The organism is Flavobacterium terrae (genome assembly GCF_900142035.1).
Classification (GTDB): domain Bacteria; phylum Bacteroidota; class Bacteroidia; order Flavobacteriales; family Flavobacteriaceae; genus Flavobacterium; species Flavobacterium terrae.
This window is the reverse complement of record NZ_FQZI01000001.1, coordinates 288,358-519,043: the sequence shown is the minus strand read 5'-3', so window position 1 is coordinate 519,043 and position 230,686 is coordinate 288,358. Positions and strand designations below refer to the sequence as shown.

The window sequence follows — 230,686 nt, the reverse complement described above, 5'->3', positions numbered from 1 at the left end:
AAAAACCCTCTTTTACAGTGAAAGAAATCGTTTCAAGATCTGTATACTTGATAAGATCTTGAATACAAAAAAAAGTAATTATTATATTAATGACCAACATTGAAAAAACTGACAAGCCTAATGTTGTTAAAAGTATGTCAATTTTAGAATTTAGATGAGGAAGGTGTAGAATTGTTTTCATAGGCGGAAATTTAGTCCTCAAATTTACTTCCTAATAAAAGCAAATCTATACGGTTTTACCGTACATTTTGTTAATTGAAAAACTCAATAATTCTATTAAATCAAACCTCTTTTTTTAGCTTCTCTAATAATATCCTCGTCTGTTCCTTTTTCAATATTCAAATACAGTTTTATTTGAACTTTTCTTTTCTCAATAGAACTCATAGATAAATTCATATGTTGTGGCAAGTTCTTGGTTTTAATACCTTGTGACAATAAAGTTATCATTTGTCTATTAAAATCATCTAGGTAATTGTCTTTAGAAAGTAATTCCTTTAAACTAGATTTTACTGTAGCACTATTATAAACTTCATCATTAATTATCGATTCAAAAGCTTTTAAAAGTTCATCTGCTGTAAAATCACTTTTGACTAAAAGTCCGTTAGGATTCACTCTTTTTATAATGTTATACAGTATGAGAGTTTCAATATGTGATGTAAGTATTACTATTTTTGAATTTGGACTTGTTTTTTTTACTAATAATGCCAAATCCTCTCCATTATTAATATTTTTTTCTTCATAAGGAGGTAGGCTGTAATCCAGAAAAACAATGTCAAAATAATTCTTTTTACTAGGATGTATAATTACATCATGAGCATCCTTACAATTAAATGCAGAACTAGTTTCAATTTCATATCCAAGATCATTATAGGATAGGATAATTTTATATCCTTCAATCATTGAAGGATGATCGTCAACCATTAAAATTTTTACTTTTTTAGACACTTTATAATTATTTAGGCGGGTATATTTATTTTGATAGTCGTTCCTTTTCCTTTTTCAGATTCAAAACTGATTTCACCGTTAATTGCTGATATCCTTGCATTCATGTTTTTCAGCCCAATACCTTCTTTAGCTTTTTTAACGTCAAATCCTTGTCCATCATCTTTTATTTGAATAAAAATATGGCTGTCTAACTTTTTAATTGATGCTGAAACATTTTTAGCTTTAGCATATTTATAAATGTTCTGAAGTGACTCTTGAAAAATCCGATACAAATGCATTTTTGTAGGACTATCAATACTCTCCCAAGAAATTTTATCATCTATTTCAATAGAATAGTTTGCTTCAGAGATATTTTTTTGATTTTCGAAAAGGGATTCTATTATTGCTTTAAAACTGTCTTTTGCAGCAAAAATATCTCGATTTAAATCATGGGAGATTGCTCTTATTTCTTTTTCAATTTCTTGAATTCCATCAATATGAGTAATACACTTCTTTATAGTTTCCTCATCATTTCTTTTTGATAAAACGAACAAATTTAACCTCGTACTGGTTAATTTACTCATAATTCCATCATGTAATTCCTGAGCAATTCTTTTCTTTTCTGCTTGTCTACCTTCATCAATTTTAGAATGTTGATCTAGCATAAGCTGATAAATCTCTTCATTCGCTTTTTGCTGTTGTTGCTCAAGTAATAATTCTCTGTTTTTAGCTCTTTGAATTCTATTCGTATAAATCATAAAAACAAAGATTAAAGCTATTAAGCTTAAACCTAATATAGTCCATCTTTGCTTCGAAATTTCATCTTTCTCCTCCTGAATGACATTTTTTTCTGTTATAATTTCATCCGTTTCGAATTCAATTCTTGCAAATTTATTACGAGTGACTCTTTCTTGATTGTGCAAACTGTCAGTGAGATTCACATATCTTTCCATATGCAAAACTTTATTCTTTTTGTCGATTTTGGAAAGTATATTGAGTGCTTTTAATTCGTCATCAAACAATTTTATTGAGTGAGCTAATTTTGCAGAATTTACACAATTATCAATAGCTGAAATAGTATCTTTTTTTAAAAGATCGTATTCAGAAATACTTATTTTACTTGTTACAATTCCAGGACCATACCCAAGACTATCTCTAATCTTGAAAGATTTATAAAGAAATTCTTTTGACTTTAAATTAGATGATTTAACCATTGCATATCCTAAATTGTTTAACAAATTAGAATATAATATTGGTTCACTTAATTTAAAATCTGAAAAGCTCAGAGCGTCCTTAAGATATTCTATAGCGGTTTCGTATTCTCCTTTTTTGGTATATAAAATGCCTAAATAATTATATATTTGCGCTCTTAATAACTGATATTGAGGCTCTTCTTTTAATAAGTCTGTTGTTTTAAAAGCTTTATTGTAATATTTAGAAGACTCTGAAAAATTACCCACTCCATCTAATATATTACCTAAAGTAAGGTAACACTCATATGTTAATCGATAATTTTTATTTTTAATTGCTCTTTTTAAAATATCAACAACAACAGTCTCACTACCAGCAAAATCTTTCTCAAAAAATAAAATCCTAGCTTTAGCAAATTTTACAGTGTTTTCGCCTTCACTATCGTTGATTTGCTCGTAAATTTTTTCCGATTTACTGTAATAATAATAAGCACTATCTGTAATAAATTTTTCGTAAAAATAATCGCCTATGTAACTTAGTCCTCTTGCAATGCCAGAACTATCGTTCTTTTTAATAGACATTTTGTAAACATCTTTAGAAATATCATGGTAGTCTTCATACTTTTCAATATTGTAGTACCTACCTGCTAATTTAAAGAAATACTCCCTTCCTTTGGGCGAATTTGAATAGGTTAGTAATGCGTTTCGCGTTTTATTGGCTAGTTCATATCTTTCTTCCTTGCTTTTAGTATAATCATTGGATTGATTTAATAAACTATCAATTAAAATATCATGCTCCTCACTATAATCCTGATTATCAATTTTTGAATTACAGGAAAAAAGCGACAAAAGAATAAAAATTTTAACAACAATTAATCTCAATTTTTTACTATTTGTGATATAATACTCACAAACTTACAACATATATTCTATATTATAAATAGAGAATTTACGGTTTTGTTCCACCTTTTGGAGGATCAATAGGACAACCATCACAAACTGTTATTGGATCAAAAGGCGGTGGTGGTGGAACAATTGTATCTTCTTTTGTGTCAGAATTAACTTCATCCTTAGCAAACATCTGAGGATCTCTACTGTTCATTTTCTCCATTTTTTGGATTTCATTATAAAGTAATTCTTCATTTTCATCATTTGAACAAGATGCAACAAAAACTACTAAAACTATAAGTGACACGATTCTTTTCATAACATTAATTTTTTAAAATATTTAACAATTTTTCTTTGGGTTTTCTTTATAATTTTTATCAAAATTATAAACCATTAAAATTTTTTATTTACGGTTTTTCCGTACATTTTGTTAAAGTATTTCGTGGAGGTTATTAAAAGATTTTTTTCGTATATTCAATTATCAAAACTCTATAAATGCGAACACTTGTTATTGGTGATATTCATGGAGCTTTAAAGGCTTTAAAACAAGTTCTAGAAAAAGCTAACGTATCACAGAATGATACCTTAATATTTTTAGGTGATTATCTAGATGGATGGAGTGAATCACCTGGTCTCGTGGATTTTATGATTATGCTAAAGATACAAAAAAATTGTGTGTTTTTACGTGGAAATCATGACGAGTTAGTTTTACATTGGCTTCAAAACAATCATGACAATCCAATGTGGTATAATCATGGAGGAGAATCGACAGTTAAAGCCTATTCGTCAGTTGACCAAAAAACAAAAGAAAATCATATAGAATTTCTTTTATCATTAAAAAACTATCACCTTGATGAACAAAACAGATTATTTGTTCATGCAGGCTTTACCAATCTTAAAGGCGTTACTGCTGAACACTTTCCTAGAATGTTATATTGGGATAGAACCTTGTGGGAAATGGCTCTCTCACTAGACCCATCTATTAAAAAAGATTCTCCTTTTTATCCTAAAAGACTTGGGATTTATAAAGAAATATACATAGGTCACACACCTGTAACCCAAATTGATAAAACAATCCCTGTAAACAAAGGAAATGTTTGGAATGTTGATACAGGAGCTGCTTTCAAAGGTCCATTAACTATAATGGATATCGATACGAAAGAATACTGGCAAAGTGACCCTGTTTACTTGCTTTACCCGAATGAAAAAGGAAGAAACTAAAGAAAGTTCTTATATTTGCCAATAAATTTAAAGGAAAATGAAAAAAACAATTTTAACTCTATTATTAGTATTTACAGCTATTATATCAAATGCACAAGCTTTTAAAGGTAAAGGTGATACAAAATTTCAAATAGGAGCTAATATCCAAGATGGCGGAACTGGTATAACATCAACTGTTGATTTTGGTATTGGAGAAAATATGTCATTTGGCTTTCAAGCTACTTATATGTTATCGGCTAACAAAATTTTAGACCAAAAACCAAAGTTTCAAGACAGAGCCGATGTTAGAGCTCGTTTTAATGCCAACTTAGGTAATGTGATTAATGTTGATGAAAAATTTGATGTTTATCCTGGTCTAGATTTAGGTCTTAGAAATTTTGGTGCTCATTTAGGAGCAAGATATTTTTTTACTGATGGTTTTGGTGTGTACACGGAATTTGCTCTACCAATTGCAAAATACGACTCTACACCAGGTCTTTTTGGAAACTACAACAATCAATTCAACGCGAGTGTTGGAATGTCATTTAATTTATAATACAAATCATGAGTATTATTGAAAAAAAATTAAACGACAGAAGCAATTCAACTTGCGAGTTATGTGGTAATCCACATGATTTAAAAGTATATAATGTAGCTCCTAATACTATTGAAAGCTTAGAGAAATCAATTTTAGCTTGTACAACTTGTATTAACCAAATTGAAAATCCTGAAACGACAGATGCAAATCATTGGCATTGTTTATCAGATAGTATGTGGAACGAACATTTACCTGTTCAAATCGTTTCATGGAGAATGTTGACTCGTTTAAAAAAGAATGACTTGTTAGATATGATGTATCTTGATGAAGAAGCTTTAGAGTGGGCAAAAGCTACTGGTGAAGACAATGATGATGAAGGAAAAATAGTTCATAAAGATTCTAATGGAAATATTCTTCAAGATGGCGATTCTGTTGTTCTAATAAAAGATTTAGATGTTAAAGGGGCAAATTTTACCGCAAAACGTGGTGCTGCTGTGCATAACATCAAACTGGTGTGGGACAATGCAGAACAAATTGAAGGAAGAGTTGAAGGACAACACATTGTAATATTAACTCAATACGTTAAGAAAACTAAATAATTGTTTTAAAAAACTAACGCTAAATTAAAAGCGACATCAATATTGATGTCGCTTTTTTTAAACCCAAATTTATAATCATGTCACTTATTCAATAATTATTTTTTTGCTAAAAACTCCATTATCAGTTTTTACTTTAACAATATATGGACCAGCACTTAATACACTAACAGGTAACTGTATGTTCGTTTGGTCTTCGTTTGAAAGTTTATATTCTAAAACATTTTGCCCTAAGATTGAAAATACTTGAGCGTTTTCGACTCTAACATTTGGTAACTGGTTTTTAATATTAACAAAATCATCACTATAAAAAACTGTAATACTTTGATTTAAATTATTATCACTAACACTCAATGTTGGATTACTAAATCGAATGGAAAATCTATTACTATATTCTCCAGCTGGTAGTATAATTGAAAATTCAGAGCTTCTTAAATTATGATAAACTCCTGTTAATTCGTCAAATAGATAAATCTCTTGATCTGAAGCTAAATTTTCTACAGAAGCAATTCTAACTACATTATTTCCTTGATTTGTGATTTTTAAAGTCAATGGAATAATTTGATTTGCATTAAATTGAGGTACAGCTTGAATCACAAGTTTTGCTCCGTTAAGAGTCCAATACATGTCATCTGGATTTACATCAGCCATAACTGCATCAAAACCAAAATCATATTCTAATGTAGCATTTTCATCTGCTCCTATTAGAATTTGTCTATGCATGTTAGAAGGAGAATCATATTGTAATCTTATTTTTGGTCTTGCATCCTCAGACAGCTGATTAGAAATATTATTTGTTGTTCTAAAAAATATTGATTCACCTGAACCTTCTGTTTTGAAAACTCTTTGACTGTTTTTAAAAGTGATACTTCCTCCAGTTATTGCGGTAGCTAAATTAGGATTATTTGCTACTAATGCTGGATCTACAACTGAGTTTACAAAAAAGGCTTGTCCAACTGGAATATATCTTTGTGGTACTTTCACTCCGCTTGATCCATTATTGTTGATCATTGGATCATTCGAAATGGCAACAACACCTCCCATTAATGTATACGTTGCATAACCTGCAACATAGTTAGCCAAGTTGTGTGAATTCCCTCCAAAGTTATCATAGAAATATAACGCACCATTAAATCTATTACTAGAAGCTCTTCCTCCTCCATCTCTCATATTGTCTAGAATAAACTCATTAGCATCAAGTGCAGACGCATAAGGATTTCCTATTAAGTAACTTTGATTTAAACCAATAGTCAATCCTATAGTTCCGTTATTTGGCTTACCTGCATAAACATAATTCTGAATATCAGAAATAGCTGCCGTTCCTGTTACACCTTTCATAGTGTATCCTTCTCCTATTTTAACATTAGAAGTACTGCCTATTCTTTGCCAAGAATTATAATTTGTACTTGATAAAGTATATTTATGAATCCATCTGTTGCTTATTTTAATTGGTGTAGAAATTGCACCATCTGCATAATCAAATGCATTTCCAAAAGATATTAATCCTGGGTTATATGGGTTAGTTACAGCATCGGTACCATCTCTCAAAATACCTGAAATAGTATAATTTACTCCGTCTAAACTAACAGGTGAAGACCAATAATTATAATGAAAACTACTTTTTTTACCTTGTTGATCTCTTAAAAGTTTACCTGATCCATCAATCGGATTGGCTAAATCTCCTAATTGTAACAATTGAGCTTCGTCAGTTAATCTTAAAATTCCACTAGTTAAAGTAAGTAAATTAGCTACAGTTAACTGAAAGTTATTAGGTAAATTAACTCCTATAGCCGAATCTAAGCTATTTAATGTAAGATTGTAAAAAGTCTCATTAAGTTTTATACCTGAATTTATTAATTGCACCTGATTGGTTCCTTCACCATTAAAAGTAACTGTTCCTTGACCTGGCGTAAAAGTCCCGCTATTTTTCCAATCTCTTTTTATATCCAATAAAGAGTTATTAATCATTGTAAGTGAAGCAGCATTAGCAACTACTAAATCTCGACAAATTGCAATTTTATCTTCAGGAGCATAAATACTTGCTCTATCTATTACTGGCATTCTAACACTGCCATTGGGTATCACAGCATCATCAGATCCGGTTGGGATACCTCCTGCCCAATTCTTACAATCGAACCAATCCTGACTTTGAATTCCTGTCCAAAGTCCTCTTGTTCCATTCAAAACAGTCAAAACAGCACTTCCTGTTAAATCAGATGGTTTTGCGGTACAATTTTTATCATTTAAAGCAGTAACCGTATAAGTTACACTATTAAGCAAATTATACACTGTAAAATTATAAGGATTAGTAGATGTAGTAACTGTTGTATTTGTAGAACCATTAGAATATGTTATAGTCCATGGTGCAGTACCAGTAAGAGCAATACTCAAAGTGGCGCTATCACCTATACATACATTTTGGGATGTTCCAATACTTGCTGTTGGTCTTGGTCTAACTGTAACCTTAATTTCTGCTGTTCCCTCAGGACCATAACTTGTACATCCGTTAATATAAGAAACTACATAATACGTAGTTGTAACTGGTGGAGTTACTGTCATTCCTGAACTAACTGAATTAGTTGAAACTAAAACATTACCATTTTGATCTAACCATTGTGTAGTCAATCCAGTAGGTGTTTGAGGAATTCCAATATTATCTATAGCCCAAGAACTATTCAACAAACCATGATAGCTAAATTTAACTCTCAAATTTGGCTGTCCGATATAATTATTCAAATTAATTACCTCTTGTGGAAAGTTATTATAAGGAGTTCTTGTTAAAGCACCTGTATAACTTGACAAAAGGATATTATAGGTGTTACCACCATCTAAAGACAACCAAACTTTAGCCTTAGCACCTGCTGTTAAATTAAAAGCATGATTAAATTGAATTGTGAATGAAGCCAATCCAAAACTATTGAATATTGGTGTCTCCAACTCTGAATCTATAGCACCATGTGCAATAGCAAATTTTCCTGTTGAAGTATAAGTCGTTCCTGAATAAGTTCCTGAATTTGATGTTGTTAATCTAAATCCAGTAGGCTTTGTATTACTTCCTCCTGCATTTAGACCATTTGAATTACCATCAACTTCCCATCCATCAGGATTTGCATAACTAAACGCACCACCTGTAGCTACACCTTGGCTTGTAGCATAACCACTTAAAGCAGTTAGAGTTGAACTCTCACCTTCACAAATTGTTGCAGGCATCGCTACTACTGTCGGTTTGATATTAGGTATTACCACAACTACAGAGGTACTTGAATATGAAATGGCACATGTACCATTTTGAACAACTGCTCTAAAAATTGTTGTATCATTTAATGCTGTATAATTATAACTAGCTGTTGTATTTGCAATTACTGTCCAGTTATTACCTCCATCTATGGAGCTTTCCCATCGTATTACGTTTCCAGTATGTCCGCTTAAATACAACCAGCCACTTCCTAAATGACAAATTGTATTCACAGTTACAACCGGCGTAACTCCAACAGGAGAAACAGTCACAATTCCACCTATTGAAGGTTGAAAAACTGTTACAGTTATTGTGTCAAGATAAGCCGAAGGACATGATCCAGCTAACACATTATAAGTCGTTGTAGAAGTTGGTGATGCAGAAAAATTAATATCTCCACCCGTTCCAATAACAGGAAAACCTATTGGGTTATTTGATGCATCTCTAAGTTGATAAGAAACCCCAACTTCACTATTGAATAGAGTTATTAATGTTCCTTGACCAGAACATATTGAAACATCATTCGATAATATTTTTTGTATACTGCAATCTTGACCATAACCCAAGAAAACACCACATACCACTAGAAAGAAAGTAATTTTTCCCATAGTCTATTTGTTTGATTAGTAAAAAATAAATGAGATTGAAAAATTGAACTATTCTAAAAAGGAAATTGTAGCCTAACAGATGTGAATTAGATAAAACAATAAATTTTCAATACAGAAAATCACATCTGATTTTAGAATAAATTTTTCAACAAATTGGGTTGTGGTATTTGTTTTATAAAACTAAATTAATCATTTCACTAGATAAAAAATGATTTTACATTGAGTTTTCGATTAAAGGTTTTTAAACTCGATGAATGGCTTTTTTACTTTAAAAAACAAAGCTTTTTGCTTAAAATGCAAAAAAGCAACCTTTTCAGGTTGCTTTTTTGTATAAACTATAATTCTATTTAAACTATAAATCAAATTTAATTCCTTGAGCTAAAGGTAATTGATCTGAGTAGTTAACGGTGTTCGTTTGTCTTCTCATGTATACTTTCCAAGCATCAGAACCCGACTCACGTCCACCACCAGTTTCTTTTTCACCGCCGAATGCACCACCAATTTCAGCACCAGAAGTTCCGATGTTTACGTTAGCAATTCCACAGTCAGAACCTGCGAATGATAAAAATTTCTCCGCTTCTTTCATGCTGTTAGTCATAATTGAAGATGATAAACCTTGCGCAACTCCATTTTGTAATTCAATAGCATTTTCAACTTCTCCGCTGTATTTCATTAAATATAAAATTGGAGCAAATGTTTCGTGTTGAACAATTTCAAAATGATTTTCAGCTTCAATAATGGCTGGTTTTACATAACATCCAGATTCGTAACCTTCTCCAGATAATACACCGCCTTCAACTAATACTTTTCCACCTTCCGCTTTTGCTTTTTCAATAGCTGCTAGATAAGTGTTAACCGCATCAGTATCGATAAGTGGACCCACATGGTTTTTCTCATCTAAAGGATTACCAATTTTAATTTGTCCATAAGCACCAACAATTGCATCACGAACTGTGTCGTAAACTGATTCGTGGATGATTAATCTACGAGTAGATGTACATCTTTGTCCAGCTGTACCCACTGCTCCGAATACTGCTCCAGGAACAACTACTTTTAAATCGGCAGTAGGCGTAATGATAATTGCATTGTTTCCTCCTAATTCTAATAAAGATTTTCCGAAACGCTCCGCTACTTTAGCACCAACAATTCTTCCCATTCTTGTAGAACCTGTTGCAGATACTAATGGAATTCTGGTGTCGGTAGTAATCATTTCACCAACTTTATAATCTCCATTAACAATACAAGAAATTCCTTCTGGTAAGTTGTTTGCTTTTAATACTTCAGCAATGATATTTTGACAAGCGATAGTACAAATTGGTGCTTTTTCTGAACCTTTCCATACACATACGTCTCCACAAATCCATGCTAAAGCTGTGTTCCAAGACCAAACTGCTACTGGGAAATTGAAAGCAGAAATGATTCCAACAATTCCGATTGGATGCCATTGCTCACGCATAACGTGACCTGGACGCTCCGATGGAATTACTTGTCCGTTTAATTGACGTGATAAACCAACTGCGAAATCACAGATGTCGATCATTTCTTGAACTTCTCCGTAACCTTCTTGTAACGATTTACCCATTTCATAAGAAACTAATTTACCTAGAGGCTCTTTTAATTCTCTTAATTTATTTCCAAACTGACGTACAATTTCTCCACGTTGAGGCGCAGGCATTGCTCTGAAAACTTTGAATGCTTCTTCAGCACTCTTAATTACTTTTTCGTAATCAGCTGCAGTTGTTGTTTTTACTTTTCCGATTAATTGACCATCAACTGGAGAGTAACTTTCGATAATTTCTCCAGAAGAAAAACTATTTGAACCTGTTGATGTTCCGTCGTTTACTTCTTTAATTCCTAATGCTTTTAATGCTTCTTGCATTCCGAATTGATTAGCTATTGTTGACATTGTAACTTTTTTTTCTTGTTTTGTTATATTTTGTGCAAATGTATGTTTTTTTTCGAATATTTAGCCCTGATTGAAACGATAGCTTTTTAAAATAAATGGATTGGAATTGTAGTGATAACAAAGCGATTTGAGAAGCTCTTGTTATTACTTACTATTGCTTTCATTTATGAGAAAACTAAAGTGGAAAGCAGGAAATGCTACTTAATAAATCTTGGATCTACATCCATTACTGAACCACATTTATTGCAAGTTCTTTTTTCCTCGGAAGTATAAAAATCCTTGAAATGTTGTAAAAAATCTTTTTCTATATCATTTAAACCAAAGTAAACTTCGTGTAGTTTATGATTACATGTATCGCAGAACCAAAGCAATCCGTCTTTGCCCTCTGTTCTTTTTCTTTCTATAACTAATCCTATAGAACCTTCTGTACGATTTGGTGAATGTGGTACCTTAGCAGGATGCAAATACATATCGCCTGCTGATAATTTCATGGCTCTCTTTTTTCCTTCTTCTTGAATGTAAACTGTTATGTCTCCTTCTAATTGATAAAATAATTCTTCGGTTTCATTGTAATGGTAGTCCTTTCGAGCGTTTGGACCGCCAACAATCATTACGATATAATCACCAGAATCGACGTATAAATTTTTATTGGCAACGGGAGGAACAAGAAGATGTTTGTTTTCTTCTATCCATTTATTTAGATTGAATGGTTTTTGAATTGACATGATAATTTTTAAGTAAAGTTAAAAATAAAAAAAACCCGAACGAATCGGGATTAATTATTATTTGAATTCTCTTATAAGATAAATATAGACTGGGAAGTGGTCGCTAAAACCGACTTCGTTTGCAGTATGTCGCAGTGGATATCCTTTATACTGCCCCTCTTTTTGTATTAAATAAGGTTTGTTATAAATTCCAGCTTTCCAATAAGTCCAAGAAGCATAATTTGCATTAACAAATCGCTCAGAAACCATAATTTGGTCAAAAATATCTCCTGCATCTCTATAAAAAAGAGTTGAGTTTCCGTCTTTTGCCATTTGTTCAAAAGGATTATAAATATCTCTTGGAGACTCTAACTCTGTCTTTTTAAGTTTTGCACCTAATTCAACTTTAACACTTTTATTATAGGTTCCGTCATTTAAATCACCCATAGTTATAAATTTAGCATTAGGCTTAATTTTAACAATTGAATCTATAATTTGTCTATTTAATCTTCCAGCAGCTTCACGGAATGGACTACTTTTTTTCTCACCTCCAGAACGAGATGGCCAGTGATTAACAATCACGTTAATTTCTTCTCCATCTAATAAACCTGTTACAAGTAACTGATCTCTTGTGTATATTCTATTTGTAGAATTATCGACCTGTACTGCATCATCAGTTTTCTCGTCATTTTCCTTTTTTTCTTTTGAAGCAGAGCTCTTGTTGTAGATATACAAGGGTATATTTACATAACTTGTAGGTTGAAAATGCTTCTTTTGATATAACAAAGCAACATCTATTCCTCGTTTGTCAGGAGAATCGAAATGTACAATTCCATAACCTTTATCAATCAAGTTAGGTTGCTTAATTAAATCTTCTAAAACACCTCTGTTTTCAATTTCACACCCTCCAATCAATACTGGAGATGCTTTTTGTTGATCATTTGTACCAATTTCTGCTAAGACACGACTTAAATTTTCAAGTTTTTTCTTATATTTTTTTCCAGTCCAATTTTGTGCTCCATCAGCTAGCCATTCTTCATCATTATTTGATCCATTTATGGTATCAAATAAATTCTCAAAGTTGTAAAAAGCCACGGTTTGTAAGGCAAATTTTTTTGCTTGCTGTGCCGTTGCAGAGAAACCTATTAATGTGATAAATAGGTAGATAAAACTTCTAATTTTCATATATTTACATTATTTTTTTGTAAACTTAATTACAATTTTCTGGCCAAAAGTAAATAATATTATTAAAAAATGTACATTTGTCGCCCTGCTTTTTAAAAACGAGTAGGAAAAAGTAAATTAATTTAATTTTATTTATGAAAAAACTTGTCTTAAGTACACTGTTTGTATTGCATGCTTTTTTTGTTTTTGCTCAACAACCTACTGGAATTTCTGGTAAGGTAATTGATGCCAAATCTCAAAACCCATTACGAAATGTGGTTGCATCAATTCAAAACACAAATTTAACTCAGCTTACTGATGCTGATGGTAAATTTATTTTTAAAGATGTTGCTGTGGGTAGCCAATTACTTAGAATTAAAAGTGATGGTTATAAAGAGCAATTATTACCCATTGAAATTGTTAAAAATCAAATTCTAGATTTGGGTATTGTTGTTATGGAAGAAGATTTAATATCAACTGAACAACAAATGAGCTTAATTACAATTACTGAAAGTGATTTAGGTGATGACAACAGTGGGTCAGAAAGTACTTCTGGATTACTTCAAGCATCAAGAGATACTTATCAGCAATCAGCAGCCTTTAATTGGGGACAAGCTCGATTTAGAATACGAGGTCTTGACAATGAATATGGTACTACCATGATTAATGGTATTGCAATGAATAAAATTTATGATGGAAGACCGCAATGGGGTAACTGGGGTGGTTTGAATGACGCAACTAGAAACCAAGAATTTACTATGGGTTCTGCACCATCTGACTATACATTTGGAGGAATCTTAGGAACTCAAGAAATTAACACAAGAGCTTCTATTTACAGACCTGGCACACGTATTTCATTCGCAGGAACAAATACTAATTATAGTTGGAGAATGATGGGTACTCATGCTTCTGGAGTTAATAAAGATGGATGGGCGTATGTTATTTCTGCTGGAAGAAGATGGGCTAACGAAGGTTATTTTGATGGTACTAATTATAGTGCAAACTCATTCTTTGCTAGTGTCGAGAAAAAATTTGGTGAAAATCATGCTTTAAACTTTACTTCTATATTTGCTCAAAACCGCAGAGGAAAAACTTCTCCTAACACACAAGAAGTAATTGATCTAAAAGGTCATAAATACAATTCTTATTGGGGTTATCAAGATGGTGAAAAGAGAAACTCAAGATTCAAAGATATTGAAGAACCAATTTTAATGTTAAGCCATTATTGGACAATTAACAGTAAAAACAAATTAAACACTAATGTTTCTTATCAGACTGGAAAAATTGGAAATTCAAGATTTGATTATCAATTAGGAAACAATCCAGACCCAACTTATTACAGAAATTTACCAAGTTACCAATTAAACTATTATACTTCTCAAGGTGTTTGGCAACCTAATTATGCAGGTGCAGAGGATCTTAAAAACAATTTCTTGAATGATGGACAAATTAACTGGTCTGATCTTTATAAAGATAACAGAGAAAGTAGTGTAAATCCTGGAAGAAGTATCTATGTTCTTTATGAAGATAGAACTGATGATGATTTAATTGCAGCTAATTCTGTTTTAAACTCAAGTTTGTCTGATAACATTTCATTAAATGCTTCTGTAAATTTCAAAAAATTAAAATCTCATAACTTCCAAAATTTATTGGATTTATTAGGTGGTCAATATTTTGTTGATAAAGATCTTTTTGCTAATACTCTCAATGGACAATCTCAAGATTCTGATTTAAACAATCCTGATAGAAAAGTAGTTGTAGGAGATACTTATGGTTATAACTATAACTTAAATGCTCTTGTGTTCGATGCTTTTACTCAATTTAAATTTAGCTATAAAAAAGCTGATTTTTATATGGCACAATCTTTTGTTAGATCTGAGTATCAAAGAGAAGGTCTATACAAAAATGGTTTTTATGCTAACAACTCTTTTGGGAAAAGTGCAAAACTTGTTTTCGAAAATTTTGGTTTCAAAGGTGGTTTAACTTATAAAATTACTGGTGCTCATTTATTAAACTTCAATGGTTTGTACATGACAAAAGCACCTAGCTTAAGAAGCACTTTTGCTAATGCCAGAATCAACAACAATATTACCCCAGATTTAACTAGCGAAAACATTTTTAGTGTAGATGCAAGTTATATCATTAGAATGCCAAAATTCAAAGCAAGATTAACTGCTTTTATGTCTAAAATACAAAATAGCACAGATTTATCATTCTATTATGCTGAAGGAATTGGAGATGACGATGGTGATGCTGACTCATTCGTAAGCGAAATTGTTACTGGAATGGACAAAAAGAACATCGGTGCTGAATTTGGTTTAGAATACCAAATTACCTCTACAATAAAAGCAACTATTGCTGCTTCTTACGGAGAGTATACATACGATAATAATCCTAATTTAAAAATTAATGATGATTCACAAGCAACTGCATCAAATTCTTATCCTGTAGTTGATTTTGGGAAAACTTATTTAAAAGGCTACCGTCAACCAGGTATGCCTCAAACTGCTGGTTCTTTTGGTTTAGAATATAGAGACCCTCATTTCTGGTCGATTTCTGCAAACATTAACTATCTAGGAGAAAGCTATATGGACGTTTCAAATGTTTTGAGAACAAACAACTTCTCAATTGACAATACAGGTGTTTCATATTTAGGAGCTAATGAAGCATCTGTTAGAAAAATTCTTCAACAAGAAAAATTTGATGAAATTACTTTATTAAATTTATCAGGTGGAAAATCTTGGAGAGTTGGAAAAACTACTTTTGGTTTCTTTGCAACTGTAAACAACGTTCTGGATAAAATTTACAAAACTGGTGGATTTGAGCAATCGAGAAAAGCTACTTTTGCTGATTTACAACAAGATATTGCACATGGAACTCCTTCTTTTGGCCCTAAATACTTCTTTGGATATGGAAGAACGTATTTCGTAAACTTATACATTAACTTATAATGTTGGTAACTATGAAAAAATATATAAAACATTTATTCGTTTTCGCAACAATAACAGCTTTAATGAGCAGTTGTGATACTGAAAAAGAATTTGATATTCCTGAGGTAAAAGAAGTTCTTTTATTTGAAGGGTTTGAAGGTACTGCTGCTGGAAGTGGCTCAGTAGAAAATGCAATAGCTTTAGAAGGTTGGGCTAACTACAATGTTAGTACTTCAGGAACAAGGCTTTGGCATAGTAGACTATTTAGTAATAATAAATATGCAGAATTTTCTTCATTCTATTCAGCTACTGGCACAACAGATGAAGTTTGGTTGGTAACTCCTGAAAGAACACTAAATCCAAACAGTGCTACAGCTCTTTCATTTGAAACAAAAATTAGATTTTGGACAACCACAACAGGAAGTCTTTTAAAAGTTTTCATATCTGAAAACTATGACGGTACAGAAGCTGGAATTGCTACAGCTACTTGGACAGAATTAAATCCAACATTACCTACTTCGGCTCAAAGTGATGTATTCATTAAAAGTGGTGATATTGATTTGAGTTCTTACAAAGGTAAAAAAGTTAGAATTGCTTTTAAATACACTGGTGACAAAGCAGCTAACTCTACAACTTACCAACTAGATAACATTAAACTTTTTGAAACGGAATAATTATGAAAACAACTATCATAAAAAGTTTATTTCTTTCGTCATTATTTTTAACAGCCATTAACTGTGTTGACGACAGTTACAATGAGCCACAATCAGATTGTGAAACTCTTACAGTAACAAAACAAGTAAGTGACATAACTTCAACTGCAAGTTCTTCCCTTACAAAATACAATGGTAACGACGTAATTGAAGCTTATGTTACTTCTAGTGATGAAGGTGGAAATTTTTACAAATCAGTATCGCTTGTATCAATAGATGGTAATACTGGTTTTAGTATTCCAATTGACAACTATAATTTGTATACAGATTTTGAGCCAGGCCGTAAGGTATTTATTAAAATGGACACACTTGTTCATTACATTAGAGAAAATAGCTCAACAGTTATTGGATACAGATATAACAACGATACTCCAGATAATTTAAACGATGACAAAGTAGGTAGAATTCCATTAGCAAATTATAATAAAGTTGTAAAAAGTTCTTGTGAAAAGATTAATGAAGATATGATTGTAAATAATTTTACAATTACCCAAGCAAAAAACAACAATAATATTAATAAGTTAATTGAGTTTGATAATGTACAATTTACAGATGCTTCAATCAATAGAACTTACTTTGATATAGATTCTGGAGGAGGCGCTACAAATCATGAAATCACTGATGCTGATGGAAATAGAATAATTGTTCGTACAAGTGAATATGCAACTTTTGCTTCTCAAAAAGTTCCTTCAGGAAATGGTAAATTAAGAGGTGTATTAACTAAATTTGGTAGTACTTGGCAATTTATGATTAGAACAATAGAAGATGTTAAATTGAATAACCCAAGAGTTGTTCCTACTTACGTTTTTGAAGAGCCTTTTACAACAAATTTTAATTCATGGATAAAACAAAGTGTAATAGGTGCACAAATTTGGACTTTGAATGCAACTAATGGAAATCCTACACAATGCGCTGACATGAATGGATTTGCTAGTGGCGCTCAAAATAACGAAGACTGGTTAATTTCTCCGAGTATTAATTTAACAGGTTTAACAAGTGCTTATTTAAAATTTGATACTGCTAAAAACTTTACAGGAAATGCTCTTCAAGTTTATGTTTCAACAAACTATACAGCTGGTTTACCATCTACAGCAACATGGACACAATTAAGTGCAACTATGGCTACTTCAAACGGTTTTGTATGGACAAATTCAGGCAATGTTTCGTTAGCCCCTTACGTAGGAAATTCAAATGTAAGAGTTGCTTTTAGGTATACTTCAACAACATCTGGAGCTGCTCAATGGAGAGTAGACAATGTTGGTGTATTTCACTTCTAATTAGTTTAGATCAAAATATAAGAAAAAGAGTCTCAAAATGAGACTCTTTTTTATTGAAATATAATCATAACAATGATAATCATAAATGATTAAATAATTGTTTTACTAAAAGATAAAGGCATTCATTATATACTTGTTAGAATTTTCAAGAAACTCATTCAATAAAAGACCTCTAAAAACAATTTGTAAAGAAACTAATCTGTGACGAAAACATAATAAATCAATTATTACAGTTTACAATAGTTTGACAAAAATCTAGAAACAAAAAAACCCATCATTAGATGGGTTTTTAATTTTGTGTGAAAGATTACTTCTTAACAATCATAAACTCTGAACGACGGTTTTGAGCGTGTTCTTCATCTGTACAATTATCACCACACAATACTTTAGGCTCAGATTCGCCGAAACCTTGACCAGTGATTCTTTCTTTAGCAATACCTTTAGAAATTACATACTGCACTGTAGATTTTGCTCTTCTATCTGACAAACTCATGTTGTATTTATCGTTACCGCGTGAATCCGTATGTGATTTTGCAAAAATTACCATTTCTGGATATTGATTCATAACAGCTACTAGTTTATCTAACTCTGAAGCACCTTGCTGAGTAATATTACTTTTATTATAATCAAAATAGATATTGTTAAGAATAACTTCTGTTTCGGTTACAATAGCCTCAATTGGTCTTAAGCTTACATTTAAGATAACTTCACCTTTTTCTTGAGGTACTGATATTGTTTCATCATAATAACCATTTCTAGAGACTGTAATCGATTTTGCTTGTTCACATTCAAATTGAAAGTTAGCTTTACCCATTTCATTTGAAACACTGTTTGCAAGATTACTTGAAGCATCTCCCGTAACAACAACTTTTGCCTCTGAAACACTAGATCCTGACTTTCCATCATTGACTTGTACAATTAAATCAGTATTACAAACTGGGATTGCAAGGTAAATATCGTCATCACCTATCCCTCCATCTCTATTACTTGATAAAAAAGCAATGTTTTTTTCTTGATTAAAAGTGAAACCAAAGTCGTCTTTTTCGCTGTTTACTGGTTTACCTAAATTGATTGCTTCTGCTGGTTTAGATAAATCATATGCATAAACATCAAGACCACCTAATCCACCTCTTCCGTTTGAAGCAAAATAAAGTACATAATTATCTGCAATAAACGCTGACAATTCATTACCCTCTGTATTTACATTCGATCCAAGATTTTCAATTGTACCAAATGTACCATCAGCATTTACAGCAACTTTCCAAACATCAGTCTTACCCAAGCTTCCAGGCATATCCGAAACAAAATAGAGAGTATTGCCATCTTTGCTTAATGATGGGCTACTAGTATTATATTCATTACTGTTAAATGAAACTGGAGTTATATTAGACCATTTTCCGTCAACATTTATTGCTTTAAAAATATTTACTTTTCCTTGTTTCGTTTTTTTATCTGTACTTTTTACAAACTTTTTATCAAAAAAACTTTCTCTAGAAAAATACATTGTTTTTCCATCGGCACTGATAGTAACCGGACCCTCATGATAAGCAGAATTTAGTTCATCAACTGGAGTAGCAGTTTCACTTAACTTTCCATCTACAAAATCTGCTTTGTAGATATCTAAATAGGGCTGATCATTCCAATCGTAAGTTTTCCTTGCAGTATTTCTTGCGCTAGCAAAATAGACAGTTTGATCTTTTAAATAAGGTCCAAAATCAGAATATTTTGAATTAGTAGGAACAGATTTAACATCAAATTTTTTAGATTGTCCAAGAATCTCATTTAAATAATTCTTATTACTTGCTCTCAGAGCTCTTTGATCATTAGGTGCTAAATTCGCAAATTTACTCATAGCCTCATTAGCCTCAGGATATTTTCCATTAGCTTTTAACATCTCAGCATATCGAAAATAGGTTTCTGCATCTTGCTCAGAAGTTATAGCTTGAGCATACCATTTTTCTGCTTCTACTGAATTAAAAACGTTATAGTAACAATCGCCTAGTTGCTTAAAAACATAAGGATTTGCTTTTCCTTTATCGTTTAACTTTAAATATTCCTTTGCAGCATCAACAAACTCATAACGATTAAAAAGTTGATCTGCTACTTTAGTTTCTTTGTTTTGAGCCTTCGTAGTAGAAATTACAAAAGCAAAACCTATAGCTATATATATTTTTTTCATTTTAAGTTTGTTTATGTTAGAAGTAACGTGGCGAACTTGACACTTTTTTCGGGAAGTTCAAATCAAATAACAACATTACTTCGTGTGATGAAGGGGTTGTTACATCAAGATCTGAAACAATGTGATCATAAGCATAACCAATTCTAAGTCCATCAGTAATTCTATAATTAACTAAAGCACCAAATGAATCATCTAATCTATAAGTTGCACCTATTTCGAATTTATCAAAAAACAAAAAGTTGGTTGAAACATCCAGAGAGCTCGGTGCTCCAAAAGCAGATTTCAACATAAAGTGAGGTTTAAACTTAGTTTTCTCACTTAAATTGAACACATAACCCCCGGTTAAAAAGTAATGTTGTACTTCTGAGCCATATTCAACACCATTATAGTCTAAATGAGCAGATTTAAGCATATTAGGAATTGAAAATGCTAAATAATACTTATTTGTATAATAAAACAATCCAGTACCAATATTTAAATGTGAATTAGAGGTGTCTTGTGCAAAAGGTCCATCATCTGGAACTGCTAGCGTAGAAGCAATTTGACTATTTAATCCAATTTTTTGTAAAGTAACACCTGCTTTTATACCAGCAGCTAATCTATGTTCGCCACCAAGGTTAAGCGTATATGAAAAGTCTCCATAAATATTGTTTTCTTCTACTGGTCCTATTCTATCTGAAATAACAGATAATCCAAGTCCAACATTTTTACCCACTGGTGAATGACCAGTTGCAGTAAAAGTAGTAGGTGAATCTTCAATTTCAACCCATTGTTTGCGAAACAACAAACCAAAACTTAAATTTTCTTTTGACCCTGCGTAGGCTGGATTCATCACGTTCATATTATACATATATTGTGTATAATGTGGATCCTGCTGAGCTGCAACATCATTAAATGTAAAAGCAACAACTAGGGCTGTGAAAAATATTTTTTTCATTTTTTACTATGTTTTTATTTGTTAGAATGTAGTCTGTTCGATATCGAACAGACTACATCTATCTATCTCTATTTATTAATGTAAATCCAACCAGATTTGTTTTGTCCATCATTTTGTTCAAAAACAAAATAATATGTCCCAACTGGTAATTCGTCGCCTTTGTCAGTTTGGCCATGCCATTGATCAGTATAGTTGCTATAGCTGTAAACTTTAGTACCATATCTATTAAAAATACTCAAGTGTTTAACACCTAAACCTCTTAAATTAAATGAATCATTTTTCCCATCACCGTTTGGCGAAATACCTTTTGGAATTGTACATATTGAAGACAATACAACAAAGTCTTGTGTATCTGTACATCCTTCTGGGCTAGTAGTAATTCTCACTGTGAATGTTAGTGGGAAACTACTTGAAGAAATGTTAGAATCTTGAACATATTGAGTTACATTAAATGTATTTTGATTTGTTCCACTCGCAACAACATCTCCATTAGAATTCGTCCATTCATATACAACATTAGCTGGGTCAAATGAACCATTGATAGGTGATGCTGTTAGAATATAATTTGCTCCAACACATTCACCAATTGCATCAACTGGAATTTCAGTCGTGTCAGGCGAAACTGTTATAGCATAAGTACTTGAACAACCTTGATTTGTTATTGTAACTTCATAAGTTCCATAATCATCATAGCTAATTGAATTTGTTGTATCAGCTAATGGACCACCATCGAGTGTCCACGAATAAGTAACTGGATCTGTAGTAGTATAGTTCACTGGTGTAACAGTAATTACTGAAACCTCATTAATACATTTTACAAGGTTTGTACCGTCTATTGTAGCTTGTGGAACAAAATTAACTGTAAAACTAGCTGTTATAGGCGTAACATTTGTACATCCATTTAATGTTATTTGAACCTCATAAACACCTGTCGCTGTTGGATTGTATTGATAAGATGTTGCTCCAGGAATAACATTAGTATTCAATAACCAAACATAAGTTGCGTCAGTAACAACAAAGTTAGTAGGATTCACAGTTAAAGTTGCTGTTTCACCAGCACATATTGTGTTATCAGCATCAGAGGAAATGATAGTTGCATCAGGATTAGCATAAACAATAATTGTATATTGCTCTTGAACTTGTGGACATCCATTTGCCGCCACGATTGTATTATAAACCGTATATGAACCTGGTGTACTAGAAGCAAGGTCAATTTCCCCTGTTGTTCCATTTATAACAAGTCCTGCTGAAGATGTAAATGTACCAGCTAAACCACCACCAATAAATGTAGGCAATATAGTCCCTTCACTTTGACAATGATTTGCAGAAGAATAACTAAATGTTGCAACTGGTAAAGCAGTAATAGTAATTGAAGCAGTTTCCGAAACAATTGGACATGCTCCATTTGCAGCAATTTCATTAGTAACTGTATAAGTTCCTATTGTACTTGCCGCCAAATCAATAACTCCAGTTGAAGAATCGATAACCAATCCTGGTGTCGAAGTAAATGTTCCTGCTACACCTCCTCCAGTAAATACTGGATTTGCAAAACCTCCATTAGAACAATATGGTGCTGTACCATAGTTAAAAGTTCCTACTGGCAAAGCATCAATAGTTACTTGTGTTTGGGTTGTAAATGCAGGACATCCGCTAGCTGCAGGGATTGTATAAATAACTGTATATAAACCTGGAGTACTTGTACTTGGTGTAATTGCCCCGGTTGTTGGATTAATAGAAAGACCTGAAGCTGGTGATGTTGAAAAGAATCCATTAGTTGAACCCGTAACAGTTACCGGCTGTGCTACAGTATTATTTCTACAAAACGAAGCTGCTGCATAAGAAATTGTAGCAGATTGCGGATTGCTAATTGTAACACTAAACGTAGCGGTAGAAGTAGGACAATCTGCATCACCTGGGATAGTACTTGTGACAGTATAAGTTCCCACTGTACTTGCCGCTAAATCAATAACTCCAGTTGTTGGATTAATCACTAAATTAGGACTTGATGCCGTATATGTTCCAGCTGTTGATGCGGTACCTAATATAGGAGAAGGATTTGCACCATCTTTACAGAAGAAAGAACTAGAATATGTAAAATTAGCAAATGGACAACATTCTAGCGGAGCAGGGCCAGAAGTCCTTGTTATTCTAATATAACCTCTTTTACCTGGATAACTACTAGAAGCAGTATAATTTGTGATCATCATGATATATACTTGACCTGCAAGGGCTCCATTCAAAGTGAAAGTCTCTGTAGCTGCTGCAGAGAAACTACAACCTTGTGGAGCTGGTCTTGTATTACTAACTGAAATAGAAGCACATGCTTGAGCAACCGAAGTAAAAGGTCCCCAAGTTACATAATCCACATCCAAATCAACTGTTGCAAAAGTAGGGTTAGTACTTTGCTCCATAAAATAAGTATAATTACCATCTTGTTGAACAGTTAAGAAATAAAATGTAGGGGAAGGTGCCGAACCTAAACAGCCAACAGTCGTAGTTGCAGTTCCACTAATAGGGTTAGGATTAGCAGGAACACCAACATCATTTCTTAAAATTACAGCATTAACTGCACAAACTGGTATTGAATTTTCACAATAAATTACTTTTGTTCCCACACAAACTTCAAAACGTTTCGTTGAAGCTGCAGTTCCTGGTGAATAAACACGTATTTTGTAAGTTTCACCTATCACTAAACCAGTTTCCATTCCTCCATTTGCAGTTCTACAGCTCACTTGAACCAATGACCCACAATTTGACCCTCTATATAATGAGTAATTTAAGCCACCTGGTGCCGCAGTTGGAAAAGCTGGTGGATTTGCTGTAGATGTTACTGGCTCTAACAATGATATATAATGTGTAGTAGCTGTTGCCACAAAGTGGAACCAAACATCATCATTGTCTGCTGTTGCACCACAAGTATTAGCTTGAGGAGATGCTGTTGCTCCCGCCACAGTTCCAAAAACAGTTTGAATACAGTGTGTATTTTGATTTACAGGAACCTCTTTAGAATTAGCACACTCATCGTTTGTGTCAGGCGTAAAGAAAGTATGTACTACTGATACTGGACTTGCATCTGTAGGAGAACAAATTGCTCTTACATAAAAATCGTAACATGTTAAAGGTGTTAATCCTAAAACATTATATGTATTTGTATTAACAGATATCCATCCTGGAGTTGCAGCAGTAGGCACTGGTGATCCACAAGGTAACAATATAATTTGCCAAGCATTTGCTAAACTACCGTCTGGATTATTGGGTTGTGTCCAACTTAACGTTGCTGATGAAGCTGTTATGTTAGATGAATTTGGACCAGTTGGTCTTGAACAAGTTGGTAATGTTGTAAAATCACCAGGACCCGCCCAACCACTTTGCTGTGTTGGTGAACATACCGTTCTAATATAATATTGATACGTAGTATTAGGTAATAATCCTAAAGACGCTGGTATTACATAAGTTGTTGATGTAACATTAGTTACTGTTGGTGTTGATGTGGCAGTAGGAGCTGGTGATCCTGTTGGCACAATATAAATATCCCAATTTGTACCACCATTTGCATTCCATGTTAAAGTCGCACCATAAGTTGTTGGTGTTGTATCGTTCAAAGCCAAAGGAACTAAACAAGCTGGCTCTGAACAACTAAATGATGTTGTATACAATAACGAAGGAGCTGATCCTGTTCCTGACGGTTTCGTAAAAAGTGTTTGATTAAAATTATTAATAACTGAAACACCTACTTCAGAAGGAAATGATCCTGCAACTGTCCAATGTAACTCAAAAGGGTAATTTTGACACAATGGCACTACAATATTTATAGGTCCTGCACCAGTAGTAAACGTAGATCCAATTGTTGCAACAACCACACCATTTTGTCTAATTTCCATTCTAGCACCATTCCAACCATCACCGTATGAATCGGTCATTCTAAATGTATAATTACATCTGTCAGCTGGATCACAAATAGCTGTACTAAATAAATACGGTCCTGCCCATGGGCTAAATAAACCACCGCCACAGTCAGCTCTAACCCAATATTCATAAGGGGTTGCCGCTGTTAAACCATTAAAAACATAACTCGTATTTGTATTTGCTGTTTGAGTTAAAGGTCCAGGTGTAGTAGGAACTCCAGAACCTGGTGCTTGGACAGTTACCTGCCAAGAAGTCGCTGCTGAAGGATTTGCCCAAGACATCTCTACTGAAGTAGTAGTTGGATTAGCAGTAGTTCCTCCTGTTGGAGGGTCACAAAATTTCTCTTGTATAACTAATGTATAAGGTATTCCGGCCGCTGGTGTTGTACTTGAAGAAATAACTATAATATAAGTTTGACCAGCAGTAACGGCTAAAGTTGCAATATTTCTAATATTAGATGTAGTATCTGCAACACCTGCTAAACAAGTTACACCTACATTAGCACATCCATTATATACAAAAATACTTGAACTTGCAGCCCCTGGAGTCATTGAAATAGTAATGTTTCCTGATACTGTAGGAGTGTAAGAGTAAAATACTTCAGCTCCTTGTAAATAATTTGTCGCACCTCCAGCACATCCTGCACCTTGTGGAGTATCAAAGAAATCTCCATAAGTACTTGTATTTGCAGTATGACTATAAGGTAAAGTGTTTATTAAAATTGGCGATGAACATATAGAACCCGCAGGATTGGTAGTGAAATTAAAAGGTCCCACCCAATTGCTTACTACTCCACCAGCACATTGAGCTCTAACCCAAAACTTATAAGATGTTCCTGGTGAAAATCCCGTAGCAGGGTAAGAAGTAGTACCTACGTCATCAAAAGAAGGTGTTGTCGAAACATCTGGAACTGTAGAATCCGGTTGTAAATTATAGTAAATATCCCATAAAGTAGCAGAACCGTTATTTGTCCAACCCAGTGTTGCTGTAGTAGGACCAGTAACTGCAGCAGTTAAAATTGAAGGATCTAAACACTGTTGTACTAAATTAACATCATCAATAATCCATCTATCCCCTGTTGTTGCAGTAGAAGGTTGAGTATTTATCTTAACAAAGGCAATATAAACCTGTGTTCCAGCCGCATAACCAGATAAACTTACTAGTTTTTCTTCGTACACATTAAACGTTGCATTTAAGGTAGTTTCTGTCCATGTTTGAACAGTTGTAAAGGCTGCTTGATTGGTTTGAGATGGATCTGTTGAAACTCTTATCTCATAGGTAGAGCCATTGTTACCTGTAAGAGTTTGTCTAGTCCAAAATCGCAATTGACCATTTGCCGGTAAAGTTACTTGAGGCGTTATTAGCCAGTCTTGCGAAGTATTGCCTGCGCCAATATTTTCTCGATCAATAATTGCGGCTTTCGTTCCTGAATGAACAAAGGCAGCAGTTGTTGTTTCCGCCCATTCTATTCCGGTTCCAACGCCGTTATTTAAAACAGCCCAGTTCCCCGGAGTGGTCGGTGGAAAGGAAGCTCCTTCAAATCCTTCATTAATTTGGGAGAACCCCAACATAGGAAGAATCATCATGAAAAAGCATAAAGTAATTTTTTTCATAGTTGTTAAAGTTTCGGTTAACGAGTTTGTATAATTTCCAAATGTAAAAAAAATTAACAATTTAATAACGAATTTTAACATAATGTCGTTTTTTTTCGATGAAAGACATAATTTTAATGAATATAAAATAATAACTAGCTTACATTTTGTTAGTTTTGTGGTTTATTTTTAATATGCTAGAGAAAGAAAAAATAAACTTCGAAAAAACAGTCATTGTTGGTATTGTAACTCAACTTCAAACAGAAGAAAAGTTAAATGAATACCTTGATGAATTAGAGTTTTTAACATTTACGGCTGGTGGTGAAGTAATAAAAAGGTTTTCTCAAAAAATGGACAAACCCAACCCAAAAACTTTTGTTGGAACTGGTAAACTTGAAGACATAAAATACTACATTAAGGATAATGATGTTAAAACTGTAATTTTTGACGATGAGCTAACCCCTGCGCAGCAAAAAAATATAACTAGAGAACTTGATTGTAAAGTCTTAGATAGAACCAATTTAATTCTAGATATTTTTGCACAGCGTGCAGAAACTTCATATGCAAGAACCCAAGTTGAATTAGCCCAATGTCAATATTTACTTCCTCGATTAACAGGTATGTGGACACACTTAGAGCGTCAACGTGGTGGTATTGGTATGCGAGGTCCTGGAGAAACTGAAATTGAAACTGACCGTCGTATTGTTCGTGACCGTATTGCTTTGCTTAAAGACAAGATTAAGGTTATCGATAAACAAATGGCAGTACAAAGAAGCAATCGTGGCGCAATGGTACGTGTTGCTTTAGTTGGTTATACCAATGTTGGAAAATCTACTTTAATGAATGCCGTGGGTAAAAGTGAAGTTTTTGTCGAAAACAAATTATTCGCTACACTAGACACAACTGTTAGAAAAGTGGTAATTAAAAACTTGCCGTTTTTACTTTCAGACACCGTAGGTTTTATTAGAAAATTACCTACTCAATTGGTTGAATCATTCAAGAGCACCTTAGACGAAGTAAGAGAGGCTGATTTATTACTTCATGTGGTTGACATATCACACCCTGAATTTGAGGACCACATAGAATCTGTAAATCAAATTTTAAAAGATATAAAAAGTGATGATAAACCAACAATAATGGTTTTCAATAAAATAGATGCTTATAAACATTTAATCATTGAACCTGATGATTTAATGACAGAAAAAACAACAAAGCACTATACACTTTCAGAATGGCAAAATACATGGATGAGTAAATTAGGCGAAAACAACACCTTATTTATATCAGCGACTGAGAAACATAATTTTGAAGAGTTGCGCGAAAAAGTATATGAGGCTGTCCGTAAGATTCATATTACTCGATTTCCTTACAACAATTTCTTGTATCCGGATTATAAGGATGCCGTTGAAAAAGAATAAACTAAAAAAGCTGTCTGAGGTACTCGAAGACAGCTTTTTTTATAGCCCTGATTGAGCCATTGTTGAAGCTCTTTTCTTTGTTGATTTAGTTAATCGAAGTCAACAAAGAAAAAGCGACTGGCGAAAGCAGGAATAGCTCCTAATTAAAATCCGTAATTAAATCCTAACCCAAATACTTCCCTGATTTGAAAGGCTCCAATGGCATTATCATCATAAATTGCTTGGAACGAAAGATTAGTTGAAAGGTATTTATTGATTTTCATTACCAAATTCATTTGATAATCAATATCTACATTTTGTGGTTTTTCTAAATAGTTAGAATACAAATTCAAGATGTTTTCCATAGAAACGTTTTCCATAATATTGAATTTATAGTAGCCATTTAAAGCAGCACCAAATTCAAATCTAAAACTTTTCCCTTGGTCAACTCCAAATGCTGATCCTAATTCGGTAAAATGTTTGTGAACAAAAATGAAACGTGATGTTGCAGGAGCAATATTCACTTTTAAATTGTCTGATTTTTTCCAAAGCATCCCAGGACCTACTTGCAAATAAGCAGGAGAGAAAAAGTGAGATATAGTTACTTTTTGTTTGTCTGCAAAATCATCAGTAGTAATAAGTGGCGTACCATTATCATTAGTAAAATCAACATACTTAAATCCAGCATCCATTTGGGTCTTGAAGTTTAAAAAAGCTGAATAATACCAATATCCACTTGCTTTTTTTCCTAACAAAGAAGTAAACTCTAAACGGTCATCTGATTTTGTGGTCTCTTGATCTTTCAATTTGGTTAAACCATATGCAGCAAAAATTTTATTATCCCAAACTATACTTTCCGATTTATAATTAAAATCATAGTTGAGACTAATATTACCAGCCATATTAGAAGTGCCACCACCAAGCCACTCATTATTGAATGCAGATTGATTGAAAAGGAATGAAAAATTACCTGCTTTTTTCCATCCCATATTAGTTGTGTCTTTGGTTTTTTCTGCAGCTTCAGCAGTTTTATTTATTAAAGCTTTTTCATTTACTTGAGCTGAAGTGATTCCGTAAAAAAGAAGAATCAAATTAACAAAAACGATTTTTTTCATAGTATTGAGTTTTGTATTTACTCAAATTTATGAAAATTTTTCTTATTTCTTTGCTTTGAAAATAGGCACAGCCGAACATGCTTCACCATACATAACGCTCTTAGCGTGCTTTTGTAATTTTTGAATTGCTAAAATATAGGCTGTTTCTGGAACTGGTTTTTTAGAACAGCCTTTTAAAATAACTGGCTTATCTTGGTAAGAAGAAAAATCAATTCTAGCTAATTCAGATTCATAAATTGAAGTTTCTAACGCTGTAAGATCACCAAGAATTACTTTTTTTGCAAAAGGAGCTACATATGAAGCAACTAATATACTTGCCCAAGCAGGCAAAATAGCATCTGTAGAACAATATACCGCAACATAATGATCTAGATATTGTGACCAATCATAACTTTTTAAATTCTCACGAAAATCTTTTTCTTTTAACAAAAAGCCTTCAATAAGCCACTGTGAAATATCAATTTTAGAACGCATACCAGTTTGATAGTAATCTTCTAAATCGAAAACTACTAAAGCACTTGACGCTACTTTATTTATAATTTCTTCCATTTTTAACTCATTTCAATTATAAAAAATCAAATTCTCTATCTGACAACTAAATTGTACCTGCTCTTTGATAAAGACCAATAAATCATCGTTATATCTTTGTGAGTTTCTTTAAAACCTAATTTTTTTAATAAATTAACAGAAGAACTGTTTTTCTGTAAACATTGGGCCGTAATCTCGTACACAAATTCTTTAGAAAATGCCCAATTTATAATCTCTCGGGACGCTTCTTCTGCAAATCCTTTTCTTCTTTCTTCCTTTATAATACCATATCCAATATCAACACTTTGTGTTTGATAATTGTAACCTTTAAAGCCTAAATCACCTATTATTTCTGATGAGTCTTTTTTTATAATCATCCAAGATTCAAAACCTGTAGGCCAATCTACTTTAGATAGATTATTTACTATTTTTGGTAGCGTCTCAATCACATCTTCATCTGGCCAACTTAAACCTCTTCTTAACCCCATTTTAAGCAAATCATCAAAATCATTCTCTATGAGGTTTTTGCAAAGTTCTAAATCAAAAGGAATAAGTATTAATCTTTCTGTTACTAGCCTATTGACTTCTAGTTTTGGAATTTTCATTAAAAATTAAAGCATTCCCAATTCTAATTTAGCTTCTTCACTCATTAAATCTTTGCTCCAAGGTGGATCAAAAGTAATTTCTACTTCACAAGTTTTCACATCACCTATCTTTTCAATTTTTTCCTTTACTTCATTAGGTAATGTTTCGGCAACTGGGCAATTAGGAGATGTTAAAGTCATTAGGATTTTCACATCCATATCTTCGTTTACATAAACATCATAAATTAATCCTAACTCATAAATGTCTACAGGGATTTCTGGATCATAAATCGTTTTTAAAATTTTTACTACCTCTTCCCCTAAATTTATTGTATCGTTAAATTCTTCCATTTCTTAATTTTTAGCCTGAAAAGCTAATGCATACATTTTTATTTGTTTAATCATTGATACCAAACCGTTTGCACGAGTTGGTGATAAATGCTCTTTTAGACCAATTTCATCTATAAAATTAGTATCAGCATCTAAAATTTGTTTTGGTGTTTGATTTGAAAATGTTCTAATCAAAATCGCAATAATACCTTTAGTCAAAATAGCATCACTATCAGCTGTAAAAACAACTTTATCATCGTTTTGTTCTGCGTGAACCCAAACCTTAGACTGACATCCTTTGATTATATTATCTTCCGTTTTGTATTGTTCATCAATTAAAGGGAGTGATTTCCCTAATTCGATGATATACTCGTATCGTTGCATCCAATCATCGAACATTGAAAACTCATCGACGATCTCTTCTTGAATTTCTTGAATTGTCATTTTTACTTCTCTCTCTCTGATAATTCTACTAATTTTTTAACAAATTGTTCAATCTCTTTTGGAGGAAAACCATGATCAAATCCTGCTCCTGTATAAGTTTCTCCATCTTTTATTATAACTAAATTTGCATGTGCAGCCCCATCATAATATCTCTTCTCAGTAGGCCATTTCAGATTTGGAAGTGTTTTTGGATCAAACTTTGCCAACATTTGATTTAGTTCATTTTCTTCTTGACTTGATAATTTTATTGTCTTATTTTGTGATAAATCATTTCTATCTTTCCCGACACTTATGGAATTACCCCTATATACAATTTTCAAAAAATATCCTCTTGACATTGCTTCATACTCAACAGACATCCCTTTTTCTTGATTTTTATTTTCATCAACCTTAGTTCTTGTTGCTAAAGAGTTTTTAGGTAACGACATGGTGTGTTTAGGCTCTTGCGTTTCAACTTTTTCTTTACTATTTTCTTCTTTCAACTCAGTTGCTACTACCTCTTTCTTACATTTGCAAGAAAGCAAAACAAACATCAAAGCTCCTATAAACGCTAATTTTCTCATGGTCTTTAGTTTTAGTTATGACAACATCATTTTAGCTTTTTTAACAGCTTCCACAAAGGTATCAATTTCTTCTTTTGTATTATAAAACGAAAAACTTGCTCTTATGGTACCAGGAATATTAAAATAATTCATTATAGGTTGAGCACAATGATGTCCAGTGCGAACTGCTATACCTAACTTATCAATTATTGTTCCAATATCATACGGGTGAATTCCTTCAATATTAAATGACACTACTGACGTCTTATTTTCGGAAGTTCCAAAGATTTTTAATCCTTCAATTTCCAATAACTTTTCTGTAGCATAAGATAACAATTCTTTTTCCTGCTTTTGAATGTTTTCGAATCCAACTTCATTTAAATAATCAATGGCAGTACCAAGAACAATTCCATCAGCAATGTTAGGCGTTCCAGCTTCAAATTTATGAGGTAAATCGGCATAGGTTGTTTTTTCAAAAGTCACTTCCTTGATCATTTCACCACCACCCATATAAGGAGGCAACATATTCAACCATTCTTCTTTACCATATAAAATCCCAACACCGGTTGGTCCACAAATTTTATGACCCGAGAACACATAAAAATCACAACCCAAGTCCTGAACATCAGGCTTTAAATGAGGAGTTGCTTGAGCCCCATCAACTAAAACGGCTGCTCCAACTTCATGTGCTTTCTTGATAATATATTCAATAGGATTTATAGTTCCTAATGCATTTGAAATATGATTTACAGCTACAATTTTGGTTTTGGTAGAAAGTAATTTGTCATACTCAGACATGATTAATTCTCCATTTTCTTTCATTGGAATAACAACCAACTTTGCTCCTGTTTTTTCACACAAAAACTGCCAAGGCACAATATTACTATGGTGTTCTACAGCCGAAACCATTATCTCATCACCTTCTTTAACCAAAGAAGCCATTCCGCTTGCAACTAAATTAATTCCTTGTGTAGTGCCCGAAGTAAAAATTACTTCATATACTTCTTTAGCATTAATATGATTTCTAACTTTTTCACGAGATGCTTCATAAGCATCGGTTGCCAACTGGCTTAAAGTATGTACACCTCTGTGAATATTGGCATTAATTTCTTCGTAGTATTTTGTTATCGCATCTATAACCACTCTAGGTTTTTGTGAAGTGGCTCCGTTATCAAAATATATTAAAGGTTTTCCGTTTACTTTTTGCTCTAAAATGGGAAAATCTGCTCTTATTTTTTGGATATCTAACATTTTATTATTTAGATTTTTTCTAAATACAAAAGTAGTTATTTGACCACGAATAGAAGAATTATTTAATAAATCTTTTTTATGCATTCATAGCTATTTCCTAAATTGCATCTATCTAATTTCTTCACTATGAAAAAGATCTTTCGTTTTTTAGGCCTTGTTTTTTTAGCTGCTATTATTTATTTCGGATTTGATACGTATCCAAAACTTGATTTGATTTCGGGTTTTTCTTCAAAAAGTGTTGCTTCTGGCCATTTTTTAGACAATCGTTCACTTGAAGTAATTGAAAAAGGGGATAATGATATTGACCTCATCGATTTAGCCGATAACGAAATCAATCAAAAAGGGAAATATGCTGAAGCTTCAGTTTATGGGTTAAAAACAAGAAAAGCGATTTATCGAGAGGGCTTAGGAGCCGTTTTAGTAAATGATGATTACAATGAATCTGAACCTTACTTAGTTCCAAAAAGAAATTTCACAATAGACAAGTCTGTACCTTTCCCTTATGGTGATGGAGAACCAATAAAACCTAGCTTTACAAATGTTGATTTTAACAAACTAAACAAAGCTCTAAATAAGGCTTTTGAACCAAATGCTGAAGGTAAAAAATGTACTCGTGCTATTGTTGTAGTTTATAAAGACCAAATTATAGCCGAAAAATATGCACCCGGATTTTCTAAAGATTCCAGATTATTGGGTTGGTCTATGACTAAAAGTATTACCTCAACTTTATTTGGAATTTTACAAAAACAAGGCAAACTGAATGTAAATCAGCAAGCACCAATTGCAGAATGGGCCAATGATGAAAGAAAAAACATTACTATTCACAACCTATTACAAATGAATTCAGGATTAGAATGGGATGAAGATTATGGAAAAATATCTGATGTGACCAAAATGCTTTTTCAAGAGAGTGACATGACTAAATCTCAAATCAACAAACCCCTAATAGGGAAACCAAATGCAACTTGGAATTATTCTTCAGGAACAACAAATTTATTGTCAGGAGTTCTACGTAAACAATTTAAAACCCACCAAGAATATTTAGATTTTTGGTACAGTGCTTTAATTGACAAAATTGGTATGCATTCGATGCTTGTAGAGGCAGATTTAAAAGGAAATTACATTGGTTCCTCATACGCTTGGGCAAACGCTCGTGATTGGGCAAAATTTGGATTGCTTTATTTACACAACGGAAATTGGAACGGAGAACAATTATTTGAAACCAATTGGACAAAATATGTTTCTACTCCTACTCCTACTTCTAATGATCAATACGGTGCACAATTCTGGTTGAATGCTGGAGGTGCAATGCCTAATTGCCCAAAAGATATTTACTACGCTGATGGTTTTCAAGGACAACGAGTTTTCATTATTCCTTCACACGATATGGTAGTCGTTCGTTTAGGTTATGACCATATTGATTTGAATGAATTGTTGAAAGAGATTCTAGCAAGTGTTAAGAAATAAAAAAAGCCACTCAATGAGTGGCTTTTTTGTTATAAATCAAATCTCCTAATGTACACAATTTATTACCTTGATTGTGACAATTTCAATTAACAATATAAATGCTAGATCCTTTAGAAAAGATCTCTTATGACTTAGTTTCTATATGGTGATGTTATTCTTTACGACAGCACTTTGAGATGTGACCGCAATGAATTTGTGAAACTAAATTTCAATTTTTGTTAAAAAAATTAGTTTATAATATTAATTTTTAACTCTACTGTACTTTTTTTAGTAATTGTTTATTTTGTAAGAAAAAGTTTAAAAAATCTTATAAAATATTATGCTTGCATAGTAAAAGTTTTTAATTTTAGCACCTAATCATTTAAAAACAAACAAATTATGAAAAAATTTATTTTTACAATGCTCAGCATTTTAATCTTTGGATTCGATGGAGTTTCACAAAATTATAGTGTTGCCACAACTACTAAAACATTCAAAGATAGTAGAAGAAGTAACAGAAGTGTAGCTACTAAAATCTATTACCCTGTTAGTACCGTTACTACTCAACCAAATGTAACTTTTCCAGTCATTGTTCTTGGTCATGGTTTTGTAATGGGTTCAGATGCATATCAAAATTTTTATAATAATCTAGTTCCAAGGGGTTACATTGTGGTTTTTGTAAACTCAGAGGGGAGTGTTTTTGCAAATCATGATGCTTATTCTAAAGATCTTGCTTTTATGGTAGGGGCAATACAAGCAGAAAACACAAATTCAAATTCAGTATTAAAAGGTAAGGTAGCAAATAAAACTGCTTTATTGGGTCATTCAATGGGTGGAGGAGCAGCAACAGTTGCGGCTTCATTAACAGAGGTAGAAACTTTAGTAACATTTGCTCCTGCTAAATTACGATTTAATACACTAACACCTGCTTCAAATGTAACTGAAGATGCACTTGTGTTTTCGGGAACTAGTGATGGTGTGACTCCTCCAAGTGAAAATCATTTACCCATTTACAATAGTTTAGGGTCAGCTTGTAAATACTTTATAAGCATTACTGGTGGTGCTCATTGTTATTTTGCAAACCCAAATTCAGCTTGTGATTTTGGTGAAAGAACCTCTTCTAATAACATACAAATTACAAGAGAACAACAACATCAAACAACTTTCAAATTTTTAAACTCTTGGCTCGATTATAAATTAAAAGGTGATCTAGAGGCGAAACAATTATTCGATAATGATTTAACGGCATCGGTTGGGATAAATTACCAAAATGGCTGTGATCAAAACATTACAAACAATTCTCTGTCTAAACAACAATTAGAAATAACTCTTTTTCCTAATCCTACAACTACAAATGTGACCATTAAAACAACTGAGTTGGAATCATTTGAAAAGGCTGAATTTTATAACGAATACGGGCAACTTCTTTTAACTTCAAAGAAAGATCAAGTTGATGTTTCTACATTGCAATCTGGTCAGTATATAGTAAAAATATACACCAAGAATAGTGTTTCTTCAAAAAGAATGATAATTCAAAAGTCAAAATAGTTTAAATAATAAAGCCACTCAATGAGTGGCTTTATTTGTTATAAATCAAATCCCATATTCACACCCAATTTTGTGGCTATGATTTTTGCAATTTTAGCTTTTAATTCAGGTATTTTGATACTTGAAGTTACTTCACTAGTAAAAGCATACATCAACAATGCTTTAGCTTCTTTTTTAGGAATACCTCTTTGCTGCATGTAAAACATAGCACTATCGTCTAATTGACCAATTGTACATCCGTGAGAACATTTTACATCATCTGCAAAAATTTCTAATTGAGGTTTAGCATTGATAGTCGCTTTATCACTCAATAAGATATTGTTATTTTGCTGGAAAGCATCTGTTTTTTGTGCCTCTTTCTCAACGAAAATCTTTCCATTGAAAACACCTGTTGAGTTTCCGTCTAAAATGGTCTTGTAATTTTGATGACTCTCACAATTTGGTGTAGCGTGGTTTACTAAAGTATAGTGATCAACATGTTGTTTGTCGCCTATAATTGTAATACCCTTTAATGTAGAATCAATTCTTTCCCCTTGATGATAGAAATTTAGATTGTTTCTTGTAATATTTCCTCCAAAAGAAAAAGTATGTACTGCTACGCGGCTTTCTTGTTTTTGAGCAATATATGTATTGTCAATCAAATTGGCTGTTTGCACATCATTTTGGATTTTGTAATAATCCACTATAGCACGTTTTTGAGCAAAAATTTCAGTAACCGAATTAGTAAGAACAGGATTTTCATTCAAACTTTGGTGACGTTCAATAATTTGCACATGAGCATTTTCGCCAACGATAACCAAATTACGTGGCTGTACCATCAACGCTGCTTCGTTACCTGTAGAGAAATAAATGATTTCGATAGGTTTTTCTACTACTTTACTTTTGGGGATATTGATATAAGCACCTTCATAAGCAAAAGCAGTGTTTAACGATGTAAGACTGTCTTCTTTATTGGCAATTTGATTAAAGTAGTTGTCAATAACCATTTTATATTTAGGTTTTGTCAATGCCGAAGACATTAAACAAACATCTAATCCATCATGTGTAGTTGATGATAAGAATGTACTAAAAACACCATCAATAAAGATCACTTTATAGGTGTCTACATCGTTAATGAAGTATTTTTTTACATCTTTGATTTCAATCGCACTCTCCTTTTTAGGAAAAATACTGAAATCGTTTTTTAAGATCGCATTAAGCGATGTATATTTCCAAGCTTCCTCTTTTTTTGTTGGAAAACCTTTTGTTTCAAAATTCTTTAAGGCCGAAGTTCTCAAGTCATGTAACTCGGTAGCTACATCAACTTTCTCTTCAAAAGCCATAAATGATGAGATTAATTTTTCTTTCAACTCCATTTTAAGCCTCTTGTTCTTGTTTAATCCAATCGTATCCTTTTTCTTCTAACTCTAAAGCCAATGAAGCGTCTCCTGATTTTACAATTTTTCCGTCCATTAATACGTGAACGAAATCGGGAACAATATAATCTAACAAACGTTGGTAGTGTGTAATGACTAACACCGCATTGTTTTCATTTTTTAATTTATTCACACCATTCGCTACAATACGTAAGGCATCGATATCTAAACCAGAATCTGTTTCGTCAAGAATTGCGATTTTTGGCTCTAACATAGCCATTTGGAAGATTTCATTACGCTTTTTCTCACCTCCTGAGAAACCTTCATTTAATGAACGAGAAAGAAACTTTCTATCCATTTCTAACAATTCTGATTTCTCACGGATTTTCTTCAACATTTCGTTAGCCGGCATTTCTTCTTGACCGTTGGCTTTACGACTTTCATTGATAGCTGTTTTGATGAAGTTGGTCACCGAAACACCTGGAATTTCTACAGGATATTGAAACGAAAGAAATATCCCTTTATGGGCTCTTTCCTCTGGAGCAAATTCTGAAATTTCTTCTCCATCTAAAAAGATTTCCCCTTCAGACACTTCATAATTTTCATTTCCAGCAATGATAGACGAAAGTGTTGATTTACCAGCACCATTAGGTCCCATAATGGCATGAACTTCTCCAGCCTTAATTTCAAGGTTGATTCCTTTTAATATTTCTTTATCTTCTACCGAAGCGTGTAAATTCTTTATATTTAACATACTATAGTATTATTTTTAATTTTTGTAATGATTATCCAACCGAACCTTCCAGGGAAATTTCCAATAGTTTTTGAGCTTCAACCGCAAACTCCATTGGCAACTTGTTTAACACTTCTTTACTGAATCCATTTACAATTAATGCAATGGCTTTTTCAGTAGGAATTCCTCGTTGATTGCAATAAAAAACTTGATCTTCACCAATTTTGGAAGTAGTCGCTTCGTGCTCAATTTTGGCAGAAGTATTTTTAGATTCGATATACGGGAAAGTATGTGCTCCGCAATTGTTCCCCATTAACAATGAGTCACATTGAGAGAAGTTTCTAGCATTGTCAGCACGAGAACTAATTTGCACCAACCCTCTATAACTATTTTGAGATTTTCCTGCCGAAATACCTTTTGAAATGATAGTCGATTTAGTGTTTTTACCTAAATGAATCATTTTTGTACCCGTATCGGCTTGTTGAAAATTGTTGGTTACCGCAATTGAATAAAACTCACCAATTGAATTATCTCCTTTTAACACACAAGAAGGATATTTCCAAGTAACTGCAGAACCTGTTTCTACTTGTGTCCAAGAGATTTTTGCATTTTTCTCACATAAACCACGTTTAGTCACAAAGTTGAAAACTCCTCCTTTACCTTCTTTATTCCCAGGATACCAGTTTTGTACTGTCGAGTATTTAATTTCTGCATCATCAAGAGCAATTAATTCAACAACCGCTGCGTGTAATTGATTTTCATCACGGCTTGGCGCTGTACAACCTTCAAGGTAAGACACATAACTACCTTCATCAGCAATCACTAAAGTTCTTTCAAACTGACCCGTTCCTCCTTGATTAATACGGAAATAGGTAGATAATTCCATTGGACATTTTACGCCTTTTGGAATGTAACAAAAACTTCCGTCAGAGAAAACGGCAGAATTCAAAGCTGCATAGAAATTATCTTTTTGAGGAACTACAGTTCCGATATATTTTTGAACCAATTCTGGATATTCACGAATAGCTTCAGAAATAGAGCAGAAAATAATTCCTTTTTCTGCTAAAGTTTTTTTGAAAGTCGTAGCCACAGAAACTGAATCAACAACGATATCCATTGCTACACCAGCTAATTTCTTTTGCTCATCTAATGAAATACCTAACTTTTTGAAAGTTTCCAATAATTCTGGATCCACCTCATCTAGGCTTTCATATTTATCTTTCTTTTTGGGTGCAGAATAATAAGAAATCGCCTGAAAATCAGGTTTTTCATAGTTAACGTTTGCCCATTCTGGCTCTTCCATTTCAGTCCAAGCACGAAAAGCTTCGATACGCCAATCTGTCATCCATTGAGGCTCTTCTTTCTTTTTTGATATGGCACGAACAATATCTTCATTTAAACCAATAGGAAACGTTTCAGATTCTATATCGGTAAAAAATCCGTATTCGTACTCTTTATTTTCGAGTTCGACCTTTAAATCGTCTTCGGTATATTTTGACATAATATTTAGCTACAATTTTTTATAGAGAAAAACTCTCACCACAACCACAAGTGCGTTGTGCATTAGGGTTATTAAACACGAAACCTTTTCCGTTTAATCCTCCTGAATATTCTAATACAGTTCCTACCAAGTATAAAAAGGACTTTTTTTCGACAGCAATTTTAACATTATTGTCTTCAAAAATTTTATCGTTTTCTCCAATCTCTTTGTCAAATTTCAATTCATAGGACAAACCAGAGCAACCGCCGCTTTTTACACCCACTCTAACATAATCATTTGTAGGGTCAAAACCGTCATCTTTCATCATGTCGACAATCTTTTTACTAGCTGATTCTGATACTTTTATCATGATCTTATTTTGATTTTGTCTAAATTAACCGCAAAGGTACAACATAAAAATGTTTTTCCATAATTACTAACATTTTTATAACTAATGGATAGATAGAAAAATTTGATTGTTGCATTTTATTTTGATTGTTACTAAAAATAGACTTAAGTTAAAACAGATAAAATTTATACTAATAATTTATATAATGTTTGTTAAAAACAAGAATCTAATTATTCTATTGAGAAGGATATAGAAAAGTATGTTTGAAAAAAAAAAATCGTCAGCAAAACGCTGACGATTTTTTTAACTAAACCTAATTATTAAAAACTATTCTATAATTTATATTTAGATCAAGAAACCTTATAAAAATCAAAATAAAATGCAAAAAAGCATTTTTCTCATTAGTTTACAGTTATTAAAAAACGAACAGGTTTAATTTCTCCTTTAATTCCTTGAGGTTTTGCATCAAGAATTACTTCATATTTACCCGAGGGGATTTCAGAAATTCTATCATTTGAATTGGTTTGCATGTTAGACAGTATAGAAATAAAATCGAAAGTCTCAACAGGCATAAACATATCACCTGGAAAGAATGGTATTGGATTTCTTTTAACAGTACCCATGACTTTTCCATCTCGCTTTACGGTTGTTGTAAAAACAAACTGAACGACTTCTTTTTTATCTGAATTTAACGGAACAGCATCTGTAGAAAAAATGAAATGTAGGGGATAATTACCTTCTCTAAAAGCAGCATAAAGGTTAACACCTTTGTTGTTCTTAAGTTTTATTTCTGTTTTAGATTGTTCTCCTAAAAGTATTTCTCCTTGTACCAGCTGCGCATTAGACACCAAACTACACAAGGTTATTATTGCAATAAATATTATTTTTTTCATGATTGTTTAAATTAATTTGCGTTGAAGTACTCGTTTAAAAATTTAGTTGGTCGCTTATCGTGAAAATCTACTGTATATTCAATACCTGCACCATATTTTTGAGTCTGACGGTGTAAAGTATACGTAATTACAAAAGTTCTTTTAGCTACCTTATCTGTCGTTGAAACCGTCATTTTTGCTCGACTTCTCCCATCAGCATTATCATATATTAAAGGCACTTGATCGAAAGTAAAACCTAGTTCTATTTTACCTCCCACTTTATGATATATAAATGTTTTTCCGTTTTCTATTACAAACTTTGGCATATTTGAATTTCCAACTCTGTTTATAAAAACCTGAGCAGAAGCTGAAAATGAAATAATCATTAAGAATATAAATACTAGCTTTTTCATTTTACTTAAGTTTTTCTGTAATTATTAGTTTCGCTGCTTCAATACAAGTTTCTTGATTTTTAGCCTCATTCCCTAAGTTGGCATAAACCTGAAACTCTAATCCTTTATAAAACACTTTTAAATTTTTATCCTTGTTATTCCAAACTGCATAATTCCCGATGTTAGGAATTTCAGTATAACTTAATCCTTCGCCTAAAGAAGTTGCCATTTCCTTTGCCATCGCAGCTTGATCAGATGTAGCTTTTCCTGAATTTTGCATTTCTTGCATTTTTGAATCCATCGCTTGTGAAGCATTTGCTAACTCTTCTGCTGTTGGCGTGTGATAATTGTGTTTGAATTCCTCTAAAGTTGTGGTTCTCACCCATGAAACCTCTATATAATCATCTGTTGGAATCTCCATTGGTTTGCCATTGATAGGGTTTTTAATTTTATCCGAAACCTCAACTCTACCTTTATCCCATTTGTACTGTATACTATGCGTTTGAGGATTGTTTAATACTTGATTATAATCTTTAACAGCTTGTGAAACATTGTAATGAATTACTTGAGCTGCCATTTCAACGGTAAATAATTGATCTAATTTTCCGTTCCATTCTTCAGCTGTTTTTCCACCAGACGATTCGATTGCAGTTTCTAATTGATTTTCTAGTTCTTCTTTGTTTTCTTCCTTACATGAAAAGGCAAAAAGAAAAATAGTACTTAAGATTATTAATGTTGATTTCATGATTTAATGATTTTCTTAGTGATTTTTTTTTCAGTTATTGAATTCCAAACAGTGATGTAATAAATACCTTTGGGCACTGATGTAAGATTGATTGAATTATTATTAATCATTAGATTTACTTGTTGGCCAACAGCGTTAAAAACAGTAATTTGATATTCGTCAATATTTTCAATATTTAACATCAAATAATCTTGAGTTGGATTAGGGTATATTTGAATTTTACTTCCAAAAGCTACTTCATCTATACTTAAAGTTCCAGTTCCAAATTTCCACAATTCATAACCTTCAGCAGTAGTAGTACCCTCAACATATATATTATTATTCCAAGATTTTAATGGTCTTACAAAAATTTGTCTTGGTTGCGTTGTAGGTCCTGTGTAGGAAGAAAGTTGTGTAAACATCCCATCATCTGGATTAGCTTCCCATAATTGTTCAGGGCTATTATCGCCACTCATTAAAAAATATAATTTATTATTATTGGCCGTAATCCAATATATAGGTCGTGAACTTGGTGAACCACTATGTGTAATAGGAATTGCAATTTGGGTTGTTGTTCCATCCGTTTCGTAAATTTGATACACTAAACCACCGTTTGGAGACGATTGTTCTCTAGCCGTAAAATAGAGCTTATTGTTTAGTGACGTGAAATATGGTATTCCGTTATCAGATAAACTGCCTGGTAAAGGATTTAGAAAACCACTTCCACCAGCGTTAAAATCATAAACCAATTGTACTCTATAGTCATTTTCAGCTGGATTATAAAAACATTTATAAACGTCTTGATTACCATTTATTGAAGAGTTTCCAAAGAAAAATAATCCATCATTTAAAACAGTTAACTTATTAAATGCAGTTATTCCATTTGTTCCAAGAACTACAAAGCCGTTTGTTGCTCCATTTGTGTAATAAATTTTGCCATCTGCAACAGCAAATAATTTGTTATCAAAAATAGTTAAGTAGCCATATCCACTTGAATTATTTGAGGGATAAACATTTAAAACAGAAGTCTGATTGCTAGATAAAGGCTCATATTTATAAATCTCTTTATGACTAGTATTACTATCTGTATAAACAAAGTATAAAGAATTCCCTAACTTCTTAAAGTTTAAATTTAAACCAGAACCTTCGTTTGTATTTAGTTCCAAAACTTTTACAGTTCCTGCTTCAGTTCCGTCAGTTTCCCACAAATCATATCCGGTTCCTGAGGTATCTTCTGCAAAAAAATATAGAAACCCGTTTTCTTCTAACATTGTCATCATATTGTCTGAATGATTTGAAGATGAACCAGAACCTACATTAATGTCTTTTACTAAAGATATAGTTGTTCCATCTGTTTTAAAAAGTTCCCTACCATGAACACCATCATTTGCAGTAAAATACAATTCGCCATTAAAAACTGTAAAATTGCTAGGATAACTACTTCCCGAAAAATTTGGATTCAAATTCATAACCAAGCTGGTTCCAGCTTGAGTTCCATTTGTTTTGTATAATTCATTTCCAATTCCGCTTACATTTGTACCTCGGGCATTAAAGTAAAGTTCACCATTATACTCAGTAAAGAACATTGGATTCGAACTATCATTTCCTGAAGCTATAATAATTTGTTCCCAATTTTGAGCTATTCCAAGTATTGGTAGTAACAGAAATATAAAGATTATTTTTCTCATTTTTTAATGATTTTCTTCGTTACGTTGACTAAATTTTCTTCGTTTGTAAAAACTAAATAATACGTTCCACTACTTAAAAAATTTAGATTCATAAAACCTTGATTTACAAATACTGAGGTGATTTGTTTTCCTGTTATATCATAAACTCGAACTTGCCAATTCGAAATATCTTGATGTTGAACAAACAATTCGTTTTCGACAGGATTAGGATATATTATTAAGGATATATTTTTATCATTAACCTCCTCGACACTCAATGTATTTAACAAAGCAATTTGATATAGAATAGATTCTCCTACTGTAAGGTTTCCATCGGAATAGTTTCTGTTAAAAACTTCACCAACTAATGATTTCCCATTAGCTGAAGAAGCATAATCACCACTAAATGTTTGACGGTATAATTGTTGTGAAAAACAATTGACCGAAAAGAAAAGGATCAGTACAATTGTTTTCATCTTATTCTTGATATGTAATTACAACACTTAAAAACCTTAAATCTAATGTCACATTTGGTAATGGCCAATGATCAGATGTCAATGCCAATGTATATGATTTATTTAAATTGTCTATTGTTTTTGTAATTGGAATATTTTGAACTTGATTTGAAGCAATAGTCGGATAAATACTAGAATCAAAAAAGTTAGCAAACGAATAAGCCGTTGTTCCAGGAATATTATCAATCTCTACAATTGCTAATTTAAAATTTCTAGTAGAATTGTCATAATAAGTTACTTTGAAATTTGTAATAGTAGCACCGTGAGGTAAAATTAATGGATATGGATTATATACACTCGTAAGATCACCTCCACTTGTATTACTTAAATAGAGTACTTGATACAATCCATTTCCAACAAAAGCGGCTCCAGAAATACTCAAATATTTAGTTTGAACTGGTTTTCTTTGCAATTGACCATCAGCATTAGCAACCACTTCTCTAGTTCCTGCTCCAGCTAAATCAGAAATTTTTAATCCATTTGTGTTTACCTCAACTTCATTGAAAATATTTACTTTATTTTGTCCATAAATTTCAATTCCATTAGCTCCATCTAGTATAATTTGATTAAAATTATCTGTTAAATTTCCTGCATAAGTGGCGGCATTTGCAAAAGGAACTGCTTTAGGGTAATCATCTGAAAGTGTAACAAAACCTGAACCAGCATCAACCTCTACCTTTAATTTTAGGTTAGATATGGTATAACGTAAACTCGATCCATTTTGCAATACAGTTCCTTGACCAATATTTGCAGTTACAAAACCATTAGCATCGGTAGTTTTTGCATGTTGCTCACTATATAAAGTTGTAGCACCATTATCTGAATAAGTAAATTTTAGGGTAATGGCTGTGTTTGCTATTGGATTTCCTGAATTATCTGTAATAATTCCAGACCAAGCATCTTCCTTTGGTAGTATTTGTCCAAAGCTAATTGAACAAATAAAAATTGCAATAAGAGAATATATATTTTTCATTTTATTAAGTGTTTAGATGTTTTTATAAGTATATATCACTTTGTAAGTCACATTGTTAGAAGTATTTACAAAATCACTTTGAATAACAAAACCGTCTGTATCATACTGATTTGTAAATGGATACAATGATTGATTATTATCGTCAAAAATTGCATTTACTGGATAAATAGATTGAAAAAACATTTCAGAATGAGTAAACTGCATCGCATTAATTAATGTTGGCATATATTCTTTATTTGCAACATTGTAAAATGGTCCTTTTTTATTAGTATCGAAACTATAGTCAAAAACATTACTATAGTATGTTCTTCTTGAAACATCATTTAAATTGTTTACGACAAAATTTAAGCCTATTGCAGTTGAAGAATAGGAATTATAGCTTGCATCGTGATTGAATACTATAATTTCGTCATAAAGCGCATCGTGATATTTTCTTAAAATATTTCCATTATAAGAATATGTTATTGTAGAAACATCACTATTGGTTCGAACCGAACTTTTTGGAATACCGTTTTCATAAGTAAAAGTGATGTTTTTAAGGTTTGGATTGATTAAAGTTGAATGGGTTATTTTAGAAATTCTCTTATTGCTATCATATTCATATTTTAGTGTATTACTACTAAAACTATTAGAATCTGTTCCTTCTACTTTAATTTTATCAATAACTTTAACTGTTGTGATTTGAGGTTGCTCATCATCATTGGAACAAGAGAATGATAACATAGCTAGACATAATAAGAATATTTTTTTCATTTGTTTATATTTTATAGTTTTTATTGTTTAATAAATTAGCTTCGCTGATTTGTGTTTCGTTCGGCATAACTCTAATTTTTAATTTGGCTCTTCGCTTATTGTCGCACAAATTCAACACGTCTATTTTGTGCTTTTTCAGAGGCATTTGCGTTTTTATTCAAAGGCAAGCTTTCCCCTTTTCCCTCAGTTGTATATTGAGACACATCGACGCCAAAAGCTCCAGAAAGCACATTCTTAACAGCTTCTGCTCTACGTTGCGACAACTCTAAATTTGATTTTGCTTCACCATCACTATCAGTATGACCAACAATTTTTATTTTCATAGTAGGGCTTGCTTTTAAGGTTTCTGAGATTTCTTTTAGAATAGAAAAAGATTGTGGTTTTATTGCATCACTATTCGTATCGAATAAAATATTAGCTGTAATGAATTTTCCTTTAGCAATATCATTTTTAACTTGAGGAGCATTGGTAGCGATTTTTAAATTCATCATTAAAAAAGAAATATTTTCAATGAAATAATCGCCAAAATGGAAAGCTAACTTATATTTAATGTTAGTATTGAAGATGGATACATTATCCCAAATTTTAGTTTGATTGATCCAAACCGAAACTTTATCACCTATTTTCGAAATCGAAATTTTTGCTCTCGGATTTTCATTAGTATGCCATTCCGAAAAATAACGTTCAGCATCATTTCTTTCAATAATATTTCCATTTGCATCTTTTTGTTCAATGCTGCTACCTCCTTTTTTGGGGATTTGAGAAGACCCACTAAAAGATATTTGTGTCACATTGTTAAACCACGGATCTGCTAAATTGGTTTCTTTTTCTGGTAAAAAGCGTAAGTCTAAAGTTCCATTAGCTACATCTGGTTGTGCAACTACATCAAATTGTATCGTGAAATTTTGTGGTAAAGTTTTTAAACTCATTGGAAAAAATCCTCCACCATGAATAACAGAAAGTGCTTTTTGTCCAGTTTCTGTATCTGTTGTAGTAGTAAATTCTGCATTACCGTCCCAATTTTTTGGTTTGGCTCCTTCTTGGCTTTGAGCAAAATCTTCAAAAAAGATTATTTTCTCCCCTGGTACAAAATCAAACCCTTCATAAGAAGAAAAATCTGGCATTGAGTCTGCATTAGAACCATTTCCACTTTGTGATTGGTATCCATTATCGCTTTCATTTTGAGAACTTCCTTTTTTATCTTTTTTCTTCTTGTCTTTCTTCTTAAAAATACTACCAATGCCTTCTTCAATTTTATCTAAAGTCTTATCAACTGTTTCATCTCCTTTTTGTTCAACTTTACCATACGTTTTGTCTTTAGTGTTTTTTAAGACACGACCTCCAACAGTCTCTTGAGCATTCAACTTTATAAATGCCAAAAACAGAATTCCTGTCAATACTAATTTTTTCATAATCCCCTTTTGTTTTATTTGATTTGTTGGTTAGTGCCAAAAATTGAAAAAGGTAAACATCAGATGAAAAAAAAATTTTAAATTGGCTATGTTTACTTTTAACTAATTCCAAACACTAATGCATGAATCGAATCAATTAGTAGATTCTTTAAAGAAAGGAGACGAAAAAACAATTGCCTCTATCTATAATGACAACCGAAATGGTTTTATATTATTTGCCTCTCGCTACGAGATTAACAAAGAGGATATTATAGATATTTATCAAGATGCTGTTATTGTTTTATGCGAAAATGCCAAAAAAGGGTTACTTGATAATTTACAGAGTAACATAAGTACTTATTTATATAGTATAGGCAAATACATGATTTTTCATAAACTTAAAAAAGCTGAAAAGAATACTATAAAAAAAGAAACAATTCCTGATGATTTAGATTGGGAATTTTATGAAGAGGAACAAGAAAATAGTGAAGTTCAGCTTTTACAAAAAGCTTGGGGCAAAATAGGGGAACAATGTAAAAAAGTATTGCAACTTTTTTACTATGAGGAAAAAAAATTAGATGAGATTATGGAGATTTTAGCTTACACAAACAAAGATGTTTTAAAAAGTCAAAAGTCGAGATGCTTAAAACAACTTAAAGATTTAACAACTTCAAAAGATGAATAAAGAAACGTTATTAATACACTATTTTGAAGGGACTTTAACCAACGAAGAGAAAGTTTTATTATTCGAAAAGCTAGAAAATGATGCTGCATTTAAAGCAGAATTTGAATTTCAAAAAAATGTAAAAGCTGCTATAAAACTAGAAGAACGTAAAAATTTAAAGGAAAAATTAATTGCTTTAGAAAATCAAAGAACGCCACAAAGGACCAAGAATTTAAAAGTTCGTTGGATTTCAATTGCTGCAAGTTTTGTTGTTTTTGCTTCTGTTGGCTATTGGATATTGAGTCTAAACTCAAATGATTCACTATATGAAGACTATTATGAAACATTTCCGAATGTAGAAGCTCCAACTGTTCGAGGTTCAATTGCTAATGATATTAAATCGGAAGCTTTTTATGCTTATGACAGCAAAAACTATGAAGGAGCTTTACATTTATTTTCTGAAATTTTAGACAAAGACAAAGACGATTATGCCTTGTTTTATAAGGGGTTAGCTCTAATGGAATTGGAACGATTTAATGATGCTGTGACTGTTTTTGAAAGTTATCAAGAAAAACCTAATAGCGCTTTTAACAATTATATAAAATGGTATTTAGCCTTATGCTATATCAAAACAAATCAAACTGAAAAAAGTAAAAACTTAGCTCACAAACTAATAAAAAGTGAAAATCCGTTTCAAAATCAAGCACGTGATTTATTACGTGATTTAGAATGATATTTCAGGCAGAAAATAACAGCCAAAGCTATAGTTAGAAGCCCTCCTAACAACCAATAATAAATAAATGATTTACAAATGGGGGAAACATCTCCGTTAATAATAAATCCTGCCCAAAAATAGGGATGATTCTTTAACGGATTTTGTTTTATAAATTCTTGTTTAGCTAATGCTAATGCTTCATCCTTGGGCAAACCTTTTTTTAGATTTTCATAAAACAAAATCATAATTTCTGATGTTTCCTTATCGGGCACTTGCCATAAACTTACTACAGAACTTTTTACTCCTGCATAGGTGAATGCCCTAGCCAAACTCATAATACCTTCTCCTTTTACTAATTTACCATTTCCGGTATCACAAGCACTCAAGACTAATAAATCTGCAGGTATATAATGATTGTATAATTCCGAAAAATAAAGCGGTTGGTTGTTTGAAAACAACAAACAAGATCTAGAAAAATCGTCTTCATACAAAAATGAATGCATAGCAAAGTGATAGACGTTAAATGGTGAATTTGAATTTAAAAAATTCTCTTTTGTAGCATTCTTATTTTGAAATGAAGTCCCATTAAACAAGGCAGAAATAGTTTCAGATTCTTTTTGAGCAAAAGGTAAGTGCTGCACTTTTTGATTGTTAAACCAAGTATTTGTTCCATAATTAGGAGCAAAACTAGCCAATTCTAGTTTCGTTTTATCTGTTCCTTGTTTTTTACTCAACATCCACATTGGAAATGAATAAGAGTATGATATAGCTTTAAATGAATCATTTGAAGAAGTATTTAAAATAGCCTCAAACGGTACATAATTCAGAAAATTATCCGGAATGATAGCTAATTTTTCAGTTTGAAGCTTCTTCGGAAATAAAATACTTTTTAATTGGTTAGCTTGTTGTTGTACTAACGAATTAGGCTTTTTTAATTGTTGTACCCAATTTAAAGTTAATGGCTTAATTAACTTAATTTGTCCAAGCGAATGAATTTCTAATTGTTTTGGAGATAAACATAAACTGTAAACATACTCATCAGCCACATAAAATTTCCAAATTTGTTCTTTCTCTTTGAGTTTCTTCTGAATAACAGCAATATCAAAATCATCATCAACTTGCATGAAATTTGGATATTTTAGCTTTAATTCATTTTTAGTTTTCTCAATCTCTAAGGCTAAATATTCAACCTTTTTCTTAGTGTTTTTATCTGTTTCTTGAATTAGACCTTCAAAGTATATTTTCTCATTTTGCAATTGTTCTAATTCATTGTAAAGTTCAGCTAATTTTGAGTTTTCAAGTAAAATTTTCTTTTGTACTTCTTTAAACAAATGTTGAGAAACATTGCGTTCAATCAAATTTAGAAGTAATACTTTTTTAGTTGTAGAAGTTTTATTTTGACTACAAATAAAAAGCAAAGTTTCGGTAATTTTATTCTGAAGGCCACTAAGTGTAAGATTGTATTCTCCATTTTTGTAAAACTCCTGAAACATCAATGAGGCAATTGTTGCCAGTTTTTCTGCCTTTTGCAGATCTAATAATTTATGAGACTTTTGATATTTCTTTTTAAAAATCAAAGAAGACGAAGCAAAAATATTGATGTATTGATGTGAATTTAATTCTTTTATTTTATCAATATCAAGTGTTAATATTGATGCTTCATTTTTAAGATATTGAGTCGAAACTTCAGATACAATTCGTTCCACTATTTTAGCTGCTTCATCATTTTTATTTAACCCAGAAAGATTAAGTGCCTTAATTGTTTCGATCGAATATTTACTGGAGCTAAAAGCAGAAAATTCAAAATTTTGTAGCGCTAGTTCCGAATGTTTTTTTCCTTTTTCGAACTCTTGTAAATAATAGAAAATCGAACCCAATAATGCATTTGCTTTCATTTCATAAAACGGAAGCTTAAATTGTTTTCCTTGCTTTTGTAGTTCTTTTAAGTATTTGATTGCATTGACATAATCTTTATTTTCATAATATTTGTAGGTAAATGCATCGTAACAAGACATATAAAAAGAAATATCATCTTGTTGCTCGATTTCTTTAGCTTTAAAAATCCTATTGTAAAATGCTTCCAATTTTAAGTGAGCATCATCTAATAAGTTGCTTTTTAACTTTTCCAGTATATACATCTTATCATAGATTCTTCGTGCATAATTTAGATTTTTAGAATCAATTGCAATTGGATTAGTAAGAAGCTTTTTATAAAAAATATCAAACTTTAAATAAATTCGATTCGATTCTTTGTTATCGTCATAATTTGATACGTAATAATACCAATCATTATAAGCTGTTAAATAATCTTGTAAGCTATACTTTTGTGTCTTATCCATTAAAGCTATGGCTTTTTCTGTATAAGCAATTTCATACTTTTGATTGTGAATGTCTGAATAATAAAAAGAGAGTTCTAAATAAATATTGGCTAATTTTTCTGGATAAAATTGCTCTAAATAATTTTGATGTTTTTGAAGAATTGTTTTGTAGGTTTCAATAATTTCAAAACTCTTGCTTTGAGGCATTAACTTTTTAATTTTAGTTTCGAAAAACCTAATTTCCTTATTTATTACAACAGTATCTTTTTGGGAAAAACCAAAATGAAATGAAATCAGAAAAAAAAGCAAATAAATATTGCATTTATACTTCATAAAGAAAATGTTTTAGTAAACTTTATTTGTAATAACAAAATTAATATTTTACATAAACCTTGTTAAATTAAATTAACAATAAAATATATTTGTAACAAACAATATTTAACTTTAAAATCATGAAGATATATCCTATAGAAGCTGGCAACTTCAAGCTCGACGGCGGAGGCATGTTTGGTGTGGTACCAAAAACTATTTGGAATAAAACCAATCCAGCCGACGCTAACAACCTAATAGATATTGCAGCAAGATGTATGCTCATTGAAGACGGAAATCGCTTGATTTTAATCGATACTGGAATGGGTAATAAACAATCCGAAAAATTCTTTGGTTATTATTCACTTTGGGGAGATTTTTCGTTAGATACATCATTAGCCAAATATGGATTTCACCGAGACGATGTTACTGATGTTTTCATGACACACTTACATTTTGACCATTGTGGCGGAAGTGTTAACTGGAATAAAGACAAAACTGGATACGAAGTAGCTTTTAAAAACGCAACCTTTTGGAGCAATGAAAATCATTGGGAATGGGCAACAAAACCTAACCCAAGAGAAAAAGCATCTTTTCTTTCTGAAAATATTTTGCCAATGCAAGAAAGTGGCCAATTAAAATTTATTGAAAGACCTGATTCAGATTTTGGAATTTCTAAAGAATTAGGTTTCGATATTTATTATGTAGATGGGCATACTGAAAAGCAGATGATTCCACACATAAACTACAATGGAAAAACAATAGTTTTTTGTGCCGATTTATTAGCCACTGCTGGACACATTCCAATTCCTTATGTTATGGGATATGATACACGCCCTCTATTAACTATGCCGGAAAAAACGAAATTTTTAACAACAGCTGCCGAAAAAAACCATTATTTATGGTTAGAGCACGATGCACACAACCAAATTATCACTGTCGAACAAACTGAAAAAGGAGTTAGGTTAAAAGAAGTATACCGTTGTGAGGATATATTAATCTAATGTTAAAAAATATCGTATTATTACTTAAATTTAGACTTTTATAAAATATTTAATTCATATCATGAAAAACACAAGACCTTTTTACTTATCAAGTATACTTGCTTTAGCACTTGCAAGTTGTGGAGGAACTCAAAAAATGGTAACAGTAGATGCTACTAAAATAGACCAAATGCCTCTTAAAACAACTAAACTAACTGACAAACAACTACAAAGATGGAGTCATTTAGATTTAGTTAAAGATACTGTACCTGGTATGAGTGTTGATATGGCTTATGCTGAATTATTAAAAGGTAAAAAAGCAAATAAAATTATTGTTGCAGTTGTAGATTCTGGAATCGACATCGAACATGAAGATTTAAAAGCAAATATTTGGACCAATCCTAAAGAAATTGCTGGTAACAAAAAAGATGACGATAACAATGGTTATGTAGATGATTTACATGGTTGGAACTTCTTAGGTGATTCTGATAACGAACAATTAGAACTTACAAGAATTGTTAAGAAAGGAAACGACGGTTCTGTTCAGTATGAAAATGCTTTAGCCGAACTAACAAAAAAGAAAACTGAACTTGAGCCCCAAAAGCAACAATTAGATATGATTTTAGCTGCTGAAGCTGCTGTTGCAAAACAATTAGGGAAATCTGACTATACACTAGCAGAAGTAAAGGCAATTAAAGCAACAGACCAAGGAATGATGCAATCACAAGCTATTATTTCACAAGTTTTAGCACAATTCCCTGACAAAAAGGCTTTTGATGCTGAAATGAAAGAATACAAAGACTATGTTTATGATCAATTAAACTATAATTTAAACGTAGAATTTGATGGTAGAAAACCAGTTGGTGACAATCCTTACGATATCAACGATAAAAAATACGGAAACGCAAACGTAATTGGTCCTAAAAAAGAAAGCGGAAAACACGGAACTCACGTTGCTGGAATCATTGCTCAAGTACGTGGAAACAACAAAGGTGGTGATGGTGTAGCTTCTGATGTAGTAAAAATCATGGCTTGTCGTGCCGTTCCTAACGGTGATGAGTATGATAAAGATATCGCTTTAGCAATTCGTTATGCGGTAGACAATGGCGCTAAAGTAATTAACGGAAGTTTTGGTAAAAGCTTCTCTCCAAACAAACAATGGGTTTACGATGCCATAAAATATGCTGAATCTAAAGATGTATTATTTGTGCATGCTGCTGGTAACGATGCTGAAGATATTGATGTTGCTAACAACTTCCCTAACGATGCAGAGCCAAAAGGGGCTGAATTTGCAGATAACGTGCTTACAATTGGAGCATTAAATTATGAATATGGTTCTGGTTTAATGGCTAATTTCTCTAACTACGGAAAAGAAAATGTAGATATTTTTGCGCCTGGTGTTAAAATTTACGCTACTACTCCTAACAACACTTACGAGTATTTACAAGGAACGTCAATGGCTTCTCCAAATGTTGCAGGTGTTGCGGCTCTAATCAGAGCTTACTACCCATCGTTAACTGCTTCTCAAGTAAAACATATCATTATGGATTCTGGAACACCACTAAACAATACAATTACATTAGCTGGTGAAACTGGAGGACAAACAACTTTAGGAGCAATATCAAAAACTGGAAAAATTGTTAATGCTTACAACGCATTAATTTTAGCAGAAAAAACAGTAAAAAAATAAATATAATTTGGGCACATCCCACGCCTCAGGGCGTGGGTCGGGCTGTCCGCAGTACATGGTACTTTGCTTCCATCCCTTGTGCGAAAGCACTTTTTTTATTTAAAAACATCACAAATGAGAAAATTATTTTTACTTCTATTTCCATCGCTACTCATGGCGCAAAACAATCCCAATCCTGGGTATTGGCAACAACATGTTGATTACAAAATGGAAGTCAATATGGACGTGAAAACTTATCAATACAAAGGAAAACAAACTTTAGTCTATACCAATAATTCTCCAGACACATTAAAAAGAGTATATTTCCATTTGTTCAATAATGCCTTTCAACCTAACAGCCCAATGGATGCGCGATTAAAATCAATCAAAGATCCAGATGGCCGAATGGTAACCAAAGTAAAATCGGGTGATAAAGAAACCAGAGAAAGTAGAATTTCTGCACTCAAACCTAATGAAATTGGCTACTTATATGTAAACAACCTTAAACAAGATGGTGTTTCAGTAAACAACAAGCGAGTAAGTACTATTCTTGAAGTTGATTTAGCCAAACCTTTAGCGCCTAAAACCTCAACAACATTTACTTTAGATTTTGATGGCCAAGTTCCAGTTCAAATTCGTCGTTCAGGTAGAAATAATAAAGAAGGTATCGAACTTTCAATGGCGCAATGGTATCCTAAACTAGCCGAATATGATATCGATGGTTGGCAAGCAGACCCATATATCGCTCGTGAATTTCATGGTGTTTGGGGTGATTTTGATGTAAAAATTACAATCGATAAAAATTATACTTTAGGGGCAAGTGGCTATTTACAAAACGGAAACGAAATTGGGAAAGGTTACGAAGACACTGGTGTAAACGTAATATATCCTAAAAAAGCCAAGACCTTAACTTGGCATTTCAATGCACCAAATGTACATGATTTTACATGGGCTGCAGACAAAGAATACATTCACGACAAACTAGTTCGTCCTGATGGTGTTACACTTCATTTCTTATATCAAAACAAACCTGAGTTTATACAAAATTGGAAAAATCTTCAACCTAAGACTTCACAGTTAATGGATATTTACAATAAAACTGTGGGGCAATATCCTTACAAACAATATTCTGTTATTCAAGGTGGTGATGGCGGTATGGAGTATGCCATGTGTACTTTAATCCTTGGTGAAGGATCTGAAGAAGGATTAGTTGGTGTTACTGCTCATGAAATGGCACACTCTTGGTTCCAACATGTTTTAGCAACAAACGAAGCAAAACACAGCTGGATGGACGAAGGCTTCACTACTTGGTTAGAAAACTACGGAATCAATGAAATCTCAGAAAAGAAATTGGCTAATCCTCATGAGGATTCATACAAAGGGTACGCTTCATTAGTAAAATCGGGGAAAGAACAATCACAAGCAACTCACGCTGATAGATATGATGAAAATCGTCCGTATAGCATTCAAGCGTACAGTAAAGGAAACATTTTCTTATCACAGTTAGAATATATCATTGGTAAAGAAAACCTACATAAAACATTAAAACGTTACTATGCTGACTATAAGTTTACACATCCTACACCAAAGGATATAAAACATGTTGCAGAAAAAATTACTGGCGCCAACCTTGATTGGTATTTGACCGATTGGACACAAACCACAAATACTATTGATTATGGTATTAAGCAAGTATCTGAAAACGGAAATACAACCAAAGTAACTCTAGAAAGAATTGGGCGTATGCCTATGCCTTTAGATGTTGTTGTAACTTATGAGGATGGCAGTCAAGAATTATTTTATGTTCCACAAACATTATTACGCTGGTCAAAACCTAACGAAACCGGAATAAAAAGAACTGATTTAGAAGGTTGGGATTGGGCATATCCTACGTATGATTTCACGATTAACTCTCAAAAATCAAACATTAAATCGATTGCAATTGATAACAGCGGTTTACTAGCTGATGTGAATAGAGAAAACAATATTTATTTTAAAAAGTAAATTTGATTTAGTCAATTAAAAAAACCACAACCTAAACGTTGTGGTTTTTATTTTTTTATACAGCTTGCATGCGAGGTCCACTTGTTGCGAATGTAACAGTAAGTTCGCCAGAATCTTGTCTTCCATTCCCATTTGTATCATAAAATCCAGTAACAAAATTGTTAGTAGGAGTACAATATCCACCAGTAGGAATAAAAACACCACCTTGCACATTTTTTAATTCATTTTTAATTAAAGTTTTTTGTTTAAAATTTTCAATTGTTTTCATAATAATTTTTTAGAATATTTTACCTCAAGCCTTTAAAGTCAATTGAGATTTTTGACTTTTCTTAATTGATATGAGCATGCTTATACAAACCCTATCAATCAAAATTACCTTGTCAAAACTAATTCATAATTGAGTCTAAAAAATTGCCATTAAGTTTGATTTTATAAATTACAGGGGTATAATTTATAAAATATAACTATACATTTATTAGATTTAATCTATTGATTTACTGTAAATTAAATTAAAACACATTAACTATAATTCCCCGCTCCCGCGCAAATCTTTTCGCGTAGTAACATTAAGTGTTTTTTTAACTTAATATTTTTATAGGTATTTTAAAATCATGCACTAGTCTTTATCGTTATATTAACTAAGCCAAACGAAAGGATTCGTGCTGAAGCGTGGGAAGGTACTTCGGATTTATTAGATATGATAAAAAAATAAAATTATGGAAATAAAATTTTTAAAAAAATATAAGGACTTCAAGGATTTGAAAAAGGACGCCCATTATTCTACATTTGGTCCACCAAGAGGTTTTTCTGACGAAGAAATAACAAAAATAGAAAAAGATTTAAATAATGGTAATTCATTACCTCAAGCTTATAAAGAGTTTTTAGCTATTGGAGGTAAATTTAACAGCATTCAATTAGATGATTATAAAGAAAACTACCTCAAAGCTGTAGAGTATTATAAAGAAAAAGCAGCAAAAAGAAGAATCGTTATCAGTCGTCCTATTGCAATCATACATAATCTTGATGGCGCACTTTTTTCTTTTATTTATTTAGACGAAGGGGATAATCCACAACCTTGGAACTTATCAACAAGTAAAGGGTATGATACCGATGATGGAGAAATATTATATAAAATGCCTTTCAAAACATTTAAAGATTTAGTGGAAAAACTAGTCTATTTATCAGAAAACGGGTTATCTGTATAATTTAAAGCTGTCTTCGGGCAGCTTTTTTATTGTAAAACAATTACAAAGAATTTTTTAAAGAAGGTAAAGAAATTTTCAGAGGGACTAAAAAAGAAGTGCAAGCGTTAGCAACCAAACTTGATTCGATAAGTGATGATTTTGTTAAAGAGTATCTAGAACTACTAGCAAAAGAAAAGCAACTAATAAAAGAGAGGAACCTTATATTTGACGGGCAAAACTGGCATTGGGAGAATCCCCGCTTCGCAAAGTCTCCTGACTTTGCGTTAAGATAATTAAAAGCCACAGTATTTACATTGTGGCTTTTTTCTTAGAAATCTAATATCTCCATTTTCAAAAAAGTATGTTTATTTGTAGTAGCTCAAAGTCGGGAGACTTTGCGCAGCAGGGTTCAATAAAGAACAATTGAAAAACGCTTTTGACGACAACATTAAACCTATTTTGATAAAACTAGAAAAATCAGGGATAGATATATCAAAAATTAAAATCACAAAATAATGACTAAAGAACAAATTATCGAAAAGGTAGAAAAAAACATGAAAACCATAGGTTGGCTAGACTATGACAAAAAAATAGGTATAGAATGTTGGGACAAAGAAGAGATAGAAGACAGGGAGAACAAAAAAAGAGAAATTTATAGAGTTTTCTTTAAAACACCTGATAGCAATATTCAATATAATGAAAAAGGTGAATTAATATCTTTAATTGAAGGTTATTACTGTTCTTGCTATGTTGATGCAAAAAACTACGATATTTTATATTATTCTCGTCCTCACGGCTATATTGAACCGGACGGTACTTATTAATTCTAAATTTAGCATTAAGGCGAGCATATTTTTTGTACTTAAAAATTTAAAAAAACATAGATTTAAACCACAACTCTACTTGTTGTGGTTTTTTTATTTTTATATTGCTATTAGTCTGTTTAGTAAGATTGTACAAATTATAAATCCGTGCCCACAAAGAAAGAACCAGATAGCGCGGATTTGCAATCCGTGCCCACAAAAAAGGAAATAAATTTGAATTAAACATTGTCTTTTTTTGAAAGCAAATACAAGTATATCAAGAATACTCTAAAGTATACCCAGGTATTTCATCAATTTTATAGGAGATAGTTAATATTTGGGCATTGTTTGCTTCTTCTGGCATTTTTAAGAAGATAGGTAAAGTCAAACCACTTTCGTTCATCAAAATTTCTTCATCTTCAAAAACTTTAATTCTAGTTATAAGTGCCAAATGATTATAATCTGGTTGTTGCTTATTGGAAGATAGTTCTATTTTTTCCTGAGCCAGAATTTGCACATTAGAATTATTAAAATCAAAAATTAGATTTTCATGTGAGTTTTTGTTGATTTCGATTAACCTTTTTATTGGTAAGCAGTACGATTCTTCATTAGTTTCTATACTTCTGTTCATAAAAACATTGTAATTCATCCAACATACATCTAGAGCTAATGATTCTGGAATCAATAGTATTGGTTGAGGTATTTGTTTCAATAAATTAATAGTTATGGGCACTTGCTGTTCTACAACTAAACCTCTTTGTAAGGTTTCACTCAAAACAATATCGATAGTTTCTGGGTTTTCAATTTTCAATTTCGTAGCATCCTCATTTTTATAGGCTAGCACATGTTCGTCAAAACCCAATTGTTCAATAAGAGCTTTCATGAAAGTAAAACTCTCTGTATTTATTTCGATTAAAGTTGTTTTTAATTCTTCAGAAGAATATTGTGCTAAAACCGGCAATAGAAGAGTAGCAAAAGGACCTGTTCCAGCATAAAGAATATGAATGGTCTTTTTTCCATCTCTTTTAAGTTTCTCTATAGCTTTAAAGACACCGTTTATGAACTTCTTAGTTCTTAATATATCCTCTAAACACATAGCCGCCCATGTTGTTCCTATCGCCTTACCATTTGAAGAATGAATGTCTTGGCGGCTTGCATCCGAATGGATATCTATATTGGTTAATCCGTATATAATTTGTTTATAAGCGTTAATTGCCGATGAAAGTTCTAGAAAATCAATTTCCTCTCTCTGAAAAACAGTTCCAATTTTCAACAACTCGTCTCTATAATGCTGCATCTTTTTATTTCAAACTTACACAAAATATAAATAGTACGTAGAACATAAGTTTTTGATCTTTATTAAAACATATTGAAAACACAACTGCTTTTAGTAATTTTGCGCCAATGAAACATACGTATCCAAAAAACGAAAAGCTTAAAAGTAGAACTTTAATAGATCAACTTTTTTCCGAAGGGAAATCTGTTTCAAAATATCCTTTACGATTAGTTTACGTTGAAATTTCAGATTTAGAAGACTCAAAGATTAAATTAGGCGTTTCAGTATCTAAAAAACATTTTAAAAAGGCAGTTGATAGAAATTATTACAAACGTGTCTTACGTGAAGCGTATCGATTAAATAAAAGCGTTTTGATTGATGCTATTGAAAATAAAAACTACGCTTTTATGTTTTTGTACCAAACAAAAGATCGATTAAACTATCAAGAAGTGACCGAAAAGACTATTCAATTATTTGAAAAGTTTGCCACAGCCATTCAAAAAGATATTTCGAAAGAATAAAACAAAATAAAAGAGTCCCGAAAATCGGGACTCTTTTTGTATTCAATTGAATTAATAACCGTATTATAATTGAGGGCCTGCTTTTACAAGACTTAGACCTTCTTCGTTATCAGTATATTGAACAAAGTTTTTAATAAATCTTCCTGCTAAATCTTCTGCTTTTGCATTCCATTCAGATGCATCTGCATAAGTATTTCTTGGATCAAGAATATTTGCATCTACATTTGGCAATGCAGTTGGTACATTAAAGTTAAATACTGGTACAACTGCGTTATCAGCATTTTCGATAGAACCATCTAAAATAGCATCTATAATTGCGCGTGTATCTTTAATTGAAATTCGCTTTCCAGTACCATTCCATCCTGTATTAACCATATAAGCTTTAGCATTGTGCTCTTCCATTTTTTTCACTAACTCCTCACCATATTTTGTTGGGTGTAATGATAAAAACGCTTTACCAAAACAAGCTGAGAACGTTGGCTCTGGTTGTGTAACCCCTCTTTCTGTACCAGCTAATTTAGCAGTAAATCCAGATAAGAAGTAATATTTAGTTTGCTCTGGTGTCAGTTTAGAAACCGGTGGCATAACCCCGAAAGCATCTGCAGTTAAGAAAATAACTTTTGTTGCATGACCAGCTTTTGAAACTGGAGTTACAATATTTTTAATATGATTAATTCGGTAAGAAACACGAGTATTTTGTGTTACAGAACCATCTTTGAAATCTATTTTACCATTAGCATCAACAGTTACATTTTCTAATAATGCATCTTTTCTGATGGCTCCATAAATGTCTGGTTCGTTTGCTGCACTTAAATCGATTGTTTTTGCGTAACAACCTCCTTCAAAGTTGAAAACGCCATCATTATCCCATCCGTGCTCATCGTCACCAATTAATTCACGCTTAGGATCTGTAGATAATGTAGTTTTTCCTGTTCCAGATAAACCAAAGAAAACCGCAACATCACCATCTTTACCTTTGTTAGCAGAACAATGCATAGAAGCCATTCCTTGAAGAGGTAAATAATAGTTCATCATTGAGAATAAACCTTTTTTCATTTCTCCACCGTACCAAGTACCACCAATCAATTGGATTTTTTCAGTTAGGTTGAAAGCAATATATACTTCAGAATTTAGATTATGTGCCTTGTAATCTGCAAAACCTCTTTTTGAAGCATTCATCACTACGAAATCTGGTTCACCATAATTAGCTAATTCATCTTCTGTAGGACGGATAAACATATTTTTTACAAAATGTGCTTGCCAAGCCACCTCAACAATGAAACGAACTTTTAAACGAGTGTTTTCATTGGCACCACAAAAAGTATCTACTACAAATAATCTTTTTCCTGATAGTTGATCTACTGTGTTTTTCTTTAACGCATTCCAAGTATCTGTAGAAATGGGTTTATTATCATTTACTGCTTTTTCAGAAGTCCACCAGATAGTATTTTCTGTAACAGCGTCTTTTACAATGTATTTATCTTTTGGGGAACGACCTGTAAACTCACCTGTCATTACATTAACAGCACCAAGCTCTGTTAATTGTCCTCTTTCATATCCTTCAAGAGAAGGATTCAGCTCTTCCTGATATAATAATTCGTATGAAGGATTATATACAATTTCTTTAACGTCATTGATTCCGTATTTTTCTAACGAAATCGTTTTCGTAGTTGGGGTGTATGTTTCCATAAATTTTACGATAAGTTGTGTTTTTTTATAACGGCAAAAGTAAAAATATTATTTGAATAGCCTCACAGTTTAGCCTTTTTTTGTGATAATATAGTAGATAGTTGTAGCCCAAGCAGCAATTAACAATAGCCCTCCTATTGGGGTTATAGGCCCTAAAAATTTAAAATTTAAACCCGATAACGCTTGTGTTGAAAGCAAGAAAATTGATACAGAAAAAAATAAAGTTCCAGAAAGAGTTAGGTAGTAAATTACATTTTTTTGTTCAGGCAATACAATAGAAGTAGTTCCTAAAAACAATAAAAAAAGAGCATGGTACATCATGTATCTAACTCCAACTTCGAAAGAACTCAATTGATCAATAGTTAAAACTTTTTTTAATGCATGAGCGCCAAAAGCACCTAAAACAATTGATACAAAACCAAAACTCAAAGCTGTTATCAAGATTTTTTTATCCATTTGTTCAGAAAATTTTCTTCAAATTTACTACACATTTCGTTAATATACTTTCATTTTTCGCACGAAAGCTTTTTAAAATATAACATTTTGCTACATTTGTGTGATTTTTTTACCAAACCAACAATGAAAAATGTATTAATCATTGGAGCTGGTCGTTCAGCTTCATCACTTATAAAATATCTTTTAGAAAAATCTGAAAGTGAAAATTTACACATAACCATAGGCGATTTATCTTTAGAATTAGCACAACGTAAAACTAAAGGCCACAAAAATGCCAGTGCCATAGCATTAGACATTAACAACACTGAACAGCGTCAAAGCGAAATTCAAAAAGCAGATATCGTAATTTCTATGCTACCTGCTCACATGCACATTGAAGTTGCTAAAGACTGTATCACTTTCAAAAAACACATGGTAACGGCCTCTTATATTAGCGATGCAATGCAAGCTTTAGATGCACAAGCCAAAGAAAATGGATTGGTTTTCATGAACGAAGTAGGTCTTGATCCTGGTATCGATCATATGAGCGCCATGAAAGTACTTGATGAAATTCGTGAACAAGGCGGAAAAGTAATTTTATTCGAATCATTTTGTGGAGGTTTAGTAGCACCAGAAAGTGACAATAATCTTTGGAACTACAAATTTACTTGGGCTCCAAGAAATGTAGTTTTAGCTGGTCAAGGTGGGGCTGCTAAATTTATTCAAGAAGGCACTTACAAATACATACCATACAACAAACTATTCAGAAGAACTGAATTTCTTGAAGTTGAAGGTTATGGACGCTTTGAAGGTTACGCCAACAGAGATTCTTTAAAATACAGAAGTGTTTATGGTTTAGATGACGCTCTTACGGTTTTTAGAGGAACAATTCGCCGTGTAGGTTATTCAAAAGCATGGGATATGTTTGTGCAATTAGGAATGACTGATGACACCTATACAATAGATGATTCAGAAAACATGAGCTACCGTGGATTTGTAAACTTGTTTTTACCTTATCACCCTACAGATTCTGTTGAGATCAAATTACGTCACCAACTTAAAATTGATCAAGATGATGTGATGTGGGATAAATTAGTAGAACTGGATTTATTCAATGAAGAAAAGAAAATAGGTTTAAAAAATGCCACTCCAGCTCAAGCCTTAGAAAAAATACTTACTGATTCATGGACATTACAAGAACATGATAAAGACATGATTGTGATGTATCATAAATTTGGATACGAACTTAACGGCGAACGCAAACAAATTGATGCAACCATGGTTTGCATTGGCGACGACCAAACCTATACCGCAATGGCAAAAACGGTTGGTTTACCAGTAGCCATGGCTACATTACAAATATTAAACGGTAATATTAAAACACCTGGTGTTCAACTTCCAATTAAAAAAGAAGTCTACGAACCTATTTTAAAAGAATTAGAAGAATATGGGGTCATTTTCCACGAAAAAGAAGTGACTTACAAAGGCTACAATTAATACTTACACATTTTGAAAAAGACCTGCTCATATGAAAAAGCAGGTCTTTTTTTTATGAAGCTGTTTTTATCTGCATTTGCTTCTGCTTGTTTAGTACATCTTGTAATTGACGACTAATTTTTTGCTCTCTTTCAATAGCGTTTCTCTTATATGATTGATATTCTTCTTCCAAATCATTTAAAACACTTTTAGAATGCTTTGTCGTTAAATTCATTTTTCTAAACTGTAGAAAGAAAAAAACCACTGCCGTCATAGAACCTAACAAAATAAAACTCAAAAGATAATTAAAGAAAGTCTTATTAAACTCTATCCCTAAAAAGGTAATTGTTGGTCCAGAGCTTGTATATGAAGACAAAGTAGCTTTTGTTTGGTCTAATTCTTTTTTTAGGGTTGATATTTCATTTATCTTTTGTTCCAAAGCTATTTTAGAATCAGCAAGATCAGTTTCAACAGCTGAAATCGAGTTTAAAACAGCCTGCTTTAAATTTAAAATCGACTGCTTCTTTACTATTTTTAAATCTCTGTAAGTTTCCGATTTATCTAAAATAACATTAAACTGATTCCCAATAGCATTAGAAGAAATTCGATTTTCTTGAGCTGAAAGAGTTGCAACCGCAAAAAAACAAATTGCAATTCTGAATGATTTTTTAAAATTCATCATTTGTAGTAGATTAAGGTTAAACATATAGTAGGTTGATTATGAAACGATAAGAATAAAAAAATATTGCCTCTCTCATACTAATGCAAAAACTTAATTAAATCCTAATGTCATAAAAAGAAAGAAAAAGAGTATATTTAACTATCAATTTATTAAAAATGAAAATTAATCAGTTACAAATTGAAATAGATGGTATAGATAAAGTTATTCTTCGAGACCTAATGGAAGATGCTCGTAAACCTATCTTACAAATTGCGAGCAAAATTGGTATTTCTGGTGCAGCTATTCATCAACGATTAAGAAAGTTGGAAGAAGCAAAAGTAATCTCTGGATCTAAGTTCACTGTCAACAATAAAGTTTTGGGTTACAGCACTATGGCTTTTGTGGGCATTTATTTAGATAAAGCAGCTAGAAATCCTGAAGCTGTAAAAGAACTTCGAAAAATTCCTGAAGTTTTAGAATGTCATTATACCACAGGAAACTGGAGCATACTGATTAAAATAATTTGTCGTGATAACGAGCATTTAATGCATTTGCTCAATACTAAAATACAAGCCATTGAAGGGGTTTCAAGAACTGAGACTTTTATTTCTTTGGAACAACAAATAGAGAGACAAATACAATTGTAAAAGAAAGTTTATGAAGCCTAACAAAACCATTGTGTTAAGAATTATTGGACTAACACTAACGACATTGCCACTTGTTATCACAAATCAAAATCTTTCAGATGTAACCAAAGGTTTAATATCAGGAGTAGGTATTGGATTTTTAATTCTTTCTCTTATTATTAAACCCAAAGCAAAAAGATTAATTTAATGAGTAATTTTTTTAAAGTATCATTTTTTTTAATCACCTCTATAACTTGGGGTCAGAAAACTCTTCAATATGCAGACTCCATTAGAATAGCGAAACATATTCCCGAAATAAGTTATGCGGTAATAGATGATAAATCCATTTTTGAAATTGAAGCCATTGGCCTTCATTCTATAAATTTAAATGACAAGGCCACCTTAAATGATCGATTTCATATAGGTTCAAACACAAAAGCCATGACAGCTTATGTTATTGCAAAATATGTCGAACTAGGAAAATTGCAATGGTCAACAAAGTTCTTTGATGTTTTTCCTGAATGGAAACAAAAATCTAAACCAGAATATTTTAATATTACATTACAAGAATTACTATCGCATAGGGCAGGAATACAACCACTTCAAGGAAATGCTGGATTTGAAAATGAGGAAGAAATCAAACTCCCTCAATTTAAAGGCACTAATCAAGAAAAAAGAAATCAATACGGTCAATTTGTTTTCACTTTAGAGCCTGCAAAATTAGATGAGAATATGCCATTTGTATATTCTAATGCAGGTTATGTTCTTGCAACTTTGATGTTAGAAAAAACTACTGGTAAAAGTTGGGAACAATTAGTTGAAAAGGTATTTAATAAAGATTTGAAATTACATGTAAAACTCTCATGGCCAGAAAACCAAAAGAAAAAGGATACTTGGGGACATACATTCGAAAATGACACTCTTAAACCGGTTCCTTCAACTACCAATAACAAATTGGATATCGATCAGCCTGCTGGTGATATAAACATTAGATTAAAAGATTATGTAAAATTTATACAACTCAATTTGCAAGGCTTAAAAGGCGAAAGCAATTATTTAAAAGCCAACACTTACCAATTTTTACATAAAGGAGTTGAAAATTATTCGATGGGATGGTTTAATATTTACGAAAATGGAAAAGAATTTTCTACTCATGCAGGAACTGTAGGAACTTACTACACACTTGTTCATATAGACAGAACAAAAAACAAAACCTACATTATTTTTACAAACTCTTTTAACTTAGATACACAAGAAGGAGTAAAATATTTGATGCGAAAATTAAAAGCAAATTATTAAAAAAGCCACTCAAATGAGTGGCTTTTATTTAACTTTTATAGCAAAAACTATCTTCTATTCATATAAACAGAAACGTAATACAATAACGTTGCAATAGATCCAATTGCAGCCACAACATACGTTCTAGCGGCCCATTTTAACGCATCCTCCGCACCAGCATATTCAGCTTGATTGACCATGTTTTTATTTTTTAACCAAGCCAAGGCTCTATTACTCGCATCGTATTCAACTGGAAGTGTAATCACAGAAAATAAAGTAGTAGCAGCAAAAACCACAATACCTACCAATAATAATCCTGGAAACGTCTTAATCAACAAAATTCCTGCTAATAGTATCCATTGCACAAAACTTGAAGCCACTTGTACCACAGGAACTAACTTTGATCGCATTTCTAAACACTCATAACCTACAGCATGTTGTACAGCATGTCCGCATTCGTGCGCTGCAACTGCTGCTGCTGCTGCATTTCGTTGATTATATACTCCTTCTGATAAATTCACAGTCTTGTTTGCTGGATTGTAATGGTCTGTAAGCATTCCTGGTGTAGAAATTACTTTTACATCGTAAATACCATTGTCAGCCAACATTTTTTCTGCAATCTCTGCTCCACTCATTCCATTGTGTAATTGCAACTTAGAATAATGTTCAAATTTGCTTTTCAATCTTGAACTTACTAACCAGCTCACCAACATAATGGCGCCGGCCAATATCATATAACCTGATCCCATATCGTATTTATTTATAATTTAAATTTAGTAAATAACTATCAAATTACAAGCCATTTCTAAAAAATGCCAAGTTGTCATCTTACTTACAAATAGTTACAAAAGCAATTAATTCTGAAGTGTGATAATACGTAAACGATACATTTATTACTTCATAACCTTCATTTGATTTTCTATTTAAAAAAACTTCAACTTCTTTTGCTAAATCATCTTTCATACTTCCAGAAAATCCTCTGGATGTTTTTAAAACATGAACTTCGTGTTTTTTCATTTTACTTTTACTTATTATACGTAAATTCTGAAAAATGTTACAAAAAGAAATCCCAAATTTCCACTTCGACAAGCTCAGTGACCAGAAATTTGGGATTCATTATTTATAAAAAGTCTGTTCGAGTAGCAAAGCGAATCGAGAACTATTTCTCATAAAACTTCTCGATACAATTTGATTAAATCAAATTTACTCGAAGTGACGAAAAGTTTTAACTATCCTACCAAGTTAATAATCTTTCCAGGAACGATAATTACTTTGTTAGGTGTTCTACCTTGTAATTGATTTTGGGTTCTTTCATCTGCCATTACAATTTCTTCGATTTGAGCCGCTGTTAAATCTAACGGCAGCTTAATCGTGAAACGCATTTTTCCGTTGAACGAAACCGGATATTCTTTTTCGCTTTCTACCAAATACTTTTCTTCGAATTTAGGAAAAGCAACCGTAGAAATTGATCCTTTATGCCCTAATGCATTCCATAATTCTTCTGCAATATGTGGCGCATAAGGCGAAACTAAAACGGCTAATGGTTCTAAAATGGCACGGTGATTACATTTTAATTGTTGTAATTCGTTTACACAAATCATAAATTGAGAAACCGACGTGTTGAAAGAGAAATTCTCAATGTCTTCTGTTACTTTCTTGATAGTTTTATGTAACGATTTGTACATTTCTGCCGTTGGTTCTTCGTCTTTAATTACTGAGCCATTATCATCAAAGTATAATCTCCATAATTTTTTCAAGAAACCAGAAACTCCTGTAATACCAGCCGTGTTCCAAGGTTTCGCTTGTTCTAACGGACCTAAAAACATTTCGTATAAACGTAACGTATCGGCACCGTATTCATTACAAATATCATCTGGATTGACAACATTGTATTTCGATTTCGACATTTTTTCTACTTCACGACCTACAATGTATTTTCCGTCTTCTAACACAAATTCTGCATTGGCATAATCTGAATATAAAGGATGTGCTCTGAATTTTTCGATATCTAATTCGTTCGTAATATCATTAATACAAGCTAAATCAACGTGAATTGGATGAACATTTTTGTCTTTAATTAATCCTTTTGAATATAAAGTTTTAGAATCTTCACTTCTATACACAAAAGCACTCATTCCCAAAATCATTCCTTGATTAATCAGTTTTTTGAAGGGTTCTTCTGTTGGTGCGAAACCTCTATCTTTTAAAAATTTATTCCAAAAACGAGAATATAATAAGTGACCCGTTGCGTGCTCGCTTCCACCAATATATAAATCAACATTTTCCCAATATTTTAAAGCCGATTCACTTGCAAAATCTTCTGTATTGTGTGCATCCATATAACGCATCCAATACCAAGAAGAACCTGCCCAACCTGGCATCGTGTTCAATTCTAATGGGAAAATATTCACGTTATCTATTAACTGATTACTAACCACTGAACACTGTAAACTGTCCCAAGCCCAAACCGTTGCATTTCCTAAAGGTGGTTGTCCGTCTTCGGTTGGTAAATATTTCTCCACTTCTGGTAACACAATTGGTAAGTGTTTTTTGTCAATCATTTTTGGTAAACCATTCACATAATACACTGGGAACGGTTCTCCCCAATATCTTTGGCGAGAGAAAACGGCATCGCGTAAACGGTAATTTACTTTAGCATTTCCGGCTCCGATTTTTTCTAATTCTTCGATGATTTTTTTCGTTCCCGATTTGTAATCTAATCCGTTTAAGAAATCAGAAGCTACAAATTCGAAACCAGCTTTTTCATTAAACGCTGCTTCAGAAATATCTTGGTTGAAAATATTTTTAATTTCAGGCATTCCGTTAGTTCCTTTGAAGAAATTCGCGAAAGCATAATCACGCTCATCACCACATGGAACGGCCATAACTGCACCCGTTCCGTAACCTGCTAACACGTAATCGCCAATCCAAACCGGAATGGCTTCTTTTGTAAATGGGTGTTCGGCATACGCACCTGTGAAAACTCCCGAAATTGTTTTTACATCGGCCATACGCTCTCTTTCCGAACGTTTAGCAGTGGCTTCAATATAGGCATCAACTGCAGCTTTTTGTTCTGGAGTAGTAATTTTAGCTACTAATTCGTGTTCCGGAGCTAAGGTCATAAATGTTACTCCGAAAATAGTATCAGGTCGAGTTGTAAATACATCGATAACTTCATCATGATTTTTCACTTTAAAAGTTACGGCTGCACCAACCGATTTTCCAATCCAATTACGTTGCGATTCTTTAATCGATTCACTCCAATCAATAGTTTCTAAACCTTGTAATAATCGTTCTGCATACGCTGAAATTCGCATCGACCATTGCGTCATTTTTTTACGAATTACTGGATGTCCGCCTCGTTCTGAAACGCCGTTTACAATTTCGTCATTCGCTAAAACGGTTCCTAATGCTGGGCACCAGTTTACTTCCGTTTCCGCTAAATACGTTAATCTATATTGTAATAAAATTTGTTGTTGTTGTTCCGATGAAAAGGCATTCCATTCTGCAGCGGTAAAAGGAGCGATGTTTTCATCACAAACGGCATTTACATTAGCATTTCCTTCTGTTGAGAATAGTTCAATTAAAGTTGAAATATTTTCTGCTTTATCCGTGTTTTTATTGTACCAAGATTCGAACAATTGAATAAAAATCCATTGTGTATGTTTGTAATAATCTGGGTTCGAAGTACGAACTTCACGACTCCAATCGAAAGAAAAACCAATTTTATCTAATTGCTCACGGTAGCGTGTAATGTTTTCACGAGTTGTTTTTTCAGGATGTTGTCCTGTTTGAATGGCATATTGTTCCGCCGGTAAACCGAATGAATCGTAACCTTGTGGATGTAACACATTAAAACCTTGATGTCTTTTGTATCTTGCTACAATATCAGAAGCAATGTAACCCAGCGGATGCCCAACATGTAAACCGGCTCCAGAAGGATAAGGAAACATGTCTAAAACATAATATTTTGGCTTGTCAGATGTGTTACTTGCTGCAAAAGTTTGATTTTCTGCCCAATATTGTTGCCACTTGGCTTCGATTTCGTTATGGAAATACTTCATTACGCTTATAAGTTTGATATGTTCAAGGCGTTAGCCTCAACTTCTTAATTAATTTTTGAGTTGCAAATTTACATTTATTATAAGAAACTAGAAATTTTGATGGTCTTAAGTTTCATCTAAACATTTAACCAACCTAAACCATATCTTCTGGCCTAACCCAATTGTCAAAATCTTCAGCAGAAACATAACCCAAACGAATGGCTTCTTCTTTCAAAGTTGTGCCGTTTTTATGAGCTGTTTGCGCAATTTCGGCCGATTTATAATAACCGATTTTGGTATTCAATGCGGTTACTAACATGAGTGAATTATCAACCAACTCTTTAATTCGGCCATAATTCGGTTGTATTCCTTGAACACAATGTTCATCAAAAGAAACACAAGCATCTCCTAACAAACGTGCCGATTGCAGCATATTGGCGGCCATCATAGGTTTAAAAACATTCAGTTCATAATGCCCCTGCATACCTCCTACCGATATGGCAACATCATTCCCCATAACCTGTGCGCAAACCATGGTCATTGCTTCGCATTGCGTTGGATTTACTTTTCCTGGCATAATGGAAGAACCTGGTTCATTTTCTGGAATTAGAATTTCGCCAATACCTGATCTTGGACCCGAAGCCAGCATACGAATATCGTTTGCAATTTTATTCAAGCTGACTGCTAATTGCTTCAAAGCGGCATGTGATTCGACAATCGCATCATGAGAAGCCAAAGCTTCAAATTTATTAGGAGCGGTTACAAAAGGATGTCCAGTGAATTTTGCAATATACTCTGCCACTTTCACATCGTACCCTTCGGGTGTATTTAGACCTGTACCCACAGCAGTACCTCCTAAAGCGATTTCAGAAAGATGAGGTAAAGTATTTTTGAGTGCTTTTAATCCGTAATCCAGTTGAGCAACATAACCCGAAATTTCCTGACCTAAAGTCAGCGGTGTTGCATCCATTAGATGAGTACGACCGATTTTGACCACTTCTTTAAATTCGTTGGCTTTTGCTTGTAAAGTATCACGCAGTTTTTTTACTCCTGGAATAGTAGTTTCCACCACCATTTTATAAGCTGCAATGTGCATTCCTGTTGGAAACGTATCATTAGAAGATTGTGATTTATTCACATCATCATTCGCTTTGAGCACTGGTTCTCCTTCCCCGATTTTGAAACCTGCTAAAACTTGTGCACGATTGGCAATTACTTCATTCACATTCATGTTGCTTTGTGTTCCCGAACCCGTTTGCCAAATAACCAAAGGAAACTGATCGTCTAGCTTTCCCTCTAAAATTTCATCACAAACCGTAGCAATTGCATCTCTTTTTTCAACCGAAAGCACAGCCAAATCACAATTGGCATAAGCAGCCGCTTTTTTTAAATAAGCAAACCCTCTTACAATCTCTTTTGGCATTGATGCTGGAGTGCCAATTTTAAAATTATTTCTTGAACGTTCTGTTTGAGCGCCCCAGTATTTATCGGTAGGAACCTTAACTTCTCCCAATGTATCTTTCTCTATTCTGAAATCCATTTTATGGTTATTTGATGTGAATATGTCTTTTTGAAACTAAAATTTGATAAAAATGCAGTATAAAATTACATTTATTAATAAGAAACATGAAACTTTGAACGTTATTAACTTCAAATAAAGAAATTCTTTGTTATTTTTACCGCAAATAAATTATTTGTATGAGTTCCTCTTTTGAAAAATTTCAAAAACGCAGACTAATCACGTCTTATTTTTCGGTTGTATTAAGTGTTTTTCTAGTATTATTTTTACTAGGAATACTTGGGTTATTTATCATTAACTCTAAAAAACTTTCAAACGATTTTAAAGAAGGGATTGCAATGTCAATTTATTTTAAAGATGAAGCAAAAGACACTACTTTAACTAAATTTGAAGATAGTATAAAAAAGGCTGTTTTTGCTAAATCTGTGAAGTTTGTTTCAAAAGAAGCCGCTGCAAAAGAACATGAGAAAACTCTTGGAGAAAACTTTACTGAGTTTTTAGGAGCTAATCCATTACAAAACTCATACGATATTCATATTAAAGCAGATTATGTTGAATATGACAGTATAACACGAATTGAAAGAAGACTTCGCGAAAACAAACTAATTGCAGATATTGTTTACGATAAACAGTTAGTTAAAATGGTAAATGAAAATGTAAAAAAAGTAAGTATGTGGATTTTAATCATCAGTGGTTTCTTGACACTAGTTGCTGTTTTATTAATCAATAGCTCAATGCGTTTATCCATTTATGCAAATCGTTTTATTATTAAAACGATGCAAATGGTTGGAGCAACAAAAGCATTCATTAGAAAGCCATTTATTTGGAGAAGTGTAAAGTTAGGAATGATAGGGGCGGGTATTGCTGTTATAGCTTTACTTGGAGTGTTATTTTATTTAGACACTAATTATCCTAATCTTGGCGTTTTAGAAGACAAAATTTCTATAGTAATTGTATTAGCTGGGGTTTTTGGAGTTGGTATTTTAATTACTTGGCTAAGTACATATTTTGCAACTCAACGTTTCTTGAACTTAAGAACAGACGATTTATATTAAATTAAAATAAATGTGACTTCGAGAACCTCAGTCACCGTTGCTTGAGGCTCTCGAAAGCAACATAATTCATATAAAAATGGAAAATAAAAAACAAGAATTCCTTTTTGACAAAGTAAACTACAAATTTTTATTGATTGGATTAGGAATCATAGCTGTAGGATTTATTTTAATGACTGGTGGAGGTAGTGATGATCCTAATGTTTTTAATCCTGAGATTTTCAGTTTCAGAAGAATTCGTTTAGCTCCTACTACTGTTTTAGCAGGTTTTGGAGTTGTTATTTATTCTATCTTCAAAAAATAAATAACCGTTTCTATTTAGATGGATTTATTAAAAGCAATACTTATCGCTATTGTTGAAGGTTTGACAGAATACTTACCTGTTTCTTCAACAGCACACATGATTTTTACCAGTTCCTTTTTTGGAATTCAAGAAGACGATTTTGTAAAGTTGTTTCAGGTTTCAATTCAGTTTGGAGCTATATTAGCTGTTGTAGTTTTGTATTGGAAAAAGTTTTTTGATTTTACTAAGTTTAATTTCTTTATAAAACTTGCTTGTGCGGTTGTTCCTGCACTTGTTTTAGGAAAGTTATTTGATGATAAGATTGAAGCTATACTAGGAAGTCCTATACCAATTGCAATTGTATTGATTCTTGGTGGTTTCATTTTACTAATTATTGACAGATTTTTTCAAAATCCTTCTGTTGTAAAAGAAGAAGATATTACAATTAAAAAAGCTGTAACTATTGGTTTTTGGCAATGTTTAGCCATGATGCCTGGAACAAGTCGTAGCGCAGCCTCAATTATAGGTGGAATGCAACAGGGGTTAACTCGTAATGTTGCTGCTGAATTTTCATTCTTTTTAGCAGTTCCTACTATGTTGGCCGTAACATGTTATTCGGTGTTTTTAAAGACTTACGAACACAGTCAAATGAAAGGTTACGAATTGATTTTACAATCAAAAGATACGATTACCATGTTTGTAATTGGTAATATTGTGGCATTTATTGTTGCCTTTCTAGCCATAAAATTTTTCATCGGTATTATCAAACAATATGGTTTTAAACCTTGGGGTTGGTATCGTATTATCGTTGGAACTTTACTTTTAATTTATTTCTCTTTCATAAAATAATCAAGTTGTATTCTGCAGAAGACATTTTAGCTGGACAAGTGCTGTTAATTGACAAGCCATTAACTTGGAGTTCATTTCAGGCAGTAAATAAATTAAAATATGCATTAAGAAACCGATTAGGATTACCTAAGAAGTTTAAAATAGGTCATGCCGGTACTCTAGACCCTTTAGCCACAGGCTTATTGATTGTTTGCACAGGAAAATTCACGAAAAAAATTACAGAAATTCAGGCTCAAACCAAAGAATATACTGGTACCATTCATTTAGGTGCAACGACCCCTTCGTATGATTTAGAAACTGAAATCGATGCTACATTCCCCACAGACCATATAACCGAAGCGTTAATTCATGAGACTTTAAAAAATTTTATTGGAGAAATTGACCAAAAACCACCTGTGTTTTCAGCGATTAAGAAAGATGGTAAGCGTTTATATGAACATGCTCGTGCTGGTGAAGAAGTAGAAATTGAAGCAAGAAAAACAACTATTTACGAATTTGAAATTACTCGTATAGCACTTCCAGAAATTGATTTTAGAGTAAGTTGTAGCAAAGGAACCTACATTCGTTCATTAGCCTACGACTTTGGAAAAGCTTTACAATCTGGAGGACACTTAACTGCTTTACGAAGAACGAAAATTGGCAATTATTCTGTTGAGAACGCAATAACTCCAGAAGCATTTGATAAATTAATTCCAAAAAAAGAAAATTAGTCTACATTTTTTGATGTCCTAATTCCTCTAAATGGACCATCAAATTAGACAATTCATTCATTGTACTTAATCCCTTGTCGTGTAAGTACCACATTTGCAATTCTGTTTTAGCTGTTTCATCAACGACACCATATTGTGCTTTATAACTTTTTATCAAATTTGTAGCACCTTCCGGTCTTGGTCCCCAAGAACCTTTTACCATCATAGACTCCTTTTCGATAATAATAACTTTGGGGATAGATTTACTTCCGTTTGTTAAAAACAAATTCATTAAAGCTTCATTTTCATCTCTAAAAACTAGTTTAAGTTCGATTTTAGAAGTAGTAGCTACCATTTTATTGAGTATTGGTGTAATTTGAGCTGCATCTCCACACCAACCTTCAGACAATACTAACCATATATATTCCTCTTGAAGCGAATTCAATTTTTTTATTGTGGCATCATCAACCTGAATAGTTTTATCCAGTCTGTTCATTCTAGTCTCATTCAATTTGCTATAATGCAAAAGATCTTCTGTCTGTTCATTTCCTGTTGACTTACCTTTGGCCAACAAATCAGAAACCTGTTTTCTGTAATCTAAATAGCTAACGCCATTATAAAAACCTTCAATTATCTTCGTCTTCATTACCTGATAAAAATTTCTGTAAATTTACGATTAATTAAAAACTCAATAAGTAACTAAACACACAAAATATGGAAAAAAAACGTTGCGGCTGGTGCGAAAAAGATGATTTATACCGTAATTATCACGATGAAGAATGGGGAAATCCAGTATATGATGACGAAACTATTTTTGAGTTTTTAGTTTTAGAAACTTTTCAGGCAGGATTAAGTTGGTATACCATCTTGGCCAAACGTGAAAATTTCAGAAAAGCTTTTGACAATTTCGATTATAGAAAAGTAGCAGCATATGACCAAGCAAAAATGGAAACTTTGAAAGAAGACGCTGGAATCATTCGTAATGGATTAAAAATTAAAGCAACGGTTACAAATGCACAAGCTTTTATAAAAGTTCAAGAAGAATTTGGAACTTTTTCAAAATATATTTGGGGCTTTGTAGGTGGAAAACCCATTGATAATCAACCAAAAAACTTAAAAGATGTTGCTGCGACATCTGAAATATCTGACAAGCTAAGTAAAGATTTAAAAAAACGTGGCTTCAAATTTGTAGGTTCAACTGTAGTGTATGCACACATGCAAGCTACAGGTATGGTAAATGACCATGTTGAAGATTGCTGGAAGAGAAATCAATAAACAGTTTCAGTTTTCAGTCTCAATCACTTATTAGAAAAATAGATTTATGAGAAAAATAACAAAACTCATAATTCATAACTCATAATTTTTTCTACATTTGTCTCGCTTTAGGGGTGTCTGCAACGCGCAGGCTGAGATTTTACCCTCTGAACCTGATCTAGTTCATACTAGCGTAGGGAAAAGTAAGATGACTTCATAATGTGCATTTACGCACGCATTGTAGCCATTCCTAAAGTATTGTTATATACTAAACCTAAAAGGAATGGAATTAAAAATCAACAACCAAGTCAAACAATTCGAAGCAACAACGCTTAGCGTACAAGATTTACTTGACTTAGAATTTCCTAACAAACAAAACGGAATTGCTTTTGCCATCAATAATTCGGTTATTCCTAAAACCGACTGGGCAACTACTACCCTATCTGAAACTGATGACATTCTAATTATTACTGCCACCCAAGGTGGTTAGTATACAGTCTCAATACTCAGTAATCAAAATTTCAACTAAAAAACTTATAATTCATAACTCATAATTATCATGAATTCCGAAGAAAAAATCTCAAGAAAGCCTTTTCCCAATTCCAAGAAAATCTATATCGATGGTGAAATCCATCCTATCAAAGTCGCAATGCGCGAAATCACATTACACGACACCAAATTGTCAAATGGGGGTGTGGAAAAAAACCCTCCTGTTACCGTTTACGATACTTCAGGACCGTATACTGATCCCAATGCGGAAATTGATGTTAGAAAAGGATTGCCTCGTATCCGCGAACAATGGATTTTAGACCGAAACGATGTAGAAGAATTAACGGAGATCTCTTCTGATTATGGCAAAATGCGTTTAAACGATGAAAGTTTAAATCATCTTCGTTTTGAGTATTTACACAAACCGATGCGTGCTAAAAAAGGAGCCAATGTAACTCAGTTACATTACGCTAAACAAGGTATTATCACTCCGGAAATGGAATACATCGCCATTCGTGAAAACCAACGTATCGAACAATTGGAAACAGCACAAAAAGCAATGCAATGCCAACATGCAGGAAACAGTTTTGGAGCTAATACACCTAAAAGTAAAATCACTCCGGAATTTGTACGCAGTGAAGTAGCTGCCGGTCGCGCCATCATCCCTAATAACATCAACCATCCTGAAAGCGAACCTATGATTGTGGGAAGAAACTTTTTGGTTAAGATTAATGCGAATATTGGGAACAGTGCGGTAACCTCATCCATTGAAGAGGAAGTAGAAAAAGCCGCATGGGCTTGCCGTTGGGGTGCAGACACCATCATGGATTTATCCACAGGCAAAAACATTCACGAAACCCGTGAGTGGATTATCCGAAATTCTCCTGTACCCATTGGAACGGTTCCGATTTACCAGGTATTAGAAAAGGTAAAAGGAATTGCTGAAGATTTAACTTGGGAAATTTTCCGCGATACGTTAATCGAACAAGCCGAACAGGGTGTTTCATACTTTACCATTCACGCCGGAGTATTATTACGCTACATTCATTTAACGGCTAATCGTGTTACCGGAATTGTATCTCGAGGTGGCTCGATTATGGCAAAATGGTGTTTGTTCCATCACAAAGAAAACTTCTTATACACGCATTTCGAAGAAATCTGTGAGATCATGAAACAATATGATGTCGCTTTCTCGTTAGGAGATGGTTTACGTCCTGGTTCGATTGCTGATGCTAATGATGCTGCACAGTTTGCTGAATTAGAAACTTTAGGAGAATTGACCAAAATTGCTTGGAAGCATGATGTACAGGTATTTATTGAAGGCCCAGGTCACGTTCCAATGCACATGATTAAAGAAAACATGGACAAACAATTGGAGCATTGTGCTGAAGCACCATTTTATACTTTGGGGCCATTGACAACTGATATTGCACCAGGTTATGATCACATTACCTCAGCTATTGGAGCTGCTATGATAGGCTGGTACGGCACTGCTATGTTGTGCTATGTAACACCAAAAGAACATTTGGGCTTACCTAACAAAAAAGACGTAAAAGATGGAGTGATCACGTATAAAATTGCTGCACATGCTGCCGATTTGGCCAAAGGTCATCCGGGTGCTCAATACCGCGACAATGCTTTGAGTAAAGCTCGTTTTGAATTCCGATGGGAAGATCAGTTCAATTTGGCTTTGGATCCTGATACAGCAAGGGAATTTCATGATGAAACCTTACCCGCAGACGGAGCTAAAGTTGCTCACTTCTGTTCGATGTGCGGACCAAAATTCTGTTCAATGAAAATCTCACAAGAAATTCGTGATGTGGCTGCCGCAGAAGAAGGCATGAAAGCTAAATCAGAAGAATTCATTGAAACCGGTAAAGAAATTTATGTGTAAATAGACTGATAGATGAAAGACTAAGAGGTGATAGACAACCAGAATTTAGTTCATTATCTATCTGTCTATCATCCATTATCTAGAATTTAAAAAATGATCGTAATCACAAATCCAACGGCTGTTCGTAATGAAATAAGCATCATCCATTCTCTTTTTGAAAATGGATTAGAGTTGTTACATATTCGTAAACCTGACTATTCAGAGGCGGAAATGGTTTCGTTTCTGACAGCCATTGGAAGTGATTCCAGTAAACAATTGGTTTTACACAGTCATCATCATTTAGCAGATTACTTCGGAATAAACCGGTTGCATAGTCCAAAAGATGTAAAAAAGATAGTGAATCCAATTTTTTCAACCTCAACACATTCGATTGCTGAATTCAATGCTTTGGAAGAAAACTATTCCTATGCTTTTTTAAGTCCAGTGTATCCAAGTATTTCAAAACAGGGTTATACATCAACAGAAAATCATTTGGAAGCAATAAAAGAGCGAAGCAATTTCAATACGAAATTAGTTGCTTTGGGTGGTATTTCAGCAGAAAACATAGCAGAAACTTTGAAAAAAGGATTTGATGAGGTAGCACTTTTAGGAACCATTTGGAACAGTACTAATACATTAGAAAATTTTAAAAAATGTCAGCAAATCGTCCATTCGTTTTAAGTATTGCCGGATTTGATCCAACGGGAGGTGCAGGGGTTTTGGCTGATGTAAAAACTTTTGAGCAACATCAAGTGTATGGTTTAGCAATTGTTACTGGAAATACTATTCAAACAGAAGATTCGTTCCATGCAATGCGTTGGGTTGATTTGGATTTTATTCTTAATTCCATTGAAAAACTTTTTAAAGTATATGATATCAAAGCAGTTAAAATTGGTATAATTCCTTCTTTGGATTATCTAAAAAGGATTATTGAAGAAATACGAAAATATTCATCTGAGGTCAAAATTGTTTGGGACACTGTTTTAAAATCAACTACCCAATTTGAATTTGCAAACATCGAAAATCAATCCGTTTTAATTGGAATTTTAAACAAAATTGATCTGATTACGCCTAATTACAATGAAATAGTACAATTCGGAAATAATCAACAATCAGCTGAAGAAGTATCATTACAACTTTCGAAACACTGTGCAGTTTTACTCAAAGGAGGTCATAATTTGGAATCCATAGGAACTGATTATTTGTATAATCATGGTATGATTTTTAAAATAAACCCATATGCAATTTCAGTAGTTCAAAAACACGGTTCAGGTTGTGTGTTATCCTCTGCGATAACTGCTAATCTTGCACTAAACAACGATTTACCCAAATCTTGCCGAAACTCGAAGCTTTACATTGAAAACTTTTTAAACACAAACAACACATTATTAGGATACCATCATGTTTAGCAAATTACAATACATTTCGCAGGGAGAAACTATTTATAGTCAAATTAAAAACATCCATCATGCTTTAGACACAGGTTGTGATTGGATTCAATTACGATTTAAAACCAACAACAAGGAAGAGTTACGTGACTTAGCCGAAGCTTCAAAATTACTTTGTGACACTTATTCGGCAACATTTATAATAAACGACAATCCGTATTTATGTCAAGAAGTTGATGCTGATGGGGTTCATCTGGGCTTAACCGACATGAGTATCAAAGAAGCAAGATTACTTTTGGATGAATTCAAAATCATTGGAGGTACTGCAAACACCTATGAAGATGTTGTACAACGATTTGAAGAGAACTGCGATTACATTGGTCTTGGTCCTTACAAATTCACAACCACTAAACAGAATTTGAGTCCGATACTTGGTTTGGAAGGTTATCAAAGAATATTATCAAAACTAAAAGAAGAAGGCATTCAAATTCCAATTTATGCCATTGGAGGAATCCAACTCGAAGATGTCGAAGATCTAATGAAAACAGGTATTCATGGAATTGCAGTATCAAGTTTAATCACTAATAAATTTCAAGAAAACAACTACTCACAACTAAACACAACATTATATGTCAACTCTTAAAATAGCGGATAAAACATTTACTTCAAGATTATTTCTGGGCACTGGAAAATTTGGTTCCAACAAACAAATGGAAGAAGCAATTCTGGCCTCAGGAAGTGAATTAGTAACTGTTGCATTAAAGCGTGTCGATTTAGAAACCGAAACTGATGCCATTCTTTCACACATTAATCATCCGCACATCAATTTATTACCCAATACATCTGGTGCACGAAATGCTAAAGAAGCTGTTTTTGCTGCACAATTAGCCAGAGAAGCTTTGGAAACCAATTGGCTCAAACTGGAAATACATCCCGATCCTAAGTACCTCCTACCCGACCCAATCGAAACATTAAAAGCTACTGAAGAATTAGCGAAGCTTGGTTTTATTATTCTGCCTTACATTCACGCTGATCCTGTTTTGTGCAAACGCTTGGAAGATGTAGGAACCTCAGCCGTTATGCCATTAGGTTCTCCCATTGGAAGTAATAAAGGATTAAAAACCGAAGATTTCCTAGAGATTATTATTGAGCAAAGTAAAGTTCCTGTGATTGTTGATGCAGGAATTGGAGCGCCTTCACATGCTGCTCGAGCTATGGAAATGGGTGCCGATGCCGTTTTAGTCAATACTGCCGTTGCAGTTGCAGGAAACCCAAAACTTATGGCCGAAGCTTTTAAGGAAGCTGTGATTTCGGGAAGAAAAGCCTACGAAGCACAATTGGCACAAACCGTAAATAAAGCAATCGCATCAAGTCCGCTAACGGCCTTTTTAAATGATTAACGATGAACACTTTTGCATCGGTTTTTGAAAATTACAACTGGGATGAGGTGCAAGCCTTAATTTACAAAACAACTTCAAAAGAAGTCGAGTCAGCATTGGCCAAAAACAAAAGAAATCTCAATGATTTCATGGCATTGATTTCTCCAGCAGCACAATCGTATTTGGAGCAAATGGCACAAATGAGTCATCAATTGACTAAAAAACGTTTCGGAAAAACAATACAAATGTATGCGCCAATGTATTTGAGCAACGAATGTCAAAATATATGTACGTATTGCGGATTCAGTTTGGATAATAAAATAAAACGAAAAACCTTAACGGATTCAGAAATCGAATTGGAAGTAGCTGAACTTAAAAAAGCGGGATTTGACCATGTTTTACTAGTAACAGGCGAAGCCAATTATACCGTAAACATCAATTATTTTCTGAAGGCTGTTGCCCAAATAAAAAATGATTTTGCCAATATTTCAGTGGAAGTTCAACCCCTTTCACAGGAAGAATATGAACAATTACATGAAGCTGGTGTTCATACTGTTTTGGTATATCAAGAAACTTATCACCGAGAAGTATATAAACAATACCATCCAAAAGGAAAGAAATCCAACTTTGACTATCGTTTGGAAACCCCAGACCGAATTGGAAAAGCCGGAATTCATAAAATTGGTTTAGGAGTTTTGTTAGGATTGGAAGACTGGCGAACTGATAGTTTCTTTAATGCTTTACATCTGAATTATTTACAGAAAACCTATTGGCAAAGCAAATATTCAGTTTCCTTTCCACGTTTACGACCAGCTGAAGGCATTATCGAACCCAATTTCATCATGGAAGACCGTGATTTACTCCAATTAATCTGTGCCTACCGATTATGGAATGAAGATTTGGAAATTTCGATTTCAACACGGGAAAATGAAAAGTTTCGAAACAATATCATACCTATTGGTGTTACTTCAATGAGTGCGGGTTCTAAAACCAATCCGGGGGGTTATGCTGTTGATCCACAATCTTTAGAACAATTTGAAACCAGCGATGAACGTTCAGCCAATGAAATTGCACAAATTATTTCTCAAAAAGGATATGAACCCGTTTGGAAAGATTGGGACAGAAGCTACATGATTTCACAACGATAAACATCAATTTTTGATTTTAAAATATGCTAACTATATCTGATATTTTACGTTACGGAAAGCCCATGTTGTTACCTGAAGTAAGTGAAGCGGGACAATTAAAATTAAAAAATGCCAAAGTATTGGTTATTGGTGCTGGTGGCTTGGGTTGTCCTGTTTTACAATATTTAGCAACTTCAGGTGTTGGCACTATTGGAATAGTTGATTTCGACAAAGTTGAACTACACAACTTACACCGCCAAATTCTATATTCAGAAGATAATGTTGGAACTGCTAAAGTTACTGTTGCAAAAGCCGCTTTGGAACGTTTAAATCCACATGGCAATTACATATCGTTTGAAGAAAAGCTGACTTCTGAAAATGCAGAAAAATTGCTTTTACCATTTGATGCAATCGTCGATGGCTGTGATAACTTCACGACGAGGTATTTGGTTAACGACACTTGCGTAAAACTAGAAAAACCTTTAGTCTACGGGAGTATTTTAAAATTTCAGGGGCAAATGGCAGTTTTTAACCACAAAGGTTCCAAAAATCTAAGAGACATATTTCCATTACCTCCAAATCCTGAAGACGTCCCTAATTGCAGTTTAAACGGCGTTTTAGGTACATTGCCTGGGATTATTGGAACTATGATGGGACAAGAAACTTTGAAATTGGTTATGGATTTACCAACATTAGAAAATGAGTTGGTACTTTTCAATACTTTGGATTGGCAATTCAATAAGTTGAAATTTTAAGCATCAATGAACAAAGCATCATGCTTTTCATCTTCGGTAGGTTCGATAACTTCTTCTAAAGAAAAATATCTAAAATTTATATTTATAACATCTGTATTTGGAATTACCAAATAACGACTTGGGATTACATAATAATCAGAGTCCTCAGCATTGTCTTTTTCGAAATAACGACGTATGGGATTGCGTAAATGAATCGCTTCTAAGTCCCCGTTATTATTTACGTAGTAATTAAAATACTCACCAGTATATAATACTGTTTTCCCATTCACTTTACAAAGTACATTAATGATTTTGTCTGTTATCTCTCGGTAATGATCAGGTACATCAGGGAAATCTAAACACTCACCTGTAAATATATAATGCCATTTATTTGAAAATCTAAAATAACGAACTGAAGTGTCTAATTTCATTTTTCGAATAAATTTTCGGAAGAAATAACCCAAAATAAAAGACAAACCAAAAAGGCTAAAGTTGTAAGTAAAAATGGCGTATTTGTACTCTCCTAATTGACGAAAACTTTCTTCGGCTTTATTTGAAGATGTAACACCTAAAATAAGATTTCCTAATTGTTCAAAATCTACATAGTAATTAGTAAGATTTTGTAAAATTGCTATGAAAAGAGTGTGTAATGTAAGTGATGGAATAATTGACCATGTGAGCTCATTCACAAGATTAATATTCGAACTATTAACACTAAGTTTTGAGGAATTATAAGCACTTCTGGCTAGAAATCCTGGTGCCAATATGATAAAAAGCAGTATGGTAGTAAATGCAATATTCACTTTTTATCCCAATTCTCGAACGCGGAAATATTTTTCGCCAATTTTTATTAATTGAGACTCTCCTGTTGCCGAGCTAATTTTATGGGCAATACGTACCAATCCGCTACCAATTTCTGGACTTCTATGAGATAAAGCTTTGTCGGTTTTTGAACTAAAAAATTTTATTAGGCTCATTATCAAAATGAATTACTGTTCAAATATACAATATTTTATATCGTTGTAAATAAATTTTTACTATTTAACAAATATGAATTTACTCAAACAAACATTGTGTATTTTTGTTATATAAAACCATTGCAAATGCACAACAATGATCCACTTCATGGAAAAACGTTAAAAACTATTATTGAAACTTTAGTAGTTTTCTATGGTTTTGATACGCTGGAAGAACTGATTCCTATTAATTGTTTTAAAAGCAATCCATCAATAAAATCAAGCTTGACATTTTTAAGAAAGACCGATTGGGCGAGAAAGAAAGTTGAAGAATTGTATATTAGAACTTTACCAAAGTTAAATCCTTAAAGAAGGATTTCTTAAAATATATAAAAACTCTTCTCTAGGTATTTCATAACATCCTAAACTTGCTAAATGATCATTATACATTTGGCAATCCAACAAGCTATAATTGTTTCTTTTTAAGTACTCAACCAAAGCTGTAAATGCCACTTTTGAAGCATTACTCATATGTGAAAACATACTTTCACCACAAAAAACATGACCCATATCTACACCATACAATCCCCCAACTAATTCATCTTCATGCCAAACTTCTATAGACAGAGCTTTCCCAATTTCATGTAAAAAAGTATAAGCCTCAATCATCTCTTCAGAAATCCATGTTCCATTTTGACCTGGACGATAAATTTGTTGGCAGTTAATCATTACTTCTCTAAAGACTTGGTTAAATGTTACTTTATAAATCCCTTTATTCATAACATTACGCATACTTTTAGATGGTTTGTATTCATTAGGGAATAGAACCATTCTTTCAGGCGGACACCACCATAAAATAGGATCATTGTCGTCAAACCATGGAAATATTCCGTTTTTATATGCCAAAAGCAATCGCTCAGGAGACAAATCTCCTCCAACGGCTAAAACACCTTCCGGAGAAGTTTCTTCGGCTGGCGGAAAATATAATTCTTTGGTTAAAAAGTACATTTAAAAGTTTTGACTTATCAAATTGGGTAAAAAAACAAATGTCACACCTCGACAAGCTTAGTATGACATTTAAAATATTTAAATTCTAAAATCTATAATCAGAAATTAGAATGGAAGATCGTCGTGCTCTTCTTCATTAAAACTTGGAGCTGGTTCAAAAGCTTGAGCTGCTGGCATTGCCGGCATATCCTGTCCTGCAGGTGCTGCTTGCTGTAAACGCTCGATTCTCCAACCTTGTATAGAGTTAAAATATTTTGTTTCTCCTTGAGGGTTAGTCCATTCGCGACCTCTTAGATTAATAGAAACTTTTACTTGTTCACCCACTTGGAAGTTGTTCAAATCATCCACCTTTGCCTGAGTAAATTCAATCATAATGTGTTGAGGATACTGCTCATCTGTAGTAACCACTAACTCTCTTTTTTTGAACGATGCGCTAACCTCTTGTGTAGGGTTAATCACCTTAATTCTTCCTGTAACTTCCATGATAACTTTAATTTATTGCTTTGCTAACAATACTTTCCAAGCAGAAAGTATGTCTTGTTTTTCTAAATACTCCTTAGCCAATTGGTTGACTTTCAAACGATCATCGGCACTTAAAACTGCTTTCACAGTAAAATTTTCTTGGACAAATATAGCAATTTCTTCCTCGGTAGGCAATGCTTCTATATTTCCTAACATCCCTAAATCGTTACCCGTAAAAAAGTTGTCTTTTTTAATAGCATCTGGAATCGAATCGACACCAATTCCTAATGTGACTAAAGGTTTTGGTACTTCAAACAATCCCATATTTGAACGTGAATACCAATTCCCGCCTAATCGAGATACCAAATCAATTTTATATTGATCAATACCTCCTGCTTCACTTAAAACCTCTTCTTTAATATGAACTTTTACAATTTCACAAATTACTAAATTTCCAGCACCTCCTTCTGTTCCTAAAGCGATTACATCATTAACTTTACACTCAAACTGTACTGGAGATTCTGCTACTCGAAATGGTTTTACTAAATCTGAAGCTACAGCAGTAAGCCCAGCTTTTTCAAATTCATTTACACCATCTCCATACTCTGTACTTGATAAAGAAGTTTGCTGTACTATATCATAATTCACGACATTTATAACTACTTCTTTAGTGGCCAAAACATTTTCCAAAGTGTGTTTTGTAGTATTATCACGAACACGTCTTGAAGGTGAAAAAACTAAAATAGGTGGGTTGGCACTAAAAATGTTAAAAAAACTAAACGGAGATAAGTTTGGTACTCCTTCTTCGTTAATAGTACTAGCAAAAGCAATGGGTCTTGGAGCAATAGCACCTTGCAAATACATTTGCAATTGAGCCGTTGGCAATTCAGACGGTTGGAAACTTTTCATTTTTTAAATCGTTTAAAGCAAAAGTAATAAATAGAAATGTTTTTAAAGCATGATTGTTAAACTGATATTTTAGATTTTACTATATTTAACCACACTTTTTATTTTTATGAATTTTTCAGAAAAAAACACCACAACACGTTGGGTTATAGTCATAATATCTTTTCTAATCACAGTTTTGATATTATGGAATACTTATACCTTTTTTCAAATTTTTAAAAATGAAGAGCGTTTAAAAATGGAACTTTGGGCAACTGCTCAGAAAACTCTACAAAATGCAGGACAAGATTCTGATGTTGATTTACCTTTTCAAATCATTTCAAACAACACCACGATTCCCTTACTTTTAGCAGATAAAAACGACAGTATTTTACAAACTAAAAATATTGACGAAAAAATACTGCACAATTCAAAAAAAGCTCAAAGTCTATTAAAATCATTTAAAAATGCTGGTAACCGTATAGAAATTGAATATGTAAAAGGGAAATTTCAATATTTATATTACGGAAATTCTCCATTACTAAACACGCTTAAGTACTACCCCATTGCTTTGTTGCTTATTATTTTCCTATTTGGCGCATTAGTTTACAATTATTATAAAGCATCAAAAGTTTCAGTACAAAATAAGCTTTGGGCTGGAATGGCAAAAGAAACCGCCCATCAAATTGGGACTCCATTATCATCTCTCATAGGATGGGTTGAAATCATGAAAGCTGATAATATAGATTCAACCATGGTTGTAGAAATAGAAAAAGACATTACTCGACTTCAAAACATCACTGACCGTTTTTCTAAAATAGGCTCTGAACCAATCTTAGAGGTAAAAGATTTGATCACCGAAACTAAAAACGCCTACAACTATTTAGAGTCGCGTTTTGAAGGCCAAGTAGATTTTACTTTTAGTGCACCCGAAAAAGAAATATTTGTAAAACTGAATCCTACTCTTCACGGATGGACTATAGAAAATTTGGTTAAAAATGCAATTGATGCCATGAGAGGTCGTGGGTCGATATTTATTACCATTGAAGAAGAATTTGGCAATGCCAAAATAAAAGTAACAGATACTGGAAAAGGGATTCCTAAAAACTTATTTAATACTATTTTTGATCCTGGTTTTACAACCAAAAAGAGAGGATGGGGTCTTGGACTTTCACTTACCAGAAGAATAGTGGAAGAATACCACAAAGGGAAAATTAAAGTCCTTAATTCTGAAATAAATAAAGGAACAACATTTCAAATTAGTTACAAAAAATGCGTTTAAGTTATTGGGAAATAAAAAATTGGTTTACCAATGTAGATTATACAATCGTTGGTAGTGGAATCGTTGGATTACACACAGCGTTAAGGTTGCGTGAGCGTTTTCCAGAAAGTACAATTTTAGTGCTAGAGAAAGGAATGTTACCCGAAGGTGCCAGCACAAAAAATGCTGGTTTTGCCTGTTTTGGATCTTTATCTGAAATTATTGATGATTTAAAAACACATTCTGAGGAAGAAGTAATAGAGCTAGTAAAAAAACGCTGGTCTGGTTTACAATTACTACGTAAAAATTTAGGGGATCAAGCTATTGATTTGAAACCTCACGGAGGGTATGAATTGTTTCTTGAAAATGATGAAACCACATATAGTGAATGTTTACAAAAACTTCCTTTTATCAATGACATTCTAAGACCTTTGTTTAAAACCGATGTTTTTGAAAAAAACGTAGATAGATTTGGTTTTGCAAACATAAAAGAATACACCATTTTCAATCCGTTTGAAGCCCAAATAGATACAGGAAATATGATGCAGGCACTTTTAAAAGAAGTCTATTCAAAAAACATCATGATTCTAAACAATCAAAGGGTTAAACAATTTTCTGATGCAGGAAATGGCGTTGAGGTAGAACTGAATGATTATACATTTAAAACCAAAAAGTTACTATTTGCAACCAATGGTTTTGCTCAAGAGTTAACTCAGGGCGAAGTAAAACCTGCGCGTGCTCAAGTTGTAATTACAGAACCCATTCCTGATTTAGACATCAAAGGAACTTTTCATTTAGACAAAGGATACTATTATTTTAGAAACATAAACAACCGAATTCTTTTGGGCGGAGGCAGAAATCTTGATTTTGAAGGAGAAACCACAACAAGTCTTGATCAATCAGAATTGATTCAGAAAAAACTAGAAGAAATCCTATCAACCGTAATATTACCCAACACTCCTCATCAAATTGCTCACAGATGGAGCGGCATTATGGGTGTTGGCTCACATAAAAAACCAATTGTGAAACAACTATCTCCTAACGTATATTGTGGCGTTCGTATGGGGGGCATGGGTGTCGCAATAGGAAGTTTAATAGGACAAGAATTAGCAGATTTACTATAATGGCAGCAAAAAAAAAAACTACACCTACAAAAAACAATTCTAAACCAACTAAAAAGAAGGAAAACTTAACCTTTTGGGGTAAAGTAAAAAAGTTCTTGTTTAAACTTTTTATCTGGTTTAATGTTATCTCAATTGCCTTAGTTATTTTATTCAAATTTGTTCCAGTTCCTTTTACACCCTTGATGATTGTGAGAGCTTTTGAACATAAAGCTGATGGAAAAGAAATGGTTTGTAGCCACGATTGGGTGCCTTTAGAAGATATTTCAATGAATTTACAAAAAGCGGTAGTCGCTAGTGAAGATGGCATGTTTATGAAGCACAATGGTTTCGATTTTTCGGCGATGAACAAGGCTATGAATAGCAACCTTAAAGGAAAAAAATTAAAAGGCGGAAGTACCATCTCCCAACAAACAGCAAAAAATGTGTTTTTATGGCAAGGCCGAAGTTATTTTCGTAAAGCGTTAGAAGCCTATTATACTGTACTTATTGAATTGATTTGGGGCAAAAAACGCATCATGGAAGTATATCTAAACAGTATTGAAATGGGCGATGGTGTTTATGGTGCCGAAGCGGCAAGCCGTCATTGGTTTCATAAAAGCGCTAAGAATTTAACCAAATACGAAGCGGCTTCTATTGCAGCTATTTTACCAAGTCCTAGAAAATACAAAGCCATTAACTCATCTTCTTACGTTGAGCGACGAAAAAGCAAAACCTTGCGTGTGATGCGTCATGTAGGGAAATTGAATTATTGATTTTATGGAAAACAAAATAAACATACAAAATCCTTGCAGTGAAAATTGGAATTCTATGTCGCCAAATAAAAAAGGTAAGTTTTGTAATTCTTGTAACAAAACTGTGGTTGATTTCACTAAAATGAAGAATAATGAAATTCAAAAATACTTTGTTGAAAATTCAAACAATGAAAGCATTTGCGGATATTATAAATTTAATCAAGTAGAAAGCGAAAAGAATACTAGATACAATAATTTAAGAAATAATTTTAACCAAATAAAAGTTAAACCAATTAAAATAATGGCGCTGTTTTCGTTGAGTCTTGCTTTTACATTTTCAAGCTGCATTATGGGTAAACGTGCTGAACAAATACCGGAGGAAGAATTAATTGAAAACGACACAAAAAATAAAGTTAATGACCCTACACAAATTATAGTACAGAAAGACTACATACGTGAATTTGAAATGGAAATTAACAATGGTGGATTTAATCAATACTTTATAAATTCTGGTCAAAATTGTTTTGAAGCTTTAAGAGCATTAAAGTACAACAAAAAAGTAGAAACGGCTAAACTCCTTGAAGAAGCAATTAAACTTATTAATCCAAAAAAAAATTCTGAAAAAGAAATCACAGAGAAACTTAAAAACGGAGAAGTTGAAGAACTATATGATGAAAAGATAAGTCTTAAACTTGAAAAGTTAGATACAAAATTTTACAAATATCCTGATGGTAGTTTAACTAAAGAATAAGCTACTTTTAAAACACCTTCAAAAATTGGCTAACTTTTTGATATAGAGTTTTTAAATCAAAACCTATAAATTCTATATCTTATGCGTACACCATTTATCCTGCTTTTTGCAGCCAGTTTGTTTATTTCCTGTAAAGATGTTGATGCAACAGCTGACTATAAAGCTGATGCAATTATGATGCCTGAACTTAAAGCAAAATCTGTTTCTTCAAATAACTATGAAGCAGCTGAAGCAAATCCAACTCAATCTGAAACCAAAATCATTAAAACCGCTGATTTACGCTTTCAAAGTTCAGATTTAGATACTTCTTACGAAAACCTTAAAACGGGTATCACAAAATACAAAGCCATCATTCAAAATGACGAATCAGGTAAAACTGACGAATCAGTGTATCGCAACTTAACCATACGAATTCCGAGCCAAAACTTCGATTCTTTCATTTCTGATATCAGTAAAGGGGTACAACATTTTGATAGAAAAGAGATTTCGCAACAAGATGTTACCGAAGAATATGTAGACACTGAGTCTCGAATGAAATCGAAAAAGAAGCTTGAAGAGCGGTATTTACAATTATTGTCAAAAGCATCTAAGGTTTCTGAAATGCTAGAAATAGAGAAAAAGCTTGCTGAAATTCGCGAAGAAATTGAAGCCAAAGAAGGTCAACTAAAATACATGCAAAATCGTGTTTCAATGAGTACTGTAAACATCCAAATGTACACTTACAATGCTTCAGAAAGTGGCGCTACGGTTTCTTATGGTGGTAAAATTTGGAACTCAATCAAAGAAGGTTTCAACGGTTTGTCCAATTTTATGTTAAGTATCATCAGTATTTGGTCCTTTATTCTTATTTTCGTAGGAGTGTTTATCTTCCTTAAGCGAAGATTCTTCAAGAAAAAAGGATAATTTATGTTGGCTACAATCAAAAAAAGGTACATACTTCCTGCGATAGCTGGTGGTTTTTTATTTGTGGGTGTAAGTTTCAAAGAAGATTTTTTTGAAATTGCTAAGCAAATCGAAATTTTTACAACACTTTTCAAAACGGTTAACATGAATTATGTTGATCAAACTAATCCTGCAAACTTGATGGACAAAGCCATTAAGACCATGCTGGCCGAACTTGATCCTTACACTGTTTATTTTAACGAACAGGATGTGGCTCGTTTTAAAATAAACAACACAGGAGAATATACAGGAATTGGTGCATTAGTATCTAGAAAAGATGGTAAATTAATTATTCGTGAGCCATACAAAAATTATCCAGCAGATAAAGCGGGTCTAAAGGCTGGTGATGAAATTATCCAGATTGGTGATGTGAACCTTACCGATTTTAAAGAAGATGCTTCTCAGTTGCTAAAGGGCAGTAAAAACACTAAAATTGATGTCAAATACAAACGCAACGGTCAAGTAAACTCAGCTCAAATTGTTTTAGAAGAAGTTGATATCAAAGCGGTTCCTTTTTTTGGTAAAACTGATGATAAAACCGGATACATCGTACTTTCTCAATTTAGTGCCAAAGCCTCTTCAGAAACTAAAGATGCCTTAGAAAAACTAAAAGAACAAGGTGCAACTAGAATCATTCTTGATTTGCGAGGAAATCCAGGGGGTTTATTAGGCGAAGCGGTTAATATTTGTAATTTATTTGTTCCAAATGGCGAAACCATTGTAACTACAAAATCAAAAATTCAAAAACACAACAATACTTATAAAACCACTCGCCAACCAATAGACACACAAATTCCTCTAGCGATATTGGTAGATGGTAAAAGTGCTTCGGCTAGTGAAATTGTAGCAGGGGCATTACAAGATTTAGACAGAGCGGTAATTGTAGGTACTAGAAGTTTTGGAAAAGGCTTAGTTCAAAGACCTTTAGATTTAACGTATGGAACGCAGCTTAAAGTAACCATTTCGAGATACTACACTCCTTCGGGCAGATGTATCCAAGCATTAGATTATTCTAAAAGAGATGCTTCAGGAAAAGCGGTTAGAACTGATGCTAAAAACTATAATGCCTTTAAAACTAAAAAAGGAAGAACAGTTTATGATGGTGGAGGAATTATGCCAGATGTTGAGCTTTCAGAAAATAAAACCAATGCTATTGTAGATGCTTTACAACACAATGATGCCATTTTTGATTACGCAACACAATATGTTCAAAAAAACGCTGCATTAAAAGAAATTACAGATGCTGATTATCTTCAATTTAAAGCGTTTTTAAAAACCATAAATTTCTCATTTGATACCAAATCAGATTTATTATTGAAAGACTTTATGAAGGAAGCTAAAAAAGAAAATATTGACGCTTCAATAAAAGTTCAATATGATGCTTTGAGTTCAGCAATTCAAAAAGCCGAAGAATCGCAATTAGACAAATACAAACCTGAAATAATGAAATTGCTTAAAGCAGAAATTATTACGCGCTACCAATACCGCGAAGGTTTGTATGATTATTATCTTAAAAATGATTCGGAAATTAAAAAAGCAACGCAGTTATTAAACAATCAGCCAGAATACAATAAAATTTTGTTGCAGTAATTGTGTTGAGTAGAGTCTAAAAATTAAATTGAAAAGCAAAATATTTTAGCTCTTTTCTGATAATCTAAACATTTAATGATTTAGTTCTCGATACGCTTCGCTACTCGAACTGACGCTGAGATTGTAAACTACGTCAGCTCGAGTAGCCTTGAAAAGGCATATCGAGAGCTATAAATAAAATATGCAAACATCCTATGTTTATATTTTACAATGCTCAGATGACACCTATTATACAGGTGTTACTGAAAATGTATTCAAGAGATTAGAGGAACATCAAATTGGAAAACATTTTGGTTCATATACATTCTATAGACGACCAGTTGAGCTAGTTTTCTATTGCTCTTTCACAAATATTGAAGTGGCCATTGAATTTGAAAAGAAACTTAAAAAGTGGTCAAAGGCTAAAAAATTAGCGTTAATCGAAGGAAGATATGATGATTTACCTAATTTGTCGAAGAAAAAATTTAAAAAATAGTTCTCGATACGCTTCACTACTCGAACTGACGCTGAGATTGTGAGTTCCGTCAGCTTGAGTAGCCTTGAAAAGGCATATCGAGAGCTAATCTCAACAATAACTAAAAATATTGGAGTCCTTCATAAAATAGTTCTTGATGCGCTTCGCTACTCGAACTGACGGACGACACTAAATAACTTAGGTTATTTCTAATTTTTACTGAATTTTCATTTGAATGTGCGGAATATCATCTTCAAGATACATTTCTGATGTTTTTACAAATCCGTGACTTTCGTAGAATTTCTGCAAATACATTTGTGCCGAAATGGTAATTTGCTTTTTGTTGAAATTATCTTCAACTGCCTGAATACCAACTTTCATTAGGTCGTGGCCAAATTTTTTATCACGGTATTTCGGGGAAACTATTACTCTTCCTATTGAAGCTTCATCAAAGTAGTAACCAGCATCAAAAATTCGGCAATAAGCAGCTAAATCTCCGTTATAATATCCTAGAACATGTATTGCTTTCGAATCTTTTCCATCAATATCCTGATAAATGCAGTTTTGCTCCACCACAAAGACTTCAATTCGGAGTTTTAACACTTCGTATAGCTCCTGTGTAGAAAGTGCCTCAAATGGCTTAATTTTAAATTCTATATTCATCAAACAAATAATTTTAGAATACGAAGTTATAAAAAGAAAGGGAAGCTTAAAGCTTCCCTTGTTTTATTCTTTTATTTTAAGCTTCATTCCAGGCTTAATATTTTCGTCTTGTAGATCATTTAACTTTTTGATCTCTGCTACTGTTGTTTGATGTTTTTGAGAAATCATAAACAATGAATCACCTTTTTGAACAACATATGTTTTTAAGTCTTCATATCGACTTTTCTTTTTTACATTTTCAGCAATTACAGGAGTAGAAGCTTTTTCTATCTTCAGTTTGTCTCCAACTTTCACATTTGATGACGTTAGATTATTCCACTCTTTTAAATCATCTACTGAAACATTGTTGTTATTGGCAATACCAATTAAGTTATCTCCTTTTTTAACAACGTATAATGTAGATTCTTTTTCAGTTTCATTAGAAGCAACAATTTCTTCCGAAGCTTTTAATTTTAACTTATCTCCTAATTTGATATTAGAATCTTTTAGATTATTCCATTTTTTTAAATCGGCAACATACAAACGGTATGTTTTTGCGATAGTCGTTAATGTTTCACCTTGTTTTACAACATGCTCTTCTACTTTTGTATCAGCATCAGTTTTAGTTTCTTGTTTTGATGTTTTATCATTTTGTACAATAACTTTATCTTCTTTTGCTATTTGTACTTTACTTGGCTTAGTATTAACCGCTAAATCTGAATTAACTTGAGAAACAATTTTCAACTTTTTACCTAATTGAATATTATTACTTTTCAATTTATTCCATTTTTTTAGCTCTGTAATAGACACATCGTATTTTTCAGCGATGTCTCCTAAAACATCTCCACGTCTTACTGTATGATATTTAATTTTTGTTATTGGTTTTGAAGATGCATTATCTGCAATAGCTTCTTCAACATTTTGTTCAACACCTGTAGAATCTTTTATGATTTTAACTCTTGGTTTTGGAACAAATTGTTTTTCTCTTTTGCCTTCTTCATAATCAACGTAAGCATACATTTTATCTTCATTAGAAGTAAAAACAGCTACTTTATCTTTAGGTAATCGTATAAAATTTGTATGATTCGTCACATAAGGAACCACTTTCATTTTATATGATGGATTTAAAAATTCGATTTGAGAAGTAGGAATATCTAATAAATCAGATAACTGTTTGAAAGACATTTTCTTTTTGATAGCAATAGTATCAGTAGCTAAATGATTTACTATAGCTTTGTTAGGCACTATACCGTGTTCTTTGTGATACTCAAAAATATACATAGTAGCTAAGAAAGCAGGTACATAACCTTGTGTTTCGCGTGGTAAGAATTTTTTAATATTCCAAAAATTTTGATGACCTCCAGAACGACGGATTGCTTTAGATACATTACCTGCACCAGAATTATAAGAAGCTAATACTAGTTCCCAATCTCCAAAGATTCTATACATTCCGCTCATGTAGCGTGCTGCAGCATCACTTGCTTTTAAAGCATCACTTCTTTCATCTAGATAAGAATCAATTTTTAATCCATATTGCTTACCTGTTTGATACATAAATTGCCATAAACCTGTAGCACCTACTCGTGAAACAGCTTTTGAGTTCAAAGCAGATTCTACGATAGCTAAATATTTAATTTCTAATGGAACATTATACTTTGCTAATGCTTCTTCAAACATTGGAAAATAATATTGCGACATTCCCATTAAACGCTCAAAAGAATGTTTACGGTTCTTTAAAAAGTTCTTTACTAAATTCTCAATTTGAGGATTGTATTCGATATTAAATGGCGATTTTTCATCTAATAATCGAAGTCTTTCTTTAAAAAGGTCAGTGGGAAGTTCAAAATCTACAGGGATATCTGGATCAATGTTTTTGATATCTGCATACATTTCATCATATGTTTGCAAATTTGTTACTTCATTTAACCACATACTATCTACACAAGAAGTCATCTCATCGACTATAAAAGTAGTCTTAAGTGAATCAAGGTAAGAAAGTTTTAATACTGGTTTAACTGGAACTTCAGATTCAAAATTATCCTGCGCAGTAATTGATAAAACCGGTAAAATAAATAGCAATGCTAGGTAGTAAATCTTTTTTATCATAAGCTGTGTTTGTAAGTTGTTGGTGTTCACTGATTTGGGATCAGAAATGCAAACATAGAAGCAAATTATTAAAAAAGTGTTAAAAAAAAGTTAAAATACAGATTTTTAACTAAGTATAGCAGCAATTCCAGGTAATGTTTTTCCTTCTAGCATTTCGAGCATTGCCCCGCCACCAGTAGAAACATAACTAACTTTAGGTTCAAAACCGAATTGTTTAACAGCAGCAACACTATCACCTCCACCCACTAAAGAAAAAGCACCATTTTCAGTTGCTTCAGCAATAAAATTACCTAATTCAATAGTACCATTTGCAAAGGTATCCATCTCGAAAACACCTAAGGGGCCGTTCCAAAGAATAGTTTTAGATTCAAGAATAACACTTTTAATTAATTCTAATGATTTAGGACCTACATCAAGACCTTGCCAACCATCAGGTATGGAATTAACCGCAACAATTTGAGTTTCGGCATCATTTGCAAATTTATTAGCCGCTATAACATCATCTGGTAAAAGTATTTTAACACCTTTTGATTTAGCTTTTTCTAAAATTTCTAATGCAAGCTCAAGTTTGTCATCTTCACATAATGAATTACCTATATTTCCTCCAAGTGCTTTAATGAAAGTGAAAGTCATTCCTCCTCCAATAATCATGTTGTCGATTTTATCTAAAACATTTTCAATAACGGTAATTTTTGAAGAAACCTTACTACCTCCTAAAACAGCTGTAACTGGTTTAACACTATTATTAAGAACCTTATTAAGACTTTCTATTTCTTTTGCTAATAACAAACCAAAGCATTTGTTTTCAGGGAAAAACTGAGCAATTATAGTTGTTGAAGCATGAGCTCTATGTGCAGTTCCAAAAGCATCATTAACATAGATATCTCCAAGAGAAGCTAATTGTTTAGAAAACTCAAAATCTCCAGCTTCTTCTTCCTTGTAAAATCTTAAATTTTCAAGAAGAAGAACTTCGCCTGGTTTTAAATTAGCAACAGCATTTTCAGCAATATTACCTATACAATCTGAGGCAAATGTAACTGGTACTCCTAATACTTGAGCAGTTGCGGATACTATATGTCTTAACGAAAACTCATCTTGAATGCCTTTTGGTCTTCCTAAATGAGACATTAAAATAACACTTCCTCCTTCACTAATTATCTTATCTATTGTAGGTTTAGCAGCTTCTATACGAGTTGCATCAGTTACATTAAAATTTTCATCTAATGGTACGTTAAAATCTACTCTAATAATTGCTTTTTTATTGTGAAAATTGAAATTGTTAATGGTTTTCATTTAAGTTTTAATTTATTAATATTAATCTACTGCAAGAGAAGATTGAGTACATGGACAGTTACTTAATCCTTGGAAGAAGTCCCATCCTAAAGTTATCATGTGTGTTCCTGAATTGTAACTTGACAATTCATTAGTAGTAATTTGATACGAATAACCAGCATAGAAACCACCTTTTTTAATACCAACCATTGGACCGATAGTTAGCGGTTTAAAAGGTTGGTCTAATAGCATACGATACGTTGCTCCAAGCCAAACATAACCTGTACGTTGATTATCTAAATACCTAAGTTTTGCATTTATATCTAAAAACGAACGGCCATCACTCTCATAATGTTGATAATATGCAGAAGGTTCAATTTCAACCTTACTATCTCTATAACTTTTATAAGTATAACCAGTATAAACTTGATAGTAACGTAATAAATTAGGTTCTTCCTTAAAAAAATTCTTAATATCCTTATTTAATAAATTACTAGCATTAAAGTTAACCCAAAAAGACTTATTTCGATATAATAAACCAACATCAAAATTATCATTAGAAGTATATCTATCATTAAAAAGTTGTTGGTATTTTATCTTATCAACATCAACTCTAAAATTATTAAAATTATAAGAAAGACCAAAAGACAAATATTGTCTTGAAGGATAGTCTAAAATAATATGATGCGCAAAAGTTAGCTTGGCTCCAGTTTGTCTGGTGAATCCGTTTTTATCATTATAAGCGGTAATACCCAAACCAGATTGTTCAAAGACTCTAAAATCAGCATAAAGTGCTTGATTTTGAGGAGCATCTTTGATTCCAACCCATTGCGAAAAACCATTTACACGAATACGAATGTTGTCACCAATACCAGCATAAGTAGGAGATAACACAAAAGGATTGTCTGCAAGATAATGAGTTGCTACAGGGTTATTTAATTCCTGTGCAAATAAATTGGAAGCCGTTAGCAGCGTTAATGCTGCTAACAGTTTTCCTTTTTTTAAAATAATATTTGGAGCTATTATCATAGTGTTTTTAAATTATAAATTATCTGTACAAGGTGAAGTGACCCACAAATTCTTGCCCATCATTTCCGTCTACTTTAAGTACATACCAGTAATCACCAGTTGGCAACTCGTTTCCATGATATTTACCATTCCATGTTTGATTTACTTTAAGTTCAGCCACTACGCGACCGTATCTATCATAAATTTTAGTTATTAAATTAGGATAATTAGATTCGTCTACGTATTGTGGTGACCATTCGTCATTAACACCATCACCATCTGGAGTAAATACATCTGGTATTTCAATTGGATAGAATATAAATGGTTGAGTCATTGTTATAAAACATCCAGCGGCATCAGTTACTGTAACAGTATAAGGCCCTGTTGCATTGTAAATATAACTATTGTCATTACCATTATTATGACCATTAAAATCATATGTGTAAGGTGGTGTACCCCCTTGAACATTAGCTACAATTTCATTTAATCCACCTTGTACTAAACCAGGTAATTGCCACATTAATGGATCTATTTGATCAGGAGTAATAGTGAATGTAAAGTCTTTTTTACAACCGTTTACATTATATACAAAAACCGTATGGGTACTACCAAGAGGATTTGATAAACTTGGATAAGTAGCTGAAGTAAAAATATTACTTGCTTGAGCATTATTTATATCATCAATATCCAATGAGAACATGTAGTCAGATAATGGCACAAAAGCATTAGAAGGTGAATTATCTGTATTAACCATTTCAACTACAACAGATGGTGAGGCACCATTATTATCACAAGGGAATGTTGGATCTGCATATGGAGTAAACTGTACTCCAGGATCAATTATTGCCTCATCAGTCCAAGTACATCCGTTAGCATCAGTAACAGTTATAAAATAATGACCTCCATCTAAATTATCGAATACATGCGAATTTTCGCCTGCAAGCAAAGTATAACTAGGTCCAGGTACTGCAGTAGTAGAACCAGGATAAATAACTTGTGTTGTAATACTGCTGTAAGGAGTTGTACCACCAGTAATGTTAGAGACAGTAAAACTTCCCTCATTAGCTTCTGCACAAGTTTCAGGCGTTACGCCAGTAATTCCAGCATTAAGTGCAGGAGGCGCAATTAAAGTAAAAGGATATGTATTAAAACATCCATTAGCGTCCTGAACAAGAACGGTATAATTTCCTGCAGCTAAATTATCAATGGTAAAGTTTACTGGAGTTGTACCAACCTGTATAGTTTGATCAGGAAATGGTGGATCAATTGTATATGAAATCATACCTGTGCCTCCAGTTACAGAAAACATTATAGTTCCATTATTTAATGAATCACAAGTAGGATTATTTTGACTAGGGGTAACATTAAAGACTAGTGGCTCAGTAATAGTTACTGGACCAGAAGTAAACAAACAAGTTCCAAAAGCATTTGTACTAACTACATGAATATAGTATGTTCCTGCTGGTAAATTATTAAACACTCCTGGTGAAGACTGAGTAACACCTAGAATAGTAATAGGATTACCCCCAGCGTCAACTAAAGAATAAGTATAATTTCCTAATCCTCCTTGTGCAATTGCAGTTATACTTCCTGTTGCACTACCACCACAATAAATATCATTATGAGTCAGGGTAGACAATGTCAAGGTAGGTATAGGATCTATTTTAATGTCATTAGAAACAACGCTAACACACCCATTTGCGTCGCGAACAAAGTAGTTAAATACACCTGTTGTTCCCGCTGGAATACTAATTGCAACAGAAGGATTAAATGTAGCTGCGCTATATGTTATACCATCTGCACTATAAGTATATGGCGGTGTACCTCCGTTAGCACTTAGAGTAAGAACAGTAGGATTATCACAACTTGGCGAATTAGTTAATACTAATGAAGCATTAACTTCCGTAGGCTGATTAATCACAATATTTGCAGATGTAAACGTACAGTTAAATCCATCTGTTATTGTTACATTATAAGTACCTGCACCTAAATCTGTAATTGTAGCACCTCCTAAAGGCATTTCAATAGGACCAGATGAACTAGGATCAGAACCTAAAGTGTTAAAATAATAAGAATAATTACTTCCTTGTCCACCGGTTGGATAAGCAATTGTTATAGAAGCATTAGTATCTCCAAAACAAGCTAACAAAGTAGTACTAGGCGTTACTGTGGTGTTTATAGGAAGTGGAGCAGTAATAGTAACAGAAGTACTCGCTAAACATCCTTCTAAATCTCTAACATTAATAGTATAGTTACCTGCTGGTAAACTACTAAATACATTATTAGACGAAAATGCTGCATTAACTGGTCCAACTAATTCGTATTCATAAGTGCCCCAACCATCTGTAGCTGTAGCAGTTATTTGAGCAGTATTTGGATCACAAGTAAGTGGTGCCGAAATAACAGCCGATAATGCTAATGCAGCGTTAGGACCTTGAACAGAAACAATACCAGAAACTTCAGTACAGAAAGGTGAATTAGTTTCTGTAATTTGAACTGTATAATTTCCAGCTCCTAATCCATTAATTGTCATAGGATTAGTGCTAGTATTACCCGCACCAGCTAAAACAACAGTGTTAGTAGAGTCTAAAACATTATAAGTATACGCCCCTGTATAATCAGTAACATTAATAGCAATTGAACCATCAGTACCTCCAAAACATGTAACAGCATTTGTTGCCGTTGCACCTACCTGAATAGTATCAAAAGGTTTAATTTCATAAGGTATTGTCATTATGTAACATCCTGTAGTTAAATCTCTAACTTTTATAGAATAAGTTCCTGTTGATGTGATTATAAAAACGTTTGAAGCTTGTGGCTGCGGTGTAGCTGTACCACTTGCTGGTATTAATTCATAATTAAAGTTACCTGAACCACCCACTACAGTGACAGTTATTTGCTCAGGATTTGTACAAGTAATTGCTGTGTTTTGAGTAATCGTTGCCGAAACTAATGTTGGTAATGGGTTAATTACAATCACATCAGAATCTATACATCCATTAGCATCTCTTACATAAATAGTAATATTTTGAACTGCACCATTATCAACAATAGCAAATGTATTTGTTGTGAAGTAGTTAGTGCCGTCAATACTATAAGTATATGTAGGTGTGCCTCCAGCACCATTTATTGTTACTGTAGATGTATTAACAGAATTATCAGCAGCACAAGTAAATGCCGTAGCTGAACCTGAAGCAACTACTGGGAATGGAGTTCCTACATTAACATTTTGTGTTGCTGTACATCCTCTTCCTGAAGTTACTAAAATTGTATACGTGCCAGTTGCTAAACCAGTAAACACATTTGAAGTTTGAGGTCCAGTTGTGCTAGGTCCAGCAGTTATTTGATATGTATAAGCAGGATTATTGTTACCTGCAGATAAAGTTACAGTTATTGTACCATTAGAATCACCATTACAAACAACTGGTGTACTAGCTGTAGTAAAAGTAACAGGATCTGGTGCAACTAAATTAACTGGAGCTGTAGTAGTACATCCTGTTGTCGTATCAGTAACAGTTACTGTATATGATCCCGGTGGAACATTACTAAATACATTACCCGCTAATGTAATACCTGCGTTTGGTAAAATACTATAGCTATAATTTCCAGAACCTCCTGTAGCAGTCACAGTAATTTGTCCGTTAGGATTATTACATGTTGGCTGAGTTGTAAATACAGCAGATGCAACTAATGGCTCTAAAATAGTAACACTAACTGTATTACCACAACCATTAAAGTCTCTAACTTGAACTGTATGTGTTCCTGAAGATAAACCAGTAAATGTATAAGGGAATGTATGAGTTACAAAAGCCCCTCCATCTAAACTAAGCGTATAAGGTCCAACTCCTGGAGAAGTTAATGTAACATTTATCGAATATGTCCCTTGAGCCACACAAGCATTAGCTAAAGTAGCTGCAATAACAGGTGTAGGATCAAGATTTACAGTAACAGTAGTTGATCTAATACATCCATATGCATCTTTAATCCAAACATCATAATTTCCGCTTTCAACATTTGCAGTACTTGAAGCTAACCAACCTGGCGATGCTGCTGTTGGAGCAGGACTACCAGAAGGTAAATATTGATATGTATAAGGTGCAGTACCTCCAGTTCCAACTGCAGTAATTAACCCTGCATTTGTATTACAGTTATCATTTGTCGCAGTAGCAGTAACTGCTAATGGAGTAGATGATTGAGAGATTGTAAAAGGAGTACTAGTAATACCACAACCTGAATTTACACCTCCATTTTCTACTAATTGAATGTAGTAACTACCTGGCGCTAAAGGACCAGCAGTAACAGGGAACACAAAAGGAGCTGGTATTACACCAGAAATTCCAGTCGCTACATTTGTAGAAGCATTATAAATGATATATGAAACTGATGTTGCTCCCGCTCCAATACCAGTTACTGAGAAAGTTACACTACCGTCAGCAGCGCCTATACAAGTAACATTATTTGGACTTAGAGGGTTTATTGTCATCGTTGAATTAGTAGGAACAGTAGCTGTTGCTTGCTCAAAATAATAACAACCAGTTGTTGTATCATAAACCACAAACGTATATAAGGCCCCAGGTGTTAATCCGTTAAATGTATGTTGCAATGGAAAACCTGGATCAGCAGGTAATAAAGGTATTGCATAAGGAGGGGTGTTCTGAGTTAAAATACCAAAGACATAAGGACCTCCAGCAACAATTGGTACAACAGTAACTACTGCCGTTCCTCCAGCTGCACATGAAGCTATAGATGAACTAATTTGTATATCTAAATCACTTGGAGGTGAAGACATTACAAGATTAGTTCTTACTAATGTACATCCATTAGCATCCGTAACACTTAAGTTATAAATACCGAAATCAATATTAATAAAACAATGATTTACAGGTAAAGGAGTTGAAAAAGTTTGTGTTCCTGTACCTCCAGTTAAATCTGTTAAAGTATAAACATAAGGAGCAGTTCCTCCAGTAAGACCATTTACACAAATAGATCCTAAAGCAGTACCACCAGCTGTACAAGTCATTGGGTTAACAACAGCTGTAAAGTTAATTGGAGCTGGTTGCGTAATTACAATTGTCTCTGTATCTGTACATGATTTTGCATCAGTAAGTGTAATTGTATAATTACCTGCTGGTAAACCTGATGTTTGAGTTCCATAGTCTGTCCCTGTTGTATTATTAAATACATTAATTACATAAGGAGCAGTTCCTACAGATGTATTAATCACTACATTAATAGCAGCAGTGCTATCGCCATTACACAAAATTTGTTGTGTTTGAGTCACCGAAGTAATTTGCGGCAACGATAAAGGCGCAATAGTAACCGATGATGTAGCTGTTACACATCCTCTAGAGTCAGTTACAACAAAATTATAAGTTCCAGCTGTCGCCGTAGAATATGTAAATGTTGTTCCTGCAATTGGAGTTACTGGTCCACCATTAACAGTATATGTATATCCTGGATAACCTCCAGAAACTGTACCTGTTATCACAGCATTAGGTGAAGCTGTACAATCAAGATCCTTAGTTAAATTTGTACTTAACGTAAGTTGAGGATTAATTGTTTGTGAAGGTAAAGCAAATGTACATCCAAAACTATCAGTAACCACAATATTGTAAGTTCCTGGTGTTAATGGACCAAACGTATTAGATGTGTTTGGTGAATTTGGAGTTCCATTAATTGTATACGTAAAAGGTGGTGTTCCTCCTGAAGGAGTTACAACAATAGTCGCTGCATTTGTTGTATCATAACAAAAATCTGAAGTTGCAGATATTGTTGCAGATAATGCTGGTGCATTTGTAAATGTAATTGAGTTTGTTACTTGACATCCTCCAGAATCTGTAGTTGTCAATGTATATGTACCTGCTGTAATATTACTAAATGTATTACCAGATTGAGTAATACCAGCATTAGGAGCTATCGTATAAACGTATCCTCCCCATCCACCAGATGCATTAACTGTTACTGTACCATTTGTTGTACACGTTATTGGAGTAGAAGTTAAAGATGCTGTTAAAGCCGAAGCTGGTTGAGTTATAGTAAACGATGCTGTATCAGTACATTTATTATAGTTATTATATACAGAAATAGTATAAGTACTTGCAGGTAAATTTGGCAAGTTTACAGTAATATTAGTAGAACCAGAAGCTGGTGTTGTTCCACTTGCTGATGTAATTGTAGTTCCCCCAGAATTAGTTACAGTATAATTGTAATCTGTTCCATTAGGAATATTTGATATAATAAATTGACCACTTCCTGTAGCAGTACCAAAACATCTCACATTACTGACTACTTGAGGTGTGATAACCGTAGGTACTATAGGATCTAAAACAAAAGTTTCTTGATATGTACAATCGTTACAATCGATAATTTCGAAAGTATAAGCCCCCGGTGGTAAATTTAAGAAGTTACCACTTGAATTATAAGGTGTAACTATTGGAGAAACAATCCTATAACGTCTTGCCGCACAACCACCTGTAGCTGGAGAAACAATACCAATATTTAATGCTCCAGTTAAAGTAGGACAAGTTACTCTTATCTGAGTTTTTATCTCTAAATCTGTTGGACCATTCAAAGCTGGTACAACTACTGTACGAGTAATTGTACATCCGTTAGTATCTTTAATTGTGATAGTATATGTTCCAGCTGCATTTATAGTAAATGTATTACCAACTTGGAAATTTACACCATCAATACTGTAAGTATATCCAGGTGTTCCTCCAGATGCAGTTACTGTAATAACTCCTGGATGAGAACAGGTATATGTTGTTGTTAAAGTTGCAGTTCCTGTTAATGCAGGTGGCGCTGTTATAACAACCGCTTGAGGTGCTGTAGTACATGCTTGACCACCATATGTGTATTGTACCACAACATTATATGTACCAGGTGCTAAGTTTGTAAATACATTTGAAGAAGAGAAACTTGTACCATTATTAATGCTATACATTAATGTATTACCATTAGCGTTTGTTACATTAATAGTAATCGTTCCTGAATTTCCTGAACTAGCACATAAAATATCAGTATCAGCTATAGTAAATACTGGTGGCTGAACTTGATTTACAACTATTGAAGTAGTTGCACTACAGTTATTAAAATCTACAACTTGAATATTATACGTACCAGCAACTGGCGCTACAATAACAGGAGAAGATTGTGTAACTGTAACAGCACCTGTAATAACATAATTATATGGAGCTGTTCCTCCTACTGGATAAACTGTAATTTCACCATCTGTACATGTTAATGGTTTAGTTAATGCTGCAGTTACTGTTAATACAGGTGGTGTATTAATTGTGAAGCTGCCTGTTACATTACATCCATCTTGAGTTGTTACTTGGTAAGTATAGTTTCCAGGATTTAAGTTATTAAACACATAGTTACTTGCCACAATTGGACCAACAGATGTTACCACTGTAGCCCCTTGAAGAATAGTAAATGTATATTGTGGTTCCCCATCATTAGCAGCAAGATTAATACTTCCTTTATCACCTGTACACAATGGCTGTGTAACTACAGATGTAACTGTAAAGTTTCTTGCTCTTATACCAATGTTTGGAATTGTAAATACACATCCTCCAGTAACACCAACTTGTCTTATATATACTGTATAAGTACCTGCTGACAAGCCGTTAAAAATATTAGAACTTTGCCAAGGTCCACTTGGACTTAAACTATACTCATATCCAGCTGGAACATTATTTACAATTATTTGACCTAATGTTGTACAAATAACATCTCTACTTACATAAGTAGGGTTCAATACATTTTCATATGCATTAAAATAGAATGTTCTATCACAACCTCCAGGGAATCTAACAATAACTCTATATTCTCCAGCAACAGTTACTGTAAAGTTAGGACCTGTATTAAGTAAATTCCATACACAACTTGTGTTTTCATTTGGACAGTTTACTGCAGGTAGTGGGGTACACGTTCCACTTAATTGATACCATTCGATAGCAGTTGCTCCAGTAATATTTGTTTGTATTAACTGTGAATCCCCTGCACCACATAAAAATATTAGTGGAAGTTGGTTTCCGTTATTAGGACAAATTACAACTTGATCAGCATAAGGGATAACTGGATTTGTTACACCAGCACCATATGTAATTACATTGATAGTTTCTACTATCGATTTACAAGGTGAAGTGTTAATATTGTTATTTACAGTATATGTTCCAGGTTGTGTTACAGTTACTGACTGATTGTTTGTTCCAGGAACTGGTGTAATTGTGCCAGGTCCACTCCAAACATAACTTTCATATCCATTTGCAGCTGTCAAAACAATACTTGGTCCACAAAGAACCTCAGTTCTTGTAAAGTTACAATTATCAAGGTTTACTAAAAAGTTACTTGGACTTGGATCTCCTAAGTTACATGCTAAAAATGCAGATAAACTTGGATCATCTGTAATTTGAGCTGTATTTAAAACCCCTTGATATGTTGCGTATGCTTGATTTTGGATTAAATTAGAACATGCATCGTCCATTTCTAAACAACTACAAACGACTTTAACTCTTAAGCGTATTTCAACTCTTGGGTCATTTTGATTAACCAAACTATTATTAATAGCAAAAACAACCTCTCTGGTTGCAGCATTATAAGACTGAATAGTTACTCCCGCAGGTAAGGCTCCTGCTGTGGTAAGTTGGTCAAAGGTAACATTTACTGGTAGTACATCTCGAATTGTAAAATTTTGCGCATCGTCATTACCAATATTTTGAAATCCGATTACATAGACAAGGTCTTGACACAATTGAACTTCAGCATTTCCGATATCATTACCTGCTATATCTTGAACAACTTTTGTTAATGATATTACAGGTTCAATGATTTCAACATCAAAAGTTGTTAAATAAGTACCATAAGCATCTCCATTAGTTGTTACACGAAGGGTTGCTCCAGTTTCACCATTGGGAATTACAGCGTTTCCAGGATTGTTAACATTAACAATATCTAAATCATAACCTAAAGTATTGGAACTGTTTGGATTTCTATTAGTTAGAATTGCTCCATTGTTACTAATAGAACCATTGAAAAAGTTATCCGCAGGGTTAACTGCATTTGATAATGTAGTAAATCCACCAACCGAATTAGCTCTAATTCTAAATCTATCGTTAGTTAAACTTACATCTCCTTCTAATGAAGAAACACCAATACGAGCTCTAACTGGAAGTGGAGCTGGTAATGTTTGGAATCCATTTACATTAAAATCTACTGCATTAGCAGCATTAATTCCATCATAAATATTTGCATAACCATCAAAAGTAGAAATATACTTACTTGGTAATGTTGGACTTTCATAAATTATAACTAATGACCATCCACTCGAAATACCATCTGGGCGAATACCTCTAGCCGCTCTTTGGTTTGCTACTGCATAAGTTCCATTAGCATTTGCAAGAGCTTGAACTAAACTAGTTACATTTTTATAACAAACATAAGGAGCCGCATAAAAAGAGGCACTTGGATTAGCTGCATTAAAACCGTCAAATATAATACTATCTTCATCACCAGGTGGATCTGCGGCGTTGTCTGCAACTAAATCTACATATGTTCCACCAGGTACTTTAAATTTAACCTGATTCCAAGAATTATTTCTTGGAGAACCAGTATAGTTAGAAGATGTTCCATCTCCATTAGGTCCAGATCGTTCAAAAGGATAGGTTGCAGTCCAATATAGACCTGCATACACAATTCTTTTACAGCTAGTAGAAATATTTAAATCTGCCGTACTTGAACTGAAAGTTGAAGGATCACCATCAACATCAATATACTCAAAATTTAAACCATTATTATTCGCTGTTCCATTATAAGGATTATTCGCGTCTGAAGGAGAATTAGCTGGAGCACGATTTGTTATGTTGTTTCCAACAAAAACAATATCTCCTTTAATTCTAATGCTTCCTCCGGCTAACCTTTGTGTAAAAGGCACAGCAACTTGGGCGTAGGTTCCTAAGCTGCTCAGAATAATCATTAAAACGATAAGTAAGTGCTGTTTTAATTTCATAAGGTTACGTTTTAGTTTTGGTGCAATAAATTTATTTATTTTTTACGTAGTTAACATTTTTTTATGACTTTTTTTTAGCTACACAATAAAACATTAACAAATCTTTCTATTATTTTTCAATCTTAACTATTACCATTTTTGCATTAACTGCCTTATTACCCTTGTTTTCAAGAGCTGATGTAGCATCTTGAATATCAGAGAATTTCTGATGATAAATATAATATGTTCCTGTTGCTACATTATAGAAGAAATCAATATTAGTTTGACCTGCTTGTATTGCTTTCTTAATAAATGCATCACGTTTTGCTTCATCTTTATGAGCTGCTACAACTAAATAGAAACCTCCATCAACATTATCAATGTTTTTAACAATCTGCATATTTGCTTGATCCTCGTCACCATAATCAAAATCTGCAGGTGTATATGTTAAACCAGTTGGTGAAGTTGTTTCTTTAATTTGTTTTAAGGTCGCTCTATCTTTTACATATTTAGTTTGATTACTATCAAATGTAGCACGTTTAATACGACGTTTTTTCTCAACTTCTATTTCATTTTTAATTTGATCCAATCTTAATAATAACTGAGCATTTTGTTTGTCTGATGCTAGTTTCTCTGCTTTTAATTGTTCTAAAGTTCTAGCATAAGATTGATTTAATAGATCATTTTTACCTGGAACTTTTTTCAATCTTTCTGCAGCTAAAGTTTCAAACTCTTTAATTCTTGAAGCTTGGTTTTTAGAATTTTCGTTGATTTCAGCTTTTAAAGCTTCTAACGCTCTATTAGCAGCAGCTCCACTTTGGAATTCTACTTCTTTTTGTTGCGTTGCTATTCCTTGCTCTGATAAATCATTTTCTTTTCTTAATTCAGATAATTCTCTAGCTTTTTCATTAACCATTGACTCAAATTTGTTTAACGATTCTGTTTGATATTTCTTAGAATCATCTATAACTTGAGTTAAGTTATCAAGCTCTTTATCTTCAGCTGTTTTTGCTGCTTCAAGTCTTGCTTTAGCTTCAGCTTCTTTTCTCAATCTTTCTTCTTCTTCTGCTCTTGCTTTAGCTTCAGCATTAGCTTTTTCTTTAGCTAAACGTTCCTGTTCCGCTTTTGCTCTAGCATCTGCTTCAGCTTTTGCTCTTGCTTGAGAGTCTGCTTGTTCTTTTGCTAAACGTTCTTGCTCTGCTTTTAATCGAGCTGCTTCTTCAGCTTTGGCTCTTGCTTCTGCGTCTGCTTTCTCTTTTGCAATTCTATCTGCTTCGGCTTTTGCTCTTGCTGCTGCCTCTGCTTGTTCTTTTGCTAATCTAGCCGCTTCAGCTTTCTCATTTGCAATTCGTTCAGCCTCTGCTTTGGCTCTTGCATCTGCTTCAGCTTTTGTTTTTGCTGCTGCCTCTGCTTGCTCTTTTGCTAATCTAGCCGCTTCAGCTTTCTCATTTGCAATTCGCTCAGCCTCAGCTTTGTCTCTTGCTTCTGTTTCTGCCTTAGCTTTAGCTGCTGCCTCTGCTTGTTCTGCTTTTAATCTAGCTGCTTCCTCAGCTTTAGCTTTTGCCTCTGCGTCTGCTTTCTCTTTTGCAATTCTATCTGCTTCTGCTTTTGCTCTTGCTGCCGCATCAGCTTGTTCTTTTGCTAATCTAGCCGCTTCAGCTTTCTCATTTGCAATTCGTTCAGCCTCTGCTTTGGCTCTAGCATCTGCTTCTGCCTTAGCTCTTGCTGCCGCATCAGCTTGTTCTTTTGCAAGACGATCTTGTTCTGCTTTTAATCTAGCTGCTTCCTCTGCTTTAGCTTTTGCTTCTGCGTCTGCTTTCTCTTTTGCAATTCTATCTGCTTCTGCTTTTGCTCTTGTTGCTGCATCAGCTTGTTCTTTTGCTATTCTTGCTGCTTCGGCTTTCTCATTTGCAATTCGCTCAGCCTCTGCTTTTGCTCTAGCATCTGATTCTGCCTTAGCTTTTGCTGCTGCGTCTGCCTGTTCTTTTGCTAGACGATCTTGTTCTGCTTTTAATCGAGCTGCTTCCTCAGCTTTTGCTCTTGCCTCTGCATCTGCTTTCTCTTTAGCTATTCTTGCTGCTTCTGCTTTTTCTCTAGCAATTCTATCAGCTTCTGCTTTTGCCTGAGCTGCGGCATCTGCTTTAGCCTTAGCTTCTGCATCTGCTCTTTCTTTACGCAAACGCTCTGCTTCTAAACGAGCTCTTTCTTGCTCTGCTTTTAATCTTTCTGCTGCTTCTTTTGCTTTTGCTTCAGCATCTAATTTTGCTTGTAAAGCTGCTGCTTCTTTTTCTCTTCTCAAACGCTCTGCTTCAGACACAGCATTCTCTTTATCTTTTTCTGCTTTAAGTCTCGCTTCTGCCTCTGCTTTCGCTCTTGCTTCAGCCAATGCTTTTTCTTGTTCTGCTTTTATACGAGCAGCTTCTTCAGCTTTCGCTTTTGCTTCTGCTAACTCTTTTTCTCTACGTAATCTTTCCGCTTCTAAACGTTCTTTTTCTTGTTGAGCTTTTAATGCTAACTGAGCATCGCGCTCTTTTTTAAGTTCAGCTGGAGATTTTCTCTTAACTGCAACTGGTCTTTTATAAGGATTAGTTTTATTTGTAGCTTTAACTATAGGTTTAGCGTCTTCATAATCTCCATAACCTCTTATTTTATAAGCAAGAGTTATCTCATGAGAAAGTCCAAAGTCTGAATAGCTCCCTAAGCTTTTTTCAACAACATAACCTAAAGATATTTTTTTAGCGATAATCAAACCTAATCCACCAGAAACTCCATATAAGCTATTATAACCCGCTTGAAACCAACCTGCTTTTGGAGCATTAACTAAAATTGATCCGGAAAAAATTGTCTTTTCTTTACCCATTTCACCTTTTATCAATGCAGAAAATTTTCCGTTTTCAAAAAGGCCTGAATTGTACATATAACCTGTATACATTAAATGTGCCGCAACACCTCTCATCGGGTCATCTGGTACAACTTCAGAATTATTAAAATTATATGTAAAAATGTTATTTGCGCTTAATCCTAAATCGATAAAACCAGTACTGTAATTAATCCCAGGATTAATTGTAACTAAAGAATTTTTAGGAACGCTTTGTAATGACAAATCTGTAGTTTCGTTTACTTTTACTTTACCAGTATTTAATCCGCTATTAACATACGCTAGATTAAGTCCCATGGTAAAATTACTTTCATTAGATATTTCTATACTTCTAGCAAAGTTAACAACTGCGCCAAAGGAAGTTAAAATACCAAAATTCCTTTGAAAAGCACCTACAGCGATACCATTCTGTTCTCTAAACTTCCCAGAATAACTAAAAAAATAGGCTGTTGGAGCATCTTGAAAGCCTGTCCATTGTCTTTTATTTAAAAAAGTAATAAAGGATTCGTCTTCTCTAACAAATGAAAAAGTAGGATTAATTAAAAATTTATTGAATTTTAATGAGTTTTTTGCAGGTACGTCAAAAGACATAACACCATCTCCTGTTTGAGCAAGAGCGGTCTCAAATAAACATAACATTAAAACAAAACATAATAATCCTTTTCTCATACTTTATTTGATTACGGTAATCGATCCTTTTTTAACTGCGCTTCCGTCTTTAGAAATAATATAATAATAAACTGGGTTCACAGATTTAAATTCGATGTTGGTTTGGGGCCAATCATTTTGATAATTTTTTGTTTTAAGCACTTCTTTTCCAAAAGAATCTACTATAAAAATTTCTGTGTTTTCTGATATATATTCTTGTGGAATGATCCACGTATCATTTGTAAGATCTCCATTAGGACTGATTGTGTTTGGAATTTCTGTAGGGTCAACACCAACTTTTAAGGTGAAGAAGTATTCTTTTGAAAACACACATCCAGATGTTTGAGTAACTCTTAATTTATAATTACCTGGTGTAGATGTTGTTAATGTATTTGTAGTGGATAATGCTGTTGGATTACCTATTAAAAACCACTCAAAAGTAGGAGAAGCTGCATCTGTGGTTGCTGTGATATTTATAGTTTCTCCATCCTCTATAAAATTAATAATAGGATCTAAACTCACATCAAGAGAAGTATTAAATGTCTCTGCATTAAGAGTTATACTATTCGATGTAGAAGCACAACTTCCTTGTCCAACCACTACTTTATAAGTTCCCGAAACACCTGTTACATATGTATTGGATGTCGCTCCAGCAATTGCTACATCATCTCTAAACCATTGATATGAATATCCAGACTGAGTACTAAGTGTTGTAGGCGAAGAAGGACAAATATTTGTACCGCCACTTGATGTAATTGTAAATGTTTGACCAGATGAAATAACTGTAACAGCTACTGTTTGAGATTTAAACTCTGAAGAAAGTGTTGTACAGGGTCCATAGTCAATAACAACATAATAGTTACCCGATGTATTAACCATTAAGTTTGGTCCTGTTTCACCTGGAACCACAACATCATCTCTGTACCATTTGTATTTAAGGTTTGTAAATGATAACGGAGATGTTGATGAATTTCCTGAGTCAATTTTTAGTTCAACACTTCCAGACCCACATATTCCAAGGGCAGAAGCATTATTATTAATTGTAAAGTTATTAATAAAAGCCTTGTAATAAGCTGATATCCCAGTCCTTCCTGGTAGTGAAGGATCTGGATTAGGAACGGCTCCTGTTGATGGCCCAGCCGTGGCAGGATTAGTTGCTATATTTTTAACTCTAAATTTATATTTATCACTTCCTACTAAATTATTAGGAAGCCTAAAAGTAAAACTTCCAGGGCTAGTTGCTGTTTGAGATGCTAAAATCGTTAAAGTTGGTAAAGGAGAAGAAAGGAATGAACCATTAGGATCAGACATTTCTAACACATAATTCCCAGGAGACCCAAACGTAAAATTTATAGTCCATTCGTTAAAATTTGAAGTTGATGGATTATAAGGAAATGTATAGGGTGGAGGCTCTGCACACATTTGAGTAAACACAAAAGTAGGTGTTCCTATTTGTGCAAAAACTTTGCTTTGAAAAAGTATCAAAACAAAGATAAAAGCGAACTGTAAGCTAGATAGTATTTTTCTTTCCATAAACCCTAATTAAGGATACAACAATGGTAACTCAATTTTCTTCAACTTATTGTATAAAAACAAAGAAATCCATTAAAAGTATTCTCTTAATGGATTTTTATTGTCTTTTTTAATTATTTTGAAGCAGTAATCTTACCGATTTTAACTCTAAAATCTGGGGTTTTTGCTTTGATATCTATAAACATTTCCTGATTAGGAGTGTGCTCATATAAATTTGAAAATTGTGGATTACCGTAGTAATCTTCTAAATCTTCATTGTTTGTTGAATTTTCTACAAAGATATTTCCTTTACAATTGTTGAAATACATTTGTTCAAATTTAATTCTCTTTAAATTAGCGTTATCCATTTTGATTTCATCATCAAGAATAACTGCAGGGCTAAATCCAGAAATAACACTTCTTTTAAGAGCTAATGAAGCATTATCAGCAATAAAAACTGATTCTTTAACTAATCCACTAGCTAAATCTTGAGCCAAATTATCTGTTGTGTTAACTAAAGTACAGTTTGTCGCAACTACATTTGTTAATCCTTTAGAAAAATCAGCTTCTTCTTTTTTGTCATAAGAAGTAACGTTTAAACATCTTGAACGAGTAGCTCCAGAGTAGTAAGAATGTCTAACTGCTAATGAGTTATCCATTTTTACTTGCGCTCCTTGTGTGAATCTAAAATCATCTCCAGAAGAACGTAAAGAAACCATGTTCTTAACAGTCATATCTCCTCCAAGGATTTCGAATGCGTTTCCCTGAGGAAAACTACACATTACATTCTCAATAACTGTTTTATTACCAACTCCTGCTAAAGATAAAGCATTGTAATCTTTGTAACCTTTGATTTTTTTACCAGCAAACTCAATTCTTAAAAATCTCATTATTCCTGAATTTGCCATTGGGTTTGTACCTCCATAAATTGTTTGTGAAGGATCTAATTCAAAAGCTATAGATGATGTACCACCAAATTTATTAATAGGAGCGTCACCTAAAATTATTAAACCTCCCCAGTCTCCTGGTTTTCTTTGAGGTCTATTTGATGTGAATACAATTGGATCTGTCTCGTTTCCATTAGCAATTATTTGAGCGCCTTTAGTAATAATTAAGGCTCCATTAGTCTCATAATCACCCTTGATAACAGTTCCTGGTTCAATTGTTAAAACTGCATTGTTAGTTACGTATACCGGACCTTGTAATAGGTACGTGTTCTTCTTCAACAATGTTGTGTTTGTTGTAATTTTACCATACAAAATCTGATTAGTTTCATTATACTCAGTATTTTGTGGTTTAAATTCCGTCCAATTATTTAACCAGTTACTAGAACCAATTATTCCCTTTTCTTGTTGCGCAGTAGCTGTTGCAGCCACTAGCATTGCCATTAATGTGATGTTGAATACTTTTCTCATGGGATTTGGGTTAGAGTGTTAGTACTAAATTACTCAAATAATATTTATTTTTTATTGCTCATTCAACTGATTAAGCTCTCTAAGCATTGATTCATAGTACAAGATAGAAGAAATAAGATTTCCTTTATCTGCATATGGAGTCATACGCTTTTGAAATTCAACAGTTGCGTTTAAAAAGTTTAATGTATTTTCTTTTTGTGAATCAAGAAATTTACTATTCTCTGTGCTTTCAGGAATACCAACATCTTGCATTGTAACACCTGGTTTTGTTGTTAATGCGATGTACGGTAAAGTATTTACAAGAACTTTAATTCTCTCGATGTATAATTCTAAAAGTTGTCCTTTTTGCATAGTCTCAAGCTCGCTTTTTTCATGAAACTTTCTCATTGAAGCCCCTGTACTGATAATACTTTGAGGCTTTCCTTTAGCCTGAGCATTAACATTAAGTGCAAAAAGTGTAAATAGTCCAAAAAAGATAATTTTCTTCATGTGGTTGTAATTTTAATTAGTTAATCTAATAGTTCAAAAATAGGCCTTTAAATTGAAAAAACAAGTTTTTAAAAACTTTTTTATAAAAAAACTCAAAACTCCTTGTTTATTTCATTTAAATCATTTATAAAAAATAATGCATTTATTTTTAGAACTAACTAACCAAAAGCGTGCCAAAATTTTTTGTTTTGTTAAAAATATGTAAAAAAAATCAAAAACATGCATTTCATCGATTATTTTTTTACTTCATCGGCTACAAAAGTATACATTTTTTTTTATAACTCATTAATTTTGAATACTTTTTATGTTTTTTTATTTTAAACAAAGCTTAAAAAAACAATCTTTTGATTTTTTTATTAACAAAAACACTAACAATTGATTTCTTAATTACTTTTACATAAATTAAAATTATTGAATGTTATTTAAAAAAATAGTTGGTCACGAACATATAAAAAATCACCTATTAGTAAGTACTAATAATGGTAGAATCCCTCATGCTCAATTATTTATAGGCTCAGAGGGTAGTGGAGTTCTTCAAACAGCAATTGCATATTCACAATATATTTTATGCCAAAATAAAGGTTCTGAAAACACCAATGGAAACGAAGCCTGTAATCTTAAATTTGAAAACTTCTCACATCCAGATCTTCATTTTGTTTATCCAACAGTTACAACCGAAGATGTAAAATCTAAGCCTAAAAGCATAGATTTTCTACCTTTATGGAGAGAATTTTTAACTGAAAAACCTTACGGAAGCTTGTTTGATTGGTATGATAAACTTGGTGTGGGAAATAAACAAGGTGAAATAAGAGTCGAAGATGCTACCGAAATATTAAAATCCTTATCTTTAAAATCCTATGAAGGTGGTTATAAAATCATGATTATTTGGATGGCAGATAAAATGAATATTGCTGCATCCAATAAATTATTAAAACTTTTAGAAGAACCGACTGATAGAACAATTTTTATTTTAATATCTGAAAATGAAGAGGATATATTGCAAACTATCCGCTCAAGATGTCAAGTTATCAATTTTCCAAAGCTAAGCGAATCAGCCATTGCTAAACATTTGATTGAATTTGAAAGTATAGGGGAGAGGGAAGCCTTGCTTATTGCACACAAATCTCAAGGTAATTACAACAAAGCATTACAATTATGCCAAAAAGTAAATGAAGATGCTCCTTTTGAAGAATGGTTTGTTATCTGGGTAAGAGCTGCTTTTAGAGCTAAAGGAAATGCTAGTGCTATTCAAGATTTAATCAATTGGAGCGAAGATATAGCTAAATTAGGAAGAGAAACGCAAAAGAAATTTTTACACTTTTGTACCGACATGTTTAGACAAGCCTTATTATTAAATTATCAAGCTGATCCATTAGTATATTATGAATCTGGAATTCAAGGATTTGACATGAAAAAATTTGCTCCTTTTATAACTGGTAATAATATTACTGATATTTACAAAGAACTAAATGATGCTGTTTATCATATTGAACGTAACGGAAATGCTAAAATTATTTTAACCGATTTATCTATAAAACTAACCCGTCTAATACACAAAAACTAAACTTATGCACAATTTATCCTCACTACTTGTTTTATTATTTTTAGCCATTACTTTTTTACAAGCAGGATATGACAAATTCACTGATTATCAAGGTAATTTAAGTTGGCTAAAAGAACATTTTAAAGGTACTTTCTTTGATGGAAAAGTGGATTTTTCCTTAAAAATTATTTTAATTCTTGAACTAATTGCTGGCTTACTTTGTATTGTTGGAATGATTGAAATACAAATAAGTAATAGTGATACTTTTGCAACTTATGGGATACTTGTTTCATGTGTAACATTATTAATGTTATTATTTGGCCAACGTGTTGCAAAAGATTATGACGGCGCTAGAACCATTGCTATTTATTTTATTGTGGCTGTTATTGGTATGTTTTTATTAGAATAAAAAAATAATTCATATAAAAAAAGCGCTCTATATGAGCGCTTTTTTTATAACTATAATTTAAGATTACTTTTTATCTTCTTTCTTAGTTTCTTCTTTAGAATCAGATTTTTTAGCTTTACTTTCATACTTTTCATTTAAAGCTTTTGTTACTTCACCTGTAATGTCATAAGAATCTTTTGAATATAAAATAGTAGCAGCATCACCAGTACCGTAGATATAATCATACCCTTTTTGTTTACCATAGTCTTTAATAAAGGCTTTTACTTGCTTTACAATAGTATCTAATTCTTTGCCACTTTCTTGTTGTAATTGTTGAAGCATTGCTTGTTGAGCATAACCTAATTGTTGCTCTCTTTGTTGCAATTCTGAACCTTTTTGTTGTGCCCACATTTGACCTTTAGCCATTGCGTTTTTTTGAAAACCATCCATCTCCGCTTTAAGTTTTTTTGCAGCAACTTCAAGCTCACGACCCATAACTTCCCCTTTAGTTTTATACTTTTCGTCTAATTCTTTAGCTTCAGTATAATCTTCCATCAATTTTTGAGTATCGATGTATGCTGTTTTGAATTCTTTTGCATCTGGAGTTTTATTACATGCAATTGCCGAAATTACCACAGCAACCATTACTACAATTTTCTTCATTTTTATTTTAAGTTGTTAATTTTTTAAATTTTGGTAAAAATAGAATTTTTATTTTAAAGTGAAAGACAAATGTTTTTTTACGATAGACAAAAAAGTTGAAATAGGAGAGAAGCCAAAAAAATTGACTCTAAAACAGATAATAATAAAAATTTATAGTGCGTTTAAAAATCATAATTATTAACAATGAAAAACTAAATAAATAAATCCAATTAGAGACCGTTTTAAAAACAAGAAAGGTGTTTCTGCATAAAACACCTTAAAATCCCTTTAAAACGCATAAAAATACGTTTTAGTTGTTTTTTATGATATAAATATGAGATGAGAATTCTTTAGAAGTAATTGCTTTTAAATTTGATCGTAAACCAATCCAAAAAGCGTTAAAAAAATTCATTTTTCCAGTTTTGTATTTTTCAGATAAAAGAGAGACGTAAAAACTATCAAAAACCATTGGTAAGATTTTAATCAATTTCATATTTTCACGTGAAACTAATTTTTCGATACTTGTTTTTGAAAAATGCCAAAGGTGTCTGGGTACATCATAAGCTGCCCAAAATTTTCCATAATATTCAGCGTCAAATGATTTGTAATTAGGAACAGCGATAATAATTGTTCCGTTAGGTTTTAACAAACGTTTTAATTCTTTGATTTGATGGGTTACATCAGGTACATGTTCCAGTACATGCCACATAGTTATAACATCAAACAACTGATTATCAATACTTTCGATATCTTTTTCAAACAAAACTCCTTTAGAAAGGGCTAACTTTTTAGCATTTTCATTAGGCTCAATGCCAGTGATATTCCATCCAGAGTCTTTGGCAATAGCTAAAAAGTCACCTGTACCAGCTCCAATATCTAATAAAGCTCCTTTTTCTGGATGATATGAATTAATAATACCAACTTTCTTTTTTAAAGAATATGATTTTACTAAGTGGTACATTTTTTCAAACACAGAACGTTTAGCATCTGTATGTGAAATATAATCATCGCTTTCGTAATATTTCCCTAGAACCGATAATTCTGGTTGAGGGTGGGTTTTTAATAATTGTAGGTCTTCGTCTATCAATAATTCGAAGTTTTCTTTAGATACAGAATGATCTTGAACTTTGATATAAACATTTTGTGTTGAAAAATTCATTATGTTATTTTAAACAAAAGCTCAAAAATTGAGCGTTAAATTATAAATCAATATTAAAATAAAAATAATTATATAGTTTATTAAAAATCTCAATCAAAACTATAATAAATACAAAAAAGGGTAAAATATACAATCTCCAAAATCTAAATTTATCTTCAAATTCAAAATTTTTATTTTTATTAAATAAATCTCTGTCTCTTTTCTTTTCTGTTTTTCTTAAAATAAAAAACAAAAACATTATTAAGATTTCAATAACTATTAAAATATAAAATTTAGTTTCTTGAAAGTTTGCCATCTTATTCTCGTTCCACGTGAAACAAATTTAAAATTACCTTCCCATATAGACTAACATCACCGAAATATCATTAGGAGAAACCCCACTAATTCTTGATGCTTGAGAAATGGTTACTGGTCTAATGTTTTTTAATTTCTCACGAGCTTCGTATGATAATGATTTCAATGAATCATAATCAAAATTATCAGGGATGCGTATATTTTCTAAGCGATGCAACTTCTCTGCGTTGGTTCGTTCTTTTTCGATATAACCAGAGTACTTGACTTGAATTTCTGCTTGCTCCAAAATTTCCGTATCTAAATCATGCTCCTTAGTATAGTCAACAACTTTTTCAAATTGCAACATATCATTCATGTCGATTTGAGGTCGAGAAAATATTTTAAACATTTTATCTCCTTGAGAAATAGTAGAACTATCATTTGCTTCTAAAACAGGATTGGCTTCTGCAACTGAAACAGAAGTTTCTTTGAAAAAGTTAACCATTTTATCAGCCTCATTAAATTTATATTCCATGCGTCGCATTCTATCATCTGAAGCTAAACCAATTTTGTGCGACATTGGTGTTAAACGATAATCAGCATTATCTTGTCGAAGCAACGTTCTATACTCAGCACGAGAAGTGAACATACGATAAGGCTCTTCTGTTCCTTTAGTAATTAAATCATCAATAAGAACACCGATGTATGCCTCGTCTCTTTTTAAAGTAAACTCGTCACGATCTTGAGCTTTAAGACCTGCATTAATACCTGCCATCAATCCTTGTGAAGCTGCTTCTTCATAACCTGTAGTTCCGTTAATTTGTCCTGCAAAATACAAACCAGAAATTAACTTGGTCTCTAAAGTATGTTTTAACTGCGTAGGAGGGAAGTAATCATATTCGATTGCATAACCTGCTCTAAAGAATTTTACATTTTCAAAACCTTCTACTGAACGCAATGCTTTAAATTGAACATCTTCTGGCAACGAAGTTGAAAAACCATTTACATAAACTTCTACTGTATTCCAACCTTCAGGTTCAACAAAAAGTTGATGACGATCTTTATCTGCAAATCGATTAATTTTATCTTCAATGGATGGACAGTATCTTGGACCCAAAGATTTTATTCGACCATTAAACATAGGCGAACGATCAAAACCTTCGCGTAATAATTCATGAACCAAAGGTGATGTATACGTCATATGACAATCACGTTGAACAGTTAATGGCTTCGTAATATTAGAATACGAAAACTTAGAAGGATTTTCATCACCAGGCTCAACACGCATTTTAGAATAATCTAAAGAACGACCATCAACTCGAGGAGGAGTACCAGTTTTCATTCTGCCGGCTTGAAAACCTAATTTGATTAAATCCTCAGTAATTCCATAAGAAGCACTTTCACCTGCGCGACCACCTCCAAATTGTTTTTCACCAATATGAATTAATCCATTTAAAAATGTTCCATTAGTAAGCACAACTGTTCTAGCATAAATAGAAAGTCCAATGGCGGTTTTTACTCCAACTACTTTTTCTCCTTCTGTTAGTATACCCGAAACCATTTCTTGGTAAAAATCAAGATTAGGAGTTTGTTCTAACATCAATCTCCATTCTTCCGAAAAACGCATACGATCAGACTGAACTCGAGGTGACCACATTGCAGGACCTTTTGATTTATTCAACATCTTGAATTGAATAGCAGTTTTATCAGAAACAATACCAGAATAACCACCAAGAGCATCAATCTCACGAACAATTTGCCCTTTTGCAATTCCTCCCATAGCAGGATTACAAGACATTTGAGCAATGTTTTGAAGACTCATTGTAATCAACAATGTTTTACATCCTAAATTTGCAGCTGCAGCAGCAGCCTCGCACCCTGCGTGACCAGCCCCAACTACTATAACATCATACTTTTCTAAAAACATATTTTCCTTCCGGTGTTTTACAACTATATTGTTTCACGTGAAACAATATAGTTTTTGCTTTAATTATAAAATTTATTTTCTGTTCCACGTGGAACAGAAAATAAATTAAAGTTGTTTAAGAATGTTTCACGTGAAACATTGAAATTTTTTCATCTTCTTTAGATCTCATTAATATTTCATCTGATTCGGTTTTATCTTTGTATCCGCAATAATGTAATACTCCGTGAATCATTACTCTTTTTAATTCTTCTTGAAAATCAATATTTAGGTCTTTTGCATTTTCTTCGACTCTTTCGATTGATATAAAAATATCACCTGATATAACATTATCTTGAGTGTAATCAAAACTAATAATATCGGTTAAAGTGTCATGATCTAAATACTGCTGATTAATCTCTAATAAATATTCATCATCACAAAATATATATGAGATTTCACCAAGAAATTTGCTTTCGGAATCAACAACATTCTCAATCCATGTAGAAAATAAATCTTCATTTTCTAAACTGAAATCTAATTCGTAATTATAATTTATCATTGGTTTTAAAATACTCTTGAACGCGTTTATTAAATTGCGAGCGCAAAGGTAATGTTTGTCTGTTTAATATTTCAATACTATTTAAATATTCTTGCAGCTTTTGAGGTAGAGGAGGAGCGCTATTCTGAAACTCTTTTTTATTAGTTATACCTTCTCTTTTGGTGTCTTGATTTTGTTGTTGTGCTGCTTCCTCTAGTTTTAATAAATCATATTTTAAATTCAGTGCTTTTTGAACAACTTCTTGTGTGAAGCCTTTATTGATTAATTGCTTTTCAATTTGCTTCATTTTATTAAGGGCATCTTGACCAGCGCCAGACATGCCTAATTTTTTTAACTCGTTTTCTAAACTCTCTCTTAATTGACGTTGCTCTTTTAAAATATCTAAAATTTCATTTGCATTACCTTCACCATCATTAGCACTACCTTCACCTTCTTTAGATTGACCAGATTTATTTCCGTTTTGATCTCCTGAATTACCTTGTCCAGACTTTCCTTCCCCTGGTTTTTCACCTGGCTTTTGCCCTTGTTTATCCCCACCTTCTTTATTGCCTTGTTGCATTTTTTCGCCAAGACCTTGTTGTTTTTTAATAATATCTGGAAGTTGCATTCCTCCACCTTGTCCTTTTCCTGGTTTAGGTTTACCTTGGCCTTGTCCAGACATTTGCATCTGCATACTATTCAAAATATCAGCCAACATATTCGCTAAAGTGTTAGCGCCAGTTAAAGCAAATTGTTGACTAGAAGTTCCGCGTCCTATTTGATTTTCGGTAAAAGAAACAATACTCTTATCCATATTGTAATGTATATTTCCAATTTCGGTAATTACTTTTTCACCTATTTTTGGATTACGTAAAGACATTGCAAATAAACTATCGTCCACATAACGAAATTGATTTTTTAAATCTTGTTGACGCTTTAAATTTTTAGCAAATGAATTATTACTACCATTACCTTCTTTAATATTTTTCAATAAATTCTCTTGGGAAAAAGAAACTTCAACTAAATTATCTAAAATTTGACGCAACATTTTAACATCTTCTTCTAGTTGCTCTTGCTCACCACTTTGCATTTCCATTTGCATACCTTGACTCATTTGTTGCATTTTTTTTGCTGCACTCTTTTGTTTAGGAGAAGCGTTAGAAGGAGAATTCTTTTTTAATTGTTCAGATGCGTTCTTTAAATCTGAATCTATGCTTTCTTTCTTTTCTTTGTCATTAGGTATGTCTAAAGGTTTTTTTAATTCTTTATTTTCTTTGTCAAGTGCATCTAATTCTTTCTTTAAATCTTCAAATTCTTTATTAATTTTATTTTGATCTTCTAGAGAATTCTCTTTACTGTCTGACAACTTTTCTTGTTTTTCTGCAAGTTTTTCAAGTTTATCAGCTAACTGTTCAGCTTTCTTTTCTACGTAATATCTTTTTGTTAACTCAACTAATTGCTCTAAACTTTTAGTTTGATTTTTGCTTTTTTGTTGGAACTTTTCAATCCTATCAAATAAATCTTCTTGTTCAAGTTTATTGTTCAATTCTTTTAATTCTTCTAAAAGTTTTTGATTTTTTTCAGCATCTTTTTCAACCTTTTTTAGACGCTCATTGAGTAATTCTTTATCTTCGTCTTTTTCGTTAGGATTAAACTTTTCAAGATTCTCTTTCATCTTTTCAGAGAATTCCTTAAACATTTCCTCTTGTTGTTTTTGACGTTTTATAAAATCATTTATTTTTTGCTGATCTTTATAATCAAGTTCCTTTTTCTCTTTATTTGTCTGTTGTAATTTCTCAAGTTCGTTAAGTTGTTTGTCTTGATTTTTTAAAGATTTCTCAAGACCTTGAATGCTTTGATTTTGGTTTTCTAAAAACTGTTCTTGCTTTTCTGTTTCTGTATCTTCTCTATGTGAAAATACAGAAGACTTTACAGATTTGTAATTATGCAAAGCATCATTATCGGAAACTTCAAAATAATATTCATACGCTACACCTTCTTCAATAGGTAGGTTACTAGGAAATGAAAAAACAAATTGATCATAAACATCATTCTTGACCTTCAATGTTCCTCGATAAACTTTGGATGTATTATTCTCTGGATAATAAACAATTTGCAATTTGTGAAGTCCATAATCATCAGAAACTTGTCCTAAAACGTAATTTTTCCCAAGCTTTAAGGTATCAGGAGCAATATCTGCTTTAATTGTAGGGTATTGATCCTTTAAAACATTGATTGAATACGATAATTTTTCATAATCTTTCACCTTGTGATTAGAAGTAACTATCTGATATTCTGTATTTTCATAAACATTTTTTGAAAAAATAAAATTCTTATCAGATTTTAAAAAATTAGAGGATTTGCTATTTTCAACAATACTAACATTATCTGTAGCAACAGTATTCATTACCCAAGATACTTTAGTACCTTCTGGTAGGATAGCATTTCCAGTTCCTTTTATTGTTTCAGGTTTCTTGTTTAAATAACTAGGAAAATTTAAACGCATCTCAAAATTTACAATAGCGGGAACTTTAGTCACGTTAAGAACCATGTTTGAAGAAGAAACTTCATTGGCTTCTATATGAAAAGGAATGTTTTCTAAAGGCTTTTCAAATAAAAATTGAAATTCACCTGGCTTTGTACTTTCCATAAAATAACTTTCGTTATTGATATAAATGATCGCTTTTTCTGGGACGACTTTGCCGACAGTTTTTACTTTTAAAACGAAATCTTTATTTTGTTCAGTAATCAAATTTGAACCCAAAACAAAATTGAATGGGGCAGGAGGAGTGTATTGTTCTTTAAAATTTACAACACGACTCATACTATCCGTTATGTATTCTTTTCTCCCTGAAATGGTAAGGAATAGAATAAATAAAATTGGAATTGCAGCAAGCGGAATGAATTTCTTGTTTTTATTAAAATCTACAGCATTAGTAAATGGAATGGGTTGTAAAGAATTAGCCTTTTGTTCAATAGATGCTAAAAGTAATTCTGATTGATCTTTATCATTTGCTAATTGTAAAAAATTAATCAACTTGTCATTAACTGTCGAGAAATGGTTCCCAATAATTTTTGATGCCTCTTGATAATCTATACCTTTCTGAAGTTTAAATAATTTTAATAAAGGAAAAACAATAAACCTTCCTAGTAAAATTAGCTCCACCAATATAAAAGTCCAAAAAAGAAAAGTTCTTCCTGTTGGTTTTAACCAAAGAAAATATTCTATAAAACTTGTAAAAAGGAAATACAAAAGACCTAGTCCTACAAAGAACAACGTTCCACGTAGGAGCTCATTAGTATAGAATTTCTTTATGAACTCTTCTAATTTATTAAAGATTATTGCTTTAGAATCCAATGCCAATTATTTAATTATAACCTATAAAGTTACGATTTTTGCTGAATATCAAAACAATTAGTAATTTTAGTAGAAACTAAAACTAAAATTATGAAGTACTTACTAGCCTATTCAATTCCGATTGTAGCATTTTTTGGGATATATTATCAAGGGTTATGGGCATATTCAGCTTGGGCGTATTCTTTTATTTTATTGCCTATTCTAGAGATGATATTACCTTTAAATGAAAATAATTACTCTGAAACAGAAGTGCAAAGTAGATTAGCAAATCGTTTTTATGACATCCTTTTGTACTTAAATGTTCCAATTGTTTATGGAATGATTTGGTTAACATTAACAAAAGTCACTACATCACAATTAACAATATTTGAAATTATTGGAAGCATTTTAAGTTTAGGAGTTGTATTAGGATCGAACGGAATTAACGTAGGACACGAGTTAGGACATCGAGAAACCTTATTTGAAAGAATTTTAGGCAAACTATTATTAATTCCTTCACATTATACACATTTCTTCATCGAACACAATCACGGGCATCATTTACATGTTTCAACTCCAGAAGATCCTTCAACTGCAAAATACAATCAGACATTATATGCGTTTTGGATACAAACTGTAACTGGAACTTATACTAAAGCATGGAAAATTCAGAGGAAACTAAATGAAATAAACAAGATTAATTTCTTCAGTTTAAAAAATGATATGTTTTGGTTTACCATAATTCAAATAGTATACTTGTTAACCATCTATTCAATTTTTGCAGTCAAAGGTTTTCTAGTTGCATTATTTGCTGGAATAGTTGGTTTCTTACTTCTAGAAACTATAAATTATATAGAACATTATGGCTTGATGCGCAAACAAACTGCTTCAGGAAGATATGAACGAGTAACTGAAAAACATTCTTGGAATTCAAATCATATATTAGGACGAATTATATTATACGAACTTACCAGACACTCTGATCATCATTATAAATCACAAAAAAAATATCAAATTTTAGAGTATCATGATGTTTCTCCACAAATGCCATATGGATACCCAACCAGTATGGTAATGTCATTTTTTCCTCCTCTTTGGTTTAAAGTCATGAACGAAAGAATTCCGAAAGAATAAAGGTAAAAAAGTACTAAAACTTCATAAAGAGACTTAAAGATTTAGGTTTAAAAGATATACCTCAAAATAATCCTATTGTCTTTAAGTCTTTTTATCTTTGCAATCTAATTTTAATACAATGTCAAAGCCAGTTAGAGTGCGTTTTGCACCCAGTCCAACAGGACCTTTACATATAGGCGGTGTACGAACAGCCTTATTCAATTATTTATTTGCCAAAAAACACAATGGTGTTTTCTACTTAAGAGTTGAAGATACTGATCAAACTCGTTTTGTTCCAGGAGCTGAAGCTTATATCATGGAAGCACTAGAATGGTTAGGAATTGCTCCAGATGAAACAGTAGGTAAAAATGAAAAGTTTGGACCCTACCGTCAAAGCGATAGAAAAGAAATATATAAGCAATATGCTGACCAATTGATAGAAAATGGTTGGGCGTATTATGCATTTGATACAGCAGAAAAACTAGATGAATTACGTAAAACAGCCGAAGCAAATAAAGAAACGTTTATTTATAACCATTCGGTTCGTGAAACTTTAGATAATTCATTGACTGTTTCACGTGAACAAGTGGAAAAAAGAATTGCAAACGGCGATGCTTATGTAGTGCGTTTTAAAACTCCAGTGAATGAAACTTTACATTTACATGACATTATTCGAGGTGATATAAAATTTGAAACGAATTTATTAGACGATAAAGTATTGTTTAAAAGTGATGGAATGCCAACTTACCACTTAGCTAATATCGTAGATGACCATTTAATGCAAACTTCACATGTTATTCGTGGAGAAGAGTGGTTACCATCTATGCCATTACACGTTTTGTTGTACAAAGCTTTTGGTTGGGGTGCTCCAGAATTTGCACATTTACCATTGATATTAAAACCAATTGGTAATGGTAAATTATCCAAACGTGATGGTGACAAAATGGGCTTCCCAGTATTTCCGTTAGAGTGGAAGACTGAAGAAGGAACTTCTATGGGATATCGTGAAAACGGTTTCTTCCCTGAGGCAGTTGTAAACTTTTTAGCTTTATTAGGTTGGAATGACGGAACAGAACAAGAAATATTTTCACTAGAAGAATTGGTTCAAAAGTTTGATTTAGCCCGTGTAAATAAATCAGGAGCCAAGTTTGATCCTGAAAAAAACAAATGGTTTAATCATCAATATTTACAAAAGCAAAGTGATGAGAAATTAGCAGATTTGTTTCAAAAAGTTCTTATTGAAAAAGAGATTTCAACTTCTCTTGATGTAAAAAGAATTGTTTCATTAAATAAAGAAAGAGCAAATTTTGTTAATGATTTATGGGATTTAACCGATTACTTCTTTGTAGCTCCAATATCATATGATGAAAAAGCAAGTAAAAACTGGAAAGAGGAAACGCCAGATTTAATGAGACAGCTCATTACTGTTTTAGAAGGAATCTCAGACTTTACTAGTGCAACAATTGAAACTGAAGTTAAAGATTGGTTAACAGCAAATGAAATAGGAATGGGGAAAGTAATGCAACCATTTAGATTAAGTCTTGTTGGAAAAATGATGGGACCACATTTATTTGATATAGTAGAAATCATAGGAAAACAAGAAACAATAAAAAGAATTGAAAAAGCAATTCAATCATTATAAAAAAAGCCCCAATAATGGGGCTTTTTTATTTACACTCTATGTATACTGGAGCATTAAAAAAACTTAGAATTGATAAATTGTCAATACTGTGTGTGTTTTTATCATAAACAGATAGTCGGTTAATTAAATTAATGCATTCTGAAAAATAAAAAGAGATTTTAGAATAAATTTCTGAGCGATCGTTAGAACTCTTTTGGTTTTTAAGATTATTAAAATTATGACTTTCAATGATATTGTAATTTTTATCAATAACGTGGAACACATAATTAACTTTTTTACCATCAGATTCTGGATCTACTGTTGGTATTGTAATTAACATTTTATCCTCAGTTTCAGTTAAAACAAAAAAACCAGTAATTTCCCTAGAATTATTCAGTCTAAAAGTTTTGAACTTATTCACGCCAAAAACAACATAATCAAAGTCTTTAAAATTCAGTTTTATTTCTTTATCACTATCAATTAACTTATAATAAATCATCTTTTCTAAGCTATTAACTCTAAAGGAGTTGCTCTTTATTTGAGATTTACTACCATCTGCTTTAATGATAAAAGAATCTGCAAATGTTAGATTGAAGGAGAAAAATAAAAGTAAAAAAATGTAAAAGTTTTTCATGTTTAGTTGATTTAGGTTTGCCAAGTAAAATTAGAATGCAACTCCCAAAAACACGGTTAACTAAACATCATAAAAAAAATAAGATAAATAAAAATTAAGGTTAAGAAGTCATAAAAAAACCTGCAAAAAGCAGGTAATGTTTATAAATTGAAAAGTAACTGGCCACTCAATATGCCTAAATTCCCTTTAAATTTATGATTGTTATTTCTAATAACTCGTAAATCATCATTATTAAGCTTATTCATAAAATTATTAAGCCCATATTGATAAAATCCAACAAATTTCAAACGGCTTCCTCCAACAGTAAATCCTATGTAAAGATTTCCATTAATTTTAGATACATCAATAATATCATTTGCTGTTAAAAGTGTTCCACTTATAATCAAATCCTCATCATTTGAATTCAATTTTAGTTTGTCATTAATTTGAAGTACAGGTCCAAAATCAATAGATAGGTACTTTTTTATCAAATCTGCACTTAATAATAATCGAATTTGAACAGCTGGTAGCTTATAATCAACGTCCTTCGTAAGAGTTTCAACAGAAAATTTGCTTTCCATAAACTGCATACCAAAAATCATACTCCAATCATTATAATAGTTCCCTCTTACAGAAAAACCTCCTATCCATCCTATACCTGGCTTAGTATTAAAATTTGGCGTAGTTAAACCTGTTCGAATAATACCTCCCGAAATTGCTATTCTATTTCCATCTCTTTTTCCATATTGAGAGTAAGAATTAGCAAAGCTTAAAATCAATAAAGTAACTAGTAACTTCTTCATTTACATAAATTTTGGCGAAAGTACATATAATATTCAAATTTATATTTGTAACTTTTAAAATAAACCTCCGTATAAATACTATAAATCAACAAACAAATCTAGAAAACATGAGTATTCCTTTTTTAGCCTTTTTATTCATTGGCTTTATTCTTTTAATTTCTTCATTCTTTACTGTTAAACAACAAACCGCTGTTATAATCGAAAGATTTGGAAAATTTAATAGCATTCGCCAATCAGGTTTACAACTTAAAATTCCAGTAATTGACAGAATTGCAGGCCGTGTAAACTTACGTATTCAACAATTAGACGTTATTATTGAAACCAAAACAAAAGACAACGTATTCGTTAAGTTGAAAGTTTCGGTACAGTTTAAAGTAATTCAAGACAAAGCTTACGAAGCTTTTTATAAGTTAGAATACCCTCACGACCAAATTACTTCGTATGTATTTGATGTGGTACGTGCCGAAGTACCAAAACTAATTTTAGATGATGTTTTCGTTCGTAAAGATGATGTAGCCGTAGCTGTAAAACGTGAATTGAATGAAGCAATGACTACTTACGGATACGATATTATCAATACTTTAATTACGGATATTGATCCAGACATTCAAGTAAAAAATGCGATGAACCGTATTAATGCTGCTGATCGTGAAAAAACGGCTGCTGAGTATGAAGCAGAAGCAGGTAGAATTAGAATTGTAGCAAAAGCAAAAGCAGAAGCAGAAAGTAAAAAACTACAAGGTCAAGGTATTGCTGACCAACGTCGTGAAATTGCTCGTGGATTAGTAGAAAGTGTAGATGCTTTAAACCAAGTAGGAATTAGTTCACAAGAAGCTTCGGCCTTAATTGTAGTAACACAACATTATGATACGTTACAAGCTATTGGTGCCGACGCAAATTCGAATTTAATTTTGTTACCAAATTCACCACAAGCAGGAAGTGATATGTTAAATAATATGGTGGCTAGTTTTACAGCGAGTAACCAAGTGGGTGAATCGATGAAAAAATACAGAAAAACTAAAACAGAAGATAAAAAAGATTTTCCAACTGAAAATTTTGGTGACAACGACTCTCCAGAAACAGTTTAAAAGTAATTTTTTTAATTCTAAAAACCATCAATGTAAAATTGGTGGTTTTTTTATGCTTTCCTACCAAAAAATAGGCAAAACTTAAAATTAAGCGATTTAAAGTATTTTTTAAATAAAAGATATAAAATCACCTTAATCATTTTTAAAAATGTCTTAAAAACAAAATATAAAAGTCACTTTTTTTAAAAAAATCTATTGTAATTAATTTTTAAATAGATTTTATAAATAATAAAAAAAGTCTGTTATTTAAACAGACTTTATCAATATAATTTATTTTTAGATTATTTTACTAATTTTCCTTTTTTAAGTTCTTCGCCAAATTTAGCCTGGAATGTTCTTGCGTCATTTTGAAGCTGTCGTGTAACTTCTAAAATATTTGATCCTTCTCTAACACTTCTTCCATTATAGCTTGTATAGCATTTATCGTTAAAAACATATAAAGTGGCATCTATATTAGGAACATTTATAACTTTTAAACCTTTAAAGTTTGCCCTTTTTATTTCAACTGGTAAATCATTTAATTCAGATGTATACTGCTGATTAACAAGTTCTACAACTTTTGTTCCTTTACTACTTGAGGCAACGCTAATAGTAGTAACTGTTTTGTTTTCAGTAGTAAGAGGTACGATATATACATTCTCACTTCTTGAAATCGTTGCTATATTTCCACTAGTATCATTTAATAAACTATTAAATTCTGTGCTAAAAGATTCAATAGGATTAGAAATTTGAGCAACTTCAACCTCTCTAGCAGAAACACCAAAATTAAACTCTTTGTTTTCTGAAAGCAACTTTAACAAATCAGATTTTCCTTTAGCAGCAGCTTCTCTAATTCCATTATTAGCAGTAGTTTGAGCCATTAAACCAGTAGAAATTACTGCTAAAAAAACAGCTATAATTGATTTTATATTTTTCATAATTGTATTTTTTAAGTTATTTTTTACTGATATTATACCACGTATTCCAATGAGTTTTGGCGCCAGTCGGATCAACATATTCTTCATATGTAATTAAACGTTCTTGACCCACACAAGGTCCCCAAGGATCATTTAATACCACATAATTTGTGCCATTTACAGTTACATATCCTTTAACTGCAACTACATGTCCTACCACACCGCTTTGTCCGTAAGCAAAGCCAAGTACATCTTTACTGCAATAAATGCTCTTTTTTAATTCATCCCAACTTAAAGCGGTAGCAGATTCAGAAAATTTAAGGCCACAATAATCTAACTCTAGCCAACCAGGACTATTACAATCATTAGTTTTTCTACAAGTGTTATCTGTAGGTTCATCGTTGCAACAGTTTGTTTTACCAAATCTGTGGTTTGCAAGTTCGCATTGTGTTTTACTAACTCCTTCATTTTGAGCGATCATTTGAGTAGTAGCTGCCCAACACCAATTGTTTGTTTCTTGTGGGCGAAGTGTATTGTTTACACTTCCAATTAAACCAGGTTTACAACAACTTTGTGTTAAAAATAACAACCCAGTAATTAGTCCTAGAATAATGATTCTTTTTGTTTTCATAATTAGTTTGTTTATTGATTATACTTATCACAATCATTTTGATTATGATTATTAACAAAGCAAAACTATGGTATACAATTGGTTAGGAATCGAGGACAATTCCTGATTATTCAAAGGGAAATAAGTGAAAAATTGAGGGTGCTTTTCCTGTTAAATACAAAATAACCCTTTCAGACCATGAATCTAAAAGGGTTATAATTAAATATTAAAAGAATTATTTATTCTTTACTTTCAACTTTTGCCCAAGTATCTCTTAACCCAACAGTTTTATTAAAAACTAATTTTTGAGCTGTAGAATCTCTATCTGTGCAAAAATATCCTAAACGTTGGAATTGGAAATGATCCAACTCTTTTGTAGTTTCTAAACTTGGTTCCACATACCCTTTTATTACTTTTAAAGAGTCAGGATTGATGAATTCTTTGAAGTCTATTTCTTTATTTCCATCAGGGCTTTCGTGTGTAAATAAACGATCATATACGCGTACTTCAGCTTCTAAGGCATGTTGTGTAGAAACCCAGTGAATTGTTCCTTTAACCTTACGTTTAGAGGCTTCTGTACCGCTTCCAGAACGTGTATCAGGATCATAAGTTGCATGGATTTCAGTAATGTTTCCATCTGCATCTTTTACTACTGATTCACCTTTAATGATATAAGCGTTCTTTAAACGAACCTCAGTTCCAAGTGTTAAACGGAAGAATTTTTTATCAGCTTCTTCTTTAAAATCTTCTCTTTCGATATAAATCTCCTTAGAAAAAGGTACTTTTCTGAATGTTAATACTTCCTCTTCTGGATTATTTTCTGCTTCTAACCATTCTTCTTGTCCTTCAGGATAGTTTGTAATCACTAATTTAATTGGATCCAAAACTGCCATTACACGAGGTGCAATTTTATTTAAATCCTCACGAACACAGAACTCTAATAACGAAACATCAATTAGATTTTCACGTTTAGCAATACCAATTGTATTAGCAAAATTACGTATTGAAGCAGGCGTATAACCTCTTCTTCTCATACCAGAAATTGTACTCATACGAGGATCATCCCAACCTGCAACATGCTTTTCTTCAACTAATTGTAATAGTTTACGCTTAGAAACTACTGTGTGTGATAAGTTACGACGTGCAAATTCTCTTTGTTTAGGACGAACTTTTGATTCATCATAAATTTGATTTAAAAACCAATCGTATAATTCTCTATGAGGTAAGAATTCTAGCGTACAAAAAGAGTGTGAAATTTGCTCTAAATAATCACTTTCTCCATGTGCCCAATCATACATAGGATAAATACACCAATCGTTACCAGTACGGTGATGATGAGCGTGCATGATACGATAAATAATAGGATCTCGCATCAACATATTGTTAGCGCTCATACTTATTTTAGCACGTAAAACATGAGTTCCTTTTTCGAACTCTCCATTTTTCATACGTGTAAATAAATCCAAATTTTCTTCAATTGAACGATTTCTAAAAGGAGAATCGGTACCTGGAGTTGTAGGTGTTCCTTTTTGAATAGCCATATCTTCAGAAGATTGACTATCAACATAAGCTTTTCCTTTCTTAATTAATTCAACAGCCCAATCATATAATTGTTGAAAATAATCTGAAGCATAACATTCTTTATCCCATGTAAAACCTAACCATTCAACATCACGTTTAATTGCATCTACATATTCTTGTTCTTCTTTAGATGGGTTTGTATCGTCAAAACGTAGGTTTACAGGAGCTTGATAATCAATTCCTAAACCAAAATTTAAACAGATAGCACTTGCATGACCTACGTGTAAATATCCATTAGGTTCTGGTGGAAAACGAAAACGTAATTTATCTTTTGACAAACCATTTTTTAAATCTTCTTCAATGATTTGTTCTATAAAATTCAATGATTTTTCTTTAGTAGACATTTTTCTAAAATTGAGAGAGCAAAGTTATCAAAAATGTTGGTTAATTGGTTATTCGTTTATTTGGTTATTCTCAAAATTTGTACTTTTATCGAACGAAAAAATTACCAAATCCTCAAATAATGGGAATAATAAAACTTAAAAATATACGCACTTTTTCTTTTCACGGCTGTTTAGTTGAAGAAAGTAAAATAGGGAGTGATTACAGAGTTGATTTAGAAATTGAAGCTGATTTAGAAAAATCATCACAAACCGACAAACTTGCTGATACCGTTGATTACGTTCATCTTAATAAAATTGTCGTGGAGGAAATGGCTATTCGATCTGAATTATTAGAACATGTTGCACAACGAATTATTGACCGAACTATAAACGAATTATTACCAGTATCCAGAGTTTTAGTAGAGGTTTCTAAGTTAAATCCTCCCATTGGTGGCGATGTAGAAGCTGTAACGATAGTCTTAGAAAAAAGTAGATTTTAATAAAAAAGCCGAAGATAAATTTCGGCTTTTTTTTATTTCTTTTGATCTCTTAATTTATACTTTCTTGACTTATATAAATCAGTCGCAGCGACTATATGTGCAAGAGCATCTTTAGCTAATTCTGGATCTAATTTTACAGGTTTAAAGATTGTATCATGAGTTACTTCAAACTGTAAAGGCTCTTTAAATGGTTGTAAAACGACTACTTGATTATCAACTCTAAAGGCATTTATATCGTGAAATTGCATGATAGATCTCCCTTTAGTTTCAGTAGGAATTTTAAAGATGTTTCTTCCTGGTGTTGGAATTTCAGCTTTTACACCAATTAAACTCAACAAAGTAGGAGGAATGTCAATTTGACTACATAATTTATCATACGTTTTCCCTTTTGCAATCTTAGGACCAATGATTAAAGCTGGAATGTGAAACTTATGAACAGGAACCAAATGTTTACCAAATGTTCTAGTATTATGATCAGCAATTACAATGAAAACTGTGTTTTTAAAATAGTCTTCCTTTTTTGCTAATTCAAAGAATTTACCAATTGAGAAATCGGCGTATTTCATAGCATTTTTAACTGTATTTTTTTGTTTGTCATACTGTTTTATTCTACCATCAGGAAATTCAAAAGGTTCATGATTTGAAGTTGAAAACATTAATGAAAAGAAAGGTTTATTTCCTTTTGATTTAAAATATTCATTGGCTTTTATCGCCAAATCTTCATCTGAATATCCCCAAGTTCCTTTGAAAGCATATTTTTTCCCATCTTTATCAAAATCAGTTTCATCAATTATATTTTCGAAACCATTTCCGTTGAAAAAAGAAGCCATATTATCAAAATTAGCCATACCTCCGTAGATAAAACTAGTATCAAAACCTTCTCTTTTTAAATTGTCTGCCAAAGTAAAAAATCCTTGTTGTGAATTACTCAATTTAACCACACTTTCTGATGGTGAAGGCAAAAATCCTGTAACAACAGCCTCAATTCCTCTAACACTTCTAGTTCCTGTGCAATAAATATTGGTAAACAAAGTTCCATCTTTAGTCAATTTATCAAGCTCAGGAGTTAAAGGATATCCTCCAAGACTTCCTACAAACTCGGCTCCAAGACTCTCTTGAAGAAAAACAACTAAATTATAAGGCCTTTTTAAAACTGTATCAGGTTGTTGAATATGTAATAAAGGTAAATTAGGATCTGTAAAATCTTCTGGTTTTGCAGTCATGTACTTTTTAACTCTGCTATACGCTTCGTTTATGTCCATTTTACCATACATTTTTTCTGAGTTTCCTTCATTTTTGATAGAATAAGCAGCAAACGCAACTGTGTACAATGAATTAAGTCCTACGCAGTTTGTTAATTGGTTTACCGAAAAAACTGCATTAGATGCGTTTATAGGTCTTTTTGAAGTTAAACTAGATCTAGCTCCTAAAAACAAAAGAAAAGCTACTGGAAGGAATAAAATAAGCTTATTCTTGTAATCATTAGCTACGGGATAAAATAGTTTTTTACCATGTTTAAATGCAAAATACAATCCAGCTCCTAAAACAATGAAAGTTACAATCATTGATGTCAAGTAACTTTTAATCAATGTTCCTATTACTTCTTTTGGATAAATTAAGTAATCTAAGAAAAGTCGGTTAGGTCGTGTATCGTATTGTTTGATAAAATCAGGCGTACTCATTTCCATTAAAAGCAATAAAAACAAGAACAGAATAAAGTAAATATTTAAAAACTTTTTAAAAAAATTAAGCCACTTATCAGGCAGCAAACAAATTAATACTGCTGGTAAAAACGATAAATAGCAAAGTAGAATTAAATCGAAACGCAAACCGATAGGGAAGATGTACCAATAATCTTCAGTTTCCTGAATGCGTTCTTTAAACATAAAGAAGATAATTATTCTACTTAATGTATTGATTAACAAACCTATTAGAATAAAATAGAAAATAGGTTTTAGATGTTGAATCTTTTTCATTGGGTTAAAAGTTTTAAAAAAATATTTCAAAAGTATAATTAAAACATGAAGAATTTTGAGGAAAGGAATAAAATTTAATTGGATTTGCTTGTTTGAGAGTAAATATTATGTAAATTTGCCGTCCATACTGGTAATGGCGTCGTGGCCGAGCGGCTAGGCACCGGTCTGCAAAACCGTCTACCCCGGTTCGAATCCGGGCGATGCCTCTAAAAGAGTTACTTGAAAAAGTAGCTCTTTTTTTATATCTAATTTTTAAGAAAAATTAATTAAATATTTCGGGCGATGCCTAAAAAAATTTCCAAAAAAATGATTGGTTTTATATGGGTATAACAACAAAAAAGAGCAACTAAATGTTGCTCTTTTTATTATTTGATAACCCGAAAAACAATTGTTGAAGGATTTTTTATGCAACCAAAATCAGGTCCAAAATAATTAGCTTTTATATTTGAAATAATTATAAAGTCTTTTTTACGTACTTTTTTTATTAATTCAAATGCTTCAGGAGTAATCTTATTACCAGTTATTGTCATTGTTGGATAACCTTGAACTTTTAAATTAAACTGTTTAACTATGCTTTCCATCATTAGAAAATCTTTAAAATAAACACCTATTTCAGCATTTTCAATTTCTACAATATTAAAAATTAAACCATCATTAAAAGGGCAGGCAATATTATTTATAGTTCCATCAGGAGCTGGTAATCCAGCTTTAATTCTAAATCTATGTTCTTCAATAACTTTAGAACCATCAAGTTTTTCTATTTCTACAATAACTTTAGTTTCTGTCCCAGGTCCTGGTCGAAGTACATACTTTCCTTCTTCGTTTTGTGAAACTCCATTACCAGTAATTTTATAGGATTTTGCATCATTAACAGCAATAGAAATTGGATTTGGAACTCCTCTATAAACCACATTCATTCTATCTAAACCAATAACTGAAAGTTTAGATTTAACATCTTTTATCGTATCATTTTGAGTAAAACCTAAAAAAGGAAGTAGTAATAATACAATTATTTTTTTCATGTTTTAAAATCAGTTTTACAGCTTTCTAATCTTAACCACAGGGGTTTTTGCTATGGCTAAATTTAAGTCTGATTCAAAAATAAATTTGTGTAAAATGATTAATGAAACCTTGGTATTAGCCATAATTTCTTCATAAACATCTTGAGGAATTTTGTTTCCTTTTATTTCAAAACTATCTAAGAAATCGCCTTTACTGTTTGTTAAATTGATACGGAAACCAGTAACTGCAATATTGCCTTCTAAAAGATAATCAATCAATTTTACCGAAATTTCTGCATTTAAAAGTTCTTTACTAGGCATTTCTAGAATACAATCCCCATTAATACATCCTTTTTGATTGACTAATATAGCAGCGTATGGTAAGTCTTTAACTCTAAAAATGTGTTCTTCAACAACCTTTGTACTGTCTGAAGTTTCAATTTCTAATATTACTTTTGAGTCTTTTTCAGCTTTTGGTTTAATAAAATACTTTCCTTCATCATTTCTAAAAATATTATCACCTTTTATTTTATAAGGTTTAGCATTAGATACCGCTATAGAAATAGGATTAGGAATTCCTCTATATGCTATGTTTAATTTATTTAAACCTATAACTGATAAATTAGTTTTAGTAATTGTATCGTTTTGTGCATAAAAAGAGAAAGAAATCAGTAATAAAAATAGTAGGTGTTTTTTCATAAATAGTAGTTGGTTAGATTGGGTTTATTTTTTTAATTGTTCTATTTTCTTTTCAATCATTTCTTTTTCGTTAGGGAAAAAGCCTTGGGCAATTAAAAAGAAACCAAAAATCATTAAAATGACACTTATTACACGTTTAATTTTATGAATATTGTGTTTATTTAAACGAGATTTTAACTGTTTGGCTACCAATATTTTTAAAATATCGATTGCAATATAAGATAAAATAATCGTAGTTATGAAAGTTACAATTCGGCTTGTTTCCATATTAAGCTTGGGAGCAAAAACTATTATAACTCCCATCCAAAAAGCAAGCACACCAATATTAATAAAATTTAAAAAGAACCCTTTAAAAAATAAGCCTAAGTAGTTCTTTTTATTAATATCATCTACAACATCATCTATTTCTTCTTTTTGCTTTTTTTCGTACTTCTTTTTTTCGTTGATGTATGAAATTAATCCATAACCAAACATTAATATTCCTCCAAAAATGAAAAGTCTGGGATTGTCTTTTAATTTTTCTAAGATTTGATTAGTACTAAAATAAGCTATTAGTATAAAAACTAAATCTCCAAAAACTACTCCGGCATCAAGAATCATTGCAGCTCTAAACCCTTTAGTTATACTTGTTTCAAGTAAAACAAAAAAAACTGGACCTATGGTAAAAGCTAATAAAAATCCCCAAGGAATAGCAGAAAGTATGTCGTTAATCATTCAATATTTTTTAAAAATGGCAAGTTAAAACTAATAACTTATAAATAAAATTATCTTTTACTCATTATAATATCTCCGCCAAGCATCGTTTTTTGATTGACTTGTTTTGGATTTCCAAAAATGGTAATTGTACCACCTGCACGGATTTTTGCATCAACAAAATCTGAAGCTCTTACATCGGCACTACCACCAGCATTTATAGAAACTGTTGCTTGAGTAGTTTGACATTTTTCGGCTTCAAATTTTCCTCCTGAACTCACTACAACATCTAAGTTTTGAGTATTTCCAGTAAGTTTTATTACAGATCCACTCGAAGCTTTTGAAACTATTCTAGTTGCTTCAATTTGGACTCTAATTTGTCCTCCTTCTTTAGTTAATAAACTAAAATTTATAGCTTTTAAAATAGAATCACATGAAATATAACTTCCTTCATTTGCTTCTAAAGCTTCTATTTTTTTAAAATATACTTTGGCTACTACATCATCACCTTTGAGTAATTTTCCAAAAGGCATTCTAATTTTTAATTCGTCTTTTACAGTTACTAGTTCTACTTCTTGAGAGTTGTTTCCTGTAAGCTCAATTTTGTTTTCTGTTGAAGGAATCAATTGCACAGAAATTTTATCAAAAGCAGTTACTTTATCAAAATCTCCTAATGTCTTATTTACTTGTGCAAAAGCACTAATCGAAATTAAAAATAACGTACTTAACAATACTTTTTTCATATGGTTAAATTTTACTCGTTTCTTCTTATAAAATGAAAATCTAATTGTTTTTTAACTAAATCGGCATTTTTTACTTTGACCCAAACTTCATCACCAAGTTGTAATAAACTCTTTGTTGTTTCTCCAACTAAAGCATATTGCTTTTCATCAAATGTGTAATAATCGTCTTTAATCTCACGAATACGTACCATTCCTTCACATTTGTTTTCTACAATTTCTACATAAATTCCCCATTCGGTTACACCAGAAATTACTCCTAAAAACTCTTGATCTTGATGATCTTGCATGTATTTAACTTGCATGTACTTAATCGAATCACGTTCGGCACTACTGGCCGAATTTTCCATGTTGGAAGAATGAACACATTTTTCTTCATACACTTCTTCATCAGCACTTTTTGCTCCATCAAGATATTGTTGTAACAATCGATGCACCATTACATCGGGATAACGACGAATAGGTGAAGTGAAATGTGAATAATAATCAAATGCTAATCCATAATGTCCAATGTTTTCGGTAGAATATTTGGCTTTACTCATAGTTCGAATTGCTAAAGTATCGACCATGTTTTGTTCTTTCTTACCAATGACATCTTCCAATAATGTATTCAATGATTTTGAAATCGTTTCTTTGGATTTGAAATTTAAACTATATCCAAACTTCGAAATCACTCCTTGAAGGTTCATTAATTTATTTTCATCTGGTTCATCGTGAATACGATACACAAATGTTTTCTTTTGTTTTCCAATGTATTCAGCAACTTTACGATTTGCTAATAACATGAATTCTTCAATTAGATGATTGGCATCTTTAGCTATTTTGAAATATACTCCAACAGGTTCATCATTTTCATCCAATTTGAATTTTACTTCTACTTTATCAAAAGAAATAGCACCATTATTCATTCTATTTCTTCTAAATATTTTAGCCAATTCATCTAGTTTTAAAGTAGCTTCAACTATCTCATTCTTAACAATATATTCTTCTCCAGTTAATGATATTTCGGCAGGAATTGTATTTGATTTCGTTTCAATGATATGCTGTGCTTCTTCATAAGCAAATCTTTGGTCAGAATAAATTACTGTTCTTCCAAACCATTGATTGGTAACTTGTGCTTTTTCATTGATTTCGAAAATAGCAGAAAAAGTATACTTTTCTTCATTTGGTCTCAATGAACATGCAAAATTACTCAACACTTCTGGAAGCATTGGAACTACACGATCTACTAAATAAACCGAAGTTGCTCGTTTAAAAGCTTCATCATCTAAGATAGTTCCTTCTTGAACATAGTGAGACACATCGGCAATATGAACACCTATTTCATAATGACCATTTTCTAATTTTCTAAACGATAAAGCATCATCAAAATCTTTGGCATCTTTTGGATCAATAGTGAATGTAAGTACATCACGCATGTCACGACGTTTTGCAATTTCTTCTGCTTGAATAGAAGTATCTAATTTTTTAGCATACGCTTCTACTTCTAAAGGGAAATCATATGGCAAACCATATTCAGCAAGTATCGCATGAATTTCTGTATCATGTTCGCCAGGTCTTCCTAAAACTTTTATAACCATTCCAAAAGGAGAATCTGCTTTTTTAGGCCAATCTTCAATTTTTACTAAAACTACATCTCCATCTGTTGCTTCTCCAATTTTATCTTTTGGGATAAAAATATCAGTATACATTTTTGCATTGGCAGTAGTTACAAAAGCAAAATTCTTTTGCACATCAATTACTCCAACAAATTCCGTACGATTTCTTTCTATAACTTCAATTACTTCAGCTTCAGGTCTTTTTCCTTTTCGACGATTATATACATACACTTTAACTTTGTCACCATCAAGAGCATGGTTCAAATTATTCGTTGGTATAAATACATCTTCTTCAAATTCGTCAGAAACAAAATAAGCTGTTTTACGAGAAGTCATGTCGATTGTACCTTCGTAGTAATCTTGACTTTGGGCTTTAACAATATACTTACCAGGTTCTATTTCTATAATCTGCTTTTTTGAAGCTAAAATTTTAAGGTCTTTAATAATTTCGTTACGGCTTTTTGTATCATCTACTTCTAATTTAGCCGCTATCTGTTTATAGTTAAAAGGTTTATTCGCTTCTTTTGAAAGTATTTTTAAAATTTTTCCAGAAAAATCTTTTACTCCTTTACTAAATCTTCTAGGCTTTTTACTCATCTTCATTTTTAATTACAGCTGAAAATTACAAAATAGTTTACAGTTATGAGTAAAGAGTAACCAGTTTTAAAATAAATATAACTTTTCAACTACTATTTAAACTTTAACACTTTTAATTTTTTTAAAATTCAAGAGTTTTTAACAATAACTAAAAACAACAAAAAGAGATTTTTAAAAAATTAAAATTTATGATGGTTATGATAGGGTGTTGATAAGGCTGAAAACTTTTCAATTTTATGTATTGTTGTAGAGTTATACAAAGTTATACAACGATATTAACAACTTGTTAGAGTAGTAATGAATTGAAAACAAATGATTTATTTTTGCTTATTAACAATTGTTAATTTTTATTTTTATACTATTTTTTTTGATAAGTTAACTGGTTAATTTATGTTAATAACTGTTGATTTCTATTGGATAATTTTTCTAAAAGTTGAAGAAACTTTTCTTGGATTTTTAATTTAGGTTTTGGATTACAATTTTAATTGATACAACCAAAAAATAGTTCTTATTTTCTTTCCTGAGTTATTAACAAAAGTTGTTAAATGCTAATATGTTGATTTCAAAGAGATGAGTTATTTTTATTAACATTGGTTAACAAGTGTTTGAATTAATTATAATTTCTTGATTTTTAGAATATTAAAATTTTTCACAAGCTATTAATATTCTCTATTAATGTAAAAATAAAATACAGATTAAATACTTTGAATCTTTTTTAAGCTTTGTATAATTCTGTATTTTTGTAAAAAATTAAAACACACAACTTAACACTTATAATATGACAATTTCGATAGGAAACGACCACGCAGGTCCAGATTACAAACACGCTATTGTAAAATACTTAGAGACAAACGGTCACACAGTTATTAACCATGGTACAGATACTTTTGATAGTGTTGATTATCCTGATTTTGGGCACCCAGTGGCATATGATGTGGAAACTAAAAAAGCGGATTTTGGTATTGTAATTTGTGGAAGCGGAAATGGAATTGCCATGACAGCTAATAAACACCAAGATATTCGTTGTGCATTATGTTGGACGGTTGAAATTGCCGAATTAGCGCGTCAACACAATAATGCTAATATAATAAGTATTCCTGCGAGATATACTTCTATTCAACAAGCGATAGAAATGGTTGAGGTATTCCTTATAACAGAATTTGAAGGAGGAAGACATGCCAACAGAGTAAATAAAATTGCTTGCAAATAACAAATACAAACTCCTTAATTTAAGGAGTTTTTTCTTTACCATTATTCAAAAGTATTATGTCTCATAGCCATAACCATGTACACATTCACAAACACGAAGTAGAGGGCAAGAATCTTGTTTTTTCTATTATTTTAAACTTATTGATAACTGCCGCACAGGTTGTGGGTGGATTGATCTCGGGTAGTTTGGCTTTGATATCTGATGCCTTGCATAATTTTTCAGATGTTATTTCTTTAGTCTTTAGTTATGTTGCACATAAATTATCCAGAAGAAAAGCTTCTATAAATAATACTTTTGGTTACAAACGCGCTGAACTGATTGCAGCTTTTGTAAATGCATTTACACTTCTTTTAGTAGCTATTTATTTGGGCTATGAAGCGATTCTTAGATTTTTTCACCCTGAACCCATAAAATCTGGGATGGTTATTTGGTTGGCAATACTAGGGATAGTGGTAAATGGATCTTCTGTTCTTTTATTAAAAAAAGATGCTGATCATAATTTGAATATGAAATCAGCTTATTTGCATTTATTAACAGATATGATGGCTTCTGTAGCTGTTTTGGTTGGAGGTCTATTAATGAAGTTTTATGGATGGTTTTGGGTCGATGGTGTAATGACTTTGCTAATATCAATTTATTTAATTTATGTTGGATTTGATTTACTAAAAAGTTCTACAAAAATGTTGATGTTGTTTACACCAGAACATATTGACATTAAAGAAATTGTTAGAGAAGTGCATAAAATTCCTGGAGTTGGAAAATTGCATCACATTCACGTTTGGCATTTGAATGAAGAAGAACTGCATCTAGAAGCTCACTTAGATTGTGCAGAGAATATCTTAATGAGTGAATTCAATGATTTACTTCACGAATTGGAGATTGTGTTGTTTACTAAATTTGGTATCAATCATATTAATATTCAACCAGAATTTAAAAAAGAAGACCCAAAAGATTTTATTGTACAAGATTAAATCCTTGGTAATTGTAGTTTTTTACGAATAGCAAAAATTCGGATAGAAGCGATTACTAAAATCCCTATCAACATACTCACGTCTGATTGAAAATCATAATTCAAAAATAGTAAATATAAGCTCCCGCCAATTAAACAAGCAGTGGCGTACAATTCGCCTGGCTTTAAAATACTGGGTACTTTATTACATAAAACATCGGCTAACAATCCTCCAAACGTTGCTGTGATAATTCCCATTACTAAAGCATATCCGCTTGAAATTCCTGAGCGTAAAGCAACTTGAATTCCCACAATTGTAAACAAACCAATACCAAATGCATCTATTAAAAAAATAACCTTTTTGATAATGTTGGTATTCATCTTAAAGAAAAAGGTAACAATGGTTGAGGCAAGCACTATGAAAATAGCCAAGTTGTCGTTTACCCAATTAACTGGCCTGATACCAATTAGTAAGTCACGTATTGTTCCACCGCCATAAGCGGTTACAAAAGCCAAAACAGCAGCTCCAAAAATATCAAAGCGTTTGGTACGGGCTTTTAAAACACCGGTAACAGCAAAAACAAAAACCCCTGTATAGGTTATGACTTGTAAAGCATCCATGGAATCGATTATTGATACAAAAGTAATACGTATTTCTTTTGATGAACATAAAATAATTCAAGTAACTTTACTTTTCTCAAATTTGTTTCAAACTGTCATTTATTTATGAACGAAGAAGCTCCGTTGTTTAAAAAGCAATATTACTCCATAACCGAAAATTTGTTTCAGTACCTAGAAAAATATAAAAGGGTAACAAAAACCAATGTGTTTTATGACGACTTATTACGTTTTCAGGGTTCGGTTATTGTATACGATCAAAAGGGAGAAGACACCCTTTGGTTACGTGTTTTTTACAATGAATTTGACCGAAAAGAAATTGATTTAAGTCTGAAGAAGATTTATACTTTACTACATTCAGATGGTGATGAAAGAGTCTTGAAACACCTTACAGTCGATTATATTGATTATTGCGGTTTTGGAAACTCAAAACCTTTTAGAGTAAAGGTCAGAAATATACTCAACGACAATTACACACATTTTTACATCAAAAAAGCCGACGCTTCGCGTATTTTCGGGTTGGAATTAGAACATATTTTATCACCCAATCGTATTAATTTCTTGGTGTATGAAAGCACTTTAATTGAAGAACATATTGTGGGAATTCCAGGAGATGTTTTTTTAAAAGAACATTTAAATAAATGCACCGAAGCTGAAAAAACACAAATCGCGAAGGAGTTTGTCAAATTCAACGAGCGCTGTATGATAGGTTTGTTAGGAGATATGCGATCGTATAATTTTGTAGTAATTCCAACGTACGATTACGATCACATTGTTTATAAAATTCGCGCTATCGATTTTGATCAACAATGTTATGAGGGCAATTTCAAATTATACAAACCACATCTTTTTAAAGAAAATTTTCAGTTTACCGAATTGGTAAAAGAGAAATTAGAACCTGATTCTATTGATCAATACCAAAACGAAGAACGATCATTGTTAGTAAAACGTTTAGCAGATTCTGAAGAGCGATTAACCGATTTATTATCCGTAATGAAATCGATGATGCTGTCTCCAACATTTCATTTGGAACAATTAAAAAAAGAAACCTACGAATTCACAAAAGATAAAAACTTCAAAAACGCGAAGTCAATGGGTGAAGTCATGGAGGCTGCATTGAATTTTATGAAACGTAATTACAAATCAAACTAGATTCGCATAAAAACAAAAAGAACGATTTGAGCGATAAGGACAAAAGTGAATTTCCATAAAAAACTTCCTTTGGAAACTTTGTGATTAAACATGAACATTCCTAATAAACCACCTATAGCACCTCCCACAAAACTAAAAGCCAATAAATCCTTTTCAGGGATTCTTCGTTTGTTTTTTATAGCCAAAAGTTTATCGACACCAAACAATGATAAGGTTAAAATATTAATACAAATAAGATAAAGTAATACTATTTTCATTCTTTAAAATTGCGGCAAAGATACTATTTTAGCATCCTTATTTTATTTTACAAAATGACAAATTTAGAATACATTTTAAAAGTAGTTCCTACTGCTCCAAAAAATATTGAAGCGACGCTGCAATTGCTTTCCGAAGATTGCACTATTCCTTTCATCGCACGTTACCGTAAAGATAAAACAGGTAATTTAGATGAGGTAGTGATTGAGCAAATCGCTAAACTTAACAAGCAATATGATGATATTGTAAAACGTAAAGAAAGTATTTTAAAATCAATCGAAGAGCAAAATGCTTTAACACCTGAGCTGAAATCAAAAATTGAAAATAGTTTTGATTTACAGGAAATAGAAGATTTATACCTTCCTTATAAAAAGAAAAAGAAAACCAAAGCTGATACAGCACGTGAAAATGGATTGGAGCCTTTGGCAAAAATCATCATGTCGCAACGTAACGATGACATCGAATTTTTGGCTTCAAAATATATCAATGCTAAAGTAGCAAACGAAGACGAGGCATTACAGGGTGCACGCGATATCATTGCCGAATGGATCAATGAGAATATTTACATCCGTAAAAATCTGCGCCGCATGTTTCAACGCAAAGCGGAAATCACTACTAAAGTAGTTAAAACCAAAAAAGAAGATGAAGCCGCTCAAAAATTTTCACAGTATTTTGATTGGGCGGAACCTATAAGCAAAGCACCTTCACATCGTTTATTGGCAATGTTGAGAGCAGAAGCGGAAGGTTTTGTCAAACTGAATGTAGAAATTGAAAAAGAAGAAGCTATTGCATTCATTGAAGATAACATCATCAAATCGAATAACGATACTACTCAACATTTAGAATTGGCGATCAAAGACAGTTACAAGCGTTTATTGGAGCCTGCTATTTCAAATGAAACATTACAGGAAGCGAAGGAAAAAGCTGACATCAAAGCAATTGATGTTTTTGCCGGAAACTTGAGTCAGTTGTTATTGGCACCGCCTTTAGGTGAAAAACGAATTTTAGCGATCGACCCTGGTTTTAGAACAGGTTGTAAAGTGGTATGTCTGGATGAGAAAGGCGATTTGTTGTACAATGAAACCATTTTTCCTCACGCACCGCAAAACGAAACGACTATGGCGATGAAAAAGGTAAAATCGATGGTGAATGCGTATAATATTGAAGCCATTTCAATCGGTAACGGAACGGCGAGTCGTGAAACCGAATTTTTTATCAAGAAAATTGCTTTTGACAAACCGGTGCAGGTTTTTGTGGTATCCGAAGCCGGCGCATCAGTATATTCAGCTTCTAAAATTGCAAGGGAAGAATTTGGAAGTTATGATGTAACAGTTCGTGGTGCCGTTTCTATCGGTCGTCGTTTATCTGATCCATTGGCCGAATTGGTTAAAATTGATCCTAAATCAATCGGAGTAGGACAGTATCAACATGATGTAGATCAGACGAAATTGAAAGAAGAATTAGACACTACAGTAGTACGTTGTGTGAACTCAGTCGGAATCAACATCAATACAGCCAGCAAATCATTATTGAGTTATGTTTCGGGTATTGGTGAAAAAATGGCCGAAAATATCGTCGCATACCGAAGTGAGAATGGTGCATTTGAAGACCGAAGTCAATTGAAAAAAGTGCCACGCTTGGGAGAAAAGGCTTTCCAACAAGCTGCTGCCTTCATCCGAATTAAAGACGGTAAAAATCCGTTGGATAATTCGGCAGTGCATCCTGAATCGTATAAAATGGTAGAAAAAATGGCTAAAGATTTGGGTGTTAAAGTCAATGAATTAATCGGTAACAAAGAAAAAATAAGTCAAATTAAACCGGAGAATTATATTACTGAAAACGTGGGTATTTTGGGTATCAAAGATATCTTGAAAGAATTAGAAAAACCGGGATTGGATCCTCGTAAAGCCGCTAAAATTTTCGAATTCGACCCGAATGTAAAAACCATTGCCGATGTGCGCAGCGGAATGATTGTACCCGGAATTGTGAATAATATAACAGCTTTCGGTTGTTTTGTCGACATCGGAATCAAGGAAAGCGGATTGGTACATGTTTCACAATTGAAAGACAGTTATGTAAGTGATGTAAATGAAGTGGTAAAACTGCATCAACACGTGCAAGTGAAAGTTGTTGAGGTTGATGAATCCAGAAAACGTATTCAGCTGACGATGATTCTTTAACAGATTTATATAGTATTAAAAGCCCTGATTTCAAATCGAAATCAGGGCTTTTTTTTATTTGGATAAAATATCTGATAATCAGAAATAAACAGGTTAAACGAGTTGTTATATTTATTTATAAAGATAAAATATCTGTTAAATTTTATTAAAAAAAGATATAATATCTATTTGTTTGTATATTTGCGCAAAAATTAATCTATGTTTAGTATTCAAATTGCAAATAATAACCACATTCACTTCGCCCAGACGATATGTGACGAGATGGAAGCGTCCGCGAAAGTGAGAGGAACGGGTATTGCAAAGCGATCGGCTGAATACATTATTGAAAAAATTCAAGAAGGAAAAGCGGTTATTGCTTTGACAGGAAATAACGAATGGGCAGGGTTTTGTTACATCGAAACTTGGCAAAATGAAGAGTATGTGGCGAATTCAGGATTGATTGTATCACCGGAATTCCGCCAGAGCGGACTGGCCAGAATGATTAAAGCCAAAATCTTTGAGTTGTCAAGAACCAAATACCCCAATTCTAAAATTTTTGGATTGACCACAGGTTTAGCCGTGATGCGGATCAATTCGGAATTAGGCTATACACCAGTAACTTATTCGGAATTAACCTCCGATGAAAAATTCTGGAATGGATGCCAGAGTTGTGTGAATTTCGAAATTCTGCAAAGTAAAAATTATAAAAATTGTTTGTGTACAGCCATGCTGTATGACAGTAATATAAAAGAACAAAAAAATGCAAAAGAAGAAAATAGTATTAGCGTATAGTGGTGGTTTAGACACTACCTATTGTGCCGTGTATTTGAGTAAAGTAGAAAATTACGAAGTGCATGCAGTGACCATTAATACTGGTGCTTTCGATGAAAAAGAAATCGAAATATTAGAGGAAAAAGCATTACAATGTGGTGCTGCTTCATATGCCTGTATTGATGTTCGAAAAGAATACTATGACGATTGTATTAAATATTTGATCTATGGCAATGTATTAAAAAACGGAACGTATCCTTTAAGTGTGAGTGCCGAAAGAGCCGTTCAAGCCAAAAGTATTGCTGAGTATGCCATCCAATTGGGAATTCACACGATTGCTCATGGAAGTACAGGTGCCGGAAATGACCAAGTACGTTTTGACATGATTTTTAATCATTTGCTGCCCAATGTTGAAATCATTACACCAATCAGAGATCAAAAATTAAGCAGAGAAGCTGAAATAGAATTTCTAAAAGCACACGGTGTAAGTTTCAATTTTGAAAAAGCAGTGTACAGTATCAATAAAGGATTGTGGGGAACTTCAGTGGGAGGTAAGGAAACCTTGACTTCACATCAAAATTTACCCGAAGAAGCTTGGCCTACACCAGTTTCGGTAACAGAATCAATAGATATTATATTGGGTTTTGAAGCTGGAGAACTGATTTTAGTTAATGGGGAATCCTTCGAACATCCTTCGGTTGCGATTGAGTATTTACAACAATTGGCACAACCTTTCGGAATTGGAAGACATATCCATGTAGGGGATACCATCATCGGGATTAAAGGAAGAGTGGGTTTTGAAGCAGCCGCTCCGGAATTAATTATAAAAGCACACCATTTGTTGGAAAAACATACACTGACCAAATGGCAATTGTTTTGGAAAGAACAATTATCAAGCTGGTACGGCAACTGGTTGCACGAAGGGCAAATGATGGATCCAACGATGAGAGATATTGAAGCTTTTTTGACCAATACTCAAAAAACTGTAAGTGGCGAGGTGCACATCACCCTGCATCCGTATAGATATGAATTGAACGGAATTGAAAGTCCTTATGATTTAATGTCGTCCAAATTCGGTTCGTATGGTGAAATGAATAACGGTTGGAGTGGAGAAGATGTAAAAGGATTTACAAAAATATTTGGAAACCAAACCTCGATTTACCATCAGGTTACAAAAGGATTGATTCATGAGAATTAAAGTTGGAATTATAGGCGGTGCCGGTTATACTGCAGGGGAATTACTCAGAATCCTGATTAATCATCCGCAGGTAGAAATTGGGTTTGTACACAGCAAAAGCAATGCGGGCAAGTTCATTTATGAAGTACACGATGATTTGTTTGGAGATACTGATTTGAAATTTTCAGCAACATATTATTCTGATATTGATGTGGTTTTTTTATGTGTTGCGCATGGTGAAGCCAACAAGATTGTGGCTGAATTTGAATCTTCGGTTAAGATAATCGATTTAAGTCAGGACCACAGAATTGCAGCAGATCATTCCTTTGTTTACGGTTTACCGGAATTAAACAAAGAAGCGATTCAAAATGCGGATTATGTAGCAAATCCGGGTTGTTTCGCAACAGTAATCCAGTTGGCTATTTTGCCTCTGGCTGAAGCCGGATTATTGAACGGAGAAGTGTATGCTTCATGTACGACGGGTTCAACTGGCGCCGGACAATCTTTGGCTGAGACTTCGCATTTCAGTTGGAGACAGAACAATTTGTCGGTGTACAAAGCCTTTACACACCAGCATTTGGCAGAGATTAATCAAAGTTTAATGCAAGTTCAGAAAAACGATTTGGGCAACCTACATATTTTACCACAAAGAGGTTCTTTTACCAGAGGTATTTTGGCGTGTATTACATTAAAATCTGATTACTCTTTGGAGCAATTGATTGCCTTATTTGAAGAAAAATACAAAGACGAACCTTTTGTGTTTTTGTCACCTAAGAATTGTCATTTGAAACAAGTCGTGAATACCAATAAATGCTTGTTATATATCGAAAAAAATGAAGAGGACGTAATGATTGTAAGCGTAATTGATAATTTATTAAAAGGAGCTTCGGGACAGGCAGTACAAAATATGAATCTAATGTTTGGTTTACCCGAAGCAACCGGATTAAAATTAAAACCAAGTGCATTTTAAGAATGGAAACAACAGCAATTAAAGATAGTTCAACAGGAATGAATTTGTTCGATGTGTATTCGGTTTCAGATATTGAAATCGTTAAAGCATCAGGATCAGATTTATGGGACAAAAACGGAAAACACTATTTGGATTTATACGGCGGTCATGCCGTGATTTCAATTGGTCACACACATCCTCATTATGTTTCAAGCCTTACGGAACAGTTGCAGAAAATTGGTTTTTATTCCAATTCGATTGTGATTGACCAGCAAAAACAATTGGCTTCAAAATTAGGCCTACTTTCGGGCTATACTGATTATCAGTTGTTTTTGTGCAATTCAGGTGCGGAGGCAAATGAAAATGCCTTCAAATTGGCATCTTTTCATAATGGAAGAAAAAAAATAATCGCTTTTAATAAAGCTTTCCATGGTAGAACATCATTGGCCGTTGCAAGTACAGATAATCCTGCAATTGTAGCACCAGTGAACGAAAACAACAACACAACTTTTTTACCATTAAATGATAGTAATGCTTTTGACCAAGCCGTAAACGATGAGGTGTGCTGTGTCATTATTGAAGGAATTCAAGGCGTTGCCGGTATTCAGATTCCAGAGCCTGCATTTTTACAGCATGTGGCGCAAAAGTGTAAAGAACTAGGTATTGTTCTGATTCTGGATGAAGTGCAGTCGGGTTACGGAAGAACAGGTAAATTCTTTGCACATAAGCATGCGGGTATCCAGCCGGATATTATTACGACAGCTAAAGGAATGGGTAACGGTTTTCCAATTGCAGGTGTATTGATTGCACCGCATATCCAGCCAAAAAAAGAAATGCTGGGAACCACTTTCGGAGGAAATTATCTGGCTTGTGCTGCCGGTTTAGCAGTTTTGGAAGTGATTGAAAAAGAGAACCTGATGGAGAATGCCCAAAAAATGGGAGAGTATCTCATGGAACAAGTGCAAAACATTCCGAATATCAAAGAAATAAGAGGCATAGGATTAATGGTTGCCATTGAATTGTTTGATCCTTGTGCAGCTGTCCGTAAAAGATTGTTGGACGAATTCGGAATTTTTACCGGAACGGCAAGCAATAAAAATACGTTAAGGATTTTACCTTCATTGGCAGTGACGAAAAGAGAATTGGACGAATTGTTAAAAGCTTTAAAGATTATTTTGAAGTAGCATTCAGATTAGAAACGATTAATGAAAGAGAAATGAAACATTTTACATCAGTAAACGATATAGATGACCCCATGGCTTTGGTCAAAGAAGCCATAGCGCAAAAAAATTCAAAAGAAATAGCTCAAATCGGGAAAAATAAAACCATAGGATTGTTATTCTTCAATTTGAGCTTGAGAACCAGAATGAGTACGCAAAAAGCAGCTCAGAATCTGGGTATGGAAGTCATGATCCTTAATGTGAACAATGACGGTTGGGCACTGGAATTTGAAGAAGGAGCGGTGATGAACGGCAAAACTGTCGAACATATAAAAGATGCCGCAGCCGTAATGGGATTGTATTGTGATATTTTGGCCATTCGTTGCTTCCCGAATCTGGAAAATAAAGAAGAGGATTACGCTGATAATATCATCCATCAGTTTATTCAATATGCAAAAGTGCCAGTGGTAAGTTTGGAATCTGCTACAAGGCATCCTTTGCAGAGTTTGGCGGATATGATCACAATTCAGGAACACAAAATCAAAGAGAAACCAAAAGTGGTTTTGACTTGGGCGCCACATATCAAACCTATTCCGCAAGTTGTGGCAAATTCGTTTGCCGAATGGACTTTGGCTAGCGGTTATGATTTAACCATTACTCATCCTGAAGGATATGAATTGAGCGAGGAGTTTACAAAAGGCGCAACGATTGAAACCAATCAGCAAAAAGCATTGCAGGATGCCGATTTTGTCTATGTGAAAAACTGGTCTTCGTATACAGATTACGGAAAGGTTTTACCAATAACGGAAGATTGGATGTTAACTAATAAAAAATTGGAAGTTACTAATTCGGCAAAAGTAATGCATTGCTTGCCGGTGAGAAGAAATGTGGAATTATCAGATGAGGTTTTGGATAATGAAAATTCTTTGATTCTGCAACAAGCCGAAAACAGAGTATATGCGGCTCAAACCGTATTGAAAAAAATACTGGAAACTAATTTTTAAAGCTATGATACATGTAATAAAGATTGGTGGAAATATCATTGATGACGTAACAAAATTGGATGATTTCCTCAACAGATTTGCCAAACTGAAAGGTTCAAAAATATTGATTCACGGTGGCGGAAAATTGGCTACCAGTTTAGCAAAAGATTTGAACATTGAACAGCAAATCATCGACGGAAGACGTATTACTGATGCCGAGACTTTAAAAATTACTACTATGGTGTATGCCGGATTGGTAAATAAAACCATTGTAGCTAAACTACAGTCAAAAGCATGTAATGCCATTGGATTGAGTGGCGTGGACGGCAATATCATCCAGTCTAGTAAAAGAGTCCATCCAACTATTGATTACGGCTGGGTAGGCGATGTAGAAAAAATTAACGCTGGATTTTTGCAAAGTCTGATTGACAACGGGATTGTACCTGTTATCAGCCCGATTACACACGATGGAAAAGGAAATTTGTTAAATACAAATGCCGATACTATCGCAACCGAAGTGGCTATGGTACTTTCTGAAACCAACGAGGTGAATCTGAGATTCTGTTTTGAAAAATTAGGGGTTCTTACGAATCCTGAATTGGATGGTTCGTGGTTAAGAATACTGGATAAAAAAGAATATGAATCTTTAAAAGAAGCACAAATTATTTCAAAAGGAATGTTGCCTAAACTGGAAAATGCCTTTAGAGCCAATGAATCAAATGTGGCAAAGGTGGAAATCTGTCATGCCGATTATGCTAATGAACAGGGCGAATCTTTTATCGGAACCCAAATAATTTAAACTATGGAACAATTACAAATAGAAGTGTTGGAACTTTTACAAAAGCTTATTGCGACCGAATCCTTTAGTAAAGAGGAAGAAGGAACCGCTGCAATATTGAATGATTTCTTTGTAAAAAAAGGGATTCCAACCCACAGATTGAAACATAATGTTTGGGTAAAGAATAAATATTTTGACGATTCAAAACCAACAATCTTACTGAATTCGCATCACGATACGGTACAACCGAATAAGCAATATACCAGAAATCCGTTCGGCCCGGATATTGAAGAAGGAATTTTATATGGTTTGGGAAGTAATGATGCCGGCGGACCGCTGGTTTCCTTAGCTGCTTGTTTTTTGCATTTTTATGACAGAGAAGATTTGCAGTTCAATTTGGTTTATGCAGCTACGGCAGAAGAAGAAATATCTGGTAATGACGGGGTGGAAATCGTCTTACCCGAATTAGGAAACATTTATTTCGGAATCGTGGGAGAACCTACTAAAATGGATATCGCCATCGCCGAAAAAGGGCTTTTCGTGATTGACTGTATTGCACACGGAAAATCGGGACATGCTGCAAGGGAAGAAGGAGAAAACGCAATTTATAAAGCGTTGAAGGATATTGAATGGTTTCGAACATTTGAATTCCCAGAGGAATCCGATCTGCTCGGTAAAGTGAAAATGTCGGTAACTATAATCAATGCGGGTGTACAACATAACGTAGTTCCGGAAAGCTGCCAGTTTACGGTCGATATCAGAACGACGGATAAATACAATAACGAACAAGCTTTGGAAATTATTAAACAACATGTTGGTTGTGAAGTGATTCCTCGATCAACCCGATTGAATCCTTCTTTCGCACCAAAAGAACATCCCATTGTACAAAGTGGGATAAGTTTAGGAAGAGCAATTTATGCTTCGCCAACGACTTCAGATCAGGCGTTGATGAATGGTTTTCCAACGATTAAAATGGGACCAGGCGACTCGGCTAGATCGCATACGGCTGACGAATATATTTATGTAGAAGAAATCAACAAAGGCATTGCAATTTATATTGAAATGCTGGAAAAATTTAATCAAACAGATTATGAAACTGTGGCAAAATACAAACCCTGATACAAAAAGTTCCATCGAAGAAATGGTTGAACAATTTACGATAGGTCAGGATACAATTTGGGATTTATATTTGGCAGAAGCAGATATTAAAGGTTCTATCGCACATACTTCCATGTTACACGAAATAGGATTGTTAACTACTGAAGAATTAAAGGAAGCCCACGAAGGATTACAAGCAATTCTAAAAACGGTATATGATAAGACTTTTGTTATTGAAGATGGAGTAGAAGATGTACATTCTCAAGTGGAACTTTTGCTCACTCAAATGAAAGGGGAAGTCGGAAAAAAAATCCATGCCGGACGTTCTAGAAACGATCAATCATTGTTGGATATTAAGTTGTTTATTAAAGCTGAATTGAAACAAATTGTTGAAAAAACAGAGAACGTGTTCAATAGTCTGATAGATTTGAGTGAGAAACATAAAAACGATTTATTACCGGGGTATACGCATTTTCAATTAGCAATGCCTTCTTCATTTGGTTTGTGGTTTGGCGCGTATGCAGAGAGCTTAAGTGATGATTTAGAACTGATTTTAGCAGCTTATGCTATGGCCAATAAAAATCCTTTGGGATCTGGTGCAGGTTACGGTTCTTCATTTCCTTTAAATAGATCATTCACCACATTGCTGCTCAATTTCGAATCAATGAACCATAATGTGGTGTATGCGCAAATGACTAGAGGTAAAATTGAAAAGACAACGGCAATGGCCTTGTCTGGAATCGCTTCAACACTGACCAAATTTTCGATGGACGTTTGTTTGTATATGAATCAGAATTTTGGGTTTATTAGCTTTCCTAAGGAATTGACTACAGGGAGCAGCATTATGCCTCATAAAAAAAATCCAGATATTTTTGAATTGATAAGAGCCAAATGCAACAGAATACAGTCGTTGCCAAATGAACTGACTTTACTGACTAACAATCTGCCTTCGGGGTATCATAGAGATATGCAGCTGACTAAGGAATGTTTGTTTCCAGCGATTATCATCTTGAAGGAATGTTTAGACATGCTACAGGTGATGTTAGAAAATACTTCGGTAAAACAAAACATTTTATCCGATGAAAAATATTTGAATCTATTTACAGTTGAAGCTGTTAACGAATTGGTGTTATCAGGAATTCCATTTAGAGAAGCGTATAAAATAGTTTCCAAACAAGTGGAAGAAAATCAGTTTGTATATAATAGCAAATCAATTAACCATACACACGAAGGAAGTATTGGCAACTTGCAAAATGATAAAATCAAAAAGGAGTTTATTAAGAAGAAAAAGAGAATGATTTAATCTTCGGGTAAATAATACGAAGTTTCATTTTTAACCATACTCATCACAATGTTGCTGTGATATTGCCCTATGTTAGGGATGTTGGCTAATTTATTAACCACAAAATCATTGTAGCTATCAATGTCGGTAGTTGCAATCTTTAACATGTAATCATAAATACCCGAAAGACTTGTTACTTCAAGAATTTCGGGCATTTTCATTACTTGATCTTCGAAACTTTTTAAATTTTCGCGAGATTGTTTTTTTAGAGTAACATTACAATATGCAAAAAGCTTAATACCTACTTTAGAAGGATCAAGAATAACAGCACTTTTTTTGATAACGCCAGCTTCACTTAAATGTTTGATTCTTTCATATGTAGGAGTGTACGACAACCCTACCATAGCCGCTACGTCTTTCACAGAAAGCGTACAATCTTTCTGTAAAATATTTAAAATTTTTGCGTCTATTTTATCCATGAGAGGAAAGCAAACAATTAATGTTTACTCTTTAGTTTCGTCTTCTTTTTTTGTTGCAGTTGTATCTTCTCCTTTAGAAGCTTTTTTGAATTCATTCAATCCACTTCCTAAACCTTTCATTAATTCTGGAATTTTTTTACCTCCAAAAAGTAATAAAACAACAACTAATATTATAATAATTTCAGTAGTTCCAAGTCTTCCCATGATATATTTAAATTGCGCTTTTTAAGCTTAAATTATTTAGCAAATATATTAAACAAATAGAGAAAGTGTCAATTTTTAACTAATTATTATCTGTAAGGTTATACCAGAATTTCAAATTAGTATATTTGTGGTATTAGACAAATAAGTATGTCCAAAAAAAGATTAAAAAGAAAAGCTTTCTTCAATACAATTAAAGCTCATAGAAGATTAGTTATTTTAAATGAAGACACTTTTGAAGAACAGTTTTCATTAAAATTAAGTATTCTTAACGTGTTTATTTTAGGTTCTATAGGAGCAATTTTCTTAATTTCTACAACAAGTTATATTATTGCATTTACACCGTTACGTGAGTATATTCCGGGTTATTCATCAACAAAGTTAAAAGAAGACGCTTTGCTTTTAGGATTAAAAGCAGATTCGTTAGAATTCAGATTAAAAAAGAATGACGCTTATATAAATTCGGTAAAAAAAGTTTTAACTGGAGATTTAGAATATGCTAAAGTAAACAAAGATTCAATTCTAGCATCAGACTATGTAGATCCATCAGAATATGAAATGCAAGCATCTGAACAAGAGTTAGAGTTAAGAAAGCAAGTACAAGCCGCCGCAAAAAAGGAGAGTGAATAACAATAAATTTTCAATAAATAAATTCAATTAGAATGTCGATTAAAAGTATTGGCGCCAAATTATTCGCTTCTATAGTTCATCATAAAACACAAAAATGGGCTAAAAATCCAGTGGCTACTCAACAAAAAGTCTTCGAACAATTAATTCATGAGGCAAAAAACACTCAATTTGGGAAAGACCATTTATTTGAGACAATTAAGTCTCATAAGGATTATGTAAAACAAGTTCCAATTAGAGATTATGAAGAATTGCGAATGTATGTTGACAGAGTGGTCAAAGGAGAGTCAGATGTGCTTTGGAAAGGAAAACCTCTTTATTTCGCAAAAACCTCAGGTACAACTTCAGGAGCAAAATATATTCCGCTCACAAAAGAATCTATGCCATATCATATAGAAGCTGCTAGAAATGCTATTCTAAATTATGTATATGAAACTGGTAATACAGATTTTGTTGATGGAAAAATGATTTTTTTGCAAGGAAGCCCAATTCTCGAGGAGAAAAATGGCGTTAAACTTGGCCGATTATCAGGAATTGTAGCGCATTATGTGCCAAAATATCTCCAAAAAAACAGAATGCCATCATGGGAGACAAACTGTATTGAAGATTGGGAGACAAAAGTAGACGCTATTGTTGAGGAAACTATCAATGAAGACATGGCGGTTATTTCTGGTATTCCTTCTTGGGTACAAATGTATTTTGAAAAACTTTCAGCCAAAGCCAACAAACCAGTTGGTGATATCTTTAAAAACTTCAACTTGTTCATCTATGGTGGAGTAAATTATGAACCTTATAGAGCGAAATTTGAAAAAATAATTGGTCGAAAAGTAGATTCTATAGAACTATTTCCAGCATCTGAAGGTTTTTTTGCTTACCAAGATTCCCAAAAAGAAAAAGGAATGCTTTTGTTGTTGAATTCAGGAATTTTTTATGAATTCGTAAAAGCAGATGAGTTCTTTACTGAAGCCCCAAAACGTTATACCATAGGTGAAGTAGAGTTAGGCGTTAATTATGTTTTGATACTATCAACCAATGCTGGACTTTGGGCATATAACATTGGAGATACCGTTCAATTTACTAGTTTAAAACCATATAGAGTAATTGTTTCAGGCAGAATCAAACATTATATATCTGCTTTTGGAGAACATGTTATTGGAAAAGAGGTGGAGTCGGCATTAAAAGAAGCGATGGAAGATATTGATGTTAGTGTCAATGAATTTACTGTCGCGCCTCAAATTTCACCTTCGGAAGGTTTACCATATCATGAGTGGTTTATAGAGTTTGAAAAAGAACCTAATAATCTAGAAGAATTTGCATTAAAAATAGACCACGCCATGCGAAAACAAAATGTTTACTACGATGATTTAATTGTTGGAAACGTTTTAAGAACAGTTGTCATAACAAAAGTCGCCAAGAATGGTTTTCAAGAGTATATGAAATCTATAGGAAAATTGGGCGGACAAAACAAATTACCTAGATTATCAAACGATAGAAAAATAGCTAATTTTTTTCATTAAGCACCATACTAACTTATGTTTAAAAAAACACTCATTTTCGTTTTATTTGGACTTACTAATGTTGTTTTCTGCCAAATAAAAGGAAAAGTAGTTGACGAGTTTAATCAGCCTGTACCTTATGTAAACATTTGGATTCAGGGAGAAAATATTGCAACAACTTCAGAAGAAAACGGAGAGTTTACTATTAATGCAACACCAGACAAAAGCTTGTTGTTTTCATCATTAGGTTTTGAGAAAAAAGTCATATTGGCAAAAGATGCTTCTTTGGTAAAATTACAACCCGCTTCTTATCAGTTAAATGAAATAGCAATAACAAAAAGACGTCGTAACAGAAGATTGGAAATAGGACAAATTGACAACACCACATTACAAAGTTTTGATAATGGACCTAGAATTGATGTTAAGTTTTTTCCATATCATAAATCATATTCAAAAACAAAATATCTAAGTAAAATAGCTTTATTGACCGACTGTAAAATTGAAAACGCTTCGGTTAAAATAAGAATTTACAAAGCAAACTCTAATGGTTTTCCCGGAGATGAAATGTTGGATAAAAATTTAATAGTAAATGTAAAGAAAGGGATTCAAACCACATGGATTAATGTTTCTGAAAACAATATTGAGTTTCCAATTGAAGGACTTTTTATTGGTGTCGAGAAATTAATGATTGAAAAAAACAGAAATGAAAGAGGTATTGCTCCAAATGTGTTATACAGTTTTGTTGAACGCGAATTTATGTTCAACTATTCAGGAGGAATTTGGAATAAAAAAATAACTGAAATTATTAAAAACCAATCCTCAAAACCAAAAGTTCCAGAGCCTGCAATAAATCTTATTTTAACAAACTAAAAATAAAATTGTACCTTTGCAGGTTAGAAAAATATAAAAGATGAAAGAAATCAAAAACATTTCGCGCTCAAGAGCGCAAGAGTCGTCGGCAGCTATCGAACGACTGTACATTACAATGAGACATTTATTTAACAGAGGTTTTTATAAACCAATGGGTGTTTCTGGAGAAACATTAAGAGAAGCGTTATTAGCGCTTCGTCCTGAAATTTATGGTTCAATTGCTGAAGAAAAAGTAGAATTAAACGGTTTGTTGTATGTGATTGAACGTCTTCCTGTAGGAATAGAAGAATGTCGTTATATCAATTTAACATCTGATGAAGGCTACTCTAAATCACATTTTCAACCTATTGTACCTCCTAAAAGGAGGAGAAACTGTTACCGCATCGATGATGAGCAAATGAACGTTGAAATCACAAGAGGTCGCTCAGACATTTACGATATTTTAACTCACTTGACATTTATTTTTATTGAATCGCATAAAATCAAAGATAAAGTCTTGATTGATGATGAAGGTTCGGTATCAAGAGATTGGCAAAAATTAGAACAAGCAGCACTTCAGTCTAAAAAATTAACTTTAATCGAAAGAGAAAAAGCCATTTCTCATGCTGCAAATGTATTAGGAAGAACTTTTGCTGAGGTTAGTGATATTTATGATGATTTTGCAAATGCTGCGGCTCCAGATAGATTCTTACACATTGTGTATTGGTTAGGTAAAATTGCGATAGAAGAAGTTGTAGATAACAATAAAAGAACAATTACTTTTAGTCCAATTCTTAGAGAACGTCTAGGGCATCATATATATGGTGATATATGGGCAACAAACATCAAAAAGACGCTTGCAGACAATGGATTGTTAGAAAGACCAATACATATCATTAGTGCAAATATGCATAGTGTGATGAATTCGGTTTTCGCGCCTGCAGTACTAGCATCTAAATACAAAGGAAAAGGGGAATACCAAATTTACGAAGACCTTTCTGCTTCTGGTAGTAAGGAATTACGTAAAAAAGTAGAAGACTTTGCGTTACAACACGGAATGATTTCTCAACCAGATGAGTCGGGAACAAATATAGATGTTCAAATTTTTGATACTGCTAAATTTGATTGGAAAAAAACAGCATTTCCAAGTGCTAAAATTAACGGAGAATCGCCAGTATTAATAGTAATGGATTACGCTTTTGGAGAGCAAGCTTTCGAAACTATTGATGAGCTTTTAAAGCCGTATAAAGTTGATAAAAAGAAAACGTTCTTAAATGTAGAATCTGTTTCAATTATGGGTAAAGCAGGAATTCTTCAAGGAGGAAAAGGAGATATTATGATTGCTACAGCTCACGTAAATGAAGGAACTGCAGACAATTATCCTTTCGAAAATCAATTAACAGGCGCTATGTTTGAAGGAAATGATATTCCTGTTTATGAGGGGCCAATGATTACGGTTCTAGGGACATCGTTGCAAAATAGAGATCTATTAAAATTCTTCCACGAATCTACTTGGGAAGCTATCGGACTAGAAATGGAAGGAGCTTACTATCAAAAAGCAATTCAGTCAGCATCTAAAATTAGAAAAAGTATCAATCCAGATGTAAAAGTACGCTATGCTTACTATGCTTCAGATAATCCTTTAGAAACAGGAAGTACTTTAGCTTCAGGAGGTTTAGGAACAACAGGTGTAAAACCTACATATTTAATTACAATTAAAATATTAGAGCAAATTTTTAACTGCTAATGAATTTTATAGAAACAAATCTTAAAGGTTGTTTTATTATAGAACCAAAGGTTTTCCATGATGAGCGAGGCTATTTCATGGAAAGCTTTAATCAACAAGTATTTAATAAAGGAATTGGACAAGAAGTAACTTTTGTTCAGGACAATCAATCCTATTCTTCAAGAGGGGTTTTAAGAGGATTGCATTACCAATGTAGAGAACATGCTCAGGCAAAATTAGTTCGTGTTCTTGAAGGTGAAGTTTTGGATGTAGCTGTTGATTTACGACCTGATTCAGAAACGTATGGTCAATCATACTCTATTTTACTTTCGGAAGAAAATAAAAAACTGTTTTATATTCCAAGAGGTTTTGCTCATGGATTTATTGTGTTGAGTGAAAAAGCAACTTTCTTCTATAAATGTGATAATTTTTACAATAAAGAGAGCGAAGGTGGTTTGATTTACAATGATCCATCGTTAGCCATTGATTGGGGTATTCCTGAAAACGAATTGATTATTTCAGAAAAAGACAAAGTATTACCAACTATAGAAAATGCTCGAAAAGTATGGTAGTTTTAGTTACAGGAGCATCAGGCCAATTAGGTCAGTCTTTACAATTTATTGCATCTCAATATCCAGGGATGCAATTTGTTTTTGCGACCTCTCAAGATTTAGATATAACTAACGAAGAAAGAGTTACTTCTTTTTTTGAAAGTAATAAAATTGATTTTTGTATAAATACTGCAGCTTACACTGCGGTAGATAAAGCAGAATCGGAATCTGAAAAAGCACATTTAGTTAATGTAGTTGGACCAAAAAATTTAGCCATAGCTTGTCAAAAAAACAATGTTACTTTATTACATATCTCAACAGATTTTGTTTTTGATGGTACCGCTTCAATTCCATATATGGAAACAGAAATAACTAATCCGCTAGGTGTTTATGGTCAAACAAAATTAGAAGGAGAGAAAGAAGTTATTTCAAATTGTGACAAGCATTTTATTATTCGTACTTCGTGGGTATATTCTCAATTTGGTAATAATTTTATGAAAACTATGTTACGATTGGCAAAAGATAGAACTGAATTAAATGTGGTTGCAGATCAAATAGGAACACCAACAAACGCTGTTGATTTAGCAGATGCGATTCTTAAAATTATTTCTTTAGGATCTCAATACTCTACTTTGGAAAAATATGGAATTTATAATTTTAGCAATGAAGGGATTTGTTCTTGGTATGATTTTGCAGTAGAAATTTTCAAACAAAACAATTGTAATATAAATGTAAATCCCATACCTACAGAGGCTTATCCTACACCTGCAAAAAGACCTAAGTATAGTGTGCTGGATAAATCAAAAATTAAAAGTACTTTTGGAATAACAATTAAAAGTTGGCAAGAAGCTTTAGCACAAACAAAGGCATAATGAAAAGAATATTAATCACTGGAGCAGCAGGTTTTTTAGGCTCACATTTGTGTGACCGCTTTATAAAAGAAGGATTCCATGTAATTGGAATGGATAACCTGATTACTGGAGATTTAAAAAATATAGAGCACTTATTCAAATTAGAGCATTTCGAATTTTACCATCATGATGTTTCTAAATTTGTACATGTTCCAGGGGAATTAGATTATATACTTCATTTTGCTTCACCGGCTAGCCCAATAGATTATTTAAAAATCCCTATTCAAACATTGAAAGTTGGATCATTAGGAACCCATAACTTATTAGGTTTAGCAAGAAATAAAAACGCTAGAATTTTGATTGCATCAACATCTGAAGTATATGGAGATCCTTTGATTCACCCCCAAACCGAAGATTATTTTGGAAATGTGAATACCATTGGACCACGTGGCGTATACGATGAGGCAAAACGTTTTCAAGAATCTATTACTATGGCGTATCATCGTTTTCACGGGTTAGAAACCCGTATTGTTCGTATTTTTAACACCTACGGACCAAGAATGCGACTAAATGATGGTCGTGTAATTCCAGCTTTTATTGGTCAAGCGTTGAGAGGAGAAGATTTAACCATTTTTGGAGATGGAATGCAAACACGTTCATTCTGCTATGTTGATGATCAAGTGGAAGGGATCTATCGATTATTATTGTCTGATTATGTTTACCCAGTAAACATTGGTAATCCTGATGAGATAACCATAAAAGACTTTGCAGAAGAAATAATCAAGTTAACAGGAACGAATCAAAAAATTGTTTATCATCCACTTCCTGAAAATGATCCACTACAGCGTCAACCCGATACAACTAAAGCTAGAGAAATATTAGGATGGGAAGCGAAGGTAAATCGTGCTGACGGAATGAAATTAACATATGAGTACTTTAAAGCATTACCTAGAGAAGAACTTTTAAGAGAAGCGCATAAAGATTTTAAAGATTTTATTAAATAGTAATGGCAGTAGGTAGATATTCTAAATACATAAGACCTATTTCTTATTTGGTTGACTTTCTTTTGATTGTCTGGTTGTTACTTTTTATATTTCCTAATATTACTCTTGGAGTAAAAAGTGCTATAGTACTTCTTTTTTTGTGGACAATAATTGCCAATTACACCAATTTTTATGAAGTATACCGCTTCACAGCTCAAAGTAGTATAGTCGCAAAAATATTCAAGCAATTTGCCTTATTTTCATTAGTGTTTATTACACTTTTATTTGCTGCGGAAAGAAAAGTTTCAGTTCTGTTAGTTGTTAAATATCTTCTTTTTTTAGCAGGATTTGTTAGTCTTTTTAAGTTTGGAATTTATTATTTACTAAGAAAATACAGAAAAATACTAGGAGGAAATTACCGTAATGTTATTATTATTGGGCAAAGTGAAAAAAGTGAAGAATTGTCAGATTTTTTCAATAAAAATGATGATTTTGGTTATAAACTACAAAAGCTTTTCTTAGATACTGTTTTAGTCTCTGAAATAGAGCAATTTGTTTCTAAAAATAGAATTGATGAAATATATTGTGACCTTAATAGTGTTTCTAAAGATTGTTCTGATGAAATCATTGCTTTTGCTCACAGTAATTTTAAAACCATTAAACTAATTCCAGATAATTCTGCATTATCACATAATATGTTTTTAGACTATTATGGTTACATTCCTTTAATTTCAATCAGAAAAACACCTCTTGAAACATGGTTCAATTATTGGGTTAAACGAGTTTTTGATTTAGTCTTCTCATTATTAGTAATACTATTTATTCTTTCATGGTTAATTCCAATTATTGCCTTGTTGATTAGATTAGATTCTAAAGGGCCAATCTTTTTTAAACAAAAGCGCCATGGGTTAAATAATCAAGAGTTTGATTGTATTAAATTTAGATCAATGAATGTAAACGCTACTGCTGATACAGAACTAGCTTCAAAAAATGATGTGCGTATCACACGTTTTGGAAAATTTTTAAGAAGCTCAAGTCTAGATGAAATGCCTCAATTTATAAACGTACTTTTAGGCGATATGTCGGTTGTGGGACCACGACCTCACATGTTAAGTGTCAATGAGGATTATGCACAGCGTTTTGATAAATTTATGGAGCGTCATTATATTAGACCAGGCGTTACTGGTCTAGCACAAGTAAATGGTTTTAGAGGAGAGGTTCTTACGGATAAAGATGTTGAGAATCGTTTAAAATTCGACTTGTATTATATAGAAAATTGGACATTGTTTCTTGATATTAAAATAATAGTGATTACAATTAAAAACTTTATTTTAGGAGACGAAAAAGCATACTAAATGAGTGGACTAGTATCGATAATTACTCCAACATACAATTCAGAAAAATTTATAACTGAAACTATTCAATCTGTTCAAAATCAGACTTACGCAAATTGGGAAATGTTGATCGTAGATGACTGTTCGAGTGATAAAACGGTTGCTATTATTCAACAATTTATGGAAGACGATCATCGGATTCATTTGATAAGATTGAACAAAAATTCAGGTGCTTCAAAGGCTAGAAATAAAGCTATAAGTGAAGTTAAAGGTGATTTTATGACTTTTTTGGATGCTGACGATATTTGGTTTCCTGATTTTATTGAAAATAGCATTGCAACAATTCAAAAAACTGGAATCCCTTTTGTTTTTTCTTCCTATAGAAGGTCAAATGAAAAATTAGAATTTGTGTATTCTGATTTTATTGTACCACAAAAAGTAACCTATACAGATATTCTTAAAACGAATTCCATTAGCTGTCTTACCGCTTTTATTGATGTAAAAAAATTAGGTGTAAAACTTATGCCTGATATTCGTAAAAGACAAGACATGGGATTGTGGTTAAAATATTTAAAAGAAATTCCATTTGCTTATGGAATTAAAGAACCCAAAGCTATTTACCGTATTAGAGAGAATTCGCTTTCAAGAGATAAAAAAAAACTATTAAAATACCAATGGCAGTTTTACCGGGATGTGGAGAAATTATCAATTTTTGAATCCATGTATTATATGGTTCAATGGATGGTGCGTGGTTTTTTGAAATATAGAAACTAAAGCAAACTCTGAAACTGTTTCAGTTTTCCTCTCGCTGTTCTTTGTAATGATTCTTTTCGGGTAAACGTAAAGTGTAAATTAGGTTCTAGGTATAAATCAATGGCTTGTTTTATCTTTTCTATTTGTATTGCCGTTAATTCAATTTCAGTCACATAATCTATTTCAAAAGCATTCATTTTTGTTTGTTTGATTACGAATTCTTTAACATTGCCATCATCTTCAATAATACTTTTGGTAACGTAATAAAAAGTCAGTCCTGGCGATTTTTTGCCACTAGGTAAAATGGCAACGTCATTCGTTCGACCAATAAGTTTTTTTAGAATGGGTTTATGGATTGTACTTTTTTCATCTAAAATACCAATATCCCCAATATCATATCGAATAAACGGATGCGCTTTGTTGTACAATGAAGTAATCACAACTTTTCCTTCGGTACCATAAGGAACAGGCTGATTGTTCTCGTCAAGAATTTCTACAAATAAAGTTTCAGCATTCACCAGCCATTCTCCGTCTAAATTTTGAAAAGCAATTAAATCCAATTCTGATGCACCGTATTCGTTTACGATAGGAATTCCAAATTGTTTTTCCATTAGGATTTTATCTTCTTCAAAAAGCATTTCAGAGGTGACCATGCATACTTTTAAAGTTGGACAAACATCTGTTAAAACAATATTTTTCTTTTGAAGAAACTTTGCAAAAAGAACTATAGAACTTGTGTAACCATTAATGTAATCAAAGTTCTTTTGTTGAAATTTTTTTAAAACGTTTTCCAGAACTTTATCAGATAAATCGAAAATAGTAAAACGATATCGCTGTCCTAAAAAATCCTTGATCCGTTCTTTGGTATAACCAATAAAATCTAATGGGATACCATAAAATCGAGCCTGGTAGGATATATTGAAATCAATTCCATACCAACCAAAACGGTAAATAATCGAAGCCCATGTAATAGCATGTGCATATTTGTCTTTCGCAAAAACAAAGGGATCTCCGCTGGAACCCGAAGTCTTATTTTTAAAAACAGTTCTCTCTGTATAACTTTCTGAAAGTCTTTCAGCTAATGGTTTTTGGAAATCTTTTTTGGTCATAACTGGAACGTCATTCCAATTTTCTATTTCAGATTTCCCAACAAAATTCCTGTAGTAAGGATTATTTTGTAAATGATAATTTAAAATTTCTTTCTTCTTCGTATTTATAAAATTTAAACGTTCTTCAGGAGAAAGTTTTAAGATAGTATTAAACTCGGTTTGGGCTTCCTTCATGCGGAAACCATTCAATTTCAAAGACCAATCAAAAAACCGAATCATATTTACTGTTTCTCCAAAAATATAAAAACAACTGTTTTTATATTCGTTTTAAACCAACTATTTTTGCACAACTAATTTACCCTGAGCTTGTCGAAGGGACAACAACACAACAATCATGACAATTTTACTTTTAGGATCAGGCGGTAGAGAACACGCCTTGGCTTGGAAAATGCTTCAAAGTGATAAATGCTCTCAGCTTTTTGTAGCACCTGGTAACGCTGGTACAGCACAAATTGCGACTAATGTTGCTTTAAATCCGCTTGATTTCGAAGCCGTTAAAAATTTTGTGCTTGAAAACAAAATTACAATGGTTGTCGTAGGTCCTGAAGATCCTTTAGTGCACGGAATCTATGACTTCTTCAAGAATGATTCCCAACTGCATGACATTCCTGTAATTGGACCTTCAAAAATTGGTGCTCAACTAGAAGGAAGTAAAGAGTTTGCAAAAGAGTTTTTAGTAAAACACAATATACCAACGGCACGTTATGAAAGTTTCACAAAAGATACTGTTGAACAAGGTTGTGAATTTTTAACCACACTTGAGGCGCCTTATGTTTTAAAAGCCGACGGATTAGCCGCAGGAAAAGGTGTTTTGATTCTAAATGATTTGGCCGAAGCACAACAAGAGTTAAGAAATATGTTGGTAGATGCTAAATTTGGTGAAGCTTCATCAAAAGTGGTTATCGAAGAATTTTTGGACGGAATCGAACTAAGTTGTTTCGTATTAACAGATGGTAAATCATACAAAATATTACCAACAGCCAAAGACTACAAAAGAATAGGCGAGGGCGATACCGGTTTAAATACTGGTGGGATGGGAGCGGTTTCTCCAGTACCATTTGCTGATGCAGTGTTGATGGAAAAAATTGAAAACCGAATTGTAAAACCTACTGTGGAAGGCTTACAAAAAGACGGTATCGAATACAAAGGATTTATCTTTATTGGATTGATCAATGTAAAAGGAGAACCTATGGTAATTGAATACAATGTGCGTATGGGTGATCCGGAAACAGAAGTAGTAATGCCAAGGGTAAAATCGGATTTGGTTGCATTATTTGAAGCAGTTGGCCAACAAAAATTAGAAGAGGTTACTTTAGAAATTGACGAAAGAAGCGCTACTACAATAATAATAGCATCGGGAGGATATCCAGAAGATTATGAAAAAGGGAAGGTAATTTCAGGTATTGAAAACGTAACGGATTCGATTGTTTTTCATGCAGGAACTAAAGCAAAAAACGGAGCTGTTGTAACTAATGGCGGACGTGTTTTGGCCATTACTTCTTACGGAAACACTTTTCCAGAAGCATTACAAAAATCATATAGCAGTATCTCGAAAATTCAATTTGAGAAAATGTATTACAGAAAAGATATTGGTAATGATTTAGTTACCTTATTAAATACTACAAAGTAGATTTTAGAAAAAAAATCAAGCTTTTCAACAACAATAAAGAAATAGTACAAAGCTTTCTCTTAGTTTTATTTTTAAATGAAGAGAAAACTATTTTTACTATTTCTTTTTTTATTTGTTAGAGTCTCGTACTCTCAACAACCTATTACAATACAATTAACCGAAAAAGATAAGCTTCCAGATAATGAATTCTATGATATTCTAGAAGCCAAAGACGGCACTATTTGGCTAGCTGCAGATAAAGGTTTATTTAAATACAACGGTAAAGATTATATTAATTACTCAAACCCAGATAAAAGAGGACTGTCTGTTTTTGGACTTTGTCAGGACGATAAAAACAGAATTTGGTGTAACAATATATCGGGTCAATTTTTTTTTGTTTCAAACAACAAATTAGAATTGTTCATTGACCTAAAAGATGATTTGAATGGCCAACTTCCAGAGTTTTTAATTCAAAAGAATTTCCTTTATGTATTCTTTGAAAAAGGAGTTTACAAAATAAACATTCAAACTAAGCAAAAAACATTACTTCAAGACAATTTTAAAGACAGTTTTTATTACGGATTCCCTGTTAAGCAAGGAGAAACGGTATATTTTGGTTTGTTGAATTCAATTAAAAAAATTGAGAATGATAAAATCAGTAATGAATTTACTTGTAGCAAAAACAGAGTATTACCTAAAAACAATACTTTTTCAGTATATAATGATTGTCTTTTTTTTAGTTCACTATTTGATGACCAACATCACTTTTATTTAAAAACCAAAAAATCAGAATCTTTTAAGGAAATTAATGTTCCTTCAGAATTACTAAAAAAACCAATTATTAGAACATTATTCATTGATGATAAATTTTGGTTTTGTACTAACGAAGGCTTGTATATAGCATCTTTAAAGGGCAATATTTTCACTATTGAAAATCATTATTTAAAAGAAGAAGCCTGTAGTAAAGTCATAAAAGACAGCAATAATAATTACTGGATTACAACCACAAATAATGGGATTTTTGTAATGCCCAATATTGCAATTCAAAAACTGGAAACAGATAAAAGTCAAGGATTAATCAAAAACTTGAAACGAGTAGATAATTACGTTTTTTTCTCTACCATAAAAGGATATTTAGGTGTTTTAAACACAATAGATAATTCGGTTAAAACATTCAAGTTGCCAGTCAGTGAAGAAATTTCAGCATTAGTTTATGAACCGCTAAAAAAATGTCTGTTCGTTAGTCAAAAAAACAACTCGTTTGTTTGGAATTTATCCAATGCAACAATTCAAAAATGTAATTCTTTTACAGCCTCAAAAGATATGTTTTATGATGAGTCTGGAATTTTACTGATAGCGAGTTTTGATAGAGCTAATAGTGTTTTGAATCCATTTCAAAAATATTCTAGTTCAAATACTATAAATATAAACACTCCCTCATTTTTAAGTAATCAGATAAATTATGAATCCAAGAAACTAAGAATGAAAAGAGCCTATACTTGTTTTATAGACAAAAAAACAAAGAACAAGTATGTGGGGTTTGTAGATAATTTTATTTGTTTTGACAGGAATGATAAAGAATCAATCATTTCTTTTAGAAACAAACCAATTTTTGCTATTGATATTGTTCAAACAGATGATCAAACTATATGGGTTTCTACTTTTGAGGATGGTATTATAGGTATTAAAAACAATAAAGCATTCGTTAATTTAAATGACAAAAACGGTTTACTATCTAACCAAACTGGTAAATTAAAAAGTAGTGGAAACGAATTATGGATTAGTTCCGATAAAGGAATTCAAAAATATGACATAAATACCAAGCAGTTCAAAAACATTAGTGTCATTGATGGTTTTGATAATTATGAAATAACAGACTTAGAGAAAGTTGGCCACAAGTTATATATTTCATCAAATAAAGGAATTTTTATAGTAGACACAGAGTCTTGTTTTAAACAATTAAATAAGCCAATTATTTTTTTTACCGATTTTACAGTTCAAGACAAATCTTTAAATCTTGGTTCTAATTATACTTTGGATTATGATAAAAATGCAATAAAAATTTCTTTTAATGCAAATGGTTTTAAGTCTTCTGAGAATATAAACTATATCTATCGATTAAAAAGATTCGATGATAAGTGGACTACTTTAGAATCAGGAATTGATTTTGTACGATTTTCAAGTCTTCCTTCAGGGGATTATGTTTTTGAAGTGAAGGCGAGGTATTTAAACGGACTTACATCCGAACCAATTCTGATGAACATTATTATTAATAAACCTTTTTGGCAAACTTGGTGGTTTTATGTATTAGTGTCATTATTTGTTTTGACAGTTTTTTGGCTGTATTTCAAAAGAAGATTTGCAAGACTCGAAAGTGAAAAAACAATGCTGTTAGAAAAAGCACAGGTCGATAAAGAACTTATTTTTTATCAGTTAGAGAATTTACGTTCGCAAATGAATCCGCACTTTATTTTTAATGCTTTGAATTCAATTCAAGAGTATATAGTGACCAATGAAAAAGCAAATGCAAGTGTTTATTTGGTTAAATTTTCGAAATTAATCCGATTGTATTTAGAACATAGTAGAGAAAGTGAAGTCCCTTTAGAAGAAGAAATTAAAGCACTCCAATTTTATTTGGAACTAGAAAAAGACCGTTTTGAAGACACTTTGAATTTCACCATAAATAAGGAGGAAAGTATTAATTTAAAAACTACCAAAGTACCTTCGTTATTTATTCAACCTTATGTAGAAAATGCTATAAAACATGGGTTGTTACATAAAAAGGAAAATAGAAATGTTTCAATATCATTTACACAAAATACTGATAAAACAGAACTAATTTGTGTGATTGAAGACAATGGAGTTGGAAGACAGGCATCGGAACAAATCAATAAAAACAGAAGAGAACATCATAAATCGTTTGCAACATCTGCAAATCAAAAAAGGGTGGAGTTGATTAACAAAACAAGAACAAAAAAAATAAGTGTTCACATTGAGGATTTATATGATGCAAACCAAAATCCAAGTGGCACTAAAGTAATTATAAATATTCCGTTTTAAAATGAAAGCAGTAATAATAGACGACGAAAACAAAGCTAGAAAATTGATTTTAGCTTTATTGAAAGATGAATATAGTGATTCAATTATTACTTATGAAGCTGAAGATTTGGTTTCAGGATGTAAGCTCATAAAAGAAGAGAAGCCAGACATTGTTTTCTTAGATATAGAAATGCCCAATCATTCTGGACTTCAAATTGCTGAATTTTTGGAATCAAACGAATTAAATTTTCAGTTAATTTTTATCACTGCCTATAACGAATATGCAGTACAAGCTTTTAAACTTTCGGCGGTCGATTATTTGTTAAAACCAATTGATATTCTTGAATTTAAAAGTGCTGTTGAAAAAGCTAAGCATAACATTGAGAAAGGAAATATTACTAATAAACTTGACGAGTTAAAGAAAGTCTTCAATCAATTATCATTAAACAAAATGGTGCTTGAAGTGCCTAAAGGCGTTTTATTTGTTTCTCATGATGATATTATTGCTTTTGAAGCTGATGGAATGTATACAAAAGTGTTTATGCAAGATAACACGACACAACTCATTTGTAAACCTTTGAAACATTTTGTAGAGCAATTAGAAAGTAAATCTATTTTTTATAAACCTCATAGATCTTATTTAATCAATTTAAGATATATGAAAGAATTGTCTAAAAAAGATGGTTATCATATTGTAATGGAAAACAATAAAACAATTCCTGTGGCTAAAGAAAAAAAAGACGAGTTTTTAGAATTGATTCAATCCATGTTTTAACCATTTAGAAAAAAAATCCAGCCATTCAGAAAAATGTAAAACATTAGCTTTTAATTAAGTATGAGATTTGCTTTAAATAAACAAATCGTAGACTTATGAAAAAACTATTACTATTTATCTTTTCGATTGTGCCGTTTTTTTTACTTCATGCACAAATCCCAACTGCTGGATTAATCAAAGATTATAAATTTACTAATGGAGCTTTAACGAGTGATGTTATGCCTTCATTACAAGCAGGAACGACAACATTAGTACCAACAGGCTCAGCAAGAACCATTATTTCGGATAGAAATTCGGAAGTCGACAAAGCCATTACACTTAACGGAGATTCATTTGTTGCTGGGGGAACGAATGCCGCATCGGTTAATAATTACACCATAAGTTTTTGGGTAAAGACTACAGTTAATGAAAGTCCCAAACGCTATATTTTTGATCAACACAATACCGCTACAAATCCAGCCGGTTTTAGTGTAGCGTTAAAAGATGGAAAAATTTACTTCAATGGACAAAGTAGTTGGAGTTCTACTTCTGTTTCTGGAAATAGTGGTGTACGCCAAGTAATCAGTCCTGTGATCAATGACGGACAATGGCATCACATTGTTTGCTCATTAAGCACAAATAGCTCTTTTGTATATGGTGGGGCATTTACCAGCTACACTTTAGTTTTTACTTATTCTATGTTCGTAGATAATGTATCCGTTCCAGGCGATTCCGAAACAGATTATCCAGCAATGCTAACTAGCGAATCACACACTATTAGATCAATTACACCAACCAAACAATTGGTAATCGGGAAAAGTCCAAGTGGGTCGTATTTGGATTACCAAGATAGTATCGACCAAATTCGCTACTATGAAAGAGCATTAAGCGCTTCTGAAATTGACATACTTTATAATGAAGACAAGCCCAAAATCAAACTATATGTCAATGCCGCAGCAACGGGCGCCAATAACGGAACAACTTGGGCAGACGCGTATACGAACCTAGACGCTGCCATTACTGCTTTTACTTCGGTAAATGAAATATGGGTAGCCGCTGGAACTTATAAACCAACGGGTTCGGCACGAACTTCCACTTTTTTGATGAAAAATGCGTTAAAAATGTATGGAGGGTTTAATGGAACTGAAACACTTCTTTCACAAAGAAATCCGAAATTGAATCTTACCATATTAAGCGGTGATATTAGTGGTAATGACAATGCGACCATAACGAACACTGAACCAACTAGACAAGACAACACCTATCATGTTATTACGCTAAAAGGGAATATCAGAGATGTACTTATTGACGGATTTACTATTTCTGGTGGGAATGCTAATGGAGGCACCTTGACTACGGGAACCGCTTCGGCTCAGTTTTACCATACCCGAGGAGGCGCGATCTATGTCAATACCTATGGTGCAAATGATTTGGGTTCGATCACTTTAAAAAATTGTATTTTAGAAAAAAATACCGGATCAGACACCGCTGTTTCGTCAGGTTTTTTTGCTAGTGGAGTAAACAACCAAAGCTATCGAACCGATTTTGAATCGTGTATTATTAGAAATAATTTTTCGGCTGCAAATGCTCAAATTTTAATTGGCGGCGCTTCAGGATTTGGCTTGATTGCGAATGCTACAATTACGAATTCATTATTTCATAATAACGTGAGTGCTTCTGGACCTTCATGTTTGTATTTTAGCGCAAGTTTTTCAAATGGTGGAACTACTTTAGGAATTAGCGCCAGTGTAGTTAATTCAACATTTGCTAATAACACTGGATTAAATGGAAATGTTGTTAGAACAGATAATGGAAGTAATACTTATTTTAAAAATTCTATTATTTATGGAAATGGAAGCAATACCCCTTTTGTAATTTCAGGAATTTTGGGAGGACCAACATTACAAAGTACCATTTCTCAAGGAGGTCAAATAAGTGGTATTAATTCAAATCCACTTCTTAATAGTGATTACACACTTCAATCGGGTTCACCGGCCATTGATGCAGGAAATAATACTTTAATCGTTGCAGGTATGCCTTATGATTTGAATGGTAATAATAGAATTGTAAACTCGACTGTAGATATGGGTGCTTATGAATATGATTCCGCTTTAGGAGCAGAAGAATTTGCTGCTAAAAATGAATTCAAAATTTACCCAAATCCTTTTCAAGATAGTATCACAATAGATTCCAACAATAATATTAAAGAAGTAAATGTATTTACTATTGATGGAAAGCAAATAATGAACTCTAAAAAATCAGAATTGTATTTGGGTAATCTAAACAGCGGAATGTATATTGTTAAAATTATATTTGATGATTCTACGGTATCAGTAAAAAAAATAGTAAAAAAATAATAGTAATAATAAAGCATTAAAGCCACGTTTTGCGTGGCTTTTGTTTTTTTATATAAGTCCTTTTACATATTTAAATCTCAAGTAATAAGGAAAGCTTTAAGAAAAAAAGAAATAAAATTGAGAAATCTTAATTCAGAAAGTCAGAACTAAATTTCAGAAATAGATTGATTTCGTTCCGATGTAATGTTCTATTTTTGATTAGTTGAAATTAAATACATTATACACGCTTTTCTTTCTTGTCTTGGTTAACATAGCCATGGCACAAGACCCCATTACCATAAAATTATCCGAAAAAGAAGGCTTACCAGATGTAGAATTTTATGATATAATTGAAGATCATAAAGGATTTATTTGGCTTGCCGCAGATAAAGGCCTTTTTCGTTTTGATGGTTCTGAATATTTGAATTATTCAAACAAAGACAAAAGAGGACTTTCTGTTTTTGGGCTAACTTTTGACAATCAAAACAACTTATGGTGTAATAACATTTCAGGGCAATTTTTTAAAATCGTAGACAATAAATTAGTTTTAGCTTTAGACTTAAAAAACGAACTCAAAGGTCAATTAGCAGAGTTCTTATTCATAGATGATTGTATAGTAATAGTAGCCGTAAATTCTATAATCTCAATAAACTTAAAAACGAATAAGCGCATTGATTTATATGCACAATTGCAAAATGAAAGCCTAACAGTTCGTTCTCCTTATATCTATAAAAATAAGGTACTATTTCCTATTAATGACAAAGTTTACACGTTATCAAATCAAAAACTTATTCAAATTACAAATAGTTCAATTCTTGAATATAGCGATCAAGATATGTTAAGTTTTTTTGAATATAGTGGGAACCTATATCTAAAAAATTTTAATACAATATCAAACGCAAATACTTTTTATCAAATTATTGATAAAGATCTAATTCCTATTAAGTTTCCTAAAGTATTAAACACCACAAAAATTATTAGAGCTAAACAAGTAAAAGATGAAATTTGGTTTTGCACATCAAATGGTATAATTACGTTGAACAAAAAAAACAATCATTTTCAAATAAGTAATACGTTTTACAAAAATGATTTTATAACCAATTTTATAGAAGATAAAAACCATACATTTTTTGTTTCAACGCTTAATAATGGTGTTTTTATCATTCCAGATTTAAACATTAAGGTTTTTGATGATAACGTGGCCAAAGGTGTTATTTCAGCGATTGAAAAAATTGATGACAAAACAATTGCATTTGGAACCATAAAAGGGGAATTATTTTTAAGAAATCAAGAGACTCAAAAAACAACTTCAATACAGTTAAATTCATCAGCTAAAGTAACCGCTTTAGCCTATTTAAAGTCATTGAATTGTTTATTGATTAGCAATGAAAATAACTCTTATATATTAAACTTAAAAAACAATAAACTATTAGTTTTAGAAAGTTTAGTCCGAAATGCAAAAGATTTAAAAGCCATTCCATTAAGTAACAAGTTTGTTCTTTGTGGTTATAATATGGCTTCTGTAATGGAATTCAAAAACAATAGTATTGTTAAAACTAAAGAGCTAGACTCTAAGCGAGCTTATAAATGTTTTTATGATAAAGATACCGAAGCTATTTATATTTCATTTGTAGATAGTTTTCTGAAATTCGATAAAAATTTTAATAGTCAAAACATTCAGTTTAATACAAAAAATATTGTTGGGAAGGACATTTGTAAAACTGCAGATGGCACCATCTGGATTGCCACATTTAATGATGGAATAATCGGTTTTAAAAATGATAAGTTTTTCAAAAAAATAGATTTAAAAAACGGCCTACTCTCTCATGTTGTACTTCAATTGCAATCTGATGCGGAAAACTTATGGATTTTAACAGATTTAGGTGTCCAAGTCTACAATACTAAAAATAATTTAGCACAAGTAAAACTAAACAACAAAAATACGAATATTGGTGGAGTTAAAAACATCATTATTAAAGAGTCTAGCTTATTGTTCGCAACACAAGACGCTTTCTTTGAAATGAGTAAAAAGAGTGAGCGAAAAGAATATTCCCCCAGAGAAATTTACATAAAATCGGTTACAATTAACGAAAGAGATACTCTTGTTTCAAGCAGCTATGATTTACCATATCATAAGAATAGAATTAAATCCAACTTTCATGTCAATGGTTATTTTCCTGAAGAAGAATTGCAATTTCAATATCGTTTAAACGGACTAAATGAGAATTGGATTTCCATTGAAAAAAACACTCGATTTGTAAATTTTAACAGTTTACCATCAGGATCATATACTTTTGAAATTAGATGCAAAACCTTGAGTGATGAAAAGTTTGTTTCCACAAAAATTACTTTTAAAATCAATCGTCCTTTCTGGGCCACTTGGTGGTTTATCACTTTAATGGCTTTGTCGGCAATTGGGATTATAATTTTATTTTACCGAAATAAATTGGCCATCAAAGAAAAAGAGAAAGAATTAGCGCTAAAAAATGCAAAATTCGAAAATGAATTAGCGGTTTTAAAACTAGAGAATTTAAAATCACAAATGAATCCTCATTTTATATTCAATGCTTTAAATTCTATTCAAGAGTATATCATCTTAAATCAGAAAAATTTAGCGAGCTCGTATTTGGCAAAATTTGCCGATTTAATTAGAGCTTATTTGGAGCACAGTAATAAAGGCTATATTACTATACGAGAAGAAATAGAATGCTTGGATATTTATTTACAATTAGAAAAACTCCGATTCGAAGATAAATTTGAATATGCATTACACGGAATTGAAAACAATGACCATTTAAAAATTCCAACGATGTTAATTCAGCCTTATGTTGAAAACGCTATTAAGCATGGACTTCTTCATAAAAAAGACAATAGAAAATTAACCATAAGTTTTGAGTTACTAACTAACCAATCGATGTTAAAATGTATTGTTTTAGATAACGGGATTGGACGTGTAAAAGCAAATGAAATTCAGAATAAAAAACACAGTTCTTTTGCCACCGAAGCTACTGCTCATCGATTAGAGTTATTGAATTTTGGGAAAGAGAAAAAAATCGGTGTAGAAATAGAAGATTTGTACGATACTACAATTCCATTGGGGACAAAAGTTACTTTATTAATTCCAATACTAAATTAAAATGAAAGCAATTATAATTGATGACGAAAGAAAAGCGAGAAATTTACTTCGGGTTTTAATAGAAGAGAATTGCCCTAAAATAAATGATGTCTTCGAAGCTGAAGATTTGCTTTCTGGTGTTGCATTAATCAAAGAACACCAACCTCAAATAGTATATTTAGATATAGAAATGCCTGAACATTCAGGGTTAGAATTGTTGAATTTCATCAATAAAGAAGAGGTAAATTTCGAAATTATATTTACAACAGCTTATAGTGAATTTGCAGTAAAAGCTTTTCAATTATCGGCTATTGATTATTTATTAAAGCCATTACGAGCGGAAGCTGTTGTTGAAGCTACTGAAAAAGCAATTGCACAAATTGGAAAGTCAAATATCAGTTTAAAATTAGAAGAATTAAAAAACAGTTTAAAATCAAGTAACTTCAATAAAATAGGTTTGCCTTTTGCAGACGGATTTAAATTTGTAACAATTGAAGATGTCATTTTATTTGAAGCAGATGGGATGTACACTAAAGTAACCACCACAAGAGAAACCGAAATGTTAGTTTGTAAACCGCTTCGTCATTTTGTATCCTTACTGGAAAACTTACCCTATTTCTATAAACCACACCGTTCTTATTTTATCAATTTAAAGTTTATTAAAGAATACATTAAAAAAGATGGAGGTTATATAGTAATGGAGAATGATAAAACGGTTTCTATTTCAAATGATAATAAAGATGAGTTTTTAACGCTTATTCAAAATATAGGATAAATGCTTTAGCAAGTCAAAACTTAGTTTCAGAAAGTCGTTTTATAAACGGCTTTTTTTATGCAGATTTTTGATTTATAAAAACTAAAAATCATGAAACAAACTTTACTTCTTTTATTAGTCTCTCTCTATTCTTTGGCTCAAAATCCAACAAATGGTTTAGTAGCTCAATACGGTTTTAATAATGGAGCTGTTTTAGTAGATGATGCCAATGGTAATAATTTTACTCAAACCGGTACTTCGCTAACAGAAGTTAATAATCGTTATGGAAACCCACCTACAAGTGCTGTTAGTTTAAATGGAGATCATTTAACACGTTCAGACATAGACTTCCCTATAGACGGATTAGGTTATGGAAATTTTGAAACACTTAGTTTCTGGATTAAAACTACAACAAATGATTCTGATACACGAATTATTATTGATGATAGTAACAGAACTAGTTTTGCATCTTCAACTTGGGCAGGAAATTATGTTTATTTAGTAAATGGTTTTATTGGTGCTCAGCTTGGAGTACAATATTATCAAGCATCTTTAGGTTATAGAAGCGGAGGTGTACTAACGAACAAATTTGTTAGTGATGGAAATTGGCATCATGTAGCTGTTTTACTTTCTAATTCAATTGGTTATGGGGGTTGTTGTACCACAACAATATATAATTCATTAAGTGTTTATATAGATGGTGTAAATGCAGGAAGCGGAGGAAACAGTCAATCTTCAACTTCAAGTATAAGTTTAGCGCAATCTCATGATACCAATGGAAATATTACAGTGGGGAACAATAGATCAAATTCTCTTCCAAATAACAACCGATATTTCGACGTAGTTGATGATATTCTATTTTACAATCGTTTATTAACTCCTACAGAAATTTCAGACATAGCTAATTATAATTTTTGTTTTGCACCAGATTCGACTATTTTATCAGCGAGCGCTATCACTCAAACTTCAGCAACTATAAATATTACAGGAAGCAATACATACGATATAGCATACCATAAAACTTCAGAGCCTTTTGCAAATGCAATAATTGTTTCAGGAATCAATACTGGTTCATCAAACTTAACTTCATTAGATGTTTTTACAGATTATAAAGTCTATGTTAGAAGACAATGTACAAGTAACACCACAGGTTGGTCTCAACCCATAACATTTAGAACAGCTAGAACTCTAGGATATATATATGTTAATCAAAATGCTGTAGGAAACAACAATGGAATTTCTTGGACAAACGCATATACTTCAATAACAGATGCATTAGCGATAGCTCAAAACAATGAAGAAATTTGGATCGCAGAAGGTGTTTACACACCACACGCTTCGGATAGAAGTGCTTCCTTTACTGTAAATGTCCCTGGAATTAAAATTTATGGTGGATTTGAGGGAACAGAAACACAACTCTCAGATCGTATAATAGGAGCTCATGAAACCATTTTATCAGGAGATTTGTTAGCAAACGATGATAATATTATTAGTTATACAAATTCTACTCGTGTCGATAACAGTTATACAGTAGTAAATATTCTAGCTGATAATATAGAATTAAATGGATTAACAATCTCTGGCGGACATGCAAATGGCGCATCAGGATCTGCAACAGAAGCGAGATATGGTGGCGGAATTCACAAAAGTGCAAGTACTAGAAATTTAACCATCAAAAATTGTAAAGTAATTAAAAATGTTTCTAAAGAAGCAGGAGGAGCCATTAGTTCTGGTTTTGGTGCAACAGCAGGAACAAGTAGTTTAACCATTAACGGTTCTGAATTTTCTGAAAATTTATCAGCAATTGGTGGGGCGATTTATTCGGCTTCTACTGGAACTTCAACAGTTAGTTATTTTATTTCCAACTCTGTATTTTCAAAAAACAAAGTAGGAGACATTAATGGAGCAGCTACAGGTTATGCAGGAAGTTCTATGTGGTTACGAGCTTATAATAATAGTTCGACTATGATTTCAAATATTGTCAACTGTACTTTTGTTGATAACGTTGATGAAGGAACTGCTTCTGGAATGAATAATATGAGTAGAGTAACACTTGCTTTAACAAAGAATACATCGGCAAATCATACTGCTACTTTATCGAATAGTATTTTTTGGAACAATAAAGGCCTTTCGAACGCTGTTGCTAGACCAATTGGTGGGTTTATTGAGAGTATGATTCCATCAATGACTATCAAAAATTCTATTGACGAAACTAATTTTACAGGAGTAACATTAAGTGGTACGTCTGGAAATAATAGTAGTTCAAATCCATTATTTACTAATCTATCAAACGGCGATTATACTTTAAGTAATGGTTCTCCTGCTATTGATTCAGGAGATAATTTAAGTGTTATAGGCGTTGCAGATTTACTAGGAATGCAAAGAATTTACAATTCAACTGTTGATATGGGAGCTTATGAATATGGTGCTACTTTAGGTTTTAATACAAATTCATTTTCAGATTTTTCAGTTTTTCCAAATCCAACAGCTGGAATTTTGAATGTAAGAAGTGCAATAAATATTTACAGAATTGAAATATATTCTTTAGAAGGAAGAAAAATAAAAGAAGCTAAAAACAGCATTTTAGATATTTCAGATCTATCAAGTGGAATTTATCTATTGAAAGTAAAAACAGAAGAAGGTAAATTTGGAACTAAAAAAATAATTAAGAATTAATCAGTTACACTATTCTAATAAAAAAAGCCACTATTTAAGTGGCTTTTTTTATTATTTTAAAAACGAGTGAGCTGTTGTATCTTGCTCGTCTTCGTTATTGTCTTTGAATATTTTTAATTGAGTAGTCCAGTAGTAGATATAATAACTGATGATTCCCCAAAGAACCCAGTTTACTATATTAGCAATCCACCAATTATCTAATTCAGTAGCACGCATTAAATCGTGTGGAGCGAACAAAATTTGTTCGAAAAGCCATTGAATTCCTTCAAAAAATGATTTCATCATAATGAATGTATTATATTTACACAGCAAAAATATAAAATATACTCATGATAACAAGCGTTTTTAGTAAATCTAGACCAATAAATTATATTTTAATTACTTCTTTGCTGATTTTATGTTTTACTGTTTACCAGTTTAATACCAATTTTAACACAATATCAGGTCTAGAAATTGTAAAAAAAATAGCCATATTAATCATATTAATTGGTTCGTTATTCATAACAAATTTTATAACTAAAAAGAATAGTCTTAGTAAAGACAATAGTTACACTTTTCTTTTGGTTTGTGTATTTTTTATTCTTTTTCCAACAGTTTTCTCAAATGCTAGTTTGGTTATTTCTAATGCCTTAATCTTGCTGGCATTACGAAGATTGATATCGATGCAATCAATGATTACACCCAAAGAGAAAATTTTTGATGCATCTATATGGATTTTTGCCGCAAGTTTATTTCATTTTTGGAGTATAATCTTCATTCTTTTGGTTTACATCTCAATTATTTTTCACGTTTCAAGAGATTACAGAAATTGGATTATACCTTTTATTGGATTTTTTACAGTAGTAATTATCAGTGTTCTTTTCTCATTAATTTTTGACCCTACATTAATTGAAAGTTATATTAAATCAATACAAATAAATCTCAACCTAAAATATATAGAAACCATTTTTCAGAGTTTTGCATTAGGTATATATATTGTAGTTGCTTTGTTGGCTTTTTTGAGTATGTTATTTATTTTATCACACAAATCCCTTAATCTTCAAGCTTCATATAAAAAGATAATTTATGCTTTTATACTTGGATTAATAATATTTTTCATCTCTCCACATAAAGATAACAGCTATCTTATTTTTACATTTGTTACTGTAGCCATTATGTTAACTAATTATCTAGAAACTATTGAAAAATATTGGATAAAAGAAACAATTTTGGGCACTATTATTTTTGCGAGCTTACTTAATCTTGTATTGCGATTATTATAATTTACTGCCGTAAGCTAAATCTCCAGCATCACCTAAACCAGGAACAATGTAGTTTTTTTCGTTTAGTTTATCGTCAAGAGCCGCCACCCACAAATGGCAGTTTTCTGGAAGATTTTTTTGAAGATATTCAACACCCTCAGGAGCCGCAATTACAACAGCAATATGAATTTCTTTAGGTTTTTGTTCCAAATGTAGTTTTTGTAAAACAGCTACAATAGATTGACCAGTAGCTAACATAGGATCAATTAAGATTAAATTTTTTCCTTCAAATGATGGAGCTGCTTGGTATTCAACTAAAATATCAAAAGCATCATCATTATTATAGTGATGACGGTAAGCAGAAACGAATCCGTTTTCTGCATCATCAAAAAAATTCATGAATCCTTGGTGTAACGCTAAACCTGCTCTTAAAATCGAACATAAAACCACTGGTTCGGCAACAGTAGTTGTGTGTTTTATACCTAGTGGTGTTTGCACATCAATGTTTTTATAATCTAAAGTTTTGCTTAATTCATAAGCCATAATTTCTCCTATACGCTCAATGTTTTTACGAAAACGCATGCTGTCTTTTTGAATATGAATATCTCGAAGCTGAGTAAGAAAATGGTTTAGAATACTGTTTTGTTCAGAAATATAATGGATATGCATTTTGATAATTTTTACAAATTGAGGATAAAAGTACAAAAAAACGCTACTTTTGTAAAAAATAAAGAGTCAAAACTATGTTTGCAGAATTTGCTTTTCCAATATTTGAGCGTTGCATCAATGAGTATCATGCAATTGATGATGTGTATCAACCAGCCTTGAACCCCTATGAAAAAGGTTCAATAGAATATTTATTATATGCTAAAAACTGGGTAGATACCGTACAATGGCATTATGAGGATATTATTCGTGATCCGCAAATTGATCCAGTGGCTGCTTTAGATTTAAAACGTAAAATTGACGCTTCTAATCAAGTTCGTACAGATATGGTTGAGTACATTGATAGTTATTTTTTACAGAAATATAGCAACGTACAGGTAAAACCAAATGCTAAAATTAATACAGAAAGTCCAGCATGGGCAATTGACCGTTTGTCAATTTTAGCATTGAAAATTTACCACATGAGTGAAGAAGCAAACCGTGCTGAAGCAACTCCAGAACACCGTGCTAAATGTCAAGAAAAACTAAATGTTTTGTTGGATCAAAAAAATGATATGTTTGTTTCTATTAGTCAATTAATTGAAGATATTGAAAATGGAGACAAATACATGAAAGTGTATAAACAAATGAAAATGTATAACGACGAGGAATTAAATCCTGTGTTGTATCAAAATAAAAAATAAGCTGTTTCGATGTCAAGCATCAAACACATTTTAGTTATAAGGCTTTCAGCTATGGGTGACGTTGCAATGACGGTTCCAGTGTTGAGAGCTTTTTCTTTGCAATATCCTGATGTAAAGATTACAGTGGTTTCACGTCCTTTTTTTAAACCTTTTTTTGACGGAATCTCAAATTTGGCTTTTTTTCCAATTGATGTTAAAGAAAGACACAAAGGATTTTTAGGATTATTGCGTTTATATTGGGATTTAAAAAAACACAAAATCGATGCCGTAGCAGATTTGCACAATGTACTACGATCTAAAGTAGTTAGAAATCTGTTTGCTTTGAGAGGAAAAAAAGTCAGCGCAACAGATAAAGGTAGAGCAGATAAAAAAGCTTTAACAAGAGCTGAAAACAAAGTATTTGCCCCAGTAAAATCAATGTTTGAAAGACATTGTGATACTTTTGAAAAGTTAGGTTTTCCAATCGATTTATCTAATCCAATATTTCCTTCTAAGTCACTTCTTTCAGAAGATATTCTGTCATTAGCTCAAATTAAATCAGAGAAATGGATTGGTATTGCGCCTTTTGCACAATACGATTCAAAAGTTTATCCTTTAGATTTAATGCAGAAGGTAATTGACGAATTGGCACATTCTGGAAATAAAATCTTTTTGTTTGGAGGAGGAGAAAAAGAAATTTCACTTCTTAACACCTTAAAAGGAAGTCATCAGAATGTAATTGTTGTTGCGGGTAAAATTAAGCTTCAACAGGAAATGGATTTGATATCGAATTTGGATATTATGCTTTCTATGGATTCTGGTAACGCTCATATAGCAGCCATGTTAGGCATAAAAGTAATTACGCTTTGGGGAGCAACACATCCTTATGCAGGATTTAAACCGTTTAATCAGTCAATGGATTTTTGTATTACAGCCGATAGAGAAAAATATCCTTTGATTCCCACATCAGTTTATGGAAACAAAAAAGTTGAAGGATATGAAGATGCGATGCGAAGTATTTTGCCAGAAACGATTATTAATAAAATAAAAAAGGAGCTTTAAAAAAGCTCCTTTTTTTTAAACGTCATCATAATCGACGGTTATTTCGGCAGATGTGGGGTGTGCCTGACAAGTCAAAATTAATCCACTTGCTATTTCTTTATCTGTTAAGATTGAATTTTTCTTCATTTCAGCAGAACCGTTAGTTATTCTAGCAATACAGCTACTACAAATACCTCCTTGACACGAATATGGAGCATCCATTCCATGTTTTAATGCTGCTTCAAGTAAAGTTTGTTTTGAAGACATTTCAAATGTTTCTTCATCTCCATCAACTAAAACAGTAATTTTTGTATGCTCATTTTTGCTGGTATCAACTGCATTTTCTTGAGTTGAGGCAGAGAATAATTCAAATTTTATATCTTTTTCGGCAACATTTTTTTCTTTTAAGACTCCGTTAACGGTGTTAATCATTTCTTCGGGGCCACACAAATAGTATTTTGAAAATTCTTTACCTATGTGCTTTGTGTTTAGAACATTGTTTACTACTGATTTGTCAATTCGGCCAAAAAAATCAGAATGATTAGATTGACTAAACACATAATGAATAAAAAATCGACCAAGATACTTACTTTGTAATTCGTTTAATTGATTGTAAAAAATAGTTTCTTCTGGAGATTTATTACCATAAACTAAAGCAAAAGTACTGTTTGGCTCTTGCGACAAAACGGTTTGAAGAATTGACATTATTGGAGTTATACCACTTCCAGCTGCGAATGCCATGTAATTTCTTTGCTTGTCATGATGCGGTTCGTAAGTGAATTTACCTTCAGGAGTACCTACCTCTAGAATGCTACCTTCTTTTAATTCAGTATTAGCAAATTTAGAAAAATATCCATTTTTTACTGCTTTAATAGCTATTCTTAATTCGCCGCTATTTGGTGATGAACAAATTGAATATGCTCTTCTAATTTCTTTACCGTCTAAAGTAAGTTTTAAATTAACATATTGCCCTGCGGTGAATTGATAAAAATCTTTAAATTCGTTAGGAACATTAAATACCACCGAAATACTTTGAGGAGTTTCTCTTTTAATTTCTTTTATAGTGAGTTTGTAAAATGTCGACATGCTTTTTCTTTTTAGCAAAATTAACAAACAAGGCTGACATATTCTTAAATTCTTATAAAATTAAAAAATGTTATTTTTTTCTGAATTGTAAAAAGAAACGTACTTTTACAGGTTATAATACTAAAAATAGTATTTAGAAGTTATATTTAAAACTTTTATATGTTGAAAAACAATCAATTAAAAAACATATCATTTGCCCTTTTTTTAGTAACTGCAATTGCTTGCTCGACCAAAAAAAACACTTTTGTTAGCAGAAACTGGCACGCTTTAAATGCTAGAGACAACACTATGTTTAATGGTGGATTAGCTCTTGACGCAGGAATTAACGAAGTTAAAGGGGAATATCAAGATAATTTTTGGGAAATTCTTCCTGTAGAGCGTATGCAAATTCCGGAAGAAAAATTGCTTCCTGGGCAAAAGGAAAAAAACAAAAATTTTGAGCGCGCTGAAACTAAAGCCACAAAAGCTATTCAAAAACATTCAATGAACATTGGTGGGAAAGAAAAAAACTACCAAATGGATGAGGCACATTTGATGTTAGGAAAGGCAAGATATTATGACCAACGATTTATACCAGCATTAGAAGCTTTTAATTATATATTATATAAACACACTAATTCTGACAAGATTAACGAAGCTAAAGTATGGCGTGAAAAAACCAATATCCGTCTTGAAAATGATGCTTTAGCAGTTAAAAATTTAAAAAGGCTTATCAATAAAAATCAATTGAAACCCCAAGTATTGGCAGATGCAAATGCGATTTTAGCACAAGCCTTTATTAATTTAGAATACAAAGACAGTGCTATTGCACCATTAAAAAAAGCAATTAGTTCAACAAAACTCAAAGAAGAAAGAGCTCGTTACCATTTTATTTTGGGACAATTATATGAATCATTAGATTATAAGGATAGTGCTTATACAGAGTTTCAGGAGGTTATCGATATGAAGCGTAAATCCCCGCGACAATATGTAATTAGAGCTCATGCCAAACAAGCACAATTAGTAGACCCAACAAAAGATACACTAGCTTTCATAGAGAAGTATGAAAAATTAATGAAGGATAGAGAAAACAGATCTCACTTAGATGTACTAAATTTTGAAGTAGGTGTTTTCTATGATAAACTAGGAAATAAAGCAAACGCTATTAAATATTACAATAGATCACTAAAAAAAGGATCAAATGATGCTTATTTGCAAGCATCTACCTATAGAAATTTAGCAACTATTTATTTTGATAAGGCTAAATATGTAACTGCCGGGAAGTATTATGATAGTACTCTTACTAAATTAGTTAAAAAGAATCGTGAGTATTATACAATTGCTAAAAAGAAAGAGAATTTAGTTGACGTCATTAAATATGAAGGAATTGTCACAGTTAATGATAGTATACTAAAAATAGTAGGAATGTCCAATAGTGAACGTCTTTCTTATTTTGAAAAGCACATTGCCGATTTGAAAGCCAAAGCCGAAACTAAAAAAGCATTAGAAGAGAAGCAAAAAGAATTGGCAAAACAAAACACAGGAATTCAAGATATTAGTAATAAACCTGTATTGAATCCACCAGGTTTTAATGATTCTCCTTTAATGCCCGGTAAAGCTGAAATTATTCCAACATTAAAAGGTCAACAGGATGGATCATTTTATTTTTACACTCCAACAACTGTCGCTTATGGTAAAGTAGAGTTTGTGAAGAGATGGGGTAAAAGATCATTAACCGAAAACTGGAGATGGTTTATTCAAAAAGAAAATATCGCTGCGATAGATAATGAGGACATAAAACCTAAAGATAAAGAAACCGATGTTGTTGATGAAAAATACTCAACAGATTACTATCTAAGTCAGGTGCCTACATCTAAAACGGTAATAGACAGTTTAGCTAAAGAAAGAAACTTTGCTAATTATCAGTTAGGTGTAATTTATAAAGAAAAATTTTTAGAGCAAAAATTAGCGGCATCTAAATTTGAAACAGTTTTAAAAAGCCAACCTGAAGAAAGATTAGTTTTACCTTCTTTGTATAATCTTTATAAGATTTATGAGCAAACAGATAAATCTCAGGCAGAACAAATAAAAAATCAGATATTATCTCAATATCCAAATACGAGATATGCACAAATCTTAAATGGAAGTATTCCAGCAGAAGAACTTTCAAACGATAGTCCTGAAAATGTTTACAAGAAAACATACGAAAAATATAATAATCAAGATTATGTTGAAGCACTGCAAGTTATCGATAAATCTGTTCAACAATTTGCTGGTGATGATTTAATTCCAAAGTTTGAATTATTAAAGGCAAGTGTTTTAGGTAAACTTAAAGGACTAAATGAATATAAAAAAGCAGTAAGTTATGTTGCTGTAACTTATCCTGATTCTGACGAAGGCAAGCAAGCTGAAGATATTTTAAAAGTTAGTGTGCCAAGAATGGAGCAACGTATTTTAACTAATGATACTGTTTCTACTAATTGGAAACTATTATATAAGGTAGGTAAAAAAGACGATGCTGAAACGGTAAAGCTAAAAGATAAATTAGAAAAATATTTTGCAGAAAAACAGTATGATAAGTTTAAAGTATCGTTCGATGTTTATGATGAATCAACCAACTTTATTGTTGTTCATGGTATTTCATCAAGAGAATTTGCAAGGTATCTAATTACTTTAGTAAAAGAGGATAAGAAGTATAAAGTATTAAATCCAGCTCAAGTAATATCTAGTGAAAATTACTTAGTTATTCAAATTCACAAAAACTACAATCAGTTTTTAGAATTAAAGATGTAGCATATGTTTGAAAAAAGCACAAAATCATATACAGACTTTTTAGGTAAAACCAACCGAATTGTTGAAGGAACATCTATAAGAGGAGATATAGATTCTCTAGCAGACTTTAGACTAGACGGACAATTGATAGGTAACTTTATTTCTAAAGGAAAACTAGTTGTTGGACCAGCGGGCAGTGTTACAGGAGATATAACATGTAAAAATGTTGATGTTGAAGGAAAAGTTGAAGGTAAGATAATTGTTCAGGAAATTTTAAATGTGAAGTCAAAAGCTAGCATTTATGGTGAAGTAATATGCGGAAAACTTTCTGTTGAACCAGGAGCAGATTTTAGTGCCTCATGCGTTATGAAATCGCAATCAAAAAACATGCTTCCACCACATGGAGAACAATAATAAATCCCCAAAAGAATACAACAAGTGGTTAGCTTTTATAAATATCCCAATTCAAATGGGGGTAATTATTTATGCTTTTTATTGGCTAGGATTATGGTTAGATAGTAATTACCCAAACGAAAAAATATTCTATTATAAAGCGCTTACATTAGTTGGCGTTTTTATTGCATTATACAATGTGTATAGACAAGTTAACCAAATAGGAAATAGATAAAATGAAATTGAAATTTAACGCTTCTTTTTTAGCACTCCCCATTTTTTTTAGCGTTCTTCTTTTTGGTTTATACTTACTTTTAGAAAAACTTTTTAATTTTCCAGATTTAATTTTATTGCCTTTATCTTTTATATTTCTTTTTTTCGGAACTATGTCAGTAGCGCTTTTTGCAATTATTGACGCCGTTTTTTTCAAAAATAAAGAAGTTGTAGGAATGAGCTTTATGCTGATTACTACCATCAAAACAATTGCAATTGGAATAATAGGTAAGATTTATATTTTAAACCAAAACATAAATTTTGAAAAGTGGAATTACTTCGTTCTGTTTATAGTTTATTTATTGTTTGAAACTATAATTATAGGAAGAAGACTCAATAAGACTATTTTTTAAAAACAGTTTAATTTTTAATAAATTTCTTCTGAATTACTTTTCCTTCGCTTGAGAGTTTTAAGATATAAAGTCCAGACGTTAATTTTTCCAAGTTAATTTCTAGGTTGCTTTTATCATCTTCATAAATCACTTTACCAGACAAATCTAAAATGGTGATTTTATCAAAAATAATATTTTCTGGATTTTTAATTGTAATAATTCCATTTGAAGGATTAGGGTAAAGACCAACGCTTTCTGCAAACATATTTTCATTAATACTCAGCGTAGGACATGTTATAACGACAGGGCTGGTTTTAAAACCGCCTGAAGTCGCATCTCCCACTTGGCCATAAAAATTATTACCCCAAGCATACAGTGTGCCATCGTTCTTTAAAGCTAAAACATGTGTGCCACGCATAGAAATAGTTTGCCAATCATTAGCACTTCCTAACTGTATAGGGCTTGTTGTAGGGCTAGAATTAGTAGTGCCATTTCCTAATTGACCAACAAGATTTGCCCCCCAGTTCCATACTGTACCATCAGTTTTTCTAATTATTGTATTTTGACTTCCTTTGCTAATAGTATTGCACCCATTAAGTGCTACAATGTTAAATGGGATTGTAACATTGGTTCCTGTTCCACTAGTACCCATACCTAGTTGCCCTTCATTATTTCCTCCCCATACCCAAAAAGATAAATCATCTTTAAGAGCAATACTATGTATTGTACTCGCGCCTACTTTATCCCAATCATTATCATTTCCAATTTTAACAGGAGAAGTTTCATTTGCTGTTGATCCGTTTCCTAATTGTCCTAGACTATTTACACCCCAACCATAAAGTGTACCGTTTGTTTTTATTGCAAGGCAATGAGTAGCACCAGCAGATATATGTTCCCAGTTGGTTTGGTTTCCTATTTGAATGGGTAAATTTTTTGAAACAATGGTTCCGTCACCTAATTGTGAATTATCATTTCGTCCCCAACCCCATAAACTTCCGTTTGTTTTTAAGGCTAAAGAAAATTCATCACCAGCAGATATCATTGCCCAGTCTGTATCAGATCCAATTTGAACTGGAACATTTGAATTAGAATAATTCCCGTTTCCTAACTGACCAGAAGCATTAGCACCCCAAGCCCATAGTGTTCCATTCGATTTTAAGGCAATTGTGTGTGATGCACCACATGAAATATATTGCCAATCTGACGCGGTACCTATTTGTGTAGGTGTTGATCTAGATCCCACTGAAGTTCCATCACCAAGTTGCCCTGAATTATTTCTGCCCCAAGTCCAGAGAGTACCTCCAGTTCTTATACCAACAGAATGTGCTACACCAGCAGAAATAGATTGCCAACATTGTGCAAAAAAAACTGAAGATGTAAATAAGAATAAATAAGTAAGTAATGTTCTTTTCATAAGTTTTTGGGGTTTTGTAAAAGAAACTTTACGGCTAAAGTAAAAAAAAATAAGTTATTAACAATTTTAAAACGTAGTTATCGACAAAAAGTTGTGTTTTACCGTTATAAAACATTGATAAAATTATGTTTTTTCAAAAATTTATTTTTAAATCATTGTTAATAACCTAATGAAAAACAGACAAAAAACAGAGGTAAAAAGTAGTTTTTCAAAAAAAGTATTTTAAACGTTTTGAATATTAATAAAAAATGTACCTTTGCACGAAATTTACAAACACAGAAATATAGTTTTTTATATGGTAATTCCAAGAAAACCTGTATCATTAATATTGTCGGCTTTTGTAGGCTTATTTTCGATAGTTGCTTTAGCAAATCCAGTTTCCGATTCTACACACGTAGAAACTAAACCTGCTCATGAGGTTACACATGAAGCTGAAGAACATGCTGGAGCTGAACATTCAGAAAAAAAGGAGTTAACTCCTCAAGAAGAAAGAAAAGAGTATATTCAACATCACCTTTTAGACTCACACGATTTTAATTTGTTTTCTTATGGAAAAGAGTCTGGACATGAAAAACATTTCGGTTTTTCTTTGCCTGTTATTTTATGGGAAGGTGGTTTGCATGTCTTTTCATCATCAAAATTTGAACACGAAACAGCTGTTGTCGAATCTAAAGGGAAGTATTTTAAAATTGAGCATGGTTTAATTTATAATTCTGATAAAGATGGCCATATTGATCATGATGCTCATTTAAATCCATTAAAGAGACCGCTTGATTTGTCAATCACTAAGAATGTGTTGATGATGATTATTGTTGGATTTTTAATGATTCTTTTATTTACAAGTTTGGCAAAATCTTATAAAAAACATGGAAGCGTGCCAAAAGGAGTTGGTAGATTTTTTGAGCCAATCATTGTTTATATTCGTGATGAAATTGCAATTCCTAATATAGGGGAAAAGAACTATAAGAAGTATATGCCTTTCTTGTTAACAATTTTCTTCTTTGTTTGGTTTTTAAATATGTTTGGATTAACTCCACTAGGTGTAAACGTAACTGGAAATATTGCTGTAACAGCAGCTTTAGCAATATTAGTATATTTAATAACAACTTTAACGGCTAAAAAAGATTATTGGATGCATATTTTATGGATGCCAGGTGTTCCAACTTGGATGAAACCAATTTTAGCGCCAATCGAATTATTAGGAACAATTATTAAGCCTTTTTCATTAACAATACGTCTTTATGCTAATATATTAGCAGGTCACGTTGTATTAATGAGTATTATTGCTTTGATGTATACGTTTAACAATGTTGTAGGAAGTGGTTTGTCGTTTTTCCTGGCATTTGTACTGTCTTTATTGGAGATATTAGTAGCATTGCTACAAGCATACGTATTTACTATGTTATCAGCATTATATTTTGGTGCTGCAAGTGAAGAACATCACCATGATGATCATCACTAAAAATTTAAAATTGAATGTTTAATTAATTTAATATATACATTATGACTATTCCAAACATTGTAGGAGCTGGTTTGATCGTTATCGGAGCAGCATTAGGAATTGGTAGAATCGGTGGTTCTGCTATGGACGCTATTGCTCGTCAACCAGAAGCTTCTGGAAAAATCCAAACTGCTATGCTTATCGCTGCAGCTCTTATTGAGGGTATTGGTTTTGCTGCGTTATTCGCTGCTTAATAACCGAAAGCAAACAATGGCATTAACGGTTGGTTAATGCTGTTGTTTTTAAATTAAATTAAAATTAAAATCTATATATAATGAATTTATTAGGTCAATTTTCATTAGGATTATTTATAATTCAAGCTGCATTATTTGTTTTACTTGTTATCTTGTTAAGAAAATTTGCTTGGAAACCAATTTTAGAAGCAGTTAACTCGAGAGAGGAAGGAATCAGAGATGCTTTACAAGCAGCAGAGAATGCTAAGAAAGAAATGCAAGATTTGCAAGCGAACAACGAGCGTATTTTGCAAGAAGCACGTTTAGAGCGTGATTCAATGTTAAAAGAAGCACGTGAAATCAAAGAAAAAATGATTGCTGATGCTAAGGAAGAAGCTCAAACTCAAGGTCAAAAAATGATCGAGCAGGCTAAAGCTTCTATCGAAAGCGAGAAAAATGCTGCTATGGCAGAATTAAAATCTCACGTATCTTCACTTTCATTAGAAATTGCTGAAAAATTATTAAAAGACGAATTATCTAACAAAGATTCTCAAATGAAATTAGTAGAGAAAATGTTAGGTGATGTAAAATTAAACTAATTCAATCATGTCAAGTACAAGAGCAGCCATTCGCTACGCGAAAGCAATTTTAGACTTAGCTAACTCAAAAAGCGTTGCTTTAGAGGTAAGCAAAGACATGACTTTGATTGCGAATACGATTAAAGAAAATAAAGAGCTAAGTGACTTTATTGAAAACCCAACTCTTAAAAATGAAGTAAAACACAGTGCATTGTTAGAAGTATTTGCTTCTGTAAATGGTGTAACTCAAGGTTTATTTCGATTATTGTTCGAAAACAAAAGATTCGAAATTTTAGAATCTATTGCTGTAGAATATAACAGATTGTTCGATGAGGCTAACGGTGTTGAAGTAGCTAAAGTTACTACAGCTATTGCTATGACTCCTGAATTAGAAGCTAAAGTTTTAGCTAAAATTAAAGAGTTTTCAAACAAAAAAGTTACTATCGAAAACACTGTAGATCCAGCTATTATTGGTGGATTTATTTTAAGAATAGGCGATAAGCAATACAATGCTTCTGTTGCCAACAGATTACAAACTTTAAAAAGAGAATTAAGTAATTAATTATTTATATAATTATGGCGGATATTAAACCTGCTGAAATTTCAGCAATATTAAAAAAGCAATTATCAGGTTTTGAATCTGGTGCTACGCTAGAAGAAGTAGGAACAGTACTTCAAGTTGGAGACGGTATTGCTCGTATTTACGGGCTTTCAAACGTTCAATATGGTGAGTTAGTAGAGTTTGATAACGGTATGGAAGGTATCGTATTGAACCTTGAAGAAGACAATGTTGGTGTGGTATTATTAGGCCCATCTACAGGTTTAAAAGAAGGTTCTACTGCTAAAAGAACACAACGTATCGCTTCTCTTAAAGTAGGTGAGCAAATGGTAGGACGTGTAGTTAACACACTTGGTTTTCCAATTGATGGAAAAGGACCAATTGGTGGAGACTTATACGAAATGCCTTTAGAGCGTAAAGCACCAGGTGTAATTTTCCGTCAACCAGTAACTGAGCCATTACAAACAGGTATCAAAGCAGTAGATGCTATGATTCCAGTAGGTAGAGGTCAACGTGAGTTGGTAATTGGTGACCGTCAAACTGGTAAATCAACAGTTTGTTTGGATACTATCCTTAACCAAAAAGAATTTTTCGATGCTGGAAAACCAGTATTCTGTATATATGTTGCAGTAGGACAAAAAGCTTCTACAGTAGCAGCTATCGCAAAAACATTAGAAGAAAAAGGAGCTATGGCTTATACAGTTATCGTAGCTGCTAATGCTTCTGATCCAGCTCCAATGCAGGTTTATGCTCCATTCGCAGGTGCTGCAATTGGTGAATATTTCCGTGATACAGGTCGTCCTGCATTAATCGTTTATGATGATTTATCTAAACAAGCAGTTGCTTACCGTGAGGTGTCTTTATTATTAAGAAGACCACCAGGACGTGAGGCTTACCCTGGAGACGTATTCTACTTACACTCTCGTTTATTAGAGCGTGCTGCTAAAGTTATCGCTGATGATGATATCGCTAAAAACATGAACGACTTACCAGAGTCATTGAAACCAATCGTTAAAGGTGGTGGTTCATTAACAGCTTTACCAATTATCGAAACACAAGCGGGTGACGTTTCTGCATATATCCCAACAAACGTAATTTCGATTACAGATGGACAGATTTTCTTAGAGTCTGATTTATTCAACTCGGGTGTTCGTCCAGCAATCAACGTAGGTATTTCTGTATCTCGTGTTGGAGGTAATGCTCAAATTAAATCGATGAAAAAAGTATCAGGAACATTAAAATTAGACCAAGCTCAGTTCCGTGAGTTAGAAGCTTTCGCGAAATTTGGTTCTGACTTAGATGCTGCTACATTAAACGTAATCGAAAAAGGTAAACGTAACGTAGAAATCTTAAAACAAGGTTTAAACTCTCCGTTTACAGTTGAAGATCAGGTAGCAATTATCTACGCTGGTTCTAAAAACTTATTAAGAAACGTTCCTGTAAATAAAGTTAAAGAATTCGAGAAAGATTTCTTAGAATTCTTAAATGCTAAACACAGAGATACATTAGATGCTTTAAAAGCTGGTAAATTAGATGACAACATTACTGATGTTATCGAAAAAGTAGCTAAAGAAGTATCTGCAAAATATAACTAATACGTAATTGGAAAATCAGCGGATATAAATTCGCTGATTTCTGATTCGCTAATTTTCTAATTTAGAAAAAATGGCTAATTTAAAGGAAATCCGTAATAGAATTACTTCCGTTTCATCGACGATGCAAATTACATCTGCGATGAAGATGGTTTCGGCTGCAAAGCTAAAAAAAGCACAAGATGCTATTACAGCAATGCGTCCTTATGCTGAAAAATTAACTGAATTATTGCAAAATCTTTCAGCTACTTTAGAAGGTGAGGTTGGCGGAGACTACACTACACAACGTGAGGTAAAGAAAGTATTATTAGTAGCAATTACTTCAAACAGAGGTTTATGTGGTGCTTTTAATACAAACGTGATTAAAGAAATCAAAAGTATCACTGAAAAATATCAAGGAGTTCAGGTAGATGTATTGGCTATTGGGAAAAAAGGAAACGACGTTCTTAAAAAGACTCATACAATTGTTGAAAACCAAAGTGCAATTTTTGATGATTTAACATTTGATAATGCAGCAAAAGTAGCTTCGTTACTTACAGATAAATTCATCGCTGGAGATTACGATCGTATCGAATTAGTATATAACCAATTCAAAAATGCGGCTACTCAAATTGTAAAAGCAGAACAGTTTTTACCATTGGCACCAATTGAAAAAGGAACTGCTGTAGCTGGAGATTACATCTTCGAACCTTCAAAAGAGGAAATTGTAATGACTTTGATTCCAAAATCATTGAAAACACAATTGTACAAAGCTATTCGTGATTCATTTGCTGCTGAACATGGTGCACGTATGACCGCAATGCACAAAGCAACTGATAATGCTACAGAATTGAGAAATCAATTGAAATTAACTTACAACAAAGCACGTCAAGCTGCAATTACTGGAGAAATCTTAGAAATTGTTGGTGGAGCAGAAGCTTTGAACGGATAATAAGAAAGCGAAGCTTTCAAATATTTCCATCGCGAAGCGATGAAATTTTAATCATAATATTACAATAATAAAAGAGTCCCAAATTTGGGACTCTTTTATTTATATTCTAAGATTAAGCAATACTAGTCTTTAATTATCGCATTAAAGTATCAATTAATATATCATAGAACATAGCTCGTTCTTGTAATTTTTTATCATAGGTATTACCACCATAATGTCCAAGACCTTTATTTACAGATAGTAAGATTGTTCTTTTTTGTGCTGCTCTATTTTTTAGAGCAGCTACGAATTTATATGATTGAAAAGGAGGAACCCGGTCATCATTATCTGCTGTAAAAACAACGGTTTTTGGGTAATTTATTCCTTCCTTTATTTTATGCAAAGGAGAGTATTTTAATATGGCATTAAATTCCTCTTCTATATTTGGATTGCCATATTCTTCATAATGGTATATACCAACTGTATGGTCAAATTTATTTACCACATCATAAACACCAACTTTAGGTAACGCTAATTTGTACAAATCAGGTCTTTCTGTCATCGCATACCCAACAACCAATCCTCCATGCGATCCTCCTGATATTGCAAGTTTATTAGAATTAGTGTATTTTTCTTTTATCAAAAATTCTGTGGCATCTATAAAATCATTCAAACAATTAATTTTATTAATACCACTTCCTTTTTTGTGCCAATTTTTTCCTCTTTCACCACCACCTCTAATTTCTGCAAACGCATAAATACCTCCTTTATCCATAAAATGTAAAAGGCCAGTATCATATTTAGGCCCATTTATAATTCCAAAACCTCCATAAGCTTCTAATAAGCATGGATTATCACCGTTTAATTCAATTCCTTTTTTATAAATAATTGTAATAGGAATGTCTATATTATCTCTGTTTTTATAAGTGATACATTTTATTGTAAAATAATCTAAAGGAAAGAGTGTTGGTTTTTGTTTATTGAAAGCCGTATAAACAGGTGTAGCTTCATTATTGCCATCAATATTTACTTTGTATGTTGCTGTAGGCGCAGTGTATGAACTAATTACAAAATATACTTCGTTAGATTTTTCTTCAAAATCAACTATGTTTATGTTACAAGCAAAAGGAGCTTCAATTTTTTTGATAAATTTCCCATCATAATTATAAAAAGACAAATAAGATTTCTCATTTGTTTTGTATTTGCAAATTAAATAATTTTCTGTGAAAGAAGTTTTAGTTAACAGATGATTGTAATATTGAGGGATTACTTGTTTATCGTCTTCTTTATTGTTGATAGCAAAAGATCTTACTTCTCCCCAATTAAATTTATTTGTTGAATAATAAATTCTACCATTGTAATAATTAATAAATTCAAAAGAATCATCATTATTTTGATAGAATTTTTTTAGTTCAAAATTTCCTTTGTTTAAATCAGAATAATAAAAGGTGGTTTTAGTTTTATCTTCATTTTCTTCGAGTAAATACAGATAATTTCTCGTAGTGAAATATTTAAACTTTGAATTATTTTTACTACCATCATACACTAATTCGTCATCCTTTTCAGGCGTATTCAATTTATGATAATAAAGGTTAAATGTTGAATCTTTTGCAAATTTTGACTGATTAACATTTTGCATATAAAAAACTCCTAGTTCTTTGTTCCAAGCAATTTTCAAAGATTTGCTGTTTAATAAAGAATCTTTTATCTCTCTTTTCAAATTTAAATCATAAAAACGCACTTCTTTTTTATCACTACCATTTATTCTTAGTTGATAAGCAAGATAATTTGAACTTTTAGAAGGTGTCAACCCTTCAATGTTTACATTTTTTTCTGGATATATTTTGTTGGGATCAATTATTTCAACTGGTTTGTCATCAATTGATTTTGAGATAAAAAGAGAGGCTGATTTTTTTCTATCTTTAGATAGAAACTTATAAAAATACTTACCCATATGAACAGGTAGAGACCCTGAATTACTCATGTCATAGTTTCTTATTATTTCTTTATTTGAAACTCTTTTTTTGACAGCAGAATAATACCCTTGAGTAAAAGCGTTTTGTTGACTTACCCATTTTTTCACTTCCTCTGATTCAGTGTCTTCTAACCAAGCATATTCATCATTTATCTGATGGTTGAATTTTTTAATGATTTTTTGAACTTTTTTTGTTTCAATGTTATCTTGGGCTGAACACAAGACGTTAAAACATAATAAGGTTAAAATAAATTTTAATTGCATTTTGTAATTTTTTTGCAAAAGTAGCTTATTTTTATAGATACAAAATTGTTTTGCATGCAATTAAAAGAACTTACTACTGTTGAAGAAATGTTAGCTCAAATTGAGACTATACATTTCCTATATCCAAAAATGACTTTAGAAAAATATAAAAGTTATTTAGAACAAATGTTACCTCACAATTATAGGCAATTAGCTGTTTTTGAAGATGAAATATGTGTGGGAATTACGGGTTTTTGGAAAGGAGTAAAACTTTGGTCAGGACCATACATGGAAATTGACAACTTTGTAGTTCATCCAGAGCATCGAAAAAAAGGAATTGGAAAAATAATGACAGATTATATTGATGCTAAGGCAAATGAATTGGGAAGCACCATGATTGTTTTAGATGCATATGTAGAAAACTTTACTGCACATAAGTTTTATTACAATCAGGGATTTGTTCCTAGAGGCTATCATTTCCTAAAAATAATTAAACCAGAACAATTAAGTTCATAATCAAACAAAATACTACATTTGTACTTTATAATAAAATTGCACTTTGAGCGTCTATAAAAGCCTTTTTAAGCAAACATTGATTTATGGCTTGGCAACAGTTTTGCCAAGAATGATAAGTTTTTTGCTCAACCCTTTGTTTGTAAAAAAATTACCAACTGCAGAGTTTGCCAACGTCTCTATTATTTTTTCTTATCTAGTTATATTTAATGTGATTTTGTCGTATGGTATGGAAACTGCCTTTTTTAGGTTTTATAACCTAGAGGACGACAAGAAAAAAGTGTTGTCTACATCTACAGTTTCTATATTTTGGTCTTCTATTTTATTTTTGATAGGTTCATTATTATATCGAACAACAATAGCAGACTTTATTAGTATAAAAACAGAATATGTAACATACACCATTTGGATATTAGTACTTGATGCTTTAGTCATTATTCCTTTTTCAAAGCTGAGAGCAGAAAAAAGACCTATGCAATATGCTGTAATCAAAATAGGAAATGTGTCAATTAATCTTGTTCTTAATGTGTTCTTTTTATTGATTTTACCAACCATTTCAAAAGACAACCCATTAAGTACAATTTATTTCGAAAATTTTCAGGTAGGATATATTTTTGTTTCAAATCTTATAGCTAGTTTATTGACTTTCTTAGTGCTTTCGCCAAATTATTTCAAAATAAACTGGCAGTTTGACACTGCGCTTTGGAAAAAAATGATGACTTATGGACTACCTATTCTTGTTGCAGGACTAGGATTTGCTATTAACGAACATTTTGATAAAATTCTATTAGAAAAAATGCATGTTCCTAAATCAGACATTGGAGCATATTCTGCTTGCTACAAATTAGGCATGTTTATGGTCTTGTTTAGAACAGCATACACATTAGGTATTGAACCATTCTTTTTTAGTCATGCAGATAAAGACGATGCCCCACAAACCTATGCCACAATAACAAAATACTTTGTTATTCTAGGTTCATTCATTTTATTGTTTGTGATTGTTTTCATTGATCTTTTAAAAGTGTTTTTAGTCCCAAGCGATGATTATTGGTTTGCAATGAAAGTAGTGCCACTAATTGTTTTGGCTAATTTCTTTTTAGGCATTTACACAAATCTGTCTGTTTGGTATAAATTAATAGACAAGACTCATATAGGAGCTATAATTTCTATAATTGGTGCGGCAATCACATTGTTGGTAAATTTTTGGCTTGTTCCTACACTAAGTTATTATGGTTCAGCTATCGCTACCATTGCCGCTTATGGAAGCATGATGTTTATATCGTATTATTTAGGACAAAAAAAATATCCAATTCCTTATGACAAAGAGAAAATCACAGGATATATAGGGGTTTCGGTCTTATTATCTGTACTTTCTTTTTATGTCCCTATATTGCGAAACAGTTATATATTCGGAATATTTGCCTTAATCCTTTTTGCTTACTATATTTATTGTAACGAAAAAACAATGATTCTAAAAATCTTAAAAAAACAATAATAATTTTCAGGAGCTATTTCCCGCTATCCGCTATATCTTTTTTGTAGTCATAGAGAGGAGTCGATATGACTACAAAAAAGGATGCCGCTGCTATCGGGGCTAAAAAATATAAGTATGGAAATAAAAATTATCAATAAGTCACGACATCCTTTACCACATTATGAAACAGATTTATCTGCAGGTATGGATTTAAGAGCAAACCTTGATGAAAGCATCACAATCCCACCATTAGGAAGAGTTTTAGTAAAAACAGGGTTATTCATTGAGTTACCCATTGGGTTCGAAGCACAAGTTCGTCCACGAAGCGGTTTAGCCTTCAAAAAAGGAATTACAGTTTTAAATTCACCAGGCACAATTGATGCCGATTATAGAGGCGAAATAGGTGTAATTTTGGTAAATTTATCAAATGAGTTTTTTGATATCGAAAACGGAGAACGCATAGCTCAACTTGTAATTGCAAAACACGAGCGTGTTTTTTGGCATCCTGTCGAAGTTTTATCAGATACCGATAGAGGCGAAGGAGGATTTGGAAGTACAGGAGTAAAATAATAAAAAATTAAATAAGAATTTGATTGGCAAAGTATCAGTCAAATTATTCAATCTATAAAAAGCATGAAAATAATAGTTCCTATGGCAGGGCGTGGCTCACGTCTTCGTCCACATACATTAACAGTTCCTAAACCATTAATCCCAATTGCAGGAAAACCAATTGTTCATAGATTAGTTGAAGATATTGCCGGAGTGATTAATCAAAAAATTGATGAAATCGCTTTTATTATTCATAAAGATTTTGGCACAAAAGTACCAGAAGACTTAATAGCTATAGCCGAAAAATTAGGCGCAAAAGGAACTATTTACTATCAAAATGAACCTTTAGGAACAGCTCATGCTATATTGTGTGCTAAAGAAAGTATGGAAGGACCAATAGTAGTTGCTTATGCAGACACACTTTTTAGAGCAGATTTTACGTTAGATACTACAGCAGATAGTGTAATTTGGGTAAAACAAGTAGAAGATCCAAGTGCTTTTGGTGTTGTACAACTAAATGCAAACAACGAAATTATTGATTTTATTGAAAAACCTACAAGTTTTGTTTCTGACTTAGCTATCATTGGAATCTATTATTTTAAATCAGGAGAAACTCTACGTGGTGAGCTTGAATACTTACTAGACAATAACATCCAAAAAGGAGGAGAGTATCAATTAACTGATGGATTAGAAAACATGAAGCAAAAGGGCATGAAATTTGTGCCTGGAAAAGTAGACGAATGGATGGATTGTGGAAACAAAAATGTTACTGTAGAAACAAATACAAGAATGTTAGGTTTTTTACATCAAGATGGAGAGCATATGGTCTCTGAAAAAGCACATATTGAAAACTCAATGATTATTCCTCCTTGTTTTATTGGTGATGATGTTTATATTATAAATTCAACAGTTGGACCAAATGTTTCATTAGGAAAAGCAACTCATGTGAATAATTCAACTATTAAAAATAGTTTAGTACAAACACATTCACATATTAAAAACGCAAATTTAGATAATGCAATGATTGGGAATCACGCATCATTTGATGGTAATTTTAAAAGCATAAGCATTGGAGATTATTCCGTTTTAGAATAAAAACATGTTAAATAAAGTGTCAAAGAATAGGTTATTAATTGTTGGGATGTTTATCATATCCACATCGTTATTGGCACAAACTGAACCTGATGACATTGCTTTGGTTAGTGATGAGTTTCAAGAATCATATTATGAATCATTGAAACAAAAAGGGATGGAAAATTTTGATAAAGCAATTGTTTCTCTGGAAAAGTGTTTAAAAATCCAACCCGAAAATGCAGTAATTTATCATGAAATTGGGAAGAATTACTTTTTTCAAAAAGATTTTACAAGTGCAGAAACAGCTTTAATAAAAGCAACACAAATTGATCCAAATCAAAAATGGTATTGGATAGATTTGTATGAAGTTTATTATGAAACAAAAAATTTCAATCAAGCAATTCTAACACTACAAAAAGTAATTCCCTTTGATAAAAATTATAAAGAAGATTTAGTTTCTTTATACATGTACACGGCCCAGTTTGATAAGGCTTTGGTTCTTATCAATGAGCTAGACGATACTGTTGGTAAAACTGAAATGAGAGATCGTTATCGATTAGAAATTAATTCGCAATCGAAAACAAATGCAACTGATAAAAACGATCTTGAAAAAGCCATTCAGAAAAATCCGCAAATTGAAGAAAATTACATTTCTTTAATTTACAAATATTCAGATAACGGACAAGAAGAAAAGGCTCGTGAAGTTGCTCAAAAACTTGAAAAAAACATCCCAAATTCTGAATGGGCTCAAGTTTTTTTATACAAATATTTCATTAATGAAAACAAAGGTCAGGAAGCTGTAACTGCTTTTGAAAAAGTAATTAACGGAAAACAAATAGACAAAAAAATCAAGTTCAAAATGTATAACGAACTTTTAATTTTTGTGCTTAAAAACCCTTCTTTTGAACCTCAATTGGACAAAGCAACTAGATATTTCGAGAATGATTCTGAGTTCAATGTGTATAAAGAAATAGGAAAATTCTATTATAAAAAAGGCAAGTGGGACTTGGCAGTAAAAAATTTAGAAAAAGCTTTTCAAAAAGACAATTCAGATATAGAAACTAATATTTTCTTATTGGCTTGTTATGAAGAGAAAGCTAATTACGATTCGATGTTAAAATCTGCTAGCGATTTAATCGATTTGTTTCCTAGTCAACCAGAGTACTACTATTTTGCAGGGAAAGCAGCAGGGAAAGTTAAAAATTTTAAAAAGTCTAATGAGTTTTTAGAGTCTGGCCTAGATTATGTAGTAGATAATATTGATTTAGAGATTGATTTTTGTTCAGAATTAGCTGAGGTGTCTAAACAATTAGGGAACCTAAAAAAAAGTGACGAATACATAGCAAGAGTTAACACTCTTAAAAAGAAGAAAAAATAATAATGCAAAAAATACTTTCAATATTCCTTATCGCTATAATGGTTTCTTGTAAGCCAAAACAAAACGCGGTTGTAAATAAAGTTGCCGTTGAAAATGTTGAAGCATTGACTGTAGCAAATATTGCTACAAATCATTATGCAGTAAATAGAAATTTTAAAACAGCATTTATAAAAGCCAATGTCGATTATTCTGATCCAAGTCAATCTTTAGGCTTATCAGCTGATATTAGAATTAAAAAAGATGAAATTATTCTGGTAAGTGTAAAGATGTTGGGAATTACAATGGCAAAAGCGATGATTACTCCTTTAGAAGTAAAATACTACGAAAAAATGGGAGGTAAATATTTCGAAGGAGACTATAAAACATTAAGCAATTGGTTGGGCACAGATTTAGATTTTCAAAAAGTACAAAACATGCTTTTAGGACAATCATTAGATGATTTAACTAAAGGTAAATATGCGTCTTTAGTAGAAGACGGAATGCCAAAATTAGAAGATACATCTAAGCAAAATTTTGTGAAAACATTTGTTTTTGACCCTGCAACTTTTTGGCTAAAAAGACAAGAAATAAAACAAAATGAGCCAGCCAGAAAGCTTTTGGTTAATTATTCTGACTACAAATCGTTTCCAGAAATGGTTTTACCGCAAGAACTTGCTATTTTTGCAATTCAAGAAAACAAAACTACAACTATAAACATAAATTATAGAAACGCAACTTTTAATGAGGAATTAACCTTTCCTTACAGTGTTCCAGGTGGTTACGAGAAAATTAATATAGAATAGTCAACAATCAAAGAATGTTTAAATATATCTTATCCTTTTTAGTTTTATTTTCAACTTTGACTGTATTTAGTCAAGAAGAAGACAGACAACGAAAATTAGAACAACAAAAAGCAAAATTACTTGATGAAATTCGCGAGCAAGAGCAACTTTTGAAAACTCAAAAGAAAAAAGAGAAATCAGTAGTTAGTGTTGTAGTTCAGCAAACGGCAAAAATAAACCTACAGCAAAAACTAATTAACGTTACTGAAAAGCAAAAAAAGGTTTTAGGAAACAGTATGTATATTAACCAGATTAAGGTAAATGGCCTTAAAAAGGATTTAGCAGTACTTAAAGAAGACTATGCAGAAATGATTGTAAAATCATACAAGAGTAGATCAGAACAAAGTAAGGCTATGTTTTTATTATCCTCAGAGAATTTTCTTCAAGCTTATAAAAGGGCTCAATATATGAAGCAGTATTCTAATTATAGAAGAATGCAAGGGGAAGAAATAAAAACTAAAACCGAAGAGTTAGAACAGTATAACAATAAACTTTCTGTACAAAGAAAAGAAAAAGAAAAACTGATTGCTGAAAGCGAAAAAGAAAAGCAGGAACTTGAAAAGGAAAAGCAAGAACAACAACGTTTGTTAAATTCTATCAAAAAAGACAAAACAAAAATTATTGCTGAGATCAAGAAAAAACAGAGAGAATCAAGAGCTATCGAAAAACAAATCGAAAGATTAATTCGCGATGCAATTGCTGCGGCTAATAAAAAAGCAGGTAATACAACTAATACAACTACATTCGTATTAACACCTGAGGCAAAAGAATTGGCAAACGACTTTAGATCAAATAAAGGTAGATTACCATGGCCAGTTGAAAAAGGATTGTTGACTAAAAAATTTGGTAGACAACCACATCCTCTAGAACCTTCAATCATGATTGAAAGTAGTGGAGTTGAAATTTCTTCGGAAAAAGGAGCAAAAGCAAGAGCCGTTTTTAATGGGGAAGTAAGTGAAGTACAAATGGCAGCTAATGGTACTGCAACTATTGTAGTTAGACATGGAGATTTTATTACTACATATTCAAATTTAGGAAAAGTATATGTAGGAAAAGGTGATAAAGTTTCAACGAAACAATCTATTGGAGAACTTCATTTCAATACTTTTACTGAAAAAGCAATTCTTAAGTTTTTGATTTATCAAAATACTACAAAGCTAAATCCACAAACTTGGATTATCAATATGTAATAAAAAAGGGAACCAAATTTGGTTCCCTTTTTTATTATGATGTAAATAATGCTTTTAATTCTGTTGCCTCATCGGGTTTCATTTTGCCGGCTAAAACTAAGCTTAGTTGTTTTCTACGTAAAGCAGCATCGTATCTTAGTTTTTCTTCATCTGTTTGAGGGATTATCTCAGGGACTTCAACAGGACGGCCAGTATCATCTACAGCTACAAATGTATAAATAGCTTCATTTGCTTTGGTACGAATTCCTGATTCTCTATCTTCAGTCCACACATCAATATAGATTTCCATAGAAGACTTAAAACTTCTTGAAACTTTAGCTTCGACAGTAACTACACTTCCTAAAGGAATTGCTCTGTTAAAAGCAACGTGATTTACAGAGGCAGTTACAGTAATGCGACGAGAGTGTCGACGAGCAGCGATACTAGCAGCTCTATCCATTCTTGCTAATAATTCACCACCAAATAAATTGTTCAAAGGATTTGTTTCACCAGGTAAAACGACGTCTGTAAGTACAGCTAATGATTCTGAGGAAAATTTTGCTTGCATTGTTTTTTTTACAAAGGTAAAGGTTATTATTTATTAAAAAAGCCTTTCAAATTTGAAAGGCTTTCTATGATTATAATTCTTCAATCAGTAACCAAGCGTTCTTGTCTTTAGTTGTCTGAATTTGAGTTGCGTCATATTGAGCCTCAGTGTAAGTAGCATAACTACCATAAACTACTGGGTACAAATCTTGATCATTTTTAGGTAATATCCTTGATTTATATCCTTGATTTTCTAGTTCTTGCTTTGCTTTTTCAGCATTACTTTCACTTCTAAAAGATCCAAAGACAATATGGAAAGGATAGGTTTTTCTTTCCTCAATTGAGGAATATGTAGAAGAAGCAATAGGATTATCTATTACGAATGTTGCTTCTTGTATTCTTGTGTTAAGTTCTTTTTGAACTTCACCTCTTACAATGTTTGTTTCAATCTCTGCTTGTTGTGAAACATAAGCAGTATATCCAAATCCAGCTCCACCAAGAGACATGATAAACATTGCTGCATATTTTAGATATGGTTTAGATTTTCTGTTTTGAGAAACTAATTCAATTGTAGGTTTTTCGGCAACAATAATTTCTTCGACTACTTTTTTAAGCTCTTCACGTTTAACCAATGGAGATACAAAAGAACTTAATCCAAAAGAGTCAGTTAAATAGTTAACATGAGATGAAGCTTCAAAAACAATGTTTCCTTCATAGTTTTTTCTGAACAATCCAATGTTTTTTAGAATGCTAATTTCTCCAGCTTCTAAAGTTGAATTTAAATTTTTCACTGCGTTTTCAATAACTAAAACAGCATCTGTGTAACTTATTTTCTCAACAATAGAAATATGATTCGCTAATAATCCATCATTATTCTTAATGTATGAATTAAAAGAAATCACTTTTTTCGGAGGAAAAAAAGTGTGATTGTTTTCCTGAAGCGTCGCAGAAACAGTTTCAGTCAAAAAAGCACCAAATCCTGGCAAGGTTACACATGGGTAACGGTATAGTAATTGCGAAATATGATGTGAAATATTCATAACAACAAAAGTAAAGAATACAAGCTAAAATAAAAATTTTATCAACAAATATTATTAACAAAATAAAAATTGATTTATTTGCCTGAAAATTATACGCCATGTCAGAAGTTGAGATTTTATATTTACTAGCCTTACAAAGTATTGAAGGAGTTGGAGATATTACTGCAAAAAAACTCCTTAACCATTGTGGTACTGCCGAGGAAGTATTTAAAAGTACTCCGTCACAATTAGCATTGATAGATGGAATAGGGAAGAAAACAATCCAAAACATTCATAATAAATCTGCTTTTAAAGAAGCAGAAAATGAACTTCAGTTTATAAAAAAAGAAGACATTAAAGTCCTTTTTTACAAGGATGATGATTATCCAGAAAAACTCAAACATTGTATTGATGGGCCATTATTGCTCTTTACTTCTGGAAAGATAAACCTTCAACAAAAAAAGATACTAAGTATTGTTGGTACAAGACAAGTTACTTCTTACGGAATCGATTTTTGTAAAAAATTTATTGAAGATTTAGCACCACTAGACCCAATTATTGTAAGTGGTTTTGCTTATGGAGTAGATATTGTAGCGCACCAAGCAGCTATGGATAATGGCCTGCAAACTATAGGAGTATTGGCTCATGGTTTAAACCAAATTTATCCTAAGACTCATAAAAAATACATGAGTAAAATGGAAAGTAATGGTGGTTTTATGACCGATTTTTGGAGCACTTCTAACCCTGATAAAGAGAATTTCATAAAACGAAATAGAATTGTGGCAGGAATTTCTGAAGCAACTATTGTTATTGAAAGTGCCGACAAAGGAGGTTCATTAGTTACTGCTACCATGGCAAACGATTACAATAGAGAGGTTTTTGCAGTTCCAGGAAGAGCCACAGATAGATATAGCCAAGGTTGTAACACTTTAATAAAAACCCAAAAAGCAAATTTACTCACAAACGCTGCCGATTTAATTTACAATCTAAACTGGGACATTGCTAAAAAAGAAAAGCCAATACAAAAACAACTTTTTGTTACACTAGAACCAGAGGAGCAAAATCTTTTTGATTTTTTAAAAACAAACGGAAAAGAACATATAGATATCATTGCGATGGAAAGTAATATCCCCGTTTTTAAATTGTCATCATTGTTGTTAAACATGGAACTTAAAGGAGTCGTTAGACCTTTGCCAGGTAAAGTTTTTGAAATTATTTAAAAAAAAATATCTTTGCACTGAATTCTTCCATTTAGAGTTCATGACATTTTATTAATTTCTCACTTAACGTTTATAGCATGCAACTGTATAACACCTTAAGCGCAGAAGAAAGAAAAGAGCTTATAGATCAAGCTGGTAAACAACGCCTTACGTTGTCTTTCTATGCGTACGCAAACATCGAAGATCCACAACAATTCCGTAACGACTTATTTTTAGCTTGGAATAAACTTGACGCTCTTGGCCGTACTTATGTGGCTAAAGAAGGTATTAATGCACAAATGAGTGTTCCTGCCGAAAATTTTGAAGCTTTCCGTGAAACATTAGAAGCCTATGATTTCATGAAAGGAATTCGTTTAAATGTCGCTGTGGAACATGATGATCATTCGTTTTTAAAACTTACTGTAAAAGTGCGTCATAAAATCGTTGCCGATGGATTAAATGACGAAACTTTTGATGTTACAAATAAAGGAGTTCACTTAAATGCAAAAGCATTTAATGATATTTTAGATGATCCAAATACAATTGTAGTTGATTTCAGAAATCACTACGAAAGTGAAGTTGGTCATTTTGCTGGAGCTATTACTCCAGATGTTGAAACTTTCCGTGAATCGTTGCCAATTATAAACGACCAATTGAAGGATTTTAAAGAAGACAAAAATCTTGTAATGTACTGCACAGGTGGAATCCGATGCGAAAAAGCTTCGGCATATTTTAAACACCAAGGTTTCAAAAATGTATATCAGCTTGAAGGCGGGATCATAAACTATGCTAAACAAATCAAAGAAGAAGGTTTGCCAAGCAAGTTTATTGGTAAAAACTTTGTGTTTGATCATCGCTTGGGCGAAAGAATTACTGATGATATTATTGCACAATGTCACCAGTGCGGAAAACCTTGTGATAATCACACAAACTGTGCAAATGATGGCTGTCATTTGTTGTTTATCCAATGTGATGAATGTGCAGAGAAAATGGAAAATTGCTGTTCATCAGATTGTTTAGAAACAACACATTTGCCTTTAGAAGAGCAAGTTAAAAAAAGAAGAGGAATTCAGGTTGGCAACAAAATTTTCAGAAAAGGAAAATCTGAATCACTTAAATTTAAAAGTTCAGGAGAACTAAAAGGAATTTCATTAGCAAAAGCCACAGAAGAAGCACCTAAAAACATTCGTCAGCGAATTAAAATTAAAAAAACCATTGTAGGTAAAGCAGAACATTATTTTACAAAATCTAGTGTAGCTCAGTTTTTAATTACAAATGCAGATGTTCAAATAGGAGATAAGATTTTAATTTCTGGGCCAACTACTGGAAATCAAGAAATCATATTAACAGAAATGAGAGTTAATGGAGCTTCTGGAACAAAAGCAACTAACGGGGATAAGATTACTTTTTCGGTTCCTTTCCGTATTCGTTTGTCAGACAAGCTGTTTAAAATTGTAGAATAAATCTCAAAAAATAATTTTGGCACACTGAGATTGTCGAAGTGTAAATCCCAAATACTAAAATTAAAAATTGGTATTTGGGATTTCTTTTTTTGGAATTTAAAATATGTATCTTTACCCTCAAAACAATTTTGGCAATAGTAGTTTCGTTCTAAGAACGGGACGACCAATATATATTCAAATTTATGGCATGTAATAGTTGTTCAACCTCTACTGGCGGAGCGCCAAAGGGGTGTAAAAATAATGGGACTTGCGGCACCGATAGCTGCAACAAATTAACTGTTTTTGATTGGCTTTCAAACATGAGTCTTCCTGGAGGTCAGGAACCATTCGATTGTGTAGAAGTGCGATTTAAAAATGGTAGAAAGGAATTTTACCGAAATGCTGAAAAACTGCCACTTGTAATAGGTGATGTGGTTGCTACAGAGGCATCTCCTGGACATGACGTAGGAATTGTTACTTTGACTGGAGAATTGGTTAAGGTTCAAATGAAGAAAAAGGGAGTTAATCCTGATGGAGAAGTACTTAAAATTTACAGAAAAGCATCTCAAAAAGACATTGAAATTTGGAGTAATGCAAGAGACAAGGAAGAGCCAATGAAGGTTCGTGCCCGTGAGCTTGCGATTGCTTTAAAATTAGAAATGAAAATTTCAGATATCGAATTTCAAGGTGATGCTTCAAAAGCGACGTTCTATTACACAGCAAACGATAGAGTCGATTTCCGTCAGTTAATTAAAGATTATGCTTCGGCATTTGGAATACGAATTGAGATGAAACAAGTTGGTTTTCGTCAAGAGGCTTCTCGACTTGGAGGAATTGGTTCTTGCGGACGTGAATTGTGTTGTTCTACTTGGTTAACAGATTTTAGAAGTGTAAATACATCAGCAGCGAGATACCAGCAATTATCATTAAACCCTCAGAAATTAGCAGGACAATGTGGTAAGCTAAAATGTTGTTTGAACTATGAGTTAGATTCATACATGGACGCTCTTAAAGATTTTCCTGATATGGATACAAAATTGTATACCGAAAAAGGAGATGCAGTTTGCCAAAAATTAGATATTTTTAAAGGGTTAATGTGGTTTGCTTATACTGATAACTTTGCACATTGGCATGTATTGAAAACAACCGAAGTGAAAGAAATCATTTCAAAAAACAAACAAAAAATTAAAGTTGCGTCATTAGAAGAATTTGCTGTTGAAGAAGAAAAACCAGCCGTTGAAAAAACATTCCAAAACGCAATGGGTCAAGATAGTTTAACACGTTTTGATCAACCTAAAAAGAAAAAATCGAACAATAAAAAAAGAAAGCGTCCAGCTGAAGCAAATTCTGGTAATACTACTAATCCAAGACCAAGTAATAATGCCAATCCAAAACCTGCTAACAATGGACCAAAACCGAAATTCAAAAAAGAAAATAAAGATGCTAAAAAATAGTTTCTGGTTATTTATAATTGCTTTTGTTTTTGTATCGTGTGATAAAACTCAAGTTTTTGACGATTATAAGACTATTGATGATGGTTGGCACCGAGACAGTATTGTTACATTTAAGTTTGATCAGGATGTTTCAAAAAAACCAGTAAATATGTTCATTAACGTCAGAAATAATGACGATTATGAGTTTAGCAATTTATTTTTAATTGTGAAAATGGAAGAGCCAAAAGGTAAAATAAAAGTGGATACTTTAGAGTATCAAATGGCAAATCCTGACGGTACATTAATGGGAGAAGGTTTTTCAGATATTAAAGAAAGTAAACTTTGGTACAAAGAAAACGCAACATTCCTAGGAAAAGGAACATATAAAGTTTCAATTCAACAAGCAGTAAGACAAACAGGAAAGGTGAAAGGCGTTGAGAGACTTAACGGAATTACAGAAATAGGTTTCAGAATAGAATCATTAGAAAATAAGTAAAATGGCACAAAAAATGAATACTCGAAAACCAGATTATTCACCATATGTGAAAAAATTTTGGAAGTATTTCCTCATGACTTTTGGAGGGGTATTATTGTTCTTTCTATTTGCCTCTTGGGGGCTTTTTGGATCAATGCCATCCTTTTCAGAACTCGAAAATCCAGAATCAAATCTAGCAACTGAAATTATTTCTTCGGATGGAGTTGTCATTGGAAAATTTTTTAATGAAAATAGAACTCCAGTAAAATATGAAGACCTGCCGCCACATTTGGTAAAAGCCCTAGTAGCGACAGAGGATGAGCGTTTTTACGAGCATTCAGGTATTGACGGAAGACGTACTTTGAGTGCATCATTAAGTTTAGGTAGTCGTGGTGGAGCAAGTACAATTACACAACAGTTAGCAAAGCTACTTTTTCATGGTGAAGGTTCTCGTTTTTTACCATTTCGTATTATTCAAAAAGCAAAAGAATGGATTATTGCAATTCGTTTAGAAAGACAATATACTAAGAACGAAATCATTGCGATGTATTTTAACAAAGTTGATTTTATCAATACTGCCGTAGGAATTAGATCTGCTGCAAAAGTGTATTTTGCTAAAGAACCTAAAAACCTAACAGTTGATGAATCTGCGATGTTAGTAGGTATGTTAAAAAACCCTTCTTTGTTTAATCCGTTAAAGCGTGAAGAAAAAGTAAGAGATCGCCGCAACGTGGTTTTAAAACAAATGGAGAAAAATCATTTTTTAACCACAGCACAAAAAGAAAGTTTTCAAGCAAAACCAATAAAGTTAACTTTTACACCAGAAAAATACAACGAAGGAACAGCTACTTATTTCCGTGAATACCTTCGTGATTACATGAAAAGTTGGGTAAAAGAAAATAAAAAAGAAGATGGATCAGATTATAATATTTATTCTGATGGTCTTAAAATTTATACTACTATCGATTCAAGAATGCAATTGTATGCAGAAGAATCGGTAAAAGAGCATTTGGCTAATTTACAACAAGAATTTTGGAGTGAAATGAAGAAAAACAAAACAGCTCCATTTGTTAACATCAAACAGCCAGATATTGACAGAATTATGGAACGTTCTATGCGTAATACAGAACGTTGGAGAATATTATCTGAAAGCGGAAAAGATGAAGAAGAAATTAAAAAATCATTCTACATCAAAACAAAAATGACCGTTTTTAGTTGGAAAGGAGATAAAGACACATTAATGACTCCTTACGATTCAATTCGCTATTACAAACATTTTTTACAACCAGGAATGATGGCTATGGAACCTCAAACTGGTGATGTTAAAGTTTGGGTAGGAGGTATTGATTATAGATATTTTCAATATGACCACGTAGGATTGGGAGCACGTCAGGTAGGTTCTACATTCAAACCTTTTGTTTATGCGACTGCTATAGAACAACTAGGAATGTCTCCGTGTGATACTATTATTGATGGACCATTTATGATTAGAAAAGGACGTCACAACGTTACCGAAGATTGGGAACCTCGTAATTCAGACCATAAATACCGCGGAATGGTAACGCTTAAAAAAGCATTGGCATTATCAATAAATACTGTTTCAGCTAAATTGATTGACAAAACTGGTCCAGATGCGGTAATCGATTTAGTAAAAAAACTCGGAGTAAACTCTGATATTCCTTCTCAGCCATCAATTGCGCTTGGAGCTGTAGATATGACTGTGAAAGATTTAGTTGCAGCCTTCAGTTCATTTGCGAATCAAGGGATTTATTTAAAACCTCAGGTTATCACAAAAATTGAAGATAAAAACGGAAACGTAATTTATGAACCTAAAATGGAGTCTAGAGATGTATTGAGTAAAGACATCGCTTATGCTGTTATAAAATTGATGGAAGGTGTTACCGAGTCAGGTTCTGGTGGTCGTCTTCGTTCTCAAGGAGGAGGCTGGAAATACAACCGTGTAACTGGATATCCTTATGTTTTCACCAATCCAATTGCTGGAAAAACAGGAACAACCCAAAATCAATCTGATGGATGGTTTGTAGGAATGGTTCCTAATCTAGCAGCAGGAGTTTGGGTAGGTAATGAAGATAGATCAGCACATTTTAGAACATTAGCTTCCGGGCAAGGAGCAACAATGGCTTTACCTATTTGGGCTTTGTTTATGAAAAAGTGTTACAATGATACTTCGTTAAACGTGTCAAAGGAATCATTTGAAAAGCCAAAAGATTTAACTATTAAAGTAGATTGTTATACTCCGCCCTCAAGAAGAGCTAATGATTCAATATCGAAAGATTCAACAGCTGTAAAACAAGAGGATATAAATAATACTGATGAATTTGGTCTTTAACAATATTAATTTTACCCTGAGCTAGTCGAATGGGAAGAATTTCCAGATGTTTGCTGTATCTTTTTTGGTTCATAAATAATTACTTAAAAAATGGGTACAACATCATATGGGCTAATAAACATACAACATGATTAACAGAAAAGTAAACAACGTTCAAGAAGCTTTACAAGACATTCAAAGCGGACAAACAATTATGCTTGGAGGTTTCGGTTTATGCGGAATCCCAGAAAACAGCATAGCAGAATTAGTAAAAAAAGAAGTAACTGATTTAACCTGTATTTCTAATAATGCTGGAGTAGATGATTTTGGATTAGGATTATTGCTTCAAAAAAAGCAAATCAAAAAAATGATTTCTTCTTACGTGGGAGAAAATGCTGAGTTTGAACGCCAAATGCTATCGGGTGAGTTAGAAGTCGAATTAACTCCACAAGGAACTTTAGCCGAAAAATGTCGTGCTGCTCAAGCAGGAATTCCTGCTTTCTTCACGCCAGCTGGATTTGGAACAGAAGTGGCAGAAGGTAAGGAAACAAGAGAATTTAATGGTAAAATGCACGTAATGGAATTGGCTTACAAAGCTGATTTTTCTATTGTTAAAGCATGGAAAGGAGATGAAGCAGGAAATTTAATTTTTAAAGGAACAGCTAGAAACTTCAATGCGTGTATGGCAGGAGCTGCAAAAATTACAATTGCTGAAGTAGAAGAGCTTGTACCCGCAGGAACGTTGGATCCAAATCAAATTCACATTCCAGGAATTATGATCAACCGAATTTTTCAAGGAGAAAAATTTGAAAAAAGAATTGAACAACGTACCGTTAGAAAAAACAGTTAATCATGGCATTAGATAAAAATCAAATTGCACAAAGAATAGCAAAAGAAGTAAAAGATGGCTATTATGTAAATTTAGGTATTGGAATACCAACATTAGTGGCTAATTATGTTCGTGAAGATATTTCTGTTGAGTTTCAATCAGAAAATGGAGTACTAGGAATGGGTCCTTTTCCTTTTGAAGGAGAAGAAGATGCAGATGTAATAAACGCAGGAAAGCAAACCATTACAACTTTACCAGGCGCTAGTTTTTTTGATTCAGCATTTAGTTTTGGAATGATACGTGCTCAAAAAGTAGATTTAACAATTTTAGGCGCAATGGAAGTTTCAGAAAATGGAGATATTGCCAATTGGAAAATCCCGGGTAAAATGGTAAAAGGTATGGGAGGTGCCATGGACTTAGTGGCTTCTGCAGAAAATATTATCGTGGCAATGATGCATGTAAATAAAGCTGGAGAATCTAAGATTCTCAAAAAATGTACTTTACCATTAACAGGTGTAGGTTGTGTTAAGAAAGTAGTTACAGAATTAGCTGTAATGGAAGTAACACCAAAAGGGTTTAAACTTTTAGAAAGAGCACCTGGTGTATCAGTCGAAGAAATTATAAAATCAACAGAAGCAGAATTAATTATTGAGGGGGATATTCCTGAAATGACTATAAATTAATTCACTTCTTCTTTCATATTTAAAAGCCCATTGAGGGCTTTTTTTATTTTTATTTTAAAGTTAAGATTAAGTTATGGTTAAGATAAAAAACATAATTTAAAACCTGATGTTGGTATTTTTCTGTAAAATTGTGTAAATTATTGATAATCAAATAATAAACCAACAAACCAAAAAAACACCAATTATGAAAAAACAACTACGCAGTTTAACTTCAATAGCTGCACTCTCGTTGTTTACCTTATCTGCCTTGGCTCAAGAAACAGATAAGAATGTAAACAAAAAGGAAAAAAATGATAATGGAACTCCCGCTTTCATTACATTTAAAGAATCTTCAACCTATAAAAGTTCAGATGCAAGAACAATCTTCAAAGAACAACTAGGACTTAAAGAAAATCAAAACTTTTCAAAAGTAAAAACCGAAGCAGACGAATTAGGTTACACTCACGAAAAGTTTCAATTGTATCATCAAGGAATTAAAGTTGAATTTGCAACATACAACTTACATTCTAAAAATGGTAAAGTAAACGCTATGAGTGGAGAGTTTTACAAAATAGGAAATGTAGAAACTTCACCTTCAATTAATGCTCAAGCTGCTTTACAAAGAGCAATATCTCATTTAGGAGCCACAGAGTTTCTATGGAATAATCCACAAGAGGCAAAAGCAAGCAATTATTCAAAACCAAAAGGGGAATTGGTTTTACTGCCTATTGACAATTCAGTTAAATTAGCGTATAAATTTGATATCTATGCTACTAAACCATTGAGTAGAGGTGATGTTTATGTAGATGCAAAATCTGGTCAAGTTTTATTTTACAACGCTACAATAAAACATCTTGGAGAGCATAGTCATGGTAAAAATTTAGCAGAAAAATCTAATACTACCAACTTGTTTAAAAATCCATCTATTATGGTTGCAGCAAATGCAGCAACTCGTTATAGTGGGACTCAAACAATTCAAACATTGCTTAGCGGATCTTCATATATTTTGCAGGACAACACTAGAGGAAGTGGTATGCAAACGTACAATATGAAAAAAGGTACAAATTACTCTTCTGCAGTTAATTTCACAGATGTTGATAACAATTGGACAGCTGCAGAATTTGATAATGCTAATAAAGATAATGCTGCGTTAGATGCACATTGGGGAGCTGAAAAAACATATGATTATTTTAGTGCAGTTCATTCAAGAAATAGTTATAATAATTCTGGCGCAAAAATTAACAGTTATGTTCACTATAGCTCAAACTATAACAATGCATATTGGGATGGTTCTAGAATGACTTATGGAGATGGAAGTGGATCAGGAGGATTTAATGCGTTAACTTCTCTTGATGTAGCTGCTCATGAAATTGGACATGCTGTTTGTACTTATACGGCTAATTTAGCTTATCAAAAAGAATCAGGAGCTATGAATGAAGGTTTTTCAGATATCTGGGCAGCATGTGTAGAGTTTTACGCTGCTCCAAATAAGCAACCTTGGTTAATAGGAGAGGATATAGAAATGAGATCAGGTCATGCTGCTTTACGATCTATGAGTAATCCTAACGCTGAGGGTCAACCAGACACTTATGGCGGAACGTATTGGAAGAACCCCAATTGTACTCCTACTCAAACTAATGACTATTGTGGAGTTCATACTAACTCAGGTGTATTAAATCATTGGTTTTATATTTTAGCAGTAGGAAAATCTGGAACTAATGATATTGGAAATGCATTTAACGTTACAGGAATTTCTGTGGATAAAGCAGCAAAAATTGCTTATCGTACAGAAGCTAATTATTTATCAGCAAACTCAACGTTTGCTAACGCAAGAACATACTCTATTCAATCAGCTACAGAATTATATGGAGCAGGTTCTGCTGAAGTGATTGCGACGACAAATGCTTGGTATGCTGTAGGTGTTGGAGCAGCTTATTCAGGAGGAACTTCAGACACAACTGCACCAACTACACCAACAAATTTAGCTGCATCTGGAACAACTTCATCATCAACTAACTTGTCGTGGACTGGTTCAACTGACAATGTTGGAGTAACTGGATATAATGTTTACAGTGGAACAACTTTATTGGGAACTGTTACTGGTACAACTTATACAGCTTCAGGATTAACAGCATCAACTACTTATTCTTTTACAGTAAAAGCAAAAGATGCAGCTGGTAATTTATCTGCTGCCAGTAATGCTGTGAGTGTAACAACTTCTGCAGCTACAGCTACTTATTGTGCTTCAAAAGGAAATAGTGTGGCTGATGAGTATATTGGAAGAGTACAAATTGGAACTATAAATAACGCCTCAACTGGAGGAACAGGTTATTCAGACTTTACAAGTATTTCAACAAATGTTACAAAAGGAAGTGCTACAGCAATTACTATAACTCCTACATGGACTGGCTCTACTTATTCAGAGGGTTATGCTGTTTGGATTGACTTAAATAACGATAAAGACTTTGACGATTCTGGAGAATTAGTATGGAGTAAAGCAGCTTCTACAACTACACCTGCCACAGGAAGTTTTACTGTTCCTACATCAGCTGTTACAGGAGCTACAAGAATGAGAGTATCTATGAAATATAATGGTATACCTACTCAATGTGAGGCGTTTTCTTACGGAGAAGTTGAAGATTATACGGTGAATCTAGTTGCTGGTTCGGCAGATACAACTGCACCAACTGCACCAACAAATTTAGCGGCGTCAGGAACTACATCTACTTCAACAACATTGTCTTGGACAGCTTCTTCAGATAATGTAGGTGTAACAGGATATGATGTATATCAAGGTTCAACATTAAAAGCAAGTGTTACAACTACATCTTATACAGTTACAGGATTAACAGCAGCCACAACTTATTCTTTCTCTGTAAAAGCAAAAGACGCTGCTGGAAATGAATCTGCTTCTAGTAATGTAGTAAATGTAACTACTTCATCTACTTCTGTAACATACTGTGCTTCTAAAGGAAATAATGTTTCAGACGAATATATCGACTATGTAGCTTTAGGTGGAATTTCAAATGCTACAGGAGCAAATGCTGGATATGGTAACTTTACAAACTTAGTTGGAAATGTTCCTTATGGATCAAATACAATTACGTTTAGTGCTGGATTTACAGGGTCTGCATATACAGAATACTGGTCTGTATGGATTGATTACGACCAAAATGGAACTTTCGAAACTACAGAAAAAGTAGTTGCAGGATCATCTTCTAGCTCAGGAAATTTGACAAGTACATTTACTGTTCCTACAACTGCTTTAGCAGGACAAACAAGAATGAGAGTTCAAATGAAATATAATGCAACTTCTACAGCGTGTGAAACATTTACTTACGGAGAAGTAGAAGATTATACAGTAAATATTGGAGCAGCTGCTATAAATGGAATTACTTCTGGCGATACAATTGCTAACGAATCAAACGTATTTGATTTCAAAATGTATCCTAATCCAGTAGAAAGTACATTAAATGTTGCTATGTTTGATAATCGTTCAGTTTCTTTCAAAATTTATAATTTAATGGGACAATCATTAAAAACAGGTAAGTTAGATCAACAACAAGTTAATGTTTCAGATTTACCTTCAGGATTATATGTTTTAGAAGTTAATGATGGACAAAAAGCAATCACTAGAAAATTTGCTAAAAAATAATTAAACCAAACCAACTAAATAACTATTGTAAGGAGGCTGAGCAATCAGCCTCTTTTTTTATAAAATAAATCATAGCTTTGCAAAATAATTTGGGCGTGTCCACGCTAAGGCGTGGTCGGGCTGTTCGCACTACATGGTAGTTTGCTTCCATCCTTCACGCAACTTAATCTTTTATAAAAATGTCCTACCCAAAAGTTATCTTAAAAAAAGGAAAAGAAAAATCTATACAACGCCGTCATCCATGGGTGTTTAGTGGAGCCGTGTATGGTGTGACACAAGAAATCAATGATGGCGAAATGGTCGATGTTGTCGATTCAGATAATAACCATTTAGGGACAGGATATTTTAGTGACAAAGGGAGTATTGTTGTTCGAATTCTAACTTTTGCGAAAGAGACATTTTCGGATAATTTTTGGACAGAAAAATTACAATCAGCCTGGGAATTACGTCTAAAATTATTGAATCTTGAAGTAACGAATGCCTTTCGTCTAATTCACGGAGAAGGAGACGGCATCCCTGGATTAATAATAGATTATTACGATAAAAATTGGGTTCTGCAAGCGCATTCGTCAGGCATCTATTACCAAATAGAAAAAATTGCGAATGCTATAAAATCAACTTTCCCTGATTTTTGTGAAACCATTTATTGCAAAAGTTCAGGAACATTACCTAACACAGGAACCGATTACTTTTTATTTGGCACTAAAAAAGAAACAACTGCTAAAGAAAATAACATTCACTTTTCGGTAAACTGGGTCGAAGGACAAAAAACAGGTTTCTTTTTAGACCAAAGAGAAAATCGCAGATTGTTGCGAGAATATGCCAAGGATAAAAAAGTACTGAATACATTTTGCTATACAGGAGGTTTTTCTATTTATGCCATGAGCGCAGGTGCCGAGTTGGTAACCTCTGTAGACATATCTCAAAAAGCAGTCGATTTAGCTGCTAGAAACATGGAATTAAATTTCCCTAATTCGAATCACAAAGCAATAGCTGATGATGTTTTTAACTTTATGAAAGAAAACCATCAAGTATACGATGTTATTGTGCTTGATCCTCCTGCCTTTGCAAAAAGTATTAAAAGTAAGCATACCGCAACACAAGCGTATAAACGTTTAAATATTGCAGGTTTAAAAGCTTTAGCTCCTAAAGGGATTTTATTTACTTTTTCTTGTTCACAAGTTATAGATGATGTATTGTTTTACAATACTGTTGCAGCAGCAGCAATTGAAACTGGAAGAAATATTCGAGTTCTACATAAACTATCTCAAGGACCGGATCATCCAACAAACATTTACCACCCTGAAGGGCATTACTTAAAAGGCTTGGTGTTGTATGTGGAATAGCATTTAAGAAATAAAATCCAAAGTAATTTTACTTTGGATTTTTTATTTGAAAATAATACAAATCTGACAAATGTCATATTTAATTGTTTAGCGATTAAGTTTCTTTGCTCCTGAATTTTAAAAGCAAGTAACTTAAACTTTTTATTATGCCTATAAATACTATTGAAAGACCTGCGCCTATTGACAAAGAAGTAGCTTGGGACAAAACCCAAGTAATTATGAGTAAAACAGATAAATTTGGAACTATCGAATATGCCAATGAAGTTTTTTCGGATGTTTCTGGTTACGAAGATTATGAATTAATGGCAAAACCGCATAACATAATAAGACATCCTGATATGCCTAAAGTTATTTTTAAAGTGCTTTGGGACAATCTTAAAAAAGGCAATAACTTTCATGCCATTGTAAAAAACATGGCAAAATCAGGACGTTACTATTGGGTAATTACAGACTTTGATATTGCTAAAAATGAAGAAGGTGAAATTGTTCATTATTTTGCAAGAAGGAAAGCAGTTCCTAGCGAAGTAATAACAAATCATATTGAACCATTATATAAAAAGCTTTTCCAAATTGAAGAAGCGAGTGGGCTAGAAGCAGCTGAAAAGTATTTAATTGGTTTTCTTGAAGAAAAGGAGAAGACCTATGTGGAATATATTTTAGATATCATGCGTCAACAAAAAGAAAAAGAATTTGTAAAGCAACCGATTCCCGTTGATGAAGAGGAAGAAGAGAAAAGAAGTTTCTTTGCTAGATTCTTTGGACTATAATTTTAAATAAAAAGAGCTAATTCATTTGAATTAGCTCTTTTAGTATTTGTTTATTGTAAATTACAAATTCGCAAAGAAATCATTTCCTTTATTATCAGTGATAATGAAAGCAGGGAAATCTTTTACTTCAATTTTACGAACCGCTTCCATACCTAGTTCTTCAAAGTCAACTACTTCAACAGAAAGGATATTTTCTTTTGCTAAAATAGCCGCCGGACCACCTATTGATCCTAAATAGAATCCACCGTATTTGCCACAAGCATTAGTAACTTCTTTACTTCTGTTACCTTTTGCTAACATGATCATGCTTCCACCCGCTGCTTGAAATTCATCAACATACACGTCCATACGACCTGCAGTTGTTGGTCCAAAACTCCCAGAAGGCATCCCATCTGGCGTTTTTGCTGGACCTGCATAATATACTGGATGGTTTTTAAAGTATTCAGGCATTGGTTTGCCAGCGTCTAGTAATTCTTTAATTTTTGCGTGAGCAATATCACGAGCTACTATTAAAGTTCCGTTTAACTTTAAACGAGTTTTGATAGGGTAATTGGACAATTCTGCAAGAACTTCTTTCATAGGACGATTCAAATCAACTTCTACAGCAGGCTCTAAATGAGGAGCTGTTTCTGGTAAGAATCGTTTTGGATTAGTTTCTAATTGCTCTAAAAATATACCATCTTTAGTAATTTTTCCTTTAATGTTTCTATCTGCAGAACAAGAAACTCCCATTCCTACAGGACAAGAAGCTGCGTGACGAGGTAAACGAATTACTCTAACATCATGAGTTAAATATTTACCACCAAACTGCGCTCCAATTTGACTTTCTTGACATATTTTTTGCACTCTTGCTTCCCATTCTAAATCACGAAAAGCTTGGCCAGCCATGTTTCCAGATGTAGGTAAATTATCAAAATAACCCGCAGAAGCTTTTTTCACTGCTGCTAAATTGGCTTCGGCAGAAGTTCCACCAATTACTAAAGCTAAGTGGTAGGGAGGACAAGCTGAAGTTCCTAAATCTTTAATTTTTTCTCGAATGAATTCATCCATTGATTTTTCATTCAACAATGATTTTGTTTTTTGGTATAAGAAAGTCTTATTAGCAGATCCACCACCTTTTGTTAAAAATAAAAACTCATACGAAGCTCCTTTTTTAGCATAAATATCAATTTGTGCAGGAAGATTAGAACCTGAGTTTTTTTCTTCAAACATCGAAATAGGAACGATTTGAGAATAACGTAAGTTTTTGTTTTGATAGGTATTAAAAATACCTTTAGACAACCATTCGCCGTCATCTACTCCAGTATATACATTTTCGCCTTTTTTACCCATTACAATTGCAGTTCCTGTGTCTTGACAAGAAGGTAATTCACCATCAACTGCAACTACTGCATTTTGTAATAAATTGTAAGCTACAAAGCGGTCGTTGTCTGTTGCCTCAGGATCGTCGATAATGTTTTTCAATTTTTGTAAGTGAGAAGAACGTAACATGAAAGAAACATCTTTCATCGCTTCTTCTGCAAGTAACTCTAGTCCTTTAGGGTCAACAGTTAGAATTTCTCTGTCACCTAATTGTTCAACTTTTACAAAATCTGAAGTTAATTTTTTATACTGCGTATCGTCTTTTATGATTGGATACGGGTCTTGATATAGGAAGTCCATTAAGTTAATTTTTTGTTGCGTAAAGATAAAAATAATTACTAAAAAAGCCGATGATAAATCGGCTCTTTGATATTTATGGTTTTGGTGTAGTGACTAGTTTTTTTACCATGGCAGATTGACCATATTCTAGCGTTTTAAGAAAGTCGGCCATGCTCTCTGGTACTTTCTCCCAAGGGTTAGCACCTAAGTAAAGTTCTTTTAAATTTAATAGAGCACTTATTTCTGATGGTAAAACTTTAATTTGATTTTCATCAAAATTAAGAGTTGTTAAATTAACTAAGTTGCCAAAACTGTTAGGAATTCTTTTTATCTGGTTTTTGGCCATATTTACATAAGTCAAATTAACCAATTCGCCTAATTCGTTTGGAACAACCTGAATTAAATTTGCTTTAAAGTTTACTGAATTCAAATTGGTTAGCGCACCTATTTCAACAGGGATTTCAGTAATATTGTTTTTTTCAAAATTAATCACTTTTAGCTTTGTTAAAAGTCCTATTTCAACAGGGATTGATTTAAGTTTATTGTCTGCTATACTTAACTCGGTTAAATAAGTAAGTCCTCCTATTTCAACAGGAATAGCATCAATTTTATTGCTATTCAAGTTAAGTTTTCTAAGACGAGCAATTCTTCCCACGTAAGGAGATAGTGCATCTAATTTATTTTTTTGCATTTCAAGTTTCTCTAAACTTGGAAGTTTAGCTAATTCAATAGGGAAACGCATAAATAAATTATTATTAATGTAAATCTCTCTTAATTTAGTTAGTTTACTAATTTCTATAGGCAATGATTGTAAATTATTGTAATTGAGCCAAAGCTTCTCAATATTTACATATCTACCAATTTCTGGAGGAAGTTTCGTTAATGAACGATTGTTTAGATTAAGTTCTTTTGCCTTTTCTGGATTGGGTGCATTCATGATTTCTGTCATCGAACGGCCATCAGCTTCTTGGGCATTTGAAACAAAAAAAGCACAATTAAGTAGTGCTAATAAAAGTAATTTTTTTATTGCATTCATGATAATATATTTGGGTGCGATAAAAGTAATAAATTTGATTAAAAACAATAAAAAAAACCGATAAAATATCGGTTAATTTATCTTTAATTCATTGATTTATAAGAAAAACCAGCTAGCGATTGCTATTGCAGCTATAACGCAAATTAAATCAACTAACAACATCATACCTAAAGTGTAACGTGTGTTTTTAATGTTTACTGAACCAAAGTACACAGCTATTACATAAAAAGTAGTTTCTGCACTACATTGAAAAATACAACACAAACGACCTGTAAAAGAATCAGGGCCAAAATTACGCATCGCATCAATCATAAATCCTCTCGAGCCACCAGAACTAAATGGACGTAACATGGCAACTGGTAAGGAATCCGTAATTTGTTTGCTTACACCAATATTCGAGAATAAGAAAGAAATTCCGTTACTAATAATTTCAAATAAACCACTATTCCTAAAGAAGGAAATAGCTACTAGCATTCCCATTACATAAGGAAAAATTTTAACCCCAGTATTCAACCCGTTTTTGGCACCATCTACAAAAGTGTCAAATATTGTTGTTCCTTTTTCGGCGAATTTTTTTTCGTGTATGAAGGCAAAAATTAAGGTTATAGCAATGATTGAAATTAACATCAAACCAGAAAGATTACCAGTAAAATAGTTTTTTCCAATTAAATCCAATCCGTTAATATAAAATAATAATCCTGCAATAGCCGCTATAATGGTAGTGATAGCAACTACAAGCGAAGCGCTTTTAAAATTAATAAGTTGTTTGATGCCAACTAATAAAAATGCTGCTATGGTTCCTACGAAAGAAGTAATAATACAAGGCAACATTACATCGGCAGGATTAGCGGCATTTTCTGCTGCTCGATAACCAATGATTGAAGTTGGAATCAAAGTCAAACCAGCCGCATGCAAGCACATGAACATAATTTGAGCATCACTAGCTTTGTCTTTTTCGGGATTGATTTCCTGTAAACTTTCCATGGCTTTTAAACCAAATGGCGTCGCTGCCGAATCCAATCCAAGGAAATTTGCAGCAAAGTTTAATGTCATATACGAAATTGATTCGTGGTTTTTTGGGACAGACGGAAACACCTTAGCAAAAACTGGACTCAGTTTAGAAGCTAATTTTTCGGATGCACCAGAAATAATCAATAATTCCATTAAGCCACAGAAAAATGCCAGATAAGCAATCAATGGAATAATCAAATCAATTAAGCTGTTTTTACAAGTAGGTAGTAAACCATCCGATTTTTGTACACCACTGTATACTTTAACCGTTTGACTTTTGTATACATAAGTGGTATCGGCATTAATGGTATCGCGGTTGATGACCATGGTCATATTAGGCGCTTTTTCAATGCTGTCTGCAATAAATTTTGGAACCTGATTTAAGTATTTCTCAGAAATTAATATGGGTTCGTCTTTTTTTCCGTTCAATACATAATCAATAGTGTAACTGTTTCCGGTAAATAAACTTACCACCACAAAAAGAATTGAAGAAATAAATATTACGAGCCAAAATCTGCTTAGAACCATAAAGTGTATTTTTTGTAAAGATATTTAAATTTTTATACCTGTTATCTATTAGTTGAAGAATGCCTTACACATGAATAATCTCTTCTTCAATTAACAATTCTTCTCGTCGTAAGCGGAGTAAAATTTGGGCAACTGCAATAACATCTTTTTCACAATACGTGACAATACGGTCAATGTCTTTTTCAACATAAAAAACGTGGGCTACTTCACTACCATCAATATCGTCTTTAGGAGAAGGAATGCCCAAAACATTAGTTAATAATTTTAAAGATGTATAATGTTTGTAATCGCCAAATTTCCACAATTCTAACGTGTCTAAGTGAGGCACTTCCCATGGTTTTTTACCGAACAAATTCAGTTTTAACGGAATCGGAATTCCTTTTATAATCATACGTCGAGCGATGAAAGGGAAGTCAAATTCTTTGGCATTATGACCACACAAAACATGTTGTGGTTGACCAAAATGATTGTTTATAAGATTAGAGAACTCTTTTAAAATTTTTTCTTCTTCACCAAAAAAGGAAGTCACTCTAAAATGACGAACATCACCTTTGAATGTAAAAAAACCAACCGAAATACAAATGATTTTACCAAACTCAGCCCAAATGCCTGCGCGATCATAAAACTCTTCTGCTGTAAAATCTTCCTTACGCTGATATTTAGTTTTAAGATCAAAGAGTTCCTTTTTAGTTTCGTCTAGATCTGAAAAAGTTTCAAATTCAGGAACGGTTTCAATATCAAGGAATAAAATATTTTCTAGTTGGAGTTTGTCGAGCATTGGTTTTTAGTTTAACATTTCCCAATATACAGATTTTTGAAATATTTTAATAACAGCTTCATTATAAGTTATTTTTTCATTTCTCATAATTGTTAAAACATTATAATCAAGAAAATAAAGTTTAATCCTGTATTTGCTAGACAATTTAAAATTAACAATTCCAAAGTCAGATTCTAAATTTCTTCTAGCAGAATTTTGAATAGATTCAATCAATAATCGTTTTAATTCTTCTTTTGTATAAAAGTTTAATGCTAATAAAATTCTTTCTTTAGAATACCCTTCATCAAATTCAAACTGAATATTGTTAAGAAATTTTTGTAATCCTTTTAAATCTTTTGTCTCTTTAAAAAGTTTCATTTTTAACTCATAAATCTTATCAAAAGCATCCATTTTTGCATTTCCACAAAAACCATAATCCACTTTTTCTGCTCTGTTGAGTAGACGTAAAGCTTTAACATAATCTTTCTCATTTAATTTTTTTTCAGCTTTTACTATTAGGCTAAAATCTTGAGAAAAAGATTGTTGAGTTAGAAACAAGAATATTAAGAAAGTAATTTTTCTCATACTAAAACAAACTTTGCTGTTTATTAGGATTTTCGTGTTCGAGTAACCACTGTTTGCGCCACAAACCACCCGCATAACCAGTAAGTGATCCGTCACTACCAATAACACGGTGACACGGAACTACTATCCATAAAGGATTTTTGCCATTGGCCGAAGCTACGGCACGAATAGCTTTTACATCACCTAACTTTTTGGATAAATCCATATAAGAAGTGGTTTTACCAAAGGGAATGTTGAGTAACTCTTGCCAGACTTTTTGTTGGAATTCTGTACCTTGAGGATTGAGTTTGAAAGTAAACTCGGTTCTTTTTCCTTCAAAATATTCCTGAAGTTGAATGACTGCTTCTTTTAAAACAGCAGGAATTTTTTTAGTTGCTGTACCTTCTGATAAAACAGAAATAATGGCAATGCCGTTCTCATCTCCTTCAATTTTTGTGATGCCCAAAGGCGATTGTATAAAAGCAATTTCCATGTTATAAAAATAGTTATTTAAAATAAAAAAGTCATCCGAAGATGACTTGATTTTTGTTCTATTTTGAAAAACTCAGCATATAGGCTTCTAATGCTTTTAACTCTTCTTCAGGAAGATTTTTAGTAATTGCAAAATTAGTTTTCATTGTCGTATACTGACTTGGATCGACTATAGGCTCGCTTTTTTCTTTTAAGAACTCGGCAATACTTCCGCCTTTTTCTTTGTAAATTTTTGCGATATCTTTTATTGCAGGGCCAACGGTCTTAACTTCTTCTTTATGACATGTATAGCAAACACCTTTACCTTGAAAAATTTCTTTTCCTAATTCTTCAGGTTTTAAAGTAGCAACTTCAGATGTTGGTTTGTCAAAGTTCTCTTGATTTTCTTTTTTGCAAGAAATCAGTATTCCGATAAATGATAATAATAGTATTTTTTTCATTATTTCTGATTCAATAAAATAGCAGCTTCTTTGGCAAAATAGGTTGAAATTAAACTTGCTCCAGCACGTTTGATACACATTAATTGTTCCATCATGATTTTATCATGATCTAACCAACCTCTTTCAGAAGCGGCTTTGATCATGGCATATTCTCCTGACACATGGAAAACAGTTACAGGTACATCAACAGCATTTTTTACTTCGCGAACAATATCTAAATAGGCAATACCTGGTTTTACCATTACCATATCAGCACCTTCTTCCACATCCCACAAAGCTTCTTTCACAGCCTCAATACGATTGGCGTAATCCATTTGGTAGGTTTTCTTGTCTTTCGGAATCACTACATCAGCTTCTCTCGGCGCACTATCTAAAGCATCACGGAAAGGACCGTAAAAAGCTGAAGCATATTTAGCCGAATAGCTCATAATTCCCACATTGTGGAAACCAGCCGCATCTAATCCTTGGCGCAAACGCAATACACGACCGTCCATCATATCACTTGGTGCTACAAAATCGGCACCTGCCTCAGCATGAGAAACAGCCATTTTCACTAAAGCTTCGTTTGTTGCATCATTGGCTACGTCTCCGTTTTCAATAATTCCATCATGACCATAAATCGAATATGGATCTAAAGCTACATCAGGCATAACAATCATTTCAGGACAAGCTGCTTTAATAGCACGAATAGCATTTTGCATCAATCCGTTTGGATTCCATGCTTCTTTTCCGGTATTGTCTTTTAAGTCGTCGTTTACTTTTACGTAAATGTTAACTGCTCTAATTCCTAAAGCATATAATTCTTTTACTTCTTCTACCGTTAAATCTAATGTTCTGCGGTAAATTCCTGGCATGGATGGCACTTCAATTTTATTGTTTTCACCTTCCATGATGAACATAGGAAACATAAAATCTGTTGGACTTAAACTCGTTTCTCTAACTAATGAACGAATGCTTTCATTCACTCGTAATCTTCTACCTCTTTGTATTGGAAACATATGTTTTTTTATTTAGTTGTCAGCTTTCAGTAATCAGCTTTCAGAGTTATTTATTTTAATCATTAATCCATGTATCATTTTTCTAATTTCTTGGATTTTTTCCAAAAAGTTTTCTCCTTTTTATTTTTCAAGAAATAATAAGTCAATGCTAAGTATAATTTGATATTCTAATTCATTGGTTGAGCCATATGCGATTGATAAAAATCGTGCAAAATCTTTATTGGTGTTTCTGCCAGCTCCTTCTGCAATATTTGTTGGTATTGAACTGGAAGATCTTTTCATTTGACTCGTTAAGCCAAACATTTCTTCCTTTGGAAAATCCTTCAATTCTTTATATAATTCTAAAGTTAATTGATGTGATTTTTCCCAAACTTGCAATTTTTTATAATCTCTCATAATTACTGACTACTGATAGCTGAAATCTGACAGCTTATAACCATTCAATAGGATCTTCTAAAACTTGTATCAATTTTTCTTCATCACTTCCCCCTTCTGGATGATGGTCATATACCCATTGCACATGCGGTGGTAAACTCATCAAAATACTTTCGATGCGACCATTTGTTTTTAAACCGAAAAGTGTTCCTTTATCGTGAACCAAATTGAATTCGACATAACGGCCACGACGGATTTCCTGCCAAGTGCGGTTAGCTTCTGTGTATGGTAAATCTTTTCTCCTTTCTACAATAGGAACATAGGCTTGTAGGAAAGAATTTCCAACTTCGGTTACGAAATTGTACCAATCTTCCATTTTCATGGTGTCTGTTTCTTTCAAATAATCGAAAAACAAACCGCCTATTCCTCTTGCTTCGTTGCGATGTGCGTTCCAAAAGTATTCGTCACATTTCTTCTTATAGTTCGGATAAAACTCTGGATTGTGTTTGTCGCACGCTGTTTTACAGGTTTGGTGAAAATGTTTCGCATCTTCTTCAAACAAATAATAGGGTGTTAAATCTTGTCCGCCGCCAAACCAGCTATTGATTACATTTCCATTATCGTCATACATTTCGAAATAACGCCAATTCGCGTGAACCGTTGGTACCATTGGATTTTTAGGATGAATGACCAAACTCAAACCACAAGCAAAAAAATCGGCTTCGCCCACATTGAATAATTTCTGCATTGAATCTGGTAATTTCCCATGAACGGCTGAGATATTTACACCGCCTTTTTCAAAAACATTTCCGTTTTCAATCACACGGGTTCTTCCACCACCACCTTCGGGTCTGTCCCATAAGTCTTCACGGAATTTTGCTGTTCCATCAATATCTTCTAAGCCTTTACAAATTTGGTCTTGAAGGGTTTGTATATATGTGTAGAATTTATTTTTCATTTTAGTTATTTTGATACTTAGGATAAAAAGCTTTTTGCATTAAATTAATATTTTCCTTTTCTCCAAAAATATAGTATGCATCTTGTCCACCAGTTTCAATAGAAATATATTCTTCTTTGCAATTAGTGTCTTTTACAATTTGATTTATTAACTTTTCGAACATTTCAATGTCATACCAATCTCCTTGATCTTCAGGCTTCATTATGTAGCATTTATCCTTGTAAGAGACCAAAAAATGATAGTAAACTTTTCCTTTTTTTCTATCTATCTTGTACTGAACATGAGAAAAGATGTCATTAATTTTTCCTTTAGATATTCCTGAAAAGCTATTAAGTAAATTATTATAATCTACAGGAATTGTTCCTACTTCAGTATCGAAATTATAAGCTACTTCAGCTAAATCTAAGCATGTTTCAATAGAATTCAAATTATCGTAGTGATACTCTTTTGTTTTATAGTTTTCTATCAGAGAGTTGGTTATTGGATAATCTATTATTTTATGCTCTAATAAAAAATCACTTATTTCAACATAACTCATTTTAGAAATCAAATATTTTTTTTGAAAATGGGTTTTTAGATTGTTACTGGTAAATTCATTTTTGATATTATTCAATACAAATTCCTTCTGTTGATCTTTCAGAAATTCATTGATTCTTAAAAAATCAAACTCATCAGTAAAATCAAATTTTTGAAAATTTTTAAAAATTAATTGATTAACTTCAATATCAGTATATAATTCAGAATCATTTTTTACTAATTCTATTATTTCAAAAAAATCATCTTTGTTTTCTAATTCTTTTAAAATGATTTTTTTTCTATCTTCTTTTGAATAAGATTTAATTTTAAATAATGAAACCTTGTTTTTAAATTCTTCATAAATAACAGTTCCTTCTAAACTTTTCAGGATATTATCTAAAATTATATTTGCATTTTTATCACCAAACTCCAATAAAATCCCAAAAAACTTTAGATTTAAAGGTGTATCTGTAAATAAGTATTCTCCTTTTTTAATTTCAAAACTTGATTTATTAATTGGGTTCTTTTTCAAAAAATCATGTGCAATTTCAAGTATTTTAGAATTAATTTTATCATCATTCCCTTTAAGATATTCCTCAAAACCATTGAAAATCCAATGTTCTTTTTCTAAATCTATTTTGCCTGAAAAATAAGATGAATGTACAAAATCAACGGCTTTAGAATTATTATAATTTGATGCCAACCAATAAAAAATTCTATCATTATCTTTTGATAAACCTGATATAAGACGTTTTTCGAAAATCTCTTCGGCTCCATGTATACGATTATATCCTAAGAACTGAACAATAATATTTTCAAAATAGTCATCGTTCATAAGTTTTATAAGTTGATCAATTATTTCAGGTTCTAAAACTACACCTTTGTTTCTTGAGTTATAATCCTGTTCTAACTCCTTTAGAAGCTCAAAAATTTTCTCCTTATTTTTCTTTCTAAGCACTTGAGTTATGCTTGGGATGACTGTTTTATCTCC

200 protein-coding genes, 1 tRNA gene and 1 riboswitch (2 of these 202 running past the window's edge) are annotated in these 230,686 nt (G+C 32.6%); of the genes, 107 read left to right on the top strand and 94 right to left on the bottom strand.

Translation table 11 applies throughout. From position 1 onward, the window contains the following. From BUC09_RS02340 to BUC09_RS02325, 4 genes are all read right to left on the bottom strand, one after another. On the bottom strand, positions 1–181 hold the 5' portion of the coding sequence (locus BUC09_RS02340; RefSeq protein WP_073308316.1) for a hypothetical protein. It extends 131 nt beyond the left edge of the window; only the first 181 of its 312 coding nucleotides appear in the window; the start codon lies at positions 179–181; its stop codon lies off the left edge, out of view. Between the two features lie 95 nt (positions 182–276). Then, positions 277–945, bottom strand: coding sequence for a response regulator (locus BUC09_RS02335; protein ID WP_143161850.1), 669 nt, complete (start codon positions 943–945; stop codon positions 277–279). Positions 946–956: 11 nt separating this feature from the next. Further along, positions 957–2,963 (bottom strand): ATP-binding protein, encoded by a 2,007-nt coding sequence (locus tag BUC09_RS02330; protein WP_143161849.1) that lies wholly within the window; start codon positions 2,961–2,963, stop codon positions 957–959. 100 nt (positions 2,964–3,063) lie between these two features. Then, on the bottom strand, positions 3,064–3,321 hold the full coding sequence (locus BUC09_RS02325) for a lipoprotein (protein WP_073308310.1): 258 nt from the start codon (positions 3,319–3,321) through the stop codon (positions 3,064–3,066). 176 nt (positions 3,322–3,497) lie between these two features. On the opposite strand from BUC09_RS02325, the gene BUC09_RS02320 reads away from it, so the two are divergent. Genes BUC09_RS02320 through BUC09_RS02310 form a run of 3 tightly spaced genes read left to right on the top strand, consistent with a single transcriptional unit; the run spans position 3,498 to position 5,339 of the window. Next, on the top strand, positions 3,498–4,223 hold the full coding sequence (locus BUC09_RS02320; protein WP_073308308.1) for a metallophosphoesterase family protein: 726 nt from the start codon (positions 3,498–3,500) through the stop codon (positions 4,221–4,223). 37 nt (positions 4,224–4,260) lie between these two features. Next, positions 4,261–4,758: a DUF6646 family protein gene (locus tag BUC09_RS02315; RefSeq protein WP_073308306.1), complete on the top strand. Its 498-nt coding sequence runs from the start codon at positions 4,261–4,263 to the stop codon at positions 4,756–4,758. Positions 4,759–4,766: 8 nt separating this feature from the next. Next, positions 4,767–5,339 carry a PhnA domain-containing protein gene (locus tag BUC09_RS02310; protein ID WP_073308304.1) on the top strand — a complete coding sequence of 191 codons (573 nt, stop codon included), beginning with the start codon at positions 4,767–4,769 and terminating at the stop codon, positions 5,337–5,339. An 84-nt stretch (positions 5,340–5,423) separates the two neighbouring features. Here BUC09_RS02310 and BUC09_RS02305 read toward each other — a convergent pair whose 3' ends face one another. The 4 genes from BUC09_RS02305 to BUC09_RS02290 form a co-directional block, all read right to left on the bottom strand. After that, positions 5,424–9,179 carry a T9SS type A sorting domain-containing protein gene (locus BUC09_RS02305; RefSeq protein WP_073308302.1) on the bottom strand — a complete coding sequence of 1,252 codons (3,756 nt, stop codon included), beginning with the start codon at positions 9,177–9,179 and terminating at the stop codon, positions 5,424–5,426. 352 nt (positions 9,180–9,531) lie between these two features. Then, the gene (gene amaB / locus BUC09_RS02300; protein WP_073308300.1) at positions 9,532–11,085 is read right to left on the bottom strand and encodes an L-piperidine-6-carboxylate dehydrogenase; all 1,554 of its coding nucleotides are present in this window, start codon (positions 11,083–11,085) and stop codon (positions 9,532–9,534) included. A gap of 197 nt (positions 11,086–11,282) precedes the next feature. Continuing rightward, positions 11,283–11,810 (bottom strand): 3-hydroxyanthranilate 3,4-dioxygenase, encoded by a 528-nt coding sequence (locus tag BUC09_RS02295; protein WP_073308298.1) that lies wholly within the window; start codon positions 11,808–11,810, stop codon positions 11,283–11,285. Positions 11,811–11,867: 57 nt separating this feature from the next. After that, the gene (locus BUC09_RS02290; RefSeq protein ID WP_073308296.1) at positions 11,868–12,974 is read right to left on the bottom strand and encodes an endonuclease/exonuclease/phosphatase family protein; all 1,107 of its coding nucleotides are present in this window, start codon (positions 12,972–12,974) and stop codon (positions 11,868–11,870) included. A 134-nt stretch (positions 12,975–13,108) separates the two neighbouring features. Here BUC09_RS02290 and BUC09_RS02285 point away from each other — a divergent pair, with 134 nt between their 5' ends. The 3 genes from BUC09_RS02285 to BUC09_RS02275 are packed head-to-tail and all read left to right on the top strand — an operon-like array spanning position 13,109 to position 17,873. Further along, positions 13,109–15,904, top strand: coding sequence for a TonB-dependent receptor (locus tag BUC09_RS02285; RefSeq protein ID WP_073308295.1), 2,796 nt, complete (start codon positions 13,109–13,111; stop codon positions 15,902–15,904). A gap of 11 nt (positions 15,905–15,915) precedes the next feature. Further along, positions 15,916–16,557: a choice-of-anchor J domain-containing protein gene (locus tag BUC09_RS02280; protein WP_159432929.1), complete on the top strand. Its 642-nt coding sequence runs from the start codon at positions 15,916–15,918 to the stop codon at positions 16,555–16,557. A gap of 2 nt (positions 16,558–16,559) precedes the next feature. Continuing rightward, positions 16,560–17,873 carry a DUF5689 domain-containing protein gene (locus BUC09_RS02275; protein WP_073308291.1) on the top strand — a complete coding sequence of 438 codons (1,314 nt, stop codon included), beginning with the start codon at positions 16,560–16,562 and terminating at the stop codon, positions 17,871–17,873. 307 nt (positions 17,874–18,180) lie between these two features. Here BUC09_RS02275 and BUC09_RS02270 read toward each other — a convergent pair whose 3' ends face one another. The 3 genes from BUC09_RS02270 to BUC09_RS02260 all read right to left on the bottom strand — a co-directional run bounded on the left by BUC09_RS02270 (position 18,181) and on the right by BUC09_RS02260 (position 26,508). Next, on the bottom strand, positions 18,181–20,052 hold the full coding sequence (locus BUC09_RS02270; protein WP_073308289.1) for an OmpA family protein: 1,872 nt from the start codon (positions 20,050–20,052) through the stop codon (positions 18,181–18,183). A gap of 16 nt (positions 20,053–20,068) precedes the next feature. Further along, on the bottom strand, positions 20,069–20,989 hold the full coding sequence (locus tag BUC09_RS02265) for a PorP/SprF family type IX secretion system membrane protein (RefSeq protein WP_073308287.1): 921 nt from the start codon (positions 20,987–20,989) through the stop codon (positions 20,069–20,071). 68 nt (positions 20,990–21,057) lie between these two features. Beyond that, on the bottom strand, positions 21,058–26,508 hold the full coding sequence (locus tag BUC09_RS02260) for a choice-of-anchor J domain-containing protein (protein ID WP_143161848.1): 5,451 nt from the start codon (positions 26,506–26,508) through the stop codon (positions 21,058–21,060). A gap of 173 nt (positions 26,509–26,681) precedes the next feature. On the opposite strand from BUC09_RS02260, the gene hflX reads away from it, so the two are divergent. Next, the gene (gene hflX, locus BUC09_RS02255) at positions 26,682–27,905 is read left to right on the top strand and encodes a GTPase HflX (protein ID WP_073308283.1); all 1,224 of its coding nucleotides are present in this window, start codon (positions 26,682–26,684) and stop codon (positions 27,903–27,905) included. Positions 27,906–28,048: 143 nt separating this feature from the next. On the opposite strand, the gene BUC09_RS02250 is transcribed toward hflX, so the two are convergent. From BUC09_RS02250 to BUC09_RS02220, 7 genes are read right to left on the bottom strand one after another with little or no spacing between them, the layout of a single operon-like run. Beyond that, entirely contained in the window at positions 28,049–28,999 is a 951-nt protein-coding gene (locus BUC09_RS02250) for a DUF3078 domain-containing protein (protein ID WP_073308281.1), read from the bottom strand. Between the two features lie 42 nt (positions 29,000–29,041). After that, positions 29,042–29,548, bottom strand: a complete 507-nt coding sequence (locus BUC09_RS02245) for a DUF2480 family protein (RefSeq protein WP_073308279.1) — start codon at positions 29,546–29,548, stop codon at positions 29,042–29,044. Between the two features lie 35 nt (positions 29,549–29,583). After that, positions 29,584–30,132 carry a GNAT family N-acetyltransferase gene (locus BUC09_RS02240; RefSeq protein WP_073308271.1) on the bottom strand — a complete coding sequence of 183 codons (549 nt, stop codon included), beginning with the start codon at positions 30,130–30,132 and terminating at the stop codon, positions 29,584–29,586. A 6-nt stretch (positions 30,133–30,138) separates the two neighbouring features. Then, positions 30,139–30,462 (bottom strand): SUF system Fe-S cluster assembly protein, encoded by a 324-nt coding sequence (locus BUC09_RS02235; protein WP_073308268.1) that lies wholly within the window; start codon positions 30,460–30,462, stop codon positions 30,139–30,141. Positions 30,463–30,465: 3 nt separating this feature from the next. Then, positions 30,466–30,885 carry a SufE family protein gene (locus BUC09_RS02230; RefSeq protein ID WP_073308266.1) on the bottom strand — a complete coding sequence of 140 codons (420 nt, stop codon included), beginning with the start codon at positions 30,883–30,885 and terminating at the stop codon, positions 30,466–30,468. Positions 30,886–30,887: 2 nt separating this feature from the next. Next, complete coding sequence (locus BUC09_RS14610) at positions 30,888–31,448, bottom strand: hypothetical protein (protein WP_084127062.1); 561 nt, start codon at positions 31,446–31,448, stop codon at positions 30,888–30,890. Between the two features lie 15 nt (positions 31,449–31,463). After that, complete coding sequence (locus BUC09_RS02220) at positions 31,464–32,678, bottom strand: aminotransferase class V-fold PLP-dependent enzyme (RefSeq protein WP_073309015.1); 1,215 nt, start codon at positions 32,676–32,678, stop codon at positions 31,464–31,466. A gap of 126 nt (positions 32,679–32,804) precedes the next feature. On the opposite strand from BUC09_RS02220, the gene BUC09_RS02215 reads away from it, so the two are divergent. Both BUC09_RS02215 and BUC09_RS02210 read left to right on the top strand, forming a co-directional pair. Continuing rightward, positions 32,805–34,145 carry a serine hydrolase domain-containing protein gene (locus tag BUC09_RS02215; RefSeq protein WP_073308264.1) on the top strand — a complete coding sequence of 447 codons (1,341 nt, stop codon included), beginning with the start codon at positions 32,805–32,807 and terminating at the stop codon, positions 34,143–34,145. A 378-nt stretch (positions 34,146–34,523) separates the two neighbouring features. Next, a complete protein-coding gene (locus tag BUC09_RS02210) occupies positions 34,524–35,672 on the top strand; it encodes a poly(ethylene terephthalate) hydrolase family protein (protein WP_073308262.1) in 1,149 nt (382 codons plus the stop codon). 38 nt (positions 35,673–35,710) lie between these two features. Here the strand turns inward: BUC09_RS02210 and sufD are convergent, their stop codons facing one another. The 12 genes from sufD to BUC09_RS02150 form a co-directional block, all read right to left on the bottom strand. Continuing rightward, positions 35,711–37,027, bottom strand: a complete 1,317-nt coding sequence (sufD, locus tag BUC09_RS02205; RefSeq protein ID WP_073308260.1) for a Fe-S cluster assembly protein SufD — start codon at positions 37,025–37,027, stop codon at positions 35,711–35,713. A gap of 1 nt (position 37,028) precedes the next feature. Next, complete coding sequence (gene sufC / locus BUC09_RS02200) at positions 37,029–37,781, bottom strand: Fe-S cluster assembly ATPase SufC (protein WP_073308258.1); 753 nt, start codon at positions 37,779–37,781, stop codon at positions 37,029–37,031. Positions 37,782–37,812: 31 nt separating this feature from the next. Then, positions 37,813–39,261, bottom strand: a complete 1,449-nt coding sequence (sufB, locus tag BUC09_RS02195; protein ID WP_073308256.1) for a Fe-S cluster assembly protein SufB — start codon at positions 39,259–39,261, stop codon at positions 37,813–37,815. 19 nt (positions 39,262–39,280) lie between these two features. Continuing rightward, positions 39,281–39,610 carry a HesB/IscA family protein gene (locus tag BUC09_RS02190; protein WP_073308254.1) on the bottom strand — a complete coding sequence of 110 codons (330 nt, stop codon included), beginning with the start codon at positions 39,608–39,610 and terminating at the stop codon, positions 39,281–39,283. 380 nt (positions 39,611–39,990) lie between these two features. Continuing rightward, positions 39,991–40,482 carry a hypothetical protein gene (locus BUC09_RS02185; RefSeq protein ID WP_073308252.1) on the bottom strand — a complete coding sequence of 164 codons (492 nt, stop codon included), beginning with the start codon at positions 40,480–40,482 and terminating at the stop codon, positions 39,991–39,993. Between the two features lie 11 nt (positions 40,483–40,493). Beyond that, on the bottom strand, positions 40,494–40,874 hold the full coding sequence (locus BUC09_RS02180; protein WP_143161847.1) for a hypothetical protein: 381 nt from the start codon (positions 40,872–40,874) through the stop codon (positions 40,494–40,496). A 1-nt stretch (position 40,875) separates the two neighbouring features. After that, entirely contained in the window at positions 40,876–41,598 is a 723-nt protein-coding gene (locus BUC09_RS02175) for a hypothetical protein (protein ID WP_073308248.1), read from the bottom strand. Continuing rightward, a complete protein-coding gene (locus tag BUC09_RS02170; RefSeq protein ID WP_073308246.1) occupies positions 41,595–43,265 on the bottom strand; it encodes a T9SS type A sorting domain-containing protein in 1,671 nt (556 codons plus the stop codon). The genes BUC09_RS02175 and BUC09_RS02170 overlap by 4 nt, the downstream gene beginning before the upstream one ends. Beyond that, positions 43,262–43,720 (bottom strand): T9SS type A sorting domain-containing protein, encoded by a 459-nt coding sequence (locus BUC09_RS02165; protein ID WP_073308244.1) that lies wholly within the window; start codon positions 43,718–43,720, stop codon positions 43,262–43,264. Before BUC09_RS02165 ends, BUC09_RS02170 begins: the two co-directional genes overlap by 4 nt. 1 nt (position 43,721) lies before the next feature. Then, positions 43,722–44,732: an Ig-like domain-containing protein gene (locus BUC09_RS02160; protein ID WP_073308242.1), complete on the bottom strand. Its 1,011-nt coding sequence runs from the start codon at positions 44,730–44,732 to the stop codon at positions 43,722–43,724. Between the two features lie 12 nt (positions 44,733–44,744). Beyond that, positions 44,745–45,485 carry a hypothetical protein gene (locus BUC09_RS02155; RefSeq protein ID WP_073308240.1) on the bottom strand — a complete coding sequence of 247 codons (741 nt, stop codon included), beginning with the start codon at positions 45,483–45,485 and terminating at the stop codon, positions 44,745–44,747. 95 nt (positions 45,486–45,580) lie between these two features. Further along, complete coding sequence (locus BUC09_RS02150; RefSeq protein WP_073308239.1) at positions 45,581–46,897, bottom strand: OmpA family protein; 1,317 nt, start codon at positions 46,895–46,897, stop codon at positions 45,581–45,583. A gap of 118 nt (positions 46,898–47,015) precedes the next feature. On the opposite strand from BUC09_RS02150, the gene BUC09_RS02145 reads away from it, so the two are divergent. Next, positions 47,016–47,561 (top strand): RNA polymerase sigma factor, encoded by a 546-nt coding sequence (locus BUC09_RS02145; protein WP_073308237.1) that lies wholly within the window; start codon positions 47,016–47,018, stop codon positions 47,559–47,561. After that, positions 47,554–48,273, top strand: coding sequence for a tetratricopeptide repeat protein (locus BUC09_RS02140; protein ID WP_073308235.1), 720 nt, complete (start codon positions 47,554–47,556; stop codon positions 48,271–48,273). The genes BUC09_RS02145 and BUC09_RS02140 overlap by 8 nt, the downstream gene beginning before the upstream one ends. Here the strand turns inward: BUC09_RS02140 and BUC09_RS02135 are convergent. Continuing rightward, positions 48,240–50,780, bottom strand: coding sequence for a CHAT domain-containing protein (locus BUC09_RS02135; RefSeq protein WP_159432928.1), 2,541 nt, complete (start codon positions 50,778–50,780; stop codon positions 48,240–48,242). The genes BUC09_RS02140 and BUC09_RS02135 overlap by 34 nt on opposite strands. Positions 50,781–51,025: 245 nt before the next feature. On the opposite strand from BUC09_RS02135, the gene BUC09_RS02130 reads away from it, so the two are divergent. The 3 genes from BUC09_RS02130 (at position 51,026) to BUC09_RS02120 (ending at position 55,538) form a co-directional block, all read left to right on the top strand. Then, positions 51,026–51,886 carry an MBL fold metallo-hydrolase gene (locus tag BUC09_RS02130; RefSeq protein WP_073308231.1) on the top strand — a complete coding sequence of 287 codons (861 nt, stop codon included), beginning with the start codon at positions 51,026–51,028 and terminating at the stop codon, positions 51,884–51,886. 61 nt (positions 51,887–51,947) lie between these two features. Beyond that, entirely contained in the window at positions 51,948–53,555 is a 1,608-nt protein-coding gene (locus tag BUC09_RS02125; protein WP_073308229.1) for a S8 family peptidase, read from the top strand. 114 nt (positions 53,556–53,669) lie between these two features. Next, positions 53,670–55,538, top strand: coding sequence for a M1 family metallopeptidase (locus BUC09_RS02120; RefSeq protein WP_073308227.1), 1,869 nt, complete (start codon positions 53,670–53,672; stop codon positions 55,536–55,538). Positions 55,539–55,593: 55 nt separating this feature from the next. Here the strand turns inward: BUC09_RS02120 and BUC09_RS02115 are convergent, their stop codons facing one another. After that, complete coding sequence (locus tag BUC09_RS02115; protein ID WP_073308225.1) at positions 55,594–55,806, bottom strand: hypothetical protein; 213 nt, start codon at positions 55,804–55,806, stop codon at positions 55,594–55,596. Between the two features lie 448 nt (positions 55,807–56,254). Between BUC09_RS02115 and BUC09_RS02110 the strand changes: the two genes are divergently transcribed. Together BUC09_RS02110 and BUC09_RS02105 are read left to right on the top strand one after the other, a co-directional pair. After that, the gene (locus tag BUC09_RS02110; RefSeq protein WP_073308223.1) at positions 56,255–56,743 is read left to right on the top strand and encodes an SMI1/KNR4 family protein; all 489 of its coding nucleotides are present in this window, start codon (positions 56,255–56,257) and stop codon (positions 56,741–56,743) included. 494 nt (positions 56,744–57,237) lie between these two features. Next, complete coding sequence (locus BUC09_RS02105) at positions 57,238–57,546, top strand: hypothetical protein (RefSeq protein ID WP_084127060.1); 309 nt, start codon at positions 57,238–57,240, stop codon at positions 57,544–57,546. Between the two features lie 256 nt (positions 57,547–57,802). Here BUC09_RS02105 and BUC09_RS02095 read toward each other — a convergent pair whose 3' ends face one another. Then, positions 57,803–58,822, bottom strand: coding sequence for an SAM-dependent methyltransferase (locus tag BUC09_RS02095; protein WP_073308217.1), 1,020 nt, complete (start codon positions 58,820–58,822; stop codon positions 57,803–57,805). Positions 58,823–58,929: 107 nt separating this feature from the next. On the opposite strand from BUC09_RS02095, the gene rnpA reads away from it, so the two are divergent. Next, positions 58,930–59,322: a ribonuclease P protein component gene (rnpA, locus tag BUC09_RS02090; RefSeq protein WP_073308215.1), complete on the top strand. Its 393-nt coding sequence runs from the start codon at positions 58,930–58,932 to the stop codon at positions 59,320–59,322. A gap of 63 nt (positions 59,323–59,385) precedes the next feature. Here rnpA and pckA read toward each other — a convergent pair whose 3' ends face one another. Both pckA and BUC09_RS02080 read right to left on the bottom strand, forming a co-directional pair. Further along, the gene (gene pckA / locus BUC09_RS02085) at positions 59,386–61,011 is read right to left on the bottom strand and encodes a phosphoenolpyruvate carboxykinase (ATP) (RefSeq protein ID WP_073308213.1); all 1,626 of its coding nucleotides are present in this window, start codon (positions 61,009–61,011) and stop codon (positions 59,386–59,388) included. A gap of 69 nt (positions 61,012–61,080) precedes the next feature. Further along, the gene (locus tag BUC09_RS02080) at positions 61,081–61,467 is read right to left on the bottom strand and encodes a DUF423 domain-containing protein (protein ID WP_073308211.1); all 387 of its coding nucleotides are present in this window, start codon (positions 61,465–61,467) and stop codon (positions 61,081–61,083) included. 123 nt (positions 61,468–61,590) lie between these two features. Between BUC09_RS02080 and BUC09_RS02075 the strand changes: the two genes are divergently transcribed. Next, a complete protein-coding gene (locus BUC09_RS02075) occupies positions 61,591–62,943 on the top strand; it encodes a saccharopine dehydrogenase family protein (protein ID WP_073308209.1) in 1,353 nt (450 codons plus the stop codon). A 52-nt stretch (positions 62,944–62,995) separates the two neighbouring features. Here BUC09_RS02075 and BUC09_RS02070 read toward each other — a convergent pair whose 3' ends face one another. Further along, positions 62,996–63,604, bottom strand: a complete 609-nt coding sequence (locus BUC09_RS02070; RefSeq protein ID WP_143161846.1) for a hypothetical protein — start codon at positions 63,602–63,604, stop codon at positions 62,996–62,998. A 155-nt stretch (positions 63,605–63,759) separates the two neighbouring features. On the opposite strand from BUC09_RS02070, the gene BUC09_RS02065 reads away from it, so the two are divergent. Genes BUC09_RS02065 through BUC09_RS02060 form a run of 3 tightly spaced genes read left to right on the top strand, consistent with a single transcriptional unit; the run spans position 63,760 to position 65,508 of the window. Continuing rightward, positions 63,760–64,230, top strand: coding sequence for an Lrp/AsnC ligand binding domain-containing protein (locus BUC09_RS02065; RefSeq protein ID WP_073308205.1), 471 nt, complete (start codon positions 63,760–63,762; stop codon positions 64,228–64,230). 10 nt (positions 64,231–64,240) lie between these two features. Beyond that, complete coding sequence (locus BUC09_RS14730; RefSeq protein WP_159432927.1) at positions 64,241–64,417, top strand: hypothetical protein; 177 nt, start codon at positions 64,241–64,243, stop codon at positions 64,415–64,417. Then, entirely contained in the window at positions 64,417–65,508 is a 1,092-nt protein-coding gene (locus BUC09_RS02060; RefSeq protein WP_073308203.1) for a serine hydrolase domain-containing protein, read from the top strand. Before BUC09_RS14730 ends, BUC09_RS02060 begins: the two co-directional genes overlap by 1 nt. Positions 65,509–65,555: 47 nt before the next feature. On the opposite strand, the gene BUC09_RS02055 is transcribed toward BUC09_RS02060, so the two are convergent. The 4 genes from BUC09_RS02055 to fumC form a co-directional block, all read right to left on the bottom strand. Next, on the bottom strand, positions 65,556–66,236 hold the full coding sequence (locus tag BUC09_RS02055; protein WP_073308201.1) for a zinc metallopeptidase: 681 nt from the start codon (positions 66,234–66,236) through the stop codon (positions 65,556–65,558). Positions 66,237–66,315: 79 nt separating this feature from the next. Continuing rightward, positions 66,316–66,504 carry a hypothetical protein gene (locus BUC09_RS02050; RefSeq protein ID WP_073308199.1) on the bottom strand — a complete coding sequence of 63 codons (189 nt, stop codon included), beginning with the start codon at positions 66,502–66,504 and terminating at the stop codon, positions 66,316–66,318. Between the two features lie 212 nt (positions 66,505–66,716). After that, positions 66,717–69,551 carry a leucine--tRNA ligase gene (gene leuS / locus BUC09_RS02045; protein WP_073308197.1) on the bottom strand — a complete coding sequence of 945 codons (2,835 nt, stop codon included), beginning with the start codon at positions 69,549–69,551 and terminating at the stop codon, positions 66,717–66,719. Positions 69,552–69,684: 133 nt separating this feature from the next. Beyond that, entirely contained in the window at positions 69,685–71,070 is a 1,386-nt protein-coding gene (fumC, locus tag BUC09_RS02040) for a class II fumarate hydratase (protein ID WP_073308195.1), read from the bottom strand. 158 nt (positions 71,071–71,228) lie between these two features. On the opposite strand from fumC, the gene BUC09_RS02035 reads away from it, so the two are divergent. The 4 genes from BUC09_RS02035 (at position 71,229) to truB (ending at position 73,943) form a co-directional block, all read left to right on the top strand. Continuing rightward, on the top strand, positions 71,229–72,104 hold the full coding sequence (locus BUC09_RS02035) for a cell division protein FtsX (RefSeq protein WP_073308193.1): 876 nt from the start codon (positions 71,229–71,231) through the stop codon (positions 72,102–72,104). Between the two features lie 76 nt (positions 72,105–72,180). Beyond that, the gene (locus BUC09_RS02030) at positions 72,181–72,405 is read left to right on the top strand and encodes a DUF3098 domain-containing protein (protein ID WP_073308191.1); all 225 of its coding nucleotides are present in this window, start codon (positions 72,181–72,183) and stop codon (positions 72,403–72,405) included. Positions 72,406–72,423: 18 nt separating this feature from the next. Next, positions 72,424–73,233 (top strand): undecaprenyl-diphosphate phosphatase, encoded by an 810-nt coding sequence (locus BUC09_RS02025; RefSeq protein WP_073308189.1) that lies wholly within the window; start codon positions 72,424–72,426, stop codon positions 73,231–73,233. A gap of 5 nt (positions 73,234–73,238) precedes the next feature. Beyond that, entirely contained in the window at positions 73,239–73,943 is a 705-nt protein-coding gene (gene truB, locus BUC09_RS02020; RefSeq protein WP_073308187.1) for a tRNA pseudouridine(55) synthase TruB, read from the top strand. A gap of 1 nt (position 73,944) precedes the next feature. Here the strand turns inward: truB and BUC09_RS02015 are convergent, their stop codons facing one another. Beyond that, the gene (locus BUC09_RS02015) at positions 73,945–74,568 is read right to left on the bottom strand and encodes a thioredoxin family protein (protein WP_073308185.1); all 624 of its coding nucleotides are present in this window, start codon (positions 74,566–74,568) and stop codon (positions 73,945–73,947) included. A 68-nt stretch (positions 74,569–74,636) separates the two neighbouring features. Between BUC09_RS02015 and BUC09_RS02010 the strand changes: the two genes are divergently transcribed. The 9 genes from BUC09_RS02010 to BUC09_RS01970 all read left to right on the top strand — a co-directional run bounded on the left by BUC09_RS02010 (position 74,637) and on the right by BUC09_RS01970 (position 82,187). Then, entirely contained in the window at positions 74,637–75,197 is a 561-nt protein-coding gene (locus tag BUC09_RS02010; RefSeq protein ID WP_073308183.1) for a DNA-3-methyladenine glycosylase I, read from the top strand. Between the two features lie 99 nt (positions 75,198–75,296). Next, positions 75,297–75,393: riboswitch (TPP riboswitch) on the top strand. Between the two features lie 66 nt (positions 75,394–75,459). Then, positions 75,460–75,666: a sulfur carrier protein ThiS gene (thiS, locus tag BUC09_RS02005; RefSeq protein ID WP_073308181.1), complete on the top strand. Its 207-nt coding sequence runs from the start codon at positions 75,460–75,462 to the stop codon at positions 75,664–75,666. A 69-nt stretch (positions 75,667–75,735) separates the two neighbouring features. Beyond that, entirely contained in the window at positions 75,736–77,559 is a 1,824-nt protein-coding gene (gene thiC, locus BUC09_RS02000) for a phosphomethylpyrimidine synthase ThiC (protein WP_073308179.1), read from the top strand. Between the two features lie 93 nt (positions 77,560–77,652). Next, on the top strand, positions 77,653–78,219 hold the full coding sequence (locus tag BUC09_RS01995; RefSeq protein ID WP_073308177.1) for a thiamine phosphate synthase: 567 nt from the start codon (positions 77,653–77,655) through the stop codon (positions 78,217–78,219). After that, positions 78,192–78,947: a hydroxymethylpyrimidine/phosphomethylpyrimidine kinase gene (locus tag BUC09_RS01990; RefSeq protein ID WP_073308175.1), complete on the top strand. Its 756-nt coding sequence runs from the start codon at positions 78,192–78,194 to the stop codon at positions 78,945–78,947. The genes BUC09_RS01995 and BUC09_RS01990 overlap by 28 nt, the downstream gene beginning before the upstream one ends. Continuing rightward, the gene (locus BUC09_RS01985; RefSeq protein ID WP_073308173.1) at positions 78,940–79,569 is read left to right on the top strand and encodes a thiamine phosphate synthase; all 630 of its coding nucleotides are present in this window, start codon (positions 78,940–78,942) and stop codon (positions 79,567–79,569) included. Before BUC09_RS01990 ends, BUC09_RS01985 begins: the two co-directional genes overlap by 8 nt. Beyond that, positions 79,556–80,326, top strand: coding sequence for a thiazole synthase (locus BUC09_RS01980; RefSeq protein ID WP_073308171.1), 771 nt, complete (start codon positions 79,556–79,558; stop codon positions 80,324–80,326). The genes BUC09_RS01985 and BUC09_RS01980 overlap by 14 nt, the downstream gene beginning before the upstream one ends. A gap of 2 nt (positions 80,327–80,328) precedes the next feature. Next, a complete protein-coding gene (thiH, locus tag BUC09_RS01975) occupies positions 80,329–81,453 on the top strand; it encodes a 2-iminoacetate synthase ThiH (RefSeq protein ID WP_073308169.1) in 1,125 nt (374 codons plus the stop codon). A gap of 23 nt (positions 81,454–81,476) precedes the next feature. After that, positions 81,477–82,187: a HesA/MoeB/ThiF family protein gene (locus tag BUC09_RS01970; RefSeq protein ID WP_073308167.1), complete on the top strand. Its 711-nt coding sequence runs from the start codon at positions 81,477–81,479 to the stop codon at positions 82,185–82,187. Here the strand turns inward: BUC09_RS01970 and BUC09_RS01965 are convergent. Next, positions 82,184–82,969 carry a hypothetical protein gene (locus tag BUC09_RS01965; protein ID WP_073308165.1) on the bottom strand — a complete coding sequence of 262 codons (786 nt, stop codon included), beginning with the start codon at positions 82,967–82,969 and terminating at the stop codon, positions 82,184–82,186. The genes BUC09_RS01970 and BUC09_RS01965 overlap by 4 nt on opposite strands. A 3-nt stretch (positions 82,970–82,972) precedes the next feature. Further along, positions 82,973–83,143 (bottom strand): hypothetical protein, encoded by a 171-nt coding sequence (locus BUC09_RS14725; protein WP_159432926.1) that lies wholly within the window; start codon positions 83,141–83,143, stop codon positions 82,973–82,975. A 126-nt stretch (positions 83,144–83,269) separates the two neighbouring features. Here BUC09_RS14725 and BUC09_RS01960 point away from each other — a divergent pair, with 126 nt between their 5' ends. Continuing rightward, entirely contained in the window at positions 83,270–83,491 is a 222-nt protein-coding gene (locus BUC09_RS01960) for a VF530 family protein (RefSeq protein WP_073308163.1), read from the top strand. On the opposite strand, the gene aat is transcribed toward BUC09_RS01960, so the two are convergent. The 3 genes from aat to BUC09_RS01945 form a co-directional block, all read right to left on the bottom strand. Continuing rightward, entirely contained in the window at positions 83,480–84,130 is a 651-nt protein-coding gene (gene aat, locus BUC09_RS01955; protein WP_073308161.1) for a leucyl/phenylalanyl-tRNA--protein transferase, read from the bottom strand. The genes BUC09_RS01960 and aat overlap by 12 nt on opposite strands. A gap of 105 nt (positions 84,131–84,235) precedes the next feature. Then, positions 84,236–84,613 (bottom strand): DUF3127 domain-containing protein, encoded by a 378-nt coding sequence (locus BUC09_RS01950; RefSeq protein WP_073308159.1) that lies wholly within the window; start codon positions 84,611–84,613, stop codon positions 84,236–84,238. A 12-nt stretch (positions 84,614–84,625) separates the two neighbouring features. After that, positions 84,626–85,501 (bottom strand): flavin reductase family protein, encoded by an 876-nt coding sequence (locus BUC09_RS01945; RefSeq protein ID WP_073308158.1) that lies wholly within the window; start codon positions 85,499–85,501, stop codon positions 84,626–84,628. Positions 85,502–85,607: 106 nt separating this feature from the next. Between BUC09_RS01945 and BUC09_RS01940 the strand changes: the two genes are divergently transcribed. The 7 genes from BUC09_RS01940 (at position 85,608) to BUC09_RS01910 (ending at position 92,351) form a co-directional block, all read left to right on the top strand. Then, positions 85,608–86,759 carry a sensor histidine kinase gene (locus BUC09_RS01940; RefSeq protein ID WP_073308156.1) on the top strand — a complete coding sequence of 384 codons (1,152 nt, stop codon included), beginning with the start codon at positions 85,608–85,610 and terminating at the stop codon, positions 86,757–86,759. Further along, positions 86,750–87,862 (top strand): NAD(P)/FAD-dependent oxidoreductase, encoded by a 1,113-nt coding sequence (locus tag BUC09_RS01935; RefSeq protein WP_073308154.1) that lies wholly within the window; start codon positions 86,750–86,752, stop codon positions 87,860–87,862. The genes BUC09_RS01940 and BUC09_RS01935 overlap by 10 nt, the downstream gene beginning before the upstream one ends. Continuing rightward, positions 87,862–88,614, top strand: a complete 753-nt coding sequence (mtgA, locus tag BUC09_RS01930; protein ID WP_073308152.1) for a monofunctional biosynthetic peptidoglycan transglycosylase — start codon at positions 87,862–87,864, stop codon at positions 88,612–88,614. The genes BUC09_RS01935 and mtgA overlap by 1 nt, the downstream gene beginning before the upstream one ends. Before the next feature lie 4 nt (positions 88,615–88,618). Further along, a complete protein-coding gene (locus BUC09_RS01925; protein ID WP_073308150.1) occupies positions 88,619–89,344 on the top strand; it encodes a DMP19 family protein in 726 nt (241 codons plus the stop codon). Between the two features lie 81 nt (positions 89,345–89,425). Beyond that, the gene (locus tag BUC09_RS01920; protein WP_073308148.1) at positions 89,426–90,247 is read left to right on the top strand and encodes a DUF4349 domain-containing protein; all 822 of its coding nucleotides are present in this window, start codon (positions 89,426–89,428) and stop codon (positions 90,245–90,247) included. Positions 90,248–90,250: 3 nt separating this feature from the next. Then, a complete protein-coding gene (locus BUC09_RS01915; RefSeq protein ID WP_073308147.1) occupies positions 90,251–91,876 on the top strand; it encodes a S41 family peptidase in 1,626 nt (541 codons plus the stop codon). 181 nt (positions 91,877–92,057) lie between these two features. Further along, positions 92,058–92,351, top strand: a complete 294-nt coding sequence (locus BUC09_RS01910; RefSeq protein ID WP_073308145.1) for a GIY-YIG nuclease family protein — start codon at positions 92,058–92,060, stop codon at positions 92,349–92,351. Between the two features lie 195 nt (positions 92,352–92,546). Here BUC09_RS01910 and BUC09_RS01905 read toward each other — a convergent pair whose 3' ends face one another. The 9 genes from BUC09_RS01905 to BUC09_RS01865 all read right to left on the bottom strand — a co-directional run bounded on the left by BUC09_RS01905 (position 92,547) and on the right by BUC09_RS01865 (position 114,288). Beyond that, positions 92,547–92,993: a GNAT family N-acetyltransferase gene (locus BUC09_RS01905; RefSeq protein WP_073308143.1), complete on the bottom strand. Its 447-nt coding sequence runs from the start codon at positions 92,991–92,993 to the stop codon at positions 92,547–92,549. Positions 92,994–93,056: 63 nt separating this feature from the next. After that, positions 93,057–95,078: a LysM peptidoglycan-binding domain-containing protein gene (locus BUC09_RS01900; RefSeq protein WP_073309014.1), complete on the bottom strand. Its 2,022-nt coding sequence runs from the start codon at positions 95,076–95,078 to the stop codon at positions 93,057–93,059. A gap of 105 nt (positions 95,079–95,183) precedes the next feature. Continuing rightward, a complete protein-coding gene (locus BUC09_RS01895) occupies positions 95,184–96,371 on the bottom strand; it encodes a phosphoglycerate kinase (RefSeq protein ID WP_073308141.1) in 1,188 nt (395 codons plus the stop codon). Positions 96,372–96,392: 21 nt separating this feature from the next. Further along, a complete protein-coding gene (locus tag BUC09_RS01890) occupies positions 96,393–97,379 on the bottom strand; it encodes a PorP/SprF family type IX secretion system membrane protein (RefSeq protein ID WP_073308140.1) in 987 nt (328 codons plus the stop codon). A gap of 19 nt (positions 97,380–97,398) precedes the next feature. Then, positions 97,399–107,367, bottom strand: coding sequence for a T9SS type B sorting domain-containing protein (locus tag BUC09_RS01885; protein ID WP_073308138.1), 9,969 nt, complete (start codon positions 107,365–107,367; stop codon positions 97,399–97,401). Between the two features lie 109 nt (positions 107,368–107,476). Continuing rightward, positions 107,477–110,893: a PorP/SprF family type IX secretion system membrane protein gene (locus tag BUC09_RS01880; RefSeq protein WP_073308136.1), complete on the bottom strand. Its 3,417-nt coding sequence runs from the start codon at positions 110,891–110,893 to the stop codon at positions 107,477–107,479. A 3-nt stretch (positions 110,894–110,896) separates the two neighbouring features. Then, on the bottom strand, positions 110,897–112,405 hold the full coding sequence (locus BUC09_RS01875) for a T9SS type B sorting domain-containing protein (protein ID WP_073308134.1): 1,509 nt from the start codon (positions 112,403–112,405) through the stop codon (positions 110,897–110,899). Positions 112,406–112,518: 113 nt separating this feature from the next. Beyond that, complete coding sequence (locus BUC09_RS01870) at positions 112,519–113,799, bottom strand: hypothetical protein (protein ID WP_073308133.1); 1,281 nt, start codon at positions 113,797–113,799, stop codon at positions 112,519–112,521. A gap of 51 nt (positions 113,800–113,850) precedes the next feature. Further along, complete coding sequence (locus BUC09_RS01865) at positions 113,851–114,288, bottom strand: hypothetical protein (protein ID WP_073308131.1); 438 nt, start codon at positions 114,286–114,288, stop codon at positions 113,851–113,853. A gap of 415 nt (positions 114,289–114,703) precedes the next feature. Between BUC09_RS01865 and BUC09_RS01860 the strand changes: the two genes are divergently transcribed. Both BUC09_RS01860 and BUC09_RS01855 read left to right on the top strand, forming a co-directional pair. Then, complete coding sequence (locus tag BUC09_RS01860; protein ID WP_073308129.1) at positions 114,704–115,852, top strand: DNA polymerase III subunit; 1,149 nt, start codon at positions 114,704–114,706, stop codon at positions 115,850–115,852. Between the two features lie 4 nt (positions 115,853–115,856). Further along, positions 115,857–116,240, top strand: coding sequence for a DoxX family protein (locus tag BUC09_RS01855; RefSeq protein WP_073308127.1), 384 nt, complete (start codon positions 115,857–115,859; stop codon positions 116,238–116,240). A 63-nt stretch (positions 116,241–116,303) separates the two neighbouring features. Here BUC09_RS01855 and BUC09_RS01850 read toward each other — a convergent pair whose 3' ends face one another. The 5 genes from BUC09_RS01850 to BUC09_RS01825 form a co-directional block, all read right to left on the bottom strand. Beyond that, entirely contained in the window at positions 116,304–116,882 is a 579-nt protein-coding gene (locus BUC09_RS01850) for an OmpH/Skp family outer membrane protein (protein ID WP_073308125.1), read from the bottom strand. A 289-nt stretch (positions 116,883–117,171) separates the two neighbouring features. Beyond that, the gene (locus tag BUC09_RS01845) at positions 117,172–118,020 is read right to left on the bottom strand and encodes a class I SAM-dependent methyltransferase (RefSeq protein ID WP_073308123.1); all 849 of its coding nucleotides are present in this window, start codon (positions 118,018–118,020) and stop codon (positions 117,172–117,174) included. Between the two features lie 328 nt (positions 118,021–118,348). Next, positions 118,349–120,220 (bottom strand): tRNA uridine-5-carboxymethylaminomethyl(34) synthesis enzyme MnmG, encoded by a 1,872-nt coding sequence (gene mnmG / locus BUC09_RS01835; RefSeq protein ID WP_073308119.1) that lies wholly within the window; start codon positions 120,218–120,220, stop codon positions 118,349–118,351. A 115-nt stretch (positions 120,221–120,335) separates the two neighbouring features. After that, positions 120,336–120,758 (bottom strand): rRNA maturation RNase YbeY, encoded by a 423-nt coding sequence (gene ybeY, locus BUC09_RS01830; protein WP_073308117.1) that lies wholly within the window; start codon positions 120,756–120,758, stop codon positions 120,336–120,338. Then, complete coding sequence (locus tag BUC09_RS01825; protein WP_073309012.1) at positions 120,745–124,095, bottom strand: DUF4175 family protein; 3,351 nt, start codon at positions 124,093–124,095, stop codon at positions 120,745–120,747. Before BUC09_RS01825 ends, ybeY begins: the two co-directional genes overlap by 14 nt. Positions 124,096–124,185: 90 nt before the next feature. Between BUC09_RS01825 and BUC09_RS01820 the strand changes: the two genes are divergently transcribed. Next, positions 124,186–125,208, top strand: coding sequence for an alkane 1-monooxygenase (locus tag BUC09_RS01820; RefSeq protein WP_073308115.1), 1,023 nt, complete (start codon positions 124,186–124,188; stop codon positions 125,206–125,208). A gap of 118 nt (positions 125,209–125,326) precedes the next feature. Next, positions 125,327–126,829, top strand: coding sequence for a glutamate--tRNA ligase (gene gltX, locus BUC09_RS01815; RefSeq protein WP_073308113.1), 1,503 nt, complete (start codon positions 125,327–125,329; stop codon positions 126,827–126,829). 25 nt (positions 126,830–126,854) lie between these two features. Here gltX and BUC09_RS01810 read toward each other — a convergent pair whose 3' ends face one another. Together BUC09_RS01810 and BUC09_RS01805 are read right to left on the bottom strand one after the other, a co-directional pair. Then, a complete protein-coding gene (locus BUC09_RS01810; protein ID WP_073308111.1) occupies positions 126,855–127,442 on the bottom strand; it encodes a hypothetical protein in 588 nt (195 codons plus the stop codon). A gap of 140 nt (positions 127,443–127,582) precedes the next feature. Continuing rightward, entirely contained in the window at positions 127,583–128,224 is a 642-nt protein-coding gene (locus BUC09_RS01805; protein WP_073308109.1) for a hypothetical protein, read from the bottom strand. Positions 128,225–128,331: 107 nt separating this feature from the next. Between BUC09_RS01805 and BUC09_RS01800 the strand changes: the two genes are divergently transcribed. Then, the gene (locus tag BUC09_RS01800; RefSeq protein ID WP_073309010.1) at positions 128,332–129,312 is read left to right on the top strand and encodes an SPFH domain-containing protein; all 981 of its coding nucleotides are present in this window, start codon (positions 128,332–128,334) and stop codon (positions 129,310–129,312) included. Between the two features lie 281 nt (positions 129,313–129,593). Here BUC09_RS01800 and BUC09_RS01795 read toward each other — a convergent pair whose 3' ends face one another. The 3 genes from BUC09_RS01795 to BUC09_RS01785 form a co-directional block, all read right to left on the bottom strand. Continuing rightward, positions 129,594–130,229, bottom strand: a complete 636-nt coding sequence (locus BUC09_RS01795) for a hypothetical protein (RefSeq protein ID WP_073308107.1) — start codon at positions 130,227–130,229, stop codon at positions 129,594–129,596. Positions 130,230–130,245: 16 nt separating this feature from the next. Continuing rightward, positions 130,246–130,839 carry a hypothetical protein gene (locus BUC09_RS01790; RefSeq protein WP_073308105.1) on the bottom strand — a complete coding sequence of 198 codons (594 nt, stop codon included), beginning with the start codon at positions 130,837–130,839 and terminating at the stop codon, positions 130,246–130,248. Between the two features lie 218 nt (positions 130,840–131,057). After that, positions 131,058–132,743: a glutamine--tRNA ligase/YqeY domain fusion protein gene (locus tag BUC09_RS01785; RefSeq protein ID WP_073308104.1), complete on the bottom strand. Its 1,686-nt coding sequence runs from the start codon at positions 132,741–132,743 to the stop codon at positions 131,058–131,060. A gap of 119 nt (positions 132,744–132,862) precedes the next feature. Here BUC09_RS01785 and folB point away from each other — a divergent pair, with 119 nt between their 5' ends. Then, a complete protein-coding gene (folB, locus tag BUC09_RS01775; RefSeq protein WP_073308100.1) occupies positions 132,863–133,222 on the top strand; it encodes a dihydroneopterin aldolase in 360 nt (119 codons plus the stop codon). Positions 133,223–133,254: 32 nt separating this feature from the next. Here folB and BUC09_RS01770 read toward each other — a convergent pair whose 3' ends face one another. Continuing rightward, positions 133,255–135,198, bottom strand: coding sequence for an LTA synthase family protein (locus BUC09_RS01770; protein ID WP_073308098.1), 1,944 nt, complete (start codon positions 135,196–135,198; stop codon positions 133,255–133,257). Positions 135,199–135,333: 135 nt separating this feature from the next. Between BUC09_RS01770 and BUC09_RS01765 the strand changes: the two genes are divergently transcribed. Further along, positions 135,334–135,404 (top strand) — tRNA-Cys (locus BUC09_RS01765). Between the two features lie 159 nt (positions 135,405–135,563). Here the strand turns inward: BUC09_RS01765 and BUC09_RS01760 are convergent. From BUC09_RS01760 to rnr, 5 genes are read right to left on the bottom strand one after another with little or no spacing between them, the layout of a single operon-like run. Continuing rightward, a complete protein-coding gene (locus tag BUC09_RS01760; protein ID WP_073308096.1) occupies positions 135,564–136,220 on the bottom strand; it encodes a GldM family protein in 657 nt (218 codons plus the stop codon). A gap of 15 nt (positions 136,221–136,235) precedes the next feature. Next, positions 136,236–136,898: a GldM family protein gene (locus BUC09_RS01755; RefSeq protein WP_073308094.1), complete on the bottom strand. Its 663-nt coding sequence runs from the start codon at positions 136,896–136,898 to the stop codon at positions 136,236–136,238. 24 nt (positions 136,899–136,922) lie between these two features. Then, positions 136,923–137,612: a LysE family translocator gene (locus BUC09_RS01750; RefSeq protein ID WP_073308092.1), complete on the bottom strand. Its 690-nt coding sequence runs from the start codon at positions 137,610–137,612 to the stop codon at positions 136,923–136,925. Positions 137,613–137,662: 50 nt separating this feature from the next. Then, positions 137,663–138,334, bottom strand: a complete 672-nt coding sequence (locus tag BUC09_RS01745; protein WP_073308090.1) for a head GIN domain-containing protein — start codon at positions 138,332–138,334, stop codon at positions 137,663–137,665. Between the two features lie 11 nt (positions 138,335–138,345). Next, positions 138,346–140,526 carry a ribonuclease R gene (gene rnr, locus BUC09_RS01740; protein WP_073308088.1) on the bottom strand — a complete coding sequence of 727 codons (2,181 nt, stop codon included), beginning with the start codon at positions 140,524–140,526 and terminating at the stop codon, positions 138,346–138,348. Between the two features lie 778 nt (positions 140,527–141,304). Here rnr and rpiB point away from each other — a divergent pair. Both rpiB and BUC09_RS01730 read left to right on the top strand, forming a co-directional pair. Beyond that, the gene (rpiB, locus tag BUC09_RS01735; RefSeq protein ID WP_073308086.1) at positions 141,305–141,736 is read left to right on the top strand and encodes a ribose 5-phosphate isomerase B; all 432 of its coding nucleotides are present in this window, start codon (positions 141,305–141,307) and stop codon (positions 141,734–141,736) included. 56 nt (positions 141,737–141,792) lie between these two features. After that, entirely contained in the window at positions 141,793–142,707 is a 915-nt protein-coding gene (locus BUC09_RS01730) for a cation diffusion facilitator family transporter (protein ID WP_073308084.1), read from the top strand. On the opposite strand, the gene BUC09_RS01725 is transcribed toward BUC09_RS01730, so the two are convergent. Next, positions 142,704–143,306, bottom strand: a complete 603-nt coding sequence (locus BUC09_RS01725) for a trimeric intracellular cation channel family protein (protein WP_073308082.1) — start codon at positions 143,304–143,306, stop codon at positions 142,704–142,706. The two genes, BUC09_RS01730 and BUC09_RS01725, sit on opposite strands and share 4 nt — an antisense overlap. A 105-nt stretch (positions 143,307–143,411) precedes the next feature. Between BUC09_RS01725 and BUC09_RS01720 the strand changes: the two genes are divergently transcribed. Beyond that, complete coding sequence (locus BUC09_RS01720; protein WP_073308080.1) at positions 143,412–144,455, top strand: hypothetical protein; 1,044 nt, start codon at positions 143,412–143,414, stop codon at positions 144,453–144,455. Here BUC09_RS01720 and BUC09_RS01715 read toward each other — a convergent pair. Beyond that, on the bottom strand, positions 144,452–144,712 hold the full coding sequence (locus BUC09_RS01715) for a DUF1294 domain-containing protein (RefSeq protein WP_073308079.1): 261 nt from the start codon (positions 144,710–144,712) through the stop codon (positions 144,452–144,454). The two genes, BUC09_RS01720 and BUC09_RS01715, sit on opposite strands and share 4 nt — an antisense overlap. 54 nt (positions 144,713–144,766) lie before the next feature. Between BUC09_RS01715 and BUC09_RS01710 the strand changes: the two genes are divergently transcribed. The 9 genes from BUC09_RS01710 (at position 144,767) to argH (ending at position 155,088) form a co-directional block, all read left to right on the top strand. Further along, positions 144,767–146,890: a Tex family protein gene (locus tag BUC09_RS01710; protein WP_073308077.1), complete on the top strand. Its 2,124-nt coding sequence runs from the start codon at positions 144,767–144,769 to the stop codon at positions 146,888–146,890. A 198-nt stretch (positions 146,891–147,088) separates the two neighbouring features. Further along, positions 147,089–147,661, top strand: a complete 573-nt coding sequence (locus tag BUC09_RS01705) for an N-acetyltransferase (protein ID WP_234972509.1) — start codon at positions 147,089–147,091, stop codon at positions 147,659–147,661. After that, positions 147,630–148,838 carry an argininosuccinate synthase gene (locus BUC09_RS01700; protein ID WP_073308073.1) on the top strand — a complete coding sequence of 403 codons (1,209 nt, stop codon included), beginning with the start codon at positions 147,630–147,632 and terminating at the stop codon, positions 148,836–148,838. The genes BUC09_RS01705 and BUC09_RS01700 overlap by 32 nt, the downstream gene beginning before the upstream one ends. Then, positions 148,828–149,787 (top strand): N-acetyl-gamma-glutamyl-phosphate reductase, encoded by a 960-nt coding sequence (gene argC / locus BUC09_RS01695; protein WP_073308071.1) that lies wholly within the window; start codon positions 148,828–148,830, stop codon positions 149,785–149,787. Before BUC09_RS01700 ends, argC begins: the two co-directional genes overlap by 11 nt. A gap of 38 nt (positions 149,788–149,825) precedes the next feature. Further along, positions 149,826–150,950: an aspartate aminotransferase family protein gene (locus tag BUC09_RS01690; protein WP_073309008.1), complete on the top strand. Its 1,125-nt coding sequence runs from the start codon at positions 149,826–149,828 to the stop codon at positions 150,948–150,950. A gap of 32 nt (positions 150,951–150,982) precedes the next feature. Next, on the top strand, positions 150,983–151,930 hold the full coding sequence (locus BUC09_RS01685) for an N-acetylornithine carbamoyltransferase (protein ID WP_073308069.1): 948 nt from the start codon (positions 150,983–150,985) through the stop codon (positions 151,928–151,930). Positions 151,931–151,934: 4 nt separating this feature from the next. After that, positions 151,935–152,708: an acetylglutamate kinase gene (argB, locus tag BUC09_RS01680; RefSeq protein WP_073308067.1), complete on the top strand. Its 774-nt coding sequence runs from the start codon at positions 151,935–151,937 to the stop codon at positions 152,706–152,708. Between the two features lie 3 nt (positions 152,709–152,711). Beyond that, on the top strand, positions 152,712–153,806 hold the full coding sequence (locus tag BUC09_RS01675) for a M20 family metallo-hydrolase (protein WP_073308065.1): 1,095 nt from the start codon (positions 152,712–152,714) through the stop codon (positions 153,804–153,806). After that, positions 153,778–155,088, top strand: a complete 1,311-nt coding sequence (argH, locus tag BUC09_RS01670; protein WP_073308063.1) for an argininosuccinate lyase — start codon at positions 153,778–153,780, stop codon at positions 155,086–155,088. The genes BUC09_RS01675 and argH overlap by 29 nt, the downstream gene beginning before the upstream one ends. Here argH and BUC09_RS01665 read toward each other — a convergent pair. Both BUC09_RS01665 and tatA read right to left on the bottom strand, forming a co-directional pair. Next, on the bottom strand, positions 155,085–155,546 hold the full coding sequence (locus tag BUC09_RS01665) for an Lrp/AsnC family transcriptional regulator (protein ID WP_073308061.1): 462 nt from the start codon (positions 155,544–155,546) through the stop codon (positions 155,085–155,087). The genes argH and BUC09_RS01665 overlap by 4 nt on opposite strands. Positions 155,547–155,570: 24 nt before the next feature. Next, positions 155,571–155,750, bottom strand: coding sequence for a twin-arginine translocase TatA/TatE family subunit (gene tatA, locus BUC09_RS01660; RefSeq protein WP_073308059.1), 180 nt, complete (start codon positions 155,748–155,750; stop codon positions 155,571–155,573). A 147-nt stretch (positions 155,751–155,897) separates the two neighbouring features. Here tatA and BUC09_RS01655 point away from each other — a divergent pair, with 147 nt between their 5' ends. From BUC09_RS01655 to BUC09_RS01615, 9 genes are read left to right on the top strand one after another with little or no spacing between them, the layout of a single operon-like run. Next, positions 155,898–156,377: a peptidase gene (locus BUC09_RS01655; RefSeq protein WP_073308057.1), complete on the top strand. Its 480-nt coding sequence runs from the start codon at positions 155,898–155,900 to the stop codon at positions 156,375–156,377. 32 nt (positions 156,378–156,409) lie between these two features. Further along, a complete protein-coding gene (locus tag BUC09_RS01650; RefSeq protein ID WP_073308055.1) occupies positions 156,410–157,891 on the top strand; it encodes a GH3 auxin-responsive promoter family protein in 1,482 nt (493 codons plus the stop codon). A 15-nt stretch (positions 157,892–157,906) separates the two neighbouring features. Then, a complete protein-coding gene (locus tag BUC09_RS01645; protein ID WP_073308053.1) occupies positions 157,907–158,740 on the top strand; it encodes a carboxypeptidase-like regulatory domain-containing protein in 834 nt (277 codons plus the stop codon). A 40-nt stretch (positions 158,741–158,780) separates the two neighbouring features. Beyond that, positions 158,781–160,466, top strand: a complete 1,686-nt coding sequence (locus BUC09_RS01640; protein WP_073308051.1) for a DUF6909 family protein — start codon at positions 158,781–158,783, stop codon at positions 160,464–160,466. Beyond that, complete coding sequence (gene rfbC, locus BUC09_RS01635) at positions 160,466–161,017, top strand: dTDP-4-dehydrorhamnose 3,5-epimerase (RefSeq protein ID WP_073308049.1); 552 nt, start codon at positions 160,466–160,468, stop codon at positions 161,015–161,017. The genes BUC09_RS01640 and rfbC overlap by 1 nt, the downstream gene beginning before the upstream one ends. Then, positions 161,011–161,868, top strand: a complete 858-nt coding sequence (gene rfbD, locus BUC09_RS01630; protein ID WP_073308047.1) for a dTDP-4-dehydrorhamnose reductase — start codon at positions 161,011–161,013, stop codon at positions 161,866–161,868. Before rfbC ends, rfbD begins: the two co-directional genes overlap by 7 nt. Continuing rightward, complete coding sequence (locus tag BUC09_RS01625; protein WP_073308045.1) at positions 161,868–162,851, top strand: UDP-glucuronic acid decarboxylase family protein; 984 nt, start codon at positions 161,868–161,870, stop codon at positions 162,849–162,851. The genes rfbD and BUC09_RS01625 overlap by 1 nt, the downstream gene beginning before the upstream one ends. Positions 162,852–162,853: 2 nt before the next feature. Further along, complete coding sequence (locus BUC09_RS01620; RefSeq protein ID WP_073308043.1) at positions 162,854–164,185, top strand: exopolysaccharide biosynthesis polyprenyl glycosylphosphotransferase; 1,332 nt, start codon at positions 162,854–162,856, stop codon at positions 164,183–164,185. Then, positions 164,186–164,938 (top strand): glycosyltransferase family 2 protein, encoded by a 753-nt coding sequence (locus BUC09_RS01615; protein WP_073308041.1) that lies wholly within the window; start codon positions 164,186–164,188, stop codon positions 164,936–164,938. On the opposite strand, the gene BUC09_RS01610 is transcribed toward BUC09_RS01615, so the two are convergent. Continuing rightward, complete coding sequence (locus tag BUC09_RS01610; RefSeq protein WP_073308039.1) at positions 164,935–166,245, bottom strand: phenylacetate--CoA ligase family protein; 1,311 nt, start codon at positions 166,243–166,245, stop codon at positions 164,935–164,937. The two genes, BUC09_RS01615 and BUC09_RS01610, sit on opposite strands and share 4 nt — an antisense overlap. Positions 166,246–166,360: 115 nt before the next feature. Here BUC09_RS01610 and purD point away from each other — a divergent pair, with 115 nt between their 5' ends. From purD to BUC09_RS01575, 7 genes are all read left to right on the top strand, one after another. Further along, complete coding sequence (gene purD, locus BUC09_RS01605) at positions 166,361–167,656, top strand: phosphoribosylamine--glycine ligase (protein WP_073308037.1); 1,296 nt, start codon at positions 166,361–166,363, stop codon at positions 167,654–167,656. A 75-nt stretch (positions 167,657–167,731) separates the two neighbouring features. Then, positions 167,732–170,695 carry a sensor histidine kinase gene (locus tag BUC09_RS01600; protein ID WP_073308035.1) on the top strand — a complete coding sequence of 988 codons (2,964 nt, stop codon included), beginning with the start codon at positions 167,732–167,734 and terminating at the stop codon, positions 170,693–170,695. 1 nt (position 170,696) lies between these two features. After that, entirely contained in the window at positions 170,697–171,449 is a 753-nt protein-coding gene (locus tag BUC09_RS01595; protein WP_073308033.1) for a LytR/AlgR family response regulator transcription factor, read from the top strand. A gap of 95 nt (positions 171,450–171,544) precedes the next feature. After that, positions 171,545–173,785 carry a LamG-like jellyroll fold domain-containing protein gene (locus BUC09_RS01590; RefSeq protein ID WP_073308032.1) on the top strand — a complete coding sequence of 747 codons (2,241 nt, stop codon included), beginning with the start codon at positions 171,545–171,547 and terminating at the stop codon, positions 173,783–173,785. Positions 173,786–174,041: 256 nt separating this feature from the next. Beyond that, positions 174,042–176,900 carry a sensor histidine kinase gene (locus tag BUC09_RS01585; protein ID WP_073308031.1) on the top strand — a complete coding sequence of 953 codons (2,859 nt, stop codon included), beginning with the start codon at positions 174,042–174,044 and terminating at the stop codon, positions 176,898–176,900. 1 nt (position 176,901) lies between these two features. Continuing rightward, positions 176,902–177,654, top strand: coding sequence for a LytR/AlgR family response regulator transcription factor (locus BUC09_RS01580; protein ID WP_073308030.1), 753 nt, complete (start codon positions 176,902–176,904; stop codon positions 177,652–177,654). Between the two features lie 90 nt (positions 177,655–177,744). Next, positions 177,745–180,309, top strand: a complete 2,565-nt coding sequence (locus BUC09_RS01575; RefSeq protein ID WP_073308029.1) for a T9SS type A sorting domain-containing protein — start codon at positions 177,745–177,747, stop codon at positions 180,307–180,309. Between the two features lie 51 nt (positions 180,310–180,360). Here BUC09_RS01575 and BUC09_RS01570 read toward each other — a convergent pair whose 3' ends face one another. Next, positions 180,361–180,591: a DUF6341 family protein gene (locus BUC09_RS01570; protein WP_073309006.1), complete on the bottom strand. Its 231-nt coding sequence runs from the start codon at positions 180,589–180,591 to the stop codon at positions 180,361–180,363. A gap of 47 nt (positions 180,592–180,638) precedes the next feature. On the opposite strand from BUC09_RS01570, the gene BUC09_RS01565 reads away from it, so the two are divergent. Further along, positions 180,639–181,571 carry a DUF6427 family protein gene (locus tag BUC09_RS01565; RefSeq protein WP_073308028.1) on the top strand — a complete coding sequence of 311 codons (933 nt, stop codon included), beginning with the start codon at positions 180,639–180,641 and terminating at the stop codon, positions 181,569–181,571. Here the strand turns inward: BUC09_RS01565 and upp are convergent. Next, positions 181,566–182,219, bottom strand: a complete 654-nt coding sequence (gene upp, locus BUC09_RS01560) for a uracil phosphoribosyltransferase (RefSeq protein ID WP_073308027.1) — start codon at positions 182,217–182,219, stop codon at positions 181,566–181,568. The genes BUC09_RS01565 and upp overlap by 6 nt on opposite strands. A 74-nt stretch (positions 182,220–182,293) precedes the next feature. On the opposite strand from upp, the gene BUC09_RS01555 reads away from it, so the two are divergent. Next, the gene (locus BUC09_RS01555) at positions 182,294–182,899 is read left to right on the top strand and encodes a DUF4254 domain-containing protein (protein WP_073308024.1); all 606 of its coding nucleotides are present in this window, start codon (positions 182,294–182,296) and stop codon (positions 182,897–182,899) included. Between the two features lie 9 nt (positions 182,900–182,908). Then, a complete protein-coding gene (locus BUC09_RS01550; protein ID WP_073308022.1) occupies positions 182,909–183,940 on the top strand; it encodes a glycosyltransferase family 9 protein in 1,032 nt (343 codons plus the stop codon). A gap of 15 nt (positions 183,941–183,955) precedes the next feature. Here BUC09_RS01550 and BUC09_RS01545 read toward each other — a convergent pair whose 3' ends face one another. Further along, complete coding sequence (locus BUC09_RS01545) at positions 183,956–185,005, bottom strand: ferredoxin--NADP reductase (protein WP_073308020.1); 1,050 nt, start codon at positions 185,003–185,005, stop codon at positions 183,956–183,958. Positions 185,006–185,164: 159 nt separating this feature from the next. Here BUC09_RS01545 and porW point away from each other — a divergent pair, with 159 nt between their 5' ends. From porW to BUC09_RS14880, 4 genes are read left to right on the top strand one after another with little or no spacing between them, the layout of a single operon-like run. After that, the gene (gene porW, locus BUC09_RS01540; RefSeq protein WP_200778470.1) at positions 185,165–187,777 is read left to right on the top strand and encodes a type IX secretion system periplasmic lipoprotein PorW/SprE; all 2,613 of its coding nucleotides are present in this window, start codon (positions 185,165–185,167) and stop codon (positions 187,775–187,777) included. 3 nt (positions 187,778–187,780) lie between these two features. Further along, a complete protein-coding gene (locus BUC09_RS01535) occupies positions 187,781–188,170 on the top strand; it encodes a bactofilin family protein (protein WP_073308018.1) in 390 nt (129 codons plus the stop codon). Next, the gene (locus BUC09_RS01530; RefSeq protein ID WP_073308016.1) at positions 188,157–188,384 is read left to right on the top strand and encodes an AtpZ/AtpI family protein; all 228 of its coding nucleotides are present in this window, start codon (positions 188,157–188,159) and stop codon (positions 188,382–188,384) included. Before BUC09_RS01535 ends, BUC09_RS01530 begins: the two co-directional genes overlap by 14 nt. A gap of 1 nt (position 188,385) precedes the next feature. Next, complete coding sequence (locus tag BUC09_RS14880) at positions 188,386–188,775, top strand: hypothetical protein (protein ID WP_073308014.1); 390 nt, start codon at positions 188,386–188,388, stop codon at positions 188,773–188,775. A gap of 7 nt (positions 188,776–188,782) precedes the next feature. On the opposite strand, the gene BUC09_RS01520 is transcribed toward BUC09_RS14880, so the two are convergent. Then, positions 188,783–190,168, bottom strand: a complete 1,386-nt coding sequence (locus BUC09_RS01520; RefSeq protein WP_073308012.1) for a T9SS type A sorting domain-containing protein — start codon at positions 190,166–190,168, stop codon at positions 188,783–188,785. Positions 190,169–190,463: 295 nt separating this feature from the next. Between BUC09_RS01520 and atpB the strand changes: the two genes are divergently transcribed. From atpB to atpG, 6 genes are all read left to right on the top strand, one after another. After that, complete coding sequence (gene atpB, locus BUC09_RS01515; RefSeq protein ID WP_073308010.1) at positions 190,464–191,630, top strand: F0F1 ATP synthase subunit A; 1,167 nt, start codon at positions 190,464–190,466, stop codon at positions 191,628–191,630. A gap of 41 nt (positions 191,631–191,671) precedes the next feature. Beyond that, a complete protein-coding gene (gene atpE / locus BUC09_RS01510) occupies positions 191,672–191,863 on the top strand; it encodes an ATP synthase F0 subunit C (protein WP_073308008.1) in 192 nt (63 codons plus the stop codon). A gap of 80 nt (positions 191,864–191,943) precedes the next feature. Next, positions 191,944–192,441 carry a F0F1 ATP synthase subunit B gene (locus tag BUC09_RS01505; protein WP_073308006.1) on the top strand — a complete coding sequence of 166 codons (498 nt, stop codon included), beginning with the start codon at positions 191,944–191,946 and terminating at the stop codon, positions 192,439–192,441. Positions 192,442–192,448: 7 nt separating this feature from the next. After that, complete coding sequence (gene atpH / locus BUC09_RS01500; RefSeq protein ID WP_073308004.1) at positions 192,449–192,982, top strand: ATP synthase F1 subunit delta; 534 nt, start codon at positions 192,449–192,451, stop codon at positions 192,980–192,982. 14 nt (positions 192,983–192,996) lie between these two features. Continuing rightward, on the top strand, positions 192,997–194,574 hold the full coding sequence (gene atpA / locus BUC09_RS01495; protein WP_073308002.1) for a F0F1 ATP synthase subunit alpha: 1,578 nt from the start codon (positions 192,997–192,999) through the stop codon (positions 194,572–194,574). A gap of 70 nt (positions 194,575–194,644) precedes the next feature. After that, positions 194,645–195,502, top strand: a complete 858-nt coding sequence (gene atpG / locus BUC09_RS01490; protein WP_073308000.1) for an ATP synthase F1 subunit gamma — start codon at positions 194,645–194,647, stop codon at positions 195,500–195,502. Positions 195,503–195,635: 133 nt separating this feature from the next. On the opposite strand, the gene BUC09_RS01485 is transcribed toward atpG, so the two are convergent. Continuing rightward, positions 195,636–197,720 carry a prolyl oligopeptidase family serine peptidase gene (locus tag BUC09_RS01485; protein ID WP_073307998.1) on the bottom strand — a complete coding sequence of 695 codons (2,085 nt, stop codon included), beginning with the start codon at positions 197,718–197,720 and terminating at the stop codon, positions 195,636–195,638. A 54-nt stretch (positions 197,721–197,774) separates the two neighbouring features. On the opposite strand from BUC09_RS01485, the gene BUC09_RS01480 reads away from it, so the two are divergent. From BUC09_RS01480 to BUC09_RS01450, 7 genes are all read left to right on the top strand, one after another. Continuing rightward, positions 197,775–198,215, top strand: coding sequence for a GNAT family N-acetyltransferase (locus BUC09_RS01480; RefSeq protein ID WP_073307996.1), 441 nt, complete (start codon positions 197,775–197,777; stop codon positions 198,213–198,215). Between the two features lie 43 nt (positions 198,216–198,258). Further along, on the top strand, positions 198,259–199,707 hold the full coding sequence (locus tag BUC09_RS01475) for an oligosaccharide flippase family protein (RefSeq protein ID WP_073307994.1): 1,449 nt from the start codon (positions 198,259–198,261) through the stop codon (positions 199,705–199,707). Between the two features lie 114 nt (positions 199,708–199,821). After that, positions 199,822–200,256 carry a dUTP diphosphatase gene (gene dut / locus BUC09_RS01470; protein WP_073307992.1) on the top strand — a complete coding sequence of 145 codons (435 nt, stop codon included), beginning with the start codon at positions 199,822–199,824 and terminating at the stop codon, positions 200,254–200,256. A gap of 63 nt (positions 200,257–200,319) precedes the next feature. Then, positions 200,320–201,330, top strand: a complete 1,011-nt coding sequence (locus BUC09_RS01465; protein WP_073307990.1) for a sugar phosphate nucleotidyltransferase — start codon at positions 200,320–200,322, stop codon at positions 201,328–201,330. Between the two features lie 4 nt (positions 201,331–201,334). Then, positions 201,335–202,687, top strand: a complete 1,353-nt coding sequence (locus tag BUC09_RS01460; RefSeq protein WP_073307989.1) for a tetratricopeptide repeat protein — start codon at positions 201,335–201,337, stop codon at positions 202,685–202,687. Positions 202,688–202,689: 2 nt separating this feature from the next. Further along, on the top strand, positions 202,690–203,469 hold the full coding sequence (locus BUC09_RS01455) for a lipoprotein insertase outer membrane protein LolB1 (RefSeq protein ID WP_073307986.1): 780 nt from the start codon (positions 202,690–202,692) through the stop codon (positions 203,467–203,469). Positions 203,470–203,483: 14 nt separating this feature from the next. Continuing rightward, the gene (locus BUC09_RS01450) at positions 203,484–204,698 is read left to right on the top strand and encodes a murein hydrolase activator EnvC family protein (RefSeq protein WP_073307984.1); all 1,215 of its coding nucleotides are present in this window, start codon (positions 203,484–203,486) and stop codon (positions 204,696–204,698) included. Between the two features lie 34 nt (positions 204,699–204,732). On the opposite strand, the gene BUC09_RS01445 is transcribed toward BUC09_RS01450, so the two are convergent. After that, the gene (locus tag BUC09_RS01445) at positions 204,733–205,245 is read right to left on the bottom strand and encodes an acyl-CoA thioesterase (RefSeq protein WP_073307982.1); all 513 of its coding nucleotides are present in this window, start codon (positions 205,243–205,245) and stop codon (positions 204,733–204,735) included. Between the two features lie 70 nt (positions 205,246–205,315). After that, a complete protein-coding gene (locus tag BUC09_RS01440) occupies positions 205,316–206,263 on the bottom strand; it encodes an HU domain-containing protein (protein ID WP_073307980.1) in 948 nt (315 codons plus the stop codon). Between the two features lie 98 nt (positions 206,264–206,361). Here BUC09_RS01440 and dprA point away from each other — a divergent pair, with 98 nt between their 5' ends. The 10 genes from dprA (at position 206,362) to BUC09_RS01390 (ending at position 220,379) form a co-directional block, all read left to right on the top strand. After that, positions 206,362–207,462, top strand: coding sequence for a DNA-processing protein DprA (gene dprA, locus BUC09_RS01435; protein WP_073307978.1), 1,101 nt, complete (start codon positions 206,362–206,364; stop codon positions 207,460–207,462). 77 nt (positions 207,463–207,539) lie between these two features. Further along, entirely contained in the window at positions 207,540–208,904 is a 1,365-nt protein-coding gene (trhO, locus tag BUC09_RS01430) for an oxygen-dependent tRNA uridine(34) hydroxylase TrhO (protein ID WP_073307976.1), read from the top strand. A gap of 182 nt (positions 208,905–209,086) precedes the next feature. Further along, a complete protein-coding gene (locus BUC09_RS01425; RefSeq protein ID WP_073307974.1) occupies positions 209,087–210,337 on the top strand; it encodes a PSP1 domain-containing protein in 1,251 nt (416 codons plus the stop codon). Continuing rightward, positions 210,324–210,812 (top strand): gliding motility lipoprotein GldH, encoded by a 489-nt coding sequence (locus BUC09_RS01420; protein ID WP_073307972.1) that lies wholly within the window; start codon positions 210,324–210,326, stop codon positions 210,810–210,812. Before BUC09_RS01425 ends, BUC09_RS01420 begins: the two co-directional genes overlap by 14 nt. A 1-nt stretch (position 210,813) precedes the next feature. Next, positions 210,814–213,141 carry a penicillin-binding protein 1A gene (locus tag BUC09_RS01415; RefSeq protein WP_073307970.1) on the top strand — a complete coding sequence of 776 codons (2,328 nt, stop codon included), beginning with the start codon at positions 210,814–210,816 and terminating at the stop codon, positions 213,139–213,141. A gap of 127 nt (positions 213,142–213,268) precedes the next feature. Continuing rightward, positions 213,269–213,970: a CoA transferase subunit A gene (locus tag BUC09_RS01410; protein WP_073307968.1), complete on the top strand. Its 702-nt coding sequence runs from the start codon at positions 213,269–213,271 to the stop codon at positions 213,968–213,970. Between the two features lie 2 nt (positions 213,971–213,972). Next, positions 213,973–214,632, top strand: coding sequence for a CoA transferase subunit B (locus BUC09_RS01405; RefSeq protein WP_073307966.1), 660 nt, complete (start codon positions 213,973–213,975; stop codon positions 214,630–214,632). A 184-nt stretch (positions 214,633–214,816) separates the two neighbouring features. Then, positions 214,817–218,266 carry a M4 family metallopeptidase gene (locus BUC09_RS01400; protein ID WP_084127058.1) on the top strand — a complete coding sequence of 1,150 codons (3,450 nt, stop codon included), beginning with the start codon at positions 214,817–214,819 and terminating at the stop codon, positions 218,264–218,266. Positions 218,267–218,445: 179 nt separating this feature from the next. Next, positions 218,446–219,612: a class I SAM-dependent rRNA methyltransferase gene (locus BUC09_RS01395; RefSeq protein ID WP_073307962.1), complete on the top strand. Its 1,167-nt coding sequence runs from the start codon at positions 218,446–218,448 to the stop codon at positions 219,610–219,612. A 146-nt stretch (positions 219,613–219,758) separates the two neighbouring features. Next, on the top strand, positions 219,759–220,379 hold the full coding sequence (locus BUC09_RS01390) for a PAS domain-containing protein (RefSeq protein ID WP_073307960.1): 621 nt from the start codon (positions 219,759–219,761) through the stop codon (positions 220,377–220,379). A gap of 60 nt (positions 220,380–220,439) precedes the next feature. Here BUC09_RS01390 and BUC09_RS01385 read toward each other — a convergent pair whose 3' ends face one another. The 11 genes from BUC09_RS01385 to BUC09_RS01335 form a co-directional block, all read right to left on the bottom strand. After that, positions 220,440–222,041: a fumarate hydratase gene (locus tag BUC09_RS01385; protein ID WP_073307958.1), complete on the bottom strand. Its 1,602-nt coding sequence runs from the start codon at positions 222,039–222,041 to the stop codon at positions 220,440–220,442. A 73-nt stretch (positions 222,042–222,114) separates the two neighbouring features. Next, positions 222,115–223,056, bottom strand: a complete 942-nt coding sequence (locus BUC09_RS01380) for a leucine-rich repeat domain-containing protein (RefSeq protein ID WP_073307956.1) — start codon at positions 223,054–223,056, stop codon at positions 222,115–222,117. Positions 223,057–223,152: 96 nt separating this feature from the next. Further along, complete coding sequence (locus BUC09_RS01375; RefSeq protein ID WP_073307954.1) at positions 223,153–224,595, bottom strand: nucleoside recognition domain-containing protein; 1,443 nt, start codon at positions 224,593–224,595, stop codon at positions 223,153–223,155. A gap of 64 nt (positions 224,596–224,659) precedes the next feature. After that, positions 224,660–225,373, bottom strand: a complete 714-nt coding sequence (locus BUC09_RS01370) for a 3'-5' exonuclease (RefSeq protein WP_073307952.1) — start codon at positions 225,371–225,373, stop codon at positions 224,660–224,662. A 6-nt stretch (positions 225,374–225,379) separates the two neighbouring features. After that, on the bottom strand, positions 225,380–225,937 hold the full coding sequence (locus BUC09_RS01365) for a hypothetical protein (protein ID WP_073307950.1): 558 nt from the start codon (positions 225,935–225,937) through the stop codon (positions 225,380–225,382). A gap of 1 nt (position 225,938) precedes the next feature. Further along, complete coding sequence (locus tag BUC09_RS01360) at positions 225,939–226,409, bottom strand: methylated-DNA--[protein]-cysteine S-methyltransferase (protein WP_073307948.1); 471 nt, start codon at positions 226,407–226,409, stop codon at positions 225,939–225,941. Positions 226,410–226,467: 58 nt separating this feature from the next. Continuing rightward, complete coding sequence (locus tag BUC09_RS01355) at positions 226,468–226,848, bottom strand: c-type cytochrome (protein WP_073307946.1); 381 nt, start codon at positions 226,846–226,848, stop codon at positions 226,468–226,470. Then, positions 226,848–227,846, bottom strand: coding sequence for a porphobilinogen synthase (gene hemB / locus BUC09_RS01350; protein ID WP_073307945.1), 999 nt, complete (start codon positions 227,844–227,846; stop codon positions 226,848–226,850). Before hemB ends, BUC09_RS01355 begins: the two co-directional genes overlap by 1 nt. 120 nt (positions 227,847–227,966) lie before the next feature. Further along, on the bottom strand, positions 227,967–228,242 hold the full coding sequence (locus tag BUC09_RS01345; RefSeq protein ID WP_200778469.1) for a four helix bundle protein: 276 nt from the start codon (positions 228,240–228,242) through the stop codon (positions 227,967–227,969). Positions 228,243–228,276: 34 nt separating this feature from the next. Next, on the bottom strand, positions 228,277–229,179 hold the full coding sequence (hemF, locus tag BUC09_RS01340; RefSeq protein WP_073307943.1) for an oxygen-dependent coproporphyrinogen oxidase: 903 nt from the start codon (positions 229,177–229,179) through the stop codon (positions 228,277–228,279). A gap of 1 nt (position 229,180) precedes the next feature. Further along, a protein-coding gene (locus tag BUC09_RS01335) for a hypothetical protein (RefSeq protein WP_143161841.1) crosses the window boundary here: on the bottom strand, positions 229,181–230,686 show its 3' portion. It continues 276 nt past the right edge of the window; the window shows 1,506 of its 1,782 coding nt (coding positions 277–1,782); the start codon falls outside the window, past its right edge; it ends in the stop codon at positions 229,181–229,183.

Coding starts and splice junctions, on each gene's coding strand:
- BUC09_RS02325 (WP_073308310.1), bottom strand. CDS start 3,321: ATGAAAAGAATCGTGTCACTTATAGTTTTAGTAGTTTTTGTTGCATCT.
- BUC09_RS02320 (WP_073308308.1), top strand. CDS start 3,498: ATGCGAACACTTGTTATTGGTGATATTCATGGAGCTTTAAAGGCTTTA.
- BUC09_RS02315 (WP_073308306.1), top strand. CDS start 4,261: ATGAAAAAAACAATTTTAACTCTATTATTAGTATTTACAGCTATTATA.
- BUC09_RS02310 (WP_073308304.1), top strand. CDS start 4,767: ATGAGTATTATTGAAAAAAAATTAAACGACAGAAGCAATTCAACTTGC.
- BUC09_RS02305 (WP_073308302.1), bottom strand. CDS start 9,179: ATGGGAAAAATTACTTTCTTTCTAGTGGTATGTGGTGTTTTCTTGGGT.
- amaB (WP_073308300.1), bottom strand. CDS start 11,085: ATGTCAACAATAGCTAATCAATTCGGAATGCAAGAAGCATTAAAAGCA.
- BUC09_RS02295 (WP_073308298.1), bottom strand. CDS start 11,810: ATGTCAATTCAAAAACCATTCAATCTAAATAAATGGATAGAAGAAAAC.
- BUC09_RS02290 (WP_073308296.1), bottom strand. CDS start 12,974: ATGAAAATTAGAAGTTTTATCTACCTATTTATCACATTAATAGGTTTC.
- BUC09_RS02285 (WP_073308295.1), top strand. CDS start 13,109: ATGAAAAAACTTGTCTTAAGTACACTGTTTGTATTGCATGCTTTTTTT.
- BUC09_RS02280 (WP_159432929.1), top strand. CDS start 15,916: ATGAAAAAATATATAAAACATTTATTCGTTTTCGCAACAATAACAGCT.
- BUC09_RS02275 (WP_073308291.1), top strand. CDS start 16,560: ATGAAAACAACTATCATAAAAAGTTTATTTCTTTCGTCATTATTTTTA.
- BUC09_RS02270 (WP_073308289.1), bottom strand. CDS start 20,052: ATGAAAAAAATATATATAGCTATAGGTTTTGCTTTTGTAATTTCTACT.
- BUC09_RS02265 (WP_073308287.1), bottom strand. CDS start 20,989: ATGAAAAAAATATTTTTCACAGCCCTAGTTGTTGCTTTTACATTTAAT.
- BUC09_RS02260 (WP_143161848.1), bottom strand. CDS start 26,508: ATGAAAAAAATTACTTTATGCTTTTTCATGATGATTCTTCCTATGTTG.
- hflX (WP_073308283.1), top strand. CDS start 26,682: ATGCTAGAGAAAGAAAAAATAAACTTCGAAAAAACAGTCATTGTTGGT.
- BUC09_RS02250 (WP_073308281.1), bottom strand. CDS start 28,999: ATGAAAAAAATCGTTTTTGTTAATTTGATTCTTCTTTTTTACGGAATC.
- BUC09_RS02245 (WP_073308279.1), bottom strand. CDS start 29,548: ATGGAAGAAATTATAAATAAAGTAGCGTCAAGTGCTTTAGTAGTTTTC.
- BUC09_RS02240 (WP_073308271.1), bottom strand. CDS start 30,132: ATGAAAATTCCAAAACTAGAAGTCAATAGGCTAGTAACAGAAAGATTA.
- BUC09_RS02235 (WP_073308268.1), bottom strand. CDS start 30,462: ATGGAAGAATTTAACGATACAATAAATTTAGGGGAAGAGGTAGTAAAA.
- BUC09_RS02230 (WP_073308266.1), bottom strand. CDS start 30,885: ATGACAATTCAAGAAATTCAAGAAGAGATCGTCGATGAGTTTTCAATG.
- BUC09_RS14610 (WP_084127062.1), bottom strand. CDS start 31,448: ATGAGAAAATTAGCGTTTATAGGAGCTTTGATGTTTGTTTTGCTTTCT.
- BUC09_RS02220 (WP_073309015.1), bottom strand. CDS start 32,678: ATGTTAGATATCCAAAAAATAAGAGCAGATTTTCCCATTTTAGAGCAA.
- BUC09_RS02215 (WP_073308264.1), top strand. CDS start 32,805: ATGAAAAAGATCTTTCGTTTTTTAGGCCTTGTTTTTTTAGCTGCTATT.
- BUC09_RS02210 (WP_073308262.1), top strand. CDS start 34,524: ATGAAAAAATTTATTTTTACAATGCTCAGCATTTTAATCTTTGGATTC.
- sufD (WP_073308260.1), bottom strand. CDS start 37,027: ATGGAGTTGAAAGAAAAATTAATCTCATCATTTATGGCTTTTGAAGAG.
- sufC (WP_073308258.1), bottom strand. CDS start 37,781: ATGTTAAATATAAAGAATTTACACGCTTCGGTAGAAGATAAAGAAATA.
- sufB (WP_073308256.1), bottom strand. CDS start 39,261: ATGTCAAAATATACCGAAGACGATTTAAAGGTCGAACTCGAAAATAAA.
- BUC09_RS02190 (WP_073308254.1), bottom strand. CDS start 39,610: ATGATAAAAGTATCAGAATCAGCTAGTAAAAAGATTGTCGACATGATG.
- BUC09_RS02185 (WP_073308252.1), bottom strand. CDS start 40,482: ATGAAAAAAATAATATTTATTGCAATAATAACCTTGTGTAGTTTGGTG.
- BUC09_RS02180 (WP_143161847.1), bottom strand. CDS start 40,874: ATGAAAAAGCTAGTATTTATATTCTTAATGATTATTTCATTTTCAGCT.
- BUC09_RS02175 (WP_073308248.1), bottom strand. CDS start 41,598: ATGAAATCAACATTAATAATCTTAAGTACTATTTTTCTTTTTGCCTTT.
- BUC09_RS02170 (WP_073308246.1), bottom strand. CDS start 43,265: ATGAGAAAAATAATCTTTATATTTCTGTTACTACCAATACTTGGAATA.
- BUC09_RS02165 (WP_073308244.1), bottom strand. CDS start 43,720: ATGAAAACAATTGTACTGATCCTTTTCTTTTCGGTCAATTGTTTTTCA.
- BUC09_RS02160 (WP_073308242.1), bottom strand. CDS start 44,732: ATGAAAAATATATATTCTCTTATTGCAATTTTTATTTGTTCAATTAGC.
- BUC09_RS02155 (WP_073308240.1), bottom strand. CDS start 45,485: ATGAAAAAAATATTCTTATTATGTCTAGCTATGTTATCATTCTCTTGT.
- BUC09_RS02150 (WP_073308239.1), bottom strand. CDS start 46,897: ATGAAAAAATTAGTATTGACAGGAATTCTGTTTTTGGCATTTATAAAG.
- BUC09_RS02145 (WP_073308237.1), top strand. CDS start 47,016: ATGCATGAATCGAATCAATTAGTAGATTCTTTAAAGAAAGGAGACGAA.
- BUC09_RS02140 (WP_073308235.1), top strand. CDS start 47,554: ATGAATAAAGAAACGTTATTAATACACTATTTTGAAGGGACTTTAACC.
- BUC09_RS02135 (WP_159432928.1), bottom strand. CDS start 50,780: ATGCCTCAAAGCAAGAGTTTTGAAATTATTGAAACCTACAAAACAATT.
- BUC09_RS02130 (WP_073308231.1), top strand. CDS start 51,026: ATGAAGATATATCCTATAGAAGCTGGCAACTTCAAGCTCGACGGCGGA.
- BUC09_RS02125 (WP_073308229.1), top strand. CDS start 51,948: ATGAAAAACACAAGACCTTTTTACTTATCAAGTATACTTGCTTTAGCA.
- BUC09_RS02120 (WP_073308227.1), top strand. CDS start 53,670: ATGAGAAAATTATTTTTACTTCTATTTCCATCGCTACTCATGGCGCAA.
- BUC09_RS02115 (WP_073308225.1), bottom strand. CDS start 55,806: ATGAAAACAATTGAAAATTTTAAACAAAAAACTTTAATTAAAAATGAA.
- BUC09_RS02110 (WP_073308223.1), top strand. CDS start 56,255: ATGGAAATAAAATTTTTAAAAAAATATAAGGACTTCAAGGATTTGAAA.
- BUC09_RS02105 (WP_084127060.1), top strand. CDS start 57,238: ATGACTAAAGAACAAATTATCGAAAAGGTAGAAAAAAACATGAAAACC.
- BUC09_RS02095 (WP_073308217.1), bottom strand. CDS start 58,822: ATGCAGCATTATAGAGACGAGTTGTTGAAAATTGGAACTGTTTTTCAG.
- rnpA (WP_073308215.1), top strand. CDS start 58,930: ATGAAACATACGTATCCAAAAAACGAAAAGCTTAAAAGTAGAACTTTA.
- pckA (WP_073308213.1), bottom strand. CDS start 61,011: ATGGAAACATACACCCCAACTACGAAAACGATTTCGTTAGAAAAATAC.
- BUC09_RS02080 (WP_073308211.1), bottom strand. CDS start 61,467: ATGGATAAAAAAATCTTGATAACAGCTTTGAGTTTTGGTTTTGTATCA.
- BUC09_RS02075 (WP_073308209.1), top strand. CDS start 61,591: ATGAAAAATGTATTAATCATTGGAGCTGGTCGTTCAGCTTCATCACTT.
- BUC09_RS02070 (WP_143161846.1), bottom strand. CDS start 63,604: ATGATGAATTTTAAAAAATCATTCAGAATTGCAATTTGTTTTTTTGCG.
- BUC09_RS02065 (WP_073308205.1), top strand. CDS start 63,760: ATGAAAATTAATCAGTTACAAATTGAAATAGATGGTATAGATAAAGTT.
- BUC09_RS14730 (WP_159432927.1), top strand. CDS start 64,241: ATGAAGCCTAACAAAACCATTGTGTTAAGAATTATTGGACTAACACTA.
- BUC09_RS02060 (WP_073308203.1), top strand. CDS start 64,417: ATGAGTAATTTTTTTAAAGTATCATTTTTTTTAATCACCTCTATAACT.
- BUC09_RS02055 (WP_073308201.1), bottom strand. CDS start 66,236: ATGGGATCAGGTTATATGATATTGGCCGGCGCCATTATGTTGGTGAGC.
- BUC09_RS02050 (WP_073308199.1), bottom strand. CDS start 66,504: ATGAAAAAACACGAAGTTCATGTTTTAAAAACATCCAGAGGATTTTCT.
- leuS (WP_073308197.1), bottom strand. CDS start 69,551: ATGAAGTATTTCCATAACGAAATCGAAGCCAAGTGGCAACAATATTGG.
- fumC (WP_073308195.1), bottom strand. CDS start 71,070: ATGGATTTCAGAATAGAGAAAGATACATTGGGAGAAGTTAAGGTTCCT.
- BUC09_RS02035 (WP_073308193.1), top strand. CDS start 71,229: ATGAGTTCCTCTTTTGAAAAATTTCAAAAACGCAGACTAATCACGTCT.
- BUC09_RS02030 (WP_073308191.1), top strand. CDS start 72,181: ATGGAAAATAAAAAACAAGAATTCCTTTTTGACAAAGTAAACTACAAA.
- BUC09_RS02025 (WP_073308189.1), top strand. CDS start 72,424: ATGGATTTATTAAAAGCAATACTTATCGCTATTGTTGAAGGTTTGACA.
- BUC09_RS02015 (WP_073308185.1), bottom strand. CDS start 74,568: ATGAAGACGAAGATAATTGAAGGTTTTTATAATGGCGTTAGCTATTTA.
- BUC09_RS02010 (WP_073308183.1), top strand. CDS start 74,637: ATGGAAAAAAAACGTTGCGGCTGGTGCGAAAAAGATGATTTATACCGT.
- thiS (WP_073308181.1), top strand. CDS start 75,460: ATGGAATTAAAAATCAACAACCAAGTCAAACAATTCGAAGCAACAACG.
- thiC (WP_073308179.1), top strand. CDS start 75,736: ATGAATTCCGAAGAAAAAATCTCAAGAAAGCCTTTTCCCAATTCCAAG.
- BUC09_RS01995 (WP_073308177.1), top strand. CDS start 77,653: ATGATCGTAATCACAAATCCAACGGCTGTTCGTAATGAAATAAGCATC.
- BUC09_RS01990 (WP_073308175.1), top strand. CDS start 78,192: ATGTCAGCAAATCGTCCATTCGTTTTAAGTATTGCCGGATTTGATCCA.
- BUC09_RS01985 (WP_073308173.1), top strand. CDS start 78,940: ATGTTTAGCAAATTACAATACATTTCGCAGGGAGAAACTATTTATAGT.
- BUC09_RS01980 (WP_073308171.1), top strand. CDS start 79,556: ATGTCAACTCTTAAAATAGCGGATAAAACATTTACTTCAAGATTATTT.
- thiH (WP_073308169.1), top strand. CDS start 80,329: ATGAACACTTTTGCATCGGTTTTTGAAAATTACAACTGGGATGAGGTG.
- BUC09_RS01970 (WP_073308167.1), top strand. CDS start 81,477: ATGCTAACTATATCTGATATTTTACGTTACGGAAAGCCCATGTTGTTA.
- BUC09_RS14725 (WP_159432926.1), bottom strand. CDS start 83,143: ATGAGCCTAATAAAATTTTTTAGTTCAAAAACCGACAAAGCTTTATCT.
- BUC09_RS01960 (WP_073308163.1), top strand. CDS start 83,270: ATGCACAACAATGATCCACTTCATGGAAAAACGTTAAAAACTATTATT.
- aat (WP_073308161.1), bottom strand. CDS start 84,130: ATGTACTTTTTAACCAAAGAATTATATTTTCCGCCAGCCGAAGAAACT.
- BUC09_RS01950 (WP_073308159.1), bottom strand. CDS start 84,613: ATGGAAGTTACAGGAAGAATTAAGGTGATTAACCCTACACAAGAGGTT.
- BUC09_RS01945 (WP_073308158.1), bottom strand. CDS start 85,501: ATGAAAAGTTTCCAACCGTCTGAATTGCCAACGGCTCAATTGCAAATG.
- BUC09_RS01940 (WP_073308156.1), top strand. CDS start 85,608: ATGAATTTTTCAGAAAAAAACACCACAACACGTTGGGTTATAGTCATA.
- BUC09_RS01935 (WP_073308154.1), top strand. CDS start 86,750: ATGCGTTTAAGTTATTGGGAAATAAAAAATTGGTTTACCAATGTAGAT.
- mtgA (WP_073308152.1), top strand. CDS start 87,862: ATGGCAGCAAAAAAAAAAACTACACCTACAAAAAACAATTCTAAACCA.
- BUC09_RS01925 (WP_073308150.1), top strand. CDS start 88,619: ATGGAAAACAAAATAAACATACAAAATCCTTGCAGTGAAAATTGGAAT.
- BUC09_RS01920 (WP_073308148.1), top strand. CDS start 89,426: ATGCGTACACCATTTATCCTGCTTTTTGCAGCCAGTTTGTTTATTTCC.
- BUC09_RS01915 (WP_073308147.1), top strand. CDS start 90,251: ATGTTGGCTACAATCAAAAAAAGGTACATACTTCCTGCGATAGCTGGT.
- BUC09_RS01910 (WP_073308145.1), top strand. CDS start 92,058: ATGCAAACATCCTATGTTTATATTTTACAATGCTCAGATGACACCTAT.
- BUC09_RS01905 (WP_073308143.1), bottom strand. CDS start 92,993: ATGAATATAGAATTTAAAATTAAGCCATTTGAGGCACTTTCTACACAG.
- BUC09_RS01900 (WP_073309014.1), bottom strand. CDS start 95,078: ATGATAAAAAAGATTTACTACCTAGCATTGCTATTTATTTTACCGGTT.
- BUC09_RS01895 (WP_073308141.1), bottom strand. CDS start 96,371: ATGAAAACCATTAACAATTTCAATTTTCACAATAAAAAAGCAATTATT.
- BUC09_RS01890 (WP_073308140.1), bottom strand. CDS start 97,379: ATGATAATAGCTCCAAATATTATTTTAAAAAAAGGAAAACTGTTAGCA.
- BUC09_RS01885 (WP_073308138.1), bottom strand. CDS start 107,367: ATGAAATTAAAACAGCACTTACTTATCGTTTTAATGATTATTCTGAGC.
- BUC09_RS01880 (WP_073308136.1), bottom strand. CDS start 110,893: ATGAGAAAAGGATTATTATGTTTTGTTTTAATGTTATGTTTATTTGAG.
- BUC09_RS01875 (WP_073308134.1), bottom strand. CDS start 112,405: ATGGAAAGAAAAATACTATCTAGCTTACAGTTCGCTTTTATCTTTGTT.
- BUC09_RS01870 (WP_073308133.1), bottom strand. CDS start 113,799: ATGAGAAAAGTATTCAACATCACATTAATGGCAATGCTAGTGGCTGCA.
- BUC09_RS01865 (WP_073308131.1), bottom strand. CDS start 114,288: ATGAAGAAAATTATCTTTTTTGGACTATTTACACTTTTTGCACTTAAT.
- BUC09_RS01860 (WP_073308129.1), top strand. CDS start 114,704: ATGTTATTTAAAAAAATAGTTGGTCACGAACATATAAAAAATCACCTA.
- BUC09_RS01855 (WP_073308127.1), top strand. CDS start 115,857: ATGCACAATTTATCCTCACTACTTGTTTTATTATTTTTAGCCATTACT.
- BUC09_RS01850 (WP_073308125.1), bottom strand. CDS start 116,882: ATGAAGAAAATTGTAGTAATGGTTGCTGTGGTAATTTCGGCAATTGCA.
- BUC09_RS01845 (WP_073308123.1), bottom strand. CDS start 118,020: ATGAATTTTTCAACACAAAATGTTTATATCAAAGTTCAAGATCATTCT.
- mnmG (WP_073308119.1), bottom strand. CDS start 120,220: ATGTTTTTAGAAAAGTATGATGTTATAGTAGTTGGGGCTGGTCACGCA.
- ybeY (WP_073308117.1), bottom strand. CDS start 120,758: ATGATAAATTATAATTACGAATTAGATTTCAGTTTAGAAAATGAAGAT.
- BUC09_RS01820 (WP_073308115.1), top strand. CDS start 124,186: ATGAAGTACTTACTAGCCTATTCAATTCCGATTGTAGCATTTTTTGGG.
- gltX (WP_073308113.1), top strand. CDS start 125,327: ATGTCAAAGCCAGTTAGAGTGCGTTTTGCACCCAGTCCAACAGGACCT.
- BUC09_RS01810 (WP_073308111.1), bottom strand. CDS start 127,442: ATGAAAAACTTTTACATTTTTTTACTTTTATTTTTCTCCTTCAATCTA.
- BUC09_RS01805 (WP_073308109.1), bottom strand. CDS start 128,224: ATGAAGAAGTTACTAGTTACTTTATTGATTTTAAGCTTTGCTAATTCT.
- BUC09_RS01800 (WP_073309010.1), top strand. CDS start 128,332: ATGAGTATTCCTTTTTTAGCCTTTTTATTCATTGGCTTTATTCTTTTA.
- BUC09_RS01795 (WP_073308107.1), bottom strand. CDS start 130,229: ATGAAAAATATAAAATCAATTATAGCTGTTTTTTTAGCAGTAATTTCT.
- BUC09_RS01790 (WP_073308105.1), bottom strand. CDS start 130,839: ATGAAAACAAAAAGAATCATTATTCTAGGACTAATTACTGGGTTGTTA.
- BUC09_RS01785 (WP_073308104.1), bottom strand. CDS start 132,743: ATGTCTACTAAAGAAAAATCATTGAATTTTATAGAACAAATCATTGAA.
- folB (WP_073308100.1), top strand. CDS start 132,863: ATGGGAATAATAAAACTTAAAAATATACGCACTTTTTCTTTTCACGGC.
- BUC09_RS01770 (WP_073308098.1), bottom strand. CDS start 135,198: ATGAAAAAGATTCAACATCTAAAACCTATTTTCTATTTTATTCTAATA.
- BUC09_RS01760 (WP_073308096.1), bottom strand. CDS start 136,220: ATGAAAAAAATAATTGTATTATTACTACTTCCTTTTTTAGGTTTTACT.
- BUC09_RS01755 (WP_073308094.1), bottom strand. CDS start 136,898: ATGAAAAAACACCTACTATTTTTATTACTGATTTCTTTCTCTTTTTAT.
- BUC09_RS01750 (WP_073308092.1), bottom strand. CDS start 137,612: ATGATTAACGACATACTTTCTGCTATTCCTTGGGGATTTTTATTAGCT.
- BUC09_RS01745 (WP_073308090.1), bottom strand. CDS start 138,334: ATGAAAAAAGTATTGTTAAGTACGTTATTTTTAATTTCGATTAGTGCT.
- rnr (WP_073308088.1), bottom strand. CDS start 140,526: ATGAGTAAAAAGCCTAGAAGATTTAGTAAAGGAGTAAAAGATTTTTCT.
- rpiB (WP_073308086.1), top strand. CDS start 141,305: ATGACAATTTCGATAGGAAACGACCACGCAGGTCCAGATTACAAACAC.
- BUC09_RS01730 (WP_073308084.1), top strand. CDS start 141,793: ATGTCTCATAGCCATAACCATGTACACATTCACAAACACGAAGTAGAG.
- BUC09_RS01725 (WP_073308082.1), bottom strand. CDS start 143,306: ATGGATGCTTTACAAGTCATAACCTATACAGGGGTTTTTGTTTTTGCT.
- BUC09_RS01720 (WP_073308080.1), top strand. CDS start 143,412: ATGAACGAAGAAGCTCCGTTGTTTAAAAAGCAATATTACTCCATAACC.
- BUC09_RS01715 (WP_073308079.1), bottom strand. CDS start 144,712: ATGAAAATAGTATTACTTTATCTTATTTGTATTAATATTTTAACCTTA.
- BUC09_RS01710 (WP_073308077.1), top strand. CDS start 144,767: ATGACAAATTTAGAATACATTTTAAAAGTAGTTCCTACTGCTCCAAAA.
- BUC09_RS01705 (WP_234972509.1), top strand. CDS start 147,089: ATGTTTAGTATTCAAATTGCAAATAATAACCACATTCACTTCGCCCAG.
- BUC09_RS01700 (WP_073308073.1), top strand. CDS start 147,630: ATGCAAAAGAAGAAAATAGTATTAGCGTATAGTGGTGGTTTAGACACT.
- argC (WP_073308071.1), top strand. CDS start 148,828: ATGAGAATTAAAGTTGGAATTATAGGCGGTGCCGGTTATACTGCAGGG.
- BUC09_RS01690 (WP_073309008.1), top strand. CDS start 149,826: ATGAATTTGTTCGATGTGTATTCGGTTTCAGATATTGAAATCGTTAAA.
- BUC09_RS01685 (WP_073308069.1), top strand. CDS start 150,983: ATGAAACATTTTACATCAGTAAACGATATAGATGACCCCATGGCTTTG.
- argB (WP_073308067.1), top strand. CDS start 151,935: ATGATACATGTAATAAAGATTGGTGGAAATATCATTGATGACGTAACA.
- BUC09_RS01675 (WP_073308065.1), top strand. CDS start 152,712: ATGGAACAATTACAAATAGAAGTGTTGGAACTTTTACAAAAGCTTATT.
- argH (WP_073308063.1), top strand. CDS start 153,778: ATGAAACTGTGGCAAAATACAAACCCTGATACAAAAAGTTCCATCGAA.
- BUC09_RS01665 (WP_073308061.1), bottom strand. CDS start 155,546: ATGGATAAAATAGACGCAAAAATTTTAAATATTTTACAGAAAGATTGT.
- tatA (WP_073308059.1), bottom strand. CDS start 155,750: ATGGGAAGACTTGGAACTACTGAAATTATTATAATATTAGTTGTTGTT.
- BUC09_RS01655 (WP_073308057.1), top strand. CDS start 155,898: ATGTCCAAAAAAAGATTAAAAAGAAAAGCTTTCTTCAATACAATTAAA.
- BUC09_RS01650 (WP_073308055.1), top strand. CDS start 156,410: ATGTCGATTAAAAGTATTGGCGCCAAATTATTCGCTTCTATAGTTCAT.
- BUC09_RS01645 (WP_073308053.1), top strand. CDS start 157,907: ATGTTTAAAAAAACACTCATTTTCGTTTTATTTGGACTTACTAATGTT.
- BUC09_RS01640 (WP_073308051.1), top strand. CDS start 158,781: ATGAAAGAAATCAAAAACATTTCGCGCTCAAGAGCGCAAGAGTCGTCG.
- rfbC (WP_073308049.1), top strand. CDS start 160,466: ATGAATTTTATAGAAACAAATCTTAAAGGTTGTTTTATTATAGAACCA.
- rfbD (WP_073308047.1), top strand. CDS start 161,011: ATGGTAGTTTTAGTTACAGGAGCATCAGGCCAATTAGGTCAGTCTTTA.
- BUC09_RS01625 (WP_073308045.1), top strand. CDS start 161,868: ATGAAAAGAATATTAATCACTGGAGCAGCAGGTTTTTTAGGCTCACAT.
- BUC09_RS01620 (WP_073308043.1), top strand. CDS start 162,854: ATGGCAGTAGGTAGATATTCTAAATACATAAGACCTATTTCTTATTTG.
- BUC09_RS01615 (WP_073308041.1), top strand. CDS start 164,186: ATGAGTGGACTAGTATCGATAATTACTCCAACATACAATTCAGAAAAA.
- BUC09_RS01610 (WP_073308039.1), bottom strand. CDS start 166,245: ATGATTCGGTTTTTTGATTGGTCTTTGAAATTGAATGGTTTCCGCATG.
- purD (WP_073308037.1), top strand. CDS start 166,361: ATGACAATTTTACTTTTAGGATCAGGCGGTAGAGAACACGCCTTGGCT.
- BUC09_RS01600 (WP_073308035.1), top strand. CDS start 167,732: ATGAAGAGAAAACTATTTTTACTATTTCTTTTTTTATTTGTTAGAGTC.
- BUC09_RS01595 (WP_073308033.1), top strand. CDS start 170,697: ATGAAAGCAGTAATAATAGACGACGAAAACAAAGCTAGAAAATTGATT.
- BUC09_RS01590 (WP_073308032.1), top strand. CDS start 171,545: ATGAAAAAACTATTACTATTTATCTTTTCGATTGTGCCGTTTTTTTTA.
- BUC09_RS01585 (WP_073308031.1), top strand. CDS start 174,042: ATGGCACAAGACCCCATTACCATAAAATTATCCGAAAAAGAAGGCTTA.
- BUC09_RS01580 (WP_073308030.1), top strand. CDS start 176,902: ATGAAAGCAATTATAATTGATGACGAAAGAAAAGCGAGAAATTTACTT.
- BUC09_RS01575 (WP_073308029.1), top strand. CDS start 177,745: ATGAAACAAACTTTACTTCTTTTATTAGTCTCTCTCTATTCTTTGGCT.
- BUC09_RS01570 (WP_073309006.1), bottom strand. CDS start 180,591: ATGAAATCATTTTTTGAAGGAATTCAATGGCTTTTCGAACAAATTTTG.
- BUC09_RS01565 (WP_073308028.1), top strand. CDS start 180,639: ATGATAACAAGCGTTTTTAGTAAATCTAGACCAATAAATTATATTTTA.
- upp (WP_073308027.1), bottom strand. CDS start 182,219: ATGCATATCCATTATATTTCTGAACAAAACAGTATTCTAAACCATTTT.
- BUC09_RS01555 (WP_073308024.1), top strand. CDS start 182,294: ATGTTTGCAGAATTTGCTTTTCCAATATTTGAGCGTTGCATCAATGAG.
- BUC09_RS01550 (WP_073308022.1), top strand. CDS start 182,909: ATGTCAAGCATCAAACACATTTTAGTTATAAGGCTTTCAGCTATGGGT.
- BUC09_RS01545 (WP_073308020.1), bottom strand. CDS start 185,005: ATGTCGACATTTTACAAACTCACTATAAAAGAAATTAAAAGAGAAACT.
- porW (WP_200778470.1), top strand. CDS start 185,165: ATGTTGAAAAACAATCAATTAAAAAACATATCATTTGCCCTTTTTTTA.
- BUC09_RS01535 (WP_073308018.1), top strand. CDS start 187,781: ATGTTTGAAAAAAGCACAAAATCATATACAGACTTTTTAGGTAAAACC.
- BUC09_RS01530 (WP_073308016.1), top strand. CDS start 188,157: ATGGAGAACAATAATAAATCCCCAAAAGAATACAACAAGTGGTTAGCT.
- BUC09_RS14880 (WP_073308014.1), top strand. CDS start 188,386: ATGAAATTGAAATTTAACGCTTCTTTTTTAGCACTCCCCATTTTTTTT.
- BUC09_RS01520 (WP_073308012.1), bottom strand. CDS start 190,168: ATGAAAAGAACATTACTTACTTATTTATTCTTATTTACATCTTCAGTT.
- atpB (WP_073308010.1), top strand. CDS start 190,464: ATGGTAATTCCAAGAAAACCTGTATCATTAATATTGTCGGCTTTTGTA.
- atpE (WP_073308008.1), top strand. CDS start 191,672: ATGACTATTCCAAACATTGTAGGAGCTGGTTTGATCGTTATCGGAGCA.
- BUC09_RS01505 (WP_073308006.1), top strand. CDS start 191,944: ATGAATTTATTAGGTCAATTTTCATTAGGATTATTTATAATTCAAGCT.
- atpH (WP_073308004.1), top strand. CDS start 192,449: ATGTCAAGTACAAGAGCAGCCATTCGCTACGCGAAAGCAATTTTAGAC.
- atpA (WP_073308002.1), top strand. CDS start 192,997: ATGGCGGATATTAAACCTGCTGAAATTTCAGCAATATTAAAAAAGCAA.
- atpG (WP_073308000.1), top strand. CDS start 194,645: ATGGCTAATTTAAAGGAAATCCGTAATAGAATTACTTCCGTTTCATCG.
- BUC09_RS01485 (WP_073307998.1), bottom strand. CDS start 197,720: ATGCAATTAAAATTTATTTTAACCTTATTATGTTTTAACGTCTTGTGT.
- BUC09_RS01480 (WP_073307996.1), top strand. CDS start 197,775: ATGCAATTAAAAGAACTTACTACTGTTGAAGAAATGTTAGCTCAAATT.
- dut (WP_073307992.1), top strand. CDS start 199,822: ATGGAAATAAAAATTATCAATAAGTCACGACATCCTTTACCACATTAT.
- BUC09_RS01465 (WP_073307990.1), top strand. CDS start 200,320: ATGAAAATAATAGTTCCTATGGCAGGGCGTGGCTCACGTCTTCGTCCA.
- BUC09_RS01460 (WP_073307989.1), top strand. CDS start 201,335: ATGTTAAATAAAGTGTCAAAGAATAGGTTATTAATTGTTGGGATGTTT.
- BUC09_RS01455 (WP_073307986.1), top strand. CDS start 202,690: ATGCAAAAAATACTTTCAATATTCCTTATCGCTATAATGGTTTCTTGT.
- BUC09_RS01450 (WP_073307984.1), top strand. CDS start 203,484: ATGTTTAAATATATCTTATCCTTTTTAGTTTTATTTTCAACTTTGACT.
- BUC09_RS01445 (WP_073307982.1), bottom strand. CDS start 205,245: ATGCAAGCAAAATTTTCCTCAGAATCATTAGCTGTACTTACAGACGTC.
- BUC09_RS01440 (WP_073307980.1), bottom strand. CDS start 206,263: ATGAATATTTCACATCATATTTCGCAATTACTATACCGTTACCCATGT.
- dprA (WP_073307978.1), top strand. CDS start 206,362: ATGTCAGAAGTTGAGATTTTATATTTACTAGCCTTACAAAGTATTGAA.
- trhO (WP_073307976.1), top strand. CDS start 207,540: ATGCAACTGTATAACACCTTAAGCGCAGAAGAAAGAAAAGAGCTTATA.
- BUC09_RS01425 (WP_073307974.1), top strand. CDS start 209,087: ATGGCATGTAATAGTTGTTCAACCTCTACTGGCGGAGCGCCAAAGGGG.
- BUC09_RS01420 (WP_073307972.1), top strand. CDS start 210,324: ATGCTAAAAAATAGTTTCTGGTTATTTATAATTGCTTTTGTTTTTGTA.
- BUC09_RS01415 (WP_073307970.1), top strand. CDS start 210,814: ATGGCACAAAAAATGAATACTCGAAAACCAGATTATTCACCATATGTG.
- BUC09_RS01410 (WP_073307968.1), top strand. CDS start 213,269: ATGATTAACAGAAAAGTAAACAACGTTCAAGAAGCTTTACAAGACATT.
- BUC09_RS01405 (WP_073307966.1), top strand. CDS start 213,973: ATGGCATTAGATAAAAATCAAATTGCACAAAGAATAGCAAAAGAAGTA.
- BUC09_RS01400 (WP_084127058.1), top strand. CDS start 214,817: ATGAAAAAACAACTACGCAGTTTAACTTCAATAGCTGCACTCTCGTTG.
- BUC09_RS01395 (WP_073307962.1), top strand. CDS start 218,446: ATGTCCTACCCAAAAGTTATCTTAAAAAAAGGAAAAGAAAAATCTATA.
- BUC09_RS01390 (WP_073307960.1), top strand. CDS start 219,759: ATGCCTATAAATACTATTGAAAGACCTGCGCCTATTGACAAAGAAGTA.
- BUC09_RS01385 (WP_073307958.1), bottom strand. CDS start 222,041: ATGGACTTCCTATATCAAGACCCGTATCCAATCATAAAAGACGATACG.
- BUC09_RS01380 (WP_073307956.1), bottom strand. CDS start 223,056: ATGAATGCAATAAAAAAATTACTTTTATTAGCACTACTTAATTGTGCT.
- BUC09_RS01375 (WP_073307954.1), bottom strand. CDS start 224,595: ATGGTTCTAAGCAGATTTTGGCTCGTAATATTTATTTCTTCAATTCTT.
- BUC09_RS01370 (WP_073307952.1), bottom strand. CDS start 225,373: ATGCTCGACAAACTCCAACTAGAAAATATTTTATTCCTTGATATTGAA.
- BUC09_RS01365 (WP_073307950.1), bottom strand. CDS start 225,937: ATGAGAAAAATTACTTTCTTAATATTCTTGTTTCTAACTCAACAATCT.
- BUC09_RS01360 (WP_073307948.1), bottom strand. CDS start 226,409: ATGGAAATTGCTTTTATACAATCGCCTTTGGGCATCACAAAAATTGAA.
- BUC09_RS01355 (WP_073307946.1), bottom strand. CDS start 226,848: ATGAAAAAAATACTATTATTATCATTTATCGGAATACTGATTTCTTGC.
- hemB (WP_073307945.1), bottom strand. CDS start 227,846: ATGTTTCCAATACAAAGAGGTAGAAGATTACGAGTGAATGAAAGCATT.
- BUC09_RS01345 (WP_200778469.1), bottom strand. CDS start 228,242: ATGAGAGATTATAAAAAATTGCAAGTTTGGGAAAAATCACATCAATTA.
- hemF (WP_073307943.1), bottom strand. CDS start 229,179: ATGAAAAATAAATTCTACACATATATACAAACCCTTCAAGACCAAATT.